Origin of the sequence: Chitinophaga fulva (assembly GCF_012927205.1) — a bacterium.
GTDB lineage: Bacteria > Bacteroidota > Bacteroidia > Chitinophagales > Chitinophagaceae > Chitinophaga > Chitinophaga fulva.
The window spans coordinates 519043-749728 of record NZ_JABBGC010000001.1; the positions used below are offsets into that span (position 1 = coordinate 519043).

General features: G+C 48.4%; 193 protein-coding genes and 1 tRNA gene (2 of these 194 running past the window's edge). 87 read left to right on the top strand and 107 right to left on the bottom strand.

Annotated features, from left to right (window positions below; genetic code table 11):
- Positions 1-151: the start of a helix-turn-helix domain-containing protein gene (locus tag HHL17_RS02245; protein ID WP_169223171.1), read on the bottom strand. The gene continues 713 nt to the left of window position 1, outside the view; 151 of the gene's 864 nt are visible here — the first part of the coding sequence; its start codon is at positions 149-151; its stop codon lies off the left edge, out of view.
- 128 nt (positions 152-279) lie between these two features.
- On the opposite strand from HHL17_RS02245, the gene ispG reads away from it, so the two are divergent.
- The 3 genes from ispG (at position 280) to HHL17_RS02260 (ending at position 3703) form a co-directional block, all read left to right on the top strand.
- Positions 280-2247 carry a (E)-4-hydroxy-3-methylbut-2-enyl-diphosphate synthase gene (gene ispG / locus HHL17_RS02250; RefSeq protein ID WP_169223172.1) on the top strand — a complete coding sequence of 656 codons (1968 nt, stop codon included), beginning with the start codon at positions 280-282 and terminating at the stop codon, positions 2245-2247.
- Between the two features lie 80 nt (positions 2248-2327).
- Entirely contained in the window at positions 2328-2693 is a 366-nt protein-coding gene (locus HHL17_RS33340) for a hypothetical protein (RefSeq protein WP_206155894.1), read from the top strand.
- Between the two features lie 116 nt (positions 2694-2809).
- Positions 2810-3703, top strand: coding sequence for a LysR substrate-binding domain-containing protein (locus HHL17_RS02260; protein WP_169223173.1), 894 nt, complete (start codon positions 2810-2812; stop codon positions 3701-3703).
- 1 nt (position 3704) lies between these two features.
- Here HHL17_RS02260 and HHL17_RS02265 read toward each other — a convergent pair whose 3' ends face one another.
- The 7 genes from HHL17_RS02265 to HHL17_RS02295 form a co-directional block, all read right to left on the bottom strand.
- Positions 3705-4223, bottom strand: a complete 519-nt coding sequence (locus HHL17_RS02265; RefSeq protein ID WP_169223174.1) for a GNAT family N-acetyltransferase — start codon at positions 4221-4223, stop codon at positions 3705-3707.
- Positions 4224-4258: 35 nt separating this feature from the next.
- Positions 4259-5008 (bottom strand): metal-dependent hydrolase, encoded by a 750-nt coding sequence (locus tag HHL17_RS02270; protein WP_169223175.1) that lies wholly within the window; start codon positions 5006-5008, stop codon positions 4259-4261.
- Between the two features lie 113 nt (positions 5009-5121).
- On the bottom strand, positions 5122-5613 hold the full coding sequence (locus HHL17_RS02275) for a lipocalin family protein (protein ID WP_169223176.1): 492 nt from the start codon (positions 5611-5613) through the stop codon (positions 5122-5124).
- A 131-nt stretch (positions 5614-5744) separates the two neighbouring features.
- On the bottom strand, positions 5745-6146 hold the full coding sequence (locus HHL17_RS02280; protein ID WP_169223177.1) for a hypothetical protein: 402 nt from the start codon (positions 6144-6146) through the stop codon (positions 5745-5747).
- Positions 6147-6363: 217 nt separating this feature from the next.
- Positions 6364-6840, bottom strand: coding sequence for a hypothetical protein (locus HHL17_RS02285; RefSeq protein WP_169223178.1), 477 nt, complete (start codon positions 6838-6840; stop codon positions 6364-6366).
- Complete coding sequence (locus tag HHL17_RS02290) at positions 6831-7310, bottom strand: RNA polymerase sigma factor (protein ID WP_169223179.1); 480 nt, start codon at positions 7308-7310, stop codon at positions 6831-6833. The genes HHL17_RS02285 and HHL17_RS02290 overlap by 10 nt, the downstream gene beginning before the upstream one ends.
- Before the next feature lie 131 nt (positions 7311-7441).
- Positions 7442-7942: a GNAT family N-acetyltransferase gene (locus tag HHL17_RS02295; RefSeq protein ID WP_169223180.1), complete on the bottom strand. Its 501-nt coding sequence runs from the start codon at positions 7940-7942 to the stop codon at positions 7442-7444.
- Between the two features lie 145 nt (positions 7943-8087).
- Here HHL17_RS02295 and HHL17_RS02300 point away from each other — a divergent pair, with 145 nt between their 5' ends.
- The 3 genes from HHL17_RS02300 to HHL17_RS02310 are packed head-to-tail and all read left to right on the top strand — an operon-like array spanning position 8088 to position 10967.
- A complete protein-coding gene (locus tag HHL17_RS02300; RefSeq protein WP_169223181.1) occupies positions 8088-9359 on the top strand; it encodes an acetyl-CoA hydrolase/transferase family protein in 1272 nt (423 codons plus the stop codon).
- Between the two features lie 33 nt (positions 9360-9392).
- Complete coding sequence (locus tag HHL17_RS02305) at positions 9393-10400, top strand: lipid A deacylase LpxR family protein (RefSeq protein WP_169223182.1); 1008 nt, start codon at positions 9393-9395, stop codon at positions 10398-10400.
- A 27-nt stretch (positions 10401-10427) separates the two neighbouring features.
- Positions 10428-10967 carry a hypothetical protein gene (locus HHL17_RS02310; RefSeq protein WP_169223183.1) on the top strand — a complete coding sequence of 180 codons (540 nt, stop codon included), beginning with the start codon at positions 10428-10430 and terminating at the stop codon, positions 10965-10967.
- Positions 10968-10970: 3 nt separating this feature from the next.
- Here the strand turns inward: HHL17_RS02310 and HHL17_RS02315 are convergent, their stop codons facing one another.
- On the bottom strand, positions 10971-11519 hold the full coding sequence (locus HHL17_RS02315; protein WP_240975071.1) for an SRPBCC family protein: 549 nt from the start codon (positions 11517-11519) through the stop codon (positions 10971-10973).
- Between the two features lie 21 nt (positions 11520-11540).
- Here HHL17_RS02315 and HHL17_RS02320 point away from each other — a divergent pair, with 21 nt between their 5' ends.
- On the top strand, positions 11541-13025 hold the full coding sequence (locus tag HHL17_RS02320) for an Ig-like domain-containing domain (protein ID WP_169223184.1): 1485 nt from the start codon (positions 11541-11543) through the stop codon (positions 13023-13025).
- 60 nt (positions 13026-13085) lie between these two features.
- Positions 13086-13703, top strand: a complete 618-nt coding sequence (recR, locus tag HHL17_RS02325; protein WP_169223185.1) for a recombination mediator RecR — start codon at positions 13086-13088, stop codon at positions 13701-13703.
- 121 nt (positions 13704-13824) lie between these two features.
- Here the strand turns inward: recR and HHL17_RS02330 are convergent, their stop codons facing one another.
- Positions 13825-14040, bottom strand: coding sequence for a hypothetical protein (locus HHL17_RS02330; RefSeq protein ID WP_169223186.1), 216 nt, complete (start codon positions 14038-14040; stop codon positions 13825-13827).
- Between the two features lie 411 nt (positions 14041-14451).
- Here HHL17_RS02330 and HHL17_RS02335 point away from each other — a divergent pair, with 411 nt between their 5' ends.
- The 6 genes from HHL17_RS02335 (at position 14452) to HHL17_RS02360 (ending at position 20252) form a co-directional block, all read left to right on the top strand.
- Positions 14452-15468 carry a homocysteine S-methyltransferase family protein gene (locus HHL17_RS02335; RefSeq protein ID WP_169223187.1) on the top strand — a complete coding sequence of 339 codons (1017 nt, stop codon included), beginning with the start codon at positions 14452-14454 and terminating at the stop codon, positions 15466-15468.
- A gap of 23 nt (positions 15469-15491) precedes the next feature.
- Positions 15492-18263, top strand: coding sequence for a methionine synthase (gene metH / locus HHL17_RS02340; protein WP_169223188.1), 2772 nt, complete (start codon positions 15492-15494; stop codon positions 18261-18263).
- An 8-nt stretch (positions 18264-18271) separates the two neighbouring features.
- Entirely contained in the window at positions 18272-19036 is a 765-nt protein-coding gene (locus HHL17_RS02345) for an exodeoxyribonuclease III (protein WP_169223189.1), read from the top strand.
- A gap of 49 nt (positions 19037-19085) precedes the next feature.
- Positions 19086-19388, top strand: coding sequence for a DUF4286 family protein (locus tag HHL17_RS02350; protein ID WP_169223190.1), 303 nt, complete (start codon positions 19086-19088; stop codon positions 19386-19388).
- Between the two features lie 316 nt (positions 19389-19704).
- Complete coding sequence (locus HHL17_RS02355) at positions 19705-19974, top strand: HU family DNA-binding protein (protein ID WP_012788562.1); 270 nt, start codon at positions 19705-19707, stop codon at positions 19972-19974.
- Positions 19975-20126: 152 nt separating this feature from the next.
- On the top strand, positions 20127-20252 hold the full coding sequence (locus tag HHL17_RS02360) for a 30S ribosomal protein THX (protein ID WP_168871013.1): 126 nt from the start codon (positions 20127-20129) through the stop codon (positions 20250-20252).
- 102 nt (positions 20253-20354) lie between these two features.
- Here HHL17_RS02360 and pdxH read toward each other — a convergent pair whose 3' ends face one another.
- Positions 20355-21002 (bottom strand): pyridoxamine 5'-phosphate oxidase, encoded by a 648-nt coding sequence (pdxH, locus tag HHL17_RS02365; protein WP_169223191.1) that lies wholly within the window; start codon positions 21000-21002, stop codon positions 20355-20357.
- Positions 21003-21089: 87 nt separating this feature from the next.
- Between pdxH and HHL17_RS02370 the strand changes: the two genes are divergently transcribed.
- Positions 21090-22199 carry a DUF3298 and DUF4163 domain-containing protein gene (locus HHL17_RS02370; RefSeq protein ID WP_169223192.1) on the top strand — a complete coding sequence of 370 codons (1110 nt, stop codon included), beginning with the start codon at positions 21090-21092 and terminating at the stop codon, positions 22197-22199.
- 79 nt (positions 22200-22278) lie between these two features.
- Here the strand turns inward: HHL17_RS02370 and pyrH are convergent, their stop codons facing one another.
- The 6 genes from pyrH to HHL17_RS02400 all read right to left on the bottom strand — a co-directional run bounded on the left by pyrH (position 22279) and on the right by HHL17_RS02400 (position 27129).
- Entirely contained in the window at positions 22279-22992 is a 714-nt protein-coding gene (gene pyrH / locus HHL17_RS02375) for a UMP kinase (RefSeq protein ID WP_168808203.1), read from the bottom strand.
- A gap of 201 nt (positions 22993-23193) precedes the next feature.
- Positions 23194-24018: a translation elongation factor Ts gene (tsf, locus tag HHL17_RS02380; protein ID WP_169223193.1), complete on the bottom strand. Its 825-nt coding sequence runs from the start codon at positions 24016-24018 to the stop codon at positions 23194-23196.
- 135 nt (positions 24019-24153) lie between these two features.
- A complete protein-coding gene (gene rpsB / locus HHL17_RS02385) occupies positions 24154-25143 on the bottom strand; it encodes a 30S ribosomal protein S2 (RefSeq protein ID WP_169223194.1) in 990 nt (329 codons plus the stop codon).
- Between the two features lie 62 nt (positions 25144-25205).
- Complete coding sequence (gene rpsI / locus HHL17_RS02390) at positions 25206-25595, bottom strand: 30S ribosomal protein S9 (RefSeq protein ID WP_168871008.1); 390 nt, start codon at positions 25593-25595, stop codon at positions 25206-25208.
- Positions 25596-25609: 14 nt separating this feature from the next.
- Entirely contained in the window at positions 25610-26053 is a 444-nt protein-coding gene (gene rplM / locus HHL17_RS02395) for a 50S ribosomal protein L13 (protein WP_168871007.1), read from the bottom strand.
- Between the two features lie 386 nt (positions 26054-26439).
- Positions 26440-27129, bottom strand: a complete 690-nt coding sequence (locus HHL17_RS02400; RefSeq protein WP_169223195.1) for a zinc metallopeptidase — start codon at positions 27127-27129, stop codon at positions 26440-26442.
- Positions 27130-27687: 558 nt separating this feature from the next.
- Between HHL17_RS02400 and radA the strand changes: the two genes are divergently transcribed.
- The 6 genes from radA (at position 27688) to HHL17_RS02430 (ending at position 33877) form a co-directional block, all read left to right on the top strand.
- Complete coding sequence (gene radA, locus HHL17_RS02405) at positions 27688-29064, top strand: DNA repair protein RadA (RefSeq protein ID WP_169223196.1); 1377 nt, start codon at positions 27688-27690, stop codon at positions 29062-29064.
- A gap of 19 nt (positions 29065-29083) precedes the next feature.
- Positions 29084-29773, top strand: a complete 690-nt coding sequence (locus HHL17_RS02410) for a ComF family protein (protein WP_169223197.1) — start codon at positions 29084-29086, stop codon at positions 29771-29773.
- Positions 29774-29879: 106 nt separating this feature from the next.
- Complete coding sequence (locus tag HHL17_RS02415) at positions 29880-30401, top strand: glutathione peroxidase (RefSeq protein ID WP_169223198.1); 522 nt, start codon at positions 29880-29882, stop codon at positions 30399-30401.
- Positions 30402-30513: 112 nt separating this feature from the next.
- Positions 30514-31059, top strand: a complete 546-nt coding sequence (locus tag HHL17_RS02420; protein ID WP_169223199.1) for a hypothetical protein — start codon at positions 30514-30516, stop codon at positions 31057-31059.
- 34 nt (positions 31060-31093) lie between these two features.
- Positions 31094-32233: a DNA polymerase III subunit gene (locus HHL17_RS02425; protein WP_169223200.1), complete on the top strand. Its 1140-nt coding sequence runs from the start codon at positions 31094-31096 to the stop codon at positions 32231-32233.
- A 147-nt stretch (positions 32234-32380) separates the two neighbouring features.
- Positions 32381-33877 carry a PSP1 domain-containing protein gene (locus tag HHL17_RS02430; protein ID WP_169223201.1) on the top strand — a complete coding sequence of 499 codons (1497 nt, stop codon included), beginning with the start codon at positions 32381-32383 and terminating at the stop codon, positions 33875-33877.
- A 186-nt stretch (positions 33878-34063) separates the two neighbouring features.
- On the opposite strand, the gene HHL17_RS02435 is transcribed toward HHL17_RS02430, so the two are convergent.
- Positions 34064-35116, bottom strand: a complete 1053-nt coding sequence (locus HHL17_RS02435) for a nucleoid-associated protein (RefSeq protein ID WP_169223202.1) — start codon at positions 35114-35116, stop codon at positions 34064-34066.
- 138 nt (positions 35117-35254) lie between these two features.
- Between HHL17_RS02435 and HHL17_RS02440 the strand changes: the two genes are divergently transcribed.
- Positions 35255-36148: an SMP-30/gluconolactonase/LRE family protein gene (locus tag HHL17_RS02440; RefSeq protein ID WP_169223203.1), complete on the top strand. Its 894-nt coding sequence runs from the start codon at positions 35255-35257 to the stop codon at positions 36146-36148.
- A gap of 71 nt (positions 36149-36219) precedes the next feature.
- Here HHL17_RS02440 and HHL17_RS02445 read toward each other — a convergent pair whose 3' ends face one another.
- The 5 genes from HHL17_RS02445 to HHL17_RS02465 all read right to left on the bottom strand — a co-directional run bounded on the left by HHL17_RS02445 (position 36220) and on the right by HHL17_RS02465 (position 46014).
- The gene (locus HHL17_RS02445; RefSeq protein WP_240975072.1) at positions 36220-39240 is read right to left on the bottom strand and encodes a glycoside hydrolase domain-containing protein; all 3021 of its coding nucleotides are present in this window, start codon (positions 39238-39240) and stop codon (positions 36220-36222) included.
- Positions 39241-39364: 124 nt separating this feature from the next.
- Positions 39365-40849, bottom strand: a complete 1485-nt coding sequence (locus tag HHL17_RS02450) for a RagB/SusD family nutrient uptake outer membrane protein (RefSeq protein WP_169223204.1) — start codon at positions 40847-40849, stop codon at positions 39365-39367.
- 24 nt (positions 40850-40873) lie between these two features.
- On the bottom strand, positions 40874-43918 hold the full coding sequence (locus HHL17_RS02455) for a TonB-dependent receptor (protein ID WP_169223205.1): 3045 nt from the start codon (positions 43916-43918) through the stop codon (positions 40874-40876).
- A gap of 369 nt (positions 43919-44287) precedes the next feature.
- Entirely contained in the window at positions 44288-45382 is a 1095-nt protein-coding gene (locus HHL17_RS02460; RefSeq protein WP_169223206.1) for a FecR family protein, read from the bottom strand.
- Between the two features lie 71 nt (positions 45383-45453).
- Positions 45454-46014, bottom strand: coding sequence for an RNA polymerase sigma-70 factor (locus HHL17_RS02465; RefSeq protein ID WP_169223207.1), 561 nt, complete (start codon positions 46012-46014; stop codon positions 45454-45456).
- Between the two features lie 370 nt (positions 46015-46384).
- Between HHL17_RS02465 and HHL17_RS02470 the strand changes: the two genes are divergently transcribed.
- Both HHL17_RS02470 and HHL17_RS02475 read left to right on the top strand, forming a co-directional pair.
- The gene (locus HHL17_RS02470; protein ID WP_169223208.1) at positions 46385-49582 is read left to right on the top strand and encodes a SusC/RagA family TonB-linked outer membrane protein; all 3198 of its coding nucleotides are present in this window, start codon (positions 46385-46387) and stop codon (positions 49580-49582) included.
- 30 nt (positions 49583-49612) lie between these two features.
- Positions 49613-51070, top strand: a complete 1458-nt coding sequence (locus HHL17_RS02475; RefSeq protein WP_169223209.1) for a SusD/RagB family nutrient-binding outer membrane lipoprotein — start codon at positions 49613-49615, stop codon at positions 51068-51070.
- Positions 51071-51133: 63 nt separating this feature from the next.
- Here HHL17_RS02475 and fabG read toward each other — a convergent pair whose 3' ends face one another.
- The 3 genes from fabG to lptB are packed head-to-tail and all read right to left on the bottom strand — an operon-like array spanning position 51134 to position 54215.
- Positions 51134-51883, bottom strand: a complete 750-nt coding sequence (gene fabG / locus HHL17_RS02480) for a 3-oxoacyl-[acyl-carrier-protein] reductase (protein ID WP_169223210.1) — start codon at positions 51881-51883, stop codon at positions 51134-51136.
- Between the two features lie 17 nt (positions 51884-51900).
- Positions 51901-53430: a GH3 auxin-responsive promoter family protein gene (locus tag HHL17_RS02485; RefSeq protein ID WP_169223211.1), complete on the bottom strand. Its 1530-nt coding sequence runs from the start codon at positions 53428-53430 to the stop codon at positions 51901-51903.
- Positions 53431-53453: 23 nt separating this feature from the next.
- On the bottom strand, positions 53454-54215 hold the full coding sequence (gene lptB / locus HHL17_RS02490) for an LPS export ABC transporter ATP-binding protein (protein ID WP_169223212.1): 762 nt from the start codon (positions 54213-54215) through the stop codon (positions 53454-53456).
- Between the two features lie 171 nt (positions 54216-54386).
- Between lptB and metF the strand changes: the two genes are divergently transcribed.
- Entirely contained in the window at positions 54387-55340 is a 954-nt protein-coding gene (gene metF, locus HHL17_RS02495) for a methylenetetrahydrofolate reductase [NAD(P)H] (protein ID WP_169223213.1), read from the top strand.
- A gap of 460 nt (positions 55341-55800) precedes the next feature.
- Here metF and HHL17_RS02500 read toward each other — a convergent pair whose 3' ends face one another.
- The 4 genes from HHL17_RS02500 to HHL17_RS02515 all read right to left on the bottom strand — a co-directional run bounded on the left by HHL17_RS02500 (position 55801) and on the right by HHL17_RS02515 (position 59708).
- The gene (locus tag HHL17_RS02500) at positions 55801-56496 is read right to left on the bottom strand and encodes a porin family protein (RefSeq protein WP_169223214.1); all 696 of its coding nucleotides are present in this window, start codon (positions 56494-56496) and stop codon (positions 55801-55803) included.
- 189 nt (positions 56497-56685) lie between these two features.
- Positions 56686-57312, bottom strand: a complete 627-nt coding sequence (locus HHL17_RS02505; protein ID WP_169223215.1) for a porin family protein — start codon at positions 57310-57312, stop codon at positions 56686-56688.
- Between the two features lie 155 nt (positions 57313-57467).
- Positions 57468-58178: a porin family protein gene (locus tag HHL17_RS02510; RefSeq protein ID WP_169223216.1), complete on the bottom strand. Its 711-nt coding sequence runs from the start codon at positions 58176-58178 to the stop codon at positions 57468-57470.
- A 123-nt stretch (positions 58179-58301) separates the two neighbouring features.
- Positions 58302-59708 (bottom strand): TlpA family protein disulfide reductase, encoded by a 1407-nt coding sequence (locus tag HHL17_RS02515; RefSeq protein ID WP_169223217.1) that lies wholly within the window; start codon positions 59706-59708, stop codon positions 58302-58304.
- Positions 59709-59805: 97 nt separating this feature from the next.
- Here HHL17_RS02515 and rlmD point away from each other — a divergent pair, with 97 nt between their 5' ends.
- From rlmD to HHL17_RS02570, 11 genes are all read left to right on the top strand, one after another.
- Complete coding sequence (rlmD, locus tag HHL17_RS02520; RefSeq protein ID WP_169223218.1) at positions 59806-61230, top strand: 23S rRNA (uracil(1939)-C(5))-methyltransferase RlmD; 1425 nt, start codon at positions 59806-59808, stop codon at positions 61228-61230.
- A 120-nt stretch (positions 61231-61350) separates the two neighbouring features.
- Positions 61351-62055 (top strand): rhomboid family intramembrane serine protease, encoded by a 705-nt coding sequence (locus tag HHL17_RS02525; RefSeq protein WP_169223219.1) that lies wholly within the window; start codon positions 61351-61353, stop codon positions 62053-62055.
- 47 nt (positions 62056-62102) lie between these two features.
- Positions 62103-63038, top strand: a complete 936-nt coding sequence (locus tag HHL17_RS02530) for a rhomboid family intramembrane serine protease (RefSeq protein ID WP_169223220.1) — start codon at positions 62103-62105, stop codon at positions 63036-63038.
- A 130-nt stretch (positions 63039-63168) separates the two neighbouring features.
- The gene (locus HHL17_RS02535) at positions 63169-64230 is read left to right on the top strand and encodes an endonuclease/exonuclease/phosphatase family protein (protein WP_169223221.1); all 1062 of its coding nucleotides are present in this window, start codon (positions 63169-63171) and stop codon (positions 64228-64230) included.
- A 30-nt stretch (positions 64231-64260) separates the two neighbouring features.
- The gene (locus HHL17_RS02540) at positions 64261-65403 is read left to right on the top strand and encodes an endonuclease/exonuclease/phosphatase family protein (protein ID WP_169223222.1); all 1143 of its coding nucleotides are present in this window, start codon (positions 64261-64263) and stop codon (positions 65401-65403) included.
- 155 nt (positions 65404-65558) lie between these two features.
- Positions 65559-67055 carry a cysteine--tRNA ligase gene (gene cysS, locus HHL17_RS02545; protein WP_169223223.1) on the top strand — a complete coding sequence of 499 codons (1497 nt, stop codon included), beginning with the start codon at positions 65559-65561 and terminating at the stop codon, positions 67053-67055.
- 20 nt (positions 67056-67075) lie between these two features.
- Entirely contained in the window at positions 67076-68068 is a 993-nt protein-coding gene (locus HHL17_RS02550) for a M28 family peptidase (RefSeq protein WP_169223224.1), read from the top strand.
- 51 nt (positions 68069-68119) lie between these two features.
- Positions 68120-68746 carry a DNA-3-methyladenine glycosylase family protein gene (locus HHL17_RS02555; protein WP_169223225.1) on the top strand — a complete coding sequence of 209 codons (627 nt, stop codon included), beginning with the start codon at positions 68120-68122 and terminating at the stop codon, positions 68744-68746.
- A gap of 41 nt (positions 68747-68787) precedes the next feature.
- Entirely contained in the window at positions 68788-69408 is a 621-nt protein-coding gene (locus tag HHL17_RS02560) for an alpha-ketoglutarate-dependent dioxygenase AlkB family protein (RefSeq protein WP_169223226.1), read from the top strand.
- A 17-nt stretch (positions 69409-69425) separates the two neighbouring features.
- Positions 69426-70307, top strand: coding sequence for a hypothetical protein (locus tag HHL17_RS02565; RefSeq protein WP_169223227.1), 882 nt, complete (start codon positions 69426-69428; stop codon positions 70305-70307).
- Between the two features lie 105 nt (positions 70308-70412).
- Complete coding sequence (locus HHL17_RS02570) at positions 70413-71120, top strand: DUF4377 domain-containing protein (RefSeq protein WP_169223228.1); 708 nt, start codon at positions 70413-70415, stop codon at positions 71118-71120.
- Between the two features lie 112 nt (positions 71121-71232).
- Here the strand turns inward: HHL17_RS02570 and HHL17_RS02575 are convergent, their stop codons facing one another.
- The 7 genes from HHL17_RS02575 to HHL17_RS02605 form a co-directional block, all read right to left on the bottom strand.
- Positions 71233-71601 carry an IPT/TIG domain-containing protein gene (locus HHL17_RS02575; RefSeq protein ID WP_169223229.1) on the bottom strand — a complete coding sequence of 123 codons (369 nt, stop codon included), beginning with the start codon at positions 71599-71601 and terminating at the stop codon, positions 71233-71235.
- A gap of 217 nt (positions 71602-71818) precedes the next feature.
- The gene (locus HHL17_RS02580; protein WP_169223230.1) at positions 71819-72565 is read right to left on the bottom strand and encodes a succinate dehydrogenase/fumarate reductase iron-sulfur subunit; all 747 of its coding nucleotides are present in this window, start codon (positions 72563-72565) and stop codon (positions 71819-71821) included.
- A gap of 5 nt (positions 72566-72570) precedes the next feature.
- A complete protein-coding gene (locus HHL17_RS02585; RefSeq protein ID WP_169223231.1) occupies positions 72571-74481 on the bottom strand; it encodes a fumarate reductase/succinate dehydrogenase flavoprotein subunit in 1911 nt (636 codons plus the stop codon).
- Positions 74482-74487: 6 nt separating this feature from the next.
- Positions 74488-75156, bottom strand: coding sequence for a succinate dehydrogenase cytochrome b subunit (locus HHL17_RS02590; RefSeq protein WP_169223232.1), 669 nt, complete (start codon positions 75154-75156; stop codon positions 74488-74490).
- Positions 75157-75173: 17 nt separating this feature from the next.
- Positions 75174-76607 (bottom strand): anion permease, encoded by a 1434-nt coding sequence (locus HHL17_RS02595; RefSeq protein WP_206155895.1) that lies wholly within the window; start codon positions 76605-76607, stop codon positions 75174-75176.
- 11 nt (positions 76608-76618) lie between these two features.
- Positions 76619-77791, bottom strand: coding sequence for a porin (locus HHL17_RS02600; protein WP_169223233.1), 1173 nt, complete (start codon positions 77789-77791; stop codon positions 76619-76621).
- Positions 77792-77932: 141 nt separating this feature from the next.
- The gene (locus HHL17_RS02605; RefSeq protein WP_169223234.1) at positions 77933-80095 is read right to left on the bottom strand and encodes a S46 family peptidase; all 2163 of its coding nucleotides are present in this window, start codon (positions 80093-80095) and stop codon (positions 77933-77935) included.
- 282 nt (positions 80096-80377) lie between these two features.
- Between HHL17_RS02605 and HHL17_RS02610 the strand changes: the two genes are divergently transcribed.
- The 5 genes from HHL17_RS02610 to recA all read left to right on the top strand — a co-directional run bounded on the left by HHL17_RS02610 (position 80378) and on the right by recA (position 85373).
- Entirely contained in the window at positions 80378-80821 is a 444-nt protein-coding gene (locus HHL17_RS02610) for a hypothetical protein (RefSeq protein WP_169223235.1), read from the top strand.
- 75 nt (positions 80822-80896) lie between these two features.
- Entirely contained in the window at positions 80897-81499 is a 603-nt protein-coding gene (locus tag HHL17_RS02615; protein WP_169223236.1) for a ribonuclease HII, read from the top strand.
- A 119-nt stretch (positions 81500-81618) separates the two neighbouring features.
- Positions 81619-83121 carry an RNA polymerase factor sigma-54 gene (gene rpoN, locus HHL17_RS02620; protein ID WP_169223237.1) on the top strand — a complete coding sequence of 501 codons (1503 nt, stop codon included), beginning with the start codon at positions 81619-81621 and terminating at the stop codon, positions 83119-83121.
- A 7-nt stretch (positions 83122-83128) separates the two neighbouring features.
- On the top strand, positions 83129-83827 hold the full coding sequence (locus HHL17_RS02625) for a hypothetical protein (protein ID WP_169223238.1): 699 nt from the start codon (positions 83129-83131) through the stop codon (positions 83825-83827).
- 535 nt (positions 83828-84362) lie between these two features.
- Positions 84363-85373, top strand: a complete 1011-nt coding sequence (recA, locus tag HHL17_RS02630; RefSeq protein ID WP_169223239.1) for a recombinase RecA — start codon at positions 84363-84365, stop codon at positions 85371-85373.
- Between the two features lie 697 nt (positions 85374-86070).
- Here recA and typA read toward each other — a convergent pair.
- A complete protein-coding gene (gene typA / locus HHL17_RS02635; RefSeq protein ID WP_169223240.1) occupies positions 86071-87879 on the bottom strand; it encodes a translational GTPase TypA in 1809 nt (602 codons plus the stop codon).
- A 275-nt stretch (positions 87880-88154) separates the two neighbouring features.
- Between typA and HHL17_RS02640 the strand changes: the two genes are divergently transcribed.
- Complete coding sequence (locus HHL17_RS02640; protein WP_169223241.1) at positions 88155-89156, top strand: alpha/beta fold hydrolase; 1002 nt, start codon at positions 88155-88157, stop codon at positions 89154-89156.
- A 57-nt stretch (positions 89157-89213) separates the two neighbouring features.
- Here the strand turns inward: HHL17_RS02640 and HHL17_RS02645 are convergent, their stop codons facing one another.
- Together HHL17_RS02645 and HHL17_RS02650 are read right to left on the bottom strand one after the other, a co-directional pair.
- Entirely contained in the window at positions 89214-91445 is a 2232-nt protein-coding gene (locus HHL17_RS02645) for a patatin-like phospholipase family protein (RefSeq protein WP_169223242.1), read from the bottom strand.
- A gap of 113 nt (positions 91446-91558) precedes the next feature.
- On the bottom strand, positions 91559-92605 hold the full coding sequence (locus HHL17_RS02650) for a COX15/CtaA family protein (RefSeq protein ID WP_169223243.1): 1047 nt from the start codon (positions 92603-92605) through the stop codon (positions 91559-91561).
- Between the two features lie 177 nt (positions 92606-92782).
- Here HHL17_RS02650 and HHL17_RS02655 point away from each other — a divergent pair, with 177 nt between their 5' ends.
- Positions 92783-93232: a hypothetical protein gene (locus HHL17_RS02655; protein ID WP_169223244.1), complete on the top strand. Its 450-nt coding sequence runs from the start codon at positions 92783-92785 to the stop codon at positions 93230-93232.
- 124 nt (positions 93233-93356) lie between these two features.
- Here the strand turns inward: HHL17_RS02655 and HHL17_RS02660 are convergent, their stop codons facing one another.
- On the bottom strand, positions 93357-96338 hold the full coding sequence (locus HHL17_RS02660; protein WP_169223245.1) for a glycoside hydrolase family 3 N-terminal domain-containing protein: 2982 nt from the start codon (positions 96336-96338) through the stop codon (positions 93357-93359).
- Positions 96339-96617: 279 nt separating this feature from the next.
- On the opposite strand from HHL17_RS02660, the gene HHL17_RS02665 reads away from it, so the two are divergent.
- The 3 genes from HHL17_RS02665 to HHL17_RS02675 all read left to right on the top strand — a co-directional run bounded on the left by HHL17_RS02665 (position 96618) and on the right by HHL17_RS02675 (position 99160).
- Positions 96618-97205, top strand: a complete 588-nt coding sequence (locus tag HHL17_RS02665; protein ID WP_169223246.1) for an adenylate kinase — start codon at positions 96618-96620, stop codon at positions 97203-97205.
- Between the two features lie 163 nt (positions 97206-97368).
- Complete coding sequence (gene obgE, locus HHL17_RS02670; RefSeq protein WP_169223247.1) at positions 97369-98403, top strand: GTPase ObgE; 1035 nt, start codon at positions 97369-97371, stop codon at positions 98401-98403.
- Between the two features lie 58 nt (positions 98404-98461).
- Positions 98462-99160 (top strand): hypothetical protein, encoded by a 699-nt coding sequence (locus tag HHL17_RS02675; protein WP_169223248.1) that lies wholly within the window; start codon positions 98462-98464, stop codon positions 99158-99160.
- A 38-nt stretch (positions 99161-99198) separates the two neighbouring features.
- Here HHL17_RS02675 and HHL17_RS02680 read toward each other — a convergent pair whose 3' ends face one another.
- The 4 genes from HHL17_RS02680 to HHL17_RS02695 all read right to left on the bottom strand — a co-directional run bounded on the left by HHL17_RS02680 (position 99199) and on the right by HHL17_RS02695 (position 102118).
- Entirely contained in the window at positions 99199-99777 is a 579-nt protein-coding gene (locus tag HHL17_RS02680; RefSeq protein ID WP_169223249.1) for an N-acetyltransferase, read from the bottom strand.
- Positions 99764-100129: a DUF7674 family protein gene (locus tag HHL17_RS02685; RefSeq protein WP_169223250.1), complete on the bottom strand. Its 366-nt coding sequence runs from the start codon at positions 100127-100129 to the stop codon at positions 99764-99766. Before HHL17_RS02685 ends, HHL17_RS02680 begins: the two co-directional genes overlap by 14 nt.
- A gap of 238 nt (positions 100130-100367) precedes the next feature.
- The gene (locus HHL17_RS02690) at positions 100368-101618 is read right to left on the bottom strand and encodes a PepSY-associated TM helix domain-containing protein (protein ID WP_169223251.1); all 1251 of its coding nucleotides are present in this window, start codon (positions 101616-101618) and stop codon (positions 100368-100370) included.
- A 200-nt stretch (positions 101619-101818) separates the two neighbouring features.
- Positions 101819-102118: a YbaB/EbfC family nucleoid-associated protein gene (locus HHL17_RS02695; RefSeq protein ID WP_169223252.1), complete on the bottom strand. Its 300-nt coding sequence runs from the start codon at positions 102116-102118 to the stop codon at positions 101819-101821.
- A 131-nt stretch (positions 102119-102249) separates the two neighbouring features.
- Here HHL17_RS02695 and HHL17_RS02700 point away from each other — a divergent pair, with 131 nt between their 5' ends.
- Genes HHL17_RS02700 through HHL17_RS02710 form a run of 3 tightly spaced genes read left to right on the top strand, consistent with a single transcriptional unit; the run spans position 102250 to position 107177 of the window.
- Positions 102250-103485 (top strand): NAD(P)/FAD-dependent oxidoreductase, encoded by a 1236-nt coding sequence (locus HHL17_RS02700; RefSeq protein ID WP_169223253.1) that lies wholly within the window; start codon positions 102250-102252, stop codon positions 103483-103485.
- Between the two features lie 13 nt (positions 103486-103498).
- Positions 103499-104593: a DUF2891 domain-containing protein gene (locus tag HHL17_RS02705; protein ID WP_317166508.1), complete on the top strand. Its 1095-nt coding sequence runs from the start codon at positions 103499-103501 to the stop codon at positions 104591-104593.
- Positions 104594-104621: 28 nt separating this feature from the next.
- Positions 104622-107177: a DUF3857 domain-containing protein gene (locus tag HHL17_RS02710; protein ID WP_169223254.1), complete on the top strand. Its 2556-nt coding sequence runs from the start codon at positions 104622-104624 to the stop codon at positions 107175-107177.
- On the opposite strand, the gene HHL17_RS02715 is transcribed toward HHL17_RS02710, so the two are convergent.
- The 4 genes from HHL17_RS02715 to HHL17_RS02730 all read right to left on the bottom strand — a co-directional run bounded on the left by HHL17_RS02715 (position 107178) and on the right by HHL17_RS02730 (position 111284).
- Positions 107178-107501: a Dabb family protein gene (locus tag HHL17_RS02715; RefSeq protein ID WP_169223255.1), complete on the bottom strand. Its 324-nt coding sequence runs from the start codon at positions 107499-107501 to the stop codon at positions 107178-107180.
- A gap of 11 nt (positions 107502-107512) precedes the next feature.
- On the bottom strand, positions 107513-108709 hold the full coding sequence (locus HHL17_RS02720; protein ID WP_169223256.1) for an FtsX-like permease family protein: 1197 nt from the start codon (positions 108707-108709) through the stop codon (positions 107513-107515).
- Between the two features lie 9 nt (positions 108710-108718).
- Positions 108719-109369: an ATP-binding cassette domain-containing protein gene (locus tag HHL17_RS02725; RefSeq protein ID WP_169223257.1), complete on the bottom strand. Its 651-nt coding sequence runs from the start codon at positions 109367-109369 to the stop codon at positions 108719-108721.
- Between the two features lie 100 nt (positions 109370-109469).
- A complete protein-coding gene (locus HHL17_RS02730; RefSeq protein ID WP_169223258.1) occupies positions 109470-111284 on the bottom strand; it encodes a DUF4836 family protein in 1815 nt (604 codons plus the stop codon).
- 227 nt (positions 111285-111511) lie between these two features.
- Between HHL17_RS02730 and HHL17_RS02735 the strand changes: the two genes are divergently transcribed.
- Entirely contained in the window at positions 111512-111790 is a 279-nt protein-coding gene (locus HHL17_RS02735; RefSeq protein WP_169223259.1) for a YciI family protein, read from the top strand.
- A 54-nt stretch (positions 111791-111844) separates the two neighbouring features.
- Here HHL17_RS02735 and HHL17_RS02740 read toward each other — a convergent pair whose 3' ends face one another.
- Together HHL17_RS02740 and msrB are read right to left on the bottom strand one after the other, a co-directional pair.
- Entirely contained in the window at positions 111845-112861 is a 1017-nt protein-coding gene (locus HHL17_RS02740; RefSeq protein ID WP_169223260.1) for an SRPBCC family protein, read from the bottom strand.
- An 87-nt stretch (positions 112862-112948) separates the two neighbouring features.
- Positions 112949-113434 (bottom strand): peptide-methionine (R)-S-oxide reductase MsrB, encoded by a 486-nt coding sequence (gene msrB / locus HHL17_RS02745; protein WP_169223261.1) that lies wholly within the window; start codon positions 113432-113434, stop codon positions 112949-112951.
- A 323-nt stretch (positions 113435-113757) separates the two neighbouring features.
- Here msrB and mutL point away from each other — a divergent pair, with 323 nt between their 5' ends.
- Positions 113758-115659: a DNA mismatch repair endonuclease MutL gene (mutL, locus tag HHL17_RS02750; RefSeq protein WP_169223262.1), complete on the top strand. Its 1902-nt coding sequence runs from the start codon at positions 113758-113760 to the stop codon at positions 115657-115659.
- A gap of 60 nt (positions 115660-115719) precedes the next feature.
- On the opposite strand, the gene HHL17_RS02755 is transcribed toward mutL, so the two are convergent.
- Positions 115720-117189, bottom strand: coding sequence for a gluconokinase (locus HHL17_RS02755; RefSeq protein WP_169223263.1), 1470 nt, complete (start codon positions 117187-117189; stop codon positions 115720-115722).
- A gap of 83 nt (positions 117190-117272) precedes the next feature.
- Here HHL17_RS02755 and HHL17_RS02760 point away from each other — a divergent pair, with 83 nt between their 5' ends.
- The 3 genes from HHL17_RS02760 to HHL17_RS02770 all read left to right on the top strand — a co-directional run bounded on the left by HHL17_RS02760 (position 117273) and on the right by HHL17_RS02770 (position 121314).
- On the top strand, positions 117273-119012 hold the full coding sequence (locus HHL17_RS02760; RefSeq protein ID WP_169223264.1) for a GMC family oxidoreductase: 1740 nt from the start codon (positions 117273-117275) through the stop codon (positions 119010-119012).
- A gap of 23 nt (positions 119013-119035) precedes the next feature.
- Positions 119036-119722, top strand: a complete 687-nt coding sequence (locus HHL17_RS02765) for a gluconate 2-dehydrogenase subunit 3 family protein (RefSeq protein ID WP_169223265.1) — start codon at positions 119036-119038, stop codon at positions 119720-119722.
- Positions 119723-119862: 140 nt separating this feature from the next.
- A complete protein-coding gene (locus HHL17_RS02770) occupies positions 119863-121314 on the top strand; it encodes a Gfo/Idh/MocA family protein (protein ID WP_169223266.1) in 1452 nt (483 codons plus the stop codon).
- Positions 121315-121394: 80 nt separating this feature from the next.
- On the opposite strand, the gene HHL17_RS02775 is transcribed toward HHL17_RS02770, so the two are convergent.
- Together HHL17_RS02775 and HHL17_RS02780 are read right to left on the bottom strand one after the other, a co-directional pair.
- Entirely contained in the window at positions 121395-123143 is a 1749-nt protein-coding gene (locus HHL17_RS02775; RefSeq protein ID WP_169223267.1) for a RagB/SusD family nutrient uptake outer membrane protein, read from the bottom strand.
- 10 nt (positions 123144-123153) lie between these two features.
- Complete coding sequence (locus HHL17_RS02780) at positions 123154-126219, bottom strand: SusC/RagA family TonB-linked outer membrane protein (RefSeq protein WP_169223268.1); 3066 nt, start codon at positions 126217-126219, stop codon at positions 123154-123156.
- 265 nt (positions 126220-126484) lie between these two features.
- Between HHL17_RS02780 and HHL17_RS02785 the strand changes: the two genes are divergently transcribed.
- Entirely contained in the window at positions 126485-128248 is a 1764-nt protein-coding gene (locus HHL17_RS02785) for a carboxypeptidase-like regulatory domain-containing protein (RefSeq protein WP_169223269.1), read from the top strand.
- Positions 128249-128355: 107 nt separating this feature from the next.
- Positions 128356-128997, top strand: a complete 642-nt coding sequence (locus tag HHL17_RS02790; RefSeq protein ID WP_169223270.1) for a hypothetical protein — start codon at positions 128356-128358, stop codon at positions 128995-128997.
- A gap of 5 nt (positions 128998-129002) precedes the next feature.
- On the opposite strand, the gene HHL17_RS02795 is transcribed toward HHL17_RS02790, so the two are convergent.
- The 3 genes from HHL17_RS02795 to HHL17_RS02805 form a co-directional block, all read right to left on the bottom strand.
- Positions 129003-130292 (bottom strand): D-alanyl-D-alanine carboxypeptidase/D-alanyl-D-alanine-endopeptidase, encoded by a 1290-nt coding sequence (locus HHL17_RS02795; RefSeq protein ID WP_169223271.1) that lies wholly within the window; start codon positions 130290-130292, stop codon positions 129003-129005.
- A 77-nt stretch (positions 130293-130369) separates the two neighbouring features.
- Positions 130370-131704, bottom strand: a complete 1335-nt coding sequence (locus tag HHL17_RS02800) for a Gfo/Idh/MocA family protein (protein ID WP_169223272.1) — start codon at positions 131702-131704, stop codon at positions 130370-130372.
- 40 nt (positions 131705-131744) lie between these two features.
- Positions 131745-132710 (bottom strand): formylglycine-generating enzyme family protein, encoded by a 966-nt coding sequence (locus HHL17_RS02805; RefSeq protein WP_169223273.1) that lies wholly within the window; start codon positions 132708-132710, stop codon positions 131745-131747.
- A gap of 186 nt (positions 132711-132896) precedes the next feature.
- On the opposite strand from HHL17_RS02805, the gene HHL17_RS02810 reads away from it, so the two are divergent.
- The 4 genes from HHL17_RS02810 to HHL17_RS02825 all read left to right on the top strand — a co-directional run bounded on the left by HHL17_RS02810 (position 132897) and on the right by HHL17_RS02825 (position 136609).
- Positions 132897-133826: a hydroxypyruvate isomerase family protein gene (locus HHL17_RS02810; protein ID WP_169223274.1), complete on the top strand. Its 930-nt coding sequence runs from the start codon at positions 132897-132899 to the stop codon at positions 133824-133826.
- Positions 133827-134034: 208 nt separating this feature from the next.
- Positions 134035-134385: a phage holin family protein gene (locus tag HHL17_RS02815; RefSeq protein WP_169223275.1), complete on the top strand. Its 351-nt coding sequence runs from the start codon at positions 134035-134037 to the stop codon at positions 134383-134385.
- Positions 134386-134420: 35 nt separating this feature from the next.
- Entirely contained in the window at positions 134421-136394 is a 1974-nt protein-coding gene (locus tag HHL17_RS02820; RefSeq protein WP_169223276.1) for an alpha-ketoacid dehydrogenase subunit alpha/beta, read from the top strand.
- 71 nt (positions 136395-136465) lie between these two features.
- Positions 136466-136609 (top strand): hypothetical protein, encoded by a 144-nt coding sequence (locus HHL17_RS02825; RefSeq protein WP_169223277.1) that lies wholly within the window; start codon positions 136466-136468, stop codon positions 136607-136609.
- Between the two features lie 81 nt (positions 136610-136690).
- Here HHL17_RS02825 and HHL17_RS02830 read toward each other — a convergent pair whose 3' ends face one another.
- The 4 genes from HHL17_RS02830 to HHL17_RS02845 all read right to left on the bottom strand — a co-directional run bounded on the left by HHL17_RS02830 (position 136691) and on the right by HHL17_RS02845 (position 140030).
- The gene (locus tag HHL17_RS02830) at positions 136691-138067 is read right to left on the bottom strand and encodes a TlpA disulfide reductase family protein (RefSeq protein WP_169223278.1); all 1377 of its coding nucleotides are present in this window, start codon (positions 138065-138067) and stop codon (positions 136691-136693) included.
- A gap of 91 nt (positions 138068-138158) precedes the next feature.
- Entirely contained in the window at positions 138159-138701 is a 543-nt protein-coding gene (locus HHL17_RS02835) for an O-acetyl-ADP-ribose deacetylase (RefSeq protein WP_169223279.1), read from the bottom strand.
- 4 nt (positions 138702-138705) lie between these two features.
- Positions 138706-139455, bottom strand: a complete 750-nt coding sequence (locus tag HHL17_RS02840) for an NYN domain-containing protein (protein WP_169223280.1) — start codon at positions 139453-139455, stop codon at positions 138706-138708.
- A gap of 104 nt (positions 139456-139559) precedes the next feature.
- Positions 139560-140030, bottom strand: a complete 471-nt coding sequence (locus tag HHL17_RS02845; protein ID WP_169223281.1) for a Dps family protein — start codon at positions 140028-140030, stop codon at positions 139560-139562.
- Positions 140031-140207: 177 nt separating this feature from the next.
- Between HHL17_RS02845 and HHL17_RS02850 the strand changes: the two genes are divergently transcribed.
- On the top strand, positions 140208-141395 hold the full coding sequence (locus tag HHL17_RS02850; protein ID WP_169223282.1) for an MFS transporter: 1188 nt from the start codon (positions 140208-140210) through the stop codon (positions 141393-141395).
- Positions 141396-141439: 44 nt separating this feature from the next.
- On the opposite strand, the gene rmuC is transcribed toward HHL17_RS02850, so the two are convergent.
- The 4 genes from rmuC to HHL17_RS02870 form a co-directional block, all read right to left on the bottom strand.
- Positions 141440-142891, bottom strand: a complete 1452-nt coding sequence (gene rmuC, locus HHL17_RS02855; protein ID WP_169223283.1) for a DNA recombination protein RmuC — start codon at positions 142889-142891, stop codon at positions 141440-141442.
- 116 nt (positions 142892-143007) lie between these two features.
- Positions 143008-144084, bottom strand: coding sequence for an iron-containing alcohol dehydrogenase family protein (locus tag HHL17_RS02860; protein WP_169223284.1), 1077 nt, complete (start codon positions 144082-144084; stop codon positions 143008-143010).
- Between the two features lie 20 nt (positions 144085-144104).
- Positions 144105-144830, bottom strand: a complete 726-nt coding sequence (gene kdsB / locus HHL17_RS02865) for a 3-deoxy-manno-octulosonate cytidylyltransferase (RefSeq protein ID WP_169223285.1) — start codon at positions 144828-144830, stop codon at positions 144105-144107.
- A gap of 67 nt (positions 144831-144897) precedes the next feature.
- The gene (locus HHL17_RS02870; protein WP_169223286.1) at positions 144898-146088 is read right to left on the bottom strand and encodes a DegT/DnrJ/EryC1/StrS family aminotransferase; all 1191 of its coding nucleotides are present in this window, start codon (positions 146086-146088) and stop codon (positions 144898-144900) included.
- A gap of 116 nt (positions 146089-146204) precedes the next feature.
- Here HHL17_RS02870 and HHL17_RS02875 point away from each other — a divergent pair, with 116 nt between their 5' ends.
- Together HHL17_RS02875 and HHL17_RS02880 are read left to right on the top strand one after the other, a co-directional pair.
- Positions 146205-146642: a YybH family protein gene (locus HHL17_RS02875; protein ID WP_169223287.1), complete on the top strand. Its 438-nt coding sequence runs from the start codon at positions 146205-146207 to the stop codon at positions 146640-146642.
- Between the two features lie 537 nt (positions 146643-147179).
- Positions 147180-147887, top strand: a complete 708-nt coding sequence (locus HHL17_RS02880; RefSeq protein ID WP_169223288.1) for a CAP domain-containing protein — start codon at positions 147180-147182, stop codon at positions 147885-147887.
- Here HHL17_RS02880 and HHL17_RS02885 read toward each other — a convergent pair.
- The gene (locus HHL17_RS02885) at positions 147884-148174 is read right to left on the bottom strand and encodes a hypothetical protein (protein ID WP_169223289.1); all 291 of its coding nucleotides are present in this window, start codon (positions 148172-148174) and stop codon (positions 147884-147886) included. The two genes, HHL17_RS02880 and HHL17_RS02885, sit on opposite strands and share 4 nt — an antisense overlap.
- A gap of 10 nt (positions 148175-148184) precedes the next feature.
- Entirely contained in the window at positions 148185-148946 is a 762-nt protein-coding gene (locus HHL17_RS02890; protein WP_169223290.1) for a glycoside hydrolase family 25 protein, read from the bottom strand.
- 128 nt (positions 148947-149074) lie between these two features.
- On the opposite strand from HHL17_RS02890, the gene HHL17_RS02895 reads away from it, so the two are divergent.
- The gene (locus HHL17_RS02895) at positions 149075-150100 is read left to right on the top strand and encodes an SPASM domain-containing protein (RefSeq protein WP_169223291.1); all 1026 of its coding nucleotides are present in this window, start codon (positions 149075-149077) and stop codon (positions 150098-150100) included.
- On the opposite strand, the gene HHL17_RS02900 is transcribed toward HHL17_RS02895, so the two are convergent.
- The 3 genes from HHL17_RS02900 to HHL17_RS02910 are packed head-to-tail and all read right to left on the bottom strand — an operon-like array spanning position 150101 to position 151161.
- Positions 150101-150463, bottom strand: a complete 363-nt coding sequence (locus HHL17_RS02900) for a hypothetical protein (protein WP_169223292.1) — start codon at positions 150461-150463, stop codon at positions 150101-150103. It lies immediately after the preceding gene.
- An 18-nt stretch (positions 150464-150481) separates the two neighbouring features.
- Positions 150482-150940 carry a hypothetical protein gene (locus HHL17_RS02905; RefSeq protein WP_169223293.1) on the bottom strand — a complete coding sequence of 153 codons (459 nt, stop codon included), beginning with the start codon at positions 150938-150940 and terminating at the stop codon, positions 150482-150484.
- 26 nt (positions 150941-150966) lie between these two features.
- Positions 150967-151161 (bottom strand): YtxH domain-containing protein, encoded by a 195-nt coding sequence (locus tag HHL17_RS02910; protein WP_169223294.1) that lies wholly within the window; start codon positions 151159-151161, stop codon positions 150967-150969.
- Between the two features lie 210 nt (positions 151162-151371).
- Between HHL17_RS02910 and HHL17_RS02915 the strand changes: the two genes are divergently transcribed.
- Positions 151372-152448, top strand: a complete 1077-nt coding sequence (locus HHL17_RS02915; protein WP_169223295.1) for an AI-2E family transporter — start codon at positions 151372-151374, stop codon at positions 152446-152448.
- On the opposite strand, the gene nadD is transcribed toward HHL17_RS02915, so the two are convergent.
- From nadD to paaA, 5 genes are all read right to left on the bottom strand, one after another.
- Positions 152445-153014, bottom strand: a complete 570-nt coding sequence (gene nadD / locus HHL17_RS02920; RefSeq protein WP_169223296.1) for a nicotinate (nicotinamide) nucleotide adenylyltransferase — start codon at positions 153012-153014, stop codon at positions 152445-152447. The two genes, HHL17_RS02915 and nadD, sit on opposite strands and share 4 nt — an antisense overlap.
- Positions 153015-153105: 91 nt before the next feature.
- Entirely contained in the window at positions 153106-153603 is a 498-nt protein-coding gene (gene paaD, locus HHL17_RS02925) for a 1,2-phenylacetyl-CoA epoxidase subunit PaaD (RefSeq protein WP_169223297.1), read from the bottom strand.
- A 1-nt stretch (position 153604) separates the two neighbouring features.
- Complete coding sequence (gene paaC / locus HHL17_RS02930; RefSeq protein ID WP_206155896.1) at positions 153605-154369, bottom strand: 1,2-phenylacetyl-CoA epoxidase subunit PaaC; 765 nt, start codon at positions 154367-154369, stop codon at positions 153605-153607.
- A complete protein-coding gene (locus HHL17_RS02935; RefSeq protein WP_169223298.1) occupies positions 154366-154734 on the bottom strand; it encodes a 1,2-phenylacetyl-CoA epoxidase subunit B in 369 nt (122 codons plus the stop codon). The genes paaC and HHL17_RS02935 overlap by 4 nt, the downstream gene beginning before the upstream one ends.
- Before the next feature lie 80 nt (positions 154735-154814).
- Positions 154815-155813: a 1,2-phenylacetyl-CoA epoxidase subunit PaaA gene (paaA, locus tag HHL17_RS02940; protein WP_169223299.1), complete on the bottom strand. Its 999-nt coding sequence runs from the start codon at positions 155811-155813 to the stop codon at positions 154815-154817.
- 190 nt (positions 155814-156003) lie between these two features.
- Between paaA and HHL17_RS02945 the strand changes: the two genes are divergently transcribed.
- Positions 156004-156639 carry a DUF922 domain-containing protein gene (locus HHL17_RS02945; RefSeq protein ID WP_169223300.1) on the top strand — a complete coding sequence of 212 codons (636 nt, stop codon included), beginning with the start codon at positions 156004-156006 and terminating at the stop codon, positions 156637-156639.
- A gap of 50 nt (positions 156640-156689) precedes the next feature.
- Positions 156690-158111, top strand: a complete 1422-nt coding sequence (locus HHL17_RS02950) for a S41 family peptidase (protein WP_169223301.1) — start codon at positions 156690-156692, stop codon at positions 158109-158111.
- Between the two features lie 110 nt (positions 158112-158221).
- Here HHL17_RS02950 and HHL17_RS02955 read toward each other — a convergent pair whose 3' ends face one another.
- The 4 genes from HHL17_RS02955 to HHL17_RS02970 form a co-directional block, all read right to left on the bottom strand.
- Positions 158222-159124, bottom strand: coding sequence for a M28 family peptidase (locus tag HHL17_RS02955; protein ID WP_169223302.1), 903 nt, complete (start codon positions 159122-159124; stop codon positions 158222-158224).
- Positions 159125-159165: 41 nt separating this feature from the next.
- On the bottom strand, positions 159166-161298 hold the full coding sequence (gene feoB / locus HHL17_RS02960; protein ID WP_169223303.1) for a ferrous iron transport protein B: 2133 nt from the start codon (positions 161296-161298) through the stop codon (positions 159166-159168).
- Between the two features lie 150 nt (positions 161299-161448).
- The gene (locus tag HHL17_RS02965; protein WP_169223304.1) at positions 161449-163122 is read right to left on the bottom strand and encodes a PspC domain-containing protein; all 1674 of its coding nucleotides are present in this window, start codon (positions 163120-163122) and stop codon (positions 161449-161451) included.
- A 39-nt stretch (positions 163123-163161) separates the two neighbouring features.
- Positions 163162-163503: a PadR family transcriptional regulator gene (locus HHL17_RS02970; protein ID WP_078669713.1), complete on the bottom strand. Its 342-nt coding sequence runs from the start codon at positions 163501-163503 to the stop codon at positions 163162-163164.
- A gap of 396 nt (positions 163504-163899) precedes the next feature.
- On the opposite strand from HHL17_RS02970, the gene HHL17_RS02975 reads away from it, so the two are divergent.
- The 3 genes from HHL17_RS02975 to HHL17_RS02985 all read left to right on the top strand — a co-directional run bounded on the left by HHL17_RS02975 (position 163900) and on the right by HHL17_RS02985 (position 166821).
- Positions 163900-164193: a hypothetical protein gene (locus HHL17_RS02975; protein ID WP_169223305.1), complete on the top strand. Its 294-nt coding sequence runs from the start codon at positions 163900-163902 to the stop codon at positions 164191-164193.
- Between the two features lie 219 nt (positions 164194-164412).
- A complete protein-coding gene (locus HHL17_RS02980; protein WP_169223306.1) occupies positions 164413-166062 on the top strand; it encodes a SulP family inorganic anion transporter in 1650 nt (549 codons plus the stop codon).
- 84 nt (positions 166063-166146) lie between these two features.
- Entirely contained in the window at positions 166147-166821 is a 675-nt protein-coding gene (locus HHL17_RS02985; RefSeq protein WP_169223307.1) for a carbonic anhydrase family protein, read from the top strand.
- A gap of 120 nt (positions 166822-166941) precedes the next feature.
- Here the strand turns inward: HHL17_RS02985 and HHL17_RS02990 are convergent, their stop codons facing one another.
- From HHL17_RS02990 to HHL17_RS03000, 3 genes are all read right to left on the bottom strand, one after another.
- Entirely contained in the window at positions 166942-168075 is a 1134-nt protein-coding gene (locus HHL17_RS02990) for a methionine aminotransferase (RefSeq protein ID WP_169223308.1), read from the bottom strand.
- Between the two features lie 84 nt (positions 168076-168159).
- Positions 168160-169251, bottom strand: a complete 1092-nt coding sequence (locus HHL17_RS02995) for a mannose-1-phosphate guanylyltransferase (RefSeq protein WP_169223309.1) — start codon at positions 169249-169251, stop codon at positions 168160-168162.
- Entirely contained in the window at positions 169251-170225 is a 975-nt protein-coding gene (locus tag HHL17_RS03000; protein WP_169223310.1) for a KpsF/GutQ family sugar-phosphate isomerase, read from the bottom strand. The genes HHL17_RS02995 and HHL17_RS03000 overlap by 1 nt, the downstream gene beginning before the upstream one ends.
- 175 nt (positions 170226-170400) lie before the next feature.
- Between HHL17_RS03000 and recQ the strand changes: the two genes are divergently transcribed.
- The 3 genes from recQ to HHL17_RS03015 all read left to right on the top strand — a co-directional run bounded on the left by recQ (position 170401) and on the right by HHL17_RS03015 (position 173568).
- Positions 170401-172602: a DNA helicase RecQ gene (gene recQ / locus HHL17_RS03005; RefSeq protein ID WP_169223311.1), complete on the top strand. Its 2202-nt coding sequence runs from the start codon at positions 170401-170403 to the stop codon at positions 172600-172602.
- 44 nt (positions 172603-172646) lie between these two features.
- Entirely contained in the window at positions 172647-173411 is a 765-nt protein-coding gene (locus HHL17_RS03010; RefSeq protein WP_169223312.1) for a DUF3050 domain-containing protein, read from the top strand.
- Positions 173412-173495: 84 nt separating this feature from the next.
- A tRNA-Phe gene (locus HHL17_RS03015) sits at positions 173496-173568 on the top strand.
- A 115-nt stretch (positions 173569-173683) separates the two neighbouring features.
- Here the strand turns inward: HHL17_RS03015 and HHL17_RS03020 are convergent.
- The gene (locus tag HHL17_RS03020) at positions 173684-174097 is read right to left on the bottom strand and encodes a hypothetical protein (protein WP_169223313.1); all 414 of its coding nucleotides are present in this window, start codon (positions 174095-174097) and stop codon (positions 173684-173686) included.
- A 10-nt stretch (positions 174098-174107) separates the two neighbouring features.
- Positions 174108-174665, bottom strand: a complete 558-nt coding sequence (locus tag HHL17_RS03025; protein ID WP_169223314.1) for a hypothetical protein — start codon at positions 174663-174665, stop codon at positions 174108-174110.
- Positions 174666-174856: 191 nt separating this feature from the next.
- On the opposite strand from HHL17_RS03025, the gene HHL17_RS03030 reads away from it, so the two are divergent.
- Positions 174857-175339 carry a DUF4240 domain-containing protein gene (locus tag HHL17_RS03030; protein ID WP_169223315.1) on the top strand — a complete coding sequence of 161 codons (483 nt, stop codon included), beginning with the start codon at positions 174857-174859 and terminating at the stop codon, positions 175337-175339.
- Positions 175340-175343: 4 nt separating this feature from the next.
- On the opposite strand, the gene HHL17_RS03035 is transcribed toward HHL17_RS03030, so the two are convergent.
- On the bottom strand, positions 175344-176813 hold the full coding sequence (locus tag HHL17_RS03035; RefSeq protein ID WP_169223316.1) for a hypothetical protein: 1470 nt from the start codon (positions 176811-176813) through the stop codon (positions 175344-175346).
- A 128-nt stretch (positions 176814-176941) separates the two neighbouring features.
- On the opposite strand from HHL17_RS03035, the gene HHL17_RS03040 reads away from it, so the two are divergent.
- The 3 genes from HHL17_RS03040 to HHL17_RS03050 are packed head-to-tail and all read left to right on the top strand — an operon-like array spanning position 176942 to position 178392.
- The gene (locus tag HHL17_RS03040; protein WP_169223317.1) at positions 176942-177460 is read left to right on the top strand and encodes an RNA polymerase sigma factor; all 519 of its coding nucleotides are present in this window, start codon (positions 176942-176944) and stop codon (positions 177458-177460) included.
- A complete protein-coding gene (locus tag HHL17_RS03045) occupies positions 177441-177698 on the top strand; it encodes a hypothetical protein (protein ID WP_169223318.1) in 258 nt (85 codons plus the stop codon). Before HHL17_RS03040 ends, HHL17_RS03045 begins: the two co-directional genes overlap by 20 nt.
- A 13-nt stretch (positions 177699-177711) precedes the next feature.
- Positions 177712-178392 carry a ClpP family protease gene (locus HHL17_RS03050; RefSeq protein ID WP_240975073.1) on the top strand — a complete coding sequence of 227 codons (681 nt, stop codon included), beginning with the start codon at positions 177712-177714 and terminating at the stop codon, positions 178390-178392.
- On the opposite strand, the gene HHL17_RS03055 is transcribed toward HHL17_RS03050, so the two are convergent.
- Entirely contained in the window at positions 178361-178894 is a 534-nt protein-coding gene (locus HHL17_RS03055; protein WP_169223320.1) for a hypothetical protein, read from the bottom strand. The genes HHL17_RS03050 and HHL17_RS03055 overlap by 32 nt on opposite strands.
- 65 nt (positions 178895-178959) lie before the next feature.
- On the bottom strand, positions 178960-179760 hold the full coding sequence (locus HHL17_RS03060; RefSeq protein ID WP_169223321.1) for a lipid II flippase Amj family protein: 801 nt from the start codon (positions 179758-179760) through the stop codon (positions 178960-178962).
- Between the two features lie 161 nt (positions 179761-179921).
- Here HHL17_RS03060 and HHL17_RS03065 point away from each other — a divergent pair, with 161 nt between their 5' ends.
- Positions 179922-182066 carry an alpha-galactosidase gene (locus HHL17_RS03065; RefSeq protein ID WP_169223322.1) on the top strand — a complete coding sequence of 715 codons (2145 nt, stop codon included), beginning with the start codon at positions 179922-179924 and terminating at the stop codon, positions 182064-182066.
- Between the two features lie 33 nt (positions 182067-182099).
- Here HHL17_RS03065 and HHL17_RS03070 read toward each other — a convergent pair whose 3' ends face one another.
- Positions 182100-184115 (bottom strand): glucosidase family protein, encoded by a 2016-nt coding sequence (locus HHL17_RS03070; protein ID WP_169223323.1) that lies wholly within the window; start codon positions 184113-184115, stop codon positions 182100-182102.
- 189 nt (positions 184116-184304) lie between these two features.
- Between HHL17_RS03070 and cls the strand changes: the two genes are divergently transcribed.
- Entirely contained in the window at positions 184305-185786 is a 1482-nt protein-coding gene (gene cls / locus HHL17_RS03075) for a cardiolipin synthase (RefSeq protein WP_169223324.1), read from the top strand.
- 4 nt (positions 185787-185790) lie between these two features.
- Here cls and HHL17_RS03080 read toward each other — a convergent pair whose 3' ends face one another.
- From HHL17_RS03080 to ybeY, 5 genes are all read right to left on the bottom strand, one after another.
- The gene (locus tag HHL17_RS03080; protein ID WP_169223325.1) at positions 185791-186204 is read right to left on the bottom strand and encodes a hypothetical protein; all 414 of its coding nucleotides are present in this window, start codon (positions 186202-186204) and stop codon (positions 185791-185793) included.
- A 117-nt stretch (positions 186205-186321) separates the two neighbouring features.
- Positions 186322-187566, bottom strand: coding sequence for a porin family protein (locus tag HHL17_RS03085; RefSeq protein WP_169223326.1), 1245 nt, complete (start codon positions 187564-187566; stop codon positions 186322-186324).
- Positions 187559-188149, bottom strand: a complete 591-nt coding sequence (locus HHL17_RS03090) for an RNA polymerase sigma factor (RefSeq protein ID WP_317166509.1) — start codon at positions 188147-188149, stop codon at positions 187559-187561. Before HHL17_RS03090 ends, HHL17_RS03085 begins: the two co-directional genes overlap by 8 nt.
- A gap of 559 nt (positions 188150-188708) precedes the next feature.
- Positions 188709-190577, bottom strand: a complete 1869-nt coding sequence (mnmG, locus tag HHL17_RS03095; protein ID WP_169223327.1) for a tRNA uridine-5-carboxymethylaminomethyl(34) synthesis enzyme MnmG — start codon at positions 190575-190577, stop codon at positions 188709-188711.
- 3170 nt (positions 190578-193747) lie between these two features.
- Complete coding sequence (gene ybeY / locus HHL17_RS03100; protein ID WP_169223328.1) at positions 193748-194179, bottom strand: rRNA maturation RNase YbeY; 432 nt, start codon at positions 194177-194179, stop codon at positions 193748-193750.
- A gap of 163 nt (positions 194180-194342) precedes the next feature.
- Between ybeY and HHL17_RS03105 the strand changes: the two genes are divergently transcribed.
- Positions 194343-194579, top strand: a complete 237-nt coding sequence (locus HHL17_RS03105) for a FeoA family protein (RefSeq protein ID WP_206155898.1) — start codon at positions 194343-194345, stop codon at positions 194577-194579.
- Between the two features lie 2001 nt (positions 194580-196580).
- Here HHL17_RS03105 and nadA read toward each other — a convergent pair.
- Entirely contained in the window at positions 196581-197588 is a 1008-nt protein-coding gene (nadA, locus tag HHL17_RS03110; protein ID WP_168870870.1) for a quinolinate synthase NadA, read from the bottom strand.
- Positions 197589-198354: 766 nt separating this feature from the next.
- Between nadA and HHL17_RS03115 the strand changes: the two genes are divergently transcribed.
- Positions 198355-200448 (top strand): peptidylprolyl isomerase, encoded by a 2094-nt coding sequence (locus HHL17_RS03115; protein ID WP_169223329.1) that lies wholly within the window; start codon positions 198355-198357, stop codon positions 200446-200448.
- 105 nt (positions 200449-200553) lie between these two features.
- Positions 200554-201060 (top strand): DUF2480 family protein, encoded by a 507-nt coding sequence (locus HHL17_RS03120; protein WP_169223330.1) that lies wholly within the window; start codon positions 200554-200556, stop codon positions 201058-201060.
- Here HHL17_RS03120 and corA read toward each other — a convergent pair.
- From corA to HHL17_RS03135, 3 genes are all read right to left on the bottom strand, one after another.
- Positions 201057-202166 carry a magnesium/cobalt transporter CorA gene (gene corA / locus HHL17_RS03125; protein ID WP_317166510.1) on the bottom strand — a complete coding sequence of 370 codons (1110 nt, stop codon included), beginning with the start codon at positions 202164-202166 and terminating at the stop codon, positions 201057-201059. The two genes, HHL17_RS03120 and corA, sit on opposite strands and share 4 nt — an antisense overlap.
- A gap of 202 nt (positions 202167-202368) precedes the next feature.
- Positions 202369-203628, bottom strand: a complete 1260-nt coding sequence (locus tag HHL17_RS03130) for a DUF3472 domain-containing protein (protein ID WP_169223332.1) — start codon at positions 203626-203628, stop codon at positions 202369-202371.
- Positions 203629-203828: 200 nt separating this feature from the next.
- Entirely contained in the window at positions 203829-204206 is a 378-nt protein-coding gene (locus HHL17_RS03135; protein ID WP_169223333.1) for a septal ring lytic transglycosylase RlpA family protein, read from the bottom strand.
- 142 nt (positions 204207-204348) lie between these two features.
- Here HHL17_RS03135 and HHL17_RS03140 point away from each other — a divergent pair, with 142 nt between their 5' ends.
- Positions 204349-206085 (top strand): thiamine pyrophosphate-dependent enzyme, encoded by a 1737-nt coding sequence (locus HHL17_RS03140; RefSeq protein ID WP_169223334.1) that lies wholly within the window; start codon positions 204349-204351, stop codon positions 206083-206085.
- A gap of 48 nt (positions 206086-206133) precedes the next feature.
- On the opposite strand, the gene tamL is transcribed toward HHL17_RS03140, so the two are convergent.
- From tamL to gltB, 6 genes are all read right to left on the bottom strand, one after another.
- Entirely contained in the window at positions 206134-208593 is a 2460-nt protein-coding gene (gene tamL / locus HHL17_RS03145; protein ID WP_169223335.1) for a translocation and assembly module lipoprotein TamL, read from the bottom strand.
- Positions 208593-213662 (bottom strand): translocation/assembly module TamB domain-containing protein, encoded by a 5070-nt coding sequence (locus tag HHL17_RS33810; RefSeq protein WP_169223336.1) that lies wholly within the window; start codon positions 213660-213662, stop codon positions 208593-208595. The genes tamL and HHL17_RS33810 overlap by 1 nt, the downstream gene beginning before the upstream one ends.
- 272 nt (positions 213663-213934) lie before the next feature.
- The gene (locus HHL17_RS03155; protein WP_169223337.1) at positions 213935-214564 is read right to left on the bottom strand and encodes a hypothetical protein; all 630 of its coding nucleotides are present in this window, start codon (positions 214562-214564) and stop codon (positions 213935-213937) included.
- 97 nt (positions 214565-214661) lie between these two features.
- Positions 214662-215270, bottom strand: a complete 609-nt coding sequence (locus HHL17_RS03160; RefSeq protein ID WP_169223338.1) for a hypothetical protein — start codon at positions 215268-215270, stop codon at positions 214662-214664.
- Between the two features lie 219 nt (positions 215271-215489).
- On the bottom strand, positions 215490-216965 hold the full coding sequence (locus HHL17_RS03165) for a glutamate synthase subunit beta (protein WP_169223339.1): 1476 nt from the start codon (positions 216963-216965) through the stop codon (positions 215490-215492).
- 116 nt (positions 216966-217081) lie between these two features.
- Positions 217082-221611 carry a glutamate synthase large subunit gene (gene gltB, locus HHL17_RS03170; RefSeq protein ID WP_169223340.1) on the bottom strand — a complete coding sequence of 1510 codons (4530 nt, stop codon included), beginning with the start codon at positions 221609-221611 and terminating at the stop codon, positions 217082-217084.
- A gap of 360 nt (positions 221612-221971) precedes the next feature.
- Between gltB and HHL17_RS03175 the strand changes: the two genes are divergently transcribed.
- Positions 221972-223063, top strand: a complete 1092-nt coding sequence (locus tag HHL17_RS03175; RefSeq protein ID WP_169223341.1) for a hypothetical protein — start codon at positions 221972-221974, stop codon at positions 223061-223063.
- A gap of 20 nt (positions 223064-223083) precedes the next feature.
- On the opposite strand, the gene HHL17_RS03180 is transcribed toward HHL17_RS03175, so the two are convergent.
- From HHL17_RS03180 to HHL17_RS03195, 4 genes are all read right to left on the bottom strand, one after another.
- Positions 223084-224622: a glycoside hydrolase family 10 protein gene (locus tag HHL17_RS03180; RefSeq protein WP_169223342.1), complete on the bottom strand. Its 1539-nt coding sequence runs from the start codon at positions 224620-224622 to the stop codon at positions 223084-223086.
- Positions 224623-224695: 73 nt separating this feature from the next.
- Positions 224696-226555 carry a mechanosensitive ion channel family protein gene (locus HHL17_RS03185; RefSeq protein WP_169223343.1) on the bottom strand — a complete coding sequence of 620 codons (1860 nt, stop codon included), beginning with the start codon at positions 226553-226555 and terminating at the stop codon, positions 224696-224698.
- Between the two features lie 84 nt (positions 226556-226639).
- A complete protein-coding gene (locus tag HHL17_RS03190) occupies positions 226640-227092 on the bottom strand; it encodes a methylglyoxal synthase (RefSeq protein WP_169223344.1) in 453 nt (150 codons plus the stop codon).
- Positions 227093-227146: 54 nt separating this feature from the next.
- Positions 227147-227662 (bottom strand): ferritin, encoded by a 516-nt coding sequence (locus HHL17_RS03195; protein WP_169223345.1) that lies wholly within the window; start codon positions 227660-227662, stop codon positions 227147-227149.
- Between the two features lie 153 nt (positions 227663-227815).
- Between HHL17_RS03195 and HHL17_RS03200 the strand changes: the two genes are divergently transcribed.
- From HHL17_RS03200 to pnuC, 3 genes are all read left to right on the top strand, one after another.
- On the top strand, positions 227816-228412 hold the full coding sequence (locus tag HHL17_RS03200) for a NifU family protein (protein WP_078669665.1): 597 nt from the start codon (positions 227816-227818) through the stop codon (positions 228410-228412).
- Positions 228413-228499: 87 nt separating this feature from the next.
- The gene (locus HHL17_RS03205; protein ID WP_240975074.1) at positions 228500-230197 is read left to right on the top strand and encodes a PNGase F N-terminal domain-containing protein; all 1698 of its coding nucleotides are present in this window, start codon (positions 228500-228502) and stop codon (positions 230195-230197) included.
- 30 nt (positions 230198-230227) lie between these two features.
- Positions 230228-230686: the 5' portion of a nicotinamide riboside transporter PnuC gene (gene pnuC / locus HHL17_RS03210; protein WP_169223346.1), read on the top strand. 165 nt of this gene lie beyond the right edge of the window; only the first 459 of its 624 coding nucleotides appear in the window; it begins with the start codon at positions 230228-230230; its stop codon lies beyond the right edge, outside the window.

Genomic DNA, 230686 nt, shown 5'->3' on the forward strand with positions numbered 1-230686 from the left:
TGGCTTTGGTAAACCATAAAACCTGGAAATGGTGGTGCCGGTGTGGCTGGTGAGTGAAATCCATAGCAGCCATCCCCAGTGGGGCAATGTTGAAATGTGATTTCATTGGCCATTCCTGATAGGGAATGTCCATGCTTTTATCATTCGACATAAGTGTCTCAAATTTAAACGAATGGCCTCCTTTTGGCAGCACCGTTCGTGGAATTTAATGTAGCTTTAAGGTGTGGGGCAATTGCCCCGCAGGTTTATTAACTTTGCACCTGCAGAAAACAAAAACGTATGCAGCTTTATTGCAACTCATTAACAGAATATAAGCGACTGGCCACACTGGAAGTAAAGGTAGGTGATCTTCTTATTGGCAATTTCCACCCTATCCGTATCCAGACCATGACCACCACCGATACCATGGACACGGCCGGCACAGTAGCCCAGGCCATCCGGTGTATCGAAGCAGGGGCCGAGCTGGTGCGCATTACCGCTCCCAGCAAAAAGGAAGCGGAAAACCTGCTGAACATCAAAAATGAACTTCGCCGCCAGGGTTATCATACCCCGCTGGTAGCAGATATACACTTTACCCCCAATGCTGCCGAAATAGCCGCCCGTATTGTGGAAAAGGTGAGGATCAACCCCGGTAACTATATCGACAAAAAGAAGTTTGAAACACTGGAATATACCGACGCCGAATACCTGGAGGAAATAGACCGTATCCGGGAGCGTTTCACCCCGCTGGTGAATATCTGTAAGGAACATGGTACCGCCATGCGTATTGGTACCAACCATGGCTCGCTCAGCGACCGTATCATGAGCCGCTACGGCGATACTCCCATGGGCATGGTGGAAAGCGCCATGGAATTTCTGCGCATTGCAGAAGACCTTCGGTTCCGCAATATTGTACTGAGCATGAAAGCCAGCAACCCACAAGTGATGGTACAGGCTTACCGCCTGCTGGTGCAAACCATGCAACAGGAGCTTGGCCACGCTTATCCGCTGCACCTCGGCGTTACAGAAGCCGGCGACGGAGAAGACGGCCGCATCAAGTCCGCCATCGGTATTGGTACCTTGCTGGAAGACGGTGTGGGTGATACCATCCGGGTATCCCTGACCGAAGATCCGGAATTTGAGCTGCCTGTATGCCGCGACATCGTGAAACGCTACAGTGGCAGCCGTACGGAAAAACAAGCTACTTCCCAGCCGCTGGGCACCCTTCCCTACTCCCCGTTCTCCTACAAACGCCGTGAAAGCACCGTGGTAGACAACACCGGCGACAAGCAGGTGCCCGTAGTAGTGGCAGACTACCGCAGCTCCGCCACCATACAGCCTTCAGGCCTTAACGCGATCGGCTATACGTATGATGAACCGTCTGACAAATGGAACATCGCCGATGCCGCCGCCGACTATATTTATACCGGCACACAGGTACCGTCTTTTGCCCTGCCCGGCACTTTACAGGTAGTGCTCGACGCCGACAAATGGCAGACGCTGGCCGACAAAACCGCGTATGTGCCATACTTTGGTACCCGCGCCTATTTGGATGCCATCACAGCAGGACAAACCGGTAAAAAGAATTTCGTGGCCGTTAACTGTGACGACCTCGATACTGCAGACATCCACGACTTGCTGACACAGCTGCGCCAGCCTGCTATCGCCGGCGCCACCATTCTGGCCGCCCATGCGACCGGCAGCAATGCCATGGCCAGTATCAGGAGGTTTTTCATCCTGCTGACAGCGCAGCAACTGATGGTACCGGTGGTTATCCACAGCGTCAGTCCGCAGACTACCGCAGATGAGCACCTGATCCATCATGCTACCGAAGCCGGCGCGCTGCTGCTGGACGGTTTCGGCGACGGCCTCTGGCTGACTAATCAGGACCAGGATACGGAACAAGCCGCTCTGTTGAACAATATTGCCTTTGGCATTTTGCAGGCCACCCGGACCCGCATCTCCAAAACGGAATATATCTCCTGCCCTTCCTGCGGCCGGACACTGTTTGACCTTCAGGAAACGACCGCACGCATCAGAGCGGTCACCCATCACCTCAAAGGCGTGAAAATCGCTATCATGGGCTGTATCGTAAATGGCCCGGGGGAAATGGCAGACGCTGATTTTGGCTATGTAGGCAGTGGTGTCGGTAAAATCACCCTTTACAGGGGCAAAGAGATCGTAAAACGTGGCTTGAACAGCGATGTGGCGGTAGACGAGCTGATCAGTCTCATCCGGGAAAACGGTATGTGGGTAGATAAGAACTAATTATTAAATATTGCTTAAAAATGCGGGTAGGAATGTGTTATCATCAATAAAAAAGCTTAATTTTTGGTAAAACATTTCTTATGAAAAAGTTGCTTACAGGTGTTCTGGCAATGTTCATGGGCTTAACTGTTGCCATGGCCCAGGCTCCTGCCACCACCACCCAAAAAGAAGCTAAAACCAAAGCTAAAACTGAGCAAAAGGCTGTCAAGAAAGAAGCCGAAAAGAAAGAAACAGCAGTTAAAAAAGAAGCAGGGCAACCGGCTCCTCAAGCTGCACCAGTAGCCAAAACAGAGCACGTTACTAAGAGCGGAGCTCCTGATAAGCGCTTTAAAGAAAACAAAGCCACTACTACAGCGCCGGCAACAACAGGACCGAAAAAGAAAGACGGTACTCCTGACATGCGCTACAAATCAAATAATCCAAGCGCAGGAAAGAAAAAATCCTGATTCATAACATCATCTTCCGATAAGGATTAAGCCGCCTCCAGGTGGTTTAATCCTTATTTTTTTACCTTTAGCCCCAACAACCAACAACTGCCCTCTAAAAACCTTACTTTTATTGCATGTTCGATTTCAGACTCAGGGTATTTCATACCGTTGCGAAGCGGCTCAGTTTCACCAAAGCCGCAGAAGAATTATATATCTCCCAACCAGCTGTCACCAAACATATTCACGAGTTGGAGCAACAACTGGGCATGGCCTTGTTTGAAAGGATCGGCAACCGTATCAAACTTACCCGTGCCGGCCAGCTGGTGATGCATCATGCTGAAATCATCTTTACCGATTACCGTAACCTGGAATATGAAATCAACCAACTGAAACACACGCAGGGCGGCCTGTTAGCTATCGGCGCCAGCACTACTATTGCACAATACCTGATCCCGCCGTTACTGGCCAAATTCAACCAGCGTTATCCCGATGTAAAAACATCCCTTACCAATGGCAACACGGAGCAGATAGAACAAGCCCTTTTTGAAAAAAGCATTCTGCTGGGCATCATAGAAGGCAGTTCCAAAAATCCGCTGTTGAAGTACGTAGAGTTTGCCCGGGATGAAATTGTGCTCATCGGGAATCCCAAACATACTTATGGCAACGGGGAACCGCTCACCGCCAGTGAATTACGGAACATTCCCCTGCTCATGCGGGAACACGGCTCCGGTACACTGGAAGTGATCACTGATGAACTGAAGCGCCTGAAGCTGAAAATCACCGACCTGAACGTGGCTATGTACATGGGCAGCACGGAGAGTATTAAATCTTACCTGCATCATTCTTCCTGTGCAGCGTTTATCTCTTTACAGGCAGTGCAAAGGGAAGTAGAGGCCGGTGAGTTTATAGTGCTTCCCATAAAAAATTTCAGGCTGATCAGAAAACTGCATTTCACTTACTTACAAGGTCTCCAGGACAAGCTCGCCCAACTTTTCATCAAGTTCGCGCGGCAGCACATCACAGAATAATTTATAGCAGAAAGTCTTTTTCCAACAACCGCCAACGGAGCATATTGTCCTGCATGCCCGTTTGCCGCATGCCCAGCCGTTGCAGCACTTTTCCGGAAGCAATGTTATCCACTTCACATTCCGCCTCGATACTCTTTACGAAAGGCTGCTGAAAGGCCCATGTGATCAATGCCGCAGCCGCTTCCCGCATATAGCCCTGGTTGCGGTGAGCAGGCAGCAGGGAGTAGCCGATTTCCACCATACCATTTTCATCAGGACGACCTTTAAAGCCGATGTCTCCTAATACAGTGTTATCTGTTGCGGACACAATGGCCCATAGTAGCCAGGGGAATGATTTGGGGTCGTGTTGTAATAATTCAATCAGGTGTGGCAATAGTTCCTTCAGTTCTGTCTGCGGCCATTCTGGCGGAATGGATGCATTCAGCAGGGCAACAGCCTGCGGGTCCTGCAGATAAATCGCTGTGATCAGCGGCAGGCGGCAAGGACATACCAATAAACGGGATGTAATCAGGGGTAACATATACGGATGGTTAAAGAAAAAATAACAAGGAACCGTTACGGTTTATGTAGTTGTAATTGCGCCATATCCAACTCTTCACCGGCCTTAAGCGCATGGATCTCCAGCCGTGCCTGGTCTTGTGTAAGCTCTTTCAACCGTTGGGGCGTTCCCGTAAGTGCAGGCATCGTACCATAATGACAGGGGATTACGTGTTTCACTTTCAGCAGCCGGATGGCAAAAGCCGCTTCAAGAGGGCCCATGGTGAATCGGTCACCTATCGGCAGGATGGCGATATCCGGCTCATAGATTTCTCCCAGCAGGGCCATGTCTCCGAAAACAGACGTATCACCGGAGTAGTAAACAGAGACGTCGTCGCTCATCCAGATAATGAATCCGTTGGCAGCGTGTGTATATCCGATTTTACCATCTGGCATCCATACCTGTGCAAAATGGAAGGCGTTGGTCATGGTGATTTTTGTTTGCAGGAAGGAGATGGTCCCTCCGGCGTTCATCTGTTCAAAGACATGTTCCGGTACGCCCTGTTCCTGCAGGAACAGCCGAACGATGGGGTTAGCGATCACTTTAGGTGAATGGGACCGGATCAGGTCAATGATTTTACTGTCGAGATGATCTCTGTGGCCGTGGGTGATCAGGATCAGGTCTATTTGTTCCGGGATGGTATAATCGGCCGGTAGGGCCGGATTGCCGGTAAACCAGGGGTCTACGAGAATGATATGGCCTTCCGGGGTGGTAAGTTGAAAACTGGCGTGTCCCAGGAACTTGATTTTCGAATGCTGCGTGCTCATAGTCATCTGGTTTTTTTACGTATCTAAATATACTATTATCTATGAACACCCATAAATGAAAAATCCTGCCCGATAATTACCAGGCAGGATGTATTTCGTATAAACGGGTAAAACTATTTCCGTTGTAAGGAGTAGATGATGGCAGCTGTTTTGCCTTCGAAGTTCACATTGGCTCTCCAGGTCATGGAGCTGCCGGCTTCAGTACATTCCATCAGGTAACCGTCTGCCACATTTTTAGCTTTCACACCGGAGTACAGTTTTTTGAAACCGAACATGGTCACATTTCCCTGTTTGCTGATGGTCCAGACAATTTTCTGGGTAGCGGGGCTGCAACCGTCTGCAGTGGAGGATAATGTATAGGAACCATTTGCATTATTGTCCGGCAGTACCCATTGGCTGCCGATGAAGCATTTAGCATTGGCCTCGTCAAAAACGGTTACTTTGGCATTTTCGGGGATACCTTCATAACGGATATCGGTAAGCACCCAGTTGCCTTTTACAGCGCCTTTGTTAATGTTGGTAGTTACGCCCTGTTTTGGAGAGCAGGAAGTACCCAGGATTGCGACCAGAGCCAGAAACAATGCTGCGAATGATAAATTTTTCATGGGAATAATAATTTGTATGTTTTAATGCCTTCTCTGCATTCAACAGCTGTGCTACAATAAGGTTTAAACAGCCTGAATACCGCGGCAAGTTCAGCATTTGCAAGAAACGTACCAAATGAATGTGCAAACGGTCAGTGGCCGGCTGGCAAAAGGGCTTCTGCCGGGGTTTTGAGCCTGATCAGCACTTCTTCCAGCTGATTGGTCCGTTTGTAGAGATACCATGTGCTGGCGGCCAGTGACATGGTCAGCACGCAAAGGGCGAGAAATGCACAACGCCACCAGATGCTGACGGTTATTTTACGGTTCCATCCGGGCCTGATATCAATGTAGACGGGTTCGTGCGGTGGTTGTTGTCCACCTCCATCGTTAGCGTGTTTGAAATAATATTCCTGATGTTTATACCGCCGGGCATCCTCCATGATCCTGTCTTTCAGCTGAACAGGCGGCGGTACGGCTTCAGCCATGATGTTATTTTCGATGCGAAGTTCAGCAGCGGCTATTTCCTGCTCAAGGATGGGGTGTAATCTTCTCATATACGTCAATTCCCTTTCCTGCTCAGGTGTGGCAAGGCCGAGTAAATAACGTTCAATTACTCCACTATCAATATAGTTTTTTAAGTCCAAAGCAATGATTTAAAAAACCGTATACCCATCAAACATGATTGATAAACAAAATATCTACGAACCGGCCCCACCGGTTGGATTGTAAAATTGAGAAAATAATTTTAATAAAGGATTGCCACAGGTTATATTATATATAAAAAATATTTGCTTTTCGCACATGTATAAGCACAGTAGCGGCAGCATGTTCCTCCTGTCTTTCTTTTTCCTGACGATATTTCAGGTAATAAAAGATGGCAAAAAAGAGAAAGATTTTGGACAGGATAAAAATAATGATGAAGAATATTTTCCACCAGCGATGTACGGAGATATGGCTTCCGTCTTTGGGCTGGATATTGATAAACGTATAATTGGACTGTGCATCAGCCTGTGCCCCGGCGTATTCCCAGCGAACTTTCTGTAGCACCCGTTTCCGTATTTCCACGGGAGGCAACACCGCTTCATCAAAGCAGGCCTTTTCCAGCCGGCGTTCCGCTAGTTCCACCTCTGTGTCCAGTTCAGGAAACAGTTTTCTCATATGCTCCAGTTCCTCCACTTCCGTTTCGGAAGCAAGGCCCAGCACATAAGACTCGATGATGCCGCTTTCGATATAAAATTTCAGTTCCAATGTTCTTTTAAGAATTTTCGGAAGGCTTTCATTGCTTCCCCCAGTATTTCATTTACCTGCCCTTCTGGTACACCCAGCATACGGGCTATAGTTGTGATTGATAATCCTTTAAAATAACTCAGCCTGAACACCTGCTGTTCTGAAGCCGGCAGAATGGTATAAAACTGCTGCAGGATACCTTCTTCTTTCTTCATCAGTTCTGTCCCTGTGAGCGCCGTTTCAGGGATGGCTTCCTTGATAGCCAGTTCCCTCGTTTTCCGTAATAACCAGGCAAATAAAGTGCGGAAGCCTGAAGAGTGGAACGCATTAATATGTTGAAATGCCCACGCAAAAACCTTTACTATAATATCGTTGGCCCTATCTTTTATAGGCACCAGTTGTAGCACAACCCCATACAGTGCACCGGCGTAACGGTCATATAACAGCTCTTTTGCTGCAGGATCACCCAACGCCAGCCGTTCTATAAGCATTTGCTCACTTATATGTGTCAGATCTCTCCGCAAACAGTTGTGCTTACATTTATAAGTTCGCTAATTTATGAAAATATATGAATTGATCCGCCTGCGAGTTATTCACACACAGAGCTGAAATGGACAATTTTCTACAACATCATCTTATACAACCAGTAAGGCTGTCCGAATATCGGCGGCAGTTCTCTTATCAGCGAAAAGCCCAGCTCATCATACATTTTGCGGGCGGCCGGCATCATCGTGCTGGTATGAAGCCCCAGTATTTTTTCACCGGAACGCCGGGCCTCTTCAATAGCAATCTCCATTAACCGGCGTCCAATGCCCATCCGGCGGAAAGCAGGGTCCACTCCCAAACGGCGGATATAAGCCCATTCTGCCGGATAGATAGCCGTAGCCTGACCGGAAGGCACCATAAAAACCACGCCTACCAAACGATCGCCGGAACGGCATACATACGTGTCTGCCTGTTTCATCAATGCAGCCAGCTTATCTATATCCGACTGGTTTTTATGCATGGTATGCCAGTGCTCCGGTTCCAGTATGGCTGCAAATTCACCATAACTTAACATTGAGAGGTCCCGTATGGCAACTACATCTGCCGGGATAGCCATTTCATAAACAAGGGTGTCCATTTGTTTTCTTTCAGTGTTTGGTTATCCAACAAATAAGCATGGCCGGTTGTTGGATAAAACAGCGGCATATAAAAATACAACATGATATTACTCATAAATAATCTATCAAACGCTCGATAAATTTGCTCAAACAACACCAACGAGAATGTCTTATACCACTATCCAGGATGCCATACAGCTGATCCAGTCAGGCCATACCGTTTTTATTCATACCGCAGCAGCCACTCCCCGGGAGCTGGTCAATGCCATGTCCAACCGCAGCAGTGAACTGAAAAATGTCCGGCTCGTGAGCATCCATACCGAATGGGACGCTCCCTACGCCTCCCCTGAACATTCCCATGCATTTGAAATCGATACTTTCTTTGTCGGTAAAAATATCCGTCAGGCAGTGAATGAAGGAAGGGCCAACTACATTCCGATGTTTCTCAGCGAAGTACCACGGTACTTCCGTACCCTTGAACCGGCCATCGATGTAGCGCTGATCACCGTATCTCCGCCGGACAAAAACGGCTACTGCACCCTTGGCGTATCCTGCGATGTATCCAAGGCCGCTATTGATACTGCGCGTATCATTATAGCAGAAGTGAACGCCAATATGCCCCGTGTGCTGGGTGACGGCGTGATCCACATTTCCCGTATCACCGCAGCTGTAGCAGCTGATTATCCCATTTATGCACAGGCCGTACGCCCGCCCAGTGGCGCGGAACTGGCCATTGGAGAGCATGTGGCCTCCCTGATAGAAGACAGGGCCACCCTGCAAATGGGTATCGGCGGTATCCCCAATGCCGTGCTGCAATGCCTGCACAGCCATAAGGACCTGGGCATCCATACAGAAATGTTTTCCGATGGTATTATCGATCTCGTGGAAAAAGGTATTATCACCAACCGGTATAAAGCCATCCATCCGGGCCTGATGGTATCCAGCTTTGCCATGGGAAGCCGCCGGCTGTATGACTTTATGGACAACAATCTTATCATCCGCCTGATGGACGTGGAATACGTCAATAACCCCACGACTATACGTAAAAACCCAAAGGTCACTGCCATTAACAGTGCCATAGAAATCGATATCTTTGGGCAGGTATGCGCCGATTCTATCGGATTCCGGCAATACAGCGGCGTAGGCGGCCAGATGGATTTCATGCGGGGCGCGGCCCTGTCTGCCGGCGGCAAACCCATTATCGCCATTCCATCTGTAACCGCTAAAGGTATTTCCCGTATTGTATCCCGGCTCCAGCCTGGCGCCAGTGTTGTGACCACACGCGCCCATGTACATTATGTGGTAACGGAATATGGTATCGCGCACCTGCTGGGGAAAAACCTGAAACAACGTGCGCAGGCGCTTATCAATATTGCACATCCCGATCATCGGGAGCAATTGCAAAAAGACGCCTTTGATATATTCAAGGTGTTCTGACACAGATAACTATCAGGATTAAAAGGAGGGCCTATGAAAATCTTGTTATGGGGAATATTCATTTGTCTCAGCACGCTGCCTATCCAGGCACAGATCACCCAGAATGCCACCAGACAGCTACGTATACGTGAAGAAGATGACTTCTTCAATGTATGGGGAAGGGGAACAGACCGGGGCTACAGCAACGGCACCGCTATCGGTTACGTATATATGAAGAAGAAAAAATCCACTTTCATAGACAAATGGATTTTCCCAAAGGCCGGCCCCTACGCTGTTAATGTCTTTGAGTGGGAGCTGATGCAGATCATGATAACCCCCGATCAGATCGCAGACTCCGCCTTCAATCCCGGTGATTTCTATTATGCGGGCGCACTCTTTGCTACCCATGGTCTCACGTCTTATAATCCGGCAAAAAAATACCTTATCCACTCCGAATTGGTATTCGGTGTACTGGGCCCCTGGGCAGGGGGTGAACAGGCCCAGCGCTTCGTCCACCGGCTTATTCACTACCAGGAACCGGAAGGATGGGGCAATCAGGTCCCCAACGCTCCACTTCTGAACTACAATGCCTATTTCGAAAAAATGTTGTGGAACCCTGTCAAAAACGTGGAGGCCCTTGGTGGCATCCAGGCCCAGGCCGGCACGATGATGACTTCCCTGGGCGCATGGGTTTACGGACGCTATGGGCTGATCAATCCTTACTTCGGCGCACTGGACCTGAATACTTCCGCCCGCCGCAAGTTTCAACTATACATATTTGCCCGGCCACGTTTTGCGATGAACCTGTTCAACGCCCTGCTGCAAGGCGGCATTTTCAAGTCTACCGACACCAATTTTGAGGAGCTTACCAACCAACAGACATCGCATATGCGCCGGTTCACCATTGGTATGGATTACGGCATTGGTGTAGGCATTGGCCGCACCAGCATCCGTTACACCCAACAAACGGCCACCGCGTGGATGAGCGGCACTGGTAAACACTCTGTCGGTAGTATTACCTTGTTAATTCCCCTTTCCAAGGCAACCTATTTCCCGCAATGATGTTATCTTACTAAAAAAGAAAAACACATGAACAGCCGTCTGTCTTTTTCCGCAGCCATCCTCCTGTTGCTGGCCTCTTGCGGGAGCGCCACCCGTAATAATGCCGCCGATAGTGTCGCTGTTAATGACACCGCACTGAATGTACATGCCGACAACGGCAGCAGTCTCGATGTACGGCCCCTGAATGGCTATTTTGTTAAAAACACGATCCAGGTGAACGACAGCCTTACCTTCTGGCTGATTGACAATCCTGCCACTTTCGACAGTCTCTTTGGCGTCGCCAAAACCATGAACAACAAAATTGACCGTCCCGATTTTGGTACTCAGGTAGTTGTTGCCGCCACCATGCCATCCACTTTCTATGGCACACAGATACAGCTGGCATCCGCCACCGCAGACGATCTGACCAACAATGCCGAAATGCATTTCGTAGCGGCCGGGCAGGCAGAGAAAAATTCTTACAGCATTACACCGCTATGGATGGGCAGTATTCCCAAAACAGGTCGGACCAATATTAAAGTGTATACCGGCGATCAGCTTACCGCCACCCTGACCACCAAAGAATAACAGTTACCTGAAAAGCTCCTGTACCACGCGGTACCGGTAAGCAAAAATATGCTCCAGCTGACGCCGTACAAACAACGTGTGCGCCAGACGGCCCAGCCATCCCAGTGGCAGGCGGTAATGTACCGTATCGGTCATCTCCACTCCTCCCGGCACTTCCCTGAAGTGGTGCTGATGATGCCATAACCGGTAAGGTCCGACGCGTTGTTCGTCCACAAAATAATCCCCTTCCCGTACGTGCGTGATTTCCGTCATCCATTCCAGGGGAATGCCCGCCAATGGAGAGATAGTATAGGTGATGATCTGACCCGGATATGCTTTTCTTTCATCCGGTGGTGAAGTAACCCGGAACCGTATATCGGGCGGTGTGATCCTGGCGAGATTGTTGGGATTGGAAAAAAAATCCCACACCTCCTGTAGCGGGGCTGGTATAAACTGGGTGCGTTGCAGCAAAAAAATACTGGCCATACAATAAAGGTACACCATTGATGCCCACCCCTGCAAACGGTCAAAAGAAAAGCGCAGCTTTCCGCCGTTTTCGTAAGTTTGCAACATATTTTTAATCCGACCGGAAATATGTATCAATATATCAGGAGCTGGGCATTCTGGCTGATTTCCTTTATGATTGCTGTTTCGATGACCCGTTGTGCCAACATAGTGCCACCTGGCGGAGGACCGCGTGACAGTCTCCCTCCCAGCCTGGCGGCCGTGAATCCACCGGATTCCTCCCTGCATTTCAAAAACAAGAAGGTATATTTTGTCTTTGATGAGTTTGTGGAGCTGGATAACGTGAATGACAAACTCATAGTATCTCCCACGCTCAAACGCACGCCCATCGTTACAGCCAAGTTGCGGACCGTGACAATGGAACTGAAGGACACCCTTCAGGAAAACACCACTTACACCTTCAACTTTGCAGATGCCATCCGGGATATCAATGAACGCAATGCTATTCCTGACTTTCAGTATGTAGTGTCTACCGGCAATTATCTGGACAGCCTCCAGATGATGGGACATCTGATGGACGCCGAAAACGGTGTGCCGGACAGTAACGTGGCCGTAATGCTTTACCGTAATCTGGAAGACTCCATTGTGTCCAAGGAGAAACCTGTTTACTACGCCAAAACCCGCCCTGACGGCTCTTTCCGGTTTAAAAACATGGCTCCCGGCACCTATAAAATTTTTGCACTGAAGGAAGAAGACCGTGACCTGCAATACAACCAGCCTTCCGAAAAGATCGCTTTCGTCGAAAAGCCGATCGTCATAAAAGAAAAGAATATTGAAGGGGTAAACCTGTTACTTTTCATGGAGCGTGACAGCACCATCAAAGAACCGCTGGCGCCACAGGATTCTCTGGACCTCGCCCAGGAGCAGGAAGACAAGGAAAGGGAAAAAGAAAAGGAGAAAGAGAAGAAGAAAAAAACGCCCAAACTGCAAATCACGCCCACACTGGATGGTGGATTGCAGGAGCTGCCAGCGCCATTACAGCTGACATTTAACCTTCCGTTGAGAACGCTGGACAGTGCCCGTGTTACTTTGGGAGAAGACAGTACCTTTACCCCGGTCACTTTCCATACCCAAATGGACAGCACACATACCAAACTGTCAGTGCTTTATCCGTGGAAAGAGGGTCTGCCCTACCGGATGATTTTCCCGGCAGATGCCGCCACCGATACCACCGGGCAACAATTGCCCAAAGCCGATACCATCAGCTTTAAGTCCAAGAAATCAAGTGATTACGCCATTTTTGGGGTCACACTGAAGATCAGTGACAGTACGCGGCAGGCCATCAACAACGATACGATGCACTATGTGATACAGCTTGTACAGGACAAAACCATTAAATACTCCGGCACTGTTGTTAACGGCACCTGGTTGCAGAAGTTCATTACCCCCGGCGAATATGAAGTCCGGGTACTGCTGGACGCCAATGGCAACGGCAAATGGGACCGGGGCCAGTACTACAAAGAACCTAAACGGCAGCCTGAGCGGGTAATCCTCGTGCCAGGCAAACAGAACCTGAAAGCCTATTGGACCGTCCGGCCAACGATAGAAATATAATTATTGCCGTTGTGCAGGCTCCTGTAGCCTGTACAGCGCCAATATTCCTAACTTTGCATTATGGTATTCTCTTCCGCTCTGATAGAAAACGCTGTCAATGAATTTGCCAAGCTGCCGGGCATCGGAAAAAAAACGGCCCTGCGGCTGGTGTTGCACTTGTTGAAACAGGAAACAGTACAGGTACAGCAATTCGGCGAAGCGATAGCCCGTATGCGGCAGCAGATCCGCTTCTGTAAAGTATGTCATAATGTTTCCGATGAAGAAATATGCGGTATTTGCAGTAACCATTCCCGCCACCGGCAGGTCGTTTGTTTAGTGGAAAGTATCCGCGATGTGATGGCCATTGAAAACACACAGCAGTTCAACGGCCTGTATCATGTACTAGGTGGCATTATCTCCCCTATTGATGGTATTGGTCCGGAACAATTGAATATCCAGTCGCTCGTAGAGCGGGTGAAAGATCAGGGCGTAGAAGAGGTGATCATGGCCTTGAGTCCTACCATTGAAGGAGATACCACCATTTATTTCCTGTCCAAGAAACTGAAAGATTATCCTGTGAAGATTACTACCATTGCGCGGGGTATTGCTTTTGGCGGCGAACTGGAATATGCCGATGAGATGACGTTGGCCAGATCTATCTCCAACAGATTACCGCTGGACAGTTATGTCAAACCTTAAACCATTAGGTCATTTTATCATTTCGTTATTTAATCATCAAATAACTACATACTAAAAATAAATACGGGCGTTCAATAACGCCCGTCTTCGTTTAACCTGTAATTCCACGTTATGAAAAAGGTCAGCGTACGTCTTTTTCGGGCGTACCCTGAAATATGGTATGATTGGTTTCTGATTCTTTTTCGCGCAACTCTTTCCAGCGTTGCATTTCATACTTATTAAGAAAACATACCTTAAAAACTGCTGGCTCACTTCCATCATTCATTTCAGGGACCGGTTGCAGGCCCAGACCTGCCAGGTGTTTCCTGAGCACATGGATATGTTCTGCTATCGTCATGACAAAAAAACTTTTGTTGTAATAAAAACCGGGAAGAACTTAAGAAAAAACAGTGTGCTGTTAACAGCAACAGCGCCCCGAAGGACAACAGGCATAGGGCTGGTGGGGGGCCACGGCCGGGTTCAACAGTATGTTCAGCTTTTGTTGTTGCATGGTGTTTTTCTATTACCCTACAAATATAGTAGACTTTATAGACTTCTACCAAATAAAAATATCAATATAGACAAAATCTATATAAAAGATAGTTAATATCAACCTGTGAAGAAATGCCGTCCCATACAGGACCTGACAGGCAAATAACCTGTTTTTACATATGAAAATAGCGTATCTTTACAGGATATACGGGGTGGATTTGTTTATTGTTCGACCCTGTTAGATTTTAACAGTAACTAATAAACAGCAAAGAAAATCATGAAATCTTTACAAGACTGCGCTAATGAGCGTGTGCTCATCATTGACGGTGCCATGGGCACCATGATCCAGCGATACAAACTCCAGGAAGCAGATTACAGAGGTACCCGTTTTGCCGACTACCATATGGACCTCAAAGGCAACAATGACCTGCTCAATCTCACTCAACCACAGATTATCGAAGCCATTCACAAGGAATACCTGGAAGCAGGCGCCGATATTATTGAAACCAATACATTCAGCAGTACATCTATTGCCATGGCCGACTATGATATGCAGGCCCTGGCTTACGAGCTGAACGTGGCAGCGGCCCAACTGGCGAAAAGAGCCGCTACGGAATATACTGCCAAAAACCCGGACAGGCCCCGTTTTGTGGCGGGCGCTATCGGGCCACTGAACAAAACGCTGTCGCTCTCTCCGGATGTGAATAATCCCGGCTACCGCTCCGTTTCCTTCGATGAAGTGGCGGAAGCCTATGAAGAGCAGATAAAAGGCCTTTCAGACGGTGGTGTGGACATCCTGCTGATTGAAACGATTTTTGATACGCTTAACTGTAAAGCAGCCATATACGCCATCAAAAAGTATTTCCGGGAATCCGGCAAACCGGAACTGCCGGTGATGATTTCCGGTACCATTACGGATGCATCCGGCCGGACATTGAGCGGTCAGACACTGGAAGCTTTCTATATCTCCGTGATGCACGCCAATCCGTTCTCCGTAGGCCTTAACTGCGCCCTCGGCGGCCAGCAGATGCGCCCTTACGTGGAAGAACTGTCCAATATCGCCAGCTGCTATGTCAGCTGCTACCCTAACGCCGGCCTGCCCAATGCATTCGGGGAGTATGATGAAGAACCTGAAGATACCGCCTGTATCATTGAAGATTTTGCCAGTTCAGGTTTTGTGAATATTGTGGGAGGCTGCTGCGGTACCACCCCAGACCATATCCGCCATATTGCACAGCATGTAAAAAACATCGCACCGCGCCGGAAACCGGAGCTGGTGGACACCCTGGCATAACCCTCTAAACAGCGAAATCAATCATGAGCGCAAGCACACATTCCAATACGATCAACGAAACGATAGTCATAGAACCGGAAAGTGCCCAGCAACGGGTCATCCGGCCATATATGCGGCTTAGCGGCCTGGAACCACTGGTGGTAAGGCCCGAAACCAACTTCATCAACGTCGGTGAACGTACCAACGTAACCGGCTCCAAAAAATTTGCCCGCCTGATACGGGAAGGCCTTTATGAAGAAGCCTTGTCTGTAGCCCGTCAACAGGTGGAAAACGGCGCCCAGATCCTGGACGTGAACATGGACGACGCCCTGCTCGACGGGGAACAGGCCATGTCCACCTTCCTGAAACTGTTGGCCGCCGAACCAGACATTTCCCGTATCCCCATCATGATCGACTCCAGTAAATTCAGTGTTATTGAAGCCGGCCTGAAATGCGTACAGGGCAAATGCGTGGTGAACTCCATCAGCCTGAAAGAAGGAGAAGCCAAATTCATTGAACAGGCCCACATCTGCAAGAGCTACGGCGCTGCGGTGGTAGTGATGGCATTCGATGAACACGGCCAGGCCGATACCGAAGAAAAACGCGTCACCTTCAGCCATCGTGCCTATAAAATATTGACCGAAGTAGTGGGTTATGACCCGCAGGACATCATCTTCGACCCCAATATCTTCGCTATCGCTACCGGTATAGAAGAACACAACAACTACGCGGTGGAATTTATCAGTGCCACCCGCCGGATTAAAGAACTGATGCCACTGGCCAAAGTGAGCGGCGGTGTCAGCAACGTGTCCTTCTCTTTCCGCGGTAATGAAACCGTGCGTGAAGCCATGCACTCCGTGTTCCTCTTCCACGCCATCAAAGCCGGTATGGACATGGGCATCGTGAACGCCGGTATGCTCCAGATATATGACGACATTGAACCACAGCTCCGTGAGCTCTGTGAGGACGCCATACTAAACCGTCGTGACGACGCCACTGAACGCCTGATACAATTTGCCGATACGGTAAAAGCCAAAGGCAAAGTGATTGAAAAAGATGAAACCTGGCGCCTGGGATCTGTGGAAGAAAGGCTCAGCCACGCCCTGGTAAACGGTATCACCGAATATATTGATGCCGACACGGAAGAAGCCCGTGTCAAATACCCCCGTCCGCTCGACGTTATCGAAGGTCCGCTGATGGACGGCATGAACATCGTAGGCGATCTGTTTGGCAGCGGTAAAATGTTCCTCCCGCAGGTAGTAAAAAGCGCCCGCGTGATGAAAAAATCGGTAGCCATCCTTACTCCTTATATAGAAGAAGAAAAACTGCGTAACCAGGCCATCAACGGCGGAGAAATCAGATCTGCCGGAAGGATCCTCCTGGCCACCGTTAAAGGCGACGTACACGATATCGGCAAAAACATCGTAGGCGTAGTATTGGCCTGTAACGGCTATGAGATCATCGATCTTGGCGTTATGGTGCCCGCAGAAAAAATATTGCAGACCGCCCGTCAGGAAAATGTGGACATCATCGGCCTCAGCGGCCTGATCACGCCAAGCCTGGACGAGATGGTACACGTGGCCCGCGAGCTGCGCCGCCAGGAGTTCGACATTCCGTTGATCATCGGTGGCGCCACCACCTCCCGTACCCATACGGCGGTGAAAATTGCGCAGGAATACGCGCATGGCGTAGTCCACGTACTGGATGCCTCCCGCAGCGTGACCGTTACCGGCAGCCTGCTCAACAAAGCGCTGAAAAAGGACTTCCTCGCCTCTGTGAAAACAGAATACGAAAAACTGAACGAGTCCTTCAGAAATAAAAAACCAGTCAAACAATACCTTCCTTTTGCCAAGGCGCAGGAAAACAAAGCACCAATCAATTGGGAGGCCTTCACCCCGGTGAAGCCGAAGTTTACCGGCGTAAAGGTTTTTGAAGACTACGATCTGGCAGAAATCGCCCAATATATCGACTGGCAGCCATTCTTCATCGCCTGGGAGCTGCATGGTAAATTCCCGCAGATCCTGACAGACGAAGTAGTAGGAACAGAAGCCACCCGCCTTTATAAAGACGCACAGGAGCTCCTGGCGAAAGTGATCAGTGAAAAATGGCTGGGCGCCAAAGCGGTGATAGGCCTTTTCCCGGCCAACGCCACCGCTCCGGACACCATACAGGTGACCCCTGAGCAAGCAGACATAGCCCCTGCTACGCTGGAATTCCTGCGCCAGCAGATCAAAAAGGCACCCGGACAGCCCAACCAGTCCCTCGCAGACTATATCGCTCCCGCCTCCACCGGTAAAACCGATTACATCGGCGGATTCGCCGTCACAGCAGGTATTGGCATCGAGAAATGGCTGGAGAAATTCAAAGCAGAGCACGACGATTACAACAGCATTATGCTGAAAGCTCTGGCCGACAGACTGGCGGAAGCTTTTACAGAGTTGCTGCACGAACGCGTGCGTAAAGAGTTCTGGGGTTATGCCAGTAATGAGCACCTCAGCAATGAGGCCCTGATCCAGGAAGAATACATGGGCATACGCCCGGCGCCGGGTTATCCCGCCTGCCCCGAACATACGGAGAAATACAAGCTGTTTGACCTGCTGAATGCCACAGAAAACACTGGTATCACGCTGACCGAATCATTGGCCATGTACCCAGCCGCCAGCGTTAGCGGATGGTATTTTGCCAATCCGGAAGCCCGGTATTTTGGTCTCGGCAAAATCGAAAAAGACCAGGTGACAGACTATGCAGCCCGTAAAGGCTGGCCCGTGGAAGAAGCCGAAAAATGGCTCCGTCCAAATCTGGAATACGACATTTAATCCAACACATGAGAATCATATCGTACAATGTGAACGGCCTCCGTTCCGCTATGACCAAGGGTTTCACCGAATGGCTCCAAACTGACCCGGCAGACGTGATCTGTCTGCAGGAGATCAAAGCCCATCAGGATAATGTGGACTTCAAACAATTTGAAGCACTGGGTTACGAGCACTACTGGTATCCCGCCCAAAAGAAGGGGTACAGCGGCGTTGCTGTACTGACGCGTATTACACCTGACAAGGTACATTACGGCAACGGGCATACTCAGAGTGACGAAGAAGGACGCTTTATCCGGCTGGATTTCGGCGATCTGACACTGATCAATACCTACTTCCCATCCGGCACCAGCGGGGACCTCCGCCAGACTTACAAGTACCAATGGCTCGATGAGCTTTTCGCGCATCTGGGCGAACTGAAACAAACCCGGCCAAACGTAGTGCTGTGTGGTGATTACAACATCTGCCATAAGGCTATCGACATCCATGATCCTGTTAGCAACAAGAATTCCACCGGTTTTCTGCCGGAGGAAAGAGCGTGGATGGACCGGTTCTTTGAAAGCGGTTTTGTGGACAGTTTCCGGCACTTTAATGCCAATCCGCACCAATACAGCTGGTGGAGCTTCCGTGCCAATGCCCGCAACAATAACAAGGGCTGGCGTATCGACTATATCAATGTAACCACACCATTAAAGGAGAAGCTGAAACACGCCACTATCTACCAGGATGTGAAACACTCAGACCACTGTCCGGTGTTCCTGGAACTGTCTTTATAGGCGGTTTTACGGCCTCGGTACAGATGGATTTTATACCCGCAGTAACATTATGATCATATACAACGTAACGACCAAAGTGGCCACGGATACGCATTCCGCCTGGTTACAGTGGATGCGGGAAGAGCAAATTCCTGCCATATTGAGCACCGGTCTTTTTAGTGATTACCGTATGTGTCGGCTGCTGGAGCAGGATGACGCAGACGGACCTACGTACGTGATACAGTTCTTTACCTCCAGCCTGGAGCACTATCAGACCTTCCAGGCCGTACAGGCAAAGGCGCTCCGGCAAAGGGGTTACGACCTGTTTGGCGACCGTTTTGTCGCCTTTCATACCGTTATGGAAGTCATTTAAACCATGCTTAACAATTAAACTTATCCACAGGAAATTCACTATTTTCAAGGCCTCACGAGTTTGGTACAATACTTGGAAAAGTCTCTCTTTTGTAGCCTAAAAACCCGGAAATCAGCTATGGAACAACGTTTTAGGAGAGTCTGCTAAAGTTCACCTCTTTAGCAGGCATCCCCCCAATCAGCTGTAACCGTTACCAGTAGCCTTTTTCAGCCGATAAAAATTTCTATAAAAAAATTGTAAAAAATTTGGTAATCTGATAAAACGCGCTATATTTGCTCACATCAAACATTTTTTCACTAGTTAAATCTTACTAACTATGAACAAAGCCGAATTAATCGACAAACTTGCTAAAGACGCAGGAATCACTAAAACCCAAGCTAACGAAGCGCTGGACTCTTTCACTAAAGCTGTTGCTGATACCCTGAAAAAAGGTGGTAAAGTAACTCTGGTAGGTTTCGGTACTTTCTCTGTTTCTAAACGTGCAGCACGTAACGGTAGAAACCCACAGACTGGCCAGATCATCAAGATCAAAGCTAAGAAAGTTGCTAAGTTCAAAGCTGGTAAAGCTTTATCCGACAAGCTCTAATCAGTTAGCACAACTTATTCAAGCAAGGAACAATCATGTTTCTTGCTTTTTTTTTATATAGAAGTCCTGCTGTATGCTATTTCAGCGATTTAGCGTATTTTGCAGCCTGATAACATCCTTTTAATAAAACAACAAACTTCAAATTATTCGTTATGGGTAGAGGAGATGTAAAAACCAAAAGAGGTAAAATCTTCAGCAAATCTTTCGGTAAATCCAGACCAGCAAGAACCAGGAAAGCCGCTGCTGCAGCTGCTCCTAAAGCTGAGAAAAAAGCATAAATATTTACGGATTTTTTGATTTAGGGATTTCCTGATTTCGTGTATGAACGACAGGAATCCCCCAAATCAAAAAATCCGTAAATCAGAAAATCCATCAATGACTCAGGGTGCCAGCCTTTCTATCTTCCAGCTGCCCCCGGAGGTCTGTGTATACAGAATACGGTCATGCAGGCGGCTGCTTCTCCCCTGCCAAAACTCCACCGCTACCGGTTTCACCACATAACCGCCCCAGTATTCAGGCCGTTGAGGCGTTTCCTTTTCATATTTTGCGGCTGTTTCATTCACTTTTTCCTCCAGAAAATGGCGGTCGGGAATTACCTGGCTCTGTGGCGATGCGATGGCTCCTATCCTGCTGCCCAGCGGACGGCTGTTATAGTACTCATTGTTCACACTTTCCCCTGCTTTGGATACGATCCCTTCAATCCTTACCTGGCGTTCCAGTTCACGCCAGAAGAACAGCAGCGTTACATACGGATTCTGCGCCAGCTCCTGCCCTTTGCGGCTTTCATAGTTGGTAAAGAACATGAATCCGTCCTCATCGAAATTTTTCAGCAACACAATTCTGGCGGAAGGGCGCCCATCCGGTGTGCTGGTGGCCAATGTCATGGCATTAGGCTCATCAATTTCGCTGGAAGTGGCATCATTCCACCATTTACCGAATTGCTGCAAAGGAGACGGTGCCACATCCTGTTCGTCGAGGGAAGCCAGTTTATAGTCTTTCCGAAGGTCTGCTACTTTCTGGTTTAACATGATCGTAAATATTTAATTGGTTTAAACCTGTCAACAAAGGTATGGAAGGATAATAGTAATTTTGGGAGACCTGATATAAATCATAGTATGAAAAGAGCGCTCCTATTACTCCTGCTGGCTGGTGGCTTATTGCCTGCCTGCCACAACAGTAACCAAGAAAAGGACCAACATGATACAGCCAGCGCGGTAGTTCCCCTGTTGAGCACACCTTATTATTACACGCAGTTAAAGGGCGCTGTGGGTGGCCGTCAGATCACCATGGAGTTGCTGAAAACAGCACCCAACCTGTTTCGCGGCTATTATTATTACGACAGTACCGGTCTGCCCATCAGTATATGGGGCAGTCAGGATGCTGACCAGGTAAAGATTTACGAAGATAACGGCAACCGGGAAGAAGAACGTTTCTTCGGTGGTGCCCTGAGCGATGATGGTATATTTAAAGGCGTATGGCATGGCGACAGTACCTCTCATCATTTTGAGCTGCACACTGACCTCCGGAAGGCCCAGCAATTGCAGGTATACTACGATGCTGATTCCGTGAAATTACTGCCGTCCTTCCCCAATTCACCACTGGGTATTGCCTCCAACAGCATCCTCTGGCCGGATTCAGCCACCGATTCGACGCTGGCCGCTTTTATCCGGAAAGCGATCACTGGTGACATAAAGATGAACGATCCCCGGCAGTTTGTAAAAAGGGCCATCGATTCTTTTGTGACCAGTTATCGTATAGCCGCCAAAGATGCCGACAGCAGTGATATTGTCGACGGCCAGTCTGCTTCCTGGAACTGGACTACCGAAAGCGATATGAAGGTGGTATACAATTCCTGGCCTTTGCTGGTGATAGAGAAATACGCGTATGATTTCACCGGTGGCGCCCATGGCAATTCCGGCGCTTTTTACCAGACCCTTGATCTGGCCAAACGGAAAGTAGTAACGCCGGACGAGTTTTTTAAGCCTGGTTATAAAGAAGTGTTGTCACCATTGCTGGACAAGGCCTTCCGCAAAAAATTCCATATTGACGAAGATGAGTCGCTTGATCAGAACCTGTTGGTGAAGACGATTGCGCCCAACAACAACTTTATTGTAACGGGCAAGGGCATCGCGTTCAGTTATGTGCCTTATGAGATCGGTCCTTATGCATTGGGGCAGGTAACGCTGTTTATTCCGTTTACGGAGCTGAAAAGCGTCTTAAAATAATGACAGATTATACATTATAGAGAAAGGGCGAAGACCAGCAGTTGGTCTTCGCCCTTTCTCTATAATGTATAATGATGTATTAGTCCTTTACCAGGGTACCAACGTTTTTGCCCATGATCACGTTCAGGAGGTTTCCTGGTTTGTTCATGTCAAATACGATGATTGGCAGTTTATTTTCCTGACAGAGGGTAAAGGCTGTCATATCCATGACGTTGAGAGATTTCTGATATACTTCAGAGAAGGTGATGGTTTCAAACCGGGTGGCGGTAGCATCCTTTTCCGGGTCAGCGGTATAGATACCATCAACGCGGGTTCCTTTGAGGATTACGTCCGCCTGGATTTCGATAGCACGGAGGGAGGCTGCGGTATCGGTCGTAAAATACGGGTTACCGGTGCCAGCTCCGAATATTACCACGCGACCTTTTTCCACGTGGCGGATAGCGCGGCGGCGGATATAAGGTTCTGCGATCTGTTCCATTTTAATAGCCGATTGGAGACGGGTATAGAGCCCTATTTTTTCCAGTCCGCTTTGCAGGGCCATACCATTGATCACGGTGGCCAGCATGCCCATATAGTCCCCCTGGGCTCTTTCGATACCAGTTTCGGCTTCATTCATTCCACGGTAGATATTACCGCCGCCGATCACGATGGCTACCTGTACGCCGAGGTCGGTAACTGCTTTGATATCGTAGGCATACTGGGTAATTACCTTATGATCAATACCATAATTTGCATCCCCCATAAGGGCCTCACCGCTCAATTTGAGCAAAATACGCTTATACTTTGGCAACATGACGCTATAAAATATTGTAAGATTGTGATTTGCTAATGTAATTACGGTATCCTAAGATACAATTTAAAAGCAAAAACCTGCAAGTGAAAGCAAAATGCCGGATGATTTTGTTGTAAGCAGGAGATTGCGGGCGACTGATTTTGCAGTGCGCAAAAAAAAGGAGAGAACCAAAATTCTCTCCTTTTTTTCAATATGATTGTATTAACCTAAAGCGATTCGTTTGAAGCCGAATACTTTCAGGTCAGCGTCTACAGACTTCAGGTAATCCGCTACGGATTTGTTGTTATCCTTAACGAAGGCCTGTTGCAGCAGGGTATTTTCTTTGAAGAATTTGTTCACTTTACCGGCAGCGATTTTTTCAGCCATTTCAGCAGGTTTGCCTTCAGCTTTCACCTGTTCAACAGCGATTTCTTTTTCGCGGGCGATAACGTCAGCAGGAACGCCGTCAGCGTCAACTGCGATTGGGTTCATCGCAGCGATCTGCATAGCCACGTCTTTACCTGTTTCTTCAGATACAGGTTTAGAGAAGGCAACGAGAACGCCCATACGGTAGTTACCGTGGATGTAGGCAGTTACACCACCAGCTTCCACGAATTCAAATTTATTGAGGCTGATTTTTTCACCGATTTTAGCTACCTGATCGTTTACTTTATCAGCAACAGTAGCACCGTCCAGCTCAGCGGCGTTCAGGTCTTCCAGGGTTTTGATGCCTTTAGACAGGGCCAGTTCAACGATAGACTGTGCAAATTTCACGAAGTCTTCGTTTTTAGCTACGAAGTCAGTTTCGCAACCCAGGCCTACGATAACACCGGATTTACCATCAGCAGCAACTTTAGCGATGATAACACCTTCTTTCGTTTCGCGGTCGGAACGCAATGCAGCTACTTTCTGACCTTTTTTACGCAGATAATCTACTGCTTGTTCAAAGTCGCCATCACTTTCCACGAGTGCTTTTCTGCAATCCATCATACCCGCACCAGTTTGCTGACGCAGTTTGTTTACATCAGCTGCCGTAATTGTTGCCATGAGCTATATTGATTTATTGAGTATTAATAATTGATTAATTCTTGTTCGGTTATCGGGTTATTTAAAATGCAGCGAAGTAATCTTCGCTGCATTTTAAATAACCTAATATTTCAATATCAAAATCAGAGAATGATATTATTTACCGGCTGGTTTTCTTGGACCGCCGCCGCCAGCGTTGGAAGGACGACGTTGTCCGCCACCCTGGCCACCGCCACGGTTACCACCGCCGCGATTAGCACCGCCGCCCTGGCCACCACGGTTGCCACCCTGGCCACCGCTACGGTTACCACCACCGGTGCCCTGGCCGCGACCACCGCCGCCCTGGCCTTGTGGTTTACGACCTCTTTCGCGGTCTTCGCCACCTTCTACGTCAAATCTGCGTGCTTTGTCATCTGCTTCTTCTTCCTCTTCTACTTCTTCAGATTTTTCTGTAGCTCTTTCAGACAGGCCTTCTGCGATAGCTGCGCAGATGTAGCTGGTGATGATAGCGATAGATTTAGTAGCATCATCGTTCGCAGGGATTGCGAAGTCAACTTTGCTTGGATCGGAGTTGGTATCCACCATACCGAAAGTAACGATGCCCAGGCGTTTTGCTTCAGCCAGTGCAATATGTTCGTGGCTGATATCTACCATGAACAGAGCGGCTGGAACACGTGCCAGTTGGGCAATACCACCCAGCACTTTTTCCATTTTCTCTTTATCACGGCTTAAAGTCAGACGTTCTTTTTTGGTGATGTTGTCGAAAGTTCCGTCCTGCAGCATTTTTTCAATGCTCTGCATTTTCTTCACGCTCTTACGGATAGTAGAGAAGTTGGTGAGCATACCACCTAACCACCTTTCAGTAACGTAAGGCATGTTGATGTTACGCGCAGCATCTGCTACGATTTCTTTCGCTTGCTTTTTAGTAGCAACGAACATGATCTTTTTACCGCTTTTAGCGATAGATTTCAGGGCAGCTGCTGCTTCCTGTAAACCTTCTACGGTTTTGTTCAGATCGATGATATGAATACCTTTCTTTTCTGCGAAAATATAAGGCAGCATTTTAGGATTCCATTTCTTCTTCAGGTGACCGAAGTGAACACCTGCCTCCAGTAACTGCTGCTGCAATGAGGTATTATTTTCCATGTTTATATTGCTCAATTAAAAGGATCAAATAATGTTTAGCGATTATTGCTAAGTACTCAAAATTAGCGTTTAGAGAACTGGAAGCTTCTTCTTGCTTTCGCTTTACCTGGTTTCTTACGTTCTACGCTTCTCGGGTCACGTTTCAGCAGACCGGCTGCTTTCAGTGCGGGACGGAACTCGATGTTCACTTCGCACAGTGCACGTGCAATACCCAGTTTAATCGCTTCTGCCTGTCCTTTGATACCACCACCCTGTGCATTGATCTTCACGTCAAATTTATCCAACGCGTCGATAGTTTTGAAGGGCAATTCAACCTGGTTCTGCAGGTAGATCAGAGAAAAGTAGTTTTTATAATCCTTGTCGTTTACGGTAATGGCACCGGTACCCTTTGCGATATACACGCGGGCAACAGCTTCCTTACGACGACCTATTGTATTTTTTTGCTTTTCCATGTATCAGAGAAAAATTAGAAAGTTAATGGTTTTGGTTTCTGCGCTGCATGAGGATGTTCTGCACCTGCGTATACAAACAGTTTTTTGTACATTTTACGACCGAGACGGTTTTTAGGCAACATACCTTTGATAGCCTTCTCAATCATAACCTCAGGACGGCGACGGATCAGGTCCTTTGCCAGTTCAACTCTCTGACCACCTGGGTAACCAGTGTAGTGCATGTATTCTTTTTCCGCCATTTTATTGCCGGTCAAAGCGATTTTTTCCGCATTGATCACGATGATGAAATCACCACAATCAGTATGAGGCGTATAGTAAGGCTTGTTCTTACCTCTCAGGATAGCTGCCATTTTCGCACAAACTCGTCCGAGAGTCAGGTTGGTAGCGTCTACTATATGCCACTCACGCTTTACGTAAGCGTCGTTAGCCGATTTAGTTTTAAAGCTTAATGTGTTCATTGTTGTATACGATAAAAATTACGTCTTGTAAACAATTCCCCCTGTAACGGGGAGTGCAAAGGTACATTCACTATTCTGAATAACCATACATTTTACGTGATTTTTTGTAAGACACCCTTGCAATTGATTGATTTTCAATAAAAAATTTGAATAAAAGTTATTAACACCTATCGAAAATGCCTGTAGCGGGGCGATTGCGGGCCCTACCATATTATCCACCACTCCAGGTGCCTGCTCCTGGTTTACAGGACAGCAATCTGTCCCCTAAATCCTTATGCAGATATATTGTTTATATATCAAAAAGCGGAAATATAAATAGAAGACATGGTGTATAAAAAAGACTCCCCATCCGGGAGCCCTTTCAATATTTTCAGGCACAGAACAGCTTATCGCCGGTCCCGGGCGCCCATATATATTAAAATATACTGAAACAGGGTAACCAGAGATGCCAATGCCGCTACCACATAGGTCATAGCCGCCCACCAGAGGGCATTTTTAGCCTTGTCATGCTCCTGCGGGCGCATTATCTGGCTTCTGTCCAGCCATGCCAATGCACGGCGGGAAGCGTCAAATTCCACCGGGAGCGTAATCAGTGAAAACACCGTGGTAACACCGAAAAGTGCAATCCCCGCCAGCAGCAGCTGCGGAAATACATTAATCAGCAGGATACCACCCAACAACAGCCACTGTACAAGAGAAGCGCTGAACTGTACGGCCGGTACCAGCCGGGAACGAAGGCCCAGCCACGGATAGGCCGCCGCATGCTGCACCGCATGCCCGCATTCGTGCGCCGCTACGGCCGCAGCCGCCACATTAGCCCCTGCATATACATCGGGACTGAGGTTGACCGTCTTATTCGCCGGATTATAGTGATCTGATAAAAAACCGTCTACAGACAGTACCTGAACATCATTGATGTTGTTGTCCCTCAACATTTTCTCTGCGATCTGCTTGCCGGTAAGCCCGGATGAGGTCGGCACCTCGCTGTAGGCCCGGAACTTACTCTTTAATACATAACTGACAAGAAAGCTGATCCCCACAAAAATCAGCGAAACAAACATGATTCCTGGTGTCATACTCATACATTTGATGCTTCTAAACGCACAAATTTCTTTCCAGATACCCCGTTTTAAGTTTTATTTAGGAGTTTTCCTGCCAACCCTGCCTTTTACCTTTCATACAGAAATTTAACACTGCCATTTTGTCTTTTTTGAAGAAAATTGCCTGAAAATACGGCCGGTTTGGCAGAAGTCAACGATGATCTTATGGTAATTTTTTCATATGCAAAAATCATCAACATCAATCCTATTTATCAACATTTTACGAGTTGCCAATGAAAGTAATATTGGACAATTTATGGCCTGAAACAGGCATTGGCAGCCACTTTCTTACATTACGAAAATCAATCAAAAGTTATTCACATCAATCAAATAAACTTTTTTATTCTGAAGCCATTTTGTAATTTAGACCTGAATTTAATGGGTTAGTAAGTAGAAAGAGTCAACGGAATCTTCCGTTTGGCTCTTTTCTCATTTAAAGACATTATTACCCCCTGTTTAACCCTTTTCTTTAACATTTCACCCCCTGTTTTTTTTAAAACAACTTACTTTGTAACATCCTGTTTCAAAAAAATTATGAGTAAAATAAGAACCGCTTTTTTTTGCCAGCAATGTGGATACGAATCTGCAAAATGGAATGGTAAATGTCCCAGTTGCGGACAATGGAACACCTTCGTGGAAGAAAGAGTACAGAAAGATATTCCCGGCAAACAACACGACTGGAAAAACAATGATACGGGCAATGCCCGCCCACAGAAAATCATTAACCTGGCTGAAGTAGTCACGAATGAAGAGAAACGCCTGCTGACACCAGACAATGAACTGAATCGTGTGCTCGGAGGTGGTATAGTGGCCGGCTCACTGGTACTGGTAGGTGGAGAGCCCGGCATCGGAAAATCCACACTCTTCCTGCAAAACGCACTGCAACTGAAGCAGATAAAAACACTTTACATCAGCGGAGAAGAAAGTGAACAACAGATAAAAATGCGGGCCGATCGCATCAAAAGCACCAACGATCAATTCTATCTCCTCACGGAAACATCTACACAAACCATCTTCTCTGAAATAAAAAAACTACAGCCACAACTCGTGATCGTAGATTCTATTCAGACACTTCACACGCCACTGATAGAATCTGCACCAGGCAGTGTTTCACAGATCAGGGAAACGACCGCGGAATTACAACGCTTTGCCAAAGAAAGCAATACACCTGTTTTCCTGATCGGCCATATCACCAAAGACGGCTCCATCGCCGGCCCTAAAGTACTGGAACATATGGTGGACACCGTACTTCAGTTTGAAGGCGATCAACACTATGCTTATCGCATATTGCGTACGATTAAAAACAGGTTTGGCTCCACTGCTGAACTGGGCATTTATGAGATGACCGGCACTGGTCTCCGGCAGGTGACCAACCCTTCCGAGATACTGATCTCCCAACGTGATGACCTCTTGAGCGGTGTCGCTATCAGTGCCACCATGGAAGGTCTCCGGCCGCTGCTGGTGGAAGTGCAGGCGCTCGTTACCCAGTCTGTATATGGTACTCCACAGCGTACAGCTACCGGCTTTGACCTGCGCAGGTTGCAACTGCTGCTGGCAGTATTGGAGAAACGCGGCGGCTTCCATTTCGGCGTTAAAGATGTTTTCCTCAACATCGCTGGCGGTATCCGCGTGGAAGATCCGGCCATCGACCTGGCAGTGCTTTGTGCGTTGCTTTCTTCCTATGAAGACAATGCTATCGCCAACAAAATTTGTTTCGCAGGAGAAGTAGGCCTGAGCGGGGAAATCAGGGCTGTCAACCGTATCGAACAACGTATCGCGGAAGCAGAAAAACTCGGTTTTCATAAAATATTCATCTCCCGTTATAACAAAAAAGGAATAGATCTCAGTAAATTCAATATAGAAGTAGTGCCGGTAGGAAGAGTGGAAGAAGTATATCAACAATTATTCTGACACCTTTTATATTAACCCAATGTTTACCCGTTTGTTATCCCCATTGATCCACTTGTTTTATCCGCATTGTTGTGAAATCTGCGGGCAGGAACTGCCCTCGGCAAATGAGCTGTTGTGCCTGCACTGCCAGGACAGCCTGCCGGTAACAGGTTTTCATCATTATGCCGGGAATCCGGTAGCGCATATCTTCCGCGGGCGCATGCCTGTTGCCGATGCAACAGCTGTTTATTATTATAGTCAGGCCTCAGGGCTACAACGACTCGTGCATCAGTTTAAATATCATCAAAGGAAAGACATTGTCAGTTGGCTGGGGAAGCAAGCTGGTTATGTGTTACGGTCCGGTGGATGGGGTGCCGCGGTGGACTGCCTGGTACCGGTGCCATTGTTTCCCCGTAAGGAAAAAGAGCGTGGGTATAACCAGGCAGCGCTGCTGGCCGAGGCTATCGGCGCAGTGATGGGCAAACCCATGCTTACACAAGCGCTGCAACGGGTGCAGTATACGGGGACCCAAACCCGGAAAAGCCGTATCAGCCGATGGGAAAATGTGAAGACCGTATTTAAAGCAAACCCAGCATTACTAACGGGCAGGCATGTACTCCTGATAGATGACGTGATTACTACCGGCGCTACCACAGAGGCTGCCGGACAGGCCCTACTGGAGGCCGGCGCCACGGTAAGTGTTTGTTGTCTCGCCTGGGCTTCGGGCTAACAAAAAGTTAATTCTTTTTCTTCTCCGGGATGTGTATCTTTACACCGTATAGCCCGCTGCAGGCTGGCTAATTAACCACCGATCAATCCCTCTAAAAATATTCTTTATGTTGAGACTGGCCATACTTTCGGTCCTTCTGTTATTTGTAGGTCCGCGCATCTATGACTTCAAGGTAGATGCAGTAGACGGGGGCAAAATTGAGTTCTCCCGTTACAAGGGTAAAAAAATAATGATTGTCAACACTGCTTCTCTCTGTGGCAATACCCCACAATACGCAGGTTTGGAGAAAATATATCAGAAGTACCAGGATAAACTCGTCATCGTAGGTTTCCCGGCGAATAACTTCGGCTCACAGGAGCCTGGCTCTAATGCAGAAATCAAAAGCTTCTGCACTAAACAATATGCTGTTACCTTTCCCATGGCGGCCAAAATATCAGTAAAGGGGGATGACATCCACCCACTGTACAAATGGCTGCTGGAAGAAAGTAAAGCCAAACACCTGGAACCGGCAGACGTTAAGTGGAATTTCCAGAAATATTTACTGGATGAAAAAGGGAATCTCATTGCTGTGTTTTCACCCAAAACACAACCGGATGCGCCAGAGGTAATTGCTGCTATTGAAAAGTAGTATTGCTTCCACTCCTTTTGCCAACTTAGTGTAATAAAATGCCGCACGTTTGCGTATATACCTATACGTTAGCGTGCCTGAGATCATTACAACAAGTGGATACACAATATAGATGAAACACCATTCCGAACACCGTAGAAAAACCGTGGTCCCGGTTTTAGCGGCTATCATGTTATGTATAGCAGCCTGCCAACAAAACATCGATACGCCAATTTTATCATGCCCCGAAATGACGATGACAGGCACCGTTCAGAACACCACTCGTTCCCTGAACCTCTCCACCAGCACCTTGTTCCGGCAGCAACTGGACAGTGGAGGCGTCAAGTTCCTGAGCATGGAGGCTGTCAGTGACAGCTTCAAATTAGTATTAAACCTGATGGATGGCACTTATTCGGACCCTGCTATCAGTAATGACAGCCTCAAACTGAAAACATATGTATACTCCAAATCCCGCCGGTTGCAGGGTGGGCTTGTAGTTGCCGCCATGAACAATGAGGGAGTCTTTACCTATCTGAACACCGACACCTCCGCCATCACGCTTACCTTTATCAATACCAAGCTAAAGAAAGTAAGCGGCACCTTCTATTTCGAAGCAGAGGGCCACAAGGTTACCGGTTCCGGCACGTTCCGGAATGCTTGTTATGTGACGTTACCCTAAGTGAGGATTAACCCCTTTTCAGTATCTTGCGCCCATGCTTTTTTCGGAGATCATAGGACAAGCAGCGGCACAACAGCAGCTGATACAATCGATACAACAGAACCGCCTCAGTCATGCGATGATATTACTGGCTCCGGAAGGGGCCGGCGGGTTACCGCTGGGACTGGCTTTCACCCAATACCTGGTATGTGAGAACAAACAGGCACATGATGCCTGCGGCCGGTGTCCATCCTGTCTGAAGGCGGCGCAGCATATCCATCCTGATATTCATTACTCCTACCCGGTGATACCCCGAAAACCCGGCGACAAGCCGGTAAGTACGGACTATATCTCCGAATGGCGGGAGTTTGTGACCACCAATCCGTATGGCAATGCCTACGACTGGCTGCAGTTTATCGGGGCCGAAAACAAGCAGGGCAATATTACCGCAAATGAGTGTTCGGATATTATCCGCAAACTGAACCTGAAAAGTTTTGAAAGTGGTTATAAGATTCTGTTGATGTGGATGCCGGAGTACCTGGGCAACGAAGGTAACCGGTTGTTGAAGTTGATAGAGGAACCTCCGGCCAATACCTTGTTCATCCTGATTGCAGAAAATCAGGAGCAGATCCTGGCCACGATCCTGTCACGTACCCATCTGATAAAAATAAACCCGCTCACCCGGGAAAACATGGAAAAGGCCCTTACTGAGAGGGCCAAAGTACCGGCTGCCAAGGCCCGGCAGATTGCCACCATCGCGGCGGGCAACTATCGGGAGGCTATCTTTTTGCTCCAGAATTCCGATGACGACTACCATGAGCTGCTGCGTAACTGGCTCAATTACCTGTTCACCGGCAACCGCGTAGCGCTGCAGGAATGGATAGAAGGCATTTCCAGCGCCAAAACCGGCCGTGAAAACCAGAAGCAGTTCCTCCGGTATTTCATCAACCTGCTGGAGCATACGGTGCGCCTTCAGTATATCGACAAGGCTCAGCTGGCCTTTTCAGACGAGGAAGTAGATTTCGCCACCAAGCTGGCAAAACTGGCCAACCTGGAACAAACCAGGCAGATTGCTGATGTACTCGATAACGCGTATTATCATATTGAGCGCAATGCTAATGCAAAAATGTTATTTCATGCATTGTCTATCAAGCTACAATATATATTTAAAAAGAAACCTTTACCCGTTCTGTAATAACCGGAAAGCCGCTCCCCTCTTGTCATGGCATTTCCTTACCTTTGTCATGCCCCGTCCTTTTTGTTTTTCTGAAGGGAAAAACGTACTTTAAAGGATTGGAGTAACCTGAAATGCTTATTTATAAAATTTAAACTATTTACTAATATGGCTTGTGCCGGATGTGGTACGGGTGTGGAAGGTAAGCCGTCAGGATGTAAGAGTAATGGAGGATGCAGTACGGGAGGTTGTAACCGACTGAATGTATTTGACTGGCTGTCCAATATTCCGCTTGGCGATAGCTTAGCACCATTCGATATTATAGAAGTTAGTTTCAACAATGGAAGCCGTAAGGACTTCTTCCGCAATGTTACCAGGCAGCTCCTTGACAAAGGAGAGATGGTAACTGTAGAAGGTGTCAGCGGTTTCGATGTTGGTACAGTGAGCCTCACGGGCGAACTGGTAAAACTTCAAATGAAGAAAAGACGTGCTGAAGACACCCCCGAGATCAAAAAAGTATTACGTCGTTCCAGTAACGACGACCTGCAAAGGATGGCCGATAACAAGGCCCGCGAAAAAGATGCCCTGATAAAATCACGGGCTATCGCCCGTAACCTGGGCCTCGAAATGAAACTGGCTGAAGTAGAAATACAGGCCGATGGCCGTAAAGCCACTTTCTTCTATACCGCAGATGACCGTGTCGATTTCCGTGAACTGATCAAGGTATACGCCTCTGAGTTCCGCGCCAAGGTGGAAATGCGCCAGATAGGCGCCCGCCAGGAAGCCGGGAAAGTAGGCGGTATCGGTAGTTGCGGACGCGAGCTCTGCTGCTCCACCTGGTTGTCTGACTTCAAAAGCGTCAACACCACTGCTGCCCGGTATCAGAACCTGTCTATCAATCAGGCTAAACTGTCCGGACAATGCGGCCGCCTGAAATGCTGCCTCAACTACGAGCTGGACACTTACCTCGACGCACTGAAGGAATTCCCCGAAGATGCTGATACCATCGAAACTGCAGGCGGCGTTGCCAATCTGCAGAAAAGGGACATCTTCAAAAGCCTCATGTGGTATTCCTACGAAGGCAGCAACAAACAATACCCGCTCACGATCACAAGGGTAAAAGAAATCCGTCAGCTTAACCGTCAGGGTGTGAAACCTGAAGAGCTGAAAGCGGTGGAAGTGGTGACTGCCAAACCAAAAGAAACCGACCTCGGTTTCGCTGACGTGGTAGGTCAGATCAGCCTCAAATCGCTGGAAAAAACGGTCCAGAAACGTAAGCAAAAGGATAAAGACCGTCAGAAACAGCAGAAAGCTGGTGAACAACAGCAGAAGCAGGGCGGACAACCTAAAAACGAGCCGAAACAGGAACAAAAATCTGCCCAACAGCGCCATGAACGCCACGAACGCCATCATCCTGACCGTAAGAACAAACAGGAAACACGCGGCAGCGGTGGTAATCAACAACGCCAGGGACAAGGCCAGCAGCAGGGCGGACAACCCAGACAAGGCCGGGAACAACAACCACGGCAGGAACAGGGACAGGGGCAACAAAAGCCGCCCCAAAACCAGGGAAACCAACAGGGACAAGGCGGACAACCGAAACAGGACCGTCGCCCCCCAAGGCATAAACCCAGGCCGAAACCGGATAATAACAACAAAGGATAAAACGAAAAAGACAACCATAATGGTTGTCTTTTTTGCTTAATTAAGTAGATATATAAAACTAAAAGGCCGCCCAGATGAGGCAGCCTTTGTTAACAATTGGTTTTTGCTTATGAGAAAAACTTAATAAATACTTTGATTATCTCTCCTCACCAATTCAACAACACGGCTACCTGTGGCCTACTTCGCTTACGACTCGTTTTCAAACATCAGCTTATAGTAGTGCAGGTTTGTGGCTTCATCATATCCACGCTCAATCATCTCGCGGTTACCATGAATATACACATGGAAATTGCGGTCCAGTTTCAGTATGCTCTTAAAAACCTTTTGTTGTTTTTTTACTGCCGGGGCCGAAATGTCAAATTCATCAGGGATCTCCTGTTGATAAGTTTGCTGGTACTCATTCCTGAATTCCTTAAAAGATGCAATCGCGTCCGGATGGCCTAATACCTCCTGTGCAAAATCTTCCAGCTGAAACTGTTCTTTCTCCTTAAAATATGCAGCTGATTTATTTAATAAATCTACCTGATCTACACGGTCCATCTCATATTCGGTTGGCAGCTTGTTGTGAATAAACTGTTTACACATATTCACAGCAGTTTCTGTCTGATGGTAGCTGTCTTCACGGCGCTGCACCTGTAAAAACGCGTCTTTCCAATAAACTGCTTCTGTTTGTTTGCTTATACTGTCAACTATACTGACCTTAAAGCCATTATCCTCTTCTGTATTAAAGATCAGACAACCTTTGTCAAGTTTATTTATATTGATACCATCTTCATAGTCCACCTGATAGTTCTCATCAGACAAAAACACTTTCAGATAGGTATCCCGGTTTTCCGATTTAAATATGCCTATGGCCGCAACTTCTTCACCATCCACCTGACATTTGCTAAAGTACGCTATATAAAGCTCTCCCCCTTTCACTTTGGGATGGGTGGAATGTTTATATAGATGTTTGGCTATATTAACAGATTGCTCTTGAAATTCATTCTCGTCAGTAAATATACGGCGACAATATTGAAATATTTCATTCAATTGTAAATCTGCCTCATGATAAAAGCGAAAAAATTCCGCTGAATTCGCAAACGGCTGTATAAAATAGGTGCACAGCAGCTGGGCAATCGTCTCATCTTCCAGCTTCAACGGCGCTTTTGAAAAAAGAAGCGGCTCCTCATTAGCTGAATTGCCTACCTTATGAATCGTAAGCTGAGCAAGGTCTTTGAATTCCGAAACATGAATCATGGGCGCAAAATTAAGAAATAAGTTGACAGTCCCGTTCGTTGGCCCGCCTACCCCCGATTCCCCCCTCTCCTTCCCTATATACCTTCGTTAAAAAATCGGTAATTCTTGAGTAACTTAACCCTCCAAATATTCTAGCTCATGAAAAGACACCTCTCTCTGATGGCGCTGATGGCCTGCCATGGCCTTTCCACGTTAGCCCAACATGCAGACCGCCCACTCTACCAGGCCCGGGACCTTACCGCCGAAAACATGTTCTCTGTTAACATCGAAGGGCCCAACTTCGATAAAGCCGGTAATTTCTATGTGGTCAACTTCCAAAGGGACGGCACTGTAGGCAAGATCAACACCAAAACAGGCGCAGGGGAAATATTTGTGAGCCTCCCCGACAGCAGCGTAGGCAATAGTGTCAATTTCAACAGCAAAGGAGATATGTTTCTCCCCGACTTCAAAGGACACAACGTGCTACGGATAGACATGAAAACCCGTAAAATCAGTGCATACGTGCATTCCAGCCAGTTCAACCAGCCCAATGACCTCTGCATCAATAAAAAAGATCAGATCTTCGCTTCAGATCCTGCCTGGGCCTCTAATGGCGGCCAGATCTGGCGCATAGACCCTAACCGTAAAGCAGTACTGCTGGAAACGGGCATGGGCACCACGAATGGCATTGAACTGAGCCCGGATGAAAAAACACTTTACGTCAACGAAAGTATACAGCGCAAAGTCTGGAAATATGATGTGGACAAAAACGGCAACGTCTCCAACAAAACACTTTTCACCTCTTTCCCTGACTTCGGCCTTGATGGCATGAAATGCGACAAAGCCGGCAACCTGTACATTGCCCGCTGGGGCAAAGGCGTGATCGCCATATTCACTCCCAAAGGTGAACTTATCCGCGAAGTTCCCCTCAAAGGCAAAAACTGCAGCAACCTTATCTTTGGCGATAAAGACGGTAAAACAGTATATGTTACCCTTCAGGACCGCAAGTGCGTGGAGACTTTCCGCACAAATATTCCCGGGAAACGTTATTAATATCAACAATCAAAAGGACAGGCCCATTGACATTCGTCAATGGGCCTGTCCTTTTGATAACATATGCTTGTTTAACGGATAATCAGCAACCAGCCTTTGTTTTTAGCGACCGGTATCTGCGCGTCTTTCGCAAACGTGCGCCCCTCCTGGAAATTACGTACAGCCGGCGCAGTTATCACTGCCTTCGCAGGATCTATGCCCAATGCTTTCCAGTCGATATTCAACTTCACCGTAGTATCTTCTTTTGCCCAGCTGGCGAGGGATATCAATACTGCACCATCTTTCTTGTAAATAGTTGCCGGCACCTGTGGATTATTGGTTTTAACCGGATTATTATCTACCCAATACCCAATCATTTTAGTGCCCTGCATCCCGAAATCATCCCATACTTTCCAGATAGGCCGTGGATCTGCATTATCAGACCATGGCATGCGGCTGGTCATGCCGTAAACCATGCCCCTCCACGGATTACCGCCATCCTGCAACATTTCGCCCATGAGGCCAAAAGGAATGCCACTCACTTCTGTGAGGAAGAAATCAGGACTGTTGTTTTCATAATCAAAGTACTCACCAAACCAAAGCCTGTTCAGATAAGGGAAATGTTCCATGTAGAGCATGCCGCTGTTGATGAAACCATCAGATTTATTATACTGATTGGCGGAGTGCAGGTCAATAAGACCCGGGTGTCCGTCTTTCGTGAGCACTCTTTTAATACGCTTCATCGTCACCCGGTCGAAGGCCACATCATCCAGGTAGATACCGTCGATGCCCACATTTTGCACCAGCCAGTTCATGCCTTCCACATAGTAGTTGTGCCAGCGGTTCATACCACTGTTGATAATAGCAGCATCCTTGAACTCCGGCACAAACCACGCCGCGATATAATCACTGTCGACGTGTTCCTGCAGCCAGGAGAAGCCGCCGCCTTTGCCAGGGCTATACACTTCATGGCCCAAACTGCGCAGCGGGAAGGTTTCCCAGGCATGGTTGGACAATTCGCGCACCGTGTTATATATTTTTACCTTCAGTCCTTTCTGATGGGCGGCATCAATATAATCCTTCATCTTCTTCCATTCAATGAACGGATAGTTGATCCATGGATTGATATCATTGCCATGGTGGATATTGACCACCGTGGCGCCGGTAGCTTTGATGCTGTCCAGGCTGTTGTATTTATGATAGAAACGGGTGCTCCACTGGAAGTCGGTATTGATGGGATGGAACGGTGTAATGATCAGATGGAAATTAAAATACAGCGTATCCCCCTTATGCAACATACGCTCACCACTATACGCGTTTACCAGGATCGCTTTTCCCTTCTCCCCGACAGTGATACCGCCTTTATCACCATTACCCCATGAAACGGGCAACAGTAAAGGTTTCTGGAGATAAAAATTAGTATTAAGCGGTCTTACGTAGTGCTCATCGCGAAGTGTAAACTGCAGGCCTGCGTTGACATCGCCGAGCCAGGCGCCGTCCTGGTTTTTATGTTGCACGTCCCACTTCCAGTCGATTTTTTCCGGGCGGAGGCCACCTTTCTGATTGAGGCCCATCATGTATTTAGCCGCTCCCTTTTCGAAAGGCAGATGAAGCGTGATATCTTTCAGCGCCACATCTTCCAGTGCGGTCACTTTCACGGTATAGTCCATGTAGCCATCGAATTCGAGTGCTGCCTGTACGTCCATTTGCAGGCCAGTGGTGGTATTGGTAGCTTTCCAGCTGATTTTGCCGGCTTCGCGGCTGGTGATCTGCCAGCCATTATTTTTCCATTTCAGGTCTTTACCGTCTGCTGCCGCGATGAAGTGGAAGTGTACCGGTTCTGTAAAGATGTTCTTAGCCTGATTGGACAGGGATGTCATTTCAGGGGTGAAGAAAGTCTGTATCTGTGCCGGGAAACCATCTTTATGGATGCCCACCTTACGCCCCAGCAGGCTGATGACACTGTCTTTCATCTCCAGTGGCGTGTAAGGAGCGATAACAGCATTATCCTGTGCCAGCATAGAGTTGAGCCACTTCAGCCGGGTTTGTTTCCATGGTTCGTTAAACCCGCTGTTGACCGCCGTTTTGCCCGTCACGGTGAGCGTTAGCCTTACCGGCATGGCAGGCATGCCTTCCGGGTGAACGGTGACCACGCCTTTATATACGCCCGGAGCGGCATCAGCCGGCACGTCGATACCACACCAAATGGCTTGTATGGCGCCTTCCGGAACATTGACTGTAGCCGTAAAAGGCTGTGCGTCATAAGTAGTTCCGTGTGTATTGATGCAATGCAGCTGCGATGCCGGAATAGTTTTTCCATCCGCTGTTTTAAGGTCGTTGAAGTTGATTTGCAGTTGCTTCAACGAATGCAACGCATAGATTCCCAGCTGGAAGGAATAGTACTCCCCTTTGTCGGCCTGACCGGCAAAGGACTGTGAAGGTCCCTGCTGTATCCAGCGTTGCGGCAGGTCGCGGGTCATCCGGATGGGGAAAGCGCGGTCTTCGGGAAATACGAGGTAGCCGGCGCCGGGATGCCTCAGCAGCAGCTGTTTCATTTCAGCGGCTGTGGCTATCACTTCCATCGGATAAAAAGTATTGAAGGTATCGATGGCCTCCAGCTCTTTTACCGTGGTATTAGGTTTGGGCGGAACAGCGATGTTTTTCGCCCAGCTGCTGCTGCCGGCGAGTTCCGCTGACAGGTATACGCCTTTAGGGTAGTTGGCCCTTCCTTCGTTTTTATAAGGGAGATAATAGATGTAATAGGTTCCTTTGCCGGACACCGGATCAAAGACGATGTCGCCCTGCTCGCGGTTGACAGACACGGGAAATACATTGCTGACCGGTAGTTTGGTCTGCGCGTCCTGCACGATGATACGTTTTAGTTCCGGGTGCTCGTCACGGCGGCGCCATGGAATAACGACGCGGGCAGGCCCGGCTGTACCGTTGAAAGTCACTACTGCCCGGTGATTACCGAGAGAATCGGCATCCCAGTTATTGTTGCCGGCGGTATACTTTACCTGCTGGGCGTTGGCGGCGCCGAGGAAGGCAAAGGTGAAACCTGCCAGCATCATGCCTTTCCGCACGAGGCGGTCATGGTGTTTAGGTTGATACATCAATGATTATTTTACTTTTTTCATATGGTCACTGCGGGGTTGAATTTACGCAGGATGGTGGTTATTTTCATGGATAATTATATAAATGGGAAAGCCCCGTGGTGCGGGGCTTTCCGGCTGTCGGTTATTGTATCGGGTTCTGTACCAGGTTAGGGTCCAGCAGGATTTCCGATTCAGGAATGAAGTGTACCACCCTCGCATCGGTGTATTTGATGGTTTGCGGATGCTCCGGCTGTACACCGGGATAATCGCGGAAAACATTCTTGTTGTTGCGGAACAGATCGAACACGCGATGTGTTTCGAATGCCAGTTCCAGACGGCGCTCGTCCAGCACCACATCCAGTACGGAGGTATATCCCAGCATGTTGGTGGCGGAGAACAGGGCGTTGCCGCTCAGACCCGCGCGGGTACGGAGGAGGTTCACATCATCCAGCACCTCCTGGGTTTTGCCCATCTTGGCATTGGCTTCCGCGCGGATCAGGTACATTTCCGCCAGCCGCATTACTACCGGGGAACTCAGGGTTGGTACGTTATCCTGATTAGAATACTTCAGGATATACCATTTTTCTACGTTGTTGCGTTTTGCCATCACCTTTTTCCCGTTGGCATCAACAGAATCCTGTCCAGACTTTGCTTTCAGGTATACCGGCTGAACAAAGGCATGCCGTACATCTTCCGGATATTTGTCCAGCAGCTTACGGTAGGCTTCTGACGCATACATCTCACCATATCCCATACCACCCGGCGACATATAATACATGGAACCGATGGAACTCCAGGTCCGATCGTCTTGCAGTGTATGATGGATGGCGAAGATGGTCTCATCATTGTTCTCATTGCTCTTCGTGAAGTAACGGGGCAGCTCCGCAGTAGCAAGCAATTTGTAGCCTCCCTTGGTAATCACGGAGTCAGCATATATAGCTGCTGAATCGTTACGGCCCATATAGAGGTATGTTCTTGCCAACAGTGCCATAGCGGCATTTTTCGTAGCATAACTGTTGGTATTCTCATTGTTCATCAACGCTTTGGCGCGGGAAAGATCAGCCACCAGCTGGGCATATACTTCTTTCACCGTATTCCGTTTAGGCATCGCCGTTATATCGTATTTGGTAACAACGGGAACACCTAAATTGGTTTCCGGGCTTTGGCTATATGGCCGGCCGAAAGAGCGTACCAGCGCAAAGTGAACAAATGCGCGGATGAACAGATTTTCACCGATCAGTTGATTTACGGCTGGTGACTTGCCCTCCGGCATTACCTCCAGCAGCCTGTTACAACCATTAACCGCTTTATATCCCATACGCCACATCTGGCCGGTATTGCCCTGATTGGTAAGATGGCCGTAAGTGTAAGAATAAAACAGCGGGTCGGTAGTGGCGCCGCTCAACGCTACGTCATCGCTGGGAAACTCTCCCATCTGGAAGTAGTTGCGGGTGAAGTTTTCCTCTTTGAGCAAGGCATAATTGCCCGCGGTAGCGGCAGGCCATTTGGTTTCATCTTTCAGTACACCGTCGTCCGGTATAGCGCTGTATGGTTCTTTATTGAGCGAACAGGAGGCAGTAAAAGCCACCAGTGAAAGCCCTGCAATATATTTAGTTATCTGCTTCATGATAATATCTTTTTTTGCACCCTGTTAAAAATTGATTTCAAGTCCGGCAAACCACTTGGTACTGAAGGGATATTTAGTCCCGTTGATACCACGGTCGTCTACTTCCGGATCAATGCCGGAAAACTTGGTAAGGGTCCACAGGTTGTCACCGCCCACGGATACACGTACATTATTCACCTTCACACGGTCCAGCCATTGTTTGGGAAGTGAGTAGCTCAAGTTCACGTTTCTCAGACGCAGGTAGCTGCCGTCTTCCAGGAAACGGGAAGAGGGTTTATGTGCGTTCTTATTCCCGCCGATCACATATTTAGGGTGGGTAGCGTTATCACCGGGATTCTGCCAGCGGTTCCAGCCTTTATCAAGCTGCATCAGGTTGTACGTATAGTAAGCACCATCGTTGTCCATCAGTTCACGGGTGCTGTTGTACACGTCATTACCGGAAACAAAGGCCAGGAAGGCAGAAAGCTGGAAGTTTTTATAGGACCATACGTTGCGCATACCACCAAAGAATTTAGGTGTTGCAGAACCTACGATCTGAAGGGTGGCATCGTTGTAATTGCTGGTAGTGGTAACTGTTTTCTTACCGTCAGCATCGGTGGTAACTTTTTCCCAGGTGGGGTTGCCATTGTTCGGGTCTACACCAGCCCATTTGCGCATATAGAAGCTGCGCATGTCCTGGCCTTTTTGCAGGATAAAGCTGCTGCTCAACGGATCGATGATGTAGTTTTTGCCACCGTAGAGATCACGCACGGAGTTTTTGTTGAAGCCGATGTTGAAGTCAGTGCTCCATTTAAACTCACCAACCAGGTTATCTGTGCTCAGGTTGATTTCAATGCCCTTGTTACGTACGCCACCCACGTTCTGTGAAATGTAGTTGTAGCCAGCGGTTCCGGGCAACGGCACGTTAAATAACAGGTCTTTGTTGTCTTTCTGATACAGGTCCACACTGAGGTTGATCCGGTTGAACAGTCCCAGATCAAACCCGATGTTGGTATTGTATGCTTTTTCCCAGGAGAGGCTGGGTACATTGTAAATGCTGGGATATGCACCGGGGAAACCGTTATACTGGGTATTGATGGCGTAGGCGCCGATAGCCGCATAGTCACCGATTTCAGCATTACCGGTGGTACCATAGCTGGCCCGCACTTTCAGGTTGGTAATCGCTTTGATGGATTTGATGAAGTTCTCTTCAGAGGCAGCCCATGACACGCCAAAAGCATAGAAGTTACCATACTGTTGGTTGGCGCCGAACTTGGAAGAACCATCTCTTCTGAAGGAAGAGGTAAAGTAATATTTGTAGTTGTAATTATAGTTGGCCTGAATAAAATAAGAATTGAACACGCGGTCAATTTTGGTACCGCCGATAGACATAGGCGAAGAAGTGGCGCCCAGTACATCTTTCCCGGCCAGGATACCTTTTCCTTTGGCATTGATGTTACCCCAGTTGATCTGCTGGAACTCCGCACCTACCAGTCCGTCGATATTGTGCACCTTGTTGACGGTGTAACGGGCCTTCAGCAGGTTGGAGCTGATATACACCGTAGTGTCCAGATAGTAGTTGTACAGGTTACCACGGTCATCGGCGCCGGCGGAAGTTCTTACGTCGCCATTGCTTTCATTGCGGTCGTGATAGTATTGCGCCCGGTTGGTAGTGCTGAAGGACAACCATTTGGTAATGTCGTACTCCAGTTTCAGCAAGCCTTCGAGGGATTGCCTGGTATGTTTATCGTAGTTATACTGTTGATCGTAGAGGAAGTTGGTCATATCACGGCCGTACCACACGTCTGTATTGATCGGGTTGATCGGGTTGCCTTGCCCATCATAGGGTTTGTCCCATGGCAGGTTGGTGTAGTACTGGTATAATGATCCACCGGAGTTGTCCTGGTCACGCTGCTGTACAGCTGCGAAATTGGCGCTCACGCGGAGTTTTTCGGTGATATTATGATCAAGGTTGAGGCGGGCGCTGAAGCGCTCTACACCGGTACCTTTGAGGATACCATCTTCTTTGTAGTAGTTACCGCCCAGATAGAACTTGGTTTTTTCGTTACCACCGCGGGCAGACAGTTCATAGTTCTGGTTAGAGGCGTTCTGGAAGGCCAGTTTCTGCCAGTTGGTGTTGATATCCCGGATGGAAGGGTCCAGTTTTCTGCCGGCAGCTGTTTGCAGGTCATAAAGCTGTGTTCCGTTCATGAGATGGAAATGTCCGGTATTGAGTTGTGCGGTACCAACGTTGGTGCGGAAGTTCACCTGTGTTTTACCAGCCTTCCCGCGTTTGGTAGTGATGACCATTACACCGTTGGCAGCACGGGCGCCGTACAGGGTGGTAGCGGCAGCGTCTTTCAGGACTGTTACCGTTTCAATGTCGCTGGGGTTAGGCAGGCCGCCAATGATACCGTCAACCACCACCAATGGAGCGTTGCCGGCAGTAAGGGTACCGTTGCCCCTGATACGGATGGTAGGGGTAGCAGCGGGATCGCCGGAGCTGTTGCCTACGAACACACCACTGATTTTACCCTGCAGCATTTTATCCACGCTGGTGGCCTGAACATCTTTCAGTTTGGCGCCACCTACGGATTGTGCCGCACCGGTAAGGTTTTTCACGGTAGTGGTGGTATAACCCATCACCACCACTTCTTCCAGCTTTTTGGTGTCTGCATCCAGCTTTACATTGATCTCTGTGCGGTTATTTACCGGCACTTTCTGTTGTACATACCCCACGAAGGAGAATACCAATGTGGCATTACCGGAGGGCACCTGTACGGAAAAGTGGCCACTGGCATCGGTTACGGCGCCTGCTGAGGTACCTTCTATCGCGATGGTAACACCAGGCAGCGGCTCATGTGTGCCGGCGTCGGTTACACGGCCGGTAATTTTCATCTGCTGGTTATTCACCGGGGTGATCACCACCAGGTTGTTTTCCAATACGCGATAGGTAACATTGGCGCTGGAGAACAGCTGGCCAAGCACATCATTGAGCTTTTTGTTTTTCACGTCAATGGACACTGCCTTGTCCAGGTCTGCGAAGTTTTCGTTGTAAAAAAAGCGGTAGTTACTGGTGTTTTCAATCATTTTGAAAACTTCACGGACGCTCTTGTTTTCTGCGTGTAGTTCGCTAATTCGGTCTTGTGCGGAAATGGTGGCAGATGCTTGTAGAATACTTCCGAAAATTAGCAATCCCGTCATTCTCATCATTAGGAATAATTTTCGCCTGGGGCAAAGAAATGCCGCCAAGTTTAGAGTGGATTTCATAAACTTGTATAGATTTTAGTTAAACGATGAATTACGGCAGAACGCCCGTCGCAAAGGCTACTGCACACTAAGTGATTTTCGTTGGATTGGGGTAAGTCGCATTACCCCAATTTTTTTCAGTTGTTCTTACTGTTCATTCATTGGTTTTTACAGGTTCAATAATTGTTGTTCTGTTGGCCTGCCTCGTGGTTATTTACCGTTCCGCAGTGCGTTGGCATATTTTTCTTTCAATACTTTGTCCACGCTGATGGTCACTGTTCCCTCCTCTATCCTGTAGTCCAGGGGAGCTGTCAGCTTAAGGATGTTTAGCACCTGTTCCAGTGTCTCCTGGCGGAAAGTCCCACTGAACCGGTAGTTTTTCAATTCTTCTTCTTTGAAGTCAACATTTACATTAAATCTGCGCTCCATGGTGACAGCCAGTTCTTCCAATGTCTGACCTGTTACGATCCAGCTACCGTCTTTCCAGGCCGTGTATATGTCAGTATTGCTCACTTCTTTTGTTTCCACCGGCGCCGGGACGGCGGTGTGACTGCTACTGCTTTTACCGGCGGCGGGCTGTTGCCCTGCTGTTTGTTTATAAACCACATGCTGATGTGGTTTTAGCATGATTTTAAACGGATTGGCCGTGCTGCTGCCATCGATCCGAACGGCTCCATCCACGAGGGTGGTCACCACGCCTTTGTCTTCCGGATAAGCCTTTACGTTAAACGAAGTGCCCAGTGCCAGTATCTTCAGGTCGGAAGCCCCCACCGTAAATGGTTTCCGGGAATCTGTATGGACCTTAAAAAACGCTTCTCCTTCCAGCTTCACTTCCCTGCCGGCGGTATTGAAAGAAGAGGCATATTCCAGCTTGCTGCCGGCATTGAGCCATACTTCTGTACCGTCAGACAGTTCTATTTTGGTGGTCGCTCCTTTCGGGCTGGTCACGGTTACCATGCCCTGATCCCCTTGCCCTTTTTTAAGCGAGAGCCAGGAAAACACCACGCCACCACCCAAAACGAATGGCAACGTATAGGAGGCGGCCATTTTCAGCACCTGCTTCCATCTTTTTACAGACACCGGTGCGTTGACCAGCCGCATTTCCTCCCAGGCCGCTTCGGTATTATAAGGACCGGTTGCTGCGGTAGCCATCCAGGCATCCCTCAGCTGTATAAAATATTCGCGGTTCTCCGGGCTGGCATCTATCCATTTTTCCAGCTCCTGCTGGTCTTCCGGAGTAATATTACCAGACATGAATCGCGCTATCAGATCATCCATCTGCCCAGGTGAATAGTTAGGCTGCATATTTTTAAACAAGTAGTAAGACAATTTTTTTGTCCCCATAGGGTGACAGACAAGAAAAAAAAATTTCAGTATTATTTCAGCAGCGGCAACAGCTCGTCCCGCAAACGCTGTAATGCACGGGTCATTTGTGTTTTCACGGTGTTCACGGAAATACCCAGCTGGCGGGAGATTTCGGGATAACTCAACTGTTCAAAGCGGCTTAGCCGGAATACATCCTGGCATTGTGGCGGTAGTTTCCGGATCGCTTTTTCTGCAATATGTTCCAGCTCTGCATTCTCCAGCCTCTCTGCCGGTGTGGGTGCAGCAGGCATATTCATTAAGGTAATACGGGATTCCAGCTGTTGTAACAGCTCATGACCATAGCGGGCCCTGATACGGTCCTGCTTAATGTAGTTAAGACAATTATTCTGGACAGCCCTGTACAGGTATGCTTTTACCGATACCTGTATGTCCAGGTCATCATACCGTTCCCAGACTTTGAGGAACGTGTCCTGCACAATCTCTTCCGCCAGTTCATGACGGTTTACAAAATCAAAAGCAAAAGTACAGAGCGCAGCATAGTATGTTTTGAAGAGTCCTTCAAAAGCCGGTAACTGTTGTTTATGTTGATTGATATGTAAACTCGATTCCAAAATATTCAGATCCTGGCACGCTGTTATACTGGCTGTAGTGCTACTTGTACGGTCACTCCACTGTTCACGTCATTGTTCACTTCATTGCTCATCCGTGGCAAACAAATATATGTTATACGCTCATGAAAAGATACGACAAGTCCAGGGGGATTTGACAAATTGTTGGAAATAACACAGAGATGTGTAAAAAAAATAACAATGCTTCCCGTTGCCTTACCTGTAATCGTCATCAAAATTTCACCATGCCGCTGGTTAAATTTATATGAAGATGATCTTCAACAACTTAACGGTTTTGTAAACATTTATTAATGTGCCCATAACAGTGGTGCTATTGCTTTGCAGTTTAATTTTTTTTAAAACCAGTCAAAGCATGAAGAAAAAATTTACAAAGTATCTGAAGCGACCACTGGGCCTTGCTACTGTACTGTTGCTCTCGGGCCACCTGTATGCCCAACAACCCGTCCATGTGAAAGGACGCGTAGAGTCTTTCGACAAAGGTGAGCCCATTCCGGGCGCGGCTATCATGGCTGGCGGCAAGCTCTTAGCCATCACCGACGTAAACGGCTCCTTCGACATTAAGTCCCTTACTCCCGGCGCACAGCTTTACATCACCATGATGGGTTATGAAAAGCAGCAGCTGGTGCTCAACGGCGAAGCACTCAATCTGCAGGTGCGTATGAAAACAACTACCGGCAAGCTCAACGAGGTAGTGGTGACCGCTCTTGGTATCAAAAGAGCAGAGAAAGCATTGGGTTATGCACAACAAACCCTCAACGACGAATCCATGACAGACTCCAGGCCCAACAACTGGTCTGACGCACTGCGTGGTAAAGTAGCCGGATTAAGCATCGCCTCTCTCGGCGGCCCGCTTAACTCACAGGAGATAAGACTCCGTGGCACCAACTCCCTTACCTCCAATGGTAACGCTGCACTGGTAGTAGTAGACGGAGTACCTGTAAACGGTGGCCTCACCACTTCCGGCGCATCCAACAGCTACATGGGCGGCGATGCCTCTATCGATGTTCCTGTCGATTTCGGTAACGGCATCTCCGACATCAACCCTGATGACATCGAAAGTGTGAGCATCCTGAAAGGCCCCGGTGCAACAGCATTGTATGGCAGCCGCGCTGCCAACGGCGCTGTATTGATCACCACCAAATCCGGCGCTAAAGCCAAGAGAGGACTGGGCATCTCTTTCAACAACAACACCAGCTTTGATGTGATCACCCGTTGGCCCGACTGGCAATATGAATACGGCCAGGGCGACGGTAAAACGAACTACAACACCAAAGGTGAACTGTATTACTCCTACGGCGCCACCGAAGATGGTCGCAGCACCGGCGGCAGCAGCAGTGCCTTCGGTCCTAAATTCGACGGACAATACTATTTCCAGTATGACCCTGTTAAAATGGGCACTGGCGCAGAGAGAACACTGTGGCAACCTTATAAGGACAACCGTAAATCCTTCTGGCAGACGGGCCGTACTGTTACCAATACCCTGTCGCTCGAAAACTCCGGCCAGGACGGTTCTATCCGCGCTTCTGTTACCCATTCGTCCAACAAGTGGATCATGCCTACCACCGGATTTGAGCGTATAACCGCTGCCGTGAATGCAGGATACAAAGTGTCTAACAGCATCAGGCTGTCAACTGCGGTGAACTATACCAATAAATCCAGCGACAACCTGCCAGGCCTGGGGTACAACAACCACTCCATCGGCTACTTCATGATTTTCCAGAACCCCAACGTAGACCTCGACTGGTACCGGGCAAAATGGAAACCAGGAGCAGAAGGCATCAGCATGATACGCCCTTACAGCTCATTTATCGACAACCCGTTCGTTATTGCGGAAGAAATCACCAACGGCTTACGCGGCAACGCCATCACCGGTAACCTGAAAGCCGACGTTCAGCTGGCGCCCAAGCTTACCCTGATGTTACGCGGTGGTATCAACACCAACCACCAGAACAGGGACCAGCGCCGTCCATATGACACCAACCGCTACGGACAAGGTTTCTACACTAAACAAACCGTATACACGCAGGAAATCAATACCGACTTCCTCCTGTCTTACAAGAATGCATGGATGCAGGACAAATTCACCCTGACCGCATCCGCCGGTGGTAACGCCATGAGCAGCCGCTACGACCGTACAGACAATACCCTGATCGGACTGGTGGTACCCGGCGTTTACAAAATGACTAACGGTATCAGCAACCCGCTCGTAGCCACTTATGACTCCAGGAAAAAAGTAAACAGCCTGTATGGCCTCGTCAACCTGGGTTACAAGGACATGATCTTCCTGGACCTGACAGGTAGAAACGACTGGTCCAGCACACTGCCGGAAGCCAACTGGTCTTTCTTCTACCCGTCTGCCAACCTGAGCATGATCATCAGTGAAATGGTGCAACTGCCTAAATCTATCAGTTATCTGAAATACCGCCTGTCACTTGCCCAGGTAGGTAACGACACCGAGCCGGGCAGAACAGCCAAATACTATGGCCGCAGCAGCTTCCCCAGCTCCGCTGAAGCACCTTCAGAGTTGTATAACCTGGAATTCAAGCCGGAGATATCCACCAGCCTGGAAACGGGTATCGAAGTGGCTTTCCTGAAGAACCGCCTGAAACTCGATGCGTCCGTATACCGTACCCGCACTAAAAACCAGATCCTTTCCGTTCCGTTGGAAAGATCCACCGGCTTTGCCTCCGCGCTGCTGAATTCAGGTGAAGTCCGCAACCAGGGCCTGGAACTGATCTTAAGTGCCACTCCGGTGACCAACAAAAACTTCACCTGGAACACCACTATCACCTGGGCGGCTACACGTAGTAAGGTGCTGAGCCTCGATCCTCGTCTCGGCGGCAAACTGGGCATCATGAGTTCTTCCAGTGCTACCCTGACTGCCGTAGAAGGACAAACAGCTTCCGCACTTTACGGTCTTAAGTTCCAGCGTGCCCCGGACAGCCAGATCATCTATGTTAACGGTATCCCCAGCGTAACACAGGTCACCGAGTACGTCGGCGACACCAACCCGGAATGGAGAGCCGGCTGGGCCAACAGCGTGATGTACAAAGGCTTCAGACTGAGCACTACTATCGACGGACAACTGGGCGGTACCCTGTACTCCCACTCCCATCACAAAATGACAGAACAGGGTAAGCTGAGACACACCCTGAAAGGCAGAGAAGAAGGATGGATCACAGGCGATGGCGTAGTACAGAATGCAGATGGTTCTTTCAGCCCTAACACGGTAAAAGTAAGACCGGCCGACTATTATGCTCAGTACTATCGTTTGAACAACACCGAAGCCAATTCCTTTGACGCCTCTTTCATTAAACTGCGTGAAGTGTCACTGGAATATAACTTCCCGAAAACATGGTTTAACCGCACCAAAATACAGAACCTGAGCCTCGCTATATACGGACGTAACCTGGCTACTATCTCCGATTTCCCGATCTATGATCCGGAAGTGGCCACACAAGCCAGCGGAACAGGTATCCTCACCGGTGTGGAAGTAGGCCAGATGCCGACACCATCTACTTTTGGCTTCAACCTGAAAGTAAAATTATAATCGATCTCTGTTACTGAAATCAGCATAACCATGATATCTCTGAACTTAAGCAACCGCTTTAAAATCATATATGCCGCTGTACTGGCAACTGCGTTACTGGGCAGTTGTACCAAGGACTTTGTGGAGACCAATAAAGATCCTAACCGCCTGGAATCCATCACGCCCGGCACTTTGCTGAATCCCACCATTTACAATGGTGCTTCCTACGGTATGAGCCGTAGCCGTTCATTCACTTTTGAACTGATGCAGGTTGCCGGCGGATATCCAAATGAATCTGTCGAAGACCAAACGTATCTGTACGATTTCCGTGAAGATGTTGGTAATGGTATCTGGAACACTTATTACCAGTGTCTTGCCAATACACGCGAAATGGAATTGTCTGCCATCAAACTGAACAACAACAACTACCTCGCGATATCCCTCACCCTGAAAGCCTGGTTTTATTCCATGCTGACAGACTGTTTCGGTGATGTCCCGATGAACAACGCGCTGAATGGCGAACAGGGAACATTCTTCCCTACATTCGACAAGCAGGAAGACGTTTACAAAACCATCCTGGCAGACCTGGAAAGGGCCAACACATTGTATAATACCGGTACTACCACCATGTATGCTGCCGATATCCTTTTCAACAATGACCTGACCAAATGGAGAAAGTTCACCAACTCCCTCCGCCTCCGCCTCTTGCTGCGCACGATGAAAAAGCTGCCCGGCAATGCAGACATTATGGCCGCAATGTTACAGGACGCAACGAAGTATCCGATATTTCAGAGCAATGCTGAAGCCGCCGTACTGGCCATCACCGGTACTACGCCCAATATTTCACCCTGGAGCAGACCACAGGATTTCACCACCGGCCGCGTGTATTTCGACTTCTTTACCAACAACCTGAATAACTTCAAAGACCCGCGCTTAGCGTTGTTTGCCGGTCAGGCAAAAGATAAGAACAACAAAAACATAGGGTATAAAGGTTTACCGGTGAACTATATGGAATCTCCTACCAGCGTAAACTACAGCCCTTCCGGGTTGCTGCAGCGGCTGGTGATTGCACCGATGATTGCGCCCATACTTAGCTATGCAGAAGTGGAGCTGATCCAGGCAGAACTGGCGCAGCGGAACATTATCCCTGCCGCCACAGCGGAAGATCACTATAAAAAAGGCGTTAAAGCTGCTATTGAGATGTGGGGAGGTGTGATGCCGGACAATTACTTCACGCTGGAGAGCACCAAATATGACGGTACGCTGGACCGCATTATGCTGCAAAAGTATTTTGCGCTTTTCTTCACCGATTACCAGCAGTGGTTTGAGCATCGCCGTACCGGCCTGCCCGTATTGCCTACCACTACTTTCATGTATAATGACAGGAAGATGCCTAACAGGTTATTTTATCCGACCTCTGTTAAGGTGTATAACACTGATAATTACCTGAAGGTAGTAGAGCAGATGGGAGGTGATAAGATCAATGTCAAAGTTTGGTGGGAAAAATAACCACCATCAATAAAAAAACGCGGGTGATAAACACCCGCGTTTTTTTTTATCTGTAGTAAAAAATTACATGCATAAGCCGCCGCAGGCGCTGATCGTTTGACCAGTAACATAGCTGCTCATATCAGAAGCCAGGAAGAGGCATACATTGGCAATATCATCCGGTGTGCCGAAACGGGCCAGCGGAATTTGCTGAATGTAGCTGGTGGCCTGTTCACCTTCTTTCAGGTAGCTGGTCATATCTGTTTCGACAAAACCCGGAGCCACCGCGTTGCAACGGATGTTACGGCTGCCCAGTTCCTGTGCAATGGATTTGGTGAATCCGATGATACCGGCTTTGGAAGCGGCGTAGCTGCTTTGACCGGCGTTACCCATGATGCCAATTACAGAGCTCATGTTGATGATGCTGCCGGATTTGGCTTTCATCATCGGACGGATCACCTGTTTGGTCATGTTGTACACGCTTTTCAGGTTGATATTCATCACATCGTCCCACTGGTCCGGGCTCATACGCAACAGGAGGTTATCTTTGGAGATACCGGCGTTGTTCACGCAGATATCAATTTTTCCGAATTCTTTCAGCACTTCTGTTACCAACACTTCTGTCTCTTCGTAAACACCGGCGTTTGATTTATACGCTTTCGCCTGTACTCCCAGCGCCCGGAGTTTCTCTTCCAGAATTTTCGCTTTTTCGTCAGAACTTACATAAGTAAAAGCCACGTTGGCTCCCTGTTCTGCAAATTTCAAAGCTATCGCTTCTCCAATACCACGGCTGGCGCCAGTTACAATCGCTACTTTGTTCTCCAGTAATTTCATGTTATAGTTGATAGGTTTTAAGTGTTCATGGTTGCCGCAAACTTCAGAATTTCTTCGAGGTAGTTACGGTCGTTGTTCAGGCGGGGCACTTTATGCTGACCACCCAGTTTGCCTTTGCTCTTCAGGAATTCGCAGAAAGTGCCTTTTGGCAGTACATGTACTACCGGCGGGCGCAGGGCGATGTCCTTATGCCTTTTGGCTTCGTAGTCTGAGTTAATGGATTTCAGGGTATTGTCCAGTACAGACACAAAGGTGTTCACATCTGTGGGCGCCACTTCAAACTCAATGAGCCATTCGTGTCCGCCATTGCCCTGGTCGCTGAAATATACAGGTGCTGCGGTATAATCATTCACAACGGCGCCAGTAGCTTCGCTGGCTTTAGCGATAGCCATATCGGCATTTTCCACGATCACTTCTTCACCGAAAGCATTGATGAAAGATTTGGTACGTCCACTCACCTTGATGCGGTAAGGCAGCAGGGAAGTAAACTGTATGGTGTCTCCTACCAGATAACGCCATAATCCGCCATTGGTACTAATAACAAGGGCGTAATTTTTTCCGGTTTCCACTTCCTGCAGTTGCAGGGTACGTGGATTTTCTTTGCCCAGTTCCTCCATTGGCATAAACTCATAGAAGATGCCATGGTTAAGGAACAGCAGCAGTCCTTCTTCACCGATCACGTCCTGGGCAGCAAAGAAGCCTTCCGAAGCGTTATAGGTTTCCTGATAGTGCATCAGCGGATTGCGGATCAGTTTCGCAAACTGATCGCGGTAAGGGGTAAAGCTTACGCCGCCATGCATATACAGTTCAAGGTTAGGCCATACGTCTGCCAGGTTATCTTTGCCGGTGAGCTCAAATATTCTTTTAATCAGTACGATGGTCCAGGTAGGTACGCCGGCAATGGAGGTCACGTTTTCGTGAATCACTGCATTGGCCATGCGTTCTATTTTTTCTTCCCATTCGTCCATCAGGGCGATTTCCAGGTCGGGCGTGCGGATCATGTTACCATAAAAAGGCATGTTCTGCAACATCACCGCGCTGAGGTCACCGCAGTAGGAGTCGCTGTCTTCCGACAGTTTATTGACCTGGTGGCTACCGCCGATGATCAGCGATTTTCCGGTAAATACGTCGGAGTCAGGAAAATTATTGTAATAAAGGGAAATAACATCGCGGCCGGAACGGTAATGACATTCGTCCAGGCTTTCAACTGTTACGGGGATAAACTTGCTTTTATCAGCGGTAGTGCCGCTGGATTTAGCGAACCATTTGATAGGTGTATTCCACAGTACGTTCTGTTGGCCTTCCATGGTGCGCTGGATATAGGGTTTGATGGTATCGTACGTGTGTACCGGTACCCTTTCTTTATATTCCTCTATCTTATAAATCTTTGAAAAGCCGTGTTGTTTGCCGAACTCCGTGTATTGAGCGGCACTAATAAGGTTTTGGAATACCTGCTGTTGTACTTGCACGGGATATTGCATAAAATAGGCGATGCGCCCCATGCGCAAACGTGCGAGTTGTGATATGGCAGGACTTAAAATCTTCATATATAGGATGCTGTAGCGTGTTTTTATTGTTTAGCTGCTTCGTCCAGGTAATTCTTCCTCCGAAGAACGAAATTCTGGCCAAGATACACTTTTCTCACCTGTTCATCTTCAGCCAGTTCTTCTGCCGACCCAGATTTCAGGATTTTCCCTTCAAACAATAAATAAGCCCTGTCAGTAATGGATAATGTTTCCTGTACGTTGTGGTCTGTAATCAGGATACCGATATTCTTGTATTTCAGTTTAGCTACAATAGACTGGATATCTTCCACGGCTATAGGGTCGATACCGGCAAAAGGTTCATCCAGCAGGATGAATTTGGGGTCTACCGCCAGTGCACGGGCGATTTCAGTACGGCGGCGTTCTCCCCCGCTCAGTACATCTCCCGGGCTTTTGCGGACGTGCGTCAGGCGGAATTCGCTCAGGAGCGATTCCAGCTTTTCTTTCTGCTCGGCCTTTTTCAGGTCGGTCATCTCCAACACAGCAGCGATATTGTCTTCCACACTGAGTTTGCGGAACACAGACGCTTCTTGCGGCAGATAGCCAATACCCATTTTAGCCCTTTTGTACATGGGCAGTTTGGTGATATTCACCTCATCGAGGTAAACATTACCTTCATCCGGCTTAATAAGCCCTACTACCATGTAAAAGGAGGTGGTTTTACCCGCTCCGTTAGGGCCCAGCAGCCCTACAATCTCCCCTTGGGACACCTCCACAGACACGTGGTTTACCACCGTCCGGGCGCCATAGCGCTTTACCAGCTGGTCCGTATGTATTCTTAATGCCATATGATCAAACTTAGCAAAATTAATCAATTCATTCACTTGGCCTAGTCATAGTTGACCCAAGATGAAAAATCATACCAGATTGATGAGGGGATATGTTATTTTTGCCCCCGTAAATTTTCAGTCGGAATAAGGTTTACCCAAACAGCCATTATTCCACAAATTCCATAACACATGAAAGTAACAGAACATATTGCCCAGGCGAAGGATACACTGATATCTTTCGAAATCCTTCCCCCGCTGAAAGGAAAGAGCATTGAATCTATCTACGACCACCTGGACCCGTTGATGGATTTCAAGCCAGCCTATATCAATGTAACCTACCATCGCAGTGAGCATATGTTCAAAAAGAAGGCCGATGGCGCGTTCGAAAAGGTGGAAATCCGCAAACGTCCCGGTACGGTAGGTATCTGCGCCGCCATTATGAACCACTATACGGTGGATGCAGTCCCTCACCTGATCTGTGGCGGCTTTAGCCGGGAAGAAACGGAGAACGCACTGATTGACCTTGCGTTTCTGGGTATTGATAACGTATTGGTACTCAGAGGAGATGCTCCCAAAAACGAAACGTTTTTTGAACCAGACCCTCACGGCCACAGCTATGCCAGCGAACTGCTGGACCAGGTGGTGCATATGAACAACGGCGTGTACCTGGAAGATGACCTGCAGGGTGGTGTAAAGACCAATTTCTGCATCGGGGTGGCCGGCTATCCGGAAAAACACTTCGAAGCACCCAATATGCAGACCGACATGAGCTACCTCAAACGGAAAGTGGAAATGGGAGCGGATTACATCGTTACCCAGATGTTCTTCGACAACCAGAAATTCTTCGATTTTGTGGCCAAGTGCCGCGAAATGGGTATCACGGTACCGATTATCCCGGGCCTGAAGCCACTGACCTCCAAAAAGCAGATGAACATCCTTCCCAGGATTTTCCATGTAGACCTTCCCACGGAGCTGTCCAGCGAAATTATGCGCTGCAAAACCGATAAGGAAGTGGAACAGGTAGGCACCGAATGGCTGATCCAGCAATCCAAAGAACTAAAAGCCTTTGGCGTACCGGTCCTCCATTATTATACCCTCGGTAAACCACAGGTGGTGCGCAAAGCTGTGGAAGCCATCGTATAACATTAACCGCTTTTGTATAAAAAAAGAAAAGGGAATGACGAAAGTCTTTCCCTTTTTTGCTTTTCTTTCATATTATAATGCCATTACGTAGAGACGTAGTGGCATATCCCTATAACTGTCACACATTTAAATTAACTGTCCAATGATCATCGCAACCCCTGAGGGAAGCAACTTTCTGTAAAAAAGACGCACGTCAACAGATACACCCCTACGCCTTCGACAAAAAAAAAGAGACCGCCTGTTATGGCGGCCTCTCTGTCCTATTAATGATTAACTGATAAGTATGTACGAAATTATATGATGGGGCACGATAGCCACGCAGCAAGCCACATTCAACCGTCATCAGGCATAACTATCTACCTCCGCGGCCAGCTTGCTTATACACCCGTTGACCCGAACATTGTCCATCGATCAACAAATATAAAACAAAACAATATATAAATATTCTTAATATTGAAAACTACCAGTCTTCCCTGTTAAACAGCACACCAAGGTTAACACCAAAATACCTGTTTTTAAGACTGCCGCCGGAACGGTCGATGTCTACCAGCCCATAGCTGTATTTAACACCCAGCGTGAGGTAACAATTAAATTCAATAGTGGCCGTAGCATTTAAACCAGCATCCCAGCGGTGAAGATTATAGTCGGTAGTGAGTACGTTAGGGTTTTTACTGAAGTCCACCTGCTGACTGCTGGACTGTAGCAGCTTTCCTTCTTTGTAGATAGCCAGCGTATAGTCGCCCCGGGTAGCGTAAGCAGCGTAACCACCGCCGCCCACCGCCAGTTTTCCAATACCGATGGGTATCTTATACACCAGGTTCACCGGAAGTTCCAGGTACTGTAGCCGGATTTTTGTGGCTCCCGGCAGCGCCACATTAACGCCTTCTTGCCCGTTAAATGGCCGGTTAGCCCCTTTAACAATATAGCTCAGTCCTGGTTGCAGGGCGCCATTAGGAAATACAGGAATATTGAGGTAAAAACCAGCCTGCCAGCTGTGCAGGGGCTTGGAACCCGGCTGCGTAACTTCGAAGCTGCCGGAGGAAGCATCCATCTTGGCATTTACGTAACCGCCCTGCAAGCCTAAGCTCACTTGGGCATTAACAATTGTGGCACAGGCCATACAGGCCAACACGCACAGGAATTTTAAACACTTCATTGTAGAACTGTACTACGGGATTAATGATATTTGCTCAATCAATTATCGTTATGAAATAGCTTAGGTTTTTCAAACTCACTCGATGGTTACTAACGGCGAAACTAAACAAAAGGTTTCGATTTATATAATAAAGGCTGCCTGGAACTTACCAGGCAGCCTATTAATTAATTGTGATGTGGTGTTCAGCGATTAACGGCCGCTGAATTTATACCCTACAGATACACCAAAAGAGGTGTTTTTGAATTTACGGTCATTGCTGGTATTATCAAATGCATTCACCATACCCAGGTCAGCATTCAAACCAAAATAAAGACCGGCTGGTATTTCATAACCAATCTGGATGTTACCACCCGCATCAAAACGTTTCAGTTTAAGATCGCCGGCTTCATCGTCAAAAGCTTTTCTTTCTCCTACAACCGGTATGTCCTTGTATTTACCACCAACGCCATACGCAATGTACGGGCCAACGGCCAGTACCAGGTTACCGCTACCTACTTCAGGTTTGAACATGAAGTTGATCGGAAGCTGCAGGTAACCCAGAGACACTTTCATATCAGTGTTTTTGAATTTACCGCCTTTGCCGGAATACAATAAACCTGTTCCTACGTAGAAGTCATCCCCTAAAGGAATATCAACGGTTACACCAGCTCTGAGTCCTGTCAGGAGCTTGCTGGTTTCCTTGGAGGTAGTACCAAAAGCGGATGCTTTGGTGGTTACACTGGAAAACTGAGGGCCTGCTACGATGCCCCACTTTGTCTGACCGAATGTAACGCCTGCGATTAATAAGGCGATCGCAGCTAAGAGTACCTTTTTCATTTTTATGTGTATTTGGATGAGGGTAAAAAGTGACGCCAACAGGCTGGTGACATCACTTTTTGTCTTTTGATTGCTAATTGATTATGAATCAGCCTGTACTTTTTGCTTGCTAGCTGTAATTACAACACGAGTTGAAAATTGTTCGGGGAAAATTCCTATCTGCCGCCAAAGAGATAACCGACGGAAACACTGAATACACGGTTCTTGTCTTTGTTATCTGTACTGTTATCCTGCCCGGAGTAAACTTTGGCGAAACCGATACCGTACTGGGCACTGATCAGGAAATTGCTGACTTCGGCGCCCACCTGAATGTTACCGCCCCAGTCAAACCGTTTCCATTTATCACGGCCACGGTTGGGGTCATTAGTAAATGGGGTATCATCATCCCATTTGATGCTGGAAGAACCACTGGTAGTACCTGCAATGGTAGTTACCTCATATTTGTTCTTGCCTGCTACCCCAAATGCAAAATACGGGCCTATACCGGCAAACAGGCTGGCGTGCTCACCCACCGGCAGTTTGGCAACAAAGTTTAAGGGCACTTCTATGTAAGATGGATTCTGGGTGTAGTTAGCGTAAGGACTGGTAATCGTAACGTTGTTCTTGTCACCTATTTCGGATTTTGTTCCCTTAGTGGTGTAAAACACTCCTGGCTGAAAAGACAAAATGCGGGGCACCAGCGGCAAATCCGCTATGACACCGACATTGAAGCCGGACAGACTTTTTGCATCTTTCGTACTACCGTCATTGCTGGTAGTGATGTTAGAAAGGTTCCATCCACCTTTAACGCCTACACGGGCTTGCGACATCGCGGCCAATGATAAGGTCATCGCTGCAAAGGACAGGAAAATCGTCTTCTTGGTCATAACCTAAAATTTTGATCCGGGCACCAAAATTCAAAAGGTATGCCAAAAGAATGTTAAAATATCACAAGTTATTGATTATCAGAATAAAACGAGGTATATATTCTACGTTCTACACTCAGTTTTCTACAACTTCGCAGCTGTGCTTTTTTGCCCTGAATGCTCCAGGAAATCGTTTAGTTGCTCTACAGCAAGCCGTTTGGCCACAATTTTTTTGTTTTCATCCAACAGGTATACTACCGGGGTACTATATACGTCGTATAGCCGGCGGTAGTTAGTGGAGTTATCCGGATCGAGGGCATGTACCCACCCGGAAAGGTGATGCTCTTTGATAAAAGACAGCCATTCCTCACGGGTACCTTCTGTCTTGATACCAATCATAGCCACGCCCTTATTTTTCCAGCTGGCATTAAAGGCAGAATCCAGCCGGGGAACCTCTGTTTTACAGTGCCCGCAGGTAGGGTCCCAGAATACCAGCACTGTATACTTTGCTTTTGTTTTATAAAGGGAGACCGGTTTGGAGGCTGTATCTTTCAATTCCAGCGGGGCCGCCCGCTGACCGATAAGATTAGGCGCCAGCGTATAGGCACGGTTCACAATTTTATTGAGCTGCTCGTCATTCAACCAGAAAGCTTCTCCCGGCACATAATATTTCTCTACCAGGTGGACAAATACGGCGTCCATGCCCATATAAGGGGAACTTTCATAGTTATAGGTGAGCCACCACAGCACATATTTAAACGTCTCCTTGCTTTTACGCGTGCGGGCGATGAGCGCGTCACAATCCGCAATAATGGAGTCCGGCATGTTCACCACCAGCTGGGAAAAATATTTCTTCAGCTTGGCTTCCAGTATTGGTGTCCTCACCAGCCGGTCCGTTGACAGCTCTACATCGTCCCAATAATGTCCTTTGAAATAGCGATAGGCAAAGGTAGAGTCTTCATTTTCCGGCTTCTGTGGAATTTCCGGTTCTTTCATGGCCTTAAAAATAGCCGCCAGAATTGCTGCCGGGTGTTGGGTAATGAGTTCCTGCCGGTATTCCTGCAATTTTTTCCCCAGTTCCTGCTGCAGCGGGTACACCTTAGCGGAGTCAGCAGCAGTGTGGGCTGTTTTCAGTTGGTCAGTTATATTGCGGGTAAGCGATTCCTGCTGGAGCAGAAACCGGTTGTAGGCCAGGAACAGCTCATTGTCGGGAGAGCCTTTATAGACGGTTTTTCCAATCATGTCGGTCGTATCGATCGTGACACTGAAAAACTGCTGCTTGTCGATCAGTGTTTCCACATATCGCTGTTTGCCGGGCAGTACGATCAGGTAGATGCCGGGATACAGCGGTGTCTTCCCTTTCAGGACCACCTCCCCTGCCGGGTTTACCTCTGCCGAATCGGCCAGGTAGGTCGTCCGCCCCATATAATTGGCCAGAAACAGTTTTCCGCTGGTATAATTCTTCAGCCGGATAGAGAGCTGATAGCCCTGCGCATGCAGGTGCAGCTGGATAGAGAGTGCTGTCAGAAGCAGGAAAAATATCTTACGCATAGGAATTGGTAACAATATGTAAAAATACGAGTAAAAAAGGTAACTGTGACATCCTTTTACGGCCACCGATTCATGATTTCCTTTTACCTTTGCAGCCGTGAGGAAAAAAAACGTAGTAATAGAAAAAGTACCTGTATCCGGCTATGCCGCGGAAGGTAAGGCCCTGGCAAGGCAAGACGGTAAAGTTATCTTTATTGAAGGCGGCGTAATGCCCGGCGATATTGTGGACGTACGACTGTCCAAAAATAAAAAAGACTGGGCGGAAGGCAAAGCCATTCATATACATAGTTACTCCGACAAGCGTATTACACCGTTCTGCCAGCATTTTGGCACCTGCGGCGGCTGCAAATGGCAGATGATGCCCTACAGCCTGCAACTGGAGTACAAACAGCAACAGGTGGCAGACCACCTGCAACGTATCGGTAAGCTGGTGCTTCCTCCCATGAGCCCGATCCTCGGCTCGGCCCATACGGAGCACTACCGTAACAAGCTGGAGTTCACCTTCAGCAACAAAGCCTACCTCACCAATGAGGAGGTACGCGCCCTCAACGGCGAAGAGATCCCCGTCCGTCCGGCGCTGGGCTTCCATGTGCCCAAGCTGTTCGATAAGGTGCTTGATATTAATACCTGCTACCTGATGCAGGAGCCGGTAAATCTTATCCGGAACACCGTCCGGGAGTATGCGATACAACACGAACTGTCTTTTTATGATATCCGCCTGCAGGAAGGGTGGTTGAGAAACCTGGTCGTACGGCTGTGCACCACCGGAGAGATCATGGTCAACCTGGTGATTCATCATGAAGACAAAGAAAACAGGGTAGCCCTGCTGGACCATCTGTTAAAGACAGTACCGGCCATTACCACCTTGTTGTATACCATCAACCCGAAGAAAAATGATTCCATTTTCGACCTGGACCCCAAAGTTTATTTTGGGAAAGGTTATGCGGAAGAAAAGTTGGAGGATTTTGTTTTCAAAATCGGCCCAAAATCTTTCTTCCAGACAAACACCTACCAGGGAGAAGTGTTATATAAAGTTACCCGTGACTTTGCGGGGTTGACCGGTTCAGAAATTGTGTATGACCTGTATTGTGGAACTGGCAGTATTGGTATTTTTGTATCAAGGCAGGCCCGGAAAGTGGTAGGCATCGAGCTGATCAAAGAAGCGATTGACGATGCCCGCGAAAATGCTGCCCGGAACCAGGTCAACAATGCCGAATTTTTTGCCGGCGACGTGGTGGACATCTGTGATGACGCCTTTTTTGCTCATCACGGACAGCCAGATGTGATTATCACGGACCCTCCACGGGCAGGTATGCACGAAAAGCTGGTCAACAAACTGCTGGAAATTGCTGCCCCAAAAATCGTATATGTAAGCTGTAACCCGGCTACACAGGCCAGAGACCTGGCATTGCTGGATGCACTGTACACGGTGGAAAAGGTACAACCCGTAGATATGTTCCCGCACACGCACCACATCGAAAATGTGGTGTTACTGAAGAAAAGAGTAAATAATCAGCAATAAATGAACGAGTACAGGCCCGGAAAATTTCAGTTTTTACCCCTTGTGATCAAGAATCTGATGATCATTAACGGGTTGGTTTGGTTGGTTCAGGTTACCCTCCTCAAGCGGTACGGGTATGATATGAACGACCTTTTTGCCCTTCATTACTGGGGGTCACCGGGATTCCGGCCTCATCAGTTCATTACCCACCTGTTCATGCACTCTACCAGTGATCCCTGGCATTTGCTGATGAACATGTTTACCCTCTGGATGTTTGGTTCCACGCTGGAAAACCGGTGGGGCTCCAAACGGTTCCTTATTTTCTATATCATCTGCGGTATTGGCGCATCCTTGTGTTACATGGGCGTGCTCACCTATGAAAACATGACATTGGCCAAATATGCCAATGCATTCCTGAACGATCCTTCCTTCAACAATTTCGTGGCGCTGGACCGCAAGTTCCATCTGGACAATGCCAATGTGAGCATGCAGGATATGAAGGAAGCCATTGCACAAGGCAATCAGTTTGCCATTGACATGGCTAAGATCTATGTGAAACAATACATGCTCAACTATAGCAACAGTATCGTGGTAGGTGCTTCCGGCGCAGTATACGGTATCCTGTTTGCCTTTGGTTACCTGTTTCCCAATGCTACCATCTTCCTGTATTTCTTCCCAGTAAAAGCCAAATACTTTGTGGCTTTTATGATCCTTACGGAGGTCTGGGCCGGTATACAAAACGCACCGGACGATAATGTGGCACACTTCGCCCACCTGGGCGGCGCACTTTTTGCGTACCTTTTGCTCAGGGGCTGGAATAAAAGGCACCGATCGGATTTTTATTGACGCAAGACCTTATTAAGCCGTAATTTTGTATTGTAAATATTTGTACCATGCATGCGTTGGAAAAAGAGAAAATGCCTCGTCTCTCCCTGGGGGAAGAACGGAATATGGTCACCCAATTAGTGGTTGTTAATCTTACCATTTTTATATTCCTCCTTTTTGCCAAGGTGATTTATACCATGGAAATAGGAAAGGAAGGAGATGCCCTTTTCTATAAAAATATTTTGAACTGGCTGCGACTGCCTGCTGACCCGGCCAAACTGCTGGTGCGTCCGTGGACATTGCTCACCTCTCTCTTCACTCATATAGAAGTCCTCCAGATATTCACCAATATGGTATGGCTGTGGTGTTTCGGCACCTTCCTGCAGCATATTGCCGGTTATCAGCGGATACTTCCCATGTACCTGTTTGGTGGCCTTATGGGCAACATCTTTTACATTCTTGGCGTTCAGGCCATTCCCGGCCTGCATATCCTGTTGCCAGATGCAGCCGTGATGGGTTCTTCTCCGGGCATTATGGCAATGGCTGCCGGCGCTACGCTGATTTCCCCGCGCTACCGCATCTTCCCGTTACTGGGCGGCGGCGTTCCCCTTTGGATCATTACAATTGTATACGTAGGCCTGTCTATTGGCACCAGCGTGTCCAGCCCGGGCGGCATCGCCTATCTGGTGCAACTGTCCGGTGGCGCTTTAGCAGGACTGATGTTCATGTACAGCTGGAGAAAAGGGCATGATTGGGGCGCAGGTTTCAACCACCTGCTGTTTAAACTGACGCACGTTTTCCATCCGGCTTCACAACAGATAGACCCGAACCATCCCAAAAGCGCTGCTAAAATCATAGCCAGACTGGAAAGCCAGCCATTTCGCAAGATTGGCCACGTGCCGGAACAACGGCTCAATGAGATTCTTGATAAGATCAATGAAATGGGGTTCGACTCTTTATCTCCGGAAGAGCGGGAAACCTTGTTGCGCGCAGGTGACAACTAAGCATTTAGAGATTTTGAAATTTTGTTATTTAGATGTTTAAGAATTGTTGACAAACAATTTGCTGATTAATGTAATAACTTACCAGCCTTAGACATCTAAATAACAAAGTCCCTAAATCCCTGAATGTTTCATGAAGTTTGTTTGCTCGCTGTTGATTATAGCAGTACTGACCAGTGCCTATCTGCCCATGCTCAACCCCGGAAGCTTTTGGATCTCCGGATTTGCAGCCCTGACTTTCCCCATCTTTTTTCTGATTTGCCTGTTAACATGGCCGTTCTGGCTATGGCGCAAGCATAAAACGCATTTCATTTACATCAGTATTGCGATGCTGCTTTGCATCCGGCCCGCTTTAAACACGTGGGCGCTCCATTTGTCTCCGAAGGAAAATCTCACCAAAGAAGCCGGCAGCAAGGACTTTACACTCATGACCTACAACAGCAGCAGTATGGGCCTGCAGGCGTATAAAGTCAACCAGGAGCTCCGTTCCGCCATTTTTCAGCAGGTAGCCGCCGCATCACCGGATATTCTTTGCCTGCAGGAATTTTACACCAATGATAAGCCGGAGATGTCGCATAATATCGATACCCTGAAGCTGATCGGGCAATACCCTTATCACTATTTCACCCATGATCAGTTATCCTGGAACACCTGGCATTTTGGTATCGCCCTTTTCTCGCGTTATCCTGTTGCTGCTGCCATGACCATTCTCTGCGACAGCCTGGCCCAGGGCAGCGGGCGCAGTTTCCTGCAGGCCGACGTAGTGATTCATGGGGACACCGTGAGGATCTTCAGCGTACAATTTACTTCGTATATGCTTTCCCGTGACGAACTGCGGGGCAGGCAAATATTCAGTCTTGGCAGTAAAATGAAGGCCACCTTCCGGCGCCGGGCTTCGCAGGTAAAGCAGCTGGCCTCATTGGTAGCAGCCAGTCCCTACCCGGTAATAGTAACCGGCGATTTTAATGATACCCCTGCCTCCTACAGCTATCGCCACGCTGCGGCCGGATTACAGGACGCTTTTCTGGCAACGGGCCTCGGATGGGGCAGAACGCTCTCCTATTTGTCTCCCACCCTGCGGATCGATTATATTCTGCCTGACAAGCATTTCAGCATCGAAGGATGCAGGGTACTAAAAATGCCGCAGTCAGAGCATTTCCCGGTTATATCCCGTCTGTCGTTGAAAAAGCATTAACTTTATTCATTCAACAAACGTGGAAACGCGGTGCGATTCTTAAGACTATTTACGAAAGGCTTTTTTGTATTCATCAACGTTGGAGTGGTGTTGCTTTTTCTTGCCGCCTGCCTTGCACCGTATATTTCCCCGGCCTGGTTCTGGCCTATTAGTTTCATTACGCTGGCATTCCCGTTTTTATTGGGCTTGCTGGTGCTGTTTATGGCAGGGTGGCTGTTTTTCAACTACCGTTATGCCTTTTTATCGCTCATTGCGCTGTTTCTTGGCTGGAAGTCTATCAGCGCCTTCCTGGCGTTTAACCTGCCTTCCGGCAATAAGGCGGCGCCGGCAGACCAAAGCCTGACCGTGATGAGCTACAATGTGAGCCAGTTTGGCCTGTACCGTGAAAAAGACAGTAAATATAACCGGCAGGCCATGTTTGCCCTGATCAAAAAGCAGGAGCCGGACATAGCGTGCTTTCAGGATTTTTACACCTCTGAGCGGAAGAATGATTTTAATAACCGGGAGGATATTTCACGGGACATGAAAATGCCGTACCGTTTCTTTTCGAGTGATTTTAACCGGAACGGGATGCAACACTGGGGTTCCATCATCTTTTCAAAATATCCTATTATTGCATCAGACAAGGTGAAAATGAGCATGGGGCCTCTGAGTGAAAGCCTGATTTATGCTGATATTGTAAAGGACGACGATACCATCCGCATTGTGAATATGCACCTGGAATCGTATCGTTTCAATGAAAAGGACTATACTGATATCCGCAAAATCAAAAACCAGGAAGATACCGGCCTGGTGGCCACCAAAAACATCATTCAGAAAATGCGCGAGGCGTATATACGCCGCAGTCAGCAAGCCGATATTGTAGGTAATTTTATCCGGCAGAGCCCTTATCCGGTGATTGTATGCGGAGATTTTAACGATACCCCGGCATCATATACCTATTTCACGATCAAAGGCGACCTCCAGGACGCTTTCCTGAACAAGGGCTGGGGCGTAGGCCGCACGTTCAATGGGTTAGCTCCCACCCTGCGTATTGACTATGTGTTTGCCAGTACCGGTTTTAAGGTCAACAGCTTCCGGAGGATCATGTCCGACCTGTCTGACCACTATCCGGTCATCGCCAACCTCAGTCTCATGGGCAGCGGTGTGCAGGAAATAGAAGTAAACAAATAATATAATTATGAAAATGTTTAATATTTTGAGATCTGACCGATGTTGTTCCCGGACTTTTAACATACATCTGGAACAATATTTATCTTTGCCCTCCACCACCGGAAAAAAGGCCTGTTGCCTGTAACAGGTCCCCCGGAAATTCTTAATTACAGCATATGTCAGAACTCAAAATATACAATTCAATACATCGTCAGAAAGAAGTATTCACCTCTCTGCATCCCGGCCACGCGGGCATGTACGTGTGCGGGCCCACCGTATCCGGAGAATCACATCTCGGCCATGCCCGTCCGTATATCACCTTCGATGTGGTATACCGTTACCTGCAGTTCCTGGGTTATAAAGTACGTTATGTACGTAATATCACCGACGCCGGCCACTTTGAAGAAGAAGGCCGCGCGGCAGAAGACAAAGTCTCCAAATCCGCCGTACTGGAGAAACTGGAGCCGATGGAACTGGTACAGAAATACACCAATCTGTTCCACTGGGCCATGCTGCAGTTCGGCAACCTGGAACCCAGCATAGAGCCTACCGCTACCGGTCACATCATAGAACAGATAGAAATGATCAAAAAGATCATGGAAAAGGGCTATGCCTATGAAGTAGATGGCAGTGTGTATTTTGACGTAAAAAAATACGCCGCCGGCTATGACTATGGTATTCTCAGTGGCCGTGTGCTGGAAGATATGCTCGAAACCACCCGCGAACTGGAAGGCCAGGATGAAAAACGCAATAAAGCGGATTTCGCCCTGTGGAAGAAAGCCCCTGCGGAACATATTATGCGCTGGCCAAGCCCCTGGGGCGAAGGTTTCCCCGGATGGCACATTGAGTGCTCCGCTATGAGCGCCAAATACCTGGGCCATCAGTTCGATATCCACGGCGGTGGTATGGACCTCCAGTTCCCGCACCACGAGTGCGAAATAGCACAAAGTGAGATCGCCCATGGCGAGATGATGGCGCGCTACTGGATGCACAACAATATGATCACGATCAACGGCCGTAAAATGGGCAAAGCTTATGGCAACACCATCAAGCTCACGGAAATGTTTACCGGCGAGAATCCTCAGCTGGACAAAGCCTACAGCCCGATGACCATCCGTTTCTTCGTATTGCAGACACATTACCGCAGTACGCTCGACTTCTCCAACGAAGCATTGCAGGCCGCGGAAAAAGGACTGCAACGCCTGTGGGCAGCCTATGAAACGCTGCAGAAGCTGAGCTATACTTCCGATGGAGCCGCCCTCAACGAAGAACTGGACAAACAGGTACGCACCTGGTGCCAGGAATGCCCCGAATTCATGAATGATGATTTCAGCACCGCCAAGGTGCTGGCCAACCTGTTTGAGCTGACACCTGTTGTCAACTCTCTGAAAGGCGGCCAGATCAAAATGCATGAAATCAGCGAGGACACCTTTAACCTGTTGCAACAAACCTGGAAGACTTACCTCGTGGACATCCTCGGCATACAGCAACCACCCGCCAGCAGCGACGATCAGTTGCTCGATGGCGTATTGCAGATGCTGATCTCCATGCGCAAGGAGGCCAAAGGCCGTAAGGACTACGCCACCTCCGACCGTATCCGCAATGAGCTGCTGGGCATCGGCATACAGCTCAAAGATGAAAAAGATGGTAACGTCACTTATAGCGTTCAATAAGCAAATACCTACAGATAATAATGCGTAAAGTTCTTAGCATGTTGACAACGCTGGCGCTTCTGGCCAGCGCTTGTCAGCAGCCGTCCACAAAAACAGACAATACTACCGACAGCACCGGCGCCAGCAAAGTGGCTAAACTGAGTGTGCCGGTACCAGCTTTCAGCGCAGATTCCGCCTACGCCTATACTGCGAAGCAGGTGAGCTTTGGGCCCAGAATACCCAACACGCCCGCACAGCAGCATTGTGCCGACTGGATGATCGGCTCCCTGAAAAAATGGGCTGACACCGTGTACGTGCAACGTACCACCGTTGATGGCCCGCATAAAGAGAAGCTGCCCTGTATCAACATCATCGCCAGCTTCAACCCCGCCGCCAAACAACGCGTGTTATTACTGGCGCACTGGGATACCCGTCCATGGGCCGATGAAGATGCCTTCGACAAAAAAGGTAAACTGGATGGAGCCGATGATGGCGCCAGCGGTGTGGGCGTGCTGATGGAAGCTGCCCGTCAGTTCAAAACACAAAGGCCCGAAGCCGGTGTGGACATTCTGCTTGTGGATGTGGAAGATTATGGGGTAAAAGACAATGAAAACTCTTTCTGCCTCGGTACCCAGTACTGGGCTAAAAACCCGCACGTAAAGGGCTATAAAGCCAATTACGGCATCCTGCTGGACATGGTAGGCGGCCGTGGCTCACAGTTTTATATGGAAGGCTCTTCCCAGCAATACGCTTACGGACCGATGAAAATGTTCTGGGACGTGGCCAATCAGCTGGGCTACTCCGACTATTTCCGGTACGAGAAAAACGGGTCTTACATCACAGACGACCACATTTATGTGAATACGATGGCTAACATCCCGACTTTTGATATCATTGCCTGGCAGGCTACCGGCAACTTTGCGCCGCACTGGCATACCCAGAATGATAACATGAGCGTGATCGATACCAAGACCTTAAAAGCAGTAGGACAAACTATCCTGCAGGTGATCTACAATCAGCCGTTCACCTATTAATGCCCTTGCCGGAGTGCAGGATAGCGGATATAATCACTTAATCAAACGTTTATGCCCAGACCATCAGGCACTCCGGTAACGGAGCATGCCTATATCTCCCATCTCAGCAAGGACAAAAGGCTGCAAAAGATCATCAAGGGTCCGCTGGATGCACAGGAGAAGCGAAAGAATTTCCCTTTGCGCCTCATTGGGGCTATCATGAGCCAGCAGCTTTCCACCAAAGTGGCGGATGTGATCTACGCCCGTTTTCTTGCCCTTTATGACAATAAAGAACCCACACCGCAACAGGTAGCTGCTACCGCGCCTACACTCCTTCGTTCTATCGGGTTATCCAACGCTAAAGTCTCCTATGTACAAAATGTGGCCAACTTTGTGATCGCTGAAAAGCTCACCGATGCCAGGCTGCATAAGATGGACGACGAAGCCGTAATTGTATGCCTTACCAAAATAAAAGGTGTAGGCCGGTGGACGGTAGAAATGCTGCTCATGTGGCACTTTCACCGTGAAGATGTTTTCTCCATAGACGACCTCGGCATACAACAGGCTATGGCCAATCTTTACAAGCTTGATATCAGCGATAAGAAAGCTTTCAGGGAGAAGATGAAGACGATCTCCGCTAAATGGTCCCCCTACCGGACCCATGCCTGCCGTTATCTCTGGCAGTGGAAAGATCAATAAGCATGTAAATACATTGCGTACCGCCGTTGTAAATTTGTATCATGAGTTTGCAGGGAAGCCTTTTTGAAGAGCCCAATCCCGGGAATGCCATCCACCTGAAGAACGGAGAACTGGCTTATTATCCGCGCTTTTTTAAGCCGGCGGAAAGTGATGTTTATTATCAGACATTACTGGACACGATCGATTGGAAACAGGAATCGATGAATATGTATGGCAAACAGGTTTTATTTCCACGGTTAATGGCCTGGTATGGAGATGCTGCCACTTCCTATAGTTTTTCCGGCAATACCTTTGCGCCAGGTCCATGGACACCGGCATTGGAGGAGATACGGGACCGTATCACGCCTGCTGCCGGCGCCGGTTTCAATAGTGTATTGCTTAACCTTTATCGCAGCGGCAGCGACTCTATGGGCTGGCATGCAGATGATGAACCGGAACTGGGGCCCCATCCGGTGATTGCTTCTGTCAACTTCGGCGCCTCCCGCCGTTTTTTGTTACGCTATAAAAATGATCATCACCTGAAACATGAAATATTGCTGGAACACGGCTCCCTCCTGGTCATGAAAGGGACGCTGCAGCAGTACTGGGAACATCAGGTACCCAAAACAAGCCAGCAGATCTCCGGAAGGATTAACCTCACCTTCCGCTTTATCCACCCATAAAACCATATACACCTGCTATGAACAACCTTATTTTGTTAATCGGAAATGATATCAACAACATTTCCAGCGGACAAAGCTGGAAAGACCTGCTGCAGGATATCATCACCTTCTGTCATACAGGAGACTGCGTGGAACTGGACGACAAAAAGCCATTCCCGCTGCTGTATGAAGAGGTTTTTTTAACCGCCATCAAAAGAGAAAAACTCCGTGAAAGGGAATTGAAAGCGTTTATCGCCATCAAAGCGGCTGAAATCAAAGCCAATGGTATCCATGCTGCCATCAGGGCACTAAAGCCGGCCCATATCCTGACCACCAACTATGAGTTTACCCTTGAAGGCCGGACTCCTTATGAAAACACCAGCCTTATCAATGAAAAATTCTACAGCATCTTCCGCAAATACACCATGGATGATATCCATTACTGGCATATCCATGGCGACTGCCTCAATCCCATGAGTATTAACCTCGGGTTTGAGCACTATGGCGGCCAACTCCAGCTGATGCGTAATTACGTGGTGAGCGGCACCTTCTACTCCAGCAAGGAAGTGCCCAAAGAATCCTTACTGAGACGCATACACGCCAAACAGGTGTACTATCACTCGTGGATTGACTTTTTCTTTACGCATGATATCCACATCTTCGGGCTGTCGCTCGATTTTGTGGAGACAGACCTTTGGTGGTTGCTCACCTACAGGGCCCGACAGAAATTTCATCATAAAAATGTGCCGGTACCCAACACACTCTACTATTATATTCCGGAAGAGTTGGTACCTGCCTGCAAATTCAAGCTGGACCTGCTTACCGCCAATGATGTAAAGGTGATCAGTCTGCCGGGAAAAGATAAACTGGCCTATTACACCAGCATTATTCAGCGGATAGGAAAACGGAAATCCTCATAACAGCTGTAACATTCTGCATGCTGGCAGCGTTTTTGCAAACAGAAGGTATTCTGACAAAAGTAAACCGTCAGGTACCTTTTGTTGTTAAAGATTAAATTCACAATTATGTTTTTAGAAATCGCATTGACGCTGGCTACGACACTGATGACGCCCGTGAAGCCTGTACAGAAGCAGCAGACCTCAAAAAATCAGACCATTTATGTAAAAGAATCCAAGGAGCCATGCACCGGCGTAGCACCGATGGAATGCTTGCAGATCAAAGGAGTGAAGGATACCGAATGGTCTAACCTCTACACTAACATCGAAGGATTCAAATATACACCAGGCTATCGCTACAAACTGTTGGTAAGGATTACGCCCGTTAAGAATCCCCCTGCCGACGGTTCTTCTATCAGATACACCCTGCGAAAAGTATTGGAAAAGAAAAAAGTAAGCACCACCCCGGAAAAAGGCTCTCCATGGGCATTTATCGCCAGCAAAAGATGGAACCTTATCAAACTGGGAGATAGTACTCTGACACAATCCGGTATCTGGGTAGAGTTTGATCCTGCCGCCAAACGTTTCCATGGTAAAGGTGGTTGTAATAGTATTTCCGGAGGTTATCATACTAACGGAGAAAACATTACCTTTACAATGGCTATCAGTACCAGAATGGCTTGCATGGATGAAAACGTGATGCGCCGCGAAGCAGAATTTCTGAAGATGATAGGAGAACACAGCTACCGCTATGATGTGGCTGACCAGACGCTGAACTTCTACGAAAACAACAAGCTGGTAATGATCTTCGGTATGCAGCCGAAAGACCTTAAATAGACTACTTAGTAACCCATTATAACCAAAAAAGGTTGTTACAATTGTAACAACCTTTTTTCTTTTCTACGTCACTTAAATAAAGCTATGGTATAACAACTAAAACGCTGTGTTATTAATATGCCACGCTGGCAATATCCTGCACGGAAGCCACCAGCTTCCGTGTAGCGTTGTACTCAAACAACATCGCGTTGGAGGTCTTATCTCCTACTGCTACTACCACCTGTACAGTGTCTGCCTTCTGCTCTGGTACCTGTACCAGCAGATAGTCGGCATTTGCACGCAATACATGCGCTGCCACATCTCCAAAGATCACTTTGTTAGCTGCTTTCTCTTTACTAAATCCATGACCTCTGATGATCAGAAAATTACCGGCATTACCGGTCACTGTAGTTGTCTCGTTTTTTTTCTGGTTTGGGGAACAAGCCGTCATCGCTGCTACCAGCAGCATAAGGGCCACCACAAACATGTTGTAATGTTTCATCTTTTTAATACTTCATTTTGGGGTAGGGTAACAAACCCTGTTACAAATAAAATCCGGGGTAACACTATTGCATGTAGCAACTCTTATTCGCAACAGTATATCGTCGGTGATTAAAGCGGATGCAAATCTACAAATTTTCCAGCAAATAACATTCGTTTTAAGCAACAAAATTTTCAAATTACGTATAACTACGTATACGCCAAAACGCAATACTGCGCTATTTTTTCAGCAGTTGCGCCTTGTTGTATTCCCAGTTCATTCTGGCAATATGCAGTACCGAAATTTGCTGCGGGCACTCTGCTTCACAGGCCTCTGTATTACTGCAATGACCGAACCCTTCGGCATCCATCTGATCTACCATATGCCGCACCCTTTGCTGTGCTTCCACAGCGCCCTGTGGCAGCAATACCAGATGCGTGATCTTGGCACTGGTAAACAACGCCGCACTGGAATTTTTACACACCGCCACACAGGCGCCACACCCGATACAGGCCGCTGCATCAAACGCCGCTTCCGCCACCGGATGCCCTATCGGAATACTGTTGGCCTCCGGCGCCTGGCCGGTATTGACGGAAATATATCCTCCTGCCTGTATCACCCTGTCGAACGCTGTACGGTCTATTTTAAGGTCGCATTTTACCGGGAAAGCTGTCGCCCGGAAAGGCTCTATGTAAATCGTTTCCCCCTCCCGGAAACTGCGCATATGCAGCTGGCAGGTGGTCGTGTTTTTTAAAGGTCCATGCGCACGGCCATTGATCATCACTCCACATTGCCCGCAAATACCTTCGCGACAATCATGGTCAAACTCGATGGCCCGCTGCCCCTGCTCCAGCAACTGCTCGTTCAACATGTCCAGCATCTCCAGAAAAGACATGTCGGGATTCACGTCTGCCAGTTCATAGTCCTGCATCTTGCCGGTATCCTGGCTATTTTCCTGCCTCCATATTTTTAATCGTATATGCATACACGTTATTTATAGCTTCTCACGGTAGGTGTAACAAATTCAAACGTCAATGGTTCCTTATTCCATACCGGCGATTGGTTTTCACCAGTCCATCCCCAGGCGGATATAAAGGCAAAATCTTTGTCATTACGCATGGCCTCTCCTTCGGGCGTCTGATATTCTACCCGGAAATGCGCCCCACAGGACTCTTCCCGCGTCAGGGCATCATGGCACATCAGCTCTCCCAACTCCAGATAATCCGCCACCCTGCCCGCTTTTTCCAACTCACTGTTAATCGCCAAACCACCCGGAATAAACAGGTCGGCATAAAACTGCTGCCGTAATGCTTTTATCTCCCGGATAGCCTGCTCCAGCCCTTCTGCAGCGCGTGACAGCCCACATTTATCATACAGTATTTTACCCAGCGTTTTATGGAAGTAATCGGCAGATAATTTACCGCCAATGCCCTTCAGCAAGTGCAACTGGTCTTCCACCTGTTTGGCGGCAGCGTCAAAAGCCGGATGATGAATATCCGTTGCCGGTGTTCTGATTTCATCTGCCAGATAGTTGGCCAGCGTATATGGTGCAATAAAATACCCGTCCACACAGGCTTGCAACAGGGAATTAGCCCCCAGCCTGTTAGCCCCATGGTCCGCAAAATTGGCCTCCCCCAGCGCAAAAAATCCGGGGATGGTGGTCATCAATTCATAGTCAACCCACAGTCCACCCATGGAAAAGTGTGCTGCCGGTGAAATTTTCATCGGCTCCTTATAAGCATCCACACCAGTGATCTTTTCGTACATGCGGAACAGGTTGTCATACTTTTCCCTGATCTTGTCAACACCCTGATCTTTAATCGCTTTGGAGAAATCCAGGTATACGGCATTTTTCAACGGCCCCACGCCATAACCCGCATCGATCCGTTCTTTCGCCGCCCGGGAAGCAATATCCCTCGGCGACAGGTTGCCAAAAGCGGGGTAACGGCGCTCCAGGTAATAATCCCTGTCTTCCTCCGGCACCTGATTAGGCAACCGGTCCTCCTTCTCTTTTTTGGGTACCCAAATGCGGCCATCATTGCGCAAAGATTCCGACATCAGGGTGAGCTTGGATTGGTATTCTCCTGACTGCGGCAAACTGGTAGGATGAATCTGTGTCCAGCTGGGATTGGCGATCAACGCACCTTTTTTATGTGCGCGCCAGATAGCGGAACCGTTACAACCCATCGCCAGGGTAGACAGGTAATAGATCTTCCCAAAGCCGCCGGTAGCCAGTATCACAGCATGTGCACCGTGACGTTCTATTTCTCCGGTATCGAGATTACGGACGATAATGCCTTTTGCCTTACCATCGATCGTTACAAGGTCCAGCATTTCATGCCGGGCAAACAATTGCACTGAGCCAAGATGTACCTGTCGCATCAGCGCCTGATAAGCACCCAACAGCAACTGTTGACCAGTCTGCCCGCGGGCATAAAAAGTACGCGATACCTGCACACCGCCGAAGGAGCGGTTATTGAGATATCCACCATATTCCCGGCCAAAGGGCACGCCCTGTGCCACCGCCTGATCTATCAGGCTGGCGCTGCATTCAGCCAGACGGTACACATTGGCTTCCCGTGCGCGGAAATCACCGCCCTTGATAGTATCGTAAAACATGCGGAACACATTGTCTCCGTCATTTTTGTAGTTCTTACAGGCATTTACGCCCCCTTGTGCTGCCACAGAATGCGCCCGGCGCGGCGTATCCTGAAAACAGAATGCCTTCACCCGGTAGCCCATCTCCCCCAGCGAAGCAGCAATGGAACTACCTGCCAATCCTGTACCCACCACAATCACTTCCAGCTTCTTCCGGTTAGCAGGATTTACCAGCTTAGCATGTTCCTTGTAATGACGCCACTTATCTTCCAGTGGCCCTTCCGGTATTTTTGCGTCCAGCATGACCCATTATTTTAAGAAGTGAACATAAATCGGTATCAGCGCAAAACCTGCACAGATACCCACACTATATATCCAGCCAATTACCCTGATCCATTGTACATAGCGCGGATGATAAACACCCAGCGTTCGCGCAGCACTGAAGAACCCATGTAGCAGGTGATAACAAAGCGCTACCATACACAGCACGTATACCAGCACGTACCACGTTTCGCTGTATACCGCCACCACCAGCGTGTATAAGTCTTTATTCCCGCGCGCGTCCAGCGGCAGCGAACCAAACTTGTACACATACCAGAAATCACGGAAATGGATAACGAGAAATATAAAAATGATCGTCCCCAACAGGCCCATGTTACGGGTATACCATTTGCTGACTTCACCACGCCTGTCGTAATGATATTTCACATCTCCCGCTCGTTTATTCGTCAACATTATAATAACAGCATATACCACATGCGCAATGATGCTCGCATACAGCACCCAGGAGATTATTTTGATGATGATATTACCAGACAACAGATGGGAATAGGCATTAAACTGCAGATGCGCCTGTTCATCCGGCAACAGCAATTGCAGGTTTCCCAGTAAATGAATAATGAGAAAAAAGCACAGGAACAATCCTGTAAAAGCCATCCAGTTTTTCCTGGTTAATGTTTTTTGTGTCCATTGACCCATAACTTGATATTTTGATATTACCAGATGCCTAATACCTTCCACCAGCCTGCCCCGACGCCCATCCAGAGAATGATATACACGATACTCAACAGAAATCCGCATTTCCACCAGTCTTTCAGCTCCACATAGGTACTGCCGAAAAATACCGGCGCCGGTCCGTGGCCATAATGTGTCAGTGTGCCGAAAATACCGCCACAGAAACCTAATACCAGCGCCAACAGGGTGCCTGGTACGCCCACCGAAATCCCTACCGCCAGGAAAGCCGAATACATGGCCGCCACATGCGCGGTAGCACTGGCGAAAATGTAATGGCTATAGAAATAAACCAGCACGATGATGGGAAAAGCCACCATCCACTGCATACCACCGACCTGTTTCTTAATAAGCTCACTGAACCACGGAATAAAGCCCAGTGAATTCAGGAAACTGGCCATCATCACCAGTGCAGAAAACCATACGATCGTATCCCAGGCGCCTTTTTCAGACTTTACATCTTCCCAGTCCAACACCTGCGATAACAACAGAAACACCAATCCAATCAGGGCGGTGGTGGTAGCATCAATCCCAAACAGATCACCCGTGATCCACAGCACCAGCAGTATCACGAAAGCCAGCAGCATCAGCCACTCATTTTTATGCACCGGCCCCATTTCCTTCAGTTTTTCCGCCGCCATAGCCGGCGCATCACCGGTGGATTTCAGTTCCGGTGGATAGATTTTATACAGCACATAAGGCACTACAACGATGGACAGCGCTGCGGGCACCAATGCAGCAGCAAACCACGACATCCAGGTGATCTCGATACCCAGATTCCTGGCGAACTTCTGGCACATGGGATTACTGGCCGTCCCCGTAAGGAACAACGAAGAAGTGATAAGGTTCATATTGTAGCTGCTCAGGGTGAGATATCCACCGAGCTTACGGTGAGTGGCCGGATCTTCCGGCACCGATCCAAAGTTCATCGCCATGGACTTCATAATCGGATAGATAATGCCTCCTCCCCTTGCCGTATTGCTGGGCACCGCCGGCGCCAGCACCAGATCTGCCAGACCAAGGCCGTAAGCCAGTCCCAGCGAGCTTTTGCCGAATATGCGGATAAAAATATAAGCGATCCGTTTACCCAGACCGGTTTTTATGAACCCACGGGCAATAAAAAAGGAGATGCCAATCAACCAAATTACCTTGTCTCCGAAGCTACTGAGTGCCAGCGTAATGGATTTCCCCGGATTACCCGGCGCCAGCACACCGCTCAGCGCCACCAGTGTAATGGCCATCATGGACATGGTGCCCATGGAAGCCGCTTTCAGGATAATACCAAGGATGGTGGACAGGAAAATGGCCAACAGATGCCAGGCTTCGGGCGTTACGCCTGCCGGCGGCGGAATCAGCCAGATAACAACTCCGAAAATGACCGTGATCAACAACTGTGGATACTTGATTTCTTTCATCATAAATTGGCATTTTATATTCTGCACTGTACCTGTACTATCATCAGGTTGCTACTGTGCGTTTTCGTTCCCGGGATATCCCGGTCGTAATTGTCGATTTGCATACCCAGCTGTATACGCCCGCCATAGTCCTTCAGGAAAGCCAGGCTGACCATCGGGATGTAGGTCCGCCGGGCATTACCGCTATGCCGGAAATCTTCGTTAAAATATTCATAGCGCATGGACACCTCGATGGAGGTGAGCTTATGATAGTTGATTTTGTACCGGAAATTAGGCAGCAGATAAACACCATGCATCAGGTAGTCGCTCAACGGGCCTTTACGGAGACTGTCTGCCAGCCCGTAAAACAGCCGATGGTTGGTACCCTGCTTAAACTCCGACTGTAGCTGCAGGTCAAACTTTTCTGCCAATGGTATCACACCGCTGAAGTCTACCCCCAACGCATATACGCTGTACCGCTTTACAGCGCCAATACCGCCATTGAGGCCAAGCGACAGCTTGTTCATATCACCGAATTCCAGTCGGGCGGAGCCCAGTTTCCCGTTGTCATCATCAGATACCTGGTTACGGTTATTCCCGTTGACAACGGAGAGCGCATATTTGATGGGAAGCGATGCATTTTTCCGGAGGGAACCGAACATGGACACGCCCACCTGAAAACTTTGCCAGCCGTTGTTACCGAAGGCATAGTATTGATTGGAGAAATCCATGGACTGGATAATGTCTACCGGGTAGAGATCTTCCAGGCCGAAGGAAGGGCGGAACTGGCCTACTGTAAAGTTGATCGCGTCATTCCAGCGATAGGTAATGAACGCATTTTCCAGCACCTTTCCTTTAGGGTCGCTGGCAAAGTCCGCGAAGTTTACCAGCACCCCCGCCTGAAACCGATCGCTTACCTGTGCTTTTACCTGAAGCCTCGCCCGTTTGATGCTGAAGCTGTTACGCACCACTTCTTTCTCCGCATCGGCCTGATGCGTGCCGTTTACATCCACATCTTTTGTGAGGGAAACCGTGTACCGTGCCTGAAATACACCACTCAGGGTTATTTTTTTCAGAAAGCCGGGTTTAATAGAAGAAGTGTCTTTGGCGGTGGTATCGCTGACAGGCCCGTCCCCCGCATAAGACAGGGGAATGCCTGCAAAAAAGCACAGAAAGATGGCAACCAGTCGGATACTTCGTTTATGCATGCACGGTTGTTGAGTTTTCGGATTAGGCGGTTATTTAATGGGGATAACAACAGGTAACGTGGAAATGTTTGGTGGCGGGAGACAAAAAAAATCCCGTTCCGGCAACACCGGAACGGGATGTATAAATTGAGCAGGTAACGTTTATTTTACCAGCTTCAGTTCATTGATGATGTTTTTAGCACCACCCAGTTTTTCGATGCACCACAGCACATAGCGTACATCTACGCAGATAGTACGGTTGTAGTCAGCGTCGAACTGGATTTTGTGGCTCAGTGCTTCGTAGTTGCCATCGAACGCGAGGCCGATCAGTTCACCGTTGGCGTTGATCACAGGGGAGCCGGAGTTACCGCCAGTGATGTCGTTGGTTGTAATGAAGCCTACTACGATGTCGTTGCGTTTGGCGTCTTTATACTGACCGAAATCTTTTTTGTTGTACAGGTCTACATAGTTGGCAGGGAGATCAAACTCATAGTCACCCGGAACATATTTCTCGATCACACCTTTCATGGTGGTCACATAGTCGTAGTGTACAGCATCACGCGGAGAGTAGGGTTTCACCTGACCATAAGAGAGGCGCATGGTGAAGTTAGCATCCGGGTATCTGTTGCCGTTAGGCTGCATTTGCATGATGCCTTTCAGGTATTCGCGGCCCAGGTCATTGTTTTTCATCGTAAACTGGGTGTAAAGCGGTTGATATTTACCGCCATAGTTTTTGATGAAAGTGCTGGCATAGTTAAATACCGGGTCGTTTTGCAGGGTTACTGCATCCGGGTTAGCCATGAACGCTTTCCATTTTGCGTCATCGAAGATGATGGTGTTGTTCATCAGGGAAGCGGCCCAGAGTTTCCAGGTATTGTCTTCATCGAGGCTGCCGAATTTGCTTTTCACCGCTTCAAAGTAGCCGGTTGGCTGTTGGTCTTTCGGCACGTCGTTGTAGAACATGCGGGCAGTAGCGGCCAGGATTTTCTGGTCGCTGGGTTTGTTTTCACCTTCCAGGAAGGCTGTGCGGGCTTTATCAGCTGCAGCAGCGGCCTGTTGTACCGCATCTTTCGGCGCGCCAGGTGTTACCAGTGCTTTTTCGAGGGCCATCAGCGAAGCTGCGTAAGCAGCTACCGGAGAGCCGAGTACGCCTTCCATAATGTAAACGCGGTGTTTCGCGTAGGGAGACCATGCCTTATAGGATGCTGCATAATCGTTCATGATATTGGCAAATTCAGGTTTATCCTGTGCCCATTTAGCGAAAGCAGCTTCATTTTTTTCTTTGTCTTCCATGACGTGGTGCTGTTTCAGCTGTTTGGTTTCGCCATCAAAGAATTTCCAGTAGTTGGCGATACCGGCGTAGGAAGAAGCCAGTTGCAGTTTTACCGCCGGGTCTTTCACCATCTGCTCCATCATAGCTTTGAGCCTAACGTCGCGCAGGTTTACCAGGGACGGGTTTTCCACTTCATTTTTCAGTTTGATACCGTAAGAAGTTTCGTAACGGTTGGTGCCGCCAGGATAACCGAAGATCATGGCGTAGTCATTTTCTTTCACGCCTTTGATAGATACCGGCAGGAAGTGTTTAGGTTTCAGGGGCACGTTATCTTTGGAGTAAGGAGCAGGTTTACCGTCTTTAGTGGCATATACACGGAAAATGGAGAAGTCGCCGGTGTGGCGGGGCCATTCCCAGTTGTCGGTATCGCCGCCGAATTTACCCACGCTTTCAGGCGGGGTACCTACCAGGCGGACGTCTTTAAAGCGTTCGTATACGAACAGCAGGTATTGGTTGCCTTTGAACATAGGCACCACTTTCGCTTCGTAGTCGGTACCGGTAGTAGCTTTGGTGATAATACCGGCATATGCGTCCTGTTCTTTTTTCGTTCTGTCGGCACCGCTGAGTCCTTTCAGCTGAGCTTCCACATCTTTGGTAACGTCTTCCACTTTCACGAGGAACTGGACAGACAGCATGGGGGAAGTGATTTCCTCCTGTTTATTTTTTGCGTAGAAACCGTTTTTGAGATAGTTGTGTTCTACTGAGCTGGCGGCAGCGATAGCGCCGTAGCCGCAGTGGTGGTTGGTGAAGATCAGGCCTTCATTGCTTACGATTTCACCGGTGCAGCCTCCGCCAAAGATCACGATCGCATCTTTCATGGATGCTTTATTGATGCTGTACAGCTGTTCCTTGGTTAGTTTAAGACCTTTTTTGACCATGTCATTGTAGGTCTGCTGGCCCAGTAAATAAGGAAGCCACATGCCCTCGTCTGCTTTCGCCCATTTAATACTTACGCTAAGCAGCAAGAGCAAAACCAGTAGTTTTTTTCTCATATCAGTTTGGTTTTGTTATAATTGGTTTGTTATAAAAGGACCTCAAACCTAGCTATTTTTTTGTTAACGGACGCATGGATAGGATATAATGAATAGGATCTTCCCCGACAGTTGGTCTTTTTAAAGTATATTAATGATTTATACATGTTTTTCTCCTGTAAATAATATCTCCGGGAGAGTGAACAAAAAAACTGGAATATGTTTTGATAAAAGGGAGCAGCGCAATAGTGCGTGCCAAAAATTTCAAAGCCTATATTTTCTAATTGTTAAAATCTGTTGATCATGAAAAAAATAATGTTAATAATGGGGGTAGCAGCATTTTTGGCGTGCAACGAGAACAAAAAACAGCAGGAGAAGCGGGAAGAAGTGCAGGAAGGTGCTGCTAAAGTAAAGGAAGACGTAAAAAAAACCGCCAATAGTGCCGGGGATTACCTCAATGAACAGAAAAAGCAGGCGGAAGACGCCATCCGGGAGCGGATTAAGCAGATAGACCAGACCAGTGAGGAGTTGAAAAAAGAAGGTACCGATAAAAGTAAAGAAGCGCGGAAGAAGCTGGAGAGCCTGAAAGCGGAGATGAACAAGAAGATGAAAGATATTCAGGGCAGCAGTGCCAATGCGTGGGACAGCACCCGTAAGGCCGCTGATGAGCTGATGAAAAAGTCCGATAAAGAATGGATTGATTTCAAACAGGATTTCAAAGACTTGTTTAAACGTGATTCCGAGTAAGCCGTGTAAAATTCCTTATTCCTTGTTCCTTGAACATTAATCTTGTAATTTTACCCGTCTTAAACAGTACCGGACTTGCTACTATCTCATTATCAGGACGAATTATTGGAGGCTGGCTGCGATGAAGCCGGCAGAGGGTGCCTTGCGGGCCCTGTGTTTGCAGCAGCGGTAATATTACCGCCGAAGTTCCGCCACCCGCTGCTCAATGATTCCAAACAAATGACAGCAGCAGACCGGGACAAGTTGCGTAAAGTAATTGAGAAAAAAGCGTTGTACTATGCTGTAGCCAGTGTAGACAACATAGAGATAGACAAGATAAACATATTAAAGGCCTCTTTCCGAGCGATGCACCTGGCATTGGAGCAGTTGAGCCAGCAGCCGGAATTTATCATCATAGATGGTAACCGGTTTTATGCTTACGGCCAAACACCCTTTGCCTGCATTGTGCAGGGAGATGGCAAATACGCATCCATTGCCGCGGCCTCTATTCTTGCCAAAACATACCGTGACGAGTACATGCAGCGGTTGCACCTGGAATATCCACATTTTGGCTGGAATGAGAACAAAGGCTATCCGACCAGGCAACATCGTGAAGCGCTGCGGGAACACGGAGAAACACCGTATCATCGCAAATCTTTCCGGCTGCTGCCTGATGAACAACTGGAACTGGACCTATAGCCTCCGGCTGTTAGCTGCCTCCGTTAGCCGGTAATTACTGCTAACTGTTGACTGCTAAAGGCGGTAAGGCTATCGTTAACCTTATACTTATTAATTTTGCCCTGTAGGGAACGATTATTATGCTAAAGCAGACACAACAGCAAAAGTTATTACAGAAGCTTTCACCACAGCAGATTCAGCTAATGAAGTTGCTGCAGGTACCTACTGTCAACCTGGAAGAAAGGATTAAAGAAGAACTGGAAGAAAACCCTGCCCTCGAATACGGTGAAGAAACACATGAAGATGAATTCAAAGAGCAGGAAGATTTTGACGCTAAGACAGAAAGTGAAGGTGACGAAGAAGACGAGTTTGAACCAGATGGCAGTGAAAGCGAATATGACAATATTGATATTTCCGAATATGTAAGTGATGGAGATGATGACGTAGCAGATTATAAACTGCGGGACGACAATTATCCCGATCCGGACGAGAGCAACAAAACCATTCCTATCCGGGTGGAAACATCTTTCCACGAACATCTTCTGAGCCAGCTGGGGATGCTGGAGCTGGACGATCACCAGAACGCCATTGCCGAACATATTATCGGCAGCATCGACGATGATGGTTATCTGCGCCGCGAAGTAAGCGCGATGGTGGATGATCTCTCTTTCTCTCAGAATATAGATACTTCCGAAGAAGAAATCCGGGAGCTGATCAAAAAAATCCAGGAGTTCGACCCTGCCGGCGTATGCGCCACTGATCTGAAAGAGTGCCTGCTGCTGCAACTGAAGCGGAAACCGCAGGACGATGAAGGCGTACACACCGCCTATCTGATCCTCGAAAACTACTTCGACGAGTTTACCAAGAAACACTACGAAAAGATACAGAAAGCATTGAGCCTGAGCGATGAAGGCCTGAAAGCCTCCATCAATCAGATTATCAAGCTGAATCCCAAACCGGGCGGCAACTACGCCACGCTCAACAAAGCAGAGAGTTACGTATTACCGGACTTTTTCATCATGAACAATGCCGGTAAACTCGAACTGACGCTGAATTCACGCAATGCGCCTGACCTGCGGATTTCCGGCGGCTATAAAGACATGCTGCGGGAATATGACCGCGGGGACAAGAAAGACAAGCGCCAGAAAGAGGCAGTGTTGTTTATCAAACAGAAAATTGATGCCGCCAAATGGTTTATTGACGCCATCAAACAGCGGCAGCATACCCTGTTGTCCACCATGGAGTCTATCATGGACTACCAGCGGGAGTTTTTCCTGACCGGTGATGAAACCACGATGAAGCCGATGATCCTGAAGGATATTGCCGACCGTACCCAGCTGGACATCTCCACGGTGAGCCGTGTGGCCAACAGTAAATATGTGCAGACAGAATTCGGCACCTTCAAGCTGAAGTTCTTTTTCTCCGAGTCGCTGTCAACCGACAGTGGCGAGGAAGTATCCACCCGGGAAGTGAAGAAGATTTTATCTGATCTGATAGAGGCAGAGAACAAACGGAAGCCGCTGAGTGACGAGAATCTTACCAAAATGCTGCAGGACAAGGGATATAATATTGCCCGCCGTACGGTGGCCAAATACAGGGAACAGCTGAATATACCGGTTGCCCGTTTACGTAAAGAATTATAAGAACAACATGATGCACGAACAAGCGTTACCGGAAAGTAACATGCGTACCAGTGATGGTCCGGTATTTTCACCCGCTGCCAGATCGCTGGCGCAGGTTATCTCCTATATCACCCATCCGCTGTTTATTCCCACGCTGGTAACCTTTTTAATATTACAGTCCATCCCCGAATACATGGTGGCATTTAAGCCGCTGAGCAAAAAATTTGCTTTTGATATATTGTATTTCCGGGTGGTGGTCATTACGATATTTTTCCCGTTGCTGACAGTGCTGCTGGCCAAACAACTGGGATTTGTGGCGTCTGTATATATGAAGACGCAGCGTGAGCGGATCATTCCTTACGTTGCTATTATTATTTATTATTTCTGGGCTTTTTACACCTTTTTACAGGAAGGCCGTGCGCCACGGTTCTACACCGCTTTTTTCCTGGGGTCCTTCCTGGCAGTGTCCATCTCGTTCATTACCAATAGTTTTATGAAGACCAGCCTGCATAGTATTGGCTGGGGCGGCGTAGTAGGTTTCCTGCTGGCGCTCATGTGGGGCATGCATATGAACGTGTCGTTACCGCTGGTGATCACCTTTTTTGTAACGGGCATTGTAGCTACCGCCAGGATGGTGCTGAATGCACATAACCCCGCAGAAATTTATACCGGTTTATTTATTGGTATCATTACCCAGCTGGCCGCGTGCTGGTTTCTGGTGATTTGATCTTCCAACGGTAGCATACTCCCTGCCGGCTTTCTCTTTCAGGAGAAAACCCAACAAGGAATATGCTATGTTTTGGATGGGGAAAAGACTTTTTGGGGTTTACCTTAACAGCCGGACCGCTTATTCCGGTAACATGGATGTAAGGCCGCAAGGCAGGTTAACAAACAATCTAACAAACATCTGGGGTACAATCATCAACAACTAAACTTGACAATGCAAAAGTCCGATATTCTGCATTTAACCTCAAGAGTATAACTACGCTTTTTCAAAATGCAGTATTTTCCCCCTGAGCTTACCATAAAAATTTTTTTCAAGGACGATGATTACGCACATTCAATGCGTAATGGCTTCGGATCTTTGTTATGTCGTTAGGGCGAAGCGAAAAAAGTGAGAGCGAATACGATATAAATACTAGTTTTTTTAGCATTAAAAATAAAATGCTAAAAAATTTAGGAAAATCAAAAATTAGGTTATAATTTAGCATTCCAGTTGGAGATATGCTTTTCGATTAAATTTGTAAAAAACAACTACAGATATGTCTACAGCCAATACAGAAAAACTGAAGGCGTTACGCCTTACAATGGATAAGATTGAGAAAGATTTCGGTAAGGGATCTGTGATGATGATGGGCGAAAAAGCAGAAGCTCCAATGGAAGTAATTTCTTCCGGTTCACTGGGGCTTGATATCGCACTGGGCATTGGCGGTTTTCCGAAAGGAAGGATTATTGAGATCTATGGTCCTGAATCTTCTGGTAAAACTACCGTAGCGATCCATACGATTGCTGAAGCACAGAAAAAAGGTGGTATTTGCGCCATTGTGGATGCGGAGCACGCCTTTGACAGCAGCTATGCCCGCAGGCTGGGTGTGGATGTGGATTCTCTCCTGATTTCACAGCCCGACCATGGTGAGCAGGCGCTGGAAATTGCGGACCGTCTGATTTTATCCGGGGCAGTAGACGTAGTGGTGATTGACTCTGTAGCCGCACTGGTACCGAAGAGCGAGCTGGAAGGTGAAATGGGTGAAAGCAAAATGGGCCTGCAGGCACGTTTGATGTCCCAGGCACTGCGTAAGCTGACAGCCACCATCGCCAAAACCAACTGCTGCTGCATATTCATTAACCAGTTACGTGAAAAAATCGGTGTTATGTTTGGTAACCCGGAAACCACTACCGGTGGTAACGCACTGAAGTTCTATGCATCAGTAAGGCTGGACATCCGCCGTATGAGCCAGATTAAAGACGGCGATGAAGCGGTAGGTAACCGTGTAAAAGTGAAAGTGGTAAAAAACAAAGTAGCACCTCCGTTCCGTCAGGCTGAATTTGATATCATCTACGGTCAGGGTATCTCCAAAATGGGTGAGATCATCGACATGGGCGTAGAATACGGTATCATTCAGAAAAGCGGTAGCTGGTTCAGCTATGACACCAACAAACTGGGTCAGGGCCGTGATGCGGTAAAACAATTACTGGGCGACAATCCGGAACTGTCCGCAGAAATCGAAGCAAAGATCAAACAGAAAATTGCGGAGAAACAAGAAGAGGCTTAATTATTATGTAAGCCGCACAAAAGTAAATTTACTCTTTACTATACATACATAGAAGTTAGTTTTAGTTTTAGTAAGCATTGGGTTAGTATGCACATCCCTGCCTTATCCTGGGCGGGGATTTTTTTTGCCCGGGAATTTTGGGATCCCGGGAATCCCAGGGCTGAAGCCCTGGGCTACGGTGTTTTTCAATTTCTAACATTGCGCGATGAGCTATTTAAGCTGCGAACTATGATTCCTTTCAGCTATAATATGAGCTATCAGCTATGGTGTTATATGCTGGATTTCCGATTCCGGAGTTAAAGTTATGGGGCCTGATCTGTGAAATTTCAAGGCTTATAAGGCTTTGGGCTACAATATTTGATTTCCCTAATTTCCAGTTTTGGAGTAAACCGACGACAGCTTTAAGCCTTAAATTTTCAGCGTTAAACCGTATACCTCAATTTCTGAAATCCAGACTAAGGCTGCCCTAGGCTGTAATCTTTGAGCAGCCAGACTCTCCCGGTTAGTACCTCGATCCTCTAATTCTCCACCTTTCCCGATACTTCTGACACAACCTGATGTTTTTTTGGTCCCAGGGTTTCAGCCCTGGAAAAACAAAAGAGGCTGACCAATTGGTCAGCCTCTTTATCTCAAACATTTTTAAAACTTAGTGCTATCACTATATGAACCTGCCTTAACGGCGGGCCTTCTAATCAGACTAGGCTTCAGCTTTCATGCTTTTTGCACTTCTCTTACGTTCTTCTTCGTCCAGGATGGTTTTACGCATACGGATGAAGTTAGGCGTAACTTCGATGCACTCATCATGCTGGATGTATTCCATGCATTCTTCCAGTGTCATCAGAATTTTAGGTGCGATATTCGCAGCGCCATCGCTACCGCTGGCGCGCATGTTGGTCAGTTTCTTGCCTTCGTTCGGGTTTACCACCAGATCACCAGGTTTGTTGTTTTCACCGATGATCATGCCTTTGTACACTTCTTCTCCCGGATCAACGAAGAAAGAACCTCTGTCCTGTAATTTATCGAGGGAGTAAGCAGTAGTGGAACCAGCTTCTTTAGCAATCAGCACACCGTTGTTACGGCCGGGGATTGCACCTTTCCAGGCTTTGTAATCGTTGAAGCGGTGAGCCATTACAGCTTCGCCGGCAGTGGCGGTCAGCATTTGTGTACGCAGACCGATCAGACCACGGGAAGGAATTTCAAATTCCAGGTGTTGCATTTCACCTTTAGTTTCCATGATCAGCATTTCACCTTTACGGCGGGTTACCAGGTCAATTACCTTGCTGGCGAATTCCTGTGGAACGTCTACCACCAGGGTTTCGTATGGTTCACATTTTTTACCGTCGATGTGTTTCACGATAACCTGCGGTTGACCAACAGTCAGCTCATAACCTTCACGGCGCATAGTTTCGATCAATACGCCCAGGTGAAGGATACCACGGCCGTATACCAGGAAGCTATCTGCACTGTCTGTATCTACTACACGCAGCGCCAGGTTCTTTTCAGTTTCTTTTACCAGACGGTCACGCAGGTGGCGGGAAGTAACGAACTTACCATCTTTACCAAAGAAAGGTGAGTTGTTGATACCGAACAGCATGTTCATGGTCGGTTCGTCCACGCTGATAACTGCCAGTGCTTCCGGCGCTTCACCATCAGCGATGGTGTCACCGATATTAAAATCTTCGATACCTACTACGGCGCAGATGTCGCCAGCCAGTACCTGAGTTACTTTTCTTTTACCTAAAGCTTCAAAGATGTACAGCTCACGTACCTTCTGTCTTTTAGCGGTACCGTCAGCCTGCATCAGGGTGATCCACTGATTTTCTTCGATGGAACCACGGGTTACTTTACCTACTGCGATACGACCAAGGAAAGAAGAGTAATCCAGGGAAGTGATCTGCAGCTGCAGGTTACCTTCAGGGATCTTAGGAGAAGGAACGTGTTCAATGATACCATCCATCAGCGGAGTGATATCAGCGCATTGCTCGAGGGAAGAGTTGAACCAGCCATTTTTACCGGAACCATAGAAGGTCGGGAAGTTCAGCTGCTCTTCAGTCGCATCGAGGTTGAAGAACAATTCAAATACAGCATCGTGTACTTCATCAGGACGGCAGTTAGCCTTGTCCACTTTGTTGATCACCACGATAGGTTTCAGGTTCAGCTGTAAAGCTTTCTGCAACACAAAGCGGGTCTGTGGCATCGGGCCTTCAAAAGCGTCAACCAGCAGGATTACACCATCTGCCATTTTCAATACGCGCTCTACCTCACCTCCAAAGTCGGCGTGGCCTGGGGTATCGATCACATTAATCTTGGTGCCTTTGTATTCAACAGAAGCGTTCTTACTGAAAATGGTAATACCACGTTCTCTTTCAAGATCGTTGCTGTCCATGATCAGCTCGCCGGATTCCTGATTGGCCCGGAAAACGTTCGTCTGATGAAGAATTTTGTCAACCAGGGTAGTTTTACCATGGTCTACGTGTGCGATAATTGCAATATTACGAATGTTCATATACTTAATTCTTTAGCTATAAGCAGCTTGTAAGATTATAGCTCATAGCTGCAAAAATGAGGCGCAAAGGTACGAAAACCTGACGAGAATGAAGGATTCGTGCTTTAAATAAATGTAACCATTTAGTCACTTGTACAAATACCCTCACAACAAATTCATTATCAACAAATTATAGCCTTTCATATTTTACCATGACGGAAACCTTCCTTAGCAGGCACATCCCGCCACCTTTATGGCGGGAGATTTGATTTCCCTCCCGATATAAATCTACCTGCATGAAACGTACCCTTTTCCTTTTGTTGCTGGCCTGTTGCTGCTTCCACCTCTCACCACTGAATGCACAAACAATTGTTAAACAAGACATTATGTTATCAACCTACAAATACCCCTACCCCGTCCATTATTTTAAATTCCAGGCCCAGGGCCAACCCCTCATCATGGCTTATATGGATGTACAGCCTTCCCGTCCCAACGGTCAAACAGCAGTACTCCTGCATGGCAAAAACTTCTGTGGCGCCTACTGGGACAGCACCGCAGCCAGCCTCGCCAACAGCGGTTTCCGTGTCATCATCCCCGACCAGATAGGCTTTGGCAAGTCATCCAAACCAGCACACCTGCAATACAGCTTTCAGTTTTTAGCACAAAACACCAAAGCCTTGCTGGACACCCTCGATATCCACAAAGCCGCCATCCTCGGGCATTCTATGGGAGGAATGCTCGCTGCCCGCTTTGCCCTTATGTATCCCGGCATCACCACCAAACTTATCCTGGAAAACCCCATCGGACTGGAAGACTGGAAAGTGGTGGTTCCGTACCAATCTGTGGATAAATGGTATCACTCTGAGCTGAAACAGACCTACGATAAAATCAAACAATATCAACTGGATAATTATTACGCCGGACAATGGAAACCGGCATACGATAAATGGGCATCCCTCCAGGCCAGCTGGATTCAAAGCCCTGATTACGCGCAGGTAGCCTGGAATTCGGCCCTCACTTACGATATGATTTTCACCCAGCCGGTATACTATGAATTCCCTAACATTCAGGCCCCTACCCTGCTGATTATTGGTCAACGTGACCGTACCGCATTGGGAAAAGCCAATGTACCTCCCGACATCCGTAAAACACTGGGCAATTATCCCGAACTGGGAAAAGATGCAGCCAAACGCATTCCCCATGCCACCCTGATACCTATTGAGGGTGTTGGTCACCTGCCTCACATAGAGGCCTATACGAAATTCATCACGCCGCTGCTGGACTTTCTATTGCATTAAAAAGGAAATCTGCCGGCCAATCGAATGTTAGCCAGGCGCAGAAGGAAAATAAGCAGGCTACTCTTCCATCAGCTTAACGACAAAATCCAGCGCACTCTGGTTCGCCGGATTATCAAGCGCATGAGCAATATCCAGCTTCTCACGGGAAGTGAGATGCCAGGATAATGCTGCCCCTTTGTCTTGCTTCTGAGGTACATACTGGAAAATGATGCGGTGAAATTTATCAGGGAAATATCCCTCCATGAAATTGACCAGGTCATCCTGATCAAAATCCTGCATGGCGCTCCAGTGCTGCTGCATGGTAAACAATGGCTCAAACAGCAGGTCGCTGAGATCTTTGGTTTTCTTGATCGGGGTAATATCATTCTTGCGGGTATCCCTGATCTGTATATACACTACCCCGCTGGTATTTTCATTGATCCACTTACTGAAAGTATAGAGATAACGCAGCGTTGTCTGTTGGCCGAAATTATCCCTGATGCCGGCATCCATCACATCTACAATGGGATTGCTGGGCAGGAAGGTGTTAGGCAACACATAAGGGAAAGTAGCACACATCCGGATGGCGCTGGTCACCCGCAGGTCCATCGCATTCTGATTGGCATAGTATTGTGCAAAATCTACTCCATCAATATCCCGCACCTGCCTCGTGGGATACAGGTACTGCGGACTGCACAGATAACTGACCGGCTGCGGCGAAATCATCAACCGGCGCCCGTCTGCATTGATAGTGGCGTTCCAGATCAGCATCGGAATTTCTGCATTTTGCTCCGGTGCTTTGTAATCTCTCAATATCTTATTCAGGGTATTATCGGTGTTCTGGTTCAACTGCATCTCGAAGGCATAACCGCGGTCTTTTGCATACCGCTTGTTATCCATCGTAAATGTGCGCCAGGGGGTGATAAAATCATTCACCGCCATCGCACTGAACACGGAATTCAGCAAGTCTCTCGAAACACGCTCTGTATAGATACTGTCTGTTAACCGGATGGGCTTCCCCATTAGCTGCTGATAATACAGTTCCCGGAAATAGCTGGCGCCCAACATGCCGCCGGACGCGCCGGTCATCAGCACCGTGTTTTTCATTAACTGGCCGTGCAAAAGACTGTCCAATCGTTGTAACACATGCAACGACCAGGTAGCGGAACGGCTGCCGCCGCCGCTGAAGTTCATGACGATCAGGCGTGGCTTCTTATTTGCCGGGAAATGACTACGCCACTTCTTCAGAATTTCGAGGGATTGTATCCTGTCTGCTTCGTACCGCTCGCGGGTAAAGAAACGCTGCAATGCCTCGACGCTATATTCCGGTCGCGCCTTTTTCTGTTGGTAATCAAGCCCGTACGCCTTATTTCTGTTGTCTACCCAATTGTGCTCCACCATCCAGTTGAGCCCAAACAACAGCACCAGCACCACCGGGATAGACCATGTCTGCAACAGGTAAGAATAGGCGCCTGCCACTCCGATCAGGAATGCGAAAAAGATCAACACACTGGCGCCGGCAGGAATCCTGAATACTTCATAATCCATCATATAGGCCAGTATCATCAAAAAAATCAGGGCACAGCCCACGGTGATCATCGCGGCAAAGTGATGTTGTTTGAGGATGCTGTCGAGATAGTGTTTATTGTAGTGGTCTACATTTCTTGCCCGGCGGATTTTCCAGGGCGTAGAGAAATAGTTGTGGACCGGCAGTGCATTCTCGTCAGGTTCCTGCGTGGGTTTGAGGATTACCCGCAGGAAATTACGCGGGTTGCCAAAACGTTTCTCCAGTCTCCGGCCGATGTTTTTATCAGCATTAAAAAAGTAAAAGAACCCAAAAAATACGATAAACAGCGCACCGCAGATAAACCCTTCTCCCAGCAGGAGAATGTCGGGAATGGAGCTCAATTGTTCATATCGCTGGTATTGCCATCCGCGATAAATCAGGCAGATAAAAAAAGCCAGCGGAATGAGCGAATTATTGAGGCAGTAACGGAAGAAAGGCTGAGAAGTGGTGGCCAGGAACTTAAAGCGGCCGGTATGCAGGATGAAGGTAGTGATCTGCCAGCTCATGATAAACATGCCGGTGGCCAGTCCAAGAATCGCCGTACTATAGAAATTCACCTTCCCCAGGTATTCCGGCGCCAAAAAGAGCGCGTCTCCGCCAAATACCTTGGCAAATCCGCCATTGATCGTGCTAAAAAGAATTACCCAGAAGATGAGCAACACCTGATATTTCCTGAAATGCAGCAGGAGCAACTGAACAGGGAAAGAATAGTACGTTTTTATTAGGAATAGCTTCACCTTCATCAGACCGATAATTACTAACGATAATTACTAATAAACCTACGTAAAAAATCAGTAATAATAAATAAGGGGCTCACGCAATGCATGAACCCCTTGTCTATTATTGGTAGTCGTAATTAATCTTGTGGCGCCCTGCTGAGGTACAGTGTCCATACCAGCGAAAGCAGCAACAGCATACCTACACACTGGTGAAGGATACCATAGGTGATCGGTATTTTCACCTGGCTATTGAGCAACGTGAGTACGCCCAGCAGCACCTGCAGCAATACCAGCAGCAGCGGCAGGTAACGAATAGCATGCAGCAGGCTGTTGGCAGGCGTTTGTGCTGATTTCCACCACCATACGGCGATCAGGATGGTAATCAGGTATGCCAGTCCGCGGTGTATAAACTGAATTGTTATGGCATTATGAACAATATCTGTCAGAAAGCCGCCCTGGGAAAACATGCCCGCAGGTACCCAGGCGCCGTTGATATCTGGCCAGGTATTGGCTACCAGTGCGGCATGCAGGCCTGCCATAAAAGCGCCATACACCAGCTGTACGGTCACAAGGGCCAGCAACCAGACGTTTAACCGCTTCAGGGAAGGGACCTTGAGGATTTCCTTACCGGGAATGCTGGTTTTCAAGGCAAACCAGAAGAGATAGCACAGCAGCACCAGCGCCGACATAAAGTGTATGGCCAGCCGGATATGGCTTACATAAAGGTTTTCGTCGTTCAGGCCGCTTTTTACCATGATCCAGCCGATAAGTCCCTGCAGGCCTCCCAGCACAAACAGCACAATCATCGGGTTGATCATCTCTTTTCTGATCTTGTTCTTGGCAAGGAAATAAATGAACGGTATAATGAATACCACACCGATCAAACGTGCCCAGTCACGGTGCAGCCATTCCCAGAAATAGATGAATTTAAAATCTGATAAGGTGAAATGGCTGTTGACATATTTATATTGTGCAATCTGCTTATATCCGTCAAAGGCTTTTTGCCAGGCCGCCTCATTCATTGGTGGGAAAGCGCCCAACAGCGGTTGCCACTCTGTAATCGACAGGCCGGAGCCGGTTAACCGGGTCAGCCCTCCCAATAATACCTGGATTACCAGCATGCCCACTCCTATATACAGCCAGATGGCTACCGGACGGTTGTTCTTGATATCTACTGTTTCCATAAACGCTGCAAAAATAGTGAATTAGGGCTCCCGAAATACTCACATTCTTTTAACAATCGCGTAATGTTCTGTTAACGCTGGTGTCGGAGCTTTGCATTGAAAATTAAACGGCATTAATTGTATTAGCTAATACTGCCCAAACAAGTAAAAAAGACAACACATTAAAAAAATAATGTCATGAAACACTTTTGTTTTGTTTTAGTACCCAAAGTAACGATGATTGTATTAGCCACTATCCTCATTCCCTTTGTAACCATGCATGCACAGGAAAGATCTTTCGCTTACAACAACACCCGGTTTGTTGCAGAGCAGCCTTCATCCGGCATCAAAAAGGATTTGGAAGTGGAAATCAGCCAGCCTGAAAAAGAAACGCTGAACTTCACACTGGCGGTGATCAATCCGGAAAACGAAAAGTTGACACTTTACATCAAAGATAGCTACAACAACACCCTTCACCGGGAAGTATTACCTGCAACTGTTAAATTTGAAGCCCGCTACAATCTGCAATCCCTCGAAGATGGCCAGTACATCTTTGAAATCAGAAGCGGCAAAAACAAAGTAGCAGAAAAAGCCATCGGCATCAAAACTCAGACCATGGTTAGCAGGCTCGTTTCCGTAGAAAAATAATACTGCATATTACTTTCTGATTTGGTTAATTGGTTATTTAAAATGCGAAGGAGATTATCGTCTGATAATCTCCTTCGCATTTTAGCAATATCAAAATAACCTAAATTCCAAAATCCCCAAATGACTATGGTTTCATCGCTTCATACACCACATCCATCATCTTGCCTCTTGTGTTGAGAACCGACAGTTTGCTATTAGAGCCTCCATTGGGATACACCCTGTTACTCAGGAAGATGAATACCATTTTGCTGGCGGGATCTGCCCATATGCAGGTACCAGTGAAGCCGGTATGCCCAAAAGTGGCGCCGGAAGTCAGTTTGGAAGGATAACTTTCCCTGCGGGTATTATTATCTTTTTCCGGTTTATCGAAGCCTAGTCCGCGACGGCTGATGTTGCTGTTGTAAGCGGTAAACAGCCTTACCGTTTCCGGCTTGATATACTGCACCCCTCCAAATGAGCCATTATCAAGCAGCATCTGCATAATCACGCCCAGGTCATGCGCATTGGAATACAGCCCTGCATGGCCCGCAACGCCACCCAGCATGGCTGCTCCGGGATCGTGCACAAAACCGCGCAACAACTGCATCCGGAAGAAGTTCTCCCGTTCGGTGGGTACCAGCAAAGACAGCGGGAACCGCTCTCTGGGCAGAAAGCCGGTAGTGGCCAGGCCCAACGGCTTATAAAACGTTTCCCGTACGTATTGGTCCAGCCTTTTCCCTGTCACCTGCTCTATCACTTTGCCGAGGAATAAAAAATCCAGGTCACTGTAAACATAGCCCTGATGGGCGGTTACCTTGCTGTCGAGGATTTTTTTCCAGATAGAATCTACATAGCGGTGGTCCATGAACATATTGTCAGCTACCTGTACGGAATATAATTCATCCGCGGTGCTGTGATACAAGGCTGTATCAGGCCGCCCATCGGGATATAAAGTTTCCTTGTAGAACGGAATGAAAGATACGAGCCCAGCCTGATGCAGCAGCACGTCCCGTATTTTCAGTCCCGCTTTGTCAGTGCCCTTTACAAAGGGCAGATACTCCCCCAGTGTACCATCGAGGCTCACTTTTCCCTCATCATACAAGCGCATGATGGAGATGGTGGTAGCGCACACTTTGGTGACAGAAGCCAGATCGTAAATAGAACCAGGGGAAACCGGCTCTTGGCTGTTGTACTCGTAGTGACCGAAAGTACGGTTGTACACTATTTTCCCATCTTTCAGGGCCAGCACTTCGCAGCCGGGCGCAGCGCCGCGGGCGATCATATCACTGGCAAGGGCATCAATGCCGGCCAGACGGCTTTCATTCATACCTGCTTCAGCCGGTGTGGCGGTCGGCAGGTCTGTATACAGGTTTACATCATAAGAGATGCCTGTTCCTTCCGGCAGCCCGGGACATACCGTTACCGGCAGTTTGCCTTTGGGCCCCAGTTTACCGAACAGCAGGTCAGCAGCTACTTTCTGGGTAATGCTGTCATCTTCATAGGCTGCTACCATAGCGGGCGCATCGCACCAGTGCTGAATGGCGTATGGGTTACCAAATACCACGGTGGCAGAAGGCATTTCTGATTGCAGTTGTTTTACGATCAGGCGTTGTGCCAGCGACAGGCCGAAATTATTGGCCGGACGGCGACTGAAGTTATGCACGCTGATGATAACTGCTTTATAGTCACGCTGAATGCGGGAGATAATGGGTGCTATCTGTTGCACTGTCTGACGGGAAGTGAAGATAAAAGCATCGGTGCCGGGTTTATAGGCTCTGACGGCATCCAGGAAAGCGTTGTTTCCATCGGCTCCTACAGCAATCACTGCCAGTTTCTGCTGGGTCATGGCTGGAGAGAAAGGAATCAGCTTCTGATCGTTTCTGACGAGTGTGATCGCTTTTTCCGCAATGCGGCGGGTCAGCGTATCGGTCATCGCGTTGAGGTCATTGGTCAGATTATTTGTCTCAATGCGTTGTGGTTTCCAGAGACCTAAGTCATATTTGGCATGCAGTACTTTTTTAACGCGGGCATCTACTTCCTGTTGGCTGATCTGTCCTTTTTTGATGGCCTTCATGATAGCAGACACGCTACCGGAGGCGGTGGACGGCAGAATCATGAGGTCGTTGCCTGCCAGTAAGGACTGTAAGGATTCCTGTCCCTTGGAGTAGAACTTGGCGATGCCTTTCATTTCGAGCGCATCGGTTACGATGAGGCCTTTGTAGCCCAGTTCGTTCTTCAGCAGTTTGGTGACCGCTTTATAGGAAATGGACGTGGGTGTATTAGGTTTGTTATCGATGGCGGGAATAAAAAGGTGCCCTACCATGACGGAGCCTACGCCTGCGGCGATGGCTTCCCGGAAGGGATACAGCTCGAGAGAGTCGAGTGCCTGCCGGCTTTTATTGATAGAGGGCAGGTCGAAGTGGGAATCCACGTTGGTATCGCCATGGCCGGGGAAGTGTTTGGCGCAGGCCATTACACCGGTGGATTGCATGCCTCTGATGGCTGCAACGCCCAGGCTGGCCACCTGGTATTTGTTTTCGCCGAAGGAACGGTCGTTGATAACCGGGTTGTTCGGGTTATTGTTGATGTCCATATCGGGTGCATAGTCGAGATGGATGCCAATACGTTTACATTGTTCCCCCATGATGCGGCCGGCCTCATAGGCCAGGGCGGTATCGCGGGTGGCACCGATCATCATGTTGCGGGGCAGAGAGGTAACACTGTCCAGGCGCATGCCCAGGCCCCATTCGCCATCAACTGATATCAACAAGGGCACTTTGGAGATGGACTGGTAGTAGTTGGTGAGGTTGGCTTCCCGCAGGGGGCCACCCTGGAAGAAGATCAGGCCGCCGACTTTATTATCGCGGATATCCTGGGCCACGGCATTGATATGGTCCTGTCCCAGGTTGGAATGCGCCCTGATAACGATGAGTTGCGCAATACGTTCTTCCGGTGTAAGCGATTGAAATACGCTGTCAACCCATTGTGAAGCCTTATCTTGTGGCTGATGGGATGTGGTGTTGACCTTCCTGTTCTTCTTTTTGTTCATAACGCCGGGGGGCATAGGTATAGCGCTCCCAGTCATCAGCAAGCCCGTAAGTCCTGCAACCAGTAATTGTTTCCTCATGTCATAAACTTACAAATAATCAGGCAAGATTTCATTACCAGTGCCTGACTATCAAATAATTATTAAAAAATGGTATATGTTTTTGTCAAATCACCAGATATTCGTTAAATTAGAATATTCTATTGAAGATATTTTACAGTTCCGCTATAAATATTAAAATATCTTTACTATTTTGTCTAAATCTTTTACATTTTTTAACCAATCGCAATTTTAATTACCAATACATTCAATTGTTTGTTATATTTGCATCCTTGCGAGTAAAGTAGATTTTAATAAAACATGGTCAATCTCATTTTATTTGGCCCTCCCGGTAGCGGTAAGGGTACACAAAGTGCTAAGATAATAGATAAGTACGGGCTTATACATCTGTCCACCGGCGATTTGCTGCGTTCAGAGATAGCCAATAAAACTCCTTTGGGTCTGGAAGCCACCAAGTTTATGGACCAGGGTTTACTGGTGCCGGACGAAGTGGTGATCGGTATGATCAGCTCCAAGCTGGATGCCAATCCGGAAGCCCGTGGTTTCATTTTTGATGGTTTCCCCCGTACTACTGCTCAGGCGGAAGCGCTGGACAAGTTACTGGCGCTGAAGAAAACGGCTATTTCGGTGGTATTATCCCTCGAAGTACCGGAAGATGAATTGATTAAACGTCTGCTGAACCGTGGCAAGACCTCCGGCCGCAGTGATGATTCCTCTGAAGATGTGGTAAAAGCCCGTATCGTGGAATACCATAATAAAACCGCGCCCGTAGCTGACCACTACGCCAAATTCGGTAAGTTTAAGAAAGTGAAGGGAGATGGCACCGAACCAGAAGTATTTGACCTGCTCTGCAAAGAACTGAATGAGCTGGTAGCTGAGAAAGTATAACGGGCTCATCCCGCCATTAGAAAGACATACACACCTGATTATACACGCAAAGATTGTAAGTTAGGAGCTTATGGTACCGGAAGTGTACCAAATTCGCTCAAACTTAACGATCTTTGCGTTTTATTTTCTGGCAGTAGCCATATTTGGTTTAAAATATTGATCAGTGGAAAAAGCGAACTTCGTAGATTATATCCGTGTATTTTGTAAGTCTGGTAAAGGCGGCGCAGGCAGTATGCATTTCATGCGTACTAAATTTAATGCGATGGCCGGCCCGGACGGTGGTGATGGTGGCAGAGGCGGACACGTGATCCTGAGAGGGAACGCTCAGTTATGGACCCTGTTGCACCTGCGCTGGCATAAAAACCTGCTGGCTGAAGATGGTGAAAACGGCAGTGGCGACAACTGCACCGGCCGCTTCGGAAAGGATATTATCATCGAAGTACCACTGGGCACTACTGCCAAAGATGAAGAAACCGGCCGCGTGGAAGCAGAAATCCTCCACGATGGTCAGGAAGTGATCTGGATCCCCGGTGGCCAGGGTGGCCGCGGTAATGCCTACTTTAAATCAGCGACCAACCAAACGCCGGAATACGCCCAACCCGGTATGCCCGGACAGGAAGGCTGGAAAGTGGTAGAGCTGAAAGTACTGGCCGATGTAGGACTGGTAGGCTTCCCGAATGCCGGCAAATCCACCCTCCTTTCTGCTATCACGGCCGCCAAACCCAAAGTGGCGGACTATGCGTTCACCACCCTCACCCCTCAACTGGGGATGGTAGCTTACCGTGACAACAAATCCTTCTGCATGGCAGACCTTCCGGGTATCATCGAAGGCGCCCATGAAGGTAAAGGACTGGGACACCGATTTTTACGACACATTGAAAGAAACGCCGTATTATTATTCCTGATTCCTGCTGACAGCGCTGATCACCGTAAAGAGTTTGATGTGCTCGTCAATGAACTGGAACAGTATAATCCCGAGCTCCTGGATAAACAGTTTTTGCTGGCCATCAGTAAAAGCGATATGCTCGATGACGAACTGAAAGCCGCCATCGCAGCAGAATTGCCGGAAGATGTGCCGCATGTATTTATCTCCTCTGTCACCCAGCAGGGAATCTCTGAGCTGAAAGATGTGTTGTGGCAAGCCCTGACGGATAAAGACAACCAGATAAGTACAGCCGACACCGTTAGTGTCGAATAACTGACAGGGCCCAGGGATATGTAATAACGCCAATGTTCGTTACACGATCCCGCATACTATGAAAACACTGTTAAAGCTTGTTCTGCCGGCATCCCTGCTGATGACGGCCTGCCAACAATCAAAAACACCTGTTAAGGAGAGACCTGTCCAAATTGATACCATGCAGCTGGTTGCCCTTCCGGCACCATCAGCTGAAAAAGTCGCGTCCAATGAAGTATCTGTAGTGGCACGCGACAGTACTACGTATGTGCGTTTCGGTGACAGCTATTTTTCCCTGGACTGGATTTCGGCAGACCAGCAGCGTAACGACTTTGAAAAACATCCCGACACCCTCTATTTCTTACTCGCCCCCAAGCGGACCATCGAAGGCCAGATGCTGGCCATCACTACCGGTGAAGCGGAAAAAATAAAAGTATGGCAACGTTTTGAAACCAGTGCCCGCGTGGGCCGGCAATTGCTCCGCCAATGGAAACACCACCGGAGCGATTGGCAACAGCTGCATCCGGAAGCCAACAACTTTTTTATCTGCCGGAAGTACACCTCCGCGCAAACCAATCAGCTTCCCGACGACGCAACCCTCCAAAGCCTACAGCAACACGTAAAGAAATACTGCGGCCAGGCACTATTTAATCAGGTAGCGCACCTGGAAAAACTGCCCGAAGCTGTTATCAGCACTTATTACCTGAAATTCAACGGCACCCTGCGCAACTCCCCTATTAAAATCAATAAGCTACTGGTCATACAGGTGACGCCATAAAAAGAGAACCGGCAATGCAGACGCATCACCGGTTCATATCAATCGGCTGTACTTAACAGAACAGGGTTTTTCAGTTCCGGCGGGTAAAATAACATAGCGGTGCACAAGCAATTCGCAAATTGGTGGCCCACCAGAACAGGATAGTTAATGCAGCTCTTACACCCTTCCCAGAAACGGGTGTCAGTAGTAATTTCGGAATAGGTGACCGGCTCAAATCCCAGCCGGCTGTTTAATTTCATCACCGGTAAACCGGTAGTGATACTGAAAATTTTTGCAGATGGATATAAAAAACGACTTAACTCAAATATTTTCTTTTTGATGGCCGCCGCCACTTTCAGTCCCCTGAATTCGGGCGCCACTATCAGGCCGCTGTTAGACACAAAGCCATCATCCTGCCAGGCCTGTATGTAGGAGAATCCCGCCCAGAAACCACTTTTCGTAAAAGCGATGACTGCATTGCCCTGCAGGATCTTCTTCTTGATATCCATCGGGTTCCGTTTCGCAATACCAGTACCCCTGGCTTTGGCGGAGGATTCCATTTCCGCCACAATGGGCAGCGCAAAATCCACGTCTTCCGGAGTCGCTACCCTGACAATTATCTCCTCATCTGTTTCCATTGTAAATGAGTTGTTGCTGTATGTAAAGACCATAAATCGCATCCGGTATCAGGCCATATATCCTGATCCGGTTCACGGCATCGCCCAGGGGCACTTTACTGAGTACCGGTACAAATACCCGGGTGATAGCCCCTTTTACCACTTCATTGCCGCGTTCATATAGTTTTCCGGCCAACTGAAGGCACTTGCCCGCCACCGGAAAGTTCTGTTCACGTAGCTGCCTGTCGGTATATTCACTGAAACATCCTACGGTGTCGTATATGTGAAATATCGCCGGAAACTGATGAAGCGCTTTTTTAAGTGCCGGTATATGATCTTCTATATAGGCCGGCACTTCGTATTGGTTTATCATGGCTGATCGTTGTTACTATATAGCCTATGCCAAACGGTGTTCCACAAACAGCATTAAAACGTTAAAGTGCAGCAGGGGAAAGAGTTTTAACAATTATTATGATGATGCCAATGTGAAAAAGCCTTCCGTTTCTGCATGGTGTTTTTCAAAAAATGCAAGACAACAACGGCTATAAAAGTATAAGCCTGGCGCCGCAAGTGGCGCCAGGCTTATACTTTTATTATATTCTTCGGTAAAATCAGGCAGCCGCCAGCGGTGTGGTGGCGCTGCGTTTGTTTTTAGCCGCTTTCTTTTTCTTCATGGTCCTGTTGATCCACAGGATAGTACCGGTGGTAGGGAAAGTAGCGCCCAGCAAAGCCAGCAACAATGCAAAAATTTTAGAGGGCAATCCAAACACAGAACCGGTATGTAAAGGCTTGATGAGGCCACGCACTTTCTGGCCGAGGTTTCTTTCACTGAAAGTCTGGGATTTCAACACCTGGCCACTGAACTGGTCGAGGTAATAGCTGGTGGTAGCGGCTTCATTCAGCGCTCCGGCAGGCAGCAGGGTAACCTGTATGGAAGCATCCTTGTCTTTAGGCATGGCTACTGCATAGTATTGTGCATCAGGCACCTGTTGTTTCACCTGTGCCAAAGCCGCTTCATAAGAAACACTGTTGATTGTTTCCGGCACGGCTACCGATGCTGGCGCCTCCATTGCTTTGGGAGAAGCACCAAGCGCTGCGAACAGTCCTTTATTGAACCATTCAAACGACCAGGTAAGGGCTGTAAATACAGATATAAAAAGGAAGATGCTGACATAGAAACCCAACACAATGTGCATATCATGATTCAACCGCTTCCAGCCGCCGTCCCATTTTACTTTAAGGCGCTGTTGCAGGATTTTACGGGTTTTGGGCCACCATAATATAATCCCGGTGATGAGGATGAAAAGGAATATCAGGGTACTGATGCCGGTGATCAGCTTGCCGGTGTCTCCGGCCAGCAGCCAGCGGTGCAGGGAAAATATCTGGTAATAGAATGTTTGCTGATAGCTGTAAAGTTCAATCACTTTACCGGTATAGGGGTTGACGAAGGCGGTGCGGCCTTTTCCTTTTTTAGGTTCTTTTCCACCCTTTGCATCTTTGCCCGCCGGCTTCATTTCTTTGCCGGCCTCTTTTTTACCTTCTGCACGGGCTTCTTTGCCGGCGCCTTTGTTTTTATCGCCTTTTTTACCCTCCTCCAGCTGAACAGCCAGTGAGCGGGCAGGATCTGCATATACCTGTATACGGGAAATACCCGCGCCCGGTACCTGCTGTTTCACCATTTCGGCGATTTTGTCCAGCGGTAACCGTTCTTTTTCAGGCTGTACGTAATAACGGCTGTGATTAAATGCTTCCGTCAGCTCCTTTTCAAATACCAGTAAAGCACCTGTCAGGCAACTGATGGTAATGATCAGGCCTGCCGCCAGCCCGAGGTATAAGTGAATACGGCGAAAAAAAACTTTCATATTAGATTGATCCAACCACAAAAAAACGGTTCCTCGCGCGGAATATACCTGCGAAAGGGGAAAAAGATTTACGCAATCCGGAAATTTTCGCGGAAAGATGTCAAGTGGCACTTCTCTCAAACACACAAAAGAGCGAAGATCATATTTTATTAAATCGTAATAAATATAATCTTCGCTCTTTTCCGGATTCTTTAGGGAAATCAGAGCAAATTGCCCAGCACGCCGGCGGCGCTCTTCATTTCTGCTTCCCAGGTATTTTCGGCATCTTTCAATGCACGGTTCAGCGCAGTGAGCAACAGATCTTCCATTTCCTCTTTATGCTCAGGCGTCATCAGACGCTCTGCTATTTCAATGCTTTTTACCTGACGGTTGCCATCTACCACTACCTTTATCGCACCATCGCCAGCTTCACCTTCCAGTGTAATTGTTGCCAGACGCTCTTTTGCCTCCTTCATTTTCTGTTGGATCTGCGTCACCTTGCCGAATAAATCACCAAACATATTTGTGTATTTTTTAGGGCCGTAAAGATAAGTTTTTACCACACCGTTTTAATATTCAATATTTTAAATATACGACAGCAGGAGCCAACAATTATGTATCTTACCATCACGTATAAGTTATCAGCTTAAAAATGGAAACTAAAGTTTGTATTATAGGTGCCGGTCCGGGTGGGGCTTGCGCAGCCCTTCAACTGGCACAGCTGGGCATCGAATGTATCGTTGTTGACAAAGCCGTTTTCCCCAGGGACAAAGTATGCGGCGATGGCCTAAGCGGAAAAGTTTTAACTATCCTTGAAAGAATCGACAAAGGCATCGGTGAGCGGTTACAGCAGGCTGTCTTTAAAATGGACAGCTGGGGCGTGACTTTCGTAGCACCCAACCGCATCGGGATGGACATTCCTTATAGATCCGGTTATCAACAGGATAAAAGCGATCCACGCGGCTTCGTCTGCAAAAGGATTGACTTTGATAACTTTCTGGTGGAAGAGCTGAAACGCCGCCCGGAGATTCGTTTGTTCGAGGGCGTTAGCATCGATAAATATGAACTGCGGGCAGATGGTTATTATCTGTCTGATAAAGAAGGAAAATTTCAGGTCAAAGCCGATCTGGTACTGGTGGCCAACGGCGCCCATTCCGCCTTCACCAAAGAAGTGGCAGGCATCAAAATGGAGCCGGACCATTATATCGCCGGCTTACGTGCCTATTATAAAGGTGTTACCGGCCTGCATCAGGATGCTTTTATAGAACTACACTTCCTGAAAAGCATGCTGCCCGGTTACTTCTGGATATTCCCGCTCCCCAATGGCGAAGCCAATGTGGGCGTAGGCATGCTCAGCACCACCGTCCGCAACAAAAAAGTGAACCTGAAAAAGCTGATGCTCGATACCCTCGCTACCGACCCGATCATGAAAGAGCGTTTTAAAGACGCCACCCTGGAAGGTTCGATCGATGGCTACGGTCTCCCGCTGGGCAGCAAAAAAAGAAAGCTGCATGGCGAACGCTACATGCTGATCGGTGATGCCGGTTTCCTCATCGACCCTTTCACCGGCGAAGGTATCGGCAACGCACTGTATTCCGGTCAGATAGCTGCCAAACAGGCCGCAGCAGCCATCGCCGCCAAAGACTACTCCGACAGCTTCCTGAACAGTTACGACCAGGAGGTTTATCGTATCCTGGGCCCCGAAATGGAGGTCAGCACCAAACTGCAAAAGCTGATCAAATACCCGTGGCTGTTTAATCTGCTGATGAAAATGGGCTCCCGCAACAAACAGTTGAAAGAGCTGATGACCTGCATGTTCCACGAGGTAGACCTGCGCAAAAGACTGGGCAGCCCGCTGTTTTATGTGAAGTTATTATTTAACCGATAATCCGATAGTTTCTGTGAGATACACCACCCTGCTTGCCATTATCTGCTTTTCTACGGCTACCGCTACTGCTCAAAAACAGCCCATGACACCAGAACAACTGCCTAAGATGACGGTTAAAACGGCCAATCAGCTGGCAGCCCTGCCGTTGAAATGCCTGGACCTGCCTTTTCCTTATAAAACAGGCGTAGTGTTTCCCGACAGCTCCCTGCTGGGCGCTCCGTCTACCTATCATCCGGCGTTCTACGGCTGTTTCGACTGGCACAGTAGCGTACATGGCCACTGGATGCTGGTACGCCTCCTGAAAATGTTCCCTGATATGGAAAAAGCAGCGGTGATACGTACCAAACTAACGCAACACCTCTCTGCTGAAAATATCCAGACAGAGCTGCGACTGTTTAAAGGCAAGGAAAACAAAAGCTTTGAACGCATCTATGGCTGGAGCTGGCTGCTGCAACTGCAACGGGAGCTCCTTACCTGGAACGATCCGATGGGCAAAGAACTTAGCCGGAACGTACAACCACTGGCCAGCCACTTCGCTGCAGCGTATGTTGACTTCCTCGGTAAGCTGATGTATCCCATCCGTGTGGGCGAACATACCAACCTTGCTTTCGGCCTTTGCCTGGCATGGGACTATGCCCAGACTACCGGCGACAAAGCGCTGCAAACCGCCATTCACGATGCGGCCATGCGTTTTTATGCTAAAGACAAAAATGCTCCCGTAGCATGGGAGCCCGGCGGATACGATTTCCTCTCTCCCAGCCTCGAAGAAGCTGACCTAATGCGCCGTATCATGCCGGAAAAGGAATACCGGACATGGCTATACGCTTTCCTTCCCGGCCTGTTCCAGAACCCGATCACCATCCTGCAACCCGGACAGGTAAAAGACCGTACCGATGGTAAACTCGTTCACCTCGATGGCCTCAATCTCAGCCGCACCTGGTGCCTGGAAGCCATTGCCCGTCACGGCGGCAAAAATCAGCAGGCCATTCAGGCTCTCGCCAACAAACACCTGCTGACATCCTTTCCGCAGGTAGCCAGCGGCGACTATGCCGGCGAACACTGGTTGGCCTCCTTTGCTGTATACCTGCTTACTGCAGAACAGCAATAGGCTGCCGTCAACGTTTAAACCCCCTGTTATGACCCATACCTTGAAACAAATACTTGTGTTACTGCTGGCACTCCTGCCGGCAGTAACACAAGCCCGGCAAAAACCGGTCAACACCGGCCCTACTCCCTCCTGGCTGGTCCCCTGGCAACCCAATCTGCTGCAAAAACCCAATGCCAAACATATCAGCGACGGATTTTACCTGCTCGTGGCTGAAACCCAATATCAAACAGAATTACAGAGCGGCTATCACCACTATGTCCGGCAGATCGTTTCTGAAGCAGGCATACAAAACGGCTCCCAGATATCGGTGGACTATGACCCGCAATACGAAAAACTGACTTTCCACCGTATCGTCATCAAACGCGACGGCCGCGAAATCAACCGCCTTTCCGGCGCGTCCTTTAAAGTACTACAGCAGGAAGAAGAACTCTCCCGCTTTATCTATAGCGGCACCTACACCGCCTACCTTATTCTGGAAGATGTACGCAAAGGCGATCAGATAGAATACAGCTACTCCCTTACCGGCAACAACCCCATCTTCGACAACAAAATAGATGAAGAATATTACCAGGTAGCTTCAGAACCCGTTGTTAACTTTTACCGTAACATTATTACCCGCCCTGACAGACAGCTGCATTTCAAAGCGTTCAACCAGGCAGCACTGCCTCAGCAACGCAGCTGGAACGGGTTCACCATCTACGAATGGCATAACATCAACCTACAGGATGGTGACAACTTCAGCAATCTGCCTTCCTGGTACAATCCCTTCGCCCGGATACAGATCAGTGAATACAACAGCTGGCAGGAAATAGCACAATGGGCACAACGGATAAATACTGTCTCCCCACCGGGAAACGCTATCAAAAACAAAATCGCCGCCCTGAAACAACAGGCCAGTAACAGCCAGGAAGCCTATCTACAGGCAGCCCTTCGTTTTGTGCAGGACGATATCCGCTACATGGGCATCGAAATGGGTGAATACTCCCACCGGCCTAATACGCCCGACAGAGTACTGATGCAGCGCTTCGGCGATTGCAAAGACAAATCGCTCCTGCTCTGCACCCTGCTCAACGCTAACGGTATCAGCGCCCATATGGCTTATGTGAATACCGATCTGAAAGAAGGCGTCAGTCAACGGCTTCCTTCTCCAACAGCGTTTAACCACGCGATCGTTTGCGCTACGCTCGGAGGAAAAACTTACTGGCTGGATGCCACGCTCTCTTATCAGCGTGGCCCGCTGGCAGACTTTTGTGAACCGGAATATCAGCTGGCACTGGTCATTACAGATACCACTACGCAGCTGACGCCCATCCGCAAAATCAATAGCGGCCAGGTCGTTATCCGGGAGACCATCACCCTGCCGGAAAAAGAAGGACAGGATGGTACCCTCATCGCCAACACCGCCTGGTACCGCGAAGACGCCGACGTACAAAGGGCCACGATGGCCTCAGCCAGCCTTAAGGACAAAGAATCCACCTTCCTCACTTTCTACCGGAAGTTCTATGGGGAGATGGCCCTGAAAGATTCACTCAACCTTCGGGATAACCCCGACAGCAACATCCTGCGTATCCACGAGAGCTACGTGGTCCATCATCTCTGGAAAAAAGACAGTGTAACCAATAAACTGCTGTTCTCCGTCATCGCGCAGTCGCCGTCGGACATACTGCCTTATGTTACCGATGTAAACAGGAAAGTTCCGCTCGCTATCAAATATCCTTATAATCAGGACTATCAGATCATCATCAATACACCGATAGAATGGTCGGTGGAAGAAACGCCGCTGCACGTCAAAAACGATTATTATCAGTTTGACTTCTCCGCTACCCAAACCGGGAAACAGATTGTACTCTCTTATTCCCTGAAAACCTTCGGGGACCATGTGCCGGCAACGTATATGCCGCAGTATGCCCGGGAAATAAAGGAAATCCAAAAGACCACCTCGCTGGACCTGACCTTAAACCCCGCGTTGATACAGCCCACCAATCAGCCCGCCGGTAAAGGCAACTGGCTGGCGATCGTGCTGGCCCTTGGTGCAGCAGCGGTATTTGCCAACCTCGCCACCCGGTATTACCGGCATTCCGTACTGCCGGTACAGCATCCACTGGAGCCACTGCCCATTGGTGGCTGGCTGTCGTTGCTGGCCATCGGGATGGTATTCTCTCCGATGTATGAATTGATATTTCTGTGTAAAGCCGATGTATTTAACTATGAGATATGGGCAACGGTATCCGCACGCCGGGATCTGGGGAATATCTCACTGGTACAGCTCTATCTGATAGGGGAAGTGATCATCAGGGTTTTCCTGTTGTGTTATTCAGTGTTATTGGCTGTCCTGTTCTTCAACAGAAGGGATACCTTTCCTTTTGCACTGGCTACCTATTATTTCGCCAGCACCTTGTATCTGTTTGTCTTTAACCGTATCAACAGCCATTATTTTGGAGAAAGCACGCCGGGAGGCTTATGGGACCAGAACTCCATCATCTGGCCCCTATTACGAATGGCTCTTTGGGTACCTTACCTGTTGGTCTCCCAGCGTGCAAAAGCAACTTTTATTATGCCGCATCCCGCACTGCTGCGGGATTAATCAGATGGTTTCGGAATCGAAGGCCACTACCCGGTCCCAGTATTGATTGCATTGCTCAATGAAGTTGAGATGCACCGGGTGTACCTGGTAGCGGTCATGTGCCTCGATATCTTCAAAAATACATAGCAGGCAATAGTCGTAATTTTTGTCGATCGTAGGCCCATCATCCACCGGGGCCGGTTTACCGACATTAAAAATGGCGATGTCATCTATCGTATGCAAACTGCTTATCCCTGCTTCAAACCGCCGCCTGTCTTCCGCAGACAGTCCGGGTTTCAGGGTAAAGTTTACCACGTGTACGAGCTTTTTATCTAATGCTTTCATGTTGATGGATTTTAGGATTCCTTATTGACATATCGATTGACTGTCAGCAGGTTGACGAAGTACACCAGTCCAAGTACCAGCACCGTTCCGGCGAAAACGCCCGGGCCAGGCCAGACACCTACCACCATATCGTGTTTCGCCAGCACCATAGCCGTCACATACTGCAACCCAGCCAGCAGCAATAAACACACCACACCGATGATAACATACAGCGGCACAAACTGTTTTAGCAGATAACGTTTCAGCTGGCGGGGAGCCGTGCCCAGCATGACCAGCAGTTGTATTTCCCGCTTGCAGGACGCTATGATCAGCTGGATGAACATGCTGAACACCAGCATTGCAAACAGCAATAGTATCAACCCGAAGAAGCCGATCACCGATACGATCGTTTGTACAATCAGGCGTGTTTTGCTGAATTTGAGCTTATCCTGGTTGGTGGTATACCCGTTGTCGTCCAGGAACTTTACCAGTGTTGGGCTGGAAGGGTCGGGTGTTTTAATGATCACCCGTGATGTAGGCGCTTCTCGGGTAGTCCCATATTTCTCATTGGCCCAGGACATAAAAGAAGCCGGTACCAGGAAAGAGGAGATTCTGTCGGAGAAGCCAACCACATGTCCTATATATTGTTCTGAGGTGATGTTGTTGGAGATGACCACCTGGAGTGGCAATGCTTTGACTGTCTCCTGCGAAATCTGTGGCAGGTCCTGGCTGAGGGAGAACCCGAAATTGTACAGGTTCAGGAAGTCACTGGGCAGGATAATGGGAATGGTACGATCGCCCACATTCCATTTCCAGTCTTCGTTCTTCACATCCAGGAAGCTGTCGGGCACTGATTCAAAGAACATGTCCGTCGCAAAATGCAGGTCGCCGGGCGCCTGCACCACCACTTTAAACCGGCTGGAAGTAATTAACCCGAACGCCTGCACGAAAGGCTGCGCTTTGATTTGGTCTATTTCTTCCGGCCTGAAAGCGCTTTTCCCACTTTGGCCCATAATGGCGTTGGTGATTTTTTTATTGATGACCAGGAAGTCGGCTGTTTCATTCTGGTTTTTGGCGCTGTACAGCAGCTGGTTAAAGTTGGAATGTACCTGGATGGCCACCAATATCAGCAGCATAGCGATACCGAGGCCAACGGAGGCCATCAGAAAGCGGCTTTTGCCAATGCCGGTATGTATAATTTTTTTTAGCAGTTCAAAAAACGGGCGCATGGAATAACATTAAAGCTGATAATGAACATCATATGAAAAATGCTGATCATCATCCAGATCAGTTAAAATAAACCCGGCGTTACGGGCCTTACATTCGGCAGCGATGAGGGCGGCGGCGCGGCGGGTGTTTTCCTCATCGAGGTGGCTGAAGGGTTCATCCATCAACAGCCATTGGAATGGTTGCGACAGCGCCCGGATAATGGCAATCCGCTGGCGTTCGCCGTAGGACAACGTTTTACTGCTTTGCTGCAGCACATGTGTCACATTGAGCTGAGCAGCCATTTCCTGAATTTTTTCCGGGGTGCAGTATGGGTTGGGCTGCATGACCCTTTTCAGATCGATGTTTTCAACAGCCGTAAGTTGTTCGAACAGCCGCAGGTCCTGGAAGATGATGCTGATCTGTTGCTGCCGCATGGCAGCCAGCTCGTTTTTATTGTAGGCGGGCCATGGCCGGTTGTTGACCAGCACCGTGCCCGTATAGTCGTAACGGATATGATAGAGGTAGTGCACCAGGGTTGTTTTCCCGGTGCCGGAAGGGGCTTTTATTTTAACAAAGCTGCCGGGGCTGAAGGAGACATCCTGGTTCCATATACCGGAGGAGCGCTGTAGCAGCTTGTCCTTCAGGGGAATGGGCATCAGTTGTTGTATCTGAATTTGCATATGCCGAGCTGATTAACAGTTCCCAATATAAATAAAAAGGGCCGGAGCAAATAAGTTGCTCCGGCCCATATAAAAGATTTTGAAAGATATTATAGCTGTTTTAGTGAGCAACAGCAGCGACGCTGTCTACAGCAACCGGGGTGTCTACCGGTGTAGCGAACAGGCTGTCTTCCAGTGCTTTCTCTTTAGCTTTTTTAGCTTCCATGGCTTTAGCTGCTTCGGTGCCGAAGTTGATCAGCTGTACCAGGCTGTTTTCATCCTTGTTTTTGAAGTTGAGGATGATTTCAGATTTGGAAACGTCGCCGCTGGCAGCTTTGGTAACTACGGTCATGTCTTTCAACAGGCCTTTCAGTTTAACCAGGATGCCTTTTTCTTCATCGCCGTTGGCTTTATCTTCCGGAATAACGCTGATTACTTTTTCCAGGTCTACATAGCCGCCCATCATGCTGCCTTTCACTTTTGCTTCGATGCCTTCAGGCAGTTTCAGGTTGCCTTTACCGGCCAGATAGTCCTGCAGCAGTACGCTGTCAGAGCCTACCGTGATGAATTTCTCTGTGATGGAAACGGCTGGCATACCAGCAGCAGTCATACCCGGATTGGCGTATACATAGCGGTCACCTTCTTTGGTGAACATTTCTTTCAGCATCGGGGAAGTCATCACTTTATTGAATGCTTCCTTGTTACCCACTTTCAGGTTGAAGATCCATTTGGAAGTAGGCTCTTCAGAGAATTCGCCAGGGAAGTATTTGGATTCTTTCTTTTCGATAGCGAAGTCAGAAACAACATACGTGAACTGACCTTCAAAAGCGTTCAGGATATCGTCCATAGACAGGCTGGATTTAGCCAGGAACATGTTCACGAGACCGTCCATACCGGTAGACTTAACGATTTCGCCTATCATGTGGAAGTCAAAAGCGTAGGACATGAAACCGGCGAGATTCTGAGAAGGATACTTCTTCAGCATATCCAGGTCGATTTCCTTGTTACCGTATTTTTTGAAGATGCCGGCAATTTCTTTACCCATATAGTAGGTGCCGTTAGCCACGATTCTGCCTTTCTCAAAGTTGGAAGTACCGGTGTAGTAGGTGCCTTCCATCAGTTTTTTGAAGTTGGCGGGGATCATGGTAAGCATACCGCTGTTGTAGATCGCTTCAGGATTTACGAAAATGCTCATGTCAGCATTTTCTTTCAGCAGTTTGGCAAACGGTTCGATAGCGCCTGCAGTTTCGTTTTGTTTCAGGTGGAAGAGGTGATCTACCTCTGCTACCATGGTTTTAGTGGCAGCGTCGTCTTCAGCGGTCACCAGTGCGGCCGGAGTAGCGGTTGCTGCAGCGGCAGCGGTATCAACCTGAACGTCGCTGTCCGGGCTTGGCAGACCAGGAGTGCCGGCCGGCGCATATTTATTGATACCGTTCGGATCAATGTTGGTCAGGAAAATAACGGTGGATTTGTTCCACGCAACCACGCCTTTACTTTCTTCCTCAATGATGTATTTGAAGTCTTTGCCGGACTTCAGGGAGAAGTTTTTCTCACTTTTTTTCAGGAAGCCTTCGAATTTGTCAGCATCTGAGAGGCTGGCAGTAGCGGTGATATATGACTTGTTGTCGCCTGCCTGGCCCTGGAATACGAAGGACACAAAGAAGTGGCCTTTCAGGTCGATACCGGAGTTTTCGGCATCTTTCCATGCTTTCATTACTTCGCTGGAAGTGTCTTTGGACTGAACCGCAGAGAAGAGTTTGTCCATGGTCAGCCCATTGGTAGCCAGTTTCTGGGTAATTTCTTTGGCGTTCAGGTCGATCACTACGCCGGCTGTTTTGGGGATGTGTTTACTTACTTCCGGTACCTTGGAGCAGGACGACAGCACTACCGCTGCAGTTACAGCGGTTAACAAAACTTTGGAAATTGTTCTTTTCATAAAAGATATAAGAGTTAATAATTGACTATGGTAGGGATACCGACCATCTGTCGGCACATTCCCACAATCGTGGTATTTCGGTGGTGCGAAAGTACGCATATTTTTGTAGCTTATATGTCCTATTTTTGGGGACAACTATGCCGTAATACAATATTTTAGGTTCTATATAGTTTAATACCTTTGTTGCTTACTATGAAACAAACATCTAAAACCATCGAAAAACCTTTATGTTCCTGATTCTTCTGCAATACATCCGTCCGGTAGCGGCGGTGGAGCACTTTATGGAAGCGCATACAGCGTTCCTGCAAAAATATTATGACAATGGCAAGTTCATTCTGTCTGGCAGGCGAAAGCCCAAATCCGGTTCACTGATCCTGTGTCAGGCCTCGAGCCGCAAGGAAGTGGAGCAGATTATGAGTGAAGATCCGCTGGAGAGGAACCAGCTGGCTATGTACGAGATCATAGAATTTGAACCTACCGCTTACGCAACTGCTCCCGCCAGATAGTCTTTTTCATTTTTGCCGGCTTTTTCGTTTATCTCTTTCCGTTGGTGCTGATTCTCACTGCATAAAGTAAATGACTTTAGTCAGCCATTTGCTACTATCCTTTTCTTTGCCCGGATCTGTCACATACATCTCCATCGTGGGCGGGATTACCTTTTTACCCTTTTTCTCTATGAATTGCTGGATGGCCACGTGGGCATTGGCGATTTTATCGTAGGGCCCGTAGTAGTCCACATAGGCGGCTTTGGCGGACGGCAGTTTGATAATTTCGAAGCCAGGCCCCAGCTTACTGCCTTCCGGCACTGGTATGGCCGCAGCCATGTCTGTTTCCCGTTTTCTTTCATCCCAGGTGTAAAAAAGCCCACAAGGCACGCCTGGCTGGAGCTTTGCGGCGGTGGCCGCTTTGTAAATCTGTTCCAGGTTGGAGCGGTAGTAATTAGAGATCCCTTTAAAAGGTACCGTTTTACGGGTAGCTGCATAAGTTGTGGCTGGGAAGTCCATTTCGCGGACAGTGACATTAATACCGTTAGGAGTGCCTGGGCCGTTCTTGTCGGCCTCAGCCATACTTTTGAGGTTGTTGAGCCCTTTAGCGAAATCCTCTTCCAGTGCGCCTTTCATAAAAAGGGCCATCACGTTTTGCGGACGGTCATAATGTGCATCAAAGCCCCATATCACCTTGGTTTTGCCCGCAGCTTCAGAGAGCTGGAAGAACACATCCGACTCTGAGTGGAATGGTGTAATAAAGGTCAGTTTCTGTTGAATGGACTTATAGGGGTCCAGGGAGAGATGCTGGAGTTTGCCCTCTCCTATCTTTTTGCCTTTCCATGTATCTACAGCGCCTACGGTGCCGTCATCTCCGGAGATGGTGTATTCAGCGGTGGAGTCCATCAGTTTCCAGGTATTCCATTGATTGAACTTCTCGAACCGGACAATATCATTCCATACGATAGATGCCGGTGCATTGATTTCCACCGTACGTTCTATGTGCATTTGGGTTGGGGCTGCAAAAATGAGTATAATCAATACAAGCAAGAGAATACCTACAATCCAGGCAAGTGCTTTTAAGACTTTCATAACTCCGGGGAATTGATTACAATAAAAATACGCTTTTTTTATTGTGCCTCCACCGGAGCCGTTGGCATCAGTGATAAACGGTTCGGGTTACTCTTTTTCCTTTCCTTCTTTTTCTGAATATTGCTTGTCGGCTTCTTTAGCCTGTTCAAAATCCAGGATCACGGAGTTGATACAGTAACGAAGTCCTGTTGGCGGTGGTCCGTCATCAAAAACGTGGCCCAGATGTGATTTGCAACGGCCGCATAGTACTTCGGTACGGTGCATGCCATGGCTGTTGTCAGGAGCATAGATAAGGCTGGATTTGGCTACCGGCTCAAAAAAGCTGGGCCAGCCACAGCTACTCTCAAATTTGGCGTCGGATACAAAAAGCGGATGGCCACAGGCAGCGCAGTAATAGGTCCCTTGTTCTTTACTGTTCCAGTATTTGCCGGTAAATGCCCATTCTGTTCCTTTCTCTCTGGCGATATTATAGACTTCCGGCGGTAAGATCTTTTTCCATTCGTCATCCGTTAAGTTAACTTTACTTGTATCCGAATGGGAGTATACCTCTCCCTTCTTTTTTCCTTCTTCCATTGAATTCTTTTTGTCGCTTTTGGCGTGGGTCTGATCAGTTGGTGACTAATATAAGATGCTCAAAATTATCAGATTCTGCAGGTTCATGCATAGCGTTTTGTTCCGTTAACGGGTCATTAACACTATCATTGTATTTTCTCTGTTGGCCTGATGAATATTTTTTCTCTTAATAAATTACGTATGAACCGCCTTCATGGATTGTTATTTCCTGCAAATCAACCCCGTATTTAGCAAATCCCATGCTTAAATGTTTAAAACAGTCTGATAATCACCCGCGAGCAACTGCGTATAAATTATTAACTTTACGCCAAAAGGCTAGTTAAGTGGCGGACATCATCAATTTATTACCAGACAATATAGCGAACCAGATAGCTGCAGGCGAAGTGATACAAAGACCGGCATCAGCGGTGAAAGAATTACTGGAAAATGCAGTGGACGCAGGTGCGACTGAGATTCAGCTGATCATAAAAGACGCAGGCAAGGAACTGGTGCAGGTAATCGATAACGGTGGCGGTATGAGCGAAACAGATGCCCGTATGTGCTTTGAACGCCATGCCACCTCCAAGATACAATCCATAGATGACCTCTTCCAGATCCGGACCATGGGTTTCAGAGGTGAAGCCCTCGCTTCGATCGCAGCCGTATCCCAGGTAGAACTCAAAACCCGGAAAAAAGGCACCGATGTAGGCTCCTATGTTGAAATAGACAACAGCCTAGTCAAAAAGCAGGAACCCTGCCAGACAGCTGATGGTACCAGCATCGCCATGAAGAACCTGTTCTTCAACGTGCCCGCCCGCCGCAACTTCCTCAAAAGTAACGCGGCAGAAATGCGGCATATTGTGGACGAGTTCATTCGCGTGGCCATGGCCTTCCCCCAATTGCAGTTCTCGCTCACCAGCAACAACCAGCAACTTTTCCATCTCGATAAAGGCTCCCTGAAACAGCGGATCATCGCTATCCTCGGACAACATTACAATGCCCGCCTGGTAAACGTGAAGGAAAGTACCGACTACATGAACGTATACGGCTTTGTGGGTAAACCGGAAACGGCCAAAAAAACCAGAGGCGACCAATTCTTTTTTGTCAACAACCGATACATCAAAAGCCCCTACCTGCACCACGCAGTGATGAGCGCTTTCGCAGATATCATCCCGGCCGACAGCTACCCGCTGTACGTCCTGTTTATTGATGTCAACCCGGAACATGTGGACATCAACGTACATCCGACCAAACAGGAAATCAAGTTCGATGATGAAAAAGTGATGTATGCCTTCGTGCAGGCGACGGTAAAACATGCGCTGGCCCAGTTCAACGTGACAGCCACGCTCGATTTCGACCTCGATCCCAGCATACAGGCCCTCGACGCCGTGAGCAAACCATTCACCAAACAACAACAGGAGGAATATACCCATTCCCCCCTCTATAAATCTTTTACACAGGCCAACCAGGCGCACATGATTGACAAAAGCAGCAATAGCAGCAATCTGAAACACTGGAAAGACCTGTATGAAAGTAACCAGAACGCACCTGAAAGCGAGGGATATACCATCAGCTCCTACACCGTGGAGCCGGAAACCCGCCCTGCCGTGACCTACGAAAGCCAGCCCCACGCCACGGCTTCCGTGATCGACGAACGCTGGCAGGACACCGCCACCGATCAGAAAGTGCCGGTACAGGTACATCAGCAGTTCATCCTGTCACAGATAAAATCAGGCTTTATCCTGATCGACCAGCAGGCTGCCCACGAACGTATCCTGTTTGAACGTTATCAGCGCGCCCTCGTAGAAACTCCGATGGCCACCCAGCAAAGCCTCTTCCCCCAGACACTGCAGTTGCCCCCGGCAGACGCAGTACTGATCGCCGAGATGCTGCCCGAACTACAGGCACTGGGCTACGAACTGGAACCTTTCGGTAACCATACTTTCATTGTAAGAGGCACACCTGCCGATATGCAGTCCGGCAACGACCAGGCTACCATAGAAGGCCTCCTCGAACAGTTCAAAAACTTCAGCGAGCTTAAAATAGACCGCCGCGAACAACTGGTACGCTCCATGGCTCGTAACAATGCCATCCCGGCCGGCAAAATCCTGTCCGCCCGTGAAATGCAGAACATGATCGATGAACTTTTCGCCTGCAGCATGCCTAATGTTGCCCCCAGCGGAAAATTCACTTTCATTTCGTTCAAACTCACGGACCTGGCCCGGATGTTCGAAAGAGGCAACTAAGACCTTTCTATCAAGCAGAAGGCCCGTGCATATGGTATGCACGGGCCTTCTGCTTGATGGTTATTGCTCCCCGGCGGCTTTTAGTGTGTCATACAACCGCAGGAACCGTTCAAATTTCTTTTGATACCCCTCATATTTTTCCCTGTCAGGATGAAAAGCTGTTGCAGCAGGACTATCCCCGCTCCCCACGGGCAGCCGCAACACGTTGGCAGCCAAAAGAATAGCCCCCAGCGCAGAAGCATCGTTCTGTTGATGAAGGGTCATTTCCTGCCCGAAAACATCTGCCAGTAACTGTATCCATCCCGGCGTGGCGGTAAAACCACCACTGACGGATATACGTTGAACCGGGCCAGCCGTCTCCGTCAGTGCCTGCCGGATGCTCAGCAGTGTAAAACAGATCCCTTCCAGTATGGCCCTCATAAAATGGGCAGCGGTATGTCCGGGTTGTATGCCCACAAAAGCTGCTGTGGCATGGCTGTTCCAGATAGGAGCCCTCTCGCCGAGCAGATAGGGAAGGCATAACAATGAACCGGTATCTGTTTGCAGCGCCTCTTCCACCAAAGGTTGCAGGGCCGTCAGCGGCATTCGCAGGAAATCGCGTACCAGCCATTGCAGCAGTGCCCCGCCGTTATTGGTAGCGCCGCCGGTGATGTACACGTCGTCTGTCAGCAGATAGGTGAACAGGCGGCCGTGGGCATCTGTCTGTGGCCGCTCAGCAGCCATGCGTACCGCCCCGCTGGTACCGATGGTGATGGTGGCATGTCCCGGGTCAAGCGCGCGGCTTCCCAGCTGGGCCAGGCACCCATCGCTGCCCCCGATAACAAAGGGTGTATCAGCCGGGATGCCCAGTTCCTCCGCCACGGCAGGCAGCAGGGATGGCAGCTGGAAAGTGACCGGTACCGGCTCCGGCAGTTGCGCTGCCGTAATACCGGCGTAGTCTAGCGCCTCCTGGCTCCATTGCAGCGTGGCAATGTCAAACAGCCCGGTAGCGGAGGCAATTGAATGATCGCTTATATATCTCCCGAAAAAATGATGAAGAATATATTCCTTGATACCCGGGAAAATAGCTGCACGGGCAAAAAGAGCTGGTTGCTCTTCCCGCATCCAGCGCAACTTACAGAGGGGCGACATGGCATGGACCGGGGTGCCCGTTTGCCGGTACAGCCTTTTCCCTGCTTCGGTATCTTTCAGGGCCAGTGCCTGTGGCTCGCTGCGGTTGTCGGCCCAGAGGATCAGCGGCGTAAGCGCATTGCCCTCCTTATCAACAGCCATGATGCTGTGCATGGCGCTACTGAAAGAGACGGCTGCCGGCGGGCGCCCTGCCTGTAACACCACCTCCCGGATACCTTTTTTAACAGCATCCAGCAACAGCAGCGGGTCTTGCTCCGCATACCCCGGCTGTGGGTAGCGGGTGGCATATGCCTGCTGATATACTCCCACTACCGCCGAATGCTGAGGCGCAAGCCCAATCGTTTTAGCACTACTGGTACCAATATCTACGCCGATAATGTAAGGTGTCTGCTCACTCATAAAAAAAAGACAGCTTTTTACGCATTTAATTTATAGATTTAAAACCGGTGTTCTTTAAATAAAGTCTAAAAATTTCCACGCAAATGGCTTTTGAAATTAAAAAACAGGCTAAGCTTTATGATGTTTGTATTGTTGGTTCGGGTGCCGGCGGCGGCATGGCAGCCAAAGTATTATCAGAAGCCGGGCTTAAAGTAGCGCTCCTGGAAGCGGGGCCAAAATATGATCCGGCAGACCCGGAGCAGGCGACTCAACTGAAATGGCCCTATGAATCTCCCAGAAGAGGCGCCAGCACTACCCGCGCTTTCGGCGATTTTGATGCCGCCTACGGCGGATGGCAGATTGACGGTGAACCATATACGAAAAAGAACGGGACTGAATTCGACTGGTTCCGCTCCCGCATGCTGGGAGGACGTACCAACCACTGGGGACGTATTTCCCTTCGTTTTGGAGAACGCGATTTCAAACATAAAAGTTATGACGGACTGGGAGACGACTGGCCTATCAGTTACGAGGATGTAGCACCGTATTATGACAGGGTAGATAAATTGATCGGTGTATTCGGCTCCAAAGAAAACCTGCCCAATGAACCGGACGGTTTCTTCCTCCCTCCTCCCAAACCAAGAATGCACGAGCTGATGGTAAAACGCGCCGGTGAAAAAATGGGCCTCCCCGTTATTCCCGCCCGCTTGTCTATCCTTACCCGCTCCGTCAATAAAGACCGCAGCCCATGTTTCTATTGCAGTCAGTGTAACCGTGGCTGTACCGTGTACGGCGATTTCTCCTCTTCTTCCGTGTTGGTAAAACCCGCCATGAAAAGCGGGCATGTAGACCTCTACACCAACGCCATGGTACGGGAAGTACTCACCGATGATAGCGGTAAAGCCACCGGTGTAGCCTATATTGATAAAGCAGACATGCAGGAATACTCCGTTAACGCCCGCGTGGTGGTACTTGCCGCCAGCGCCTGCGAATCGGCCCGGCTGCTTCTCAATTCCAAATCCGCCAAACATCCCAACGGTCTTGCCAACTCCAGCGGCGTAGTCGGCAAATACCTGCACGACTCCACCGGCGCATCCCGCAGCGGCTTCGTTCCTGCCCTGATGGACCGTAAACGTTACAACGAAGATGGCGTAGGCGGCATGCACCTCTATATTCCATGGTGGGCCGACAATAAAAAACTGGACTTCGCCCGCGGTTACCACATCGAAATGGGCGGCGGTATGAATATGCCATCTTACGGATACGGTTTCGGCATGGAGCGCATGAATGGCAAATATCCCGGCCGTGACGGCAAACCCAAAGCTGCCGGCGGTTATGGCGCCTCCCTGAAAGACGACTACCGCCGTTACTTCGGCGCCCATATCGGCTTTGCCGGTAGAGGTGAATGTATCGCGCGGGAAGATAACTACTGCGAAATAGATCCTAATGTGGTAGATAAATACGGCATTCCTGTACTGCGATTCCACTACACCTGGAGCGATCATGAAGTGAAACAGGCAAAACACATGCAGGACACATTCGAACAACTGATTGTTGAGATGGGCGGTGTTCCTTCCGGTACCAAACCCGGAGAAGACACCAAATACGGACTGGAAAATCCCGGCCGTATTATCCACGAAGTGGGCACCACCCGCATGGGCGACAATCCTGCTACTTCCGTGCTGAATAAATTCAACCAGGCACACGAAGTAAAAAACCTGTTCGTGGTAGATGGCGGCGCCTTCGTGTCACAGGCCGATAAAAATCCGACCTGGACCATCCTCGCCCTCTCCTGGCGCACATCAGACTATATCGTGGAGCAGCTGAAAAAACAAAACATTTAATCATCTAGCCAAAAAATAACCAAATGGATAGAAGAGAATCCCTTAAAGCCCTTGCGCTGGGAACTTTATCTGTAGGCACCATCTTATCCGCCACCGGTTGTGAAGACAAAAAAACCACCGGCGAAAAAAAAGCAGGTAACGCCGCCGGCTACGGACGCACGCCGGACGAAGCAGAGCGGGACAAAGCCCTGACAGAAGAAAAATTCTTCACCCCGGAAGAAATGAAGACCATCACCATCCTGGCTGATATCATCATTCCGGCTGACGAACATTCCGGTAGCGCTTCCGATGCCAAAGTGCCAGAATTCATTGAGTTTATCGTAAAAGATATACCTGAGCATAAACTGCCCATGCGTGGCGGCCTGCGCTGGCTGGATGTTCAATGTGCCAAACGGTACAATAAATCCTTTGCCGAATGCAGCCCGGAACAACGTATTGCCATCGTGGACCTGATTGCTTATCCGGAAAAGGCAACACCCGAAAACAGCCAGGGCGTAGCATTCTTCAACCGCATGCGCAACCTGACCGCCACCGGTTTCTTCACCAGTAAAATAGGCATCAAGGACCTCGGCTATGTAGGCAATACCCCTAACGAGTGGGATGGCGTACCGGCAGATGTGTTGAAACAATACGGTTATGCTTACGACGAGAAAACCCTGGCCACCTGCCTCAAAATAGAAGACAGAGGCAAGATCATGACCTGGGATTAAATAAACGTTATGAATGATGAATCCGGAGCATCAATTGACAGGCGGACATAGAAAAACAGGCTTCGCCTTTTATCTTCGCCCCTGCAATCCGCGACTCATCATTATCCGCGATTAATAAGTACCTAAAAAGAATATCACTCATGGTTCCAGAAAAAAAGAGCGGGAACAACCAGGTGTCCCGCAGATCATTCCTGAGAAACGGCGCACTGGCAGCCGCAGGTTTCATGATCGTTCCACGTCATGTACTGGGTAGAGGTTTTACCGCACCAAGCGACCGTCTGCGTGTTGCCGGTATCGGTGTTGGCGGTAAAGGCTACAGCGATCTTACCGGATTTGCCGCAGGCCCTGCCGATATTGCTTACCTCTGCGACGTAGACACTCGTCGTGCAGCCGAAGCCGTTAAAAAATTCCCGAAAGCGAAGTTCTATGCCGACTTCCGGGAGATGTTCGATAAAGAGCACAAAAATTTCGATGCGGTTTCTGTGTCCACGCCGGACCATCAGCACGCTGTAGCCGCCATGGGCGCTATGCAGCTGAAGAAACACGTATATGTGCAGAAGCCACTGACACATGATATCTATGAAGCGCGTATGCTTACGCAAGGCGCTCAGAAACATAAAGTGGTCAGCCAGATGGGTAACCAGGGCGCTTCCGGCGATGGTGTACGTCAACTGATGGAATGGTACAACGCCGGCCTGATCGGAGATGTACACACCGTATACTGCTGGACAGACCGTCCCGTTTGGCCGCAGGGTATTGCATGGCCTACCGGTAAAGCTGAAGTGCCCAAAGAACTGAACTGGGACCTGTGGCTGGGTACCGCGCCTAAAAAAGATTATGTAGACAACCTCGTGCCGTTCAACTGGCGCGGCTGGTGGGACTACGGTACCGGCGCTATCGGCGACATGGGCTGTCATATCATTGAACCACCTTTCCGCGTACTGGGCCTCGGCTACCCCACTTCCGTAGAGTGCAGTGTAGGCAGCGTTTACGTAGGTGAATTCACCCGTGGCTACTTCCCGGAAAGCTGCCCTCCTTCTTCTCATGTGATCATGAAATTCCCTGGTAAAAACGGCAAGGAAATCACACTGCACTGGATGGACGGCGGTATTCAACCGGAGCGCCCTGAAGAGCTGGGCCCCAATGAAGTGATGGGCGACGGCGGCAACGGCGCCATCTTCATCGGTGATAAAGGCAAAATGATGTGCGGTACTTACGGTATGTACCCCAAACTGCTGCCTACTTCCCGCAGCACCGAAGTGAATGTGCCGCAAACCATTGCCCGCGTACCGGAAGGACACTATGTGCAATGGGTAAACGCAGCCATTGCCGGTTACAACAGCAAACAGGCCAAAACACTCAGCTCTCCATTCGAGATCGCTGGCCCGCTGACCGAAACTATCCTGATGGCCAACCTGGCTATCCGCAGCTTCGATATCCGCAAGGCTAAAGCTTCCGGGAAAGGATACGACTACCCCGGACGCTACATCAAACTGCTCTGGGATGGCGCCAATATGAAGATCACCAACTTCGATGAAGCTAACCAGTTTGTGAAACGCACCTACCGCGACGGCTGGTCACTCGGCGTTTAATTACGGAGATATTTGATTTAAATAAAAGAGGGAAGACCTTGATGGTCTTCCCTCGCCTTTTATATAGCCCAAATATCTCCTTATTTATACGGCACCTGTTGTTCCAGGTTGCTATTTTTTCTGATCTCAGCAGCAGGAATAGGCAACAGATAATCCTTGTCTTTAAACGTACGGCTCTGTATACTGATGGGTCGGTACACAAACGGGTGGTTGGCAATCTGTGATCCCAACACTTCAATGCCCTGGGCATTACCGTTGAAATAAGTCATCGCATCAGCTACCCAGCGGCGGGCATCAAAAAAACGATGCTCTTCATAAGCCAGCTCATATCTTCTTTCATACTTCAACACAGCTTTGAGCGCATCACCGGAAGCAGTGGTGGCAGGCATCCCCGCCCTGGTGCGCACAGCGTTCAGCGCAGGCAACGCATCTGCCTCCTCGCCCAGCCAGATGCTGGCCTCTGCATAGTTCAGCAGCACCTCCGCATAACGGATGAAAATCCAGTTCTGGTCACCGCGGAAAAACTGCGCGTCCAGGTTTTTGTCCATGAACTTGCGCAGGTAATAACCGGAGAAAGTACCATTCCAGTTTTCGATAGTGCTGTTGCGGGTATCCAATCCCCATACGCTGTCACGGCCACCATTTTTGGGTTCGTATTTGCCTGTTTGAATAATACCAATGGGATCTACTTCTGCACCATCTTTAGGACGTGGCTTCCATTTGGCGCCGTCATAGAGGATAGTGGCATAGAAACGCGGGTCACGGCCTACATAAGGTGCTTTAGCCTGATCGGCATTTGCCCAGGAAAACGCGGAACCATCCTTCATCTGGTAGCCCGTCACAAAGTTCTCCAGCGGCACATTACCACCCCAGTTGTGATAACCATTAGGTCCATTGTAAAGATCATGTGAAGTGCCCAACAGCGCCTTATCATATTGTTTGATAAAAATCAGCTCTTTGTGGTCCTTATCGAGGAAGATGCGGCTGTAGTTTTCTGCTGCGGAATCTGTTGGGTGGTACAGCTCATAGATGCCCATGTCCATCACCGCTTTAGCCGCATTTTTAGCTGCCCGTAAACGGTCAGTCTGGCTACCGGTGGTATAGCCCATCAACGGACTTTTTACGTTGACATTAAAGTAATCGCTGGCTGCATAGAGCAGTACCCTTGATTTCAGCGCCATGGCTGCGCCTTTGGTAACACGGCCTTTGTCTTTCGGCAACTCATACACCGCCGGCAGCAGTTTGGAGGCACTGTCGCATTCATCGGAGATAAATTTCACACAGGCTTCATAGGTAGCCCGTTTGATGTTCAGGATTTCCTGTTCATCTCCCTTTACATTAAAAGTCCTGGTGATCAGCGGCACACCACCATAGTATTTCACCAGCATGTGATAATACCAGGCACGCATAAAATGCACCTCACCCTTCATGGCGTTGCGTGTAGCATCATCGATGGGCGACTGATCAATTTTTTCGAAGAACATGTTACAGTTACGGATTTCCTTGTAGTGATTGTCCCAACGGGCGAAATCACTGAGCCGGCCGATATCATCAGGCGACACGTTACCCTGTACAACACGGGAGGTGTTATAATCGTGAATAAACCGGGCCTCATCTGTCATGGAGGCCAGCATTACTTCCTGGTATCCTGGACGCATCTGCACATAGAGGTCGTTCACAAACGCCTGTACCAGGCCTTTGTCTTTCCATACATCCGATTCCTCATATTCTGTCAGCGGCTTCTTTTCCAGGAAGTCTTTTTTACACGCAGCAGTGGCAAACAGTAATCCCGCCACTACTATATATTGTATGATGTTTGATTTTTTCATGGCTTGTTGTTTAGAAAGTAACATTTAATCCCACATTATAAATCTTCGACTGCGGATAAAACTGGCCGCTGCCCATGGGCGCTTCCGGATCAAATATTTTTACGTTGTCGATCGTCACCAGGTTTTGACCACTCACATATACCCGCAGTTTTTGCAGGCCTATGCTCCTGATGGCTGACCCGGGAATGGTATATCCAAGCTCCACTGTTTTAAGACGGGCATAGTCTGTTTTCCAGAACCAGAAAGTATTCTGGCGGTTTACCCAGTATTCGCGGTCGCGGTCATTAACCCTTGGCCAGGATGCGTTGATGTTGTCGGTTGTCCAACGGTCCTTGATATACGCTTCGGGGAAGTTGCCGATAAGGCCGGACTCTGTGTGCAGATATTGACTGGCACCGGTGGCGCCCTGCCATAACATGGTGAAGTCGAAGTTTTTGTATTTGGCGCTCAGGGTAAGGCCGAATATCCAGGTTGGATTTTCAGTGCGGTTCACCCGGATACGGTCCAGGTCATCGATGATGCCATTGCCATCAATGTCGGCAAAGATAACGTCACCAGCGCGGGCTCCGCTGATATGGGGAGACTTGTCTACTTCTTCCTGTGTTTTGTAGATGCCGATCGCTTTGTAGTACAGCGGTGCATCGATCATTCTGCCGGTTGATTTCTGCCATTCGGGAACATTCGGCACTTCATCCCAGAACAGGATTTTGTTTTGGGCATGGGTAACGGTACCGACTACTTCATAATGGAATTTGTTGATATCGTTTTTGTGTTTCAGGACAACTTCAAAACCTTTGTTTTCCACTTTGCCGATGTTTTCCTGCGGCAGCGTCATACCGGTATAAGCGGGCATGGACTGGCTACGGCTCACCAGGATGTTGGCGCGGCGGGTATAGAAATAATCCGCTTCTACGGACAGTTTTTCACCCAGCAGCGAAGCTTCGATACCTACGTCGTAGTTATTGGCCATTTCCCAGGTGATGGCTTCGTTGGGAGAACGCATCTGGTAAATCCCTTTGTTCAGGTCTCCGCCGAACATCACGCCGCCATCGCTGAACCCGTATGTACTGAGGTACTGGAAAGACGGGATCTGATCATTCCCCATCTGGCCCCATGAAGCACGGATTTTGAAGTAATCCACGGCACGCACCCCTTTTTTCCAGAAACCTTCATTAGACAGCACCCAGCCCACAGATGCGCCGGGGAAGAAACCAAAGCGGCTGTTGCGCGGGAAGTTCTGCGTACCGTCATAACGGGCGTTGAAGTCGAACAGGTAGGTTTCTTTATAGTTGTAGGAAACACGGCCAAAATAGTTTCTGCGTGCAAATGAGAAGCCCGTGCCACCGTTATTTTTCTCTTTATCGCCGCCGGCAAACAGCTGGTCGAGCTTATCACTGATAAAGTACCTGCGATTGGCCAGCATGGTGTCACCATCGAAAGTAGCCTGTTCAAAGGCGATGAAAGTGTTCAGGTTATGTTTTCCGAAAGAGCGTACATAATTCAGTTTCACGTTCACCGTTGTCATACGGTTGCTATTGAAACTTTCATTCAGTTCCGGCGCGCTTACCCCTCTGGAAGCCGGGTTCAGCTTATGGTCCGGGCTGTTGGGATCAAGCGTGTAAAGCGTCCAGGGTTTTACCCATGTTTTGATGAAAGCAAAATTCTGATCATAGGCGAAGTTTCCATCGACAGACAGTCCCCTTACCCAGGGGATGTTTATGGTAGCGCCGAGGGTACCGTTGACTACATAGTTTTTATCATTGGTGTATCCAATAATATCGGTACTCGTTACCACCGGGTTGTCTCCGTATTCGATGTCCGGTCCGGGGAGACCATTGGGCCAGATAGCATTTTCAGTGGGCCGTCCACGCATCAGGGAACGGAAAATAGAACCGGCAGAGCGGGGCGGAAAGTGCCTGTTTTCCAGTCTTCCTGCCAGGTCAAACCGCAGATGCACATTTTCGTTAACGTTCGCATCGAGGTTGGCCCTGATGTTCTGTTGTTTATAATAGGTAGCGCTGGACTTATAGATACCATCCTGGAAGAGGCTTCCGAGTGATACATAATAAGTCATTTTTTCTGAGCCGCCGCTGAGGGACAGGTCATGCCTGTTTTGCAGGGAGGTATTTTTGATCACCGCATCGTACCAGTTGGTGTTAGGATATAACCATGGATCGGAGCCATCACCAAATTTTTTGATCTGATCTTCCGAAAAGCGGGGCGCGTCGCCGCCATACTGCAGGATTTCATTGACCAGTCTGGCATAAGTGGGCGCATCCGCCATTTTAGGCAGGCGGGTGGGTGACACAAAAGACTGGTTAAAGCCGTAATTGACAGTAGGCTTACCTATTTTTCCGCGTTTGGTGGTAACGAGAATAACGCCGTTGGCTGCACGGGAACCGTAGATAGCGGCAGCGGCGTCTTTCAATACCGACACGCTTTCAATATCTCCGGGGGCCAGGCGGGCAAAGCCTTCACGGGGAATACCGTCAATTACATACAGTGGTGTGCTGACACCAAGTGTACTGCGGCCGCGGATAAAAATACGGGAGTTGTCATTGCCCGGCTCGCCGCTGTTGTTGACCGCGATGATACCCGGAATACGTCCCACCAGTGAGTTGGAGATGTTCACGTTGGGAGACTGTTGCAGTTCGGCTCCTTTTACGGTGGCCACGGCGCCGGTTTTGGTCACTTTTTTCTGGGTGCCATACCCTACCACTACGTATTCGTCCAGTGTTTTCTGGTTTTCCTTCAGGACAACGTTGATGGATGTACGGCCTTCCACTTTTACTTCCTGCGGATCATAGCCTACAAACTGGAACACCAGTACGGCGTCTCTTTTAACGTCTTTCAGTGTGAAGCTTCCTTTTACGTCGGTAACGGCACCGCGCTGGCTGTCTTTCAACAGTACCGTTACCCCCGGCAGGGGATTCCCGTTGACGTCCTTGACTTTACCTTCTACTGTTGGATTGGCCTGCTGCCACACCGCAGGCACTAAAGCCCTGGCAGCGACCGGCCCTGAGGAGGCGGCGGAAAGGCATAGCAATAGCATTGCCTTCGCATAACGTGGATTCATAAATGAGATTTTTGGGTGATAAAAAATGCTACGTTTTACTGTTTTTCAATAACGTATACTTATAACGTGATTTAGATTTTACAACAAGACTTAGTTTTTACAACAAGTGTATTCAATACACCAGGTAAGATATTCAGAAAAAGATTGATTTTTTTCTAAAAATAAGCGTGGTTTTGACGCCTTTTTTTAAAAGCATATATGCATAAAAGGAATATTTTATATTTGCATCTCCTTAGCGAATTATTTATCAGCTATTTTCATCCCTATGACAAAAAGAATTTTATGGCTGTTAACCTGCTGTACCCTGTTGCTCTCAGCCTGCGACAAACGAATGGTGACAGTAGACAATCCCCCAGAAACAACTAATCCCTCCACCGGCACCCCTCCCATTTCTGACAAAAAGGTACAGGCAGGCGTACAAGGTATTGTTACAGACGCAAGCAATAATCCCATCGCTGGCGCACGGGTATTGTGCGGAGACCAGAACGCCATCACCGATCAATACGGCTCGTTCCGTTTCCCGGAGGTGAGCATCACCGAAGCCGCCGCCGTAGTGACCGTGCAGAAAGCAGGGTTCTTTAACGGTATCCGGACTTTTCGTGTAACCGCTGCCGGTAGGGAGCAGTTTGTACAGATTCAACTTCTGCCTAAGGCAACCGCCGGTACATTTGACGCTGCCGCCGGCGGCGTCATCGGTGCCTCCAATGCCCAGTTCATCTTTGTCCCCAACCAGGTGCTGGACGCGTCCAACAACCCTTACAAAGGCAAAGCCACGCTGACATATGCTTTCATCAATCCGGAAAGAAATGATTTCGCGGATATCATGCCCGGCGACCTGCGGGCTGTCAATGATAAAAATGAGCTGGTAGCTTTACAGTCCTTCGGTATGATGGCCCTGGAGCTGCAAGGGGACAACGGCGAGAAACTGCACCTCGACGGCACCAACAACGTTACCTTCCGGATGGAAATCCCGGCTACGCTGCGACAGACAGCACCAGCAACCATCCCGTTGTGGCACTTCAATGAAAGCACCGGCTTATGGCAACAGGAAGGCAGCGCGGAAAAAATGGGCAACAGCTACGTCGGCACTGTTAAACACTTCTCCTTCTGGAATTGTGATGCCCAGTTCCCCGTTGTTAATTTCAAAGCCACTTTCAAAGATGACAAGAACAACCCGCTGGCCAACACTGCCGTGCAGATCACCCGCAGCAATAACAGCAACACTTACGGCTATACGGATGCTGCCGGAGAAGTAAGCGGGCTGGTTCCTGCCAACGAACAGGTGACGATCTCGATAAAAGACAAATGCGGTGAAGTTATCTTCTCTAAAAAAGCAGGTCCATGGTCAACAGATGCCAACGCAGGCACATTCAATATCACTATCGATCCACAGTCTAAATTGTCTTTCAGTGGAAAAGTAACCACCTGCGATGGTGCTGCCGTTACCAAAGGGGTTGTCAACATACAAGTAAATGGCGTGCATTATGCAGCACCAATCCAGAATGGTACCTATACTGCTTCCATTCTGCGTTGCGAAACCACTACAGCTACGGTAGTATTGAATCCGGTAGACGAGACAGCCAATAAGATGTCTACCACTACCTTCCAGGCCGCACCGGGCGATTACACCCGCGACCTTCAGGCATGTGATGCTATACAGGCAAGCACCATCTCTCTTTTGATGGAGGGCCAAACCACCACCTATACAACCCCTACAGACTCAATACACTATATCAACCGCGCTTCGGATACAAGCAATTACGTTTCTTACGGCATTTCAGCCTTTCCAAAATCAGGTCAGGGCGTCAGGATCAACCTATGGTTATCAAATATCAAAGTTGGAACCAGCCGTGTCGAATCCTTCACGATCGATAAGAACAATGTCCGTTACTTCGCACAATCTATAGATGTTACCATTACCCGTACCGGAGTTCCAGGCGAGTATCTCGAAGGCTCGTACTCCGGCAATGTGGCATCAGGTACCAACATAGTCCCCATCAGTGGCTCATTTAAAGTAAGAATAGAATAACATAAAATCACTATACATGAAAAAGGCCGATAGTTCTAAAAACTATTGGCCTTTTTTGCATAAATTCATAGTAGTGAACGTTATAGAATAACCAGATCTAAATGTTTATGAAGCACCTCCACGCACTCCTTTTGTTTCTGGCAGGCTGCACATTGCTGATCGCCTGTAGTAAGGAAATGAGCCACGGACCAGGATTTCCCACCTGCGACTATGCTCCTTATACTACTAACTCTTCCTTCTCCTATATTGATGTTAACAAAACCCAGGACACCATTTCATACACATTGACTGTTTCAGGAGATACCACCATCAAAGGGACTACCTACAAAATAGTAGGTGATGACAGCGTCTTCTTCTGCTCCAGCTGTAAAGATGGTAATTACACACAAATAGCCAGCATCCTTACTTTCCAGGGTTATAAGGCAGACAGCCTGCAACTGACCTATCTCAAAGAAACGGCGCCTATGGGCAGCAGTTGGTCCGACACCGTTACTGTTAGTAATGGTACCCTTACCACCAAAGCCATCCTGCAACATACCATCACCCAGAAAGGCGTCACCAAAACCGTTAATGGCAAAAACTACCTCGATGTGATTGCCGTGAAGCTGGACGCTTCTGCTATTGTACTCAACAACCCGGTGTCCATCGGTACCATCTCCACCAGCTATTACGCCAAAGGAATCGGGCTGATAGAAGCAGACCAGGAAGATGATACCATCAAGCTGGTATCTTATATTCTCAAGCCCTGAATACGTTAGTAGTCTTTCCAGATCATGGTCAGCAGCCGCTCTACCGCTCTTCGTACGTTCGTGGGCGTATCCTGATGATTATTCACCAGTACGCTGAATACCAACGTTTTATTCTTCTTCGTTACCAGATACCCGCTTAAGGCCACTACCCCATTCAACGTACCTGTTTTAGCATGTACAAACTGCTGCTGGTAATAATTGCGCAAGGTACCTTTACCTCCAGTCGGGAAAATATCCCATAACCTTTGCTGCGGATACTGTTCATACAGCTTATTCAGGATGCTGACAAAGTCGCGGGGCGTGATCAGGTTATACCGGGAGAGACCGGAGCCGTCCACCCATTGCGGCGGATGTGGCAGGTCTTTCAGGTCGCCATCCTGCAGCCAGGTGATCATCTTTTTGGTACTGATCGTATCCCAGAGACTGGCAGATGCCATCATCAGCGTTTGTTCTGCAAAGAAGTTATCACTGCGATGCATCATCGGCGTAAACAGAGAATCGGCGGGAATGCTTTTCAGTAATCGGAACGATGCCTGCTGCGGGGCAACGGCGAGGCCTATACGCTTATGCAACGTGTCCTGCAATCTCTCCCGGAGCTGTTGCTCAGCACCTGTGATAAAAGGTACTTCCGTGGAAGAAGCCTCTTTATAGGCAGGGTTATACTTCAGGAAGAAAAGATTGTTTCTTTCATCCCTGTCTGTGCTGGTATTGCTGATGGTGCGGTCTTGTGTAGCTTCCAGATCGTAAAGGGCCGGCACCATTTTACTGGTATCGCCATGGTGATAGATACGCACCACATTCCCGTACATGGGCCACTCGGTCAGTTCCGGCTGGTAATCATCGGCAAAGTCGGCCCACGACCATCCGGGACCATAACGTTTGTTGAGATTGACGGCAGGTACGAGATATATCTGTTTACCGGTTTGTTGCAACAGCTGCAACAACGGTTGAAAAGTATAGTCAGGATGCAGGAAAGAAGGATCGGCCATTCCTTTCACAAAAAGGGCAGTATCGTTTTCATAATAGCGGGCAGCGGGCAACGAGTCGCCCAGGAGCTTCAGCCCGGCGTACAGGGAGAATATTTTAGTATTGGAGGCAGGGGTAAAAAACTTATCATCCTGGTACTGGTACCAGTACTTTTGGGTAGCCGGCTCATAAATGGATATTCCCACATGCGCTTGTTCCAGTGGCTTTTCGTGCAACAGGGAATTGTTGGCCCATTTGGTGATGGCGGCCGTCTGGGCCGAAGCCTGTAAAGACAGGCCGATGGCGGAAAGCAGTAAAATTAATCTCATTGAAGTAAGTTATAAATAAAATGGGAAGATGTCGTTAGCATCTTCCCATTGTTTGATAAATCGTGTGCAGAAAAATATCAGGAAAAATATTTAGTAATACCTGGTTTCGCATACGCATAATTTCCGGAAGCATCCGGCATTACCGGTGGCTGTGCATCGAAGGCATAAGTCTTCGGTTGCAGGTCCAGCCCGGAGTTGAGCGCTGTATTCCAGTTGATCAGCTGACCGGAATAAGTAGCCAGACGGCCGATGATGGCAGAAAGGGTCGCTTCGGCGCCACGCTGCGCGTCGGCAAATTTGTATTCCCCTTTGGCGATGGCGGCAAACAGTTCATCATGCTCGGTCTGATAAGGGTTGTTTTCTTTTTTCTTGTCAAACTGGTAGAGCACTTTTCCCTTGTGGTCCACAATCTGTGCTTTGTCGCAGTAGATGCGGCCTTTAGTGCCTACAATCTCTTCATCTACCTTGCTGGGAGCATCTTTCCAGTGACGGCACTGGGCGTTCATCACCACACCGTCAGCGTAACGGTATTCCACAAAGTGGTGGTCAAAGATTTCGCCGTATTCTTTACCGGTACGTACGGCGCGGCCACCCATACCGCCGGCAGTAACCGGGGTAGCGTTTTTAAACCAGTTGCCTACGTCGATATTATGGATATGTTGTTCTACGATATGATCACCACAGAGCCAGTTGAAATAGTACCAGTTACGCATCTGGTATTCCATTTCGGTGTACTCAGGTTTGCGGGGTTTTACCCACAGTGCGCCCTGGTTCCACCATACCTGCATGGAGAGGATATCACCAACCATACCGTCCTGCGCACGTTTGTAGAGCTCACGGTAAGAGTTCTGGTAACGGCGTTGCAGGCCTACTACCACGTTCAGTTTTTTGGATTTGGCCAGTGCGGCAGCCTCCAGGACTTTTTTAATACCGGCAGGATCTGTTGCTACCGGCTTTTCCATGAACACATGTTTATTCTGCCTGATGGCTTCTTCAAAGTGGATAGGCCGGAAACCGGGAGGTGTGGTCAGTATCACCACGTCAGCCAACGCGATGGCTTGTTTGTAAGCATCGAAGCCGGTAAATTTATTTTTTTCCGGAACGTTCACGCGGCTGGCTTTATCGCCTAAGGCCTCCTTTATATTGTTGTAGCTGTCGTTCAGCCTGTCGGGGAAGGCATCAGCCATCGCCACCAGTTGTACGTTTTCCTTCGTGCTCAGCGCCTGTGTGGCGGCGCCGGTACCACGACCGCCGCAACCAATGAGGGCGATCTTGATCACATCAGAAGAACCGGAGAAATAATTGGCTTTAGATAAGATGGGCATGGCCAGCAATCCGCCAGCAAGCATGGAAGTTTGCTTAACGAAATCGCGGCGGCCTTTGTCGTGGAATTTTTGTTGTTCGCTTTCCATAAAAATGCGTTGTGATTTATTGACTTTTTTTAGATGATGATTAGCGTGCGCCTTTGTATTTATCGATCACTTCTTCAAAAAATTTCTGTGCTTCTTCCGGTGTTGGTTGTTTGGCTGGTCTTACAATACGGAAGCCGATGAACGGAGCGTCAGCATTCCACCAGGAGCTTTTGGGGATCTGCGGGTCCCTGCGATTCCATATCGGGTCGGATTTCAGGCGGGCAGCGCTGCGTAATGCCGGTGCAGCATCTTTGTAGTTACCTCCTTTGATCACACGGGACATTTTAGCGGTAGGGGCAGTCCACGGATCTGTGGCCGACACGGTAGCTACGCCGTTCTCATCATACTGATCCAGCGTCCATTCTGCCACGTTGCCCAGCATATCATAAAGCCCCCATGAATTGGGTTGGAGTTGCGCTACTTTATGGTATTTGTCCTCGCTGTTAGCTTCGTACCATGCATACTTTTTCAGCTGGGATGCATCCGTTCCATACGGATAAGGAGTGGACGAGCCCGCACGACAGGCGTATTCCCATTCCGCTGCGGTGGGCAGGCGGTAGAAGACACCGGTTTTAGCATACAGCCATTTGCAATACATCAGTGCACCATACTGGCTCATACTGTTGGCCGGATAGCCGCCGGCTTTACCCATGCCCAGCGTCAGATCAATATATGGCGGGCTGGGACGTGTCATGCCATCCGGAATAGGAGTTTTATCCTTTTCCGCATCGGCATATACGTCATATTCATCGAAAGTCACTTCTGTGGCTCCCATCCAGAAATCACCCACTGTAGCTTTTTTCGCAGGGCCTTCGTCCTTGTTTCTTCCTTTTTCACTGTCCGGGCTTCCTAACGTGAAGGTGCCTCCTTTGATCGGCACCATTTTAAAACTAACCGTGGTTCCGGGGATCTGTTGTTCATACTGCGTGAAGGCCTGTTGCGCCTGTGTAGTCATAACCTGGCCGAGCAACCCGCCCAGCAGAAAGGTCACATAAAATCTAGTCATCCAAACGTTTTAAAAAATACAAGTGGGTGAATTTAAAAAATTACAAAGTGGAATGCAATATTTTTTTATGAATGCGAAAAATGGAGGATGAATTGAATTTTTTTCAGCTTTATTAGCATTTCCTTATAAAAGCGATTAAATTTAGCCAATGTCCTTTTCTATGTCATTTTAAAATAACCTAACGTTATGGAAAGAAGAAAATTCCTGCAGCAGGGCACTCTGGCCGGCATTTCCGCGCTGGCCCTGGGCGGTATTACCAGCAAAAGCCAGGCTACTCCTGCCGGCGCCACAGCTGCCAAGGAAAAACCCTTTAAGATGAACTTCGCCCCACACGACGGCATGTTTAAAAACAGCGCCGGCGCCGATTTCCTGGATCAGATCAAATATATGTATGACCAGGGTTTCCGGTCTATTGAAGATAATGGTATGATGCACCGTCCTGTTGCTGAACAGGAAAAGATTGGCAGCCTGCTCGCCAAGCTGGGCATGACCATGGGAGTGTTTGTAGTAGATACAGGCAACAACTGGAAAACTTCACTGACTTCCGGCAAACAGGAATTCATCGATGCATTTGTGAAAACCTGTAAAGACAGTGTGGACGTGGCTAAACGCTGCAACGCCAAATGGGCCACCGTAGTGCCCGGCTTCTTCGACCGCAGCCTCCCGATGGGCATCCAGACAGCCAATGTGATCACTGCTTTGCGGCTGGGCGCCGCCATCTTTGAACCACATAAACTTGTCATGGTGCTCGAACCGCTCAGTGATACGCCGGATTTATTCCTTCGTACCGCTGAACAATCTTTCGAGGTCTGCAAGGCTGTTAACAGCCCTTCCTGCAAAATTCTCTATGATATCTACCATATGCAGCGCAACACCGGCAACCTCATCCCCACGATCGATCAATGTTGGGATGAAATTGCCTATGTCCAGATCGGTGATAACCCCGGCCGTAAAGAGCCAGGTACCGGTGAAATCAACTATAAAAATATTTTCGCACATCTGAACAAGAAAGGGTATAAAGGTGTGCTGGGTATGGAACACGGCATTGCCGGCCAGGGCAAAGACGGAGAAGCAGCACTGATAAAAGCTTACCGGAACTGTGACGTACAGGATTAATGCTGATTCACCTGATTTGCGAAGATTAAAGGAAACAGGAAATATCTAAATAATTAAATGGTTAAATGAATCAAAAGCCTTGTCAATTACGGTTGACAGGGCTTTTTGATTTGATGATGCCGCTGTTACTGCGGTTATACGTCTGTATGCGTTGATACTATTTTTTTCGTTATCTTAATGTAGTTTCTGATACACTAAATACAATCATATGGGTTTTCTGATTCGTATATTAATCAGTGCACTGGCGGCTATGTTAACAACTTACCTGCTGAAGCCGGCAGTTAAAATCGATAGTTTTGTTACCGCTCTGATCCTCGCGCTGGTGCTGGCATTACTCAACGCATTGGTAAAGCCGTTACTGGTGTTATTTACCCTCCCTGTCACCCTGTTGACGTTGGGCTTGTTTTTGTTTGTGATCAACGCCATCATTATTTTGTTGGCCGCAAAGATCGTCCCTGGTTTTAAAGTGGACGGTTTCTGGTGGGCCATGTTATTCAGTATTGTGATGACGATTATCAACAGTCTCCTGATCAATCTCGCCGGTGGCAGCAACGACTGACCACCAGCCCTATTCACGCCGTAAATAGCCTATACATGTATTTCGACCGGTCTAATCTCGCCGACACGGAGTTGTTGTCTTTTTATAGGGCACTGCTATACCCACGGCTGATAGAAGAAAAAATGCTGCTCCTGCTGCGGCAGGGAAAAATCAGCAAATGGTTTTCCGGCATTGGCCAGGAGGCCATTGCAGTAGGCGCCACCCTGGCGCTGGAAGCCGATGAATGGATCATGCCGCTGCACCGTAACCTCGGCGTATTCACTACGCGTAACATGCCCCTGCATAAACTGCTGCTGCAATGGCAGGGCAGTGATGAAGGCTACAGCAAAGGCCGTGAGCGTTCATTTCACTTTGGCAGCAGGGCTTATCATATCTGTGGGATGATCTCCCACCTGGGCCCGCAGCTTTCCATTGCAGATGGGATTGCGCTGGCCCATCAGTTGAAAAAAGAACATAAAGTATCCCTTGCCTTTTCCGGCGAAGGCGGTACCAGTGAAGGCGAATTTCATGAAGCCCTGAATGTGGCCGCCGTATGGGGCCTGCCAGTCATCTTCCTGGTGGAAAACAACGGCTATGGCCTCAGTACACCTGTCAACGAACAATATCAGTGCAAAAGCCTCGTTGATAAAGCCATCGGTTACGGTATGGAAGGCGTACAGGTAGACGGTAACAACCTCCTCGAGGTATACCAGACCATCCGTACCGCCCGTGCTTACGCCATCAAAGAACAGAAACCTGTGCTGATAGAAGCCATGACCTTCCGCATGCGAGGCCATGAAGAAGCCAGCGGTGTAAAATATGTGCCCCCCGAGCTTTTTGAGCAATGGGGCAAAAAAGATCCGATCGCACAATACGAAACTTTCCTGCGGGAAGCCCATCTGCTGGACAATGCCGGCATAGAAGCCCTCCGGCAGGAACTAAAACACCGTATCGATGAAGAAGTGTCCAAAGGCCTGGAGCCCACTCCCTTCGCGGTAAATACCAACACCGAACTGGAAGACATATACGCTCCGGCGCCACCGGCCTTACTTCCCTCCGGTACCGCTTCCGAAAAAAGATTCATCGACGCCATCTCGGAAGGATTGCGGCAGTCCATGGAGCAATATCCGGAGCTGGTGCTGATGGGGCAGGATATTGCCGCCTATGGCGGCGCATTCAAGATCACCGATGGTTTGCTGGGACGTTTCGGAAAAGAAAGGGTGCGTAATACCCCGCTTTGTGAGAGTGCCATCGTTGGCACCGCCCTGGGCCTGTCTATCGCGGGCTTCAAAAGCATGGTGGAAATGCAGTTTGCCGACTTTGTCAGCTGTGGTTTTAATCAGATCGTGAATAATCTCGCCAAAATACACTACCGTTGGGGGCAAACGGCCGATGTGGTGATCAGGATGCCTACTGGCGGCGGCGTAGGAGCAGGTCCCTTTCACTCACAAAGCAACGAGGCCTGGTTCACCCATGTGCCCGGCCTGAAAGTAGTATACCCGTCCTCCCCTGAAGATGCCAAAGGCCTGTTGACTGCTGCCATCGCAGACCCTAACCCGGTGATGTACTTTGAACATAAGGCGCTTTACCGCAGTATCAGCGGACTGGTGCCCGACAGCTACTACACGGCGGAAATAGGAAAAGCCCGGCTCATACAGGCCGGCGAAGATATCAGCATTATCACCTATGGCAGTGGCGTACACTGGGCCATGGAATATGCCGCCGCCCATCCGGCGCTCTCCTTCGCCATACTGGACCTCCGCACCCTGCTGCCACTGGACTATGACGCCATCCGGGATACCGTAGCCCTTACCGGCAAGGTGCTGGTTCTGCATGAAGACACCCTCACCGGCGGACTGGGAGGGGAAATAAGTGCCTGGATAGCCGAACATTGTTTTCATCTCCTGGATGCGCCCGTTATACGCTGCGCCAGCCTTGACACACCGGTCCCTTTTGCCCTGGCACTGGAAAAAAATTTCCTCGCCAAATCCCGGCTGGATCAGTGTATCCAACAATTAACCCGTTGGTAATAGCAGACAGGATTGGGAATTTGCCACGAATGTTCTAATTTGCACCCAGGAAATAAATAAATCATTATACAATGTTGACGAATCTCTTAACAGTAGTACAGACTACCAACTTTTACAAGGTGGGTGATAGCATTGGTCATTTTCTGGCTCCTTGTGCCATCGTTATTTTTGCTCTGATGTTCATCTACGCCTGGGCGAAATACGCAAAACTCTAATAGTTTTTCACATCGCATTATAGAAGAAAAGGCTTCCGGAAATGGAAGCCTTTTTCTTTTCTCATCACTATTTTAGCGGCGTTAGCCTTTGCCAAGTATCTTTTCTATCAGCGCTTTCAGCTCCGGCGTAGAAGGACGCGGTGCATCAATGGTCACTATTTTACCTTGCTGGTCAAATACCATAAAGCGGGGAATTCCCTTGATATCATAAAACTTGGTGACCTCACTCCAACCGGCGCCAAAGAGTTGTACCCCTTTCATGTCTTTCTCTTTTACGAAAGCCGACCACTTTTCCTTGTCCTTGGTTTCGTCCACAGAATATCCCACGAATGTGACGTTCTTGTCACGCAGCTCTTCTTCCAGTTTTTGCAGGTGAGGCAGTTCCGCTTTACAGGGGCCACACCAGGTAGCCCATACATCCACCACCACTACTTTTCCTTTTAAATCGTTGAAGGCCACCTTTTTACCGCTCATATCCTCTCCTGTAAAATTGAAACCCTGTTCCCCTGCGGCAAATTTACGCAGCGCCTTCTCTGCTGCCAGGTAACGCTGTTGCTGGTCTGCTGTTACAAGGTATTGTTTCACGGGTGTAATTGCATCCGTAAGTTTATCGAACGTTCGGAACCCTCCCAGGCTTTCCGTAATAAACAGTCCTTTGATAGTATCATTGCAAAACAGCCGCGCGTTTTCCTCCAGGGAAGCCGGCCCCGTTCTTTTTTCCGTACTCATGATGTAGGTAAAAGTCTGGTATAAACGAACGATCCTGCCTGCATCTCCATTGGCCAGCAACCGGCCATCGCAGTATTTTTTGTCCTGTATGATCTGCCGGTAATAGGCCGGGTACTGGCTCTTTTCCGGGTGTTTGGAGTGTGGTATCAGGAGGAAAGACATGGCGGCATGCTCCACATCTACGTCCATGGTGTATTTCAGCAGCTCATTGAATTTCCGGTTAGGCGTATTCACTGCTTTTTTCAGGCCGGCTACTTTTGGAACCAACGCTTCCAGCGTGGGAAAGAAGGACAGGTAGGTGGTAGTATCTCCGAGGCTGGCATGCCGGGAAATGGCGCTCAGCTGTTCCTGCCATTGCCAGAGCTGTTTGTTTTCTGCCGATCCCGCCAGCACTGTGTAAGCTCCATTATCCATCTTCAGTTTCAGCTGGTCTCCCGGCTTGATGTAGATGCGGGTTTCTCCACGGTTGTCGGCAGAGAGGTAATAGAATCCTTCTTTCGGCGCCGGCATAGCGAAGGCAAAGGCATGCTGCTCATTCACTACCGCATTGGCAATTTCAGTTTTGCGGCCTTCTTCTACAGCGTAGAGCACAATCTTTTTGGCTTTTTCAGGCGCTTGTCCCTGAATGACAGTGAGTGTGGGAACGGGAGCCGGACCGGCTACTGCATGGGCATTCCATGCCAGGCAGGCTGCCAGTGGCAGCAGTCTGCTTACTTTGGTTGGTTTCATTTCTTAATGGTGGTTTGGTTTTCGATCATTAATCGTTGTGGTTTCAAATATAGACAAACGGACTTGTCTATAACCCCCAAACCATCATTATTTATTCTTCAGGTCTTATATACTGATTGTAGTAATGCTGTGCCAGCCCGTAGTTTTCATCATCGAAACAAACCAGTACCACTTCCTGTACCACCTCATCCTGCTCCAGGAAGTTAACGATAGTTTCCATGGCAATACTGGCGGCAAGGTCTTTCGGAAAATGGTAAATACCGGTGCTGATATTCGGGAAAGCCACAGACGTAAGCTGGTGGCGGGATGCCAGTTGCAACGAATGCAGGTAACAGTTGGCCAGTAATGCGGCTTCATTGTTATGCCCGCCGTTCCATACCGGGCCAACGGTATGGATTACATGTTTGGCAGGCAAACGGCCGCCGGTGGTAATCACGGCTTCTCCTGTTTTACAACCACCCTGCCGGGCCACTATTGCGCGACAGTCTTCCAGGATGGCCGGCCCACCTGCTCTGTGGATAGCGCCATCTACTCCGCCGCCGCCCATCAGGGAAGAATTGGCCGCATTTACGATGGCGGCTGTATCCATTTTGGTAATATCCCCTTTGACGATCTTTATTTTCCTATATGCCATAACGTTATACTGTTCTTACATACACCAGTTTGCCGGTCTTCTTGCCACTCTCCCGGATGTCTATTTCAAAGTTGGGGAAGTTCTTGATCAACTGAACGAGTTTGTTGAAACCGTAGTTGCGGGCATCGAAGTCAGGCTGTTTTTTCAGCAACAGGTTGCCCAGTTCCCCGAGATAAGCCCATCCGTCTTCATCAGCAATGTCATTGATGCTGGTAGAGAGGAGGTCTATCAGTTCTTTATCCGCTTTGCTGATGCCTTTGGGTTTTTCTTTGGCCGATTTGGGTTTGCTGCCGCTTTCTGTTTTCTTTTCCCTGATCTGTAATATCTCGATGTAGATAAATTTATCACAGGCAGCACGGAAAGCGCTGGGCGTCTTCTTCTCTCCCATGCCGATTACCCTCATTCCTGCTTCTCTCAGCCTGGTGGCCAGTCTGGTAAAGTCGCTGTCGCTGGATACGAGGCAAAAGCCGTCCACCCTGCCAGTATACAGGATGTCCATCGCATCGATGATCATAGCCGAGTCGGTAGCGTTTTTTCCGGAGGTATAACTGTACTGTTGTATCGGGGTGATGGCATTTTCCAGCAATACGCCCTTCCATCCTACGACAGTAGGTTTGGTCCAGTCTCCATAAATTCTTTTGAAGGTGGGGTTGCCGTATTTGGCTACTTCTTCCAGCATCCCCTTAATGTTGTGGTAGGGTATATTATCGGCATCTATCAATACAGCGAGGCGGAGATCATTTGAATTATCCATGTGGAACACATTACATTGGGTTATTGAATTATTTAGAGATTTAATCATTTTCAGCACTCATTAAATGATTAAATCTCTAAATAACCAAATAACTCAATCGTTTATTATTTGAGGTAAGAACGGATCATCCATGCCAGTGACAGGTGTTTCTGCAGCAACTGTGTTGCGAAATCGGCCGCACCTTTGTCTTTGTATTTTTCATCGAATTCATCGATCAGTCTGCGCAGGTTGCGGATAATGGTTTCATGGTCATCCAGCAGTTCCTGCAGTTGTTTTTTCTGGTCGTTGGAATATTCGGATTCCAGCAGGTTGGTCAGTTTCAGTACGTCTGCATAACGGCCTTCTGCATAGTGTCCTATTTTACGGATATACTCTGCCACTTCATCAGCAATTTCTTCCAGTTCTTCGTATTGTCCTTCGTAGAACTTGTGCATTTCCATGAAATTGGGACCTTCAATGTTCCAATGGCTGTTGCGTGTTTTCGCGTAAACCAGTAATTCGTCAGCAAGTACTTTGTTCAACTCTAATGCTATTTTCTTCGCGTGTTCCGCAGAGATACCAATTTCGATTTTCATATAACTGAATTTTTTTGGTTTTAAATAAATTTACGAATTCTTCGGGAGGGCTATTATGATGTTTATCATAAATTAACAATTGGTATAATAAACAGGTCCATAGCCGGTTTTGTTCAGGTTTTCATTACCTGGTCAACATATTTCCCAAAATTGTACCATAGTTCCTAATTTTGCGATATGGACCAGTCTTCCGGAAAAATCTACAGTCTGCATTTCATTCTCTTATGCCTGAGTAATGCTTTATTTTCTGCCAGCTTCAATATGATGATCCCTGAGTTGCCGGCCTATCTGAGTAATATGGGTGGGGCAGACTACAAAGGGTATATCATTGGATTGTTTACGCTGATGGCCGGATTGTCCAGGCCCTTTAGCGGTAAGCTGACGGATACTATCGGACGTGTGCCGGTAATGATTTTCGGCTCCCTGGTATGTGTGGTGTGTAGCCTGTTATACCCACTGGTTAGCTCCGTTGGGGCGTTTCTGCTACTCCGCTTTTTCCATGGTTTTTCCACTGGGTTCAAGCCTACTGGTACTTCTGCCTATGTTTCCGATATTATCCCGTACAACCGGCGGGGTGAGGCCATGGGTATGGTTGGCCTGGCCAGCACCATCGGTATGGCCCTCGGACCGGCTATTGGCGGGTACCTGGCGTTAAGATGGAATATCAACGTTATGTTTCAGCTGTCGGCCGTATTTGCACTGCTGTCTGTCGTGATCCTGATTGGTATGAAAGAAACCCTGGCCAACAAACAGCCTTTCCGGTTTTCACTATTAAAAATCAAGGGAGATGAAATATTTGAGCCGCTGGTATGGTCTCCGGTGATCATCTGTTTCCTGACCTACTTCAGCTATGGCGCTATGCTCACGATCATTCCCGATTTCGGGGCTTTCCTGGGTGTAGCCAACAAGGGCATGTTCTTTACTTACTTTACCGCCAGCTCCATCGGTATCCGTTTGCTGGCCGGCAAAGTGTCCGATCGTTACGGACGGGTGCCCGTACTGAAGGTTTCCGCAGTGCTGATGGCCGCCTCCATGTTAATGATGGGCCTGGCCGGCTCTCCGGCCTTGCTGATGGCTTCCGCCGTAGTATATGGCATCTCCGTAGGCCTCAATTCACCAGCCGTTACCGCATGGACCATCGACCTGGGACACCCTGAGCACCGCGGCCGCGCACTGGCCAGCATGTACATCGCCATGGAAGCCGGTATCGGGCTGGGGGCTTATTTTTCCGCTTTTGTATACAACAACCAGTCATCCAATTTCCCGGTAACGTTTTATCTTTTTGCCGGTATCACCTTACTGGCTACCCTCTACCTTACTTTTTTTTACAAGAAGCCGGCGATGGTAGCCAAGGAATGTCAATAAGTCCGATGCAACGGTCGCGATGGCATCTGCCGGGTGACAATAAGTTACTGGTCCTGCTCATCCCGTATCGCTTCATCCGGAGAGGCCGGGCGTTGCACCGTGATACCTGGCGCCGGTACCTGCTCTATTCCGGATACAGGGGGTTCCGTTTCTTCGTCCGTTGTCATCTCCACCTCTACTGTCAGTTGCCGGGGCAGGCTTTTCTTATTCTCCAGTCCCAGCTTCCGCATACGTTCCGCCCTGCCTACGAGGTTACCATGACCACTGTTAAGTTTATTCATGGCACTATCGTAGGCGCCCTGGCTACGTTTCAGGTGTTCCCCGATCAGCCCCATATCTTCTGCAAAGCCCACGAACTTATCATACAGGGCACTACCCTGCCGCACAATTTCTTCTGCGTTCTTGTTTTGATTATCCAGTCTCCACATCGCATCAATGATCCGCAGTGTGGCCAGTAACGACGGCACACTCACCAGGATCACCTTACGGCGGAAAGCATAGTCGTAAAGATCTTCCTCCTGCTGCATTACCGCCAACGCATATGCCGGTTCTATCGGAATAAACAACATCACAAAATCAGTAGTGTTCTTATACAGCGTATGATATGCTTTCCGGCTCAGTTCATTCACATGGTTCTTTACAGACTGTACATGCAGCTTCAGCGCCTGTTGCCGTTCTGTCTCCTCTGCAGCACTGCAATACTGTTCGTATGCTTTAAGGGATACTTTGGAATCAATTACTAACTGCCTGTTTTCCGGCAGTTGCAGCACCATATCGGGCAATCGCAGCTGTCCGGTCTCATCGCGTTGTGCATCTTGTGTAACATAATGAATTCCTTTCTCCAGTCCTGACGCCTCCAGTACCTTTTCCAGGATCATCTCCCCCCAGTTGCCCTGCTTCTTGGTGTCCGCCTTTAGCGCTTTCGTCAGGTTATTGGCTTCTTTGGAAAGGGTTTGGTTCAGCTGCAACAAACGCTGCAACTCCGATTTCAATTCGGCCCGTTGTGACGTTTCCGCAACAAGCGACTGTTGCACGCTGCTTCGGAAATTATCGATCTTTTCTGCCAGCGGTTTCAACATATCATCCATCTTCACCTGGTTCTGCTGCATAAAATTCCCTGATATCCGCTGTAGCAACTGCTGTGCTGTATTCTCAAACTGCGATTTAAAGTCCTGGTGCATCTCGTGCAACCGCTCCTTTTCGCTCTGCAACTGCTGTTGCAGGTATTTGTTCTGCTCCATTAACCGGCCCTGTTCGGCCATCAGAGAAGCAAACTCTTCGTTGAGCCGCTCCAGTTGTTCCTGCTTTTCGCGGGCCAGCTGCTGTTTGTCGTCCAACAACTGCTGCAAATAACCCTGCTTCGCTTCCAGCTGGGCATAACGCTCCTGTTGCGCTGACATCTCCGTCTGTAATGCCCGCTGCCGGCCCGTTGCGGTGAAGTACAAGTACCCGAGCACCAGGGCCACAATTCCCGTGACAATCAATAATATCAACATGATTAGTTCATTAAAGGCAATATCGTTTATGACTACGCATTGGATCTGCGTGCAAAAAAAATACGAATTGCAGACAACGCCGCAATTCGTATTTGTAATATGATTTCTCCGGAAGATTATAACCTCTCGTACAGCTTGCGCAGTCGCTCACGGGTCATGATCTCTTTCCAGTCTTTACCCAACGCGTTTTCCCACAGCGGGGCCATGCCCAGCGACACATTGATCATCGTGTCAAACTGTTCATCTGTCAAGCCTTTGGTAATACCCTGCGGAATATCAATGTTGTGTTTTTTCACCATTTCCTTGAACTTCTTCACACCATCAGGATAAAACTCTTCCAGCTTGTCAAATACGATACAGTTACCGATACCATGTTTGGTGCCCAACAGGTAAGCCAGTCCATAGCTTACAGCATGGGCTACCCCTACCTGGGAATAAGCAATGCTCATACCGCCAGCATAGGAAGCCATCATCAGTTTCTCATCGGAATCATCGTCCCAAATGTCTTTCTGCAGGAATATCTCTTCACACAGCTCCTGTGCTTTCTCACCATAAGATTTGCTGAAAGCATTGAGGTAAGTGCCGGTCAGCGATTCCACACAGTGGATAAAGCAGTCCATAGCGGTATAAAAACGCTGGTTAACCTCCACGGTCTTTGTCAGCGCAGGGTCCAGCACGATCTGGTCAAACGGGGTGTAATCAGAGTTCATGCCCAGCTTGCGGGTAGGGCCTGTCAGTACGCAGGTACGGCTTACTTCTGCACCGGTACCGGAAATAGTAGGGATGCCCACTTTATACACGGCCGGATTCTTCACCAGGTCCCAGCCCTGATAATCAGCAGAGGAACCGGGATTGGTCATCATCAGCGCCACGGCTTTGGCCATGTCCATCACGGAACCGCCACCGATACCAATAATACCGGACACTTCGCCGAATTCAGCTTTGAGCTCATCACGGATTTTATCTACTGTAACGGTCTTGGGTTCGTACGTCACATCGATCACCACAATCTTATCCTTGCCCTGCAGCGGAATGCGGGACAGAAATGCCTGTTTGTCCTGGAAATACTCATCCACGAAAAAAATCATGGGAGCATCGCCTTTACGACGGGGGGCCAGTATTTCGCCCAGCTGATCAAAACATCCGCTGCCGTAAACTACGTAGTCCACCATTTTGAAATTCCTGAATTTCATATATCCGTTTTAGTTAGATGTTATAAATATTTTGAGGCCTTTTCCAGGTCTTCCGGCGTATCGATCTCCACACCCATATAGGAAGTAACGACCATCTTCATCGGAATACCGTTTTCGAGGTAGCGCAGGCACTCGATCTTCTCTGCCAGCTCCAGTGGTGTAGGCGCCAGCTGCGTAAAATCCAGCAGGGTCTGTTTGCGGAACGCATAAATACCGATATGCTCGTAATAAACGCTTTTGATGTCCTTATTGCGGGGATATGGGATAACGGAACGGGAAAAGAACAGGGCATTGAATTGTTTGTCTACCGCTACTTTCACATAGTTGGGGTCAGCGATGGAAGCTTCGTCATGCAACTCCTGCATTAGAGAAGCCACCTGCACCTTGCTGCCTTCTTCTCCTTCAAAAACCCGGAGCAATTTCTCCAGCGGTTCTTTCTGGGTAAAAGGTTCATCTCCCTGAACATTCACTACAATATCAACGTCCATGTCAACAACGGCTTCGGCTATACGGTCCGTGCCACACTCATGTTCTTTTTGGCTCATCACGGCCTTGCCGCCATGACTGACAATCTCATTGTAAATCACATCACTGTCCGTTACTACCATCACATCGTCAAACACGCCGGTATTAACGGTGGATTCGTACGTGCGGAGGATAACGGATTTTCCACCCAGCTGGGCCATCATCTTCCCGGGGAAACGGGTAGCGCCGTAACGGGCAGGTATCAAAGCTACTTTCTTCATGTTTATGCTTTACTCACAAAGACACAAAGCAGCAATGGTCTTTGCTGCTTTGTGTCTTTGTGTGAAATTATAACGCGCTTTTTACAGCTTTCACCAGCTTTTCAGCCCGCTCCTGTACTTCAGCATCGCTCCAGGCCAGGTTGATCGGGGTAGAAATGTTCCTGCTGATAATAGCATCAGATACGGGGACCTGTTTGGTCTTATAAATTTCCATCGCCTGTTTCAGGCCGGGAGCAAATGGTGTCAGTACGTCACCATTTTTGAAGTGGTCCCACTGACGGATATAGTGCCAGTTATTATCGTAGTAGTAGAATGCAGGCAGACCGGCAGCTTTCATGGCAGCAGCAGCGTTTCTGGCCTGTGCTGCTTCCGGCAGGAAGAATGACAGGAAAGTGGCGCTGTCACCGGCTTCATCCGGCAGGCGGCGGAAAGTCACGCCAGGCACGGTAGCCAGCGCGTCCTTGAAGATCTTTTTAGTCTTCCGCTGAATAGTCAGGAAGTTGTCCAGTTTGCGGACCTGGGCCAGCCCTACGGCTGCATGCAGCTCGGAGATACGGTAGTTGTACCCGATAAACGGATGCAGGTCTGCGCCACGGTCCACGCCGAGGTGGTCATGGCCATGGTCGGTATAGCCGTCACATTTGATATAAACGTCTTTGTTATTGGTGATGATAGCACCGCCTTCCGCACAGGTAATGGTTTTAACGAAGTCGAAGGAGAAAGTGCCGGCATCGCCGATAGAACCGAGTGCTTTGCCTTTATAGGTAGCGCCGAAAGACTGACAGGCGTCTTCCAGCAGCAACAGGTTATGTTTTTTGCAGATGGCCTGCAGCGCATCCAGATCGGCCATAGCGCCACACATATGTACCGGCATTACTGCTTTGGTACGGGGGGTGATGGCTGCTTCCACCGCTTTGGGGTCCAGTGTCAGGGTATCATCAACATCTACCAGCACCGGCGTGGCACCAACGGAGAATACAGATTCAAAGCTGGCAACGAAGGTAAAGGTAGGCATGATGATTTCATCGCCGGCGCCCAGTCCGAGGGCGGCCATGGCGGTGGTCAGTGCGGCGGTACCGCTGGAGGCAAGCTGTGTGTACTGTACGTTCAGTTTGTCGCAAATGGCCTGTTCCAGTTCCTTTGCTTTCCAGATCCCTTTACGCGGACCGTCAAATCCATAACGCATCATGATCCCTGTTTCCAGTACGTCATTTACTTCTTTCCGTTCTTCGGCGCCAAATAGTTCATATCCGGGCATAAGCTGTTGATTTTTAGAATATAATTGAAAGAGATGTCAAAATAGTGCTGCAAAGTTACTATAATCAGTGTTGCGTTACATCGCAAATTCTGTTTATCTTTTGCTAAAAATTCACCATGCGTTTTATACTGTTCCTGATCATGATAGCCAGCTTCTCCGCGTTGCCCATCCAACAGGCCGATGCCCAACAGGACGACCGCCGGCAGATTGAAGGCCTGATGGCCGCCCAAACCAGCGCCTGGAACCGCGGCGATATCAATGCGTTCATGCAGACCTACTGGCACTCAGACTCCCTGTTGTTTATCGGGAAAAACGGCGTCACCTATGGCTGGCAGGCTACGCTGGACCGCTATAAAAAGAACTATCCGGACACGGCGGCCATGGGCAAACTGGATTTCAAACTGCTGGAATTCAAGCCACTGGCGCGCGATGTGTATTTCGTAGTAGGCAAATGGCATCTTCAGCGCAGCATTGGCGACCTCCAGGGACATTTCAGCCTCACCCTCCGCCGCATCAAGGGCGCCTGGAAAATTATTGCCGACCATAGCAGCTAAGGCATAAAAAAACCATCCTAAGAGTAGGATGGCCGCTATACACCACAACATTAAAGAAGAAACTAAAAAGTAAGCTGTTATCTTCTTTTAATAAAAAACGTTCGTTCGGGTCTTCTCCGGATATGGTAATGCGTTTGTTGGTTTTAACAGATGGAATGAAACTAACTTCTCTGTAAGTCCGACAAACACTATTCCAGACGTAAAACCGCCATTTTAGTGCCGATAGCGGACTGGGGACGGGGCAAACACTCCCCATCTGCCAGCCTCCAGTGTGCAAAGTTCCCTACAACACTGAGTAACAAAAGGTTGCGACCATTAACATTCAGTTTGCAAAAACGCCGATTTTTTTTCGGATCTATCCCCTATTTTCGTGACCGCGGAAAACGTTTTGTACTGCCTCTGCATTCCTAACCCATAACCTTTGAACTACTGTTGAGTAGTTTTAATCCTATCCCTGAAAGCTCCTATAGTTTTAATCCTTGTCCTGTTTAGAACCTGTATCTATTCATTTTTTAATTTTTTAATTTTTAACTGGTTATGACAGGGAAATTTATTTGTGCGATTTTAGGAGTATGTGTAGCAACGGCAGTATTTACAGCCTGTTCCAAAGACTCTGGTTTACTAAATCCGAGTCCTAAAGATTCGGTGACGACCACGCCGGGAAAACCTACAGCTGACACATCCAAACCGGGTACAGGTACCAAGCCGGGTACAGACACGACCAAACCGGGCACGGGTACTAATCCGGGGACAACTAACCCAGGCACTACCAACCCTGGCACTACCAATCCGGGAACACCCAATCCGGGAACACCCAATCCGGGAACCGGCGTAGCAGGTAACACTATTGACCGCGCCGTATTGCTTAGTCTGGTGAATGATGTACGCAGCAAAGGCTGTAATTGTGGAGGTCAACAGATGCCGCCTGTAGGCCCTGTTGTCTGGAACGACCTGCTGGAAAAAGCGGCATACAATTTCAGCGTGGACATGAAGACGCAAAATTTCTTCAGCCATACCTCTCCCAGTGGTTCCACACCCGGCAACCGCCTCGATGCAGTGGGATACAAATGGAATACTTACGGCGAGAACATTGCCCAGGGTTATTCGACCGAGCAGGCTGTTATCCAGGGATGGATCGCCAGCCCCGGCCACTGTAAAAATATCATGAACGGCAGCTACAAAGATATGGGAGTAGGTCGGGCCGGTACCTATTGGACCATGGACCTGGGTGCCAGAAGCAACTAATCAGGGTTATCCATTTTTTTGCGCCAGAAACGCCATACCATATAGAGGTAGCCTCCCAGGGACAATACAAACCATGAGTAAAAGAAAATCATCCGGCCGGGGGTTGACTCCTCCGGCACGGCAAATCCCAGGTATAAGCCAAAGAACACATTAAAAAACATCCAGAAAAAACCCACGAAAATGGTGCGCATGATCTTGATAAGAAACCAGAAAAGGTCTCTGTCCAGTTTGTTCGGGTCTTTCTGTGGGTTTTCCGGGTTTTGTGTTTCTTCAGTTTCTTCTGCCATATGATTAGTTTCAATGCTCTGGTATGCACAGCTTCGCGAGGGCGGCGCTGTCACCTCTGAAAACGTTAAAGTCCACCGTCGTTCTGATGCCGTTCACCCTGCCGATATCGCTATGTTGCCAGAAAAGCCACGCCCTATTGGACGCCGGACGCTCTTTCTGGTAATAGTGCGCGATCCATAAGGGGTAATCATCAAACTCACTGCCAAGATACGTTTCGTAGAAATGGATATTGGTATAAATGATCGGCTTCACCTTATAGGCTTTTTCCATCTCTTCCAGCCATATTTTGGCCGTGCTGCGGATCACCGCAGCCGGCTGATTATTGCTGGTTTCGATATCCAGCACCGGCGGCAGGTCGCCCGGCTGCAAATCCACCACATTCCGGAAATTAATGGCCTGCTTCAACGGGTCCCGCGTACTGTAAAAAAAGTGATATGCGCCCCTCACCAACCCGGCTTTGCCTGCCCGCTCCCAGTTTTGTTTAAAGGTGGCATCCTGCCGGGTGATCCCCTCAGTAGCTTTCATAAAGGCAAAGGATATACGAATTTTATCGACCTGCATCTGTTTGACTGCATGCCAGTTAATATCTTTTTGAAACTTGGAGACATCAATACCATGGATTTTATAATTGACCGGTATATCAATCCCAAACTCATCATACCGCACAAAGGTGATGCGCTCCTGCCGGAAATACCACCATTTCCAGGCAACATGCGCCAGCAGAATTGTCAATACGGTCAATAAAATGATGCGTGTCCAGTTACGTTTCACGTTGTTTTAGTTAGTTGCAGGGATTCGGGTAATACTGCTGTTTAATGCCGGCAGCCGTTTTTTTACGGCAAGTATAGGCTATAATTTGTTTAAAGACGCTACTTTTACATAGGTCAAGCGAATTTTATATGCCCGATTTTAACCTGAATGACACCCTGAACCTCGCTTCCAAATTCACTTTCCGCCGCGCCTTAAACGCCGGGAAAGTGCTGGGGAGCTACTTTATCAGCAAGTGGACCAATAAACCGGTACAATGGGGTTATCCCATTTCCATGTCTTTTGAGCCCACCACTTCCTGCAACCTCCGCTGCCCGGAATGTCCGAGCGGCCTCCGGGCTTTTACCCGCCCTACCGGTATGCTGGAACAGGATTTTTTCCGGAAAACCATCGATGAAATCTCGAAAGAGCTGTTATACCTTATCTTTTATTTCCAGGGAGAACCTTATCTCAACCCCGGATTCCTGGATATGGTCAAATATGCTGCTGACAAAGGCATCTATACCGCTACCTCCACCAACGCGCACTATCTGACAGACGCCAACGCCAAAAAAACGGTGGAAAGTGGGCTGGACCGCCTCATCATCTCCATAGACGGCACTACCCAGGACGTATATACGCAGTATCGGGTAGGCGGTAAACTGGACAAAGTGATTGAAGGCGCCAAAAACATCGTGAAGTGGAAAAAAGAACTGAAGTCCAATAAACCTTTTGTTTTCTTCCAGTTCCTGGTGGTAAAGCCCAACGAACATCAGATTGAAGACATCAAAAGACTGGCGAAAGAAATCGGGGTAGATCAGGTACGGTTCAAGACCGCACAGGTATATGACTACGAAGAAGGCAACCGCCTCATTCCTACCATTGATAAATATTCGCGTTACCACCGCAATGAAGATGGTACCTACGCTATCAAAAATAAGCTGGGCAACCATTGCTGGCGCCTGTGGCATTCTCCGGTAGTTACCTGGGATGGCCTGGTAGTGCCCTGCTGCTTCGATAAAGATGCACAGCACCGGCTGGGTAACCTCAAAAAAGAATCATTCAAGGCGTTATGGCACAATAAAGAGTATATACGTTTCCGTAGCCAGATCCTTGAAACCCGGAAAAACATCGATATATGCGCCAATTGCAGTGAGGGAACGAAAGTATGGGGATAACTATTCCTCTTCCGTGTTGGCCTGTGCTGCTTTTTTCTTCTTGCGGCGGTTGGTCACTTTATTGAAAATATTGATGCCCAGTTGAACACCAATAAACTCCAGTGCCGTCATCAGGGCGCCGGTAGCAAAGTTTTTGAACTTACCACTGCTCCAGGCCATTTTGGCCACGTTCGCCGCTACGTTCAACATACCGCTATGTCTGGCACTGCCGGGTATAACGGCATTGAGCGCCATCTTTTTGTAGTTGTCTTTGAAGAAGTCAACCCGCTTTCCCAAATCATTTTCCAGTTGCCGGGAGCGCATCTTCAAACGGGCTATTTCCAGGTCAAGGGTCTCCTGATTGGTTACTTTTACCTTACGCATGTGTAAACATTTTTCATGTTATCCTTTTGAAGTGTTTTCTGTAGCCTCTTCATTGGGCACATGTCCATATGTATCCTGATCATGTCCGGGCTGGTTATGAATATGACCGGATTGTTCATCTATTTCTGCGATCTCTTCTACCAATTCAGTCAACAGCAACCGGGTAAGTGGTCTCTGGATCAACTGCCGGCGGAACAGCAGGATCACCACAAATAACAATACAAAAAGGCCTGCTGCACACGAAAAACCAATCGTGAAACTGCCGGTCATTTCACCAATCCAGAACCCTACTACCATTCCGAGAAAAACGATCACGAAAAAGAACAACAGGAAAGCCATCGTCAGGGAAAAAAACAATCCCAATGCCTTCGACAGCTTTCCTGCTGCCTGGAGCTTTAGCAGGTCCAGCCGGGTTTCCAGATATTCTCTGGCAACCTTGCCCGTTTGGTTAAAATAGTTGCCGAAATTTTCTTCCATGCAATGTTTTTTAAACAGCTTAGGGGTTATGCCAACTCATTTTCCAATTCATCCTGGAACTGGTCCTTTCTTTTTCTCCATTTGTCTTTCAGCCTGTCTGTCTGGTCTTTCAGTTTTCCTACCAGTTCATCTTTTTTGTCAGAGTTGAGGAAATACCCTACTGCTACGCCTACGGCCGCACCAACAATAAAAGAAACAACAGCTTTGGAACTTGTACTCATAAAATAGGTTTTTTAAGATGAGAGAATAAAGTTTTCATTTTTGGTACCTAAAGGTTCACAAACACCATTCCATAAATGAATAATGTATAAAACTTTCCACTAAAATTCCGCATTAAGAACAAGCTTTGCGGTTTTTTGTTTAGCTATCATGGTCCAAAGCGCTGGTTCGCTTTTTGCCCGTACCGTTAAATTATCCGATATTATTGTACTATGAGCTACCTGGACAACGACCGCCTCAAACAAATTGGGTTTCTTTTACTGATCCTTTTCCTGGCTATCCTGCTGTTTAAGGAAACATACATATTCTTCCCGGGTTTCCTGGGTGCCGTGACCTTGTATGTCATCTGCCGGAAATGGATGTTCCGGCTGGTGGAAGCCCGGAAATGGAAGACGACCCTTGCCGCCGCCCTCCTGATGACCGCCTCTTTTCTGATCATCCTGTTGCCTATCGGCGCGCTGGTGAACATGCTCTCTTCCCGGGTAGCTTATGCCGCGGCCCATTCCGGAGATCTGATCAACAAAGCGCGGGAACTCAATGAAAGATTACATCAGGAGATCGGGGTAGACCTGCTTTCCACACAACAACTGCAAAAGGTGCAGGAAGCGATAACCGCCTTCCTGCCTGGTTTCCTTGGCGCTACGTTCAATACACTGACGGCGATCGCCATCATGTACTTTATCCTGTATTTTATGCTGGTGAACGGCCGGAAGATGGAGGAAACCCTGTATGAATATATTCCCCTGCGGGATGAGAATGTGGATAGATTAGGCCGGGAATTTAACACCCTGGTATTTGCCAATGCACTGGGAATACCGCTGATTGCGGTGATACAAGGTGTGGTATCGCTGATCGGATATCTTGTTTTTGGTGTTCCGCAACCATTTTTCTGGTTTGTGGTCACCTGCTTCACCGCCATGCTGCCGGTCATTGGTGCGGCAGCGGTATATGTGCCGATGGGCATTTATTTGTTGGCCGTAGGCAACACCTGGCAGGGAATCGCTGTGCTGGTATATGGTTTCGGGGTGGTAGGCATTTCCGATAATATCTCCCGTTTCCTGCTGGCTAAAAAGATAGCAGATGTTCATCCCCTGATCACCATCTTCGGCGTGATCATCGGCGTTAATCTCTTTGGTTTCATTGGCCTGATATTCGGCCCACTGCTGATCTCCATGTTTATCCTCTTGCTGGAGATCTATTCCAACGAATACCTGGTAAAAAGAAGAGACCGCCGGCAACGGCACCAGCAGGAAGCGCCGGCACATCCCAACCATCCTGCTGCTGATTAACGGAAATAGTTATTTTCCTGAATGTAGTTGATCACATTATCCGGCACCATATAACGTACCGACTTGCCCTCTTTGATCCACTGCCGGATATTGGTAGCGGAAATGTCCAGCATGGGTGCGTCCAGTACTTCTATCCGCGCACCATAGGTTTCGGTGATATCATGCCCCGGACGGCGGTATACATAAATCGGATAGTGCTGTACAATGTGCATATAATTCTTCCATCGCGGCAGGTTCTGAAAACTGTCGCTTCCCATGATAATGGCAAATTCCTGTGTGGGGAATTTCTCTCCCATATATGCCAGCGTATCTACCGTAAAGGAAGGCCGTGGCAGGGAAAATTCAATATTGCTGGCGCGCAGGCGCGGCTCATCTTTGATGGCCAGTTCCACCAGATGAAAGCGGTCATGTTCGTTCAGCAAAGTAGAAGAGGTCTTCAGTGGGTTCTGCGGGGAAACCACAAACCATACTTTGTCCAGGTCAGTATTGTATGCTACATAATTGGCAATGATCAAATGCCCTGTGTGTATAGGATTAAAAGACCCGAAATACAAACCTATTCTCATGTTTCATCGTATAATTTGCCAATGGCCACTAATAATACGTGTAAAAATAGGCATTTCCTGCGATAGCCATTAGGAAACATAGAAACAACGCTTATTCCAGCGGCTTGAACTGCTCAAACACCTGACCGCATGATTTGCAGTAGTGAATAGCGCGGCACAACGTGGACCCAAACGGTGAACGGAGATAGGTATGTTCGCTGCCACAGTGCGGACAAGGAGTGTTCAGCATGATTTCCGGACGTACATCCCCTTCCAGTACCGGCGGCGGCGCAATACCGAAATTCTTCAGTTTCTCTTTGGCGGCAGCCGTCATCCGGTTACTTTCCCAATGCACCTGTTTATCTATTTCTACGGTAACGGCTATACCGAGCGCCTTTTCCACCACTGTCCGGATGTTGTCTTTGATATAGCTGACTGCCGGGCAGGCCGCAAACGTAGGAATCATGCGGACCAGCACCGGCTGCCCTTCCGTGATCTCTACGCCGGTAATCATACCAAGGTCTATCACGCTGAGCACCGGTATTTCAGGGTCCATCACCTGTTCCAGTGCATGATATACATCTTCCCGTGTAATTGTTGCTAACATCATATTACCAGCTGGCCTCCGTGTCCAGGTTGAATACTTCTCCCATCTCTTTCAGCAATGGGGCGAGGTGGGTGGTGTGAAATCCCTGCCTGCCGCCATATACCGGCGTGATGGTGTTCATATCGGGGAGATTGAGGGACGCCTTTACCAGTACAGGATAAATACGGTCCAGCCAGCGATGATACAATTCCTTTTCACCGGGATACACTTTTTCTGCCATCAGTGCTTCTTCATGGGCTGCGGAAGGTTCAAAGACGCCAGCCGCCAGCGCGATGGTGTCGTTCAGTGCTGTCTGCATCCGGGCATATCCTTCTTCGCTGGCCTTACTGAGTTGCATGATAAATGCATTGGCATGCAGCGTATGATATTTTAATTCCCCTTTTATTTTTTTACTGAGTAGCTGAAACGGTTCAAAGCTGCTGTCCTGCAGGCTTTCATACCGCACCGTTTCTGCATGGTCAAACAGAAAATGCCGCATCAGGCTGAAGTCATAACCTCCGTTAGGCATCTCCACAAGGTGTGAACATCTGAAGTCCTTTTCCGGCCGCATGAAAGCGAAGCGGTCCGGGTCTTCACCACCGAGGTTTTCATGCAGGATGCGGTATAATGCCCAGGCATGGCCAATCTTGTCCTGTGCCATGGAGGAAAAGGCAATATCTTCTTCCATCACAGGGCCGAGGCCTGTCCATTCAGAATTGCGGTGGCCCTGAATCAGTTCATCATCGGCCATCTTTATGATAAGGTCTGTTAATGCTGCGTTGCTGATCATTTGGATTGTTTGAATTTGTTGATCTTCTCCATTACTTTGAAACCACTGGCATCGCGGTAATTCTTTTCCAGGTTGTTGGCGAACATATCTTCATCTTCCACATCAAAAGCCAGAATGTCGGCACTTCTGACTACCCACAGGTTCACACATTTTTTACGGCGGGCAAATTGTTCTTTGGCAAATACCAGTGCCAGTTGCGGGTCCGGTGCGTGTACACAGCCCACATGCTCGTGATGGGCACCTCTTTTCTCCTGGTGGAACACTTCATAAACATTCCAGTTCTCCCCTTCTTCCACTTTGATGACCGCGTTGGCATCACTCAGTTTCAGCCTGTTGACACGCGGATCTAAAGAATCGTTAGACATGAATTTGTTGATTGCTTTTATTAAACGAAAATCTGCCTGTCGACCACTATCGCAGGCTATAACGTGCAGGTATATACGATTTATGCAACCGGCAGTGAGCGCCGTTCTGTCGGGTTCATTAATGCCTTGCGTACCCAGCGACCTTCTTCTTCCGCCCATTTCCTCACCTGCAGCCGCTCTGCATTACAAGGACCGCCGCCATTGATCACCCGGAAAAACTCGTTCCAGTCGGGGTCGGTATATTCCCAGCGACCAGTATCCGGATTTTTGTGCAGTGCCGGGTCCGGCAGCGTCATTCCCAGTTCCCATATCTTGGGCACATAACTGTCCAGGAACTGATTGCGCATTTCATCATTGCTCGCCATCTTCACCTTCCATTGCATCAGCTTTTCGCTGTGTTGGGAAGTCTTGTCGGGAGGACCGAAGAAATGCATGATCGGTTGCCACCAGCGGTTCAGCGCATCCTGTAGCATGGCTTTCTGTTCCGGTGTGCCGGTAGCCAGCTCGATAAAAGCATCGTGCCCCTGTTTCAGGTGGAAGCTCTCTTCATAACAAATACGCTCCAATGCCCGGCAATAAGGGCCATAGGAGCCTTTTGCGTTGGCCACCTGATTTACGATAGCGGCCGCATCTATCAGAAAACCGATCACGGTAACATCCGCCCATGTTTTGGCAGGATAATTAAATACATTGGAATATTTGGATTTGCCACTGAGCAGGTCGTTGATCATGGCTTCCCTTGACTTTCCGAGGGTCTCTGCCGCATTGTACAACAGTTGACCATGACCGATCTCATCCTGCACTTTGGCAATCAGCGCCAGTTTGCGTTTGAATCCGGGAGCGCGGGTAATCCACGTTCCTTCCGGCAATGCACCAATTATTTCTGAGTGCGCATGCTGTTCAATCAAACGGATGAGTTGTCTGCGATATTCCGCCGGCATCCAGTCGCCCGGCTCAATTTTTTCTCCTCTGGTAATTCTTTCTTCAAAAGCCACCAGCTTTTCAGGATCATCGTGCAGTTGTTCTTCCCGCAGCTGTTTTCCGTTTGGTTCGTCGAAAATATATCCGCCGCCGTACATAGTGCGATTGTTTTGGTTGAAGGTAAATTACGGAAAAAAGCCCGTTTATGGCAGAAAATGATTGTTAAAACGCCCAGGGCAAATGTTATAGAATTTACAAATTTTGAAGCCGGGGAACAGGCAGTCGGGCATTTTCCTAATTTTAATCCTGTTGTCTACAGGTATGCCATCCTTATTACATATATTTTGTATGCTTTTTTTGCCCTTCGGGCAGACGAAAACGCACACCCCTCCTGCTCTTCCGCCTAAAATTACTACCATCCAGCTGGTACTTGAGGACCGGGAGGATCCGGACAATACCCACTCAGACACCCTTTTTTATTCTTCCGGACGCAGACTGCGCTGGGACGACTTCAAGGGCAAACCCTCCCCCGCCGGCCCCAGTGCCGCGGTGTCCTATACCAGCTTTTCCTACGAAGGAGCCAGTTCCGTGACGCACGACACGTTGAAAATCAAGCTCGTCATGCAGGTGTTCTTCATCAAAAGCGCCTCCTGGGTCAGGGACGACGCCCGCGACAGCTACGCCCTGATGCACGAACAGCTGCATTTCGATATCACCCGGCTGGTAGTGGAACGATTTAAACAAAAACTCCGGCAAACAGCATTGAACCGCGACGACTATGATAGCGTTATACAATATCAGTATCTCCAATCCTTTCAGGAAATGAACCGCATGCAGTACGCCTTCGACCGCGACACCCATCACGGTACCAATATGGCTGCGCAGTTACGTTGGCGGGATAAAATTAATATGGGCCTAAAAAACAAAGGGGTTATGCCGGAAGAACTTGGATACGATCTCTTTGGTAACTTTGGTCCACAATAGTGCGCTACTATTGTTCGTTTAATCATTCGGGTTATCCTAAACTTGCTGCTATGCAACCAAATCGACACTGCTGGCTGATTGCCGGCTTCCTATTTATCGCCCTTCTCTCTGCCTGTAAAAAAAAGGACCAGGCCGGACCGCAACGGCCACAAGCCAATATCAACGATAGCATCTTCTCCGTATTTAAAGATATTTACCTATGGACAGACGTTATCCCCGATTCAGCCACCTTTAAACCGGAAAGCTATCCTTCTGTCAAGAACATGTTCAGTTCGCTCATCACCATTAAGAAGAACAACACGAACGGCCAACCACTTGATAAATACAGCTTCATCGACGACGGTACCACCTCCCGCGCCCTCCAGGGCGGCATCTTGGGAGATATGGGTTTTGAAGTAGGCTATCAGACAAACACCTCCCTCTATGTGGTGTACGTGTACCCCGGCTCACCGGCAGATAAAGCCGGCATTAAACGGGGATGGCAGCTCACCAGTGTGAATGGCACCACCAGCTTTCAGGTGGGACAGGCTACAGATGATATACTGAACGCCGCCTTCGCCAGCAAAAGCGCTACCTGGATATTCCGCAGACCAGACAATAACTCCCAAACTATCGTACTGGCACCGGCCTCCTATAAACTCAATCCTACCCTGTATGCCAACACCTATGACTTTAACGGCACCAAGGTAGGCTACGTTGTGTTCAATAACTTCGTGGCGCTTAACGATGTGAAGCCCACCTTCGATTCGCTGTTCAACGCATGGTCACAGGCCAGCGTTACACGGGTAGTCATGGATCTTCGCTACAACGGCGGTGGCCTCCTCGAAACCGCGGAATACCTGGCCAACAATCTCGCGCCGGCCAGTGCGAACAACGCCGTGATGTATACACAGTTGTTCAACAACAATGTGAATACCAATAACTACAGCTATATCTTCCGGAACATGAAGGCAGTACCCTACAATCCTAATACGTACTGGACTGAAATCTTCCGGCAGGAATCCACCACCTACAAAACCACCAGTTTCCGGAAACAGGGCTCTCTTGCACTGACCAACCTGAGCTTCCTCGTTACCCATGGCACCGTATCGGCCAGTGAACTGCTGTACAATGTGCTGAAACCAACCATGAACCCTCACCTCATCGGTACCACCACCTATGGCAAACCAGTAGGCTTCATCAACATCACTTTTGGTCAGTATGATATGTATGCGGTTTGTTTCCAGACATTCAACTCTGCCGGTGAAGGCGCTTACTTCGATGGTATTGCGCCTACCATCAATGTAACAGACGACTATACCACCAACTGGGGCAATCTCAACGATCCGTTGTTACGTACCGCCCTTACTGATATGGGCATTCCGGCGTCGCAGCTGGGCAGAATGGCCGCCACTGAGCTTAATACGGGCAGAATTGGTGTACTGCACCCGAACAACCGCTTTCAGGGTATGATACAAACTCCGAGAAACTAAATCCATTTACGAATTTTTTGATTTCATCTATAAACAAGAAGACCGAAGCGATTTACTCGCTTCGGTCTTCTTGTTATATCATTCTGCGAAATCAAAAAATTCGTAAATCTCTAAATTCCTACATCATCAATCTGCCTGGTCATCTCCAGGATCGTCTTCACTGCCTGATAATAAAAGCGGTGGTTAATGTGATCATATTCATCTGTTAACTGATGATAGTCGGGATGATCTTCCACCCCAAAATAGAGGAAAGGTATTTTCTGTGCGTGAAAAGGCCCCTGATCACTCTGGTTGGTCCAGTTATCGCTACCGCTACCGGGAACATCGTGTCCCGCCAGCAGTTTAATGCTGCTTTTGGCGGCAGCCGAATCAATGAATTTTTTCAGCTGTGGATAAGGCGTAGAGCCGGCCACATACAACTCATTCTTATCATTATGTGAAACCATGTCCATATTGATATTGAGCCGGATGGTGCTGAGTGGTACCGGTGGCTGCTGTACAAACGCCCGGGAGCCCTGCAGCCCTTCTTCTTCCCCATCAAAAGCAACAAACAACAAGGTATACTTAGGTGGGTTCTTTTTAAAATATGCCGCCAGCGCCAGGATGGTACCTACGCCGGATGCATTATCGTCAGCGCCGTTGTAGATACTGTCTTGTGCAGCATTTGGCCTTCCGATGCCAAGGTGGTCGTAGTGTGCGGAAATAACAATTACATCGCTGCTCTTCCCGGGAATATAGCCGAAGAGATTAGTGCCCATGACTTTTTTATTCCCTTCCTGAAAATAAAACGGGTACTCGTATGTATTGTGATAAGGGGTGATACCAATTTGTTTAAACCGGTCGATAATATAAAACTGGGCCAGGCGGTTGCCACGGGTCCCGGTTTTTCGGCCTTCAAACTTATCGGCGGAAAGGGTACGCACGTCTTTCAGCAGCTGGGCAGAATCAACAGAAGACTGCGCCAACAGTGGTCCTGCAAAAAGCAGACATAAGCTGTAACAAAGCATTTTCATAGTAATGCAATTTCGTGAGCATTACTGCAATGTACAAGATATTATTTGAAGATATTAAAAGCGATCAGGCTGCAGGCATAGGCCAGTGAAGTCATATAGACCAGCTGAATAAAGGGTATTTTCCACGATTTCGTTTCTCTTTTCACGATGGCCATGGTGCTCATACACTGCATAGCAAATGCATAAAACAGCATGAGAGAAAGCCCTGCGGCCAGTGTATATACCGGCCGGCCATCCGGCCATTTGGCGGATGCCATTTTTTCGCGGAGGGTGGCATTATTATCGTCCGGGTTTTCACCAACGCTGTAAAGGGTAGCCATGGTGCCCACAAATACTTCACGGGCAGCGAAAGAAGTGATCAGCGCGATCCCTATTTTCCAGTCAAAACCCAGCGGACGGATAGCCGGTTCGATGGCATGTCCGAGGATGCCGGCGTAGGAGTGCGACAGTTTTTCAGAACGGAATTCACGGTCCAGCGCATCCGCTTCCGGAGAGCCTTCCGGCACGGCGGCGATCATTTTTTCATATTTCGCGTGCAGCGGCTCCATTCTGCCGGCAGGTCCGTAAGAAGCCAGGAACCAGAGTATCACGGAAATCACCACGATCACCTTACCGGCATCGGTAACAAAGATTTTTGCTTTCTCCACCATGGTAGTGCCTACGTTCTTCCAGCGCGGCGCGCGGTATACCGGCAGTTCCATGATGAAGTAGCTCTTCTCTTTGATACGCACAAACAGCTTCATGACAGCTGCTATCAGGATGGCCATAAAGAAACCAAGCAGGTAAAGGCCCATCATCACCAGGCCTTGCAGGCCGAGAAAGCCCAATATCCTTCTGTCGGGGATCACCAGGGCGATCATCATGGTGTAGATTGGCAACCGCGCAGAGCAACTCATGAGCGGTGTAACCAGTATGGTGATGAGACGTTCTTTTTTGTTTTCGATGGTCCGGGTGGCCATAATAGCAGGGACAGCGCAGGCTACGCCACTGATCAGCGGCATCACGGATTTCCCGTTGAGCCCCACCTGCCGCATGAGACGGTCTGTGAGGAAGCTGATACGCGCCATATAACCGGTATCTTCCAACACGGTGATTAACCCGAACAGGATCATGATTTGCGGGATAAACACCGCAAATCCACTGATACCGGCCAGAATACCGTTTACAAACACGTCAGTGATCTTATTGTCAGGTAGTACCGTCGTAAGCCAGCCGCTTAGTTTACCGAAACCGGCTTCTATGGCGTCCATCGGGTAGGAAGCCAGCCAGAAGATGCTCTGGAACAGGAGGAACATCACCACCAGCAGGATGACATATCCCCAGAAGCGGTGCAGCAGCAGATCGTCGATCTTTTCTGAGCGCAGTTGTTTCTGTAGCGGGTCGGCTTCCACCACGGAAGCTTTCATGATATGTTTGATACGGTTGTACCGCTGCATGATCTCTTCCGCCTGTACTTTGGTTTTATTGAATTGATTGCGCTGAAGCGAATCCCGGATAGCCTTTTTCTGGCCAGCGTCAAGGAAGGTCAGTTCGTCTGTGTTAACAGCAACATGCAGCGCGCCATAGTCGCTGCAGGCCGGCACTGCTTTTTTCACGTCATCGATCACGGCTTCGGCCAGCGCAGCATTATTGATAAAATCGCGGGGAGCCGCGCTGTAGTTACCGCGGGCAGCCAGTTCAATGATCTTTTTCAGTTCAGTGACCCCTTTGTTTTTACGGGGGTTGATGGCCACTACCGGCACACCCAGTTCCCTTTCCAGGCCGTCGATATCTATTTCCACGCCTTTTTTGCGGGCAATGTCCATCATGGTGAGGGCAATGATCACCGGAAATTTGAGGTCGATGATCTGGGAACAGAAGAGGAGGTTACGTTTCAGATTGGAGGCATCGGCAACAATGATCACCAGGTCAGGCGTGTCTTCATTCGCCGGGTTGATCAGAACATCGTAGGTCACATATTCATCCGCACTTTTGGGGTACAGGCTATACGTCCCCGGAAGGTCTATAATGTTGGCTGAAAGTCCCGAAACAATGTTGGCCGTTCCGGTTTTCTTGTCTACCGTCACCCCGGGAAAGTTGCTGACTTTCTGATTTAACCCGGTGAGTGCGTTAAAAAGGGAGCTTTTTCCACTATTAGGATTTCCTACCAGCGCGATGTTTATTGGTGCCTGCATTCCTTATCTTATCCTCTTTTTTAATGTTAGATGCCGAATACACAAAGTTAAACATTAATCTTCCTGGGTAATGATCGGATCGGGAAAAAAGAAGCGGGGCAGACCAGAAAGGCCAGCCCCGCTTCCATTAGAATGGCGGAAAATATGTAACTATCTGTGCGTAGTGTCGTTACCTTTATAGTGGTAGGTGTTTTCTACTGAATCCCGTTCGATTTTCGCGGAGTTGTTTTCTTCAGTGACACCATCCGGGGTCATTTTCAGACGGGTATGATTGCCGTTGTCCTCATCATCATCGGAATGAATGCCGATGTACCAGTCATCCTCGTCGTTATGGCGGCGGCCGTACTTATCGAAAGAGAAGTGGCGGTAGATATCGTCATTGATCTCCAGGTTTTTGCCTACCGGTACTTTCAAAACCATTACCAGGCGCTGGCCACGGAAGGTGGAGTGAGGCGGCAGGGAGAAGCCCTGCGGAATGTACAGCACAGAGTCCTTCTGTGTAACATTGAAATGGATGTCGCCTGCCAGCGTGTTGGCCTGTGCCAGGGTACGGCCCTGAGAATAGCGGTACACTTCCACGCCAAAGCTGTCGGTAGCGCTTTTTTCCACTCTCAGTTTCACGAGGTTGATCATAGTGGTATCGTCTGCCACGATCAGGTTATCATCGAACCAGCTGAAGTCGTCGCCATTAAAGATCCCGGGAGCCACACGGAGTATCAGTTTATTGTGAGTAGGCTGTTGTACAGCCACCACTTCTGCGGGCAGGTTACTGCGTCTTCTGAAATCTTTTGCCAGGGAAGAACCTACAATTCCGGCGAACACGAGGCCCAGCAGCCAGAGGAACACCAGGGTGTAACCCGCATAGCGGTTACCTTGTTTGATGCCTGTCAGCTTACGGATGATGAAGGTCAGCAAGGCTACCACAGGTATGCCCAGGAGCAGCACAACGGCCGGCCAGAACAGATAGCTTTGCACGGAATGGGCGGTGAGCAAAAGGTTTTTCAGGGGGAACAGGGCCGCAGAAGAAATCGCGATCGCTATACCAGTTACGATCAGGCAGATCAGTATCACTACTGCCAGGAAGTAAAAGAATCCCTTGGTCACGAAAACCAATACTTTTCCCAACCCTTGTGCAAGGTTTACAAAAAAGCGTTCCAGATCATTACCTACCTGCTTTCCGCGGCCCTGCGAAAAATTTTGGAAATCTTTTCCTACATTTTTCATCTGGTCCTTCATGTGACTTAATTCTTCCTGGATGGTAGCTTTAATATTATTCAGGTCTACTTTCTCACCACGCATTTCCAGTTTTTCTGCTGCAGTGTCAGCAGAAGGCGTGGCTACCCACAGGATGAAATATACCAGTACCCCGGTACCGAAGCCACCAATGGCCAGCAGTACGAAGATGATACGGAAGATCACCGGATCTATGTTGAAATAGGCTCCCAGACCGCCGCAGACACCACTCAGCACCTTGTTCTCCGGATCGCGGTAGAGCCGCTTGCGGGGACGGGGCGTAAATTGGTCATTGCTGTCCTGTGACTGCGCACCGCTGCCGGCAGGAGCATCATCAAACTGTTCCGGTGTGCCCATGGATACTTTTACAGCAGCCACGTCTTCATCGGTGATACAATGAGCGCCTTTTTTCAGTTTGTCCTGGAACAATTCGGCAATGCGGCTTTCGATATCGGCCACAATTTCGTCACCTCCTTCTTCTTTAGAGAAGTAGCTCTTCAGGCTGTCCAGATACTGGCGCAACGCCTCGTAGGCAGTATCCTCAATGGGAATCAGCCGACTCGACAGGTTTATGTTGATAATCTTTTTCATTTTGTTGGTTCTTTTAGATTTTAGGTTTAGGTATATGCACTACAGCGGTGCGCTGTTTTGTTGTGTTAACTGATGGACCGCATTGGCCAGTTCGTTCCAGGTGCTTTCCAGTTCCCGGTAAAAGGTTTCCCCTTTGTCGGTCATGGAAAAATATTTTCGTGGGGGTCCGGAGCTACTTTCTACCCATCTGTAGGTGAGCAACTCTGCATTTTTCAGCCGTGTCAGTAAGGGATATAAGGTACCCTCCAGGATGTCCAGCTTTGCCTCTTTCATCTTTTCAATGATGTCTGATGGGTAAGCTTCTCCTTGCTTGATGACGGACAGAATGCAAAACTCAAGCACTCCCTTCCGCATCTGTGACTGTGTGTTATCGATGTTCATGGCAAGTGAGCTTTTAAATTGTATGACTTAAATGGTGGTTTTTGATTTGTATCAGTTAAGGGCTTGTACACCTTCCTTCAACTTTACGATACAAAAATAGGGATTATTTACTACTATGCAATACACAATACCATAGAAAGCAAAATAACTTGCTTTGAAGGCTACTGATAACCGGAGCAAAATCAGCCACAGTAAAGCATCTTCCGGGAAAAAGATAAAAACAGGACTAAAAAACAATGTGATAAACGGCAATTATAGAGGATAAATGGAATTTGACGGTTTTTGAGGCTAAAACCCTTCACCAGCCATCACTAAATTGCTTTAACATTTTTTTAATTACCGTAACTTAGTATATATGGTTTCGCTCATTTACTTTTGTATCAGCAGTTAATACACATGAAGAAAATTATCGGCATATTCCTTTTGGGACTTATGATCTCCCAATTACTTCCCATCAAGGAGGTAGGAAAGCTGCTGTTTAATAATCAGATTGTGGAAGAACATCCTGTTGATGCGGGCCATGACCATTTAAAAATTGCCAAGGAATTAAAATTCTGTAAGCAATTTGACGCACTGCAGTTTAATCCGATATTACTCATTGGCGTTTTGCATCCTCTTTTAATGGAGGACATCCCCAGCAATCCAGCCCAGGAAATCCACGCTCCTCCTCCCAACATCTTCAGAGCGTAATCCAGACCAGCTACTGTTAATACAGTCAGCTTGAATTTTCTATTTATTTATTGCAAGCATTTATTTTCTCAGGCATTCCAGGGACATCGTGTATCTATTAATGTGATACCCGCGATAGTACCCCAAAGGATGTGTCATCTGTATCTGTAATTACTTCCGTGATGGTAGCGATGGCTGCTGTCCGGCGTCGCAATCCTTTAACGGAAAAATGCATTTTTTATGAACAAGCAAACATCGTTATTCTCCAATATCAAGGGGGACTTTTCTGCGGGCCTCGTTGTTTTCCTCATTGCTGTGCCGTTGTGCTTGGGTATTGCCCTGGCCTCCGGCGCTCCGCTCTTCTCCGGTATGATTGCCGGGATTATAGGCGGACTGGTCATTGGGTTTTTCAGCAGCTCACAACTGAGCGTCAGCGGCCCGGCAGCAGGCCTTACTGCCATTGTGCTGACGGCCATTACCAAACTGGGTGCATTCGACATCTTCCTGTTGTCCGTTGTGATCGGAGGTGGCCTGCAGCTGATACTGGGACTTATCAAGGCGGGAACCGTGGCCAACTACTTCCCTTCCAATGTGATCACCGGTATGCTGGCAGCCATTGGTATTATCATCATCCTGAAACAACTTCCCCATGCCTTCGGCTATGATGCCGAAAATGAAGGCAGCATTGCCTTTTTCCAGGCAGATGGGGAAAATACTTTCAGCGCGCTGCTGTCTACGTTTAATCATATTAGTATAGGTGCAACTATTATCACCCTCATATCCATTCTTATCATTCTGTATTGGAGCAAGATCCCCAAAGTAAACCTGGTACCAGCACCACTCGTTGCCGTAATAACCGGTATTCTGCTGAACCGTGCCTTTGCAGGCAACGAAGTGCTGGCCCTGGGTGCTAAACACCTGGTAAGCCTGCCCGTACCACAGTCATTCTCTGACTTCCTCGGACAGTTCACCTTCCCGCGCTTCAGCGCTATTACCAACAAGGAAGTGTGGATCACCGGTCTTACCATTGCGATCATTGCTTCTGTGGAAACGCTGCTCAATGTGGAGGCGACTGACAAGCTGGACCCGCTGAAACGTCACACCTCCCCTAACCGCGAACTGAAGGCACAGGGTATCGGCAACATCGTGAGCGGCCTTATCGGCGGTCTGCCTATCACTTCCGTGATTGTGCGTTCCAGCGCCAACATTAACGCTGGCGGCCGCACGAAAATGTCTACGATGATACACGGCTCTTTGCTGCTGATCTGTGCGGCACTCATTCCTATGGTGCTCAACATGATCCCGCTGGCCACACTGGCAGCCGTACTGCTGGTAACGGGTTACAAACTGTGTAAACTGCAGGTCTTCAAGGAAATGTTTAAAAACGGTAAATACCAGTGGGTACCATTTGTGGCCACCGTTGTTTCCATCGTATTTACAGACCTGCTGATCGGAATTGGTATCGGTATGGCCGTGAGCGTACTGGCCATCCTGCGTGGTAATATGAAGAGCTCTTATTACTTCCGCAAGGAGAAATACCAGACCGGCGACACCATCCGCCTGGAACTGGCACAGGAAGTATCCTTCCTCAACAAGGCCAGCATCCTGCTTACCCTGGACCATTTGCCTGCAGACACGACTGTTGTGATAGATGCCCAGAAAACGGCTTATATCGACTTCGATGTGTTGCAGACCATCCGGGAATTCAAAGACATCAAGGCGCCACAGAAAAATATTACCGTCATCCTCGTGGGGTTTAAGGACGTATACAAAATCCCTAACACTCCCGGGAGCCTGGTAGAAGAACATGCCAGGAAATCTAACGGGCACGTACACACTATTGCAGCCGGCAATCACAAGGAATTATTAAAGGAATTACAGTTGAACTAAACGGCTTATAGCGTAAATAAGAGGCAAGAGAAACCGGAAACCATGCTCTCTTCCTCCTTCATTCACCCATCAAAACGAACAATCATGAAAACATTGAATAAAGTATCACAGAGTGAGATTACACCAACACAAGCTTTGGAATTATTGAAATCAGGTAACCTGCGTTTTGTGGACAACCTCCGCATCAACCGTAACCTGCTGCAAATGGTGAACGATACCCGCGACGGACAATGGCCGATGGCTGCTATCGTAAGCTGTATGGACTCCCGCACTTCAGCGGAGCTGGTCTTCGATCAGGGCCTGGGTGATGTTTTCAGTATCCGCCTGGCGGGCGCCGTTATCTCTGACAACGTATTGGGAAGCCTGGAATATGCTTGTAAAGCTGCCGGCTCCAAGTTCATCGTAGTACTGGGGCACACCAAATGCGGCGCTATCTGCGGCGCCTGCGACGCGGTGGAGATGGGCAACCTGACCGGTTTGCTGAATAAAATCACGCCGTCTGTGTTTGCGGAAAAAACAATCACCGAAAACCGGACCTCCAAGAATCCGGAATTTGTGCACGCCGTTACCAATATTCACATTGAACGCTCTGTACAGGCCATCATGGAACAAAGCCATATTCTGCGCGACATGATCCTGAAAGGGGATGTAGGTATCGTTGGCGCTATGTACAACGTGGAAACCGGCGTTGTCGATTTTATGGAACACACGCTGATCCTGAAAAACAATAAAGAAACGGTACCGGCCATGGCCGTTTAATAAAAAGTCTCCTCTGGAGGAGACGTATGTTTGCTTATGATATTAATGGGGCCGAGATAGCCAAGCCTGGCCGGTTTTTATAGGGGTACCTGTCTGGCGGTTATCGAAGCCCCATTATATCTATATCTTTTTCAGGCGTGCTGCCGCCTGCTCCAGTGTCGTTTCTTTTTTAGCAAAACAGAAGCGCACTACATGATCATCTTTGCCATCATGATAGAATGCTGAAACCGGAATAGCCGCCACTCCAAATTCTTTGGTCAACCGGACAGCGAATTCTTTATCTCCTTCTGAAGATATCTGATCATACCGCATCAGTTGAAAATAACTTCCCTGACTAGCCAGTGGCGTAAACCGTGAGCCACTCATCAACTCCAGAAAGTAATCTCTTTTTTGCTGATAAAATGCCGGCAGTTCCAGGTAGTGCGCGGGTGTTTCCAGAAATTCCGCCAGTCCGTATTGCATGGGCGTATTTACCGAGAAACAAAGGTACTGATGTACTTTCCGGTATTCCTTCATCAGATGTTCAGGTGCTACGCAATAGCCCATCTTCCAGCCGGTATTGTGAAAAACCTTCCCGAAAGAAAACACGACAAAACTGTTTTTATAGATAGCAGGATAACGCAGCACACTGAGATGGCGGGCGCCGTCGAATACCAGGTGCTCATATACTTCATCGGATAATACCAGCAGGTTATGTTCGGCCACCAGCTTTTCCAGTTCGGCCATATCCTCTTCCCGGAGAATGCTGCCTGTGGGGTTGTGTGGCGTGTTGACCATGATCATGCGGGTACGGGGAGTGATCTTACGGCGCACCTCCTGCCAGTCAATCCGGTATTCCGGGAAAGAAAGCGATATCAGTACCGGCTTACCACCGTTGACCAGCACATTGGGAATGTAGCTGTCATATGCCGGCTCAAATATGATCACTTCATCACCAGGATGGATATACGTCGCGATAGCCGTATAAATGGCATAGGTGCCGCCTGGGGTGATGGTGATGTCGGTGTCCGGATTGATGGTTTGCTGATACAGTGACCTGATCTTTGCCGCGATAGCTGTGCGGAGCTGCATGAGGCCGGGCATGGGCGCATATTGGTTATGCCCCTGTTGCATGGCCTGGTTGACCATTTCCTTTAGTTCATCGCTGCAATCGTAGTCGGGGAAGCCCTGTGAAAGGTTGATCGCTTTGTGTTCCGCTGCCAGGGCCGACATGACGGAAAAAATGGTGGTTCCTGTGTGTGGTAATTTGGACATAAAAAATTACGGATTACGCGTTACAAATTACGGAGTTTGCTCCTGTAATTGCAATTCGTCATCCGTAATTCGCTATTATGTTTATTACAAATATTTGTCGCCTTTATTGCGCTTGATTTCCGCCACATATTCCTTGATCTGCTGCTCGTTGTCTTTACGGCAAATCAGGAGCACATCGTTCGTATCAATCACGATAAATTCATCGAGGCCCTGCAGCAGTACCAGTTTCTCGTTAGGCACCTTCACCATGCACTTGGTAGCGTCTATCACTACTACATTCTTTCCCTGTACCGCGTTGCCGAGGTAATCTTTTTCCAGGTTTTCGTAAGCGGAGGCCCATGTGCCGAGGTCGCTCCAGCCGAAGTTGGAAGGAATTACATACACATTGTCTGCTTTCTCCATGATACCGTAGTCGATGGAGATATTGGTGCATTGTGGATATACTTTCTCGATGGCTTCCTTTTCTTCCGGTGTGTTCAGGGCTGCTGTGCTTTGTTCAAACAGCTCATCTATTTCGGGCAGGTATTCCCGGAAAGCAGCGAGGATGGTTTTTACGTTCCATACAAAGATGCCGGCATTCCAGAGGAAGTCGCCACTTTGCAGGAAGGTTTTAGCCAGCTCCAGGTTGGGCTTTTCGGTAAATGTTTTGACTTTATAAACGTTATCCGCCACTTGTTGTGGTTCATACTGGATGTAGCCGTATCCTGTATCGGGGCGGGTGGGTTTGATACCGAGCGTTAACAGCGCGCTGTGTTTCTGTACGAACAGCAGGGCATTCAGGCAGGCCGAGGTAAATGCCGGTCCGTCCATGATCAGGTGATCAGCTGGGGCGCAGATGATATTGGCCAGCGGGTCCTGTTTGTGTATTTTATGGGAGATGTAGGCAACGCAGGGGGCCGTGTTTTTGCGGGAAGGTTCGCTGACAATATTTGCCACGGCTACTTCCGGCAGTTGTTCCAACACTTTGCCGGTATACTGCTGGTGCGTTACCACAAAAATATTTTCCTTTGGAATGAAGGTGGCAAACCGCTCATATGTCCATTGGAGCAACGTTTTTCCCGTGTTCAGGATGTCCAGGAACTGTTTGGGATTATCTGTACGGCTGTGGGGCCAAAAACGGCTGCCAATGCCTCCGGCCATGATGGCCACATAAAAATGGCTGTTCAGTTGTGTCATTATATAATTCCTTCTCTGATTAAATCATGTAAGTGAATCACGCCGCAATACCGGTCACCATCCATAGCCAGCAACTGTGTGATATCGTGCTGGCGCATCATCTCCAATGCGTTGATCGCCAGTTCGCTTTGCTGGATATTTTTTGGGTTGACCGACATAATGTCTTTGGCAGTTACGCCGGCGGTAGCAACATTCTTTTCCAGCATGCGTCGCAGGTCACCATCGGTGATGATTCCCTGGAGGGCCCCTTTTTCGTCCAGAACGGCGGTAACGCCCAGCATTTTGGAGGATATTTCCACAATTACTTCCCTTAATGTGCTGGTTAACAATACACTGGGAGCTTGATGTAATTTGCAGAGGTCTGCCACCTTCAGGTATAGTTTTTTGCCTAATGCACCACCGGGATGGAACTTCGCAAAATCAGCTGCCGTAAATCCGTGCCATTCAATCAGGCAAACCGCCAGGGCATCCCCCATGGCCAGTTGGGCTGTTGTGCTGGTAGTGGGTGCAAGGTTATTAGGACATGCTTCCTGGCTCACGGTGGTATTGAGCACATAGTCAGCTTCCTGTGCCAGAAATGAGCTGGTATTCCCCACCATGGCGACTAAAGTGTTGCCAAAATTCTTCACCAGTGGTACCAGCACCTTCACTTCGGCGGATGTACCGCTTTTGGAGATACACATTACGATATCTTCCGGCGTTACCATGCCCAGGTCACCATGGATGGCGTCTGCAGCGTGCATAAACAGCGCCGGGGTGCCTGTTGAGTTTAACGTGGCCACAATTTTCTGGGCGATAATGGCGCTTTTACCGATGCCTGTCACCACTAGTCTCCCCTTACATTGGGCTACCAGTTCTACCACTTTCTCAAAATCTGCATCTATAAAATGCTGCAAATCATTAATAGCCGCTGCCTCCAAAGCAATTGTGCGTTTGGCTACTGTTCCGATGTTAATGGTTCCATTCCTTTTCATGACGAATTACAAATTTATCATTTTTTAGTCAGCAGCAGAGCGATCATGGAATTTATATTGATACTACGCGCTTTTTTAAGTAACTTCGTGTCCCCTAAAAAACATATAGAACTATTTCATCATTTGTGGATTCTTTAGAGTTTGAGTTTACCATTCTTTTTAAATTTTGAATGCAATGGCTGTTGTAAAGGTAAGTTTGATGGATGCATTACGCGAACATTTCGGGTTCGATTCCTTTAAAGGAAATCAGGAAATCATTATAAATAGCATCCTAGCGGGAAAAGATACCTTCGTTATCATGCCAACAGGCGGGGGCAAATCCTTGTGTTATCAATTACCGGCACTGATGAGCCCGGGTTGTGCACTGATTGTATCTCCCCTCATAGCACTGATGAAAAACCAGGTAGACCTGGTTCGGGGTTATAGTAGTAAAGACAACGTGGCGCATTTTCTGAACTCTACCCTTTCCAAGGCGCAGATCAAGAAAGTACGCACCGACCTGCAAACCGGCAAAACAAAGTTGCTGTATGTAGCGCCGGAAACACTGACAAAACAGGAAAACCTGGATTTCTTCCGGGAACTGGAAATATCCTTTATTGCGGTAGACGAAGCACACTGTATCTCCGAATGGGGGCACGACTTCCGTCCGGAGTACCGCCGGCTGAAAGAGATGATTGACCAGATCAGCGACAAACTGCCGATCATCGCGCTCACCGCCACCGCTACACCCAAAGTGCAAAGCGACATCGTTAAGAACCTGGGATTAAACAATCCCAATATCTATATCTCGTCTTTCAACCGTCCCAACCTGTATTACGAAATCAGGCCTAAACGTAAAAAAGACCTGACTATCAAGGATATCGTCAAATATATTCATCAGCACAAAGGCAAAAGCGGCATTATCTACACGCTCAACCGGAAAACCACCGAAGAGCTGGCTGATATGCTGTCTGCCAACAATATCAAGGCCGTAGCTTACCATGCTGGTCTGGACCCCACTACCCGTGCTCAACGTCAGGATATGTTCCTGCACGAAGATGTGGAGGTAATTGTGGCCACTATTGCCTTCGGTATGGGCATCGACAAACCGGATGTGCGGTTTGTGATCCACTACAACATTCCTAAAAGCCTTGAAAACTACTACCAGGAAACCGGTCGCGCTGGTCGTGATGGCCTGGAAGGCAACTGTATCTGTTATTATTCCCACAAGGATGTACAGAAACTGGAACACCTGATGCGCGATAAGCCGCTCAGCGAAAGGGAAATGGGCGCCCAGCTGATCAACGAAACCGTAGCTTACGCCGAAAGCGCTGTATGCCGCCGTAAAGTAATCCTGCATTACTTCGGAGAAAAATATGAAACAGAAGACTGTGGCCAGTGCGACAACTGCCGCAATCCGAAAGAAAAAATAGAAGTTAAAAACAGGGTGGTGATCGTCCTCAAGGCCATCAAAGCCCTGGAAGAACGTTTTGGCAGCGAGTACGTAGTGAATGTGATCACCGGCAAAACCAGCCCGCAGATCTCCACCTATCGTCACGACCAGCTGGATATCTTCGGAGAGGGCAAGGAATTCGATGCACATTTCTGGAACTCCCTTATCCGGCAAATGATGCTGGAAGGCCTGATCGAGAAAGACATCGAAGAGTACGGCCTGCTGAAGGTGACCGACAAAGGCAAAAAATTCCTTAAAAAGCCCTACTCCATCATGGTGGCCCTCAATCACCAGTTTGATGAAGATGGTGTTGAAGAGGAAGAAGAAGCCAATGCAGAAGCCAATGCATCTGCCGATCCTGCGCTGTTTGAAATGCTGAAGGAGCTGCGTAAAAAAGTATCCAAAGAAAAAAATCTGCCGCCTTTCGTGATCTTCCTGGAAACATCCCTCGAAGACATGGCCACCCAATACCCTACTACCGTACAGGAACTGGAAAAAATACAGGGCGTCAGCAAAGGAAAGGCTGTCCGCTATGGTAAACAGTTCGTCGACGTTATCGCCAAATACGTAGAGGAAAACAACATCACCAAGCCTGATGACTTTGTGATGAAGAGCGTTGTCAACAAAAGCGGCATGAAGGTGTTCATCATTCAGAACATCGACAAAAAAATCCCGCTGGAAACCATCGCCAAAAACAAGGAGCTTACCATCTCCCAGCTGCTGGATGAAATGGAGACTATCGTGGCGAGTGGCACCAAACTCAACCTTGATTATTGCATCGATGAAGAACTGGACGACTACGCACAGGATGAAATCATGGAATACTTCAAAGGCTGCGAAACTTCCAGTCTTGCACTGGCCCGGGAAGAGCTGATCGAAAACGATTATACACTGGAACAACTTAAGCTGGTCCGTATCAAGTTCCTGGTGGAATACGGCAACTAGTGAAGATAGCAATCATGTGATACCAGTGAACAAACAGTCATAGAATGAACATCGAGAAAATACAGGAAACCATTTCCGCCAACAGGGGAAAAGTTATTTCCCATCCCTTATACGCTTCCCTCGAAACCCTCGACGATATCCGTCTTTTCATGGAATACCATGTGTATGCCGTGTGGGATTTTATGTCATTGTTGAAAGGCCTGCAACAACAGCTTACCTGCGTAAACGTGCCCTGGGTGCCCGTAGGTAATGCCGCTACGCGCTACCTCATCAATGAAATCGTTACCGGTGAAGAAAGCGACGTAGACATGGACGGCAACCGCTGCAGCCATTTTGAACTCTACGAAAGAGCAATGGAACAGGCAGGCGCTGATACGGGCAAAATAAAGGCCCTTATTGCCGCTATAACTGCCGGCACGCCTATACGCACCATTTTGGCAACATCTTCGCTTCCTGAGGCTGTAAAAGGCTTTCTTGGCTTTACCTTCGATGTGATCGCCACCGGTAAACCACATGTGATGGCAGCAGTCTTCACTTTTGGCCGCGAAGATCTCATCCCCGATATGTTCCATGCCCTGGTAAAAGACCTGGACCGTAAGTTCCCCGGAAAGCTGGATACATTCATCTACTACCTGGAAAGACATATCGAAGTAGATGGCGATCATCACAGTCAACTGGCCATGCAGATGGTACAGGAACTATGTGGCAACGATTCGCAGAAATGGGAAGAAGCCGCTGAATACGCCGCCCAGTCACTGTTCTGGCGTACTCAACTTTGGAGCGGCATCGTTCAGGAAAAAGTTTTTTAGAAATTTCTGAAGAAAAATTTTGCAATTATAAATTTTGTCTTACTTTTGCAATCCCTTCACGAGAGGGACACAAAAAAAAGACATGGTGCGGTAGCTCAGTCGGTAGAGCAAAGGACTGAAAATCCTTGTGTCGGCGGTTCGATCCCGCCCCACACCACAGAAAAAAAGACCATCAGCATTGATGGTCTTTTTTATTTTTAACCCTTTTGTATACCTATACACAGACGTATTTTCATCCTCCGATAAAGTAAGGTCAGGCTTTTTTTAAGCACTTACATCACTCTCCTCATTCCCAACCAGATAAACACGCCTGTATACACAAACCCCAACAACGCCGCGATATAATAACATGTGTAAACCACTTTATTCCCTCTTCCCTTCTCTTCTTTATCAACTCCCCTTGCCGCTGTATACGCCGCAATCAGCATGCCCGCCAGGAAAAAATAATTAGATCCCAATATCACCCCGAAAAGCCCTTTGGCCAACAGCGGAAACCCGGCGGTGATATCATCAAAAAACGAGGCAAATGCCAACAACATAATCCCACCCATCATCCCTGCGCTATGCAACAGCCTCCATCCGGCTTCGTTTGCTACCAACTTCCGGATCGCTTTGGAATATACAATGCCGCCAATATTGCTGACCATTATTGTCAGAAAACCGTGGAGAATGAACTGATATTTCATTGATGAGATTTTATGGCTGCTGCTCCGGCAGCTTTTGCACTACATCGAAGGAATGCAGTATATCATATCCGAAAAAACCCCTGCTGTAATCAATCACCACATACTCCGCCTGTATCACCTGTGGATAACGGGCGAAATCAAACACCAGTTCCTTGTCCACCCCCTGATGGTGAATAATCACAGAAGGCTTTTCCATGGCCGTAATACGCCCGGTACTGTCTATCGCCAGGTGTTTGCGTTTTACCGGCAGCACCAATCCCTCATCTACGCTGCTGGCCCCGTAGTAGTTGATCAGCAAAAACAGGAACGATACCGTTCCGCCATAGGCTAACAAGCTGTTAGACAATGCATAAAAGAACCCCCGGATGCCATACACCCGGTTATAATGTTTACGGACGGCCACAAAGGCGATCAACCCGGTTAGGAAGACAATACCCACCGGTATCATCAGGGGTATAAAAGTATGGCGGTAAATGAGATAGGCTAATACCATCAGTACAATCCCTGTTACTAACAGGAATATATATACGTTCTGATAGAAGCTCTTTCCGGAAAAACGCTTTGTCATGCAAAATGATATTTCATGATGGATAGGTACCTGTAATTTACAACTCCCGGCGATTAAATGTTGATTCTACTGCAAACCTGTTACAGTAGCGGCTTTTCCGGCTTTTATTGCGCATATCCAGTACGCAGCCCCCTCCTACCTTTGAATTGTTATCCCAAACATCATTTTTTAACTCATTTATCTCTTTAGTTATGAATGAAGCCAACTTCTGGCAGTTCATAGAAACTGCCTGGTCATCCTCCCCCGAACTCAATGCAGCCCGCCGGCTTGCTTTAAGGACCAACGACCCCTTCCTGCTCGAATCCCTTAGCTACGAACTCACCGATGTAATCGGTGAAAACCTCCGCCAGGTATTGCAAACACTGGACAAAGCCACACTGACAGCCTTCCTGCTTACCATGGAGGAAAAACTTTATCACATTGACAGACAGGAAGTTCAACAGTACACCGATGGCTCCGATGATAGTTTTCTCTATTGCCGCTGCTTTATCGTAGGCATGGGCGAAGCCTATTACAACGGCATAGACAGCAACCCTGCGCTGGCCACCATGGACGTGGAAGCGGACAGTATCGGCTTTATCGGATATGAGGTGTATCTCGAAAAGTTCAACGAGTCCTTTCCGCGCAACACCATTTACTGTATTGAAAGCGGTTCCAACAGAAAAGGCTGGTAGCCTGCTATTCTTCGTATATGATCCGGATCATGTTGTTCCGCTTCATATCCGTGCTCAGGTCCACCCGCCTGCTGATTTTATCGAACAATATACGCAGCGCTGCGGTATTGGGCGGAATTCGTCCCAGGTTGTCCGCCATAAACTGCAATCTGTTTTCACCGGGTTGCAGCGTGATTTTCAGCTCCTGAATCTGTTTCTTTACCGGGAAACCGCTCACGATCCATTTTTCATTAAGGCGAAGGGAAATACTGTCGCCGTCTTCTGTCTGGGCATCCCATAGCTCCAGTGTGATGTCTCGTTGCTTTACCTTGATGGTGGTCACCCACTGGTCTTTCCGGCTGATGGCAGTGCGGGTAAGTGCAGCGGTATCTCCTCCCGGAGGCAGCGCCGCTACGGGTGTTGCCGGCAGTGGCGCCACTGTTGCCGGTGATGGCTTTTCCTGTACTGGCTTACGGTATAGCTGCGCCACCAAAAAGGTGGCATAAGCATTAGGACGGTCACTGAAATCGAAGCTGTATTTTTTACCATCTATTGCCACGCGCATGTCGCCGGTATTGGGTGGCAGGCGGCCGTAGTTGTCTGCAAAGAAAGCCAGCAGGTTCATGCCGGTATCCAGCCGTAGCCGCTGTGACTGTGTCTGCTCGTTGATTTCCTGCGACCGGAGCAATGTGCGGCCGTTGTGGACCAGTGTTACCGTGTCTTTGTCCAACTGATCTTCATCCACGATAGTCAGCTGCCCCGTACTATCGTTAACGTCTATACGATCATATAACCCGAGATAGATGGAATCTCTTTCCGGGTATACAATTCTCTGCGCCTCCGCTCCCGTCCATGGCTGATTACCGGTCTTCTTCATTTGTATGGGGTTACGGTATAGCATATCGCGCAGTGTGGCTTTGGTGCTGACATAAATCTCGTCATCATCATAAAGGCCTCTCATAAAAATGCCGAAGTCCTTTATCCACATACGCTGGATGTCCATTACAGGCGGTTCGTTCCCTTTACGGGAGTAATTGAATGTTCCATTGAGGTACATCATCCAGATGCCCAGTTTGAACGGGGTTTCCTTGATGGGGTATTTACCTCTTCCGATACCCAGTTGCTGCTCGTTTTTTCGCACCAGCAGCAGGTAATACGAGCCGTGAAATTCACCATAGTCAAGCGATAACAATGCCGGATACAGCATGTTTTGCCTGGGCATGCCAATCTGTAATTGCATGGTTACTGCAGGAATATGCGGCCAGGGTTTGTAATCCACTTTCCAGGTGCCCGCCCATTGGTCGTTTGACGTTACTGCCGGGGTGCTGTTACGCCCCACCGTAGTGCCGTTACTGTTAGACATGGCCCCTGAGCGCCCTACGGGGTTGCTCCTGCCTGGGGAAACACGCTGTACGGGGGTAGCAGTCCGCTGACCGGTTTGCGCCAAGGCATACTGTACAGTCAGGCAAAAAAAGAATATAACAAGGCTTCTCATATATGGCTCATTCGTTAACAACAACTTAGTGCAACATACTCGATCTGTTCCGAATCATCCTCGTTTTTTTTTAATTTTCCGGGTGATATTTCCGCGATTTTCGACACTACTCTGTAAACGAAGATTGTATGACCATGCATAACGATCCCATTTTTGAATCTGTATACCGGGACACCCTTCCGAAAGTGGCGAGGATGGTACACCGTATGGGTGGCGATCTGGATACTGCCAAAGATATATTTCATGATGCGGTGATCATCTACCTGGAAAAAAAACAACAAAACGCTGCTGACATAGGTTCTGATCAGGCTTATATACTGGGTATAGCCCGGATACTGTGCCTGCGCAGACTGAAAGATGCCCGTCAATATGTTGCCATCCATGCTCAGGAAGATGATTATGGCATTCCCGCCGATTTCTATGACCCGCCACCTGTTGCCCAACCCGTGATCAGCTTCCTCAAAAATGCCGGCAAAAAATGTCTGCAACTGTTACAGGCGTTTTACTACGATAAGCTGTCCATGACCGAGATAGCTCATCATCTGCAGTACAAAACGCAGCATGTGGCCACTGTACAGAAATACAAGTGCCTCGAAAAAATCAGGGAACAGGTAAAACAAACGCAACATGAGGAAGCAGCTTTGTGAAATCAGGGACATCGAACAGTACCTTGAACAGCAGCAGGATCCTGCTGATCAACGGGTATTCGAGGTCAGGGTGCTCACCTCTCCTGATCTCGCCGAAAAAGTGAGTTATCAACAGAAAATAGTACAACTCGTTCGCTGGCTCGCCCGCCGGAACAAGCGGCAGCAGCTGGATAAGCTGTACCAGCAACTCATGACGGATGAAACATACCGTCAAAAAATTACTTCCATCTTCCAATAAAACTTCTCTACATATGGCTTTTCTGATTCCTACCGTCATTGACGGCGATGGCCGCAACGCCTTTGACATATACAGCCTGCTGCTGAAAGAGCGTATCATTTTCCTGGGCACCTCTATAGACGACCAGGTGGCAAATCTCATCGTGGCACAGCTGCTTTACCTTGACAGCATGGGGCATCAGCCGATCAGCATGTACATCAACAGTCCCGGTGGCGTCGTTTATTCCGGCCTTGCTATCTACGACACCATGAAAATGCTGAAGTCACCAGTATCCACCATGTCAATGGGCTTCACCGGCAGCATGGCTACCGTCATCCTCACCGCCGGCGCCAAAGGGCAACGGTATGCTCTTCCGCATGCCACGGTACATATGCACCCTACAGGCGGCGGCGCCAAAGGGTACACGGAAGATGTACGCATTGCCTATCGTGAGCAGGAACGCCTGCAAAGCCAGATCTTCTACCTGATAGCACAACATGCCGGCAGACGTACAGAAGAGATAGAAGCCGCTTTTGAGAACGACCACTTCATGAACGCCGTGGAAGCCCAGTCCTTCGGTCTCATAGACCAGGTACTTGGCAGCACGGAAGATCTCATTGCACTGGAACATTCTCCTTTCCGGGTGGCACTCATGCAGCAACAGCTCAGCACCGGAAAAGTGCTCAGCGGCGGCCCCCGGCCAGCACTTCCCTGATCACCGCCACCACCTCCTCTGTTCGCTGCGAAAAACGCAACGGAGAACGGGTCACCAGCCGGTCGAAATAGTGTATACGTCCATGCCTGATCTTTGCCCGTAAATATTCCAGCTCTTCTTCCGGCACCATACGCTTGTCTTCCCAGCTCCCGGCCAGCACCAGGTAGTGCACCAGAAATCCGGAAGCTTCCAGGTACTGTACCACACTCCTGGCATCATGCCTGCCTCCATCCAGAATAAGGCTCAGCATCAGCATAAAAGCTGCGGAAGAAAAAGCGTGCCGGCGCATGATCTGACTGATATGCGTGCAAAAAACATTCGGCACATAATCATGATTACTTTTGTTGATCACCACAAACTTTTTATCCGGAAATACTGCCGGCGTAAAAGGATCTTTAAGCGGGAAAAAATTTCTACGGGCAAAGATCTCCTGTAATAACTTACGCTTACCAGAGTTAGGATAACCAACAATAACAAATAGTGGTTGGGGGTTAAAAAACATGTTTCAAAAGAAAGTATTTTTTCTCATTGAAATGTTAATTAGTTCTTAACGTTCAAAGAAAAAAATTACACATATTCAGCCAGCCATGCGATAAAGGAAGCGCCGGGCAACAGTAACAGCTGCGCCAGCAAAGTGCCCGCCACACGGGCTATGACCATATAGGTGATATACTGCCGGAAATAACTCACACTGACTTTCCCCAACACCACATCATCGGTAAGCACGGAAGAATGAGGGTCTATAAAAAGCACCATCAGTAAAGTAGCTGCACCATTGATAACGCCGGACAAATTACTGGCCGTGGTCCTGTAGGAAGGATTAAGATACGCTGCATACACACAACAAAGCACACTGATCGTCATGATAGCGGAGGCGATCAGGTTAGCCAGAAATATTCTCTTGGGAAACCCTTTCGTGGGATGCAAGCCCGTAATACTTTCTTTGGAAGGCATCTTCAGACTTTCCTTGATAAACTGCCTCCCCGAACCGGAAAAGCCAAGGTACAGCAACCGCGGCACCGAACGATGCACACTAAAATGCTCTACTGCTTTCGATAACAGCCGTTGAAAAGACGGAATCAATCCTGCCCCTATAATCGAGCCTACCGTACAGGACAAAATAATGAGCCTGAAAATTCCCTCATTGCCCGTAACACTATGCTTTAACTGGTCCTCCACCGTCTTTGCCAGTAACGGCGCCTGGAAAGTATTGGCAGTGCGGGACACCAGCACCAGTATATTAAAAAGGGAAAAAGTAATGGCTATCCTCCCTGTTTTAACCCCCACAATCCTCACGGCAAAAGACAGGGAAACAATCAGGTTGATAACAGCTGTCAGTATCAGTACAATGATAATCTGCGGCGTCATGGGAAATCTCCTTTTAAAATCGGTACTCCAAGCTACGGATTATTCTGTTTGACCGAAACGCCCCAATGCATAAAACAGCTGTTTTCCGGTAAATTACCATCAGCTTCTTTGCCCAATATTTGTATTTTGTACGCTTATTCCTCCGCGTTAAAAAACAAAACATGAAAAGATTACTCTGCATAGGCCTGCTGCTGCTCTCCCAATACACATGGGCACAACGCCAGCAAATCAGGCTTTCCACCCGGAATATCAGCCTGGTTTACAATGTCAATGCCCAGGGAAGACTGGTACAGCAGTATTTTGGACAGGCCTTAGTATCAACCGGTGCTGACAGCGCCGCTAAAGGTGGACAGGAAGCCTATATCACCGCCGGCATGGAAAGCCTCCTCGATCCCGCCATACGGATAGTACACAACGACGGCAACCCTTCGCTGGAATTGAAATATGTTTCTTCCCGGTCAGACAAAAAAGACAATAATGTCTCCACAACAGACATTATACTCAAAGACCCCGTATATCCGGTAAGCGTTACCCTGCACTTTGAAACTTATTTCCAGGAAGATATCATCAAAGCCTGGACAGAAATCAAACACACTGAAAAACAACCGGTGCAGCTGACAGCCTACGCCTCCTCCATGCTGCACTTTAATGCTCCGCGCTACTGGTTGACCCAGTTCCATGGCGACTGGGCCAAAGAAGCTACCATGGTCGAGGAAAAGCTGACGAAAGGCAATAAAATACTGGACAGCAAACTGGGCGTACGCGCCAACATGTACCAATCACCCATGTTCCTGCTTTCCCTCAACGCAGCTCCCGATGAGAATTCCGGTGAAGTACTGGCCGGCACACTGGCCTGGACCGGCAATTTCCGCTTTGGCTTTGAAGTGGATGAAAAAAATGCGCTGCATGTGAGTGCCGGCATCAATCCTTACGCCAGCGAATACACGCTGCAACCCAATGAAGTATTTACCACACCGGCCTTCCTCTTCACCTGGTCAGATCACGGTAAAGGTCAAACCAGCCGTAACTTTCAACATTGGGCAGTGAACTATGGCATCCTCGACGGCCACACTCCCCGTTTGACGTTACTGAACAACTGGGAAGCCACCGGCATGCACTTCGACGAAACAAAGCTCACCAGTCTTTTTGGTGGTGCTGCCAAACTCGGCGTAGATCTCTTCCTCCTCGACGACGGATGGTTTGCCAATAAGTATCCCCGCGATGGAGATAATGCCGGTCTCGGTGACTGGGATACCAACAAAGACAAGTTGCCGCATGGTCTCGGTTATCTTGTGAAAGAGGCCGCAAAACAAGGGGTGAAATTCGGTATCTGGCTGGAGCCTGAAATGGTGAATCCTAAAAGTGAACTGTACACCAAACATCCCGATTGGATACTACGTCTTCCCAACCGCGCAGAAAATTATTACCGCAACCAGCTGGTGTTAGACCTGGTAAATCCCGCCGTACAAGATTTTGTTTTTGATATTGTGGATAAGACGATGACCGACAATCCGGGTATTGCCTACATTAAATGGGACTGTAACCGGATGCTCACCAACACCTATTCCCCTTATCTGAAGGGAAAACAATCCCATCTTTTTATTGACTATACCCGTAGTCTTTATAAAGTCCTGGAAAGGGTACGCGCCAAATACCCACACCTCCCCATTATGCTGTGCTCTGGTGGTGGTGGCCGTACAGACTATGGTGCGATGAAATACTTTACTGAATTCTGGCCCAGTGATAATACAGACCCGCTCGACAGAATATATATTCAATATGGCTATTCCCATTTCTTTCCGGCTAATACTATGGCCGCTCACATCACCAATATGGGCAAACAGTCATTGAAGTTCCGTACAGATGTGGCCATGATGGGCAAGTTGGGATATGATATTAAAGTAGATGATTTTACACCACAGGAACTACAGTTCAGCCATGAAGCTGTTACTACGTATAACCGTGTACGTGATATTGTATGGTATGGTGATCTTTATCGCCTGGTTTCGCCTTACAATCAGCCCCGTGCAGTATTTCAATATACCAGCACTGACAAACAAAAAGCGGTAGTGTTCCACTACCTCATGAATACCCGACGGGTGGATGTTTTCCCGCTGGTGAAGTTACAGGGGCTGGACCCGAAAAAGAATTACCGTGTGAGTGAAATCAACCTGTTTCCCGGAACAAAATCAGCCTTCGGCAACCAGGTATACAGTGGAGATTTTCTGATGAATGTAGGTATTACATTTACATCCGGAAAAATAAAACCACTCACCAGCAATGTGCTGGAAGTGGTAGCAGAATAACAGCAAAACGGCCGGAAAATTTCCGGCCGTTTTTTATTTCAGTATTATCGGTAATGTTACTCCTTCCTTTATCGTATATTCTTTTCCGTTAGCTATTACCATTAACCTCCCTTTATCTTTTCTTTTTACTTCCAGATCAAACACTTTACCGAAGGCATGTATATTGCGTAAAGCCATATGGTCCCACCCTTCCGGCAAGCGCGGCGTGCAATCAAAACTGTTGAATCCTGTTGGCCTCATACCAAACATTCCCTCCGTAAAGATGCGGCAATACAGGCCACTTTCAGCAGACAGATGCCGCTGGTTACCTTCCGGATAAGCTTCCACCGGATAAGGCACATGTTCACCCAGCAAACGACGGCGGGAGTAATATTCCAGCTTGTCCATCGCTTTAGCCGTTTCGCCGGCGGCAAATACGCCACGCAGCGCATACAGTGTAGAGCGGTCCCAGAAGGTGCGGTCGCCGGACTGGGATGCCAGTCCATCCTCTGTCCACAGCTTCGGGGAAAACAAGGCGGCAATCGTACCTTCTTTCCTGTCGAACAAGCCGGTAGTCAGCGGTGTAGCGATCCATGCACGCAATACTTTATTTTCCTCATAGTAGCGGTATGTATTGAAACCTTCCACCGTAGCGCCAAAGAACCGGTCTATGTTTTTCCTGAGCGCATCCGCCCGCTGCGCGTAGTCACGGGCCGGAACATGTAATTGTTTGGCCAACAACACCGCCGAACGCAATGCATCATAATACAGTGCGCTGGTATTGAGGTTTGCTTTTCCTGCAGGGAAACGACCTTCCAGCTCATCGCTGTCGGAATGTACCACCCCATTTTCATTGACCTGGCGACGCAGGTATTCCAGGCTCCATTCTATCAGGGGCCACAGTACCCGTGCGGAGTCAGCATTACCGGCCGCAAGGGCGTAACGGCTGGCGCCATAGGCGATCATTGCCATGTCGCCACGGTCTTTGGCGCCGTGCCAGATACCGTCGCCTTCCGCTACGATGGAGCTGGGAATGGGCTTATAATCGTCATTCATATATTTCGCAAACCAGCGATAGGCATTCATAGCGGAATTAAGCGCAATACTGTCGCCCAGGAAGCCGAAGAACGGGTTTACATATTCCGCCTGGTCATTGGCCCAGATAGCGGCATAATAACGCAATCCGCCCGGGCCATGCAGGTACCCTCCTTTGGTGAGATAAATACTCTCCGTTGCCCTGATCTTTGCAAAAGCAAAAGCGGTGTTCAGCAGGGTGTCTGGTGTTTCAAGCCGTAACAGTGATAAAATCCCGGCCACACGGGCCTTACGACCAGCCAGTTCTGCGTCGGCATTGATCTGCGGCTGGGCTTCTGTACCACGACTGGCACTGTATCCCACCACAAAACGGACAGAGTCGCCGGCGTCTACCTGCTGCCTTCCTGCTCCTGCCGTTTGTACCGCAAAATGAAGCGGTCCGTTAGCACTACGGCTTTCCGCCGGGGTCCGTTCCAGCTGCATGGATTCCATTTCAATCCAGGCCGGTTGCTGCCCGCGATTGATGAATACAAACTGCTCCAGTACCAGCGGCAGGTTGTCCGACGGCAGGAAAGTCCGTTTCAGCTCTATCTGACCGTCATTTCCCAGAACACTGTTGATGGTGGTACTACCCATATGACGGATGCTGCGTACCTTTTCCGGCAACGCTTTTACCGGACTACCATTATAGACGTCCTGTTTCCACAACTTATTATTGATAAAAAAGCGGGGCAGCATATCATCCTTAATGCTATACATCATCGCTGTCTCTGTCTTATTGGGCATCAGGCGATAAGTGGGAAACACGATGGTACGGGTAATGGTGCTGGCGCCACTGCTGTCTACCCCATATTGCAGCCAGAGCGCCACCTTTTTACCTGCCATTTCGATATGGTCGGTATGTGGAATGTTACCGGAAATGTTCCAGATAATACTGCCGTCCGGCACTATCTGCCAGCGGTCTAACGTTTGGGCGTAAACGCCGTACGGGCACAATAATGCCGCAGCCAGCAGCCCTTTGAGTATCGTTTTCATGATGTCGTGGATATCTGATAAACAAATTAGGTAACCGTTTGGGTAATTCATAGCATGATATCCATTCCGGGCAGTATCCGGTCAACATCGGATAAAATAATATAAATAGCGGTTTTGTTATCTTCATGTTGTAATCCTGTTTAACTTTTTAACAGGCCCGGCGTTTAATAATTAAACCTTTTCAAGAGAGTGCATTCGCTCATTAGCTATCTGACTGGATCTGACTGGCATCTGTATGTTAAAATAAGCAGCACAGTGCTGGTAATATTGTCGTTTATCGGCGTGGTGTTTACCATCCTGCTGGAAAACAGGAATCCTGTAAAGGCGATGGCTTACATCCTGCTATTGGTATTTATCCCCATCGTTGGCCTGATCGTTTATTATTACCTGGGGCGGGACTTGCGCAAAAAAAGGCGGTTTACACTGAAAGGCAGTAAGGACGAGGTATTGTTCGCCAAATACTGGCAATCCCAACGATCGGAAATAGAACATATGCAGCTGGAGTTGCGGCATGCAGTGGGTACCAAACAGGAACTGTCAGCCATGCTGCTGAATACACGCCAATCTATTCTCACCAAAAATAACCGGGTAAAACTGCTGATCAACGGGGAGGAAAAATTCCCGGAAGTAATGGCAGCCCTGCGGGCAGCGAAACACCATATTCACATTGAGTATTACATGATTTCAGCAGATGATGTAGGCAATGAAGTAACGCAGATCCTGGTGGAAAAGCTCAATCAGGGTGTACAAGTGCGTTTCGTTTATGATAATATGGGCAGCGACAGGATTAAAAACATTCCTACAATACTGAAAGAAAACGGCGCCAGCGTGTACTCCTTCTCACCTGTGCTGGTGGGCCTGTATAGAAACGCCAACTACCGCAATCACCGGAAAATCATTGTGATAGATGGTACCGTAGGATTTGTGGGAGGCATCAACCTGGATGATCGTTATATCAATAACGGCAAACATGAGCTTTTCTGGCGCGATACCCATCTTAAAATTGAAGGAGATGCGGTAAACCTGCTGCAGCTGCAGTTCCTGATGAGTTACCGCTATTGCAGCAAAGAAGTATTTCCTTTTGAAACACCTTTCTTTGGGCGTTCCACAACACTTACCGGGACCTGCTTTACTGACATCGTAGCCAGCGGGCCGGATTCTGAATGGCCCATGACGATGAGTTCCATCCTGATGGCTATTAACGTGGCCAAGCGGCGGATCAGGATCACCAATCCTTATTTTGTGCCTACGGAAGAACTGCTGACAGCCTTGCAGATGGCGGCTTTAGCCGGGAAGGACGTGCAACTGATGCTGCCGTTGAAAGGAGATTCCTTTATTGTGCAACATGCGGCGTTGTCTTATATGAAACCTCTGCTGGCTGCCGGGGTGAGGGTATTTTTTTACACACGGGGTTTTATTCACGCCAAAACCATGGTGATAGACGATAACCTGGCCTGGGTGAGCTCTGTCAATTTTGACAACCGTAGTTTCTTTCTGAATTGCGAAATCGGCGTGTTGGTGTATGATAAGGAAGTAGCGGGCAAACTGGACCGCGCTTTTGATGAAGATCTGCTGTATGCCTTGCCGGTACAGGAAACCCGCTGGAACAAGAGAAATATATTCAAACGGTTCATGGATTCTGTATGCAGGCTGTTAACTCCTTTACTATAATTGCTTAGTACTTATCGTCCTCATCCTCTTCTTCGAGGAATTCGCCGTTGTCTTCTTCCAGGCCACGGTGCCGGTCGCCACCGAGGCTGTACAGGTTGTTTTCTTCATCCTCTTCACCGATGGCTTCTTCATCGTCATCGAGCTCAGCCCCTGGTACATCAAGATCGTCGCCGGTTTTGTCCTGACGCCATGTTTCCTCCTGTTCATCGCCACGTTTCGGGCTTTTAGGCTTTTCCTGAGGGAGTTCACTATTATGCCGGAAAGAACGCGTCAGATCATCCATATTCAAATCTACTTCGTTGCCACGGTTTTCTCTGTTCATGATATCTTCACTGGAAGGGTATTCCGGGTACCCGGGAAATTCCTGGTCTTCCTCCCCTGTTTTTTTCTTCTTTTTGTTATCATGTTTGTTTGCCATAAAAAGATTTTTTGGTACGATAACACGCAGAAAATGACGTGCCATCCACCATGATAACAAATGGAAGAAACTGATTGTTTTGAGCTGCTATTGCGGACAGGAGCTATTTTACCGTGGTTAAGGCTTCCTGCCGGTAAAGGTCAGGTGGATAGTCATCCCTGCGGAATATAATTTTACCTGTCCATATCCCACCCCATTCAGCGGAATTTTGACATAGGGTTGTACCCCCAGCAACAGGCCACGGCTGACGGGCCGTTGATAAAGAATACCGGCATTGATAATGGAGAGGTATTGCTGGTTTTCGTTCTTTATAGTCCTTTCTTTGGGCGGACCATATTCATACAGGTACTCGTATCTCTCCTTCAGCATAAAATAGTTGGAAAACCCAAGCGTAGCACTGATTTTGTTCCTTTTTACCGACAGGAAAGTGTAATTCATATTGATTGGAACGTCCAATACATCACAGTCGGCATTTATCTTTTCGAGTGTGCCCCAGGGGGTATTCACATTGCCTGTACGATAGTCGTTCGGTGTCGCTCCGTATACTTTTTTGCTGTACACGGCACCTGTGGTAACAAAGAGATTTTTGTTGAAATAATAATGTACCAGCACGCCTGCGTTAAAGCCGATGTTACCATATTTAAATGATGGCGCCACCGTTAGGTCCGGCCCCAGGACAAGGCCTATATACCAGTTTTTAGTCTTTCGTTTTACGGCTGTCTGTGTACTGTCTTTATACGCCACAGACACGGTTTTATAATCATCTTTTATAGCCGTGGTATCTATCTTCGTATAGTCGTTATTGTTATTAACATCTATTTTCGTATATACGTTATAGTTACTATCGTTCTTCTCTCCTGTCAACAGCGATGGTGATGGAGCCAGGGCTGTTTGTAAGGTGCCTGTATCCTGTAATGCCGGACGTTGTTGGAATCTGCTGATATCCCCTGTGGTATTGGGTTTAGAGGCAATGATAGTTGTCTTCCTGATTCCTTTCTCCTGTTGATTGGAAGGATATTGCGCTACAGCCGGCACCGGCTGCTGATTTACAGGTGAATGGTTGTTATTTTCTTTCTTTTCCGGGAGATGACCGGTACTTTTTCCAGAGAGATTTTTTTCCGGGTGATGATCAACCTGGGCGATGGGTTGCGGTTGCCCTGGCCTGTCTGTATCCTGCATAAACCACCATACGCCCAGTGCCAGCAACAACACAGCAGCAGCGGCCCACCACCAGATAAACACAGGCTTGCGGTCCCTGTCTCCATCCAGCAGCGATTCCATTTTTTCCCAGGCTTGTGGGTCAAACGGATGGTCAGCTTCATTCAGCTTGTTACGGATACTATTTTCAAAATCTTCACTCATTTTTATGCACAGCAAAGTTAACGGTGGTATTGGCTGTTGTGCCTTTACCAGCAGCGGTAATAATTTTTTCCTGTAATATTTTCTTTGCTTTAAACAGATTGGATTTAGAGGTGCCTTGCGAAATCCCCAGTAGCAAAGCAATTTCATTGTGCTGATAACCTTCCATGACATAGAGATTAAATACGGTCCGATAGGCGGGCGACAGGGATTGCACATGCATCAGCAATTCATCGTAAGACAGTTTTTCCACCACATTATCCTCCTTTCCCAGCTCATGGTAATGTTCTGCCTGGTCTGTAAATACCAGCTTCTTTTTGCTACGTAAAAAATCTATGGCGGTGTTCACCATAATTTTGCTCAGCCACGCTTTAAAAGGACGGCTGTTGTCAAAGGTGGAAATACGCTGAAAAATTTTCAGAAAACCATCATTCATGATTTCAATCGCCTCTTCCCGGTTGGGAGCATAACGCATACAAATACTCAAAGCGTACCCAAAAAATTTACGGTACAGCAATTCCTGGCTGCCGCGATTCTTATCACAGCAACCCGATATGATTGTATGAATTTGGTTCAGGTCTTCCACAAATGATCGTTACCTGTCTTTAGCTAAAAAACCACACTTGGGTCGTTCCATCATTTTTTAAAGGAGTGTTCCATAAAAAATTGTTGGTTGACGTTCTATGCATACGAAGCCGACATAAAATTGGTTGCTTTTGACTAAAAAAAACAAGAATCTTTTTATTAGCCGTTTTTAAGCCCATTTTCAGGACTATCCCTTTTTTGAATAATTGGTATTACCTCCGAAGCGTTTCGCCAAATTTACCCCATTTCTGAAGACCGATTTTTCGGATTTTTACCCAAAAAATTCCATTTTCGGTATAAAAACATCAAAAGATAATTCTCTGTTTTAGAGATTGCCTTTCGGGAAACCGATGTTTTTAACAACGGATATTTTTGGGTGAATAATTTTTTTGGGGGTATACAATGAGAAATTTTCTTCAATAAAAATAAAGTATCATTCTTCTTCCATTTTCTGTTGACACCTGTTCATTCTTTCAGGTAGAAAAATAGTAATTCTCTCAAAATAAAAAGGGAGCATCTGAGCGATACTCCCTTTAGTTATTTTAATAAACCGGTTACTATTATCTTCCCATATAAACCATCAGGATTTGTACATCGCTCGGATTAACGCCGCTAATCCTGCTTGCCTGTCCTAATGTATGTGGACGGATTTTAGTGAACTTCTGTTTCGCCTCAGTAGAGAGAGACACCAGTTTAGTGTAATCGAAATTCTCCGGAATGATGAGGTCTTCGAGCTGGCTCATTTTTTTCACCAGTTCATTTTCCTTCTCAATATATACATCGTACTTGATCTGGATTTCTGCTTGTTCCAGCACCTCTCTTCCGAAACCTGCCAGTGCCTGTTCTATTTTCGGAACGGATGTTTTCATGGAGAAAATATCCAGGTTCGGACGGAGCAGTATCTGGTGTGCCCGTTGTTTTTGTGTGAGGGCGGCAGATGATTTTGATTCCAGCAACGCGGCGATTTCTTCCGGTTCTATAGAAAGTTCTTTCAGAATGGTCTTCACCTGTTCCACCTGTTCTTTTTTCTGCTGCACTTTAGCCATTCTGTCTTCCTTCGCAAGGCCCAGTTTAAAGCTTCTTTCCGTCAGGCGCAGGTCGGCATTATCCTGGCGGAGCAGGGTCCGGAATTCAGCCCGGGAGGTGAACATCCGGTAGGGTTCTTCCGTCCCCTTGTTAATCAGATCATCTATCAGTACCCCGATATAAGCTTCGCTTCTTTTCAGGATAAAGGGATCTTGTTCAGTAGCTTTCAGATGTGCATTGATACCGGCCATTAATCCCTGGCAGGCAGCTTCTTCATATCCGGTAGTACCGTTGATCTGACCTGCAAAGAAAAGATTCTGTACCTGTTTTGTCTCCAGTGAAAACTGTAATTGTGTTGGCGGAAAGAAATCATATTCGATGGCATATCCTGGACGGAACATACGGCAGTTCTCGAACCCGGGTACCAGGCGGAGTGCTTTCATTTGCACATCTTCCGGCAGGGAGGTAGAGAAACCGTTCACGTATATTTCCACGGTGTCCCAGCCTTCCGGTTCAACGAACAGCTGGTGTCTTTCCCTTTCCGCGAAGCGGTTGATTTTATCTTCGATGCTGGGGCAATAGCGGGGGCCGGTGCCCTGGATACGTCCCTGGAACATGGGAGACCTGTCGAAGCCGGTGCGCAGCATTTCATGTACGGCATCACTGGTATAGGTAATCCAGCAACTTCTTTGTTTCGCTGGTTGTATTTTTTCAACATCCAGGTAGGAGAAGCCAACGATTTCCTCATCGCCCAGTTGCTCTTCCATTTTGGAATAGTCCAGGCTTCTGCCATCGATACGGGGAGGCGTACCTGTTTTCAGGCGATCACTTTCAAACCCGAGCGATACGAGTTGCTCCGTAATTCCGGTCGCTGCTTTTTCAGCAACGCGGCCGCCGCCGAACTGTTTATCTCCAATATGGATAACACCGTTGAGGAAGGTACCGTTTGTCAGTACCACCGCTTTAGCTTTGATCTCATGTCCCAGTCCGGTTACCACGCCATAGCAACGGCCGTCTTTTACGAGCAGGCCTTTTACCATATCCTGGTAGAAGTCCACGTTTGGTGTTTTCTCCAGTGCTTCGCGCCATTTTGCCGCGAAAAGCATGCGGTCGCTCTGTACGCGGGGGCTCCACATAGCCGGTCCTTTAGAGCGGTTAAGCATCCTGAACTGGATCATTGATTGGTCCGTTACAATCCCGGAATATCCTCCGAGTGCATCTATCTCTCTTACAATCTGTCCTTTGGCAATTCCCCCCATAGCAGGGTTGCAACTCATCTGTGCGATGGTTTGCATATTCATGGTCACCAATAAAACTTTGGAGCCCATATTGGCAGCAGCAGCGGCAGCTTCACACCCCGCATGGCCGGCGCCTACCACAATGATATCGTATGATGGAAACATAATAAATTAAAGAAAGTGCAAAATTACGGAGAAGAAGGCACATTGTAGAGATAAACTCCAATGTTCCACGTGGAACATTGGGTGATTTACGCTCCATTGACAAACCAACAAACAATCCATTTGGGAATCCCGGAATCCTGATTTCTCTCTTTTTCTACTATTGGAAGCTACTGCATACACAGATGTTTTCTAGCTGGATGCTTCGCGTTAGCTCCTGAAGATTGATAATAGAAGTGACCGTTGAATTGGACCCAAACTGAGCCTAAAAAGAATTTGAGAAGGAAACAGTGAAAGAAAGTGGTGAAATGGCTTTGAGATAAATCAGTTCCGTTTGTACAGAAATAAAACCCTGGCGTCTGCCTCCTTTCCAAGGCGATCTGTTTTTTATTTGCATGGTATTCTGAAGATTTGATCTGCATGCACCTGCCGAAAAAGACATGTTTGAGCTCATCATAAACCAAGCTAACCAGGAAATAGAGCGTTCTCATCCCGAGATTTGGAGCAAATAGAAATCATAGTCGTGGGACTGAAATAAACCGGGTGCTCTAATTGCTGACCAGTTACTCCTGCAGGCTGGATTTATTCACGCCCTCTCAGGGAACACATACAATCTGGTCATTGCTTTCATTCTTGTGTTCATATCGTGGATGTTGACCACCCAGGTGATGTTGTATTCCTTGGTCAGTTCCTTCATCAGCTGATCTATCAGCAAGGAGGTTCTGGGTCAAGGCCGGAATAGGCTCATCGAATCATGGGTATTTAGGATTTAACAGGCAATCTCTCCCTGGCTTCGACCGGGAGTTTTTTGGCGTCACCTTTCAGTTGCACTTTCTCCAGACACCCGTACACTTAGGATAATTAAACCTGTATAAAACTGGCCCAATAAGAAAACCTAAGGTCCAGCTCCTGGATTTTCGAGTATTGGAGTAAGCAGGGAGGAAATGTGGATCAGGTTGTCTGTCCTAAATACGCACCTCGTGTTCCTGAAAGTTCCATCTAAAAATGCTGGTTTCAGGCATTTGGTACAGGAAAATTGCGAGGAGTAGTCACGATCATCGTGTTGAAATAAATCGGGATGTCTAATTCCTGACCTGTATTCCTGAGGGTTGGATTTATTCAAGCCACCCTCTCAAGAAGACGATATTTAAATCTGTATAAACTGGATCCATGAGAGAAAGCATAGCATCCCCCTCCCTGGATTTTGGAATATTGGAACCAGCAGGGAGGAATCATGTGATGTTGAAATGGGTGTCCTGAACATGCACTGGGTATCCCCGAAAGTTTTATTTAAAAATGCGGGTTTCAGGTTTTTGAAGCACGGGAAAATTGCGAGGGGTAGTTACGATCACCGTGTTAAAATAAATCGGGATATCTAATTCCTGATCTGTATTCCTGAAGATTGGATTTATTCACACCACTCAGAGAAGTGGCATTTAAATCCACCAAAAACCGGGTCAGCGGGAAACCAGAAAGATCTAGCCCCCCTGTTTTGACATGTAGGAACAGGGAAGGAAAAATCATAGATGAATGGAAATTTCCGGGTTGTTTGCCGGGCAATTCCAGATAACTGGGTTTATTCAAGCTTGCCACAGAGGAAGGCTTAAAGCCTGCAATAAATCAGGGGTCTATCCGGAAGCAAATAACTACCGGTTCCGATACCCTCCTTTAGGAATGGAGAATAATATACGATTCAGTACTTCCTGCGTCGGAAGTACTGAATCTAAAACTTCTAAAATGAGTTTGCTGAATGCCTATGAAATAAATCCTTTCTAGAAATACCGGATTGCGTATTCATTTCTAATTGGATGTAGTTTGATGAATGTTGCCTGGAAGGATTTAAAAGAGCAATACGATTCTGAGGAAGAAGTAGAAATGGTTGAGCTACCCTTAAAAGAAAAACCCTACAATATGTAAATACCAGGAACAGATTCTCCAGTAGCAATTGTACCTGATGAAAACCGAATCATGGAAATCACTTCTCAATTTTCCCTATGGCAGTTAATTCAGAAATATCCAGAACCAAAAGTCTATCTCAAAGTACAAGGGAAACTTCCTTGCCACCTTTAAAGCCAGGCAACTCCCGACACAAGATTATCCAGGAAATCTTTCATCAGGAACAAAGCTCCGGTATCCACAACTAGGATTCCCGCAAGCCGCTCCGACTCCCCCAAACAATAGGCAAACGGTCATTGAATGCTACATCATTGAGCCGAAGTGGTTTCAACGGTATTTACTCAAAGGCACAGCGGCTGACATAGAACGACCTGATTTCCTGCACAGGCCCTTTGGAAGGAGTAAGATTTAATACCTACATCTCCCTCAAAATTGTCTATTCTATCCGGAGGTGTAATTCGTCCCGGTCAAAAGCGAAATATTTCCAATCGAAAATTGGTGTGAACTTTTGTCCTGCTACAATACCTAAAAAGATCTCCGTTCCTCTTTTCTATTACACACTGCCATCCAAAAAACGGATCATCATAAAAGCTACTAGCCCCCTTATTTAAGCCCTATAGGCGCCCCTATGTCCACCGGTGCCATAAAATACCTAAAACGCCTGAGAATCGCTTTAAATACCTCTCTATTGCGATACTTTCAACCCAGGGGACACAGAATCCGGGAATAACCTCAAATCGTGGGCCTTAACAAGCGGTAGTAGCATCATTCAATTGTGTAGATTGATATTTCCGGCTTTCACGGGATATATTCAATTTTCCAGGAAATAATAAGGCTTGTTTCTACGAACAAAGAACATGCTTCAAGCTTGTCGTACTGTTTGGGTTAATCATAATTTTGATGGGAACATCTCTCACCAGGTCCCTTAGGGAGCAGGTCTGTATTTCAGCACCCCTGGTTCGACATGGTTGATACCAGCCGCCAATACCAGGGGGCCCCTTCTCCATATCATGGAAGCAGCCCAATATGCGCCGCCAAATAAAGAAAGTCTCTAATCCTCCTTCCTAAACCAGGCTCATGGTATGGGGTTTAAGTTCCAAGTAGGAAAATTTGCCCAATAGGCGAAATCCTTTAGAAAAACTTCTTATTGGTTATGATTCCTAACCGGGAAGGTAATTTGAGATAGGGGGCAACAATCTTTTTAAAAACATTCAATGTTCCACGTGGAACATTCCAAAAATTCAACTTAACGAAATGTTCCACGTGAAACATTTTAGTTATTCTAAAGACCCGAAATATTTAACGAGATATTCATCTTCCTTTTTGCGCATGAGGGTACTCTCTGTTTTACTTTTATCTCTAAATCCGCATAAATGTAAAGCACCATGAAAAATCACCCTATGCAGTTCCTGATTCACAGAAACATGAAATTTCTGCGCATTCTCTTTTACCCTGTCAATGCTGATGTAAATTTCTCCTTCTGTAACATCAGGATCCTCTCCCATCTCAAAGGTAACGATGTCGGTATAGGTATCGTGTTGTAAAAACTGTTTGTTGATCTCCAGTAAATAGGCGTCTGAACAAAAAACGTAGTGCAGGTCTTTTAACCCCTGCCCTTCATCGGCAAACAAATCCTTTAAAAAGGTCTTTAATCTTCTTTTCTCCTTCAGGTCCACTTTAACCTCGTGCGCTGTAAACTGAATCGCCATTGATGTATTGAATTATATAAAGTGGTGTAAAAGTAAAGTGAAATTTTGGATTGGATACCGGATTCTTTTTGCATATTCCCCGCCCGGAGGTACCTTTGCGCTGTCATTCATTGTAAAAAAACTCCCGTTGCCAAACTTAGTTTAAACAGATTAATACGTAGGTATGAAAAAAGGCATTATGAAATTATCTTCCCTGACAACAGGTAAAAGCGCAGTAATAATAGAATTTGAAAAAGACGATCTACATATTAAGTTGATGGAGATGGGCTGCGTACCAGGCGAAACCGTTAAAATTGAAAAAATTGCCCCCCTCGGTGATCCCATTTCAATTATGGTGGCAGGATATAATCTGTCTCTTAGAAAAACGGAAGCTGATCATATTTGGGTAGAGGAAATATAATTTTCCTCTACTCTCTTCTCCTACCCCATTCCCCTTTCCTTCTCCTCCTGATATAAAAAGAAATTTTTTTTGAAAATCGCCCTTCAATGTGAGAAACATTGTTGAAATGATATTTTTTTCCTGAGATATCGAAGATACCTCCCTATGTCATCCTGAAATATCTTTTCTCCACAGATTTTTGGAAAAAGGGGACTTTATTCACAGTTTTAACTACTGTACACGCTAATCTCCGCGTTAATCTCACTTTTCCACAGAAATGCATTCAAAAAACAAAAAAAAAATTTGAAAATGGCGCTTTTCCACAAAAAATGAGGCTGAAAAATAATTTTAGCAGGGAAGACCGAACTTTCCCCACATTTTTTGGCGACGAAAGACGAAAAAAAATGAAAAATAGAGATATATCCACATTTTGACTGTGAATGCTGTCATTTTTAGAGAAAAAATCCGGACTTCTCCACATTCCTATTCAAAAAACAAAAAAATTTTTATTGAAATCCATCTTTTTCCACAATAGAGGTTAATAATCATGCTTTTCGCTCGCTAAAAACAAAAAAAAATGAAAATAATGCTCTTTTTTCCACATCTGGCTTCAATTCTAGCTGAAAAAGAAAATAAAACGGTCCTTTTTCCACATTTTTGAAGCTTCATTAACGAAAACAAAAAAAAATTTGAAATTTTCCCTTTCCCTGGATAAAACAATCTCATTCCGGAAGATTTTACATTCAACGAGCTGCCTGAGAGTAGCTTTTCCGCCAAAATCCCGATACACCCCTGAAAGAAAAAATTTCATCGACTTCTCACGCGATAGTTAACGCTCCCAGAATTATCTCTCCCATCATCCGCTCAGCTCTACAAAAAGCATCGAATTCTCAACGCCTTGTCAAGCCACTGAGAATCCCACAGATTATTTTAAACACTCCCGAACCCGGAGAGCAAAAAATATTCAATTCTCAACGCACTACTTAAGCTTCGAGAGTGGCCTCTCTATCAACCTTTCTGCTCACCTCTCTTTCCTGCAAAATATACGCGATTCTCACGGCCCTCACTACACGCTGAGAATCGTACGCCTATTCCCTTATCTCCGGGAAGGCAATTCCCCTACAAATATGAAATTCTCAGCGCCTTAGGTACAAGCTGAGAATTCAATCAATTTTCCTCTACTGAATAATTTCTCACAATTAAAAATTCATTCGATTCTCAGCGCACTCCCAAGCGCCTGAGAATCGAATGAATTTTTCACATCCGGGGATACCCCAATACCGGCAGCATTCTCAGCGCACAGACAATGCGCTGAGGTTTTAACCAAAACTAAAATCCCGGGGTAACCCTTGATCTTCAATAAATATTCTATTCTCAGAGCACTCATAAAAATGAATTTAATAAAGGCCCTCAGGGCCAGCTTGCCCGGAAAAAAAGATTTTCATCCGTGGGTATGCACCAGTATCATATGGTTTTTAATGCCTCCTAATGCGGAAAACGCAAAAGCTCACTAAAAAATAAAAGCGCTGAGAATGGAGTGAAATATCAAATCACGGGGTGTGCCCATCATCTGATATTTCATTCAATTCTCAGCGCCTTCAAAAAATATGCTGTCTATGCTGCGATAAGAGAAAATTCCGGGGTCAGTAAAAACAATAACTCAAATAAAAGACTCTCATGAAACTTACAAGGCTTTGAGAATCTCATAAAAAAAAAATTTGCGGGCTAACCCAAGGCACAAAAAGAAAATTAAAATCTCAGCGCCTTCAAAATGAAAATTTAACCCGTTATGCACATAGTGAAGAGGAAATCAGGACGCCAGGTGTAAATAAACGGGGAAATGGTGTGAACAACAACAAATATCGCATTCTCAAAGCCTTCGTAACCTCCTGAGAATTAAATGGTTCTGATCAAAAAAGGAAAGCCCCGGGGTTGTGTAAACCTCGGGGCCTCGGCGTCATGAAAACAAGTTGATTAACTAAAAAATTAAATTTGAATTATATTGAAAATCAAATAGTTAAATTAAAGACCAGCACGTGCACTAATTTCCAGCATGCGTTCTATCGGCTTTTTAGCGGCGATTCTCAGACTTTCTTCCATGGTGATTTCCGGCTGTTCGTATTCCATGCACAGATACAGCTTTTCGAGTGTATTCAATTTCATGTGTGGACAGTCGTTACATGCACATGCATTATTGGGTGGTGCAGGAATAAAAGTCTTACCCGGATTTTCTTTTTGCATCTGATGTAGAATACCGGTTTCAGTCACCACGATATATTCCTGTGCATCATCTTTTTTGCTGAAGTTCAACAAACCGGTAGTGGAACCGATATAGTCAGCCACTGCCAGTACCGCCGGTTCACATTCCGGATGTGCAATAATTTTTGCTTTCGGATGCTGTGTTTTCAGTTTGGTGATTTTTTCCAGCGAAAAAATTTCGTGTACCATACAGGCTCCGTTCCACAGTACCATATCCCGACCGGTTTTCTTGATCAGGTAAGAACCGAGGTTGCGGTCCGGTGCAAAAATGATGGGTTGGTCTTTCGGAACACTTTCGATAATTTTTTCCGCATTGGAAGAAGTACAGATAATATCGCTGAGTGCCTTGATACCTGCAGAGCAGTTGATGTAGGAAATCACGATATGGTCTGGGTACTTATCTCTGAATTTTTTGAACAGTTCGGGAGGAGCACTGTCGGCCAGGGAACATCCGGCTTTCAGGTCCGGCAGGAGTACCTTTTTCTGGGGGCTCAAAATTTTTGCCGTTTCGGCCATAAAATGCACGCCGGCAAAAACGATAATATCTGCATCTGTTTTCGCGGCCTGTTGGCTGAGGCCCAGACTGTCTCCGATGTAATCGGCCACATCCTGAATATCCGGCTCCTGGTAATAGTGCGCCAGTACGATCGCATTTTTTTCTTTTTTCAGATTTTCGATCGCTGCAAACAAGTCCAAGGCAGGGTCAACCGGTATATCCAAAAATCCGTTATGCTGCAAATTTTTTTTCGCGACAGCGATTTCTGTAATCATAACTATATACTTATTTAAATATTTAAAAAGAAAAGCCCACTACTATTAGGGCTGTGAATATGTGGAAATTAATTTTCCAGCGCCTGTACAAATGTAGTTGTTATTCCTTTTTTATACGCTTTCCACATCTAATTAACACCCTCTTTCCGCGTCATTGCTGGATTTTACCTACTTCATCCACATAGGTGGATATCGTTGTTGGTGAAAATCTTTTTCGGCATGTGGGTATTGGAAAAATGTTAAAAGAACGCTTTTACTATCCACAATTCACCATCCCATTTTCTGAGGTAAACTTTTAGGAGAAAAACAAAATTAGTTTTACCGCAGTATAAGGGCACCTTTTCCCACCTTATTTTCAGTTTTACAGGTGGTTTTACACAGCAATTGTGGAAAAAAACCGAGCGGACGACAAAAACCGCCGGAAAGTGTGTGTATTGAAAATAACCCTGTTTTATTCACATTTTGCTGTGGATTGTTAAAAATGGCTTTTTCACAATTGTGCATAAACTGTCGGGTGACTGGTTGCTGCTGTTTTACGAAAATAGCTGTTCCCGCGGGCATTTTGAAACACTAAAGCATTGAAAAAAAGCGCATTGAAAAAAGGGGATATCTGTGGAAAACCTGTGAATGATAACCAGTCCACAAAAGTGTTAAAAAGGCCTCAAATCCTTTGCTGTATTGGGTTTGAACGGAAAAAATACTCTTTTGCAGTTACAGTTTATTTATTCTATTTTTGCTTTCCTTAAAAATGTAGACTATATAATATATGTCAGTAATTCAGAAAATCAGGGACAAATACGCCGTCGTGATCGTAGTAGTGATTTGCCTGGCTATTGTTAGTTTCCTGTTGCAGGATGCCTTTTTTGGCAAAAGTTCTCTCGCCCGCCGTTCTACTACTGTGGGTAAAGTAAACGGTGAAGAGCTGGATCTCGGAGAATACCAGCGCCGTATTCAGGATGCCGAAGCAGGCGCTCGCCAGCAGATGCCCAATGGTAATATTGACGAACAAACCCGTCAATATATCCGTGAGCAGGTTTGGAACCAGTTTCTGAATGAACAGATTATGCAGTCCCAATATGCTAAACTGGGTATTGCGGTGACTGAAGGGGAAGTGGTGGACCAAATTAAAGGTAAAAACCCGAACCCGATCGTTGTTCAGCAATTTACCCGTGATGGTCAGTTTGACCGCGTGGCATTGCAACAGACCATCGCACAGGCTCCTCAGAACCCACAAATCCGTGCGGCCCTGGCTCAGCTGGAAACCTACATCGCTAAATCCCAGGAACAGCTGAAATATATCACCCTCATTAAACAAGGTGTATATTATCCTAAATGGATGGCTGCCCAACAGCAGGAAGATAACAGCAAGACCGCTACTATCTCTTATGTAAGCGTGCCTTATGCTTCTATCGCTGACTCCACTATTAAAGTAACTGATGCTGAACTGAACCGGTTCATTCAGGACCATAAACAACTCTTTAAAGTAGAAGAATCCCGGAAAGTGGAATATGTATCCTTTGATGCTGTTCCTTCTGCCCAGGACTCCGCTGCTGCTATCCATCAGATTCTTGCCCTGAAAGCAGAACTGGATACCACTCACGATGTTGCCGGTTTCATCAACCGTAACTCTGAGATCAAATATTATGATGGCTACGTTTCTAAAAATGCAGCCCAGGTGCCTCAGAAAGATTCTATCGTAAATCTGCCTGTAGGCTCCGTATTCGGCCCTTACTTTGACAACAACCTGATCGTGTTTGCTAAAATGGTAGACCGCAAAAACATGCCTGACAGCGTGAAAGTGCGTCATATCCTGGTCGCTTCCGGTCCTCAGGGCGGTTTACCGGATTCTATCGCTAAAAAACGCGCTGATAGCATCGAGGTAGCTGTTAAAGGTGGTGCTGACTTCAAAGCGCTGGTTACCCAGTACTCTGATGATCCGGGCAGCAAACAAAACGGCGGTGAATACGACATCACGCCTGCTACACAGTTTGTACCTGAATTTAAAGATTTCGCTTTTGAAGGTTCCAAAGGTCAGATCAAAGTGGTAAAAACCCAGTTTGGTTACCACGTGATTGAAATCATGGATCAGAAAAATGTTGGTCCGGCTATTAAAGTGGCTTACCTCGGTAAATCTGTTGATGCCAGCAAAGAAACCAACAACAACGCTTACGGCGCCGCCAGCGATTTCGCAGGTAAAAGCCGTACCGCTGTTAATTTCGAAAAGAATGTTCAACAAGGTAAACTGAATAAAAGAATTGCTGATAACCTCCGCCCGATGGATTTTGTAATCCCAGGTATCGGACAGTCCCGAGAATTGGTTCGCTGGGCTTACGAAGCTAAAAAAGGAGATGTGAGCACAGTGTTTACTTTTGATGATAAATATGTAGTAGCTGTACTGACCAGCGTTCGTGCTGAAGGTACTGCTCCGCTGGATGACGTAAGACCTCAGGTAGAAGCTGAAGTGAAAAAACATAAGAAAGCTGAACAGATCATCGCGAAACTGCAAACTCCAGCCAGCCTGGACGCAGCAGCTAAATCTTCCAATCAGCCAGTGCTGAAAGCAGAAGGTGTAAGCTTCGCTTCTCCGTTCATCGCTTCTCTGGGCTTCGAGCCTCGTGTTGCCGGTGCTTCTTTCAACAAAAGCTGGGGTATCGCCAAAGTATCTGCTCCCATTGAAGGTAATGCTGCAGTATACGTGATCAAAGCTGACAGCTATGAGCCTGTTGCACAACCTGCACAGGACCTGGCTACTCAGCAGGCTGCTTACGAACAAGGTATCAAATCCCTGCTCGATCAACAGCTGTTTGAAGTGCTGAAGAAGAAAAGCGACATCAAGGACACTCGCGGTAAATTCTTCTAGTAGACGGAATACATTTTTAACTGACATAAGGAAAAGGGAGGCAGTAATGCCTCCCTTTTTAGTGCCCATATCTTCGTAAATTTGTTAGGTTAAATACAGACAGTTATGGATGAAATCATTAATAAAGTAGCACAGAGTGGCTTGGAAACCATTGATTTGGAGCAATTTTACCCCAAAGGGGAGACTGTCATTTTTGATATGAAAGACTATCTTTTTATGGGAATGATCCTGAAAGAGAAGGACTTTCGTACGGCTATGCAGTCACACGACTGGGAACAATACCGTGGAAAAAATGTGGGTTTGGTATGTACCGCCGACGCGGTAGTGCCCCTGTGGGCTTATATGCTGGTGATGACCAACCTGGAACCGGTGGCGGCCTATGCAGCCTTCGGCGACGCGGAGTTTATATATAAAACATTGTATCTGAAGAATTTATCCACCCTGGATGTAGCTGCTTTTGAAGATAAACGTATCGTGATCAAAGGTTGTGGCGACCAGCGGGTGGGTGAAGTGGCTTATGCGGAAATAACCCGGCTGCTGCGCCCGGTAGCCAAGAGTATTATGTACGGGGAACCTTGTTCTTCTGTACCGGTTTATAAGAAAAAGGCCTAAAACCAGCCCCGTTTCCTGAAAATCAGGATCATCAGTATGAGGAGCAGTCCCATACCACCCAGGGTATAGAAATAACCATTGTGGCTTTCCAACTCCGGCATGTTGTGGAAGTTCATGCCATAAATACCGGCAATCAGTGTTAATGGTGTTAGTAACGTGGTTACTACCGCCAGCACTTTCATGATTTCATTCATTTTGAGATTGAGCTGGGTATGGTACATCTCCTGTACGTTTAGGATCATGTCGCGGTAGTTATCTGCCAGGTCATTACATTGGATGATGTGGTCGTACACATCTTTGTAATACTTGGTGACATTGTCTTCCAGCAGTTCGCTTTCGCTTTTGAGGAAACCGTTTACCAGCTCGCGAACAGGTGCTATTGCCCTTTTGAAGAGAAATACCTGACGGCGGAGGAAGTTGATCCGCGCGAGTGTCCGGGTATTGGGTTCATGCTGTACCACATCTTCCATGAGCTCTATTCTTTCCCCCAGTTTATCCAGCACGGTAAAATAACTGTCTACAATCACGTCCAGCAGCGAATAACAGAGAAAATCCATGGAACCGTTGCGAATACGGGAACCAGGAATTTTGAGTTTATCCCGTACCGGGTCAAACACATCCCTGGTAGGATCTTCCTGGAAAGAAATCACGAAATTTTTTCCCATGACGATGCTCACCTGTTCCTGGTCTATGGTAGATGCTTCGCTATTGAAATACATCATCGGCAGGATGCAGAATAACCGCTCGCCAATGTCATCCATTTTGGCGCGTTGTCCTACGCTGAGAACGTCCTCTTCTATCAATGGGTGGATCATGTAATGCTGACAAATGGCGTGTACATCGTCTTTCCGGATACCATCCACATTGATCCAGGTGAAAGTGGGTTTATCACGATAGGCAAACACCTCTTCTAAAGACACCAATGTTTCCTCCGTACAGGCGTTACCACTATAATCGAAAACAGTGATTTTACTGGTTTCGGCTGGTTTGCGTGAAGCCACGCTCGTAGCCGGATTGAAGTTCATGATGCGCTGCCGCTTTACCTTGAAAGGGTTGAGCTCATCCAACACATCCAGTACGCCGGGAATAGGCAGTCTCTTTTTCACTGATTTAAGCATAAATACGGTATCTGCAAAGGATCATTTTCCAACCGAATTTAAATCAAAATCCGGTAAGGAGTGAGGAAAGTAAATTTCTCCCTTAAGTCCTATAGGGTATATAGGAAATTGATGTACTAAAAAGGCCGCAAAAACTTTGCGGCCTTTTTGAAGAATAACGATGACGGATACACGGTAACATAATAGCATACTAAAAACGGGGCAGTGTTATTTCCGGATGTTTACCGGTGGCTGGCCGTTCAAAGAAATCTCCGTATTTGGCATTGGCTGGTTTGAAGCCGCTGGTCCACAGATAGAACCAGCCGTTTTCGGAGCCCCCGCCGAAATCCAGGCGGTCTTTGGCTTTAGCGGTGGCATCATTCGTAAATTTAGCTTTGGTCAGCTCTATCCATTCGCCGGTATCTGTTTTTATCCAGTGATTGCCGTAGTAGCCTTTTCTGCCGAGGTGGCCATTTTCAAAAGAGAAATTTTCGAGGAAGGAGTACAGATGCCCCATGTACTTACCATCTTTCGGTGCGCGGAAACTGGCTATCAGCTTCCACTCATGATGTTCCGGCACATAGAAATACGCGGTGTAGGTGGTGGTAGTACCAACGGGAACGCTGTGCATCAGAAAGCGATAGGTTTCGCCGGCCTTCCAATTGTATTCCCAGTGACTGTGGCCGCCGGTGCCTTCGCCGCCAAAACCGCTGGCATATACGCTATCGCCCTTGGCGAGCATTACTACCTGGTCTTCATATTTTACGTTGTCACGTTTGTCGGGCTCACTACCGGCATCCCATACGGAGAAGATAATTCTTCTTTCAACAGCTGAGTTGACCTGCATGCCGAAATAACCACGGTGAAAGCCGCAAGACATAAAATAGGTGCCGATCTTGTCCTCTCCCGCCGGGACTTTTATTTCACCATAGAACCACTCCACATTTTTTCCTTCGGGAACAGGATAGTTGAGATGTACCGAAGCAGAGCGCCTCCATGATTTGGGATTGAACTGGATATCCTTGGTGGCGGCGCCTTCCAGGCTGATGCCTTTTACATCGGCGTATATCTTACCGGATTTTTCCAATCCTTTGAGGGTAATAGTGTAGAAACCTGTTTGCTTGATATTGGTTTCCAGTGCAGGAATGGTTACAAAATCATTGTTATTAGGAATGCTAACTATTTTTGAAATTCCATTCACGGTAACCTGCACTTTACTACCAGCATCGGAGCGAGCTTGTAGGGTGACTTTCAGTTTTCCGGTGGTGGCGGCGTGAAAATAGAAGTTGACCGTATTCTCACTGCCGGTCCAGTTTGTCACGCCCTTGTTTTCATTGATGTCCACATTTTTCTCCTCCGGATCAGCATAGGCCGTGAACCCGGGGAGTACGACGGGAGATGATTGCGCCGAAACCTGTTGTGTGGCCAGCAGGCCGGTGAACAGGGCGCAGAAAAGCATATTTTTTTTCATTGTTCAGTAATTAGTGTCAACAAATAAAACAGTCAGATTCACCAAATGCAACAATTGGCATCAAAATATTACACTGGAATGAGATTCCTTTCTTTCTACGGTATGAGAAAAAATATATACAACGGTTATGCGACCGCGGGCGCGGGGCTGTGCCTATCCTTCACCAGCAGGATACCCAGAGATCTGGTGTTTCTCCTTCCCTATTTTTTAGGCTTTTTGTATTTGATTTCCACGTTTGCAACGCCGGTATTGAGCATGCCCAGTTTCGAAGCAGCTTTTTTAGATAGATCGATGATCCTGCCGGGAGCAAACGGCCCTCTGTCATTGATACGTACCTTCACCGAGCGGCCGTTGGCGATATTGACAACTTTTACGCGGGTACCAAAAGGAAGCGATTTATGGGCTGCCGTCAGGTGCCGTTGCCGGAATGTTTCCCCGCTGGCAGTGCGTTTCCCATCAAAAGAATCGGCGTAGTACGAAGCTTTCCCATTTTGGGTAACCTTACGGCTACACGCTGTTGTGCTGATCATCAGTGTTGCACAGGCGAGTAACAGGTATGGATGTAGTGATCGTCTCATAAATAGGCCGCGGTTTAGTCGTATAAATATAATGATATTTTCTGATGGGTGGCAGGCCCGTTTATTGGAGCGATGGAGGCTTAAACAAAGTATCAATGCTGTTGTTTTTTAAAAGCACATCCTGAAAAATAAAAACATATTTATGGGAAAATCAGTTGCCGACCAATTAGTGGAGATGCTGGCGGATGCCGGTATCAAGCGTATTTATGCTGTTACGGGAGATAGTTTAAACCACATCAACGATGCGGTGCGCAGAGATGGCCGTATCCAGTGGGTACATGTACGCCATGAAGAAGTGGGCGCCTATGCAGCCGGAGCGGAGGCGCAGCTCAATGGGCTGGCCTGTTGCGCAGGCAGCAGTGGACCGGGGCATGTACACCTAATTAATGGATTGTACGACGCACATCGTTCGGGCGCTCCGGTGATTGCCATTGCTTCCACCTGCGCGACCAATGAATTTGGCAGTGATTATTTCCAGGAAACGAATACGATCAAATTATTTGCGGATTGCAGCCATTATAATCAGATAGCCAACACGCCTGCGCAGGCCCCCCGCATGTTGCAGGCTGCCCTGCAACATGCCGTGCATAAAAAAGGCGTGGCGGTGTTGGGACTGCCGGGAGATGTGGCTTCGGCTGAGGCGGAAAATATCACTACCGCCATGAAAGTATACCGGCCCGCTGCGGTGCTGCGGCCTGCGGAAACAGAACTGCAACAGCTGGCATCGTTGCTGCAGTCAGCCGAAAAGGTGGCTATTTACTGCGGGCTGGGCGCTACTGCCGCTCATGATGAAGTGGTAACACTGGCCGCCCTGCTGAAAGCACCGGTGGGGTATTCTTTCCGCGCTAAAATGGGCATGGAATACGACAATCCGCATGAAGTAGGGATGACAGGGCTGTTGGGACTGGCATCTGCCTATAAAAGTATGCACGAGGCAGATGTAGTGCTGCTGTTAGGGACCGATTTTCCATATACTCCTTTTATGCCGGAAAACGCGAAGATTGTGCAGATAGATAATCAGCCGGAAAGACTGGGCCGCCGTGCATCCCTTGAAATGGGCCTCTGTGGGGATATTGCTCCTACCCTGCAGGCATTGTTGCCCATGATACCGGACAAAAAGGACCGCAAATTCCTGGATACGATGCTGGAATTCCACGAAGAGGTAAAGCGGAAATTAAATACTTATGTGGAAGACCGTGGTAAAGAAGAAGCTATCAGTCCGGAGTATGTGGCAACGGTGATCAGCCAGCTGGCTGCAAAGGATGCTATTTTCACCGTAGATACCGGCATGACCAATGTTTGGACAGCACGTTATATCGAAGCAACCGGGAAGCGTACTCTGTTGGGGTCATTCAATCATGGCTCCATGGCCAATGCCATGCCGCAGGCCATCGGTGCTGCTTTGTGCCAGCCGGGCCGTGAAGTGTACGCCCTTTGTGGCGATGGTGGGCTTACCATGCTACTGGGTGATCTGATGACCATCCGGCAATATAATCTCCCAGTAAAAGTGATTGTCTTTAACAACAGGGCATTGGGTATGGTGAAACTGGAAATGGAAGTTGCTGGTTTACCGGACTGGCAAACGGATATGGTCAATCCTGACTTTGCCGGAGTGGCCACAGCGATGGGCTTTACAGCCTTTGCCATCCGTACACCCGAAGAAGTAGAGCCGATACTCACCAAGGTAAGAGATGCCTCAGGACCTGTGCTGGTCAATGTTTTCACGAATCCTTCTTCTTTGGCTATGCCGCCGAGGATAGAATTTGAACAGATGAAAGGATATGCTTTGTGGATGGGTAAACTGATACTGGGAGGAAGATTGGACGATGTGCTGGAGGCCGTAAAGTCAAACTACAAACATATCAAAGATGTGTTATAGATAATAAAGCAAAACGGATTGTGCATATGCACAATCCGTTTTGCTTTATCAGAAGGGGTATCCGATGGCGATATTGAGTATCAGGTTTTTCTTTCGCCAGTCGGGATCTCCGAAATTAATTTTGTCAAACACCCATCGCTCTTTAGGCGGAAGATAAGGTATGCGGAACGGTGTTGCGAGGTCAAACCGCACCACTACGATCGAAGCGTCTATACGCAGACCGATACCGCCGCCCACGGCTATTTGCCGGTAGAAGGAGTCAATTTTAAACTGGCTGCCGGGTTTGTCCGGCACTTGTTTTTGCAGCCAGATGTTACCTGCATCGATAAAGGCTGCGAAGTTGAATACACTGGCAATGTGTATACGTACTTCCGTGTTAAGTTCCAGTTTGATATCGCCGGCTTCGTTGGCTAACAACGCAGCGGTGTCCTGTGCTTTGTTGTAATAAGAGCCGGGGCCGAGCGTACGTGCCCTGAATGCGCGGATACTGCTGCTACCACCAGTAAAGAATTGTTTTACGAAAGGCAGTGTTTGAGAGTTGCCATAGGGCAAGCCATACCCTAAAAAGAGGCGGTTCACCCACTGTTTACCCCTGCCGATGTTCCAATAGTGGCGCGCTTCCAGAGAAAGGCGTTCGTATTGGGCGAACGGGTTTTTCAGGATGTTTTTGGTAGAATCTCCTTTAGGGACGATCAGTCCGGCGATGTTACCAGATACATCAAGGTTACCGCTTATGTAGAAACTGTGGACACGGTTAGCTGTCTGGTTATTGAACGTAACGGTATAGTTGCCTCCCAGGATAAATTGTTTTTCGATAGAAGCCCGCTGGCTGGGATCATTTTTAAGGATACTGTCATATGCCGCGGTGGTCCTGGTTGGCAATACATAAGTAACCGCAATCGGCGCAAAGGCGTGATTCAGGTAGGCCGTTTTCTGCCAGAGGTATTGTAACTGCAGCGTATAGGCGTTCAGGTCATACAGGGATGCCCGGCTGTACAGCTCATAGCTTGCGCTCATGCGGGTACGGGGCACGTAAGGCGTGCGGATATTGAGCCGGAATGGCGTGAGGAAGCGGGGGAAGGTCACCGCCACTTCAGCACCGAGGCTATATGAATTACCACCCCCGGCTGAATTGTTGCCGGTTTGCCATTCTATACCGCCATGGAGGCCTATTTCCAGCGCTGTGGCAGAATGCAGCCAGTTGCGGTTTTTAGCGGTGATACGGGCTTCCGAGCCGATAAATCCATTGGATTTGGAGGTACCGCGCAACTCAGTCTGCAGTGAGCGCCGTTTGTAAGGAGTCAAATAGAATTTGGCATCGAGCCATCCGCTATCGAGCGACACCTTGTTGTTCACCATGGCGCGGTAAGTGCCGGCGAGCGATGTATCGCGGCGATAGGTGCTATCGGCGACGGTATTGCGTTGCACGAAGCGGGGCGTAGCGGTATCGCGTACAGGCGCAGGCGCATTAGGGCTGCCGCCGGTGATGTTGTGCCGGGAGGTATCTCTGACAGGCCGGAAAGTACCTTTCACGAATTTGAATACACCCAAATTGATCAGCCGTTGCAGCGTGATGTTGTGGGAACTTAAACGGTAAAGGCTGTCGGGCCGCAGAAACACAGACCGTTCAAATACGATGGGCTTAAAACGTTTGGAAGAATCGATGATGTACATGCCCCGGTAGTATACCGGTGTGCCTTGGGTGGACTGTGCTTCGTTGTCGAGCGAGTAATCCGGGAAGAGGCTGATATCATGCATCCGGTAAGGACGAAGGGCTACCAGCGGGGTATTGTCTTTTATCTTCAGGAACAGGTCCACAGTACCATTGTTGGTGGTATCGGCCTGTACCAGGAGATAATCGGGTGTAAAATAATAATAGCCCTGTTCTTTTAGTGAGGCGTGTATGCGTTCCCGTTCGGCCTTGATAGAATCAAGGGAATAGGGTTTTCCTACTACCAGAGAGCTTTTGTGATACGTTTTGGTGACGGTACGGCCGATGGCGCTGCTATCTGTCAGAAAGGTCACGCTTTTGATCGTATAGCGGTGATTGGGCACGGCTTCGTAGCGGATAGAGGCTTTTTTGCTGCCGGATTTTTTCACAGCAGAAGATACCTCTGCCTGGAAGTATCCATTATCTACCAGGTACCCTTCCAGCACCTTACCGGTATAATCGGGTTTGGCCTGGCTCAGCAGTACTGGCGGCTCCCCCCATTTTTTGCGGAAGAGATAATTGAGCCCTTTGCCTTTAGGCTCGTGGCCCATATTGTACAGCCATAGCTTAATAGGCATGCCCAGGAATTTCCGGTTGGTATTGGGCCGTATTCTTTTTTTCAGTCCATCGCTGAGTGAACTATAATCTTTGGGTTGTTTACCTTTCCAGGCTACCGTGCTGCCGGTATAGAGGTGGTCGCCTTCAGGCACGGTACGGGTGGTGCTGCAGGAGCTGATAGCCAGGAATCCCAGGCATAATATGATACAACAGATGATATAGCTATTTCCCTTCTGCATTACTTGTTTTTGTTTGATTCATTTTCTGCTGCCTGCTTCTTTGCTTTTTCATTGCGCAGGCGTTGTGCTTTGGATTCTTTTTTAGATCGCTGAAGTATCTCTCGGAATTCGTCGTAGTCCATTACCAGCATGAAGGCTACTCCTGTTTCAGTAAATTGGCCCTGAATAACGGTTTGATTATCGTTGCGCTGGTATACCCTGAGGCGATATCTGCCATCGCGGCTTAGCTTGTACTCGATGGAGATGTCTCCTACCAGTGAGCTGGCGTTTTGTGTGTTACCGGTAAGCATGATGTTCGAGCCAACGGAAACGGTTAAACGATCATTGAACAGTTTTTTGGAAGCGCCAATATTGAGATTGGTGGTTTCCTGGGCCGAGCCGGTGGAATAGTCTTCTTTGCTTTGCAGGTCGAAGTTGAGGTCCACCCCTTTGATCAGGTTGCCCGCGAGGTTATTCAGCTGTTGTGAAAGTATCTTGCTCACGCTGTTACGTGCTGCCTGTCCCACAGCGTTGCCACCTGCATCCAGTGTGGACATGGGGTCGTCGGGGATAAAAGTATTCAGCACCAGGAGGCCCATCACCTGCTTGTTCAGCTCCGAAGGTACCTGATTGATTTGTTTGATGCGGTTGTAAGGCATACCGTTGAAAGCATTCCTTTCCCTTTCCGGCATATCCAACAGGAAGCTGATATCCGGCTTCAGCAGGCTTCCTTTTATTTTAAGGTATACTTCAAACGGAATACGTTGTTTGTAGGTGTTCCGCTGATCTGCGCTCAGACCGCCCAGCTGGTCTTGCAGCAGGTCGATAGCGGGTGCATTAACGGTATATTTGGCGGTGATATCGAGATCAGCGGCCATGGCATCACCATTGAAGGAAATGAAGCTGCCTTTCTGAATATCGAAAGAGCGTTTGATCAGCTGATTGAGCGACATTTCGTATTTACCTTCCGATATTTCATAACGGCCGGTGATACTCATTTTACTGCTGGGGTCCAGTGTAGCGTTCAGGTTGGCTGTACCTTTTGCCTGTACGTAGTCGCCATTGGCTTTGTCGATAATGATTTTCAGTACAGACTCCGGTGTGATTTCAACATTACCGGAGAAGAAAAGGCCTTTGAGCCGCGGGTTGCTGTATTTGGCGCTGTCCTGTTTGGCCAGCAAAGCGGTATCGATCGGGTGATCGCGGTCAATGAATTCCACCACTCCTTCCCTGTCGGCCAGTCCGGGCTCTTCCTGTGGCAGCATGACGGTAACGCTGGATTTATCCCGGAGCTTCACATTGGCGTCTACACGGGGAAGATCGAGCGAACCACGAACGGTGATTTTACTGTCAACAAAAGCAGGGCCATAGATCCATTGGTCCTGGTTTTGTTGTTTGCCGAGCGCCATGAAGTTGTCGGCGTTGATGGTCAGATTGAAGCCGTATTTGATAAAGTCATTGGTATTGATACGGCCGTTCACCACCATTTCATTGTTAAGGCTGTCGGCTATCACGAGGTTATTGATCAGGATGCCTTTTTCATCGATCACAATGTCTTCATCAGGCAGGTGTAGATTGCTGCCGATGAAACTGATCACGCCGCCGGCATTATTGAAGTGCATATTGCCTTTCACTTCCGGCTGGCTGGCGGTGCCCGAGATATTGAATTTACCGGTAGCGTTGCCATACATATGGGTGACGCTGCCCATGGCAAATGGTTCGAGCGAAGCCATCTGCAGGTTGGCGATATCCATCTGTGCATTGATGGTGCTGTCGAAGGTTCCTGTTACAGTAACATCATTGTTGTCACCTTTCAGGGTGGCGTCCAGCTTGTAGACATTCGGTGCGACGTTATCTACTGTAGCGTTGAGGGTGCCCAGCGGCGCCGTTTTCACGGTGAGGCTGTCTACCTTCAACCGGGCGTGTACCAGCGGCTGGGTGTTCCAGTTACGCACCATGGCGTCTGCATTCAGCAGGCCATTGGCGAGCAGGGTATCTGTGGCGAGCATACCGGTGATAGTGGCCAGCTGGAAGTTGCTGACTTTTGCCTGAAGGGCCGGCATACCGGAAGTATCCGCCGTGGTATTGACCTGTATGGACTGATCGCCATATGACAGTTTGATATTTGCGGTATCGGGAGCGCCGTTTTTGATGCGGAAAATATTGTTTTCCGCTACGGTCCACGCTTGTTTATTCAGCAGCAGGTCCGGTTTGAGCACGAGCTGCATCACATTGTCCGGCAGGAAAGTAAAGATGCCGCCAAGACGGTATTTAGGGTGTCTTTTCGGATCATCCATCAACAGGCCGAAATCGACTACGCCGGTATTGGCACGAGCTGATAATACGGTATGGAAAAGCGGGAAAGACGGGTGTCTCATACCAGCGATAGACACATATGTCTGCAAGGATGTGTCTACAATACGGGCATATAACCGCAGGCTGTCTACCTGGATAGAGTCATAGTTGACTTTGGGCAGGTTGGCTTTTACAAACAACAGGCTGCTGTCGCTGTTGAGGCGGCCGGCGATGTCCATGGGCATTTCCATCCGGATGCCGGGGACCAGCGGTTCGAGGTTATGGGGCACCTGCAGGGCGGCGGCAAACTCCAGGTATTGTCCGGGAGGAACCACTACAATACGCCCGGAATCAGCAGGCATCAGCGGTTTCATGATGATCTGGCTGAAGGCGTTGCCGATTTTGGTATAATCCATACGCCCCTGTGCGGTAACGGGACCAAACGGACTTTTCAGCGTCAGGTACTGCTGGTCTGTATAATGGGCCGTGAGCGCAATGGTATCCAGCGGAACAACGTGGTCCTGCGTGAGTATCTGCCAGCCGGTGAGTAATGCCGCGCCTTCCAGCCGCTGCGGTTCAAGGCTGCTGAAATCGGCGTCCAGGTTACCTTTGATGGTCAACGGTTCTGTATACCAGTGGGTGGCAAACAGGTCGGCCTGTGTAATTTCTATGTTGGCCTTCAGGCTTTGCAGTGCGGTGTCGCTCAGGTGGCCGCTGACAGCAAAACGGGTGTTGATGCTGGTATCAGCGCTTTCTCCAGTAGCTTCAAAAGCACCTTTCCGGATATTAGCATTCACGTTAACACCATGATAGGTATAACGGTTATAGGTGGCTTCATTCAGTGTGATAGTTGCCTGGGCGACCATCTGTTTCAGCGTATAGCCCTGACCGTTGGCTGTAAGGTTACCACTCATCCAGCCATAGGTGGTGTCATAGAGCATGATGCCCGGGTGTATGCGGAAGGATGGAATATTCACATCGTAGGTGCCACGGATGCTGTCGGTAATATTGGCCAGCTTTGCATTGACGGTGGCGTTGGCATAGTCGCTTTTCAGCCGTAGCTGTGCCAGCATATTTTTCATGCCCCCTTTAAACAGGCCGGTGATCAGCATATTCTCGGGCAGCCTCGGTGTGTCGGGTAGTGTGCCGGCGGGCAACCAGGAGCGCATGGCTTTATTGCCTGACTGGATATAAAGCTCCGGCAGGTTGGCATTGAACCGGTCTGCATCGGTAGCGTGTTCTATCTGGCCGTTGGCAATTTTGATCAGATTCCCCTGATGATCATTCAGGTACAGCTGTTTGATATTCAGTAATCCCAGATTGCCTTTTAATATAGCCGACAGCGTTAGTTCCTTTTTCCACAGGGGAGCAAATGATTTGTTTTTACGGGCATCGGGCACAAAGGGCAGCCATTCTGCAAGGGCTACCTGCACGGAGTCCAGATTAGCGTCTATCCCCATTTGGTCCATGTGGTCTGCAATACCGGACCAGGAGGGAACGGTAATGGCTATATGTTTCCGGAAAACGCTTTTGTTGGTTTGTACAAAAAAGTTCCGCAGCTCCAGGCTTTTAGGCGTGAAGGTCACGTCCATATTGGCTTTCCGGAGGGTGAACCCGGACCAGTCACGGGCGGAGAGACTTTTTAAGCTGGCTTGTATGCTGTCCGGGGTGTAGCGGATATTGCTGATGGTAGAATTGATGTTGGACAGGAACAGGTGGTTGTAGTTTGGATCGGGGCCTGCCGCCTTGGGGGCCGGACCACCATTATCATACCGCATGGCCAGTTTGTCGAGATTGACCTGTGTAGCAAATACCTGCCAGGTATTGGGTACCGTATCAGGTGATGCCGGGGTGCTATCTTTTCCGGGTATCATGGCCAGTACACCCGTGGTACGGTGAATGGAAAGATCGCCTACTTGTATGCGGGTAGAATCCTGGTCCAGGCTACTGTTGCGCAGCATGAGGTTTCCGATTTTCCAGCCGGTAGTAATACCGATGCCATCGCTGCTGTAAAGGAAATTGCTCTCTCTGATGCGAAGCTGTTTGAGGAGCAGGTGAAGCCCCGGGCTGTTGGTATCTGCCGGTGGCGGCGGCGGAGCAGCGCCTTTAGTGGGCGACGGGATGTATTGCTGACGGAAAAAGCCTTTCAGGCCGGTCAGCTCTATACCTCTGAAAGCATAGATGCCATCATCGGGGATCAGATCGTCGGGATCGGCGTGCAGCGTGTCCCAGGTGGCAACCGCATGCATGCCGCCCGTCTGGTCATTAAAATTCAGTTTAACATGCCGAAGGGAGACATCTTTTATGTGAAATTGTATAGTAGTGCCGGTGGCGGGAGCAATGGTATCCGTTTTCGTATTCGGGGAGACGAAAGCATCTACCGCGAACTGAAAGTTAAAAGCACTATCTCCTTTATGCCGGTAAACATTTATCAGCAGGGTATCCCACTCCAGTTTATCGATCTGTAGTTCATTGTTAATAAAGGCCAGCAGATTGTAACGTACTTTCAGGGAGCCGGAATACAACAGGGCCTGATGGGAGGTGTCGGCCACAAATACATTTCTCAGTTCGAGGTATTTCCATCCTCTGGCCCTGAGATAACCGATTTGTACTTTGGTCTTGAGTTTTTTCTGTAGATAGATTTCACCTTGTTGACGCAGGTAATTCTGTACGCCGTCCAGCTGCAATAATAACACCGCCATCACGGGCAAAAGGAGCACCGCAACAATAATCCATAAAAGCCACCGCCACCAGGGGCGCCTGTGTTTAATTTCTGTTTCTGCTGGTTCTGTCACTATAATAGGTTGCTAATAGTAATTTACTGAATAAAAACGCATAAGCGTTCCAATGGTTTATTTTCAGGCAAAGACCCGGTGTTTCGCCCGCTTGCCCGGCGAAAAGCACAAAATCCATACCTGCGGGTAATGGGGATAAACAGTTCTGCAAGAATACATCAAAATACGGGAACGGACATACTGAAAATTGTCCGGAATGCTGAAAACAGCCGTCTCCGGCCGGGGATTAGAGAAGATGTTCAGCAGGAAAATAGATGGGTGGCCCGGGTAGATTATTGCCCGCTTTGAGGTGGTTTGTTGCGTTCATTAAAGCGGAAAATATAGTAGTCCAACTTGTCTCTTTTGGATTTGTCGGCCCGGAATTCCTCCAGCAGTGCGGGGTCTTGCGGCAGGATGTATTTTTTGAGATTATAGAGCGATAGTTCGAGGATCTCGCCGGTTACGATGTTAATAACTTTTTTAAGCCTGACGGGTGTATTCATGGCATTCACGGTCATATCGGCCGGGTTATAGGCGCTGCGGGAAGGCTGCACGCCCTGTAGTTCGTAGGTGCAATAATAACCGGTGGCCTGTATCCGGTTAAGCCCGTTGTCTTTGATGTAGATGTTTGTGCCATCACAAAACCCCCAATAATTTTTTACTTTCTGCTCCTGCCCTGCCGCGTCGCGAAGCACCAGCTCGTTCCTGCTGGCGAGGAGATAGATTTGTGCGGCTGTGCTCCGGCTTTTGATCAACAGGTCGCCGGATTCGGAAGGACTGTTTTGTTGAAATTCCTGGAAGGACTTATACAGTCCCTTTTTGAGCGTGGTGGCCTGCAGGATCAACCCGGAGCCTGGATTGTCCTGTGCCGTGGCCATCAGGCAAAAGCAGATAAGTCCCCAGAGGCAGCACCATTGTTTCATAGGGCACAAATGTATCCGGAATCAGGGCCCCGCCGCAGGGAAATAGCTGAATGGAGGAATTGTTTCTGCTGATCTGAGATTTCTGTCTGTAAAGTTATCAGGAGGCCTGGGTGGAGATAATGCCTTTCTCTTTCCAGGATTTCAGCATATCAGCAGCAATACGCCGGAAGATCTTTTCTGCGGCCAGATTCGTGCGGCTTTGCAGACGTGCCTCCCATATTTTGCTGTTTTGCGGACCGTTGTCGTAGAAATGTATTTCCATCACCTGGTCCGTCCATTCTGTAATAGGCACCCTTTTTACGTAGGAAACGATATTGCCGGTTTTAGGATCAACATATCGTACTTCTCTTTCAGGGGTAGTGGTCATGTTTTGTAAGGCTACCGGCTGAATGACGAGGTAACAATCCGGCTGATGTGTTTTTACGGCGGCGTTGACCTTTTCCGTTAACCGGGCGGCGTCGTCTCCTGCATATTCCAACAGGCAGGTAACACCTTTTTTGTCCAGGTCTTTTTTCAGTTCATATTGCAGGTCTTGAATGTATTTACGGGTAGACATAGGGCCGGAAACTATCAGCAACAGGCTTTTGCGGGATTTGACCGGAACATTTTCAACCGGCGTTTCAATAAGCCGGTAATAGGCTTTTTGGGCGGCAACATGGAGGGATGACAGTACTGTACAGAGGATAACGACTAATAATCTTTTCATGGGTATAAGTTGGAGAGGTGAATATAGGTATAATCCCCAAAATAAAAGGCCGGGTAAAAACCCGGCCCGGCTGAAGGTTACAACAAAATCTAAACCTGCTTATGAGAAAAGCGTTAATAAATAGCTGCCAGCTTTTAGCCTTTAGCTGTTATCATATTTTTATGAACGTTGCCTTCAGCCTGTTTATGATAAACAACAGGCTAAAAGTGTACGCTATTATTACAGTGCCATTGCCTGCAGTGAATGGTCTTTGCTTTCCAGTTGGGAGCTGCCCATCAGGAATTCATCTACTTTTCTCGCACACTCGCGACCTTCGCTAATAGCCCATACCACCAGTGACTGGCCGCGGCGCATATCGCCGGCTGCAAACACTTTAGGGATGGACGTCAGGTAATCTTTTTCAGTGGCTTTCACGTTTCCTCTTTCATCTTTTTCTACGTCGAGCTGTTCCAGCATGCCGGTGTGCTGCGGATGTACGAAGCCCATGGCCAGCAGTGCCAGTTCGCAGGGGATATCTCTTTCAGAGCCGGGTACTTCTGTGAATTTAGCGGGTCTGCCGTCGGCGCTCAGCGTCCACTGAATGTCCACTAAACGGAGGGCTTTCAGGTGCCCGTTATCGTCGCCAATGAAAGCTTTGGTAGCGATCGCCCACTGACGGTCAGCGCCTTCTTCATGGGAAGAAGAGGTTTTCAGCACCATGGGATACGTAGGCCATGGCATGAAATCGGTACGCTCGCCCGGCGGTTTGGGCAACAGCTCCAGCTGGGTAACACTCACCGCACCGTGACGGTTGCTGGTACCTACGCAGTCGGAACCGGTATCGCCGCCTCCTATCACCACCACGTTTTTGCCGGTGGCCAGGATATCTTGTCCGTCAACAGGAAGGTTGTCAACTCTTTTATTCTGCTGTTTGAGGAAATCCATGGCGTAGTGCACTCCTTTCAGTTCGCGGCCGGTGATACCGAGGTCGCGTGGAATGGTGGAACCGCCTGCCAGTACGATGGCATTGTATTCCCTTAACAGGTCATTGGTACTTACGTTAACGCCTACGTTGGCATTGCATTGGAAAGTAACGCCTTCTTCTTCCATCAGTTTTACCCTGCGGTCGATAGTCCATTTTTCCAGTTTGAAATCCGGGATGCCATAACGGAGCAGGCCTCCGGGCTTGTCGTCACGCTCAAATACGGTAACGTTGTGGCCGGCGTAGTTCAGCTGTGCCGCTGCGGCCAGTCCGGCAGGACCGGAACCGATCACGGCTACCTTTTTGCCGGTACGTACGCGGGGTACTTTCGCCTGAACAAGGCCCTTGTCGAAAGCTATTTCTATGATATGCCGTTCAATTTCCTCGATAGCTACCGGTGGTTGGTTGATACCCAGTACACAGGCGCTTTCACAGGGGGCCGGACAAATACGGCCGGTGAATTCAGGGAAATTATTGGTGGAAGTCAGGATATCGTAAGCATCCTGCCAGTCCTGACGGTATACTGCATGATTGAATTCTGGTATGACGTTGCCGAGCGGGCATCCGCTATGGCAGAAGGGCACGCCGCAGCTCATACAGCGGGCAGCCTGCTGGTTCAGTTTCTTTTCAGGGAAGCGCTCTACAAACTCGTTGTAGTGGCTAACCCTTTCCCGGGGATCTGTTTTTCCGGGCAGCTCTCGTGTAAATTCCAGGAATCCTGTAGGTTTACCCATAACTATTTTCTCATTTTATCATTTGGTTATCGGGTTATTTATTTTTTGGCTGCTTACCCGCTTAGTTCATTCGCTCACTCAATAATTAAATAACCCAATAACCCAATAGCCAAATATTAACGGTTTATCTTCTGTCCCTGTGCTACGCCTGCTTTCAGTACAGCCTTGTATTCTTTCGGGAATACTTTCACGAAATGGCGCAGCTGATTTTCCCAGTCTTTCAGGATAAATTTCGCCACGGTGCTATTCGTGTAGGCGTGATGTTTAGTGATCAGGTCCTGCAGGGCAGCAACATCGTCCTGGTCCAGCGGATCGAGGTCGATCATATCACGGTTACAGTGGTTGGCAAAGGAGCCTTTTACGTCGTATACATAGGCAATACCACCGCTCATACCTGCGCCGAAGTTGCGGCCGGTTTCACCGAGGATGACAGCGCGGCCACCGGTCATATATTCGCAACCGTGGTCACCCACGCCTTCCGCCACGATGGTGGCGCCGGAGTTACGGACGCAGAAGCGTTCGCCGGCCTTACCGCGGATATAGGCTTCACCGGAGGTGGCGCCGTAGAAGCACACGTTACCAGCGATGATGTTCTCTTCCGCCTTGAAGCCTGCTTCTCCGTGAGGATAGAGGATCAGTTTGGAACCTGAAAGGCCTTTACCGAAGTAGTCGTTTGCTTCACCTTCCAGTTCAAGGGTAAGCCCTTTGGTAGAGAAGGCGCCGAAGCTTTGACCAGCGGAACCGGTGAATTTGAAGTGGATGGTATCTTCCGGCAGCCCTTCGCTCTTGTAACGTTTGGATACTTCGTTGGAAAGGATGGTGCCGATAGTACGATCGGTATTTTTAACAGGATACTGTTGGTAAACCCTTGTCTTTTTGTCCAGCGCCGGCTGTGCGGCTTTGAGCAGCTGCCAGTCGAGTACTTCTGCGATGCCATGGTCCTGTTCTTCCTGTTTGTACAGGCCGGTTTCAGGCGCAGCAGGTTCTTTGTACAGGATGGGTGACAGGTCCAGTTTCTGTGTTTTCCAGTGGCTGATGCCTTCACGCATCTGGAGGTTATCAACCTGGCCCACCATTTCGTTAATGGTACGGAAGCCGAGGTCGGCCATGATTTCACGGAGTTCTTCCACGAGGAAGGTGAACAGGTTCACCACATGCTGCGGGTCGCCGGTGAAGCGTTTGCGCAGATCCGGGTCCTGGGTGGCTACGCCTACGGGGCAGGTGTTGACATGGCATTTACGCATCATGATACAACCTTCCACGATAAGTGCGGCGGTGGCCACGCCCCATTCTTCCGCACCGAGCAGTGTAGCGATCGCGATGTCGCGGCCTGTTTTCAGCTGGCCATCGGTTTGCAGTACTACTCTGCTGCGCAGTTTGTTTTTCACCAGTGTCTGGTGGGATTCGGCAAGGCCCAGTTCCCAAGGCAGGCCGGCATGTTTGATGGAGCTTATCGGAGAAGCGCCTGTACCGCCATCATGACCGGCAATCAGTACCACATCGGCATGTGCTTTGGCCACGCCTGCTGCGATAGTGCCTACACCGGCTTTAGACACCAGTTTTACGCTGATGCGGGCGGCGCGGTTGGCATTTTTCAGATCATAGATGAGCTGTGCCAGGTCCTCGATGGAATAAATATCGTGGTGTGGAGGCGGAGAGATAAGACCTACACCCGGAGTGGAGTGTCTTACTTTGGCGATCCAATCATCCACTTTATGGCCGGGCAGCTGACCGCCTTCACCGGGTTTAGCACCCTGGGCCATTTTAATTTGTAATTCGTCGGCATTGGTCAGGTAGTAGCTGGTAACGCCGAAACGGGCGCTGGCTACCTGTTTGATGGCAGAACGCATAGAGTCGCCGTTAGGCAGTTGCTCATAGCGGATTTCATCTTCTCCCCCTTCGCCGGTATTGCTTTTAGCACCGATACGGTTCATGGCAATGGCGAGGGTGGAGTGCGCCTCATGAGAGATGGAACCGAAGCTCATAGCGCCTGTCGCAAAACGTTTGAAGATGCTGGAAGCTGGTTCCACTTCATCGATAGCGATGGAAGCACGGGTACGTTTAAACGAAAAGAGGCTACGCAGGGTGCAGGCTTTTTCGCTCTGGTCGTTAACGGCTTTAGAGTATTTCTTAAAGATGCTGTAGTCGCCCATACGGGTGGAATACTGCAGCAGGTGGATGGTAGTAGGATTGAAAAGGTGGAATTCCCCTTTCCGTTTCCACTGGTATACACCGCCTTCTGTCAGGCGTTGGACCGGTTTTTCCTTACGGCCATAGCCCATCCAGTGTTTTGCCAGTGTTTCACGGGCAATTTCATCCAGACCGAGGCCCTGAATACGGGACACGGCGCCGGCGAAGTATTTATCCACCACTTGCTGGTTGATGCCCAGTATCTCGAATATCTGGGCGCCCTGATAAGATTGCAGGGTGGAGATGCCCATTTTGGAGAACACTTTAAGCAGGCCGTCGCAGATGGCTTTGATGTAGTTTTTCTTCAGTTTGTCCACGTCGAGATCGGTGTCCAGTTTGTTGGACAGCTTCAGGTCGCGGATGGTGCTGAGGGCCAGGTATGGGTTTACAGCAGTAGCGCCGAAGCCCAGCAGGCAGGCGAAATGGTGTACTTCCCAAACGTCGCCGGCTTCCACGATCAGCCCTACAGAGCCACGTTTGCCTTTGCGGATCAGGTGGTGATGTACGGCGGAAGCAGCCAGCAGTGACGGAATGGCGGCATGCTCGGAGTCGATGGCGCGGTCAGAGAGGATGATCACTTCAAATCCATCTTCCACGGCATCTACTGCGTAGCGGCAAAGGCGGGCGAGCCCCTTCTCGAGGGAGTCTGGTTTGCCATCGGCCTTGAAGTAGGTATGCAGCGTTTTAGCCTGAAACAGGCCGGTATCAATACTGCGTATTTTTTCCAGTTCGTAGTTGTTGAGGATGGGATGGCGCAGTGCCAGGCTGTGGCAGTGCAGCGGATCTTCATCCAGCAGGTTACCGTTGCCACCCACGAAAGTGGCGAGCGACATTACCAGCCTTTCCCTGATAGGATCGATAGGCGGATTGGTCACCTGTGCAAACAGCTGTTTGAAGTAGTTGGCCAGGTGTTGCGGCTGATTGCTGAGTGCTGCCAGCGGCGTATCGGTACCCATGGAGCCAACGGGTTCTTTCCCATCGATGGCCATCGGGGAGATGATATGCTCGAGGTCTTCGGTGCTGTAACCGAAAGCCCGCTGGTATTTGAATATCTGGTCGTGCTCGAGATGGGTGAAGGTAACCCTTGGCTCAGGCAATTCTTCCAGGCGGATTTTATATTTATTGAGCCACTCACCATAAGGTTGTTGGGAGCAGATCTGTTGTTTCAGTTCTTCATCGCCGATGATGCGGCCCTGGTCCATGTCTACGATGAACATTTTTCCGGGTTGCAGGCGTCCTTTCTCTTTTATGTTTTTAGGATCGATGGGTAATACACCAGCTTCGGAAGCCATGATCACACGATCGTCTTTGGTTACAACAAAACGGCTGGGACGTAATCCGTTACGGTCCAGGGTAGCGCCGATGATTTTACCGTCGGTGAAAGAGATGGAAGCCGGTCCGTCCCACGGTTCCATCAGGGATGCGTGGTATTCGTAGAAAGCTTTTTTCTCTGCTGCCATGTCTTCGTTGCCGTCCCATGCTTCTGGGATCAGCATCATCATCACATGTGGCAGGGAGCGGCCGGTCATGGTCAACAGCTCGATCACGTTGTCGAGGCTGGCGGAATCTGACTGCCCTTCTTCTACGATAGGCAGCAGCATGTCCATTTCTTCCGGGGTAAAATATTTGGACATAAAGTCACGCTCACCAGCACGGAGCCAGTTGAGGTTACCTTTAAGCGTATTGATTTCACCGTTATGGGCGATATAGCGATAAGGGTGTGCTAACCGCCAGCTGGGGAAAGTGTTGGTGGCAAAACGGGAGTGGATGAGGGCGAAGGCGGATACCATCTTCTCATCGCTGAGGTCAGTATAATAATGACGTACCTGGTAGGTGGTCAGCTGACCTTTATATACGATTGTTTTATAAGAAAGGGAAGCAATGTAAAACAGTGCTTTCTCTTTTGGAATAGTATTACGAACGGTTTTGGACACGTAGTTGCGGAGTACAAACAGTTTGCGCTCAAAAACTTCCGGGTCACTGATATGATAAGGACAGGCGATAAATACCTGTTCAATTTCCGGTTCTACAGACAGGGCAGATTCACCGATGCCATCAGGGCGAACGGGTACTTTACGATATCCCAGGATCTCGAGGCCCAGTTTTTCGGCGCTGCGTTGCAGGATTTCCCGGCATTCTTCGCGCCAGCGCGGCTCTTTCGGAAAAAAGACCATACCTACGCCATACTTACCAAATTCAGGTAAGCTGATGCCTAATCGCAGGCATTCATCATACAAAAATTCATGGGGGACCTGAAACAGGATTCCTGCACCATCACCCGTGTTCTGCTCACAGCCGCAGGCGCCGCGGTGTTCCATGTTTTCCAGCATGGTAAGGGCATCACGGATAATATGGTGGGATTTACGTCCCTTAATATGGGCCGTAAAACCTGTTCCGCAGGCATCATGTTCGAATTCAGGACGGTATAAACCTTGCGTTTGCTTCACTTCATCCATTTGGTTTAGATTTTTTTCTTTGATACACTCCTCCCTTCTGACTTTCGTCGATGGGTGGTGTACGATATAATTCGGGAACGGTTTAAAGATACTAAAGGAACGCTGTATTTTTTATATAAACTTTTGATAGAAGCGAAAAATTTAGAAAAAAATAAAAATATATCCCTTATTGTTAGAATTTATAGAAAAATGACTGCGGTGAGGGCCGGATTCCGGGCAGCTGGCTGCGGAGTGATTGTCAACCAGGGGGACCAAAATAGTCGAACGCTGAGGCAACCTGTGGTAGTACAGGGTTTTGATTAATTTCGCGGGCATTATCATATACAGTAACCTATATCTATCATTCATATATAATATAAGATGTCAACAAAACAAGCCTTGTTACTTTCTGTATTGTTAACCGGTTTTACGATGACCGCCGTGGCTCAATACCCCACTGATGAGGCAGCTCCAACAAAATCGCAAAAGCAGATCGATTTGAGCAAAGGAAAAATCACACTGGGAAAAGAACAGCTGCTGACCGCCGACAAACTGCCGCTAAAAATCAGTGGCATTGAAGTGGTAAACGCCACCTGGGACACTGCACACCTGGGTTTCATTTCACTGGGCTCCCGCTGGATGCCGGCCACTCCAGATAAAGAAATGACGGCCTATCTGTCTGAATTTGTTGAAAATGCTTTTGCCCACCTGTATACGGCGGATGGTATAAAACTGTTATGGGTAGTAGATGATCTGCGGATTGGAGAACAGCCCGGCGGAGTGGGCGAAAAAGCGTTTATCCGCTTAAAGGCCACTGCTTATGGCTCTGCAGACGGACAGTCCTACAAACGGCTTTATGCCATGGATGAGGCCAAGCTGAACAGAGGTATCGAGCTAACAAAGAAACACCACCAGTTTATTGCCAATGCTTTTATGGAACTGCTGCAGAAAGCACCGGAAAAATCCGATGCGGCTCTTACCAAATCCGATATTATTCAGCATCATCTGCAAAAAAGACAAGTGCCGGCATTAACAGCGCCGCAAATGAAGGACGGTGTGTATCAAAACATTGAGGAGTTTCGGAATAATGCCCCTGCCCTCACACAGTTTGAAATTAAAAAAGGCGAATACGAATATGAATGGGCTGATATCATCGGTACAACGGCGGATGGCCGGAAAGGGCGGGTGAGGTCTTGCTGGGCTATCGTGAAAGACGGAAACGTGTTTCGTTATCTGGACGGAAAGCTGATTCAGCTGGAACGGTGGAATTATGGGTATGTGCTTTCCCATTATCTTAAAGATAGCCGAGACCGTAGCCGGTCGGCAGTAGTGGGTGCGGTATTGGGAGGTGTGCTGGGGGCAATGGTGGCATCCGGCAGTGGGCATATGGTCAGCACTGATGCATTTCCTGCCCTGAAAGTAAGTCCTGACGCCACTGCGATCGACATGGAAACGGGCGCATTTATTTTCTAATACATGCGCCCGTTCCGGGTCTATTCAAAGATAAACGTTGTTTTGCCGTTTTTGATTTCCATCCGTAATGGTTCGCTGAGCACGCTCTCGTTCTGAAGCCGGTCCAGCGCGGTGACTATGTATGTGTAGGTCTTGCCTTTTACATAAGTCTGGTCCTTGTATTCCGGATCAGATGCCTGCGGCAGGATGGCCAGAATTTTCGTAGGGTCGGTGGCGTTAACCGGCTCATTGGCCTCAAAACGGTACAGCACATATTGTTTGGTGCGGCCACTGGTATCGTCATCGGTCCAGTGGATCTCCAGTCCACCGGGTCTTTCGAAAGCATCGATGAAGTATGGTGGATCAGGTGTGGTATTAGGCAGCCATGGCATTACCGGGCGTAACGCCGGGTATTTGTAGTAGTGGTTGCGCAGCGAGTCTTCAATGCCCAGCGGGTTGCCGCGGAAAGATTTGGCGCTGTAGAAGATGCTGCCCTGTATGGTATTAAGTGTCCGGGACTCTTCAATCTGCATGGGCAGTTCCCGGGGATTTTTCCAGGCGGGGTTGCTGCCGAGGCGGTACACGCCATGCCCGATGTATATCTGCCGGCCATAACCATGCTGGCTCCACCAGTTGAGCAATACCTCGTAATCAGCCAGACGGTGGCCGCGTTCCCAATACAATTGCGGCGCTGCGTAATCTATCCAGCCTTTTTTCAGCCATTTTAAAATATCAGCGTACAGATCATCATAGTTGGTCATGCCGCCATGAGTATAAGACCCTTCAGGATCCTTGCTGCGGTCGCGCCACACGCCGAAGGGACTGATACCGAATTTCACCCATGGTTTTTCTGCTTTGATAGCTACACTGAGCATTTCAATGATGGCATCCACATTGGCCCTGCGCCAGTCGTCTTTCATCATTCCGTTGCCATACAGGCGGTAGGAAACGTTGTCCGGAAATTCTTTGCCTGGCACACGATAAGGATAAAAATAGTCGTCGAAGTGTACGGCATCGATGTCATATCTTTTCACTACGTCCCGCACGACCATGGTCACATAGTTCCGTACTTCCGGAACACCCGGATCGAAATATTTTTTATTATCGTAAGTGAGGAACCATTGTGGTTTCAGGCGGGTGATATGATTGGCGGCCACGCTGCTGCGGCCTACGTTGAATACGGCTCTGTAGGGGTTGAACCAGGCGTGAAATTCCATACCCCGCTTATGGGTTTCTTCAATCATGAATTGAAGGGGGTCATAGTAAGGGTTCGGCGCCTGTCCCTGTGTGCCGGTCAGGTATTCGGACCAGGGCTCGTATGGGGAAGCATAAAACGCGTCAGTCGCAGGACGTACCTGGGCCACGACGGTATTCATGCCATTGCGCTGCATCTGATTGAGCAGATCGATAAACTCCTGTTTTTGTTGTTCCGTAGGTAAGCCGCGTCTGGAAGGCCAGTCAATATTTTCTACCGTAGCGATCCATACTCCGCGCATTTCCCTTTTGGGCGGTAACTGCGCCCATGCCTGTTGTGTGAGGCCCATACAAAGGGCCACACCGGCTAATAACTGCTTCAACATCTGCCTTACTTTAAACCGTAAGATGCGAAAATAGCAAAAAGGAAGCCTGTTTTCTTGCTTAATTATATGATTCTTATGGCTTATTGTCCACTTTTACTTTAAAGGCCGGAGGTTCATAATTTCCTGGCATATAGGAAGGAGGAATGGTAGAGGCGTTCCCATCACGGTGCGCATGGTATTGCGGTGACATGATCTCTACACCGGCTTCGTTGAAATGGTCCTGTATCTGCTGGTTCAGCCGGGAATAGATTTCATTCATCCGATGAGATTCTTCGGTATAGGCATTGATTTCATAGGCAACAGAAAAATCGTTGAGCGCGGTCTGTAATACAAACGGCTCACGGTTTTTCTGAATACCTTCCGTGGCCAGCGCAGCACGGACCAGCAGCTCATGCACCTGTTTCCACGGAACGTCATATCCAATGGTGACGGTTGTGTGTAAAATCAGTCCGAGGTCTTTGCTGGAAGAGGTGAAATTAACCGTATGCCCATTGAGGATGCTGGCGTTGGGTACGGTAATCTCTTCGTTTTTGGTGGTGCGTAACCGGGTTACCAACAGGTTCTTTTCTATCACATCGCCGGTGATCTCTCCCAGCCGGATACGGTCCCCTATTTTAAAGGGTCGCATGTAGGTGATCACGAAACCCGCCACTACATTGGAGATCGCGGATGATGACCCCAGGGAGAAAAGAATACCGAGAAAAACGGACACGCCCTGGAACACTTTGGAGTCCGACCCGGGCAGATAAGGGAAGATGACAACAAACATAAACGCATAGAGCAGGAACTTGATGCCGCTGGCCGTAGGCAGGGCCCAGTCTGTATAAAAGCCGTTTATCTTCAGGTTGCCGCAGGCTATTTCACTGGCGAGATAGTTGACCAGTTTGACGAGCAGCCGCGTTACCACGTATATGACAAGGATGGTAAGCAGTTTGGGCAGATAGTGGAATATGCCCTGTAGTATTGCTTTGATGGGTGATAAAGTCCAGTCAATCAGTTTGTCGGCGATGCCTTTGGTCCACGGGAAGACGCCGAAAACTAACGGCAGGGTGAGGTACAGGACTAACAGGATGAGTATAATACGGGCAATACCGAGTGCACTGTAAATGATGCCAAGTTGTTTCTGTTGATTGAGCAGGGCGTAGTTCTTTAGTTTTACGCCTTTGAGGTACCGGTCTTTTTCGCGGACGAGCCTTTTGCGGAGGGCCCTGAACAACCGGTTGATGCCGAATATGATAATGCCCAGCACAACCAGTATCAATGCCAGCCAGCCAAGGCGTACCAGGATGTACTGAACACTGTGCTGTGTCTTTTGTTCCTTGATGGCTTTGCGGATGATGGCCGCATATTCGGTGGCCACTTGTGCCTTGTCCTGGTCCAGCCAGAGCGCATCGTCATCTGTGATGGTCTGAATGATCAGGTCGTTGTACACCACGTCTACGTTGTTTTCGTTGGGTACTACGGTGATGGAGTCCGGTGAATAGAATGGGTCTTTTTCTATCAGTTGCAGTTTACGGGAGATATTGGCAGCGCGGTCGCTGGGTTTGAACGGGCCTAGTTTATTATATACACGAAACAAGGTATCGCCGAAGGGGGCTACCGGGATTCCCTGGGAGATGGCTTTCATCTGGCGTATGCGTTCCCGTTGCCGGGCTTTCTTCAGGGAGTCGGTCTGCTCAATATTGGAGAGTTGCTGTTCCAGTTCTTTTTTCCGCTGGTTGCTGCTGTTGCTGAGTTGCAGGATTTGTGCTTCCAGTGTGGCTTTGGCTGCGGCATCTGCCTTGATCAGGGAGTCGCTTTCCCGGAGCAGCCGGGTGGTGGCAATGAGCTGTGCGTTGGTGGTGGAGTCCTGCGATACTTTGCTGCTGTCCTGTGCCAGGCACTGAAGGTGGATAGTGAGGATGGTTAATAAAATGGAAAAAAACGGTCTCATTCCCGAAGCTTTCTATTAAAGTACGGAAATTTCCCGGCGCAGCATAGCTGCAGGGCATAAAAAACGGGGAATTTAAAGGCGGGACTAGACTTTCCGTTGCAGGTACTGGGTATAGTCTGGCAGGATCACTTCATAGTCCTGGTGCATCAGCGGGGATGTCAGCAGGAAGTCGGCCGAAGCGCGGTTACAGGCCACAGGAATGTTCCACACTACACCGAGCCGCAGGAGGGCTTTGATATCCGGATCGTGCGGCAGGGCTTCCATCGGGTCCCAGAAGAAGATGATCACGTCCAGCGCGCCTTCCGCAACGAGGGCGCCAATCTGCTGGTCGCCACCCAGGGGGCCGCTCAGCAATTTTCTGACGGAAACGTCCAGCGCTTCTTCAATCAGTTTGCCGGTGGTGCCGGTAGCGTACAGTTCATGGCGGCTCAATACCGTTTTGTTATAGGTTGCCCATTCTATCAGCTCGGCCTTTTTGTGGTCGTGTGCGATCAGGGCGATCCTTTTGCGTGCTTTCAGCGTTTTGATTGTCTGCATATGCTGCAAAAGTACTAAGCCGCCTGAGAAAAATAAATGTAAAATTTAATAATATTAGTGCCTGTCGGCCGTATCGAGGTTTGCCAGGTCGCGGTCGAAGATATACAGGCCGCCTTTATCCTCCCCGATCAGTTTCAGTTTATCAAGGATATTGCGGGCCATTTTTTCTTCTTCGATCTGTTCGGTTACATACCACTGCATGAAATTATGGGTGGAGTAGTCTTTCTCTAACAGGCACAGATCTACCAGGTTATTGATTTCCCTGGAAACGGCCAGTTCATGGCTGTATACATGCTCAAAAACGGCATGGATGTCCGCAAACTTGTGTTCGGGCTGCCTCAGCGCGGGCACGAGGCCATGACCGCCTCTTTCGTTGATGAATTTCACCAGCTTCAGCATATGTATCCGCTCTTCATCGGAATGGCGGTAGAGGAACTGTGCGGTACCGTTATACCCCTGTACTTCGGCCCAGGAAGCCATCGCAAGGTAATACTGGGAGGAGGCAGCTTCCATTTCCACCTGTTGGTTGAGCGCAGCCTGGATTTTGGGAGAAAGTTCTTTCAGTAACATGACCTTAATTTTTAATTTAATGTAGGGAAGACGGCGTTAGGGGAGATATTGTTGCCGCTTATAACGTTATTGTAAAATTCGATGAGGTTTCCCCTTTCGCGGACTAAAATTCTGCCCGGAAAGTGCTACCTTTGTCAGGTAAATTAGGATAAAATGATTAAAACAGGAAATCCGATCATCAGCATATATACGGAAATGACGCCCAATCCGGAAACAATGAAGTTTGTAGCCAACAAACTGTTGTATCCCGGCAAGAGCATCGATTTTCCGGATGAGGCCAGCGCTAAACCATCTCCATTGGCAATAGAACTGTTCAGCTTCCCTTTCATCAGGGGCGTGTTTATTATGGCCAATTTCATTACGCTTACCAAAACCAGCGAAACAGACTGGAACGATATAATCCCCACCGTAAAAGCCTTCCTGAAGGAATACCTGGAGGATAACCGCCCTGTTATCAACGAAGATGAAGTGGTAGTGACTAAAGACACCGCCAGCAACACCGTTAGCGCAGATGACAGCGATGTGGTAAAAAGAATCAAGGAATTGCTCGAAAACTACGTGAAACCTGCGGTAGAAATGGATGGCGGCGCCATTCAGTTCAAAAACTACGAAGCCGGTACGGTTACACTGATGTTACAGGGTTCCTGTTCAGGCTGCCCCTCTTCCATGATTACGCTGAAAGCCGGCATCGAAGGCATGATGAAGCGTATGATACCGGAAGTGAAGGAAGTTGTGGCAGAAGCCGAATAAGCCATAGTTGAGTGAATGATAGTGTTAAATGAAAGCACAGTCTTAGTGGCTGTGCTTTTTTATTTTTTTAAGATAGATATAGCGACAATGAAAGGATTACTGGTTTTGTTGACCGGCATGGCCATTGCAGCCCAGCCGGTACTGGCACAGAAGAAAAAAAACACCGACAGCGCCGCCGCCGTGATTACCTACGGGATGCGCAGCAACGGAAAAGATGTAGGCAACGGCCTGCAACTGTTCATAGACCACAACAGGGCACATATTGTTCCCGGTGGCCCCGCAGCGAAAGAACAGCAATACCTGGAACTGGGCGAAAAAGCCACCCTACAGGTACTTGGCACTCCTAACGGGAATATCTGCACGCTAAAGAAACCCTTCGCGGAATATGTACAACCGGAACTGCTGCCCGGTACGGATACCATCCTCGGACTGGTATGCAAGAAAGCCAAACTCTTTATCCGCTCCAACACCATTGAAGTATGGTATACTAACCAGCTTGCCCTCAAAGGCACGCCTAACCTGACAATTGCGCCAGGAATCGGACTGGTGCTTAAAGTAGTCCGCAACGGCAACAGCGAAACGATCGCCAAAAAAATCGATTACCGCAAAATTACCCCGGCAGAACTGGCATGGCCGGCACAACTGGGCCAACAGGTGGACGATGCCGCCTATATGCGGGAAGTGATCGAAAGCCGCTATACTACCTTGCCGGTATTTGATCAGGAACAAATCAGCTGGGGCAACAATATCGCGAACCCCGCGGATGACCAGCCAGGTGTGACTTACCGCTACGCCGGCGGCACTGTCATCCTAAAGAAAGTAAAACTGCCCGCACCCAAAAAAGGGGAAACCATGTTCGCTGAACTGGTACAGTATTCTAACGGTGACGCCTATGACCGTACCGGTTCTGTATTCATGGTCCCTACAGATAAAGCATCTTCTTTCCTGGACGGCCTTCGCAAAGGCGCTGCCGCCCTGCCGGTATTCACCGCCAAAAACGGCAAACAATACCAGGGCATGGTAGCTACTGACAATTATCTTCCCGCGCTGGAAGTAATACGCTTTTTCACTCCTTTCGGTGTACATCACTTCAATGACCAGGTGAAAATCAAAGGATACCACTGGGCCGATTCTGTGATGTACAAACAGGATATCACCGAACTGCAAAACCGTCTGCAGGGCGAGGTATGGCTGGGCGTTTACATCGGCAACTACGATAAAGGCGGCCATAAAGTAAGCCTGCGCTTCAAATACTATCCCGGTGATGATGAAGACGACAACAGCAACAAGCCGGATTGGATCTACCCTATCTTTAATACGACCAACCTGATGGAAATGGCCGGACAGGAATACCCTACCCTCTTCGATAAGGATTCCCTGACCGTGACTGTCAATATTCCCGAAGGAGTTCACAACCTTCAGCTGCGTTACATCACTACCGGCCACGGTGGCTGGGGTGGCGGCGATGAGTTCAATCCTAAACAGAATGAAATATTCGTTGATGGAAAAAGAGTGTATCATTTCATTCCGTGGCGTACAGACTGTGGTACTTACCGCCTGTCTAACCCCGCATCCGGCAACTTCGGCAATGGACTGTCTTCCTCAGACCTGAGCCGCTCCAACTGGTGCCCGGGCACGCTCACTTCACCGGTATTCATTTCCCTGCCTGATCTTGGCCCGGGACTGCATACTATTAAGGTGGCTATCCCGCAGGGCGCTCCGGCCGGTACCAGCCAGAGCTTCTGGGACGTATCTGGCACGTTGACGGGTACACGAAAAAAATAATCCATCAACTGCAATACTTACATTTGTTGTATGAATGAATTTGTAACGGGACTGCAAAACGGCTTGCATGGAATGACATGGCTGGAAGCTATTGCAGTACTGTTTGCCGTATTGTCGGTCATCTTTCAGAAGAAAAATAATATACTGGTATATCCCACCGGTATTATCAGTACCGGCATCTATACCTATCTTCTTTCGAGAGAACACTTCAAACTCTATGCAGACGCCACGCTTAACGCCTATTACCTGGTGATGAGCGTTTACGGATGGTTATACTGGGCCCGGCAGGGCCCGGCCAAACCGGAAGTGAAGATCAGCCGTAGCAGCTCCCGGGAGCTGGCTACGGCGATCTTCATCGCTCTGGCAGGATGGGCCGTTTTTTATGTGCTGCTGATAAACTTCTCCGACTCCAATGTGCCGGTGATGGACGCCTTCATTTCTGCAACGGCTTGTGGTGGCATGTGGCTGTTAGCCAAACGGAAAGTGGAA

What these genes read in the sequence shown, in the direction of transcription:
- ispG (WP_169223172.1), top strand. Translation starts at nt 280, where the DNA reads ATGCAGCTTTATTGCAACTCATTAACAGAATATAAGCGACTGGCCACA.
- HHL17_RS33340 (WP_206155894.1), top strand. Translation starts at nt 2,328, where the DNA reads ATGAAAAAGTTGCTTACAGGTGTTCTGGCAATGTTCATGGGCTTAACT.
- HHL17_RS02260 (WP_169223173.1), top strand. Translation starts at nt 2,810, where the DNA reads ATGTTCGATTTCAGACTCAGGGTATTTCATACCGTTGCGAAGCGGCTC.
- HHL17_RS02265 (WP_169223174.1), bottom strand. Translation starts at nt 4,223, where the DNA reads ATGTTACCCCTGATTACATCCCGTTTATTGGTATGTCCTTGCCGCCTG.
- HHL17_RS02270 (WP_169223175.1), bottom strand. Translation starts at nt 5,008, where the DNA reads ATGAGCACGCAGCATTCGAAAATCAAGTTCCTGGGACACGCCAGTTTT.
- HHL17_RS02275 (WP_169223176.1), bottom strand. Translation starts at nt 5,613, where the DNA reads ATGAAAAATTTATCATTCGCAGCATTGTTTCTGGCTCTGGTCGCAATC.
- HHL17_RS02280 (WP_169223177.1), bottom strand. Translation starts at nt 6,146, where the DNA reads ATGAGAAGATTACACCCCATCCTTGAGCAGGAAATAGCCGCTGCTGAA.
- HHL17_RS02290 (WP_169223179.1), bottom strand. Translation starts at nt 7,310, where the DNA reads ATGCTTATAGAACGGCTGGCGTTGGGTGATCCTGCAGCAAAAGAGCTG.
- HHL17_RS02295 (WP_169223180.1), bottom strand. Translation starts at nt 7,942, where the DNA reads ATGGACACCCTTGTTTATGAAATGGCTATCCCGGCAGATGTAGTTGCC.
- HHL17_RS02300 (WP_169223181.1), top strand. Translation starts at nt 8,088, where the DNA reads ATGTCTTATACCACTATCCAGGATGCCATACAGCTGATCCAGTCAGGC.
- HHL17_RS02305 (WP_169223182.1), top strand. Translation starts at nt 9,393, where the DNA reads ATGAAAATCTTGTTATGGGGAATATTCATTTGTCTCAGCACGCTGCCT.
- HHL17_RS02310 (WP_169223183.1), top strand. Translation starts at nt 10,428, where the DNA reads ATGAACAGCCGTCTGTCTTTTTCCGCAGCCATCCTCCTGTTGCTGGCC.
- HHL17_RS02315 (WP_240975071.1), bottom strand. Translation starts at nt 11,519, where the DNA reads ATGTTGCAAACTTACGAAAACGGCGGAAAGCTGCGCTTTTCTTTTGAC.
- HHL17_RS02320 (WP_169223184.1), top strand. Translation starts at nt 11,541, where the DNA reads ATGTATCAATATATCAGGAGCTGGGCATTCTGGCTGATTTCCTTTATG.
- recR (WP_169223185.1), top strand. Translation starts at nt 13,086, where the DNA reads ATGGTATTCTCTTCCGCTCTGATAGAAAACGCTGTCAATGAATTTGCC.
- HHL17_RS02330 (WP_169223186.1), bottom strand. Translation starts at nt 14,040, where the DNA reads ATGACGATAGCAGAACATATCCATGTGCTCAGGAAACACCTGGCAGGT.
- HHL17_RS02335 (WP_169223187.1), top strand. Translation starts at nt 14,452, where the DNA reads ATGAAATCTTTACAAGACTGCGCTAATGAGCGTGTGCTCATCATTGAC.
- metH (WP_169223188.1), top strand. Translation starts at nt 15,492, where the DNA reads ATGAGCGCAAGCACACATTCCAATACGATCAACGAAACGATAGTCATA.
- HHL17_RS02345 (WP_169223189.1), top strand. Translation starts at nt 18,272, where the DNA reads ATGAGAATCATATCGTACAATGTGAACGGCCTCCGTTCCGCTATGACC.
- HHL17_RS02350 (WP_169223190.1), top strand. Translation starts at nt 19,086, where the DNA reads ATGATCATATACAACGTAACGACCAAAGTGGCCACGGATACGCATTCC.
- HHL17_RS02355 (WP_012788562.1), top strand. Translation starts at nt 19,705, where the DNA reads ATGAACAAAGCCGAATTAATCGACAAACTTGCTAAAGACGCAGGAATC.
- HHL17_RS02360 (WP_168871013.1), top strand. Translation starts at nt 20,127, where the DNA reads ATGGGTAGAGGAGATGTAAAAACCAAAAGAGGTAAAATCTTCAGCAAA.
- pdxH (WP_169223191.1), bottom strand. Translation starts at nt 21,002, where the DNA reads ATGTTAAACCAGAAAGTAGCAGACCTTCGGAAAGACTATAAACTGGCT.
- HHL17_RS02370 (WP_169223192.1), top strand. Translation starts at nt 21,090, where the DNA reads ATGAAAAGAGCGCTCCTATTACTCCTGCTGGCTGGTGGCTTATTGCCT.
- pyrH (WP_168808203.1), bottom strand. Translation starts at nt 22,992, where the DNA reads ATGTTGCCAAAGTATAAGCGTATTTTGCTCAAATTGAGCGGTGAGGCC.
- tsf (WP_169223193.1), bottom strand. Translation starts at nt 24,018, where the DNA reads ATGGCAACAATTACGGCAGCTGATGTAAACAAACTGCGTCAGCAAACT.
- rpsB (WP_169223194.1), bottom strand. Translation starts at nt 25,143, where the DNA reads ATGGAAAATAATACCTCATTGCAGCAGCAGTTACTGGAGGCAGGTGTT.
- rpsI (WP_168871008.1), bottom strand. Translation starts at nt 25,595, where the DNA reads ATGGAAAAGCAAAAAAATACAATAGGTCGTCGTAAGGAAGCTGTTGCC.
- rplM (WP_168871007.1), bottom strand. Translation starts at nt 26,053, where the DNA reads ATGAACACATTAAGCTTTAAAACTAAATCGGCTAACGACGCTTACGTA.
- HHL17_RS02400 (WP_169223195.1), bottom strand. Translation starts at nt 27,129, where the DNA reads ATGACACCAGGAATCATGTTTGTTTCGCTGATTTTTGTGGGGATCAGC.
- radA (WP_169223196.1), top strand. Translation starts at nt 27,688, where the DNA reads ATGAGTAAAATAAGAACCGCTTTTTTTTGCCAGCAATGTGGATACGAA.
- HHL17_RS02410 (WP_169223197.1), top strand. Translation starts at nt 29,084, where the DNA reads ATGTTTACCCGTTTGTTATCCCCATTGATCCACTTGTTTTATCCGCAT.
- HHL17_RS02415 (WP_169223198.1), top strand. Translation starts at nt 29,880, where the DNA reads ATGTTGAGACTGGCCATACTTTCGGTCCTTCTGTTATTTGTAGGTCCG.
- HHL17_RS02420 (WP_169223199.1), top strand. Translation starts at nt 30,514, where the DNA reads ATGAAACACCATTCCGAACACCGTAGAAAAACCGTGGTCCCGGTTTTA.
- HHL17_RS02425 (WP_169223200.1), top strand. Translation starts at nt 31,094, where the DNA reads ATGCTTTTTTCGGAGATCATAGGACAAGCAGCGGCACAACAGCAGCTG.
- HHL17_RS02430 (WP_169223201.1), top strand. Translation starts at nt 32,381, where the DNA reads ATGGCTTGTGCCGGATGTGGTACGGGTGTGGAAGGTAAGCCGTCAGGA.
- HHL17_RS02435 (WP_169223202.1), bottom strand. Translation starts at nt 35,116, where the DNA reads ATGATTCATGTTTCGGAATTCAAAGACCTTGCTCAGCTTACGATTCAT.
- HHL17_RS02440 (WP_169223203.1), top strand. Translation starts at nt 35,255, where the DNA reads ATGAAAAGACACCTCTCTCTGATGGCGCTGATGGCCTGCCATGGCCTT.
- HHL17_RS02445 (WP_240975072.1), bottom strand. Translation starts at nt 39,240, where the DNA reads ATGTATCAACCTAAACACCATGACCGCCTCGTGCGGAAAGGCATGATG.
- HHL17_RS02450 (WP_169223204.1), bottom strand. Translation starts at nt 40,849, where the DNA reads ATGAAGCAGATAACTAAATATATTGCAGGGCTTTCACTGGTGGCTTTT.
- HHL17_RS02455 (WP_169223205.1), bottom strand. Translation starts at nt 43,918, where the DNA reads ATGATTGAAAACACCAGTAACTACCGCTTTTTTTACAACGAAAACTTC.
- HHL17_RS02460 (WP_169223206.1), bottom strand. Translation starts at nt 45,382, where the DNA reads ATGCAGCCTAACTATTCACCTGGGCAGATGGATGATCTGATAGCGCGA.
- HHL17_RS02470 (WP_169223208.1), top strand. Translation starts at nt 46,385, where the DNA reads ATGAAGAAAAAATTTACAAAGTATCTGAAGCGACCACTGGGCCTTGCT.
- HHL17_RS02475 (WP_169223209.1), top strand. Translation starts at nt 49,613, where the DNA reads ATGATATCTCTGAACTTAAGCAACCGCTTTAAAATCATATATGCCGCT.
- fabG (WP_169223210.1), bottom strand. Translation starts at nt 51,883, where the DNA reads ATGAAATTACTGGAGAACAAAGTAGCGATTGTAACTGGCGCCAGCCGT.
- HHL17_RS02485 (WP_169223211.1), bottom strand. Translation starts at nt 53,430, where the DNA reads ATGAAGATTTTAAGTCCTGCCATATCACAACTCGCACGTTTGCGCATG.
- lptB (WP_169223212.1), bottom strand. Translation starts at nt 54,215, where the DNA reads ATGGCATTAAGAATACATACGGACCAGCTGGTAAAGCGCTATGGCGCC.
- metF (WP_169223213.1), top strand. Translation starts at nt 54,387, where the DNA reads ATGAAAGTAACAGAACATATTGCCCAGGCGAAGGATACACTGATATCT.
- HHL17_RS02500 (WP_169223214.1), bottom strand. Translation starts at nt 56,496, where the DNA reads ATGAAGTGTTTAAAATTCCTGTGCGTGTTGGCCTGTATGGCCTGTGCC.
- HHL17_RS02505 (WP_169223215.1), bottom strand. Translation starts at nt 57,312, where the DNA reads ATGAAAAAGGTACTCTTAGCTGCGATCGCCTTATTAATCGCAGGCGTT.
- HHL17_RS02510 (WP_169223216.1), bottom strand. Translation starts at nt 58,178, where the DNA reads ATGACCAAGAAGACGATTTTCCTGTCCTTTGCAGCGATGACCTTATCA.
- HHL17_RS02515 (WP_169223217.1), bottom strand. Translation starts at nt 59,708, where the DNA reads ATGCGTAAGATATTTTTCCTGCTTCTGACAGCACTCTCTATCCAGCTG.
- HHL17_RS02525 (WP_169223219.1), top strand. Translation starts at nt 61,351, where the DNA reads ATGAACGACCTTTTTGCCCTTCATTACTGGGGGTCACCGGGATTCCGG.
- HHL17_RS02530 (WP_169223220.1), top strand. Translation starts at nt 62,103, where the DNA reads ATGCATGCGTTGGAAAAAGAGAAAATGCCTCGTCTCTCCCTGGGGGAA.
- HHL17_RS02535 (WP_169223221.1), top strand. Translation starts at nt 63,169, where the DNA reads ATGAAGTTTGTTTGCTCGCTGTTGATTATAGCAGTACTGACCAGTGCC.
- cysS (WP_169223223.1), top strand. Translation starts at nt 65,559, where the DNA reads ATGTCAGAACTCAAAATATACAATTCAATACATCGTCAGAAAGAAGTA.
- HHL17_RS02550 (WP_169223224.1), top strand. Translation starts at nt 67,076, where the DNA reads ATGCGTAAAGTTCTTAGCATGTTGACAACGCTGGCGCTTCTGGCCAGC.
- HHL17_RS02555 (WP_169223225.1), top strand. Translation starts at nt 68,120, where the DNA reads ATGCCCAGACCATCAGGCACTCCGGTAACGGAGCATGCCTATATCTCC.
- HHL17_RS02560 (WP_169223226.1), top strand. Translation starts at nt 68,788, where the DNA reads ATGAGTTTGCAGGGAAGCCTTTTTGAAGAGCCCAATCCCGGGAATGCC.
- HHL17_RS02565 (WP_169223227.1), top strand. Translation starts at nt 69,426, where the DNA reads ATGAACAACCTTATTTTGTTAATCGGAAATGATATCAACAACATTTCC.
- HHL17_RS02570 (WP_169223228.1), top strand. Translation starts at nt 70,413, where the DNA reads ATGTTTTTAGAAATCGCATTGACGCTGGCTACGACACTGATGACGCCC.
- HHL17_RS02575 (WP_169223229.1), bottom strand. Translation starts at nt 71,601, where the DNA reads ATGAAACATTACAACATGTTTGTGGTGGCCCTTATGCTGCTGGTAGCA.
- HHL17_RS02580 (WP_169223230.1), bottom strand. Translation starts at nt 72,565, where the DNA reads ATGCATATACGATTAAAAATATGGAGGCAGGAAAATAGCCAGGATACC.
- HHL17_RS02585 (WP_169223231.1), bottom strand. Translation starts at nt 74,481, where the DNA reads ATGCTGGACGCAAAAATACCGGAAGGGCCACTGGAAGATAAGTGGCGT.
- HHL17_RS02590 (WP_169223232.1), bottom strand. Translation starts at nt 75,156, where the DNA reads ATGGGTCAATGGACACAAAAAACATTAACCAGGAAAAACTGGATGGCT.
- HHL17_RS02595 (WP_206155895.1), bottom strand. Translation starts at nt 76,607, where the DNA reads ATGATGAAAGAAATCAAGTATCCACAGTTGTTGATCACGGTCATTTTC.
- HHL17_RS02600 (WP_169223233.1), bottom strand. Translation starts at nt 77,791, where the DNA reads ATGCATAAACGAAGTATCCGACTGGTTGCCATCTTTCTGTGCTTTTTT.
- HHL17_RS02605 (WP_169223234.1), bottom strand. Translation starts at nt 80,095, where the DNA reads ATGAGAAAAAAACTACTGGTTTTGCTCTTGCTGCTTAGCGTAAGTATT.
- HHL17_RS02610 (WP_169223235.1), top strand. Translation starts at nt 80,378, where the DNA reads ATGAAAAAAATAATGTTAATAATGGGGGTAGCAGCATTTTTGGCGTGC.
- rpoN (WP_169223237.1), top strand. Translation starts at nt 81,619, where the DNA reads ATGCTAAAGCAGACACAACAGCAAAAGTTATTACAGAAGCTTTCACCA.
- HHL17_RS02625 (WP_169223238.1), top strand. Translation starts at nt 83,129, where the DNA reads ATGATGCACGAACAAGCGTTACCGGAAAGTAACATGCGTACCAGTGAT.
- recA (WP_169223239.1), top strand. Translation starts at nt 84,363, where the DNA reads ATGTCTACAGCCAATACAGAAAAACTGAAGGCGTTACGCCTTACAATG.
- typA (WP_169223240.1), bottom strand. Translation starts at nt 87,879, where the DNA reads ATGAACATTCGTAATATTGCAATTATCGCACACGTAGACCATGGTAAA.
- HHL17_RS02640 (WP_169223241.1), top strand. Translation starts at nt 88,155, where the DNA reads ATGAAACGTACCCTTTTCCTTTTGTTGCTGGCCTGTTGCTGCTTCCAC.
- HHL17_RS02645 (WP_169223242.1), bottom strand. Translation starts at nt 91,445, where the DNA reads ATGAAGGTGAAGCTATTCCTAATAAAAACGTACTATTCTTTCCCTGTT.
- HHL17_RS02650 (WP_169223243.1), bottom strand. Translation starts at nt 92,605, where the DNA reads ATGGAAACAGTAGATATCAAGAACAACCGTCCGGTAGCCATCTGGCTG.
- HHL17_RS02655 (WP_169223244.1), top strand. Translation starts at nt 92,783, where the DNA reads ATGAAACACTTTTGTTTTGTTTTAGTACCCAAAGTAACGATGATTGTA.
- HHL17_RS02660 (WP_169223245.1), bottom strand. Translation starts at nt 96,338, where the DNA reads ATGAGGAAACAATTACTGGTTGCAGGACTTACGGGCTTGCTGATGACT.
- HHL17_RS02665 (WP_169223246.1), top strand. Translation starts at nt 96,618, where the DNA reads ATGGTCAATCTCATTTTATTTGGCCCTCCCGGTAGCGGTAAGGGTACA.
- HHL17_RS02675 (WP_169223248.1), top strand. Translation starts at nt 98,462, where the DNA reads ATGAAAACACTGTTAAAGCTTGTTCTGCCGGCATCCCTGCTGATGACG.
- HHL17_RS02680 (WP_169223249.1), bottom strand. Translation starts at nt 99,777, where the DNA reads ATGGAAACAGATGAGGAGATAATTGTCAGGGTAGCGACTCCGGAAGAC.
- HHL17_RS02685 (WP_169223250.1), bottom strand. Translation starts at nt 100,129, where the DNA reads ATGATAAACCAATACGAAGTGCCGGCCTATATAGAAGATCATATACCG.
- HHL17_RS02690 (WP_169223251.1), bottom strand. Translation starts at nt 101,618, where the DNA reads ATGAAAGTTTTTTTTCGCCGTATTCACTTATACCTCGGGCTGGCGGCA.
- HHL17_RS02695 (WP_169223252.1), bottom strand. Translation starts at nt 102,118, where the DNA reads ATGTTTGGTGATTTATTCGGCAAGGTGACGCAGATCCAACAGAAAATG.
- HHL17_RS02700 (WP_169223253.1), top strand. Translation starts at nt 102,250, where the DNA reads ATGGAAACTAAAGTTTGTATTATAGGTGCCGGTCCGGGTGGGGCTTGC.
- HHL17_RS02710 (WP_169223254.1), top strand. Translation starts at nt 104,622, where the DNA reads ATGACCCATACCTTGAAACAAATACTTGTGTTACTGCTGGCACTCCTG.
- HHL17_RS02715 (WP_169223255.1), bottom strand. Translation starts at nt 107,501, where the DNA reads ATGAAAGCATTAGATAAAAAGCTCGTACACGTGGTAAACTTTACCCTG.
- HHL17_RS02720 (WP_169223256.1), bottom strand. Translation starts at nt 108,709, where the DNA reads ATGCGCCCGTTTTTTGAACTGCTAAAAAAAATTATACATACCGGCATT.
- HHL17_RS02725 (WP_169223257.1), bottom strand. Translation starts at nt 109,369, where the DNA reads ATGCAAATTCAGATACAACAACTGATGCCCATTCCCCTGAAGGACAAG.
- HHL17_RS02730 (WP_169223258.1), bottom strand. Translation starts at nt 111,284, where the DNA reads ATGAAAAGAACAATTTCCAAAGTTTTGTTAACCGCTGTAACTGCAGCG.
- HHL17_RS02735 (WP_169223259.1), top strand. Translation starts at nt 111,512, where the DNA reads ATGTTCCTGATTCTTCTGCAATACATCCGTCCGGTAGCGGCGGTGGAG.
- HHL17_RS02740 (WP_169223260.1), bottom strand. Translation starts at nt 112,861, where the DNA reads ATGAAAGTCTTAAAAGCACTTGCCTGGATTGTAGGTATTCTCTTGCTT.
- msrB (WP_169223261.1), bottom strand. Translation starts at nt 113,434, where the DNA reads ATGGAAGAAGGAAAAAAGAAGGGAGAGGTATACTCCCATTCGGATACA.
- HHL17_RS02755 (WP_169223263.1), bottom strand. Translation starts at nt 117,189, where the DNA reads ATGAGTGAGCAGACACCTTACATTATCGGCGTAGATATTGGTACCAGT.
- HHL17_RS02760 (WP_169223264.1), top strand. Translation starts at nt 117,273, where the DNA reads ATGGCTTTTGAAATTAAAAAACAGGCTAAGCTTTATGATGTTTGTATT.
- HHL17_RS02765 (WP_169223265.1), top strand. Translation starts at nt 119,036, where the DNA reads ATGGATAGAAGAGAATCCCTTAAAGCCCTTGCGCTGGGAACTTTATCT.
- HHL17_RS02770 (WP_169223266.1), top strand. Translation starts at nt 119,863, where the DNA reads ATGGTTCCAGAAAAAAAGAGCGGGAACAACCAGGTGTCCCGCAGATCA.
- HHL17_RS02775 (WP_169223267.1), bottom strand. Translation starts at nt 123,143, where the DNA reads ATGAAAAAATCAAACATCATACAATATATAGTAGTGGCGGGATTACTG.
- HHL17_RS02780 (WP_169223268.1), bottom strand. Translation starts at nt 126,219, where the DNA reads ATGAATCCACGTTATGCGAAGGCAATGCTATTGCTATGCCTTTCCGCC.
- HHL17_RS02785 (WP_169223269.1), top strand. Translation starts at nt 126,485, where the DNA reads ATGACAAAAAGAATTTTATGGCTGTTAACCTGCTGTACCCTGTTGCTC.
- HHL17_RS02790 (WP_169223270.1), top strand. Translation starts at nt 128,356, where the DNA reads ATGAAGCACCTCCACGCACTCCTTTTGTTTCTGGCAGGCTGCACATTG.
- HHL17_RS02795 (WP_169223271.1), bottom strand. Translation starts at nt 130,292, where the DNA reads ATGAGATTAATTTTACTGCTTTCCGCCATCGGCCTGTCTTTACAGGCT.
- HHL17_RS02800 (WP_169223272.1), bottom strand. Translation starts at nt 131,704, where the DNA reads ATGGAAAGCGAACAACAAAAATTCCACGACAAAGGCCGCCGCGATTTC.
- HHL17_RS02805 (WP_169223273.1), bottom strand. Translation starts at nt 132,710, where the DNA reads ATGACTAGATTTTATGTGACCTTTCTGCTGGGCGGGTTGCTCGGCCAG.
- HHL17_RS02810 (WP_169223274.1), top strand. Translation starts at nt 132,897, where the DNA reads ATGGAAAGAAGAAAATTCCTGCAGCAGGGCACTCTGGCCGGCATTTCC.
- HHL17_RS02815 (WP_169223275.1), top strand. Translation starts at nt 134,035, where the DNA reads ATGGGTTTTCTGATTCGTATATTAATCAGTGCACTGGCGGCTATGTTA.
- HHL17_RS02820 (WP_169223276.1), top strand. Translation starts at nt 134,421, where the DNA reads ATGTATTTCGACCGGTCTAATCTCGCCGACACGGAGTTGTTGTCTTTT.
- HHL17_RS02825 (WP_169223277.1), top strand. Translation starts at nt 136,466, where the DNA reads ATGTTGACGAATCTCTTAACAGTAGTACAGACTACCAACTTTTACAAG.
- HHL17_RS02830 (WP_169223278.1), bottom strand. Translation starts at nt 138,067, where the DNA reads ATGAAACCAACCAAAGTAAGCAGACTGCTGCCACTGGCAGCCTGCCTG.
- HHL17_RS02835 (WP_169223279.1), bottom strand. Translation starts at nt 138,701, where the DNA reads ATGGCATATAGGAAAATAAAGATCGTCAAAGGGGATATTACCAAAATG.
- HHL17_RS02840 (WP_169223280.1), bottom strand. Translation starts at nt 139,455, where the DNA reads ATGGATAATTCAAATGATCTCCGCCTCGCTGTATTGATAGATGCCGAT.
- HHL17_RS02845 (WP_169223281.1), bottom strand. Translation starts at nt 140,030, where the DNA reads ATGAAAATCGAAATTGGTATCTCTGCGGAACACGCGAAGAAAATAGCA.
- HHL17_RS02850 (WP_169223282.1), top strand. Translation starts at nt 140,208, where the DNA reads ATGGACCAGTCTTCCGGAAAAATCTACAGTCTGCATTTCATTCTCTTA.
- rmuC (WP_169223283.1), bottom strand. Translation starts at nt 142,891, where the DNA reads ATGTTGATATTATTGATTGTCACGGGAATTGTGGCCCTGGTGCTCGGG.
- HHL17_RS02860 (WP_169223284.1), bottom strand. Translation starts at nt 144,084, where the DNA reads ATGAAATTCAGGAATTTCAAAATGGTGGACTACGTAGTTTACGGCAGC.
- kdsB (WP_169223285.1), bottom strand. Translation starts at nt 144,830, where the DNA reads ATGAAGAAAGTAGCTTTGATACCTGCCCGTTACGGCGCTACCCGTTTC.
- HHL17_RS02870 (WP_169223286.1), bottom strand. Translation starts at nt 146,088, where the DNA reads ATGCCCGGATATGAACTATTTGGCGCCGAAGAACGGAAAGAAGTAAAT.
- HHL17_RS02875 (WP_169223287.1), top strand. Translation starts at nt 146,205, where the DNA reads ATGCGTTTTATACTGTTCCTGATCATGATAGCCAGCTTCTCCGCGTTG.
- HHL17_RS02880 (WP_169223288.1), top strand. Translation starts at nt 147,180, where the DNA reads ATGACAGGGAAATTTATTTGTGCGATTTTAGGAGTATGTGTAGCAACG.
- HHL17_RS02885 (WP_169223289.1), bottom strand. Translation starts at nt 148,174, where the DNA reads ATGGCAGAAGAAACTGAAGAAACACAAAACCCGGAAAACCCACAGAAA.
- HHL17_RS02895 (WP_169223291.1), top strand. Translation starts at nt 149,075, where the DNA reads ATGCCCGATTTTAACCTGAATGACACCCTGAACCTCGCTTCCAAATTC.
- HHL17_RS02900 (WP_169223292.1), bottom strand. Translation starts at nt 150,463, where the DNA reads ATGCGTAAGGTAAAAGTAACCAATCAGGAGACCCTTGACCTGGAAATA.
- HHL17_RS02905 (WP_169223293.1), bottom strand. Translation starts at nt 150,940, where the DNA reads ATGGAAGAAAATTTCGGCAACTATTTTAACCAAACGGGCAAGGTTGCC.
- HHL17_RS02910 (WP_169223294.1), bottom strand. Translation starts at nt 151,161, where the DNA reads ATGAGTACAAGTTCCAAAGCTGTTGTTTCTTTTATTGTTGGTGCGGCC.
- HHL17_RS02915 (WP_169223295.1), top strand. Translation starts at nt 151,372, where the DNA reads ATGAGCTACCTGGACAACGACCGCCTCAAACAAATTGGGTTTCTTTTA.
- nadD (WP_169223296.1), bottom strand. Translation starts at nt 153,014, where the DNA reads ATGAGAATAGGTTTGTATTTCGGGTCTTTTAATCCTATACACACAGGG.
- paaD (WP_169223297.1), bottom strand. Translation starts at nt 153,603, where the DNA reads ATGATGTTAGCAACAATTACACGGGAAGATGTATATCATGCACTGGAA.
- paaC (WP_206155896.1), bottom strand. Translation starts at nt 154,369, where the DNA reads ATGATCAGCAACGCAGCATTAACAGACCTTATCATAAAGATGGCCGAT.
- HHL17_RS02935 (WP_169223298.1), bottom strand. Translation starts at nt 154,734, where the DNA reads ATGTCTAACGATTCTTTAGATCCGCGTGTCAACAGGCTGAAACTGAGT.
- paaA (WP_169223299.1), bottom strand. Translation starts at nt 155,813, where the DNA reads ATGTACGGCGGCGGATATATTTTCGACGAACCAAACGGAAAACAGCTG.
- HHL17_RS02945 (WP_169223300.1), top strand. Translation starts at nt 156,004, where the DNA reads ATGCTTTTTTTGCCCTTCGGGCAGACGAAAACGCACACCCCTCCTGCT.
- HHL17_RS02950 (WP_169223301.1), top strand. Translation starts at nt 156,690, where the DNA reads ATGCAACCAAATCGACACTGCTGGCTGATTGCCGGCTTCCTATTTATC.
- HHL17_RS02955 (WP_169223302.1), bottom strand. Translation starts at nt 159,124, where the DNA reads ATGAAAATGCTTTGTTACAGCTTATGTCTGCTTTTTGCAGGACCACTG.
- feoB (WP_169223303.1), bottom strand. Translation starts at nt 161,298, where the DNA reads ATGCAGGCACCAATAAACATCGCGCTGGTAGGAAATCCTAATAGTGGA.
- HHL17_RS02965 (WP_169223304.1), bottom strand. Translation starts at nt 163,122, where the DNA reads ATGAAAAAGATTATCAACATAAACCTGTCGAGTCGGCTGATTCCCATT.
- HHL17_RS02970 (WP_078669713.1), bottom strand. Translation starts at nt 163,503, where the DNA reads ATGAACATCGATAACACACAGTCACAGATGCGGAAGGGAGTGCTTGAG.
- HHL17_RS02975 (WP_169223305.1), top strand. Translation starts at nt 163,900, where the DNA reads ATGAAGAAAATTATCGGCATATTCCTTTTGGGACTTATGATCTCCCAA.
- HHL17_RS02980 (WP_169223306.1), top strand. Translation starts at nt 164,413, where the DNA reads ATGAACAAGCAAACATCGTTATTCTCCAATATCAAGGGGGACTTTTCT.
- HHL17_RS02985 (WP_169223307.1), top strand. Translation starts at nt 166,147, where the DNA reads ATGAAAACATTGAATAAAGTATCACAGAGTGAGATTACACCAACACAA.
- HHL17_RS02990 (WP_169223308.1), bottom strand. Translation starts at nt 168,075, where the DNA reads ATGTCCAAATTACCACACACAGGAACCACCATTTTTTCCGTCATGTCG.
- HHL17_RS02995 (WP_169223309.1), bottom strand. Translation starts at nt 169,251, where the DNA reads ATGACACAACTGAACAGCCATTTTTATGTGGCCATCATGGCCGGAGGC.
- HHL17_RS03000 (WP_169223310.1), bottom strand. Translation starts at nt 170,225, where the DNA reads ATGAAAAGGAATGGAACCATTAACATCGGAACAGTAGCCAAACGCACA.
- recQ (WP_169223311.1), top strand. Translation starts at nt 170,401, where the DNA reads ATGGCTGTTGTAAAGGTAAGTTTGATGGATGCATTACGCGAACATTTC.
- HHL17_RS03010 (WP_169223312.1), top strand. Translation starts at nt 172,647, where the DNA reads ATGAACATCGAGAAAATACAGGAAACCATTTCCGCCAACAGGGGAAAA.
- HHL17_RS03020 (WP_169223313.1), bottom strand. Translation starts at nt 174,097, where the DNA reads ATGAAATATCAGTTCATTCTCCACGGTTTTCTGACAATAATGGTCAGC.
- HHL17_RS03025 (WP_169223314.1), bottom strand. Translation starts at nt 174,665, where the DNA reads ATGACAAAGCGTTTTTCCGGAAAGAGCTTCTATCAGAACGTATATATA.
- HHL17_RS03030 (WP_169223315.1), top strand. Translation starts at nt 174,857, where the DNA reads ATGAATGAAGCCAACTTCTGGCAGTTCATAGAAACTGCCTGGTCATCC.
- HHL17_RS03035 (WP_169223316.1), bottom strand. Translation starts at nt 176,813, where the DNA reads ATGAGAAGCCTTGTTATATTCTTTTTTTGCCTGACTGTACAGTATGCC.
- HHL17_RS03040 (WP_169223317.1), top strand. Translation starts at nt 176,942, where the DNA reads ATGACCATGCATAACGATCCCATTTTTGAATCTGTATACCGGGACACC.
- HHL17_RS03045 (WP_169223318.1), top strand. Translation starts at nt 177,441, where the DNA reads ATGAGGAAGCAGCTTTGTGAAATCAGGGACATCGAACAGTACCTTGAA.
- HHL17_RS03050 (WP_240975073.1), top strand. Translation starts at nt 177,712, where the DNA reads ATGGCTTTTCTGATTCCTACCGTCATTGACGGCGATGGCCGCAACGCC.
- HHL17_RS03055 (WP_169223320.1), bottom strand. Translation starts at nt 178,894, where the DNA reads ATGTTTTTTAACCCCCAACCACTATTTGTTATTGTTGGTTATCCTAAC.
- HHL17_RS03060 (WP_169223321.1), bottom strand. Translation starts at nt 179,760, where the DNA reads ATGACGCCGCAGATTATCATTGTACTGATACTGACAGCTGTTATCAAC.
- HHL17_RS03065 (WP_169223322.1), top strand. Translation starts at nt 179,922, where the DNA reads ATGAAAAGATTACTCTGCATAGGCCTGCTGCTGCTCTCCCAATACACA.
- HHL17_RS03070 (WP_169223323.1), bottom strand. Translation starts at nt 184,115, where the DNA reads ATGAAAACGATACTCAAAGGGCTGCTGGCTGCGGCATTATTGTGCCCG.
- HHL17_RS03080 (WP_169223325.1), bottom strand. Translation starts at nt 186,204, where the DNA reads ATGGCAAACAAACATGATAACAAAAAGAAGAAAAAAACAGGGGAGGAA.
- HHL17_RS03085 (WP_169223326.1), bottom strand. Translation starts at nt 187,566, where the DNA reads ATGAGTGAAGATTTTGAAAATAGTATCCGTAACAAGCTGAATGAAGCT.
- mnmG (WP_169223327.1), bottom strand. Translation starts at nt 190,577, where the DNA reads ATGTTTCCATCATACGATATCATTGTGGTAGGCGCCGGCCATGCGGGG.
- ybeY (WP_169223328.1), bottom strand. Translation starts at nt 194,179, where the DNA reads ATGGCGATTCAGTTTACAGCGCACGAGGTTAAAGTGGACCTGAAGGAG.
- HHL17_RS03105 (WP_206155898.1), top strand. Translation starts at nt 194,343, where the DNA reads ATGAAAAAAGGCATTATGAAATTATCTTCCCTGACAACAGGTAAAAGC.
- nadA (WP_168870870.1), bottom strand. Translation starts at nt 197,588, where the DNA reads ATGATTACAGAAATCGCTGTCGCGAAAAAAAATTTGCAGCATAACGGA.
- HHL17_RS03115 (WP_169223329.1), top strand. Translation starts at nt 198,355, where the DNA reads ATGTCAGTAATTCAGAAAATCAGGGACAAATACGCCGTCGTGATCGTA.
- HHL17_RS03120 (WP_169223330.1), top strand. Translation starts at nt 200,554, where the DNA reads ATGGATGAAATCATTAATAAAGTAGCACAGAGTGGCTTGGAAACCATT.
- HHL17_RS03130 (WP_169223332.1), bottom strand. Translation starts at nt 203,628, where the DNA reads ATGAAAAAAAATATGCTTTTCTGCGCCCTGTTCACCGGCCTGCTGGCC.
- HHL17_RS03135 (WP_169223333.1), bottom strand. Translation starts at nt 204,206, where the DNA reads ATGAGACGATCACTACATCCATACCTGTTACTCGCCTGTGCAACACTG.
- HHL17_RS03140 (WP_169223334.1), top strand. Translation starts at nt 204,349, where the DNA reads ATGGGAAAATCAGTTGCCGACCAATTAGTGGAGATGCTGGCGGATGCC.
- tamL (WP_169223335.1), bottom strand. Translation starts at nt 208,593, where the DNA reads ATGCAGAAGGGAAATAGCTATATCATCTGTTGTATCATATTATGCCTG.
- HHL17_RS03155 (WP_169223337.1), bottom strand. Translation starts at nt 214,564, where the DNA reads ATGAAACAATGGTGCTGCCTCTGGGGACTTATCTGCTTTTGCCTGATG.
- HHL17_RS03160 (WP_169223338.1), bottom strand. Translation starts at nt 215,270, where the DNA reads ATGAAAAGATTATTAGTCGTTATCCTCTGTACAGTACTGTCATCCCTC.
- HHL17_RS03165 (WP_169223339.1), bottom strand. Translation starts at nt 216,965, where the DNA reads ATGGGTAAACCTACAGGATTCCTGGAATTTACACGAGAGCTGCCCGGA.
- gltB (WP_169223340.1), bottom strand. Translation starts at nt 221,611, where the DNA reads ATGGATGAAGTGAAGCAAACGCAAGGTTTATACCGTCCTGAATTCGAA.
- HHL17_RS03175 (WP_169223341.1), top strand. Translation starts at nt 221,972, where the DNA reads ATGTCAACAAAACAAGCCTTGTTACTTTCTGTATTGTTAACCGGTTTT.
- HHL17_RS03180 (WP_169223342.1), bottom strand. Translation starts at nt 224,622, where the DNA reads ATGTTGAAGCAGTTATTAGCCGGTGTGGCCCTTTGTATGGGCCTCACA.
- HHL17_RS03185 (WP_169223343.1), bottom strand. Translation starts at nt 226,555, where the DNA reads ATGAGACCGTTTTTTTCCATTTTATTAACCATCCTCACTATCCACCTT.
- HHL17_RS03190 (WP_169223344.1), bottom strand. Translation starts at nt 227,092, where the DNA reads ATGCAGACAATCAAAACGCTGAAAGCACGCAAAAGGATCGCCCTGATC.
- HHL17_RS03195 (WP_169223345.1), bottom strand. Translation starts at nt 227,662, where the DNA reads ATGTTACTGAAAGAACTTTCTCCCAAAATCCAGGCTGCGCTCAACCAA.
- HHL17_RS03200 (WP_078669665.1), top strand. Translation starts at nt 227,816, where the DNA reads ATGATTAAAACAGGAAATCCGATCATCAGCATATATACGGAAATGACG.
- HHL17_RS03205 (WP_240975074.1), top strand. Translation starts at nt 228,500, where the DNA reads ATGAAAGGATTACTGGTTTTGTTGACCGGCATGGCCATTGCAGCCCAG.